Origin of the sequence: Streptomyces sp. NBC_00090, assembly GCF_045160815.1 — a bacterium.
Lineage (GTDB): Bacteria > Actinomycetota > Actinomycetes > Streptomycetales > Streptomycetaceae > Streptomyces.
Window position 1 is genome coordinate 7,417,667 of the sequence record NZ_CP108224.1, and the last position, 230,686, is coordinate 7,648,352.

Genomic DNA, 230,686 nt, shown 5'->3' on the forward strand with positions numbered 1-230,686 from the left:
CACCGCCCATGTGGTGGAGATGCTCGCCTACGAGGGGCAGGCCCAGCACCCCCGTACCCGCAGGGGAATCGAGTGGCTCCTCGCCGAACAGGAGCCGAACGGCGCCTGGTTCGGCCGCTGGGGCGTCAACCACGTGTACGGGACGGGCTCGGTGCTCCCGGCCCTGGCCGCCGCGGGGCTGCCCGGCTCCCACCCGGCGATCCGCCGGGCCGTCGCCTGGCTGGGATCCACCCAGAACGAGGACGGCGGCTGGGGCGAGGACCTCCGCTCCTACGGGGACGAGGAGTGGATCGGACGCGGCGCCTCGACCGCCTCCCAGACGGCGTGGGCGCTCATCGCCCTCCTCGCGGTCGGCGAGCGCGACTCCGAGCCCGTCCGGCGGGGCGTCGCCTGGCTGGCGGAGACGCAGCGCGAGGACGGTTCCTGGGACGAGCCGTACTTCACGGGCACCGGCTTCCCCTGGGACTTCTCGATCAACTACCACCTCTACCGGCAGGTGTTCCCGCTCACGGCGCTCGGACGTTACGTGTACGGGGAGCCCACGCCCCGCACGACCGGCGCCGCCCGACCGCCCCGCGAGGAGGGCTGATGGGCCGCGAGCCGGCACCCGGGCCCGGCGCCGCTCCACCGCTGCTGATCGCCTGCGCGCTCGGCATCGAGCAGTTCGCCCTGCGCAGCGGGGACCGCAGCGGCGCCCCCGGCCCGGTGACCGTGGTGCGGACGGGCATGGGGCCCGTCCACGCCCGCCGGGCCGTCTCCCGGGCGCTCGGCGAGGAGCGGTGGCGGGACGCCGCCGTCATCGCCTCCGGCTTCTGCGCCGGGCTCGCCCCCGGCATGCACCCGGGGGACCTGATCGTGGCCGACGAGACCCGCGGCCCCGACGGCACCACCGCCTGCGTCGGCACCGAGCTCCTGGTGAAGGCGCTGGTCAGGGCGGTGCCCGGGCGGACCGTCCACACCGGACCGCTGACCGGCTCCGACCACGTGGTGCGCGGCCCCGAGCGGGCCGCGCTGCGGGCCACCGGCGCGATCGCGGTCGACATGGAGTCCGCGGCGACCCTGCGTACCGCGCGGGAGACCGGCGGGCTCCCGGACGGTCCGGACGCGCGCCCGGTTGCGGCCGTCCGGGTGGTCGTGGACGCTCCAGAACATGAACTGGTCCGGATCGGCACGGTACGCGGGGGAATATCGGCGTTCCGTGTTCTTCGTGCCGTCCTTCCCGCTTTCTTCGAATGGCACCGTTCTTTGCTGCTCCCCAGGAGGTGAACGAGTTATGGCCATGCCGCTCCGTCAGTCCATCCGGGTCGGGACCTACCTCTTCGAACAGAAGCTCCGCAAGCGGGAGAAGTTCCCGCTCATCGTCGAGCTGGAGCCGCTCTTCGCCTGCAACCTCAAGTGCGAGGGCTGCGGAAAGATCCAGCACCCGGCGGGTGTCCTCAAGCAGCGCATGCCGGTCGCACAGGCGGTCGGCGCGGTCCTCGAGTCCGGCGCCCCCATGGTGTCCATCGCGGGCGGCGAGCCCCTGATGCACCCTCAGATCGACGAGATCGTTCGCCAGTTGGTGGCCAAGAGGAAGTACGTCTTCCTCTGCACCAACGCGATGCTGCTCCGCAAGAAGCTGGCGGACTTCACCCCCTCCCCGTACTTCGCCTTCGCCGTGCACATCGACGGCCTGCGCGAGCGGCACGACGAGTCCGTCGCCAAGGAGGGCGTGTTCGACGAGGCGGTGGAGGCCATCAAGGAGGCCAAGCGGCGCGGCTTCCGCGTCACCACCAATTCGACCTTCTTCAACACCGACACCCCGCAGACGATCATCGAGGTGCTCAATTTCCTCAACGACGACCTCCAGGTCGACGAAATGATGATCTCGCCCGCCTACGCCTACGAGAAGGCCCCCGACCAGGAGCACTTCCTCGGCGTCGAGCAGACCCGCGAACTCTTCAAGAAGGCCTTCGCGGGCGGGAACCGGCGCCGCTGGCGCCTCAACCACTCGCCGCTCTTCCTGGACTTCCTGGAAGGAAAGGCCGATTTCCCGTGCACGGCGTGGGCCATTCCCAACTACTCGCTCTTCGGATGGCAGCGCCCCTGCTATCTGATGAGCGACGGCTACGTCCCCACGTACCGCGAACTCATCGAGGACACCGACTGGGACAAGTACGGCCGCGGCAAGGACCCGCGCTGCGCCAACTGCATGGCGCACTGCGGATACGAGCCCACCGCAGTCCTGGCCACCATGGGTTCCCTCAAGGAGTCGCTGCGCGCGATCAGGGAGACCGTCTCCGGGAACAACGCGTGAGGACGGTGGAGTGATGAGCGGGGAGTTCGACCTGCGGGCGCTGCTCGCCGAGCGCGGCGGCGAGCGGTACGAGCTGCACGCCCGCCACCTCAACCACCAGCTGCCGCGCATGCTCCACACCATCGGCTTCGACAAGGTGTACGAGCGGGCCGAGGGCGCCCACTTCTGGGACGCCGACGGGGTCGACCACCTCGACATGCTCGCCGGCTTCGGCGTGATGGGCCTCGGACGGCACCACCCCGTCGTCCGCAAGGCCCTCCACGACGTCCTCGACGCCCAGCTGGCCGACCTCACCCGCTTCGACTGCCAGCCGCTGCCCGGGCTGCTCGCCGAGCGGCTGCTCGGCCACAGCCCCCACCTCGACCGGGTCTTCTTCGGCAACAGCGGCACCGAGGCCGTGGAGACCGCCCTCAAGTTCGCCCGGTACGCCACCGGGCGGCCCAGGGTCGTCTACTGCTCCCACGCCTTCCACGGGCTCACCACCGGCTCCCTCTCCGTCAACGGCGAGCAGGGCTTCCGGGAGGGCTTCGACCCGCTCCTCCCGGACACCGCGATCGCCCTCGGCGACCTCGAAGCCCTGGAGCGGGAGCTGCGCCGGGGCGACGTGGCCGCCTTCGTCGTGGAGCCGATCCAGGGCAAGGGCGTCCACGAGGCGCCGCCCGGTTTCCTGCGCGCCGCGCAGGAGCTGCTGCACCGGCACGGCGCGCTGCTGATCGTGGACGAGGTGCAGACCGGCCTCGGCAGGACCGGCGACTTCTACGCGTACCAGCACGAGCCGGGGGTCGAACCGGACCTGGTCTGCGTCGCCAAGGCGCTCTCCGGCGGCTACGTGCCGGTCGGCGCCACCCTCGGCAAGGACTGGATCTTCAAGAAGGTCTACTCGTCGATGGACCGGGTCCTCGTCCACTCGGCGAGCTTCGGTTCGAACGCGCAGGCCATGGCGGCCGGGCTCGCCGTCCTCTCGGTCATGGAGAACGAGGACACGGTCGCCCACGTCCGGCGGATCGGCGGGCTGCTCCGGTCCCGGCTGGAGGAGCTCGTGCCCCGGTACGAGCTGCTGCACGAGGTGCGCGGCCGCGGACTGATGATCGGGATCGAGTTCGGCCGGCCGACCTCGCTGGGGCTGCGCGGCCGCTGGGCGATGCTCCAGGCGGCCCGCAAGGGCCTCTTCGCCCAGATGGTCGTCGTGCCGCTGCTCCAGCGCCACCGGATCCTCACCCAGGTCTCCGGGGACCATATGGAGGTGATCAAGCTGATCCCGCCGCTGGTCATCGACGAGGCCGATGTGGACCGGTTCGTCACCGCCTTCACGGCGGTCATGGACGAGGCCCACGGCGGCGGCGGCCTGATGTGGGACTTCGGGAGGACACTGGTGAAGCAGTCCGTGGCGCAGCGCTGAGCGCATCGGTACGTGACTGACGGTGGCGTCGCCGCGTACCCGCCGGAGGTTTTGCCTCTGAGGCAAGAAACTTGCCTCAGAGGCACGATCCTGGCGGAATGGACGCATGGACCACGTCCCCGGGGAAGCCTCCCCGGATCCCGCCACCCCCGGCGTCCTGCCCGACGTCGCCCCGCAGCTGCGGGCCCTGCGCCGCCGCCGGGGACTCACCCTGGAGGCCGCCGCCCAGCGGGCCGGTCTCTCGCCGGCCCATCTCTCCCGTCTGGAGACGGGGAACCGGCAGCCTTCGCTGCCGATGCTGCTCGCCCTCGCCCGCATCTACGGTACGACGGTCTCCGAGCTGCTCGGTGAGGCTCCTCCCGAGCACGACCCCGTCGTCCGGGCCGGCCGCTCCGAGCCCGTGGAGGCCGACGGCTGGGTCTACCGGCAGGCGGGCGGCGCCGGGCGCGCGCTCCAGTGCCTGCGCGTCCACGTGCCGTACGCCACCCGGGCCGACATCGTGCGCGTCCACCCCGGCGAGGAGTGGATCCACGTCCTGGAGGGGCGGGTGCGGCTCGCGCTCGGCGAGGCCGTGCACGTCCTCGATCCCGGGGACAGCGCGCACTTCGACTCGCTCACCCCGCACCGCATCGGCGCCGCCACGTCCGGCGGGGCCGAGCTGCTCTTCGTCCACACCCTGATGCAGAGCCCCGTCGCCGAGCTGTGCCTCGGCGACGGGACCCCGCACCGGCGCTGAACCTTCGTGGCCACTCCCACGGAGTGACTGTTCCTTCGGAAAGGACCGATATGTCCGAGAAGTCCGCACCGGTCACCGGCGAGGAGCGCGGTGAAGGCAAGTTCCCCAAGGGGCTCGTGCTCCGCCTCTTCGCCTACCTGGTCGCCGGCCACCTCTTCGCCGGCTTCCTCTACCTGCTGTTCATGCTCGGCGGGCAGAACCAGTAGGCGAAGGGGTGGACGGACCGGCGGGCGGGCGCGTGGGCGGGGCTACGCCTCGGCGAGCATGCGCTCCCGCAGCCGCTCGCGGGTCTCCGGGGTCAGCTTGAGCCCCTCCGTGAGGTAGGTCTCCACCGATCCCCAGGTCGCGTCGATCGTCTCGAACGCGGCCCGCAGATACTCCACCCGCGCGTCGAAGAGCGGGCTCAGCAGCTCCATCACCTCGGGCGACATCGCGTCCGGGGCGGTGGAGCTGCGGCGTACCTTGTACCGGCGGTGCGGGTCGTTCGACAGCACGTAGTCGGCCTCGATCGCCTCCCGCTCGACGCCGAGGGCGAGCAGGGTGACCGCGATGGAGAGACCGGCGCGGTCCTTGCCGGCCGCGCAGTGCATCAGGGCCGGGAGGCTCTCCTCGGCCATGGAGTGCAGGATCCGGCTGTGCTCCGAAGTCCGCTCGACCACCATTTTCCGGTACGAGTCGGACATACGGGTCGCCGCTTTGCCCTCGCCCAGGATCCCCCGCAGCTGCGCGATGTCACCGTCGCGCACCAGCTTCCAGAACTCCTTGCCGTCGGCCGGGTCATTGAGAGGTATGTGCACGTTCCGCACGCCGGGGAGCTCGACGTCCTCGCCCTCGACCTTCCGGTCGGCGTCGTTGCGGAAGTCGAAGACGGTGTGCAGGCCGAGTGAGGAGAGGAAGACGGCATCGCTCTCGGTGGCGTGGGCGAGGTGGCCGCTGCGGAAGAGGCGGCCGGGTCGCACGGCGCGCCCGTCCGTCGTCGGCAGGCCGCCCACGTCCCGGAAGTTCCGGACCTCCGCCAGCTCGGGTTCGTTCGCTTCGGTGGGCGGGGCCTGCGGCAGCTGCTGCGTCACGGATGCTCCTGGGTGTCGACGTTCGGGCGCCCGATGCGAGATCGGTTCCTGGGGCAATCATCCAGGCGGGACCGGTCGGGCGCACCCCCTCGGACGGTAATGGGTGATCTGTCCGAATTAGGGCCTTGTGTATAACGCGCCCTGTTTACGGGTGAGATGGCGTTCGGCGCGTGAGCAGGGTCATAGAGGTGACGGATCGTGGCCGGGAGCCCGGAGCAATTGCCGTACGGAAAAAGGAAATCGAAGGACCGTCATCCACGGAGGGTGACCGGAATTCCGGTGGAAAAGCGGAACGGGTAATGCCGGGGGAAATCAGTGGCTTGTCCGTGTCGAACCGCTCGTCTAGCGTCACCGTCAATCCGGTCGGACCGCCGAATCCTGCCACCGTCCGGAACCCGCACTCATCAAATGTGTGGCAGGAGCGGGGGACCCAGGAAGTACGCCGGTCCCGCGACGCAGGACGGCTCGGGGTGAAGCCGCGTGAGAACGCGGCCGGGCATCTCCAGTCCGAACCCGACAGCTCACCTCGTAGGCGCCGGAGAGGAATTCGCCATGCCCGCGAAGGGTAAGCACCGCCGTCCCAAGATCAACCCGATCACGCGTGGAATCGTCGCCGCCGGTACCGGAGGCGCAGTCGTCGCCCTCCCGCTCTTCGGTGCGACCGGCGCCCACGCCGCCGAGCAGGCCGCCCCGGCCGCCGTTCCCGCCCAGGCCGTCGCCGCCGCCGCCCAGGTGAAGGCCCCCGCCGCCCTTCGGGCCGCGCCCGCCGCCGCCGTGAAGGCCGCCCCGACGACGTACTCCGTCGTCCGCGGCGACTACCTGTCGAAGATCGCGGTCGAGCACCACCTCGCCGGTGGCTGGCAGAAGCTGTACGAGGACAACCGCCAGGTCGTCGGCGAGAACCCTTCGCTGATCCTGCCCGGCATGAAGCTCACCCTCGGCGCCAAGAGCACCGCCAAGGCCTCCGCCCCGAAGGCCGCCCACAAGCGCGTCGCGCCCAAGGCCGCCGCCCCGAAGGCCGCTCCGAAGGCCGAGTCGGAGAGCGGCTCGTCGCAGGCCTCCGGCGAGGAGACCCGCGCCTCCCGCGGCACCGAGCGCGACTCCGCCCCGGCCGCCACCGCCGCGCAGCCGGACGCCTCGACCTCCGCGCAGTCGGACGCCTCGACCTCCTCGCAGCCGGACGCCTCGACCTCCGCGCAGTCGGACGCCTCGACCTCCTCGCAGTCCACCGGTTCCTCCTCCGGCTGGGTCGCCCCCGTCGACGGCGGCATCTCCACCCCGTACCGCGCCTCCGGCTCCATGTGGTCCTCCGGCTACCACACGGGTGTCGACTTCATCGCCTCCTCCGGTACGACCGTCCGCGCCGTGGGCGCCGGCACCGTCGTCTCGGCCGGCTGGAGCGGCGCCTACGGCAACGAGGTCGTCATCCAGCACTCCGACGGCAGCTACTCGCAGTACGCGCACCTCTCCTCCCTCTCCGTCTCGTCCGGCCAGTCGGTCAGCGGCGGCCAGCAGATCGGCCTCTCCGGCTCGACCGGCAACTCCACCGGCCCGCACCTGCACTTCGAGATCCGCACCTCGCCGAACTACGGCGCCGACATCGACCCGCTCGCGTACCTGCGCCAGCACGGCGTCTCCATCTGACGCGGTCGCACAGCTGGCGGCCCGGCACCCCTGTGCCGGGCCGCCAGTGTGTTCCTGACATATTCGGGAGCGTATTCCGGCTTGGTGGAATCTTTATCGGTGGCATATCTCACCCGCCGTCAACCCTTCCTTACGGTCGCGTAGGTCACATCCGAAAGGGAAGGATGTGCTCCCGTGGCAGACGATTCGAGATCAAGAGACAAGAACGCATTCGGGTCGTACGCGGCGATCGGTGACAGCTTCACCGAGGGCGTCGGAGACCCCGGACCCGACGGGACGTACGTCGGCTGGGCGGACCGCTTCGCGGTGCTGCTCGCCGACCAGCTGCCGGAGCACGACGCCTTCCGCTACGCCAACCTGGCCGTACGCGGGCGCCTGCTCGACCAGATCGTGGCGGAACAGGTCCCCCGGGCGAAGGAACTCGCCCCCGACCTGGTGACCTTCTGTGCCGGCGGCAACGACATCATCCGGCCCGGCACCGACCCCGACGACGTGGCCGAGCGCTTCGAGCGCGCCGTCGCGGACCTGACCTCCGCCGTCGGCACCGTCATGGTGACCACCGGCTTCGACACCCGTGACATCCCCGTGCTCCGACACCTGCGCGGGAAGATCGCCACCTACACCGCCCACGTCCGGTCCATCGCGGACCGCTACGACTGCCCGGTCCTCGACCTGTGGTCCCTCAAGTCCGTGCAGGACCTGCGGGCCTGGGACGACGACCGGCTGCACCTCTCGCCCGACGGCCACACCCGGGTCGCCCTGCGCGCCGCCCAGGTCCTCGGCCTGCCCGTGCCCGCCGACCCGGACCAGTCGTGGCCGCCGCGCCCCCCGCGCGGCACGCTGGAGGTGCGGCGCGACGACATCCACTGGGCCAAGGAGTACCTCGTGCCCTGGATCGGGCGCAGGCTGCGTGGCGAGAGCTCGGGCGACCACGTCGAGGCGAAGCGCCCCGACCTCATGCCCCTGTAGCTCCGGGAAGTGCGACGACGCCGGCCGGGATCCGCTCCAGGACCCCGCCGGCGAACACGTCGTACAGCGGCAGCGTCTCCAGGTGGACGTAGCCGATGTGGCAGTCGCAGACGGCGAGCGGGCAGGCCCGGGGGCGGAGCGCGGCGCGGTACGAGCCGTCGTACAGGTTGCCCAGCTCGGCCTTGACGAAGTGGCAGCGCCGGACCGTCCCCTCGCCGTCCACCGAGATCACCGACTCGCCGGTACGGCACGGCAGCCCCGCCGAGCGGTGCGGCCGCCGACTGTAGGGGAAGAGCGGATCGATCCCGGTCCACTCCTCGGCCTCCGCGTCCGTGTACGTGTGGCCCTCGGCCGCGTTCACCCAGAGGTAGACGTGCGGCGGAAGGGCGGCGCGCAGCCGGCGGGCGTCCTCCCGGTGCTCGGGCAGGCCGACCACGCCCACGCTGAACCTGACGCCCCGGTCCGCCAGCTCACGGCACTTGCCGAGGAAGCGCTCGTACGGAGTCTGGCCCGGGTGGTACGTGCACCAGAGGGCCACGCTCTCCGGGTCCGCCTCCGCCAGCCAGTCGGTCCGGCAGCTCAGATTGGTCTGGATCGCCACCCGCTCGACGTGCGGCAGCCGCGAAAGATCGACCAGCGCCCGCCGGTACCAGGAGCGCACCAGGCCCTCGCCCCACGGGGTGAAGAGGATCCGCAGCCGGTCGCCGGTCTGCTCGGCCGCCCACCCGGTGAACCGTTCGAGCGCGGCCCGGTCCGCGCGCAACTGCTCCCCGCTGTCCCGGCGCTTCGCGAAGGGACAGTAGGGGCAGTCGTAGTCGCAGGAGGCGAGCGGCCCGCGGTAGAGCAGTGTCAGGTCCATGTCCGCCCTACTTCGGCTCGTACGCGGCCATGGCCGCCCGCACCTCGGGCGAGAACAGCTCCGGGCCGAGCCCGTCCGAGTGCGCGAGCCCCTCGGGCGAGAGGCGGAGCAGCCCCTCGGGCGCGTCCCCGTCGAGCCAGCCGAAGGCCTCGAAGCGGGCCAGCTCCGCCGGGAAGTCCGCGAACGGCGAGGAGCCGAACCGCTCCTCGTACCCGGCGGCCTCCATCCCCTCGGCCTGGAGCAGCGACTGGAGCAGATGGCGGCGACGGGCCTCCCCGGCGTCCACCCACCGGCCCACCTCGGCCCGCGAGAAGTCCTCGGTCTCCGTGTAGGCGTCGATGATCGAACGGATCTCCCGCATGTCGACCGCGTAGTCGAAGGAGTAGTGGAGGGCCGAGGTGTACGAGCGCGCCCCGCACCCCAGACCGATCATCCCGTCCGTCTGGCAGGCGTAGTCGTCCGGGCCGAGGGGCGCGGCGTCCGTCCGCCGGAACATCCGCATCGACACCTGCTCGTAGCCCTGGGCGCGGAGGTGGTCCCGGCCGTACCGGTAGAGGCGCAGCCGCTGCTCGTCCCACTCCCGGTCGGCGGCCGGGGAGATCCGGCCGAGGCCGGTGAGCGGCCGGACGTACAGCGGGTAGAGGTACAGCTCCTCGGGGCGCCAGGCGAGCGCCGCGTCCAGCGAGGCTCGCCAGGACCGCTCGGTCTGTCCGTCGATCCCGTAGATGAGGTCGATGTTGAGCACCGGCACGCCGGTGTCCCGGATCCGGCCGAGCGCGGCCTCGACGTCCGCGCGGCGCTGCGGACGGACGGCCGCCCGCGCCTCCGCCTCCACGAAGCTCTGCACCCCGATGCTGAGGCGGGTCGCGCCCCGCTCGGCGAGGAGCGCGAGCCGGTCGGCGGTCGCGGTCGCGGGCGAGGTCTCGACCGAGAGCGGCACCGCCCGCAGATCGACCCCCGTCCGCTTCTCGGCGATGTCGCACAGCCGCTCCAGCTCGGCGGCGGTGAGGAAGGTGGGCGTGCCGCCGCCGAACGCCGCCGTGGCGAACCGCACCGGAGCGCTGTCCCCGAGTGCGTCGCGGACCGCCGCGGCCTGGCGGTCGAGGGCGTCGAGGTAGCGGGTGGTCAGCTCGTCGGGGGCGCCGATCCGGGTGAAGAGATTGCAGAAGCCGCAGCGGACCTCGCAGAACGGTATGTGCGCGTAGAGGGAGAGCGCGTCCTTCGGCTCCTCCGCCCAGAGCGCGCCGAGGGAGGGCGGGGCGGGGAGCGCGCGGTACGCCGTCTTGTGCGGATAGGCGTAGACGTAGCTCCGGTACGGGCGCGGGGTGGTGCTCTCGTTCATGCCGTCGCCTTCCGGTCCGGGCCCGCCAGGACGAACTGCGCGTACGGCACGGTCCACACGACCTCGTGGCCGATCCGGTGCCCGGTGTGCCCGTCCTCCCCGTACGCCGTGCCGTGGTCCGAGCAGACGATCGCGAAACAGGGGCGCCGGCTGCTCATCGCGGCGAAGAGCCGCCCGATGTGCCGGTCGACGTACTCCAGGGCCGCCGCGTGCGTGGCCCGGGAGTCCCCTGTCTCGCGGGTCGCCCCCGGCAGGTGGAACCAGTTGGGCTGGTGCAGCGCGGACACGTTGACGAAGAGGAAGAGCCGCCGCTCGCGGGGGAGCGCGGCGACGACCTCCTCGGCGCGGGCCACCTGGGACTCGAAGGAGGTCGGGGAGGCGACGCCGAAGGAGGGCTCCCAGTGGCTCTCCTGGAACAGGCCGGGGAGTACGGAGCCGAGGGGCGGCTGCCCGTTGAAGAAACCCACCCCGCCGACGCAGACCGTCCGGTAGCCCTCGCCCGCGAGCGCCGAGACGAGATCCGGGGTGTCGTGGACGTAGGTGCCGCCGGCGGTCGACTCGCTGCCCGCGAAACGGGCCGCGAACAGCCGGGGGTGCGGTCCCGGGGCGTCCGGCGTCGGCAGGAACCCGGCGAAGATCGCCTGGTGGGAGGCGTACGTGAAGCTGCCGGGCGCGTGCCGGCGCTCCCAGACGCCGTCCGGCAGGTGCCGGGCCAAGTTCGGGATGCGGCCCTCGGCCGCCAGCTCGGCCGCCACGTCGTACCGCAGCGTGTCGAGGGTGACCAGGAGCAGATCGTGGCTGCCGACGATCGCGTTCATGTCGGGCTGGTTCACGTGGTGCTCGTTCCTGTGGTGCGGGGGGCCGACCGGGTGGGGCCGGCGTCGGTGAACTCCGCGGCGACCTGCGCCGCGTACGTGTCGAGGCCCTCGGCGCCGCTGCCGGGCAGGCCCTTGAGACCGGGCAGCAGATCGCCGAAGGCGTTGACCTCGCCCACGGCGAAGCGGCGCCAGCCGGTGGCGGGCAGCAGGTCGACGCCCACGCACCGGGTGCCGGGGAAGACGGCGGCGGCCCGCTCGCACACACCGAGCGCGTCCTCCCACCGTCCGCCGGCCGCGGCGATCGCGGCCCGGGCGGCGTCCAGATCGCCCCGGGCGCCGCCCAGGTGCAGATTGGTCATGGGGGAGCGGCCGGTGCGGACGACGGCATGGGTGGCCCGTCCGTCGATCACCACCACCCGCAGGTCGGCGGCCCGGCCGTCCTGCGTGGCCTTCGGCAGCCAGCGCTCGACGTGCAGGCCGTCGGGGGCGAGGGCGTCCACGATCGAGGCGATCTCGTGCTCGCTCGTGTAGCGCCGTACCCGCAGGGAGTTGAAGAGACGTCCGTCGGGGGTGCGCTCCACGGAGGTGGTGGCCTGGATCCGGCCCGCGCCGTTCGTCTCCACCGCGAGCACCCCCGAGGCGGAGGATCCGTGCGCGAGCTTCACGAACACCCGCCGCAGCCCGGCCTCTTCGAGCAGCGACCGGAGCTCCGCCCAGCCGCCCACGGCCGGGACGGCGGGGCCCGAGGTCGGCGAATCGGGCACCGGCACACCGGCCGCCCGCAGCCGGCCGTGGCCCAGCCGCTTGTCGAACAGCACCGCGAGCTCCGTGGGGTCGTCGACGAGGGTGGCCCCCGCCGCTGTGACGGTCTCGGAGAGCTCCGCGACGGCGGCGGTGAACCGGGCGTACCAACGGCCGGATCCTTCGACCCGGGCCGGGTCGTCGACCCCGCGCAACAGCCGGTCGGCCACCGGATCCTCGCCGGGCGAGTCCAGCCGTACGGTCTCGCCGGCGGCGAACCGCGCCCGGCCGCCCAGCACGTCGGGCCAGGACACCACCCGCGCCCCGGGCAGCCCGGCGGCCCGCAGCGCGTCCTGGAAGAACGTGACGCGGCGGCCCGCCGGATCGCCGACGACGACGAGACGCGGGGCGGTGGTCATTCGGCTACCGCGACGTACCGGTAGACCTCGCCGTCGCCGTCGTCCTCCGCCTCCTCGGGGTCGTCGAGGACGACCGTCACGCCGTGCGGGGCGAGCGCGGCGCGGACCCGCTCGCTCATCGCCGCCGACAGGTAGTGGTGGGAGAGGTCGAGGTGGGTGAGGTGGGTCAGCGGCTGCCCGTCGAGGAGGGCCGCCGCGCCCTCGTCGGTCAGGACGCCCATGGAGAGGTCGAGCCGCTCGATCCGGGCGACGACCGGGGCGCCGGCCACGGCCGCGGCCACCTGGTCCTGGATGACGCTGTTGCACAGGCCCAGGCGGCGCAGGGCGGGGAAGCCCGTCCCTGCGAGCAGGGGAGCCAGGTCCTCGGTGGTGCTGTCGCCGCCGTACTCGTCGGTGCCCAGCCAGAGTTCCAGCCTCTCCAGGGCGGGCAGCTCGCTGCCGACGATCCCGCGCACGACCTCGGCGGGCAGACCACCCGTCTCGACCACCAGGGTCTCCAGGCGGTCGTGCCGGATCGAGGGGAAGGCCAGCTCCGTGCCCCCGCGCACCCCGAACTCCCGCAGCGCCGGGTAGGCGGCGAGCAGCGGCGTCACGTCGGACTGGACGATCCACGAGATCTCGCAGTCCTCGCCCGTCATGTCCCCGAGGAACACCGCCCGCAGGTCCGTGAGCCGGTCACGGGCGGCGATCAGCGCCGCGACGACGGGGGCGGACGAGGTCTCGTACGCCTCGTCCCAGCCACCGACGACCAGCGCGCGCACCCGCGCGGCGTCGACCGTCTTGAGGAACCGCTCGAATTGCGGCTCCCAGAGTTCGTCCCCCGGCTCGCTGTACGTCGGGGCGGAGATCCGCCAGGCGACCGCCTCCGCGTCGGGCAGCTCGGCGGGCGCTGCCGTGTCCGTGTCGGAGTCCGCCCGCGCGCCCGGGAAGTCGAACACGGGAAGGCCGTGGAACTCGTGCTGGTAATTCCCGATGGTCATGACAGTGCTCCAGACAACGGACGACGTTGATCGGCTGATGCCGAGAGTTCTACCAAGCGGCACCGACAACGCCCTTCGCCGGGGGGCGGCTCGGCCGGGCCCGGGGCGATTGTCAGACCCTGCCTCTAGCGTCGTTCTCGTGTTCGGGCGAACCGCGCCGAACGGGGAGGGGAGAGCCATGTACCGGCAGGGAGACGTGCTGATCGCGCCCGTCGAGGAGACGGCCGTACCGGCCCGGGCGAAGGCCGCGGCGGGGGAGCCGAGGGACGCCAGGGGCCGTCTGGTCCTCGCCCTCGGAGAGGTGACCGGGCACGCCCACGCGATCCCCGGCCCCGGCCGGCTCGTGCGGGAGCCGGGCCCCTTCGGCCCGCTGCTGCTCGAACTGCCCGAGGGCGGCCGGGTGGTGCACGAGGAGCACGCCCCGATAGCCCTGCCCAAGGGCTGGTACCGGGTCGTGCGGCAGCGGGAGTACGTGCCCGGCGCCTACCGGATCGTCGCGGACTGACGCCTCCACGGACGTGAGGGGCTGGACGGATTCATGGACTTGGGGGACACCGGAATGAACCACACCACCGCGCAGGACACGTGGCGGGCCGTCGCCGCGGCCACCGGACCGGCCGACCGCGCCGCCGCCGAGGCGGGGGTCCGGCTCGCCTACCGCACGGCCGGGCTCGCCGAGCCCGAGCGCGTGCTCTGGGCGGAGTCGCCGCTCGCGGCCGTCGCGCTCGTACGGGGGCTGACGGACGCGGGCCGTTCGGTACGGGACGAGGTGCGCACCCGGCCGTGGGCCGAGGAGCGGCGCCGGGTCCACGACGCGCTCGGTCCCGCCGGATGGGCGGCGCACTGGCAGGCGACCGGGGCGGGACTCTGGGGCCTCACGGGCGCCCTCGCCGACCGGATACGGGCCGGGGTGACGGAGGCCGTCACGGCCGCGGTGGACTCCGCAGGGGCGGTGCGGGAGGCGAACCTCGTGCGGCTCGTGCTGCTCGACGCGGTACTCGGCCAGCACGACGCCGCCTGGCTCGCCGCCTTCGAGGGGCAGGGGGACCGCCTCGCGGGACTCGCCGCCGTCGCCGAGCACGCCGGCTGGTGGTGGCCGTACGAGAACGTCACCGTGGTCTGCGAGCGTCCGGTCGAGCTCCACCGGGACGAGGCAGGGCGCCTCGACCGCGGCGACGGCCCGGCGCTCGCCTACCCCGACGGCTTCGCCCTGTACGCCTGGCGGGGCATGCCGGTGCCCGCCGAGTTCCTGGCCGGGCTGCCCGACCTCACCCCCGAGCGGATACGCGCGGAGGAGAACGCCGAACTGCGGCGCGTGATGCTGGAGTACTACGGCTACGACCGCTACCTCGCCGCGTCGGGCGCGCGGCACGAGCACCGCGACGAGACGGGCGTCCTGTGGCGCGTCGAGCTGGCGGACGACGAGGACGTGGTGATGGTCGAGGTCGTGAACTCCACCCCCGAACCGGACGGCAGCCACCGCACGTACTGGCTGCGGGTCCCGCCCTCGACCCGGACCGCGCGGGAGGGCGTCGCCTGGACCTTCGGGCTCCACCCCGACGCGTACGCACCGCTCGTCCAGACCTGAGGCGCGACCGGGGAGCGGCGGCCGGGCTGGTACGGAGAGGTGAAGGGCGCCGCCGGTCAGGAGTGGCGTGCGGGAGGCGCCGGCGCAGGGTGCTGGGATGTGCCCGCCGGAGCCCCGGCACCCACCCCCGAAGGGACCGCCCGTGACGACCCGCCAGCCCCGGACCGCCCGCACCGCGACCACCGCCCGCACCGCCCCGTCCGTCCGCACTTCGGCATCGGTCTGCACCGCCCCGTCCGCCCGCACCTCCGCATCCGTCCGCACCGCACGGCTGATCGCCGCCGCCGCCGTGCTCGGCGGTCTCCTCGTCGGCACGACGGCCCCCGCTCTGGCCGCCGCGCCCGAGCGGAGCTCCCTCCGTACCGCCGCCAGGGCGGCCGCGCCCGCCACGGTCTCCGTCACGGGGAGCGGCCGCGTCGCCGCCGCGCCGGATCTGGCGATCCTCTCCGTCGGGGTCGAGGCGACCCGCAAGACGGCGAAGGAGGCGATGGCGGCGCAGAGCACCGCTGCCAAGTCCCTGCTGGAGGTGTTGCGCGAGCAGGGGATCGCCGACCGGGACATCCGGACCGACAGCCTCTCGCTGGGCCCGGTCTACACGCAGAACGCCGACGGGGAGAGCAAGGTGACCGGGTACCAGGCCGGGCAGTCCTTCTCCGTGAAGGTCCGCGACCTCGACAGGACCGGTCAGTTCATCGGCGCCGTCAACGACGCCACCGGGGACGCGGTCCGGATCAACGGCGTCGCCTTCGACGTCGCCGACCCGTCGGCGCTGCGGGCGAAGGCGCGTGAGGCTGCCTACGAGGACGCGTACGAGAAGGCCTCTCAGCACGCGCGGCTCAGCGGCCACCGGCTCGGCCGGCTGGTGTCGCTCAGCGAGGGCGACTCGGTGCGCCCGGGTCCCGGTGCGGCCGCCGCGATGCCCGCGGACGAGCCGGGCGTCCCGCTGGCCCCGGGCGAGATCGAGGAGCAGGTCACCGTCTCGGCCGTCTTCGAGCTGCTCTGACGCCGACGAGGGCCACGCCGCTCGGTCATCCGCCCGTGCCGCGGGCTCCGGCGGCTACGGGCCGGGCGGCCCGTCCGGTCCGTCCTCCGGCCGCTCGACCGGTGTGGCGCCCCGCACCTCAGCCTGTACGTGGCCGGGCACGTCACCCTGTACGTCGTCGGGCGCGTCGGTCCGTGGCTTGTCGGGCGCGTCACCCTGCACGTCGTCGGGCGCGTCGGCCTCTACGTCGTCGGGCAGGTCGAGCTCCCGTGCGAGGGCGTCGTCCGCCCACCGCAGCATCGCGGTGCGGGACAGGGAGCCGACGTACGCGGTCGTCTGCACCGCGAGCCCGTCGAGGAACGCGGTGAGCCGCCAGGCCGCCGCGGCGGGATCCGGGCAGCGGAACTCCCCGGCCGCGACCCCCTCCGCGATCACCCGGGCCAGCGCGGCCTTCCACTGCTGGTCCAGCGAGGCGGCGACCCGGCGCAGCTCGGGGTCGCGCAGCGAGGCCGCCCACCCCTCGATCCACAGCCGCCAGCCCTTGGCCTGCCCGGTGGGGGCGTACCAGCGCACGGCGGCGCGCAGTCGGCGCACCGCGGTGGAGCGCCGGCCGAGCAGCTGTCGCAGGCGGGCGAGATCGGCCTCGGCCGCGTGCGAGAAGGCCGCGGCGACCAGCTGTTCCTTGGTCGAGAAGTGGTAGAGCACCAGGGCGTTGCTGACGCCGAGCGCGGAGGCCACGTCGGAGATCCGGACGGCCGCGACACCGCGTGCCTCGATCTGTTCGACGGCGGCCCTCAGCAGCTCCTCCCGCCGCTCCGCCACGCTCAACCGCACTCTCGTCACGCCGAGCAGCCTACACAGCACATGACAAGGGCATGATTGTCAACGGCTCGCGGCGCGGCCGACCGGTCCGATCAGTACCAGCCGTAGCGCTCGGCGATCAGCGGCAGCCGTTCCGCGACCAGCGCGTGCGCCGCCGCGCGCGGGCTCGTGCCGTCCGCGGCCGCCCGGTCGAGCATGGTGCCCACCAGCGCCCGCATCGACCGGCGTACCCGCTCGAAGGCCTGCTCGGCGTCGGCCTCGACGTCGCCGAAGAGCGTCCACCACCACCAGGCGTTGGTGCACGAGTTCACGACCACGTCGGGGAGCACGGTCACCCCGCGTGCGACGAGGGCCTCCTCGGCCTCCGGCAGGACCGGCATGTTGGCCGCCTCCGCGATCCAGCGGGCCGTGATCCGCCCCTGGTTCCCGGCGTCGATCGCGTACGAGACGGCCGCCGGCACCAGGACCTCTGCCCCGACCGAGAGCCAGGCGTCCCCGGGCTCCTCCCGGTCGCCGGGCCGCAGGGCCGCGCGGTCGACGGCGCCGTGGGCGTCACGGGCCGCGAGCAGGGCCTCGACGTCGAGGCCGTCGGGGTTCACGATCGTGCCCCGGACGTCGGCGACGGCCACCACCCGCAGTCCGGCCCGCGCCAGGAAGCGGGCCGTCGCCCCGCCCATCGTGCCGAGCCCCTGCACCGACACCCGGGTCCCCGTGCGGGCCCGCCCGGCCCGGTCGAGGGCGACGAGTACCGACTCGGCGACCCCGAGGCCGCCGACCAGCTCGTCGAGCCCGATGCCGTCCACCTCGATCGCGAAGGCGTCGGCGAGCCGCTTCCGGGCCGCCGCCTCGTCGTCCAGGAGCGGGTACACGGCCTGCACGGAGGAGACGAGCCCGGCCTCGGCCGCCGCCCGGTCCACCAGGTCCTGGGTGAGTCCGAGGTCCTCACCGGTGGTCCAGAACCGCTCGATGTACGGCCGCATGGCGCGCAGGTAGCGGACGAGGACCCCGTACGCCTCGGGGGAGCGGGGGTCGCAGTCGATGCCGCCCTTGGCACCGCCCAGCGGGACGTACCGGCCCTCGGGGTCGTAGTGCAGGGCCTCCTTCATGGTCATGCCGCGGGCGAGCCCGGTGACCTCCGCCACCGTGCACCCCTCCCGCATCCGCAGGCCACCGCTGGCCACGCCGCGCACCAGCCGGTCGACCACCAGATGGCCACGGCGCCCGGTCACGTGGTCGGTCCAGTCGACGGACAGCAGGGGGGTGGGGCTCATCGCGTGTCTCCTCGGGGGGGATTACTGAACAGCGGTTCAGTATGACCGGTGTGCCCGGCCGTTCGCCGCCCGGGCCGCCCATAATGGAACGACCCCCAGAGATCAGGAGGTCCTGTGACCGGTACCGGCTCCGACCGTTCGCCACGGGCCCGGCTGCGCGCTCTGCGCCCCGAGTCCTTCGGCGCGGACCCCGCGGGCGAGCGCCTCGCCCGCATCCGCCGCTCGCCGAACTTCGCGGACGGGATCTTCCAGAACCCCGAACCCGCCAGACGCGGGCCCTCGGGCTCCACGCTCGAGTTCGCCAAGATCTACTTCGAGAAGGAAGGGCGCGCGCGCCGAGCCCCCACCGGCACGATCCCCGTCCACCCCACCACCGTGGCCGACCTGGCAAGGCCCCCGGTCACCGGCCTGCGCCTCACCTGGATGGGGCACTCCGGCGTGCTCGCCGAGATCGACGGCCACCGGGTCCTCTTCGACCCGGTCTGGGGCGAGCGCTGCTCCCCCTTCCCGTTCGTCGGCCCCAAGCGGCTCCACCCGGTGCCCGCGCCCCTCGCCGCGCTCGGACCGGTCGACGTCGTCGTGATCTCGCACGACCACTACGACCACCTCGACCTGCCGACGATCAAGGCGCTCGCCACCACCGACACCGTCTTCGCGGTACCCCTCGGCGTCGGCGCGCACCTGGAGCGCTGGGGCGTGGCCGCCTCCCGCCTGCGCGAGCTGGACTGGAACGAGTCCACCGAGATCGGCGGGCTGCGTCTCACGGCCACCCCGGCCCGCCACTTCTGCGGCCGGGGCATCCGCAACCGGCAGCACACGCTCTGGGCCTCCTGGGTCGTCCAGGGACCGGAGCACCGGATCTTCCACAGCGGGGACACCGGCTACTTCTCCGGATTCGGGGACATCGGCGCGGCGCACGGCCCCTTCGACGCCACCATGATCCAGATCGGCGCGTACTCGGAGTTCTGGACCGACATCCACATGACGCCGGAGGAGGGGATGCGGGCCCACCTGGACCTCCAGGGCGGTGCGGCGGCCGGTGTGATGCTGCCGATCCACTGGGGCACGTTCAACCTCGCCCCGCACCCGTGGGCCGAGCCCGGCGAGGGCACCGTCGAGGCCGCCGCCGGGGTCGGCCAGCGGATCGCCCTGCCGTGTCCCGGCGAGCCCTTCGAGCCGGGTGCCGAGAAGCTGCCCGACACCCCCTGGTGGCGTGGGGTCGCCCATGCGCCCGTGGGCGGCTGGGAAGGTTCCGCTCTTACCGACGGTCATGGGCGGCGTGCCGGCGCGTCCGGCGCGACCGCGGATCCGGGTACCGGACGGACGTCCCGGGAACCGGGCCCGGACACCGGCCGCGGTGCACCGGAGGCCGCGCGCACGCCGTGACGGGCGTGCGGGCCGACCGGTCCGCACCTCCTCCGGGTGATTCCGGTGGGGGACGATTTCCGCAGAGGGCGGAGGCGTACGAGCGCCTCCGCCCTCTTCCGTTCCCCCGATGGTCCGTCAGGGGCAGGCCCTTGACTTTCGGCCAGATGGTTCTCGGCCTGTCGTACGAGGGGCGATACCAGAGCGGGACGGTCTACGGGTAAGTTTGTCAACTGCGCACCACACGTGAACGGTTGACGACTACAGTGTGTGGTTGGTGATCATCGGTAGGCTCTTCGCACGCCTGTAGTGCCTCCTCTGGCCGCCTCCCCCCGAACAACCGCAAGAGGTACCCCCAAGTACCGCTGCAGTACCCTGCGCCACCCCCTGCAGTACACCCCCGTAGTCCATCCCCCTGTTCCCCGCAGTACGCCGATTCCTGGGCACGTACCAAGGACACTCATGTCTCAACTTCGCGCACCCGCCTCGCGGTCCGAACGACGCGAGGGCGGGCGGCACGGCCGGTCGGGCGCCCGCTCCGCCTCCGGTGGTACCCACAACAGCACCCCTCCGGCGCAACCCTCCGCGCCGCTCCCGACGGAAGCCCGCATACGCTCCCAACTCCTGCGCACCTCCGTGCTCCCCGCCGTCGCGGTGGCACTGGGCGGCGCGGCTGCCGTCCTCTTCACCATCCGCTCCACGGGAGCCAGCCCCTCGCCCGGCCTCTGGGCCGCGCTGACCGGCGCCGCCGCCCTCACGGTCGCCTCCGTGACCGCCGCCGCGCTCGGCGCCGACCGGGCGGCCAAGGCGGTCCTCGACCGCTGCAACTCCCTGCGCCGCTCCAGCCTCCGCGGCCAGAGCGAACTGCGTACGATCGTCGAACAGTTGCGCAGGGGGGAAGGTGTCCCGCCCCGCCCCGCGCTCCCCTCCGGCCCTGCGGTCGGCGACGAATTCGACCTGCTCTCACAGGAGTTGACCCGTTCGCACGAGGCCGCCGTGGACGCGGTCGTGCAGGCATCCCGGCTCTCCAGCAGCGTCGGCAACGAACAGAAGGTCGAGGTCTTCGTCAACCTCGCCCGGCGCCTCCAGTCCCTCGTCCACCGCGAGATCCAGCTCCTCGACGAGCTGGAGAACGAGGTCGAGGACCCGGAGCTGCTCAAGGGCCTGTTCCACGTCGACCACCTGGCCACCCGCATCCGACGCCACGCCGAGAACCTCGCCGTGCTCGGCGGCGCCATCTCCCGCCGCCAGTGGTCGAACCCGGTCACCATGACCGAGGTGCTGCGCTCATCGATCGCCGAGGTCGAGCAGTACCCGCGGGTGAAGCTCGTACCGCCGATCGACGGTACGCTCCGGGGCCATGCCGTGGCGGACGTCATCCACCTCCTCGCCGAACTCGTCGAGAACGCGACGCTGTTCTCGGCCCCGCACACCACGGTGCTGCTGCGCGCCCAGTACGTCACGGCCGGCCTCGCGATCGAGGTCGAGGACCGCGGCCTGGGCATGCCCGTCACCGAGCAGAACAAGATGAACGCCCTGCTCGCCGACCCCGACCAGGTCAACGTCGCGCACCTGCTCCAGGACGGCCGTATCGGCCTCTTCGTCGTCTCGGCGCTCGCCCGGCGACACGGCATCGCGGTACGCCTCCAGTCGAACATCTACGGTGGCGTCCAGGCCGTCCTGGTGCTCCCGCAGGGCCTTCTCGGCGCCGACCCCGAGGGCCTGGCACAGCACGAGCGCCAGGCCGCCGCGACCGTCGGCTCCCCGGCGGTCCCGCAGGACCAGGTGCAGATGCAGCCCCAGCCGCAGGCCCCGGAGCCGGTCCACGCGCCGGCGCCGGTCCAGCCCCCGGTCCAGCCCATGGCGCCGGTCCAGCCCCAGGCCCCGACCCATGCCCCGGCACCGCTCCACGCCGAGGCCCCCGTGCCCACGGCCTCGCCCTTCCCCCAGCGGGTCGCCGCCCGCCACGAGGAGGCCCCGACGCACGACCCGCTCGCGTACCCCCGAACGAGCGCACCGATGAACGGCCACGCCAACGGCCATGACCACACCAACGGCCATGACCACACCAACGGCCACATCAGCAGCCACGGCCACACCAACGGCCATGGCCACGCCACAGGTCACGGCCACACCAGCGGTCACGGCGGCCACGGGGACACCAGTGCCACCCCCTCGATACCGGCACAGGCGACCGGCGGCGAGCACCTGGGCCCGCTGCTGCCCCCGGCACCCCTGGCACCCCGTGCCGAGCCCCCCGGCCGACCCCTCCTCCCCAAGCGGCGCGCGCAGGAGCACCTCGTTCCGCAGCTGCGTGACGAGCCGGCGATCCGCAGGCCCGAGGAACACGCCCTGCACGACCCCGGTCTGATGGCCGCCTTCCAGCGCGGAATCGGCCTCGCCGAGTCCCAGCCCGCCCCCCACGAAGCGCTGCGTCCAGGCGACGCGCACAAGGAGTAGATCACCATGGCGAGCAATGTGCCGAACGGCCATTCCTCGGATCTCGACTGGCTGCTGAGCGGACTTGTCCAGCGGGTCCCGTACACCCGCAACGCGGTTCTGCTCTCCTCCGACGGCCTCGTGAAATCCGTTCACGGCCTCGACCCCGACGCCGCCGACCACATGGCGGCCCTGGCCTCCGGGCTGTACTCGCTCGGCCGGAGCGCCGGCGCCCGGTTCGGTGACGGCGGCGAGGTCCGCCAGGTGGTCGTGGAGCTCGACTCCACGCTCCTCTTCGTCACCACCGCCGGCTCGGGCACCTGCCTGGCCGTCCTCGCCGGGCGCGAGGCGGACGCCGCCGTCCTCGGCTACGAGATGGCGATGCTCGTCAAGAGCGTCCGGCCCTACCTGGTCACCCCGGCCCGGCAGGCGGCCGGCGCGGCAGGTGGCATCCGGCAGTGAAGTCGACGTCGCATCAGGAAGGGCCCTGGCTCGACGACGCGGCCGGCCGGCTGATCCGGCCGTACACCGTGAGCGGCGGCCGGACCAAGCCCAGCACCGCGCTGGACCTGCTCTCGATGGTGATGGCGACGGGATCGACCCCGCAGGCGCACATGGGCCCCGAGCACAGTCTGGCCCTCGGGCTGTGCGACGGGCCCACCTCGGTGGCCGAGATCGCGGCGCACTTACGGCTCCCCGCCGTCGTGACCAAGGTCCTGCTCTCCGACCTCGTGGACTGCGGGGCGCTCACCGCCCGTGCGCCCCGCTTCCACGCCACCCCAACCGACCGTTCCTTGCTGGAGGCAGTGCTCGATGGCCTACGACAACGGCTCTGAGCGCCACGAGAGTTTCGCGGCCGACCCCTTCCCCACCGCACTCAAGATCCTGGTGGCGGGCGGGTTCGGCGTGGGCAAGACGACCTTTGTGGGCGCGGTCAGCGAGATCGAACCCCTGAGCACCGAGGAGCTGTTGACCTCGGTGAGCGCGGCCACCGACAGCTTGGTGGGCGTCGAGTCCAAGACCACGACCACCGTGGCCATGGACTTCGGCCGCATCACGCTCGACGACCGTCATGTGCTCTACCTGTTCGGCACCCCCGGCCAGGAGCGCTTCTGGTTCATGTGGGACGAGCTCTCCGAGGGCGCGCTCGGGGCAGTCGTCCTCGCCGACACCCGCAGGCTCCAGGAGTGCTTCTCCGCCGTCGACTTCTTCGAGCGGCGGGGCATCCAGTTCGTCGTGGCGGTCAACGAGTTCGACGGCGCCTTCCGCTACGAACCCGACGAGGTGCGGGCCGCGCTGGACCTCCGGCCGGACGTGCCCGTCGTCGTGTGCGACGCCCGGATCTCCAGCTCGGGCATCCGCACGCTGCTGACCCTCGTCCAGCATCTGCTCACCACCTTCCCGGCCGCCGTGCCGACCTACGGAGCAACGCCATGACCTACGACCCGACCGGTCATCTCCTGCTGACCCCCATCGACAAGGACGCGCCCGCGCGCGTGCGGCGGCTCCGTGAACTCGGGCTCGGGGAGCGGCCGGACCCGGCGTTCGACGAGTTCGCCCACCGTCTCGCGGACGTGACCGGGGCACCGTTCTCGATGGTCAACTTCATCGACGAGAACCGGCAGTTCTTCGCGGGGCTGCACACCCCGCAGGGCACCCACTCGGGCAGCGACCTCGGCGCGGCCGCGGCCGGCGCCGGCGGTGTCGGCCGCTACATGGCCCGTGACCACGGCTACTGCCCGCACGTGGTCGTCCGGCGCAAGGCCCTCGTCCTGGAGGACGTCTGCGACTACCCGCGCTTCGCGGGCAACCCGGTCGTGGACGAGATCGGGATCCGCTCCTACATGGGGGCACCGCTGATCGACCGTTCCGGCATCGCGCTGGGCACCATCTGCGTGGTCGACACCGACGTCCGGCCGTGGGGGCGCGCCGGGCTGGAGACGATCAAGGCGATGGCTGCGGAGCTGGTGGAGCAGATCCACCGCCGCGAGGACGGCATGTTCTGACGGCCGTCTCCGTCAGGGATACGGGCGGGGCCCGGGTACGGCGCGAAACGCCGTACCCGGGCCCCGCCCGTATCCCTGACGGAATCGGCCCGTCCGATCGGCCGCGGCCGGTCAGGCGTGCGCCGGCTCCCTCTCCATCTCCATCTCCAGATCCAGATCCGGAGTGCGGACCAGCTCGGAGAGCCGCTCCGACCAACTGCCCTTGTCCTGGCCGAGGGCGACCTCGGCCAGCCGCAGCAGCTGGATGTCGGAGGTGCCGGCCGGGGCGAAGATGTGGTGCGCGTCCCGGAGGTACCGCTCGATGGCGCGGTCCGTGAAGAGGCCGGCGGCGGCGTGGATCTCCATGGCGTTGCGGCCGGAGTCGATCGCCGACTCGACGTTGACGAGCTTGGCGTTCATCAGCTCGGTGTCGCAGGAGAGTCCCTGATCGAGCAGGTGCACGGCGTGGTACGCGGCCAGCCGGGCCGTCATCAGCCGGGACTGCATCTGGCCCAGCTTCAGCTTGACCGTGGGCAGGTCGTGCAGCGGCTTGCCGTAGCGGATGCGCTCGGAGGCGAAGCGGGTGGTCTCCTCCAGGATCGCCTGGTGGATGCCGAGCGAGACGGCGGTGAGGTTGGCCCTCCCGTACAGGACGCTGGAGGAGTACGCGACGGAGAGGCCGTCGCCCTCGTCGCCGAGGCGATTGGCGGCCGGCACACGGCAGTTCTCGAAGATCAGCTCACCGAAGCTGAAGCCGTGGAGTCCCATCGCGGGCTTCTGCGGACCGGTCCTGAAGCCCGGGCGATCGGATTCGACCAGGAAGGCCGTGAGTCCCTTCGATCCGGGACCGGTCCTGACCACGACACCGTGCAGATCGCCCACGTGGCTGTTGCCGACGAAGACCTTGCTGCCGTTGAGGATGTAGTCGTCGCCGTCCCGGACCGCACTGGCGCTCATGCCGAGGACGTGGCCACCCGACTCGGGTTCGGTGACCGCGATGGTCGGCAGGCACTCGCCCGCGGCGACGGCCGGGAGCCAGGTCTTGCGCTGCTCGTCGCTGCCGAAGTGGACGATCTTGGCGGTGCCCAGCTGGGAGGCCTGGACCATGGCGCCCATGGCGCCGCTGACCCGGGAGAGCTCCTCGATGATGATCGTCTTGGCGAGGTGGCCGGCGCCCATGCCGCCGTATTCCTGGTTGATTGTCGCGCCCAGCCAGCCCTGCTCGGCGATCAGCCGGGACAGCTCGTGGTGGACCGTCCGAGAGGCTTCCATCTCGGCTATTCGTGGCCGAACCTCACGCTCTGCGAAGTCGCGGACCTTCTCCCTGAGCTGATGATGCAGTCGACTGTTGAAGTAGCCGTCCATTCGAGTCCTCCCCTGCGAAAGCCCGCTCGGTGAGTTGACCGAGCAGGTGATACATCGGCAGTGGTCCCGTCCCGAACAGGCCGACCCCAACATGGTGTTGATCTTTAGGGGACGGAGCAATATCGCCACGACTTTTGTCCGAAACCGGAGCTGTTGACGATGGAAAGTGACTGTGTTTCGTGTGGTGTTGGCCCCCTCGGTCCGGTCCGGAGTCCTTTCCCCGTGGGCGCCTTTCTGCCACATGCCAACGGCAACGAACTCCGATATCTATGGCCACGAACAGCCCCGAGTCATCACATGAGCCACTCCCTCACCGTAGGAGCGGCATTTCGGAAGCCTCCCGATCCCACCCCGGCCCCGGAAACACGGGCCTGCCCTCCGCCCTCCCCCTCGTGCGCACCCGCACCACGGGCGCGCGGGCGCACCACGGGGCGCGCGAAGGTGTCACGGAGAGTGAGCGTTGCCCCCGCGCGCGTCCCTCGTGAGGGCGCCCGAAAGGGGTTCGTGACCACCGGTGAAAGTGCGGTATTGTTCTCATGCGCGTTCGGCCAGGGGAAACCCCAGGTCAGACGGGCAACGGGACGTGGCGCAGCTTGGTAGCGCACTTGACTGGGGGTCAAGGGGTCGCAGGTTCAAATCCTGTCGTCCCGACTCGAAAGAGTCGCAGGTCAGAGGCCGTTTCAGAGCAATCTGAAACGGCCTCTGACTCGTTTCTGGGAACCACTTGGGGACCAACGCACTTGACCGGGGGAAGCGCACCTTGACTTGGTCAAGGTGCATCGCCGGCCTCCCGGGTGGCTCAGGTGCGTTACGCCGAGCCTTTTTGCCGCGCCTCCGCGTTCGAGCGGTGCGTGCCGCGTGGGCGAGGACTGTCGGCGCTGGTTGCGGCGTGACTTTCGCAAGTCGACGCCCCCACCCAGCAGCAGCCCCAGCGCCGACAGACCGAGCGCGCCGAACGCGCCCCACACGGTCCACGGATTCTCTGCCCACGTCGGCAGCGACCTGGTGACGTAGTTCGTCACCACTGCCAGCGCGAACGCAACAGCATTCCGGCCCCGGCGACCAACGACCCAAACGCGCGCCTCTGCCCTGCACCCGTCTCCCCTGCCAAACGCGCTCGAACCGCGCCCCGTCGAAGTCACCAACCCGCTCGGGCAGAGCTGGAGCTACACCTACGATGCCGCCGGCAACATGGCCGCCGAGACCGACTTCGAGGACAGGTCGACGAGGCCACTGCCACCGTTCTGACCTGGGAACACGATGGACACCGCCCGCTCGTCCAGTACGAACGCAGACTCCTCGACGACGCCGAGACCGACGCGCGTTCCTTCGCCATCGTCACCGACCTCGCCGGCACCCCCACCGAACTTGTCTCCACCACCGGCGAGACGGCCTGGCGCAGCCGATCGACAGCCTGGGGGACCACAGGGTGGAACCGCGACGCCACCGCCTACACCTCGCTCCGCTTTCCCGGACAGTACGCCCACCCTGAAACAGGCCTCCACTACAACTTCCACCGCCACTACGACCCCGACACTGCCCGCTACACCACACTCGACCCCCTCGGCCTCGCTCCCGCGCCCAACCCGGCCACCTACGTCGCCAATCCCTGGGCGTCCACCGACCCACTGGGGCTCGCCCCCAAACGCTGCAGCTTCGACGCCTACGACTGGGGCGACTCGACGAGCGGGTTCGGCGGCAGCGTCCGGGACGGGCGCCTCGATCACCTGGGGCGCCCCACAGGTGTCCATGCCTCCATACGGCCTGAGGTGCTCGACAAGGGAACCGAGGCCGGCTCCGTGCGGACCCCCGGCTGGCGCGGCAACGGCAACGACTTCAACGAAGCCCGAGGCCACCTCTACGCCAACCGCCTCGGCGGTCACGGAAAGGGGAAGTTCGCCCATCAGAACTTGGTGACCGAGACGCAGACCCCCACCAACACGCCCGAACAGCGGCTGTCGGTAGAGGCGGTGATCTATGACCAGGTGAAGAACAACGACGAGGTCGTCCAGTACAACGTGGTCCCCAAGCACGCGGGCAGCAACCCGATCCCGCACGAAATCCACTTCACGGCGTACGGCAGCAAGGGTTTCACCTTCACCTACATTCTTGAGAACCCCGCCGCGTACGTCAGAACCAGCGTCCAGCGCTCACGACGAATCGTTCCGGAGAAACGCATGCCCCGCACAACACCCTCGCGTCCAGCCGATGTCGAGGAGCTCTTTCCCGGCCTCGCCGAGTTCCGGCGGACAGCGACGCGACTTCACCCGCGCCCGGGTGACCCGAAGGCACAGGACAGCTCCGTCGCAGGCCCCATGCTGTGGCCGGCCGACGAGCCCTGGCCGATGTGCACCGCCGTCCACCCCAAGGGAACCGGGCACCTGCTGGCCGACGTCCGACTCGCACGCCGTATCCATGCGGCTTCGGAGGGGCGGAAGAAGACCGAAGAGGAGATCGCTCTCCTCGCCGCTCTCCGGGACGGGCTGCACGACCCCGGCATCGGCGACGCGGACCCCGTTCCGATGCTGGCCGCCGCGCAGCTGTGGGCACGGGACATCCCCGACCTCACCGGGCCCCCGGGGCACGACCTCCTCCAGGTCTTCTGGTGCCCGTTCGAGGCGCACGGCCCCGACGCGAGCGTGGACGTCGTATTGAAGTGGCGCCGCAGCCAGGACATCGGTGCTGTACTCAGCGAACAGCCCGAGCCGCTTGTCGTCGGCGCACCCGAGTGCGTTCCCCAGCCCTGCGACCTCCACCCCGAGCAAATCGTCGAACATGAATACCTCGGCCTGCTCCCCGAGGATCTGCAGGAAGCTGTCGCGGCGTGGGAGGAGGAGCTCCTCGAAGAGGACGAGCAGGAAGCAGAAGCGGACTTCCCCACCGAGTACTCCAGCGACCTGTCCCTCGCCCCGGGCTGGAAGGTCGGCGGCTTCGCCACCTGGCACCTCACCGACCCGCGCACCGTCGACTGCACCGTGTGCGGAATTTCCATGCCCCCGCTCCTCACCGCCCACTATGTCGAGTGGGACCCCGCCTCGGAGAGCTGGGCTCCCCTGGAAGACCGCCGCCCCGATCTGTACCGGCACGTCATCACCCCCACGGGCGTGTACCTGGGGCGCGGTTACCTGCGTATCCACACCTGCCCCACAGACGCGTTCCACCCCCATCGACTGAGCTTCCAGTAGCAGTGGGGAGAGGCCTCCGACAGCCGCGTCAGGTGCCATACCCGCATGCTCGATGGCCGATCCACCCGGGCTTCCGCGCGCGGCGGTAGCACGATGGTCGCACCCACGGCGAAACCGAACTCGGCGGGCACGCCACGGGTGAAGTCCGCCGGCGGTCCTCCAGGTGGTAGGTGATCTCCCGTTCGGTGAGCAGCAGGTTGAGGGGGACGACCGTGCAGCGGGTGGCGTCAGGGCTTCGGGACGGTGTTGATGTAGTCGGTGCCGGTGCCGTGGAAGCCGTCCACCGTCTTCTGGACGTCCGCCTGGGAGACGGCCTCGTCGGCCTTGTAGTAGACCCAGTCGACCTTCATGTCCCAGGTGCGCGGGCCGCCGGTGAAGGGGAGGTCGATGAGCCAGTTGCTGAAGTGGATGTCCATCTGCTCGCGCGGGACGTACTTGCCGGAGCTGGTGAACAGCTCCTTGCCGTCCAGGGAGTAGGTGACCTTTCCGTCCATGGCGGTGATCATCATGGTGTGCCAGCCCCCGAGGCGCCGCTTGAGGGTCTTGTGGACCCGGTCCGGCGGGTCGGCCTTGTACCAGCTGACGTTGTCGAGCTGCGGACCCACCGAACCCCAGCCGCCGTTCGGCAGGTACTCGAAGTCGAGTTCGCTGTAGTTCTCCGAGGAGTCCGAGGGGGAGATCGGGAAGAAGGTCTGGACGACGTGGTCGCCGTCGCGTCCGCTCGTGGGCTTGTCGCTGAGGTGGACCCGGGCGGCGAAGGTTCCCGTGAAGAAGTTCCGGCTCGTGGTCTGAACCTCGACCTGCGTGGTGCCCTGCTCGGTGCCGTCGGTGGAGGAGCGCAGTCGTAGGACCTTGCCCCCCTTGGCCGTCGGGTCGAGGGGGAAGGCGGCGCCGTCGGCGCTCCAGGTGTCCTTGATCCCCGGGCCGCCCCCGCCGGTACGGATCTCCCAGCCGTGCGCGGCGAGGGAAGGGTCGTCGGCGCCGGTGTAGTTGAAGTTGTCGAACAGGGTTCCCGGCGGTCCGGTGGGCGTCGGCGAGGCGTCCCGCGCGGGCCCGGCGGCCTGGCCGCCCCCGCCGGGCGCGGGGTCGGCGGAACACGCGGCGAGTACGCACAGGAGGACGGGCAGAGTGAGCGCCGTCCACGCGCGGCGACGAGAGGTGCGGCGGGGCTGGCTCACGCAGGCTCCTTGGGGCGTAGGGGCGGCGTCTGGGCACGCCCCTTACATGGGGGTCAAACGCTGATCACATGAATTGAGGCGTCATCCTAGCGAAGGGTTTCGGCCCCCCGCCGCGTGTGCCCGACCGGCCGCTCATGGGTCGGGACACGCCCGTCGACATACCGATCCGGTTACGACATTCGATCGGATCAAGTCAAAAGCGGATATCGCACACCAATCGATCAGGGTCATCCGCTACGGTCCGCTCTACGCTTCACCTGTCTACCTCCCTGCACAAAAAGGCCACACGAGATGCGCCAAGTCTCCACATCCTTCGGGCGTGGACCGGCATACCCGGCACAGCCCAGCGTGGCCGAATCGCGTCACGAGGAGCCTGCTCCGGCACCGGTGTTCGTCGACCAGTCGGGACTGCGCAGCCGTCTGTTCCGGCGCTTCGGCTGGCCGGTCTCCGTGGTCGGCGCGATCCTGGCGGCCGCCATGGGCAGCAGCCTGATCGGTATGCAGTCGGACGCCCCGGCGATGGAGATTCCGCCGAAGCCCGCGTACTTGCCCACCAGGGCGCCCCTGCCTCCCTCCTTGCCCTAGAGGGCGCGGGCTGCGACACCCCACCCGAAAAGTCCGGCCATCACGCCGAACGTCGCGACATTCCACGGCATACCGCGACCATCGTGCCGCCCGGAGCAACGCCTGCGGGCCGGCCGAGCGTGCCTGATCGTCCGCACCACCCATCTCCAGGAGCGCCCTTGTCCCGCCACCAGCGTCGTCGGCAGTCCCTGCTGAGACCGCGCCGACTGGCTGCGCCGCCGCTGCGCTTCTTCATGCCGCTGTCCCTGCTGGCCTGCTTGCTCGCGCTCCTCGTCCTGCGCGGCCTCGCCACCAACGAGGCCTTCCACGACGACCGGATCGCGACCTCGGTCGACAAGACGATGGTGCCGCGCCACCTGCTCAAGGGCGGCCCGATCATCGACGCGCGCGGCGACAGGAACGAGCGCCCGGTGAGCTACCGGGTCCCCGACCACACCGTGGTCCTGAGCTTCGACGACGGCCCCTCGCCGGAGTGGACCCCGAAGATCCTGGACGTGCTCGCGGCCCACGACATCCACGCGGTCTTCTTCGTGACCGGCGCGATGACCACGCGCCACCCGGAGCTGATCCGGCAGATCGTCGCGGGCGGCCACGAGATCGGTGTGCACACCTTCACCCACCCCGATCTGGTGTACCAGTCCGAAGCCCGGATCAGCTGGGAGCTGGCGCAGACGCAGCTGGCGCTGGCCGGCGTCGCGGGCGTCCACAGCGCGCTGTTCCGCCCGCCGTACTCCTCCGACGCCTCGGCGCTCGACAACTGGAACTACCCGGTGATCAAGTACGTGGGTTCCCACGGCTACCTCACCGCGTTCATCGACCGCGACACCGACGACTGGAAGCGTCCCGGCGTCGACGCGATCGTCAAGGCGGCGATGCCGCGCAAGCCCGGCGCGGGCGAGCTGATCCTGCTGCACGACGCGGGTGGCGACCGTACCGAGACCCTCGCCGCGCTCGAGCAGATCATCGAGAAGCTGCAGGGCGAGGGGTACCGCTTCGCCACCGTCTCCGAGGCGCTCGGCGCCACCGACGCCACCGTGCCGGTGCACGGCTACCAGCTGTGGGCGGGCAAGTGTTTCATCTGGGCCAGCCAGGCCGCCGTGCTCACCCTGCCGGTGCTGGTCGCGCTGCTGGCTGTCGTCGGCTTCCTCAACTTCGGCCGGTTCGCGCTGATGCTGGTCCTCGCGCCGCTCCACGCCCGGCGCTCCCGGCGGCGGGACGCGTGGGGACCACCCGTCACCGAGCCGGTCACCGTCCTCGTCCCCGCCTACAACGAACGCGAGTGCATCGCGAACACCCTCAACTCCCTGATCGCCAGTGACCATCCGATCGAGGTCATCGTCATCGACGACGGCTCCACGGACGGCACGGCGGACATCGTCGAGGCGATGGCCCTGCCGTTCGTCCGGCTGATCCGCAAGGCCAATGGAGGCAAGTCCAGCGCGCTCAACACCGGCATAGCGGCCGCGTCGCACGACATCATCGTGATGATGGACGGCGACACCGTCTTCGAGCCGTCCACCGTGCGCGAGCTGGTCCAGCCGTTCGGCGACCAGGCGATCGGCGCGGTCGCGGGCAACGCCAAGGTCGGCAACCGCGACAGCCTGATCGGCGCCTGGCAGCACATCGAGTACGTCCTCGGCCACAACCTGGACCGCCGGATGTACGACATGCTCAACGTCATACCGACCATCCCCGGCGCGGTCGGCGCCTTCCGCAAGGAAGCCCTGCGGCGGGTCGGCGGGATGAGCGACGACACCCTCGCCGAGGACACCGACATCACCATGGCGGTGCTCTGCGACGGCTGGCGGATCGTCTACGCCGAGCGCGCCCGCGCCTGGACCGAGGCCCCCGCCAGCCTCCAGCAGCTCTGGTCCCAGCGGTACCGCTGGAGCTACGGCAGCATGCAGGCGATGTGGAAGCACCGGCGCGCCGTGACGTCCCGCGGCCCGGCCGGGCGCTTCGGCCGGCTCGGGCTTCCGCTCGTCGTGATGTTCGGCGTGGTCGCCCCGCTGCTCGCGCCGCTGGTCGACATGTTCCTGCTGTACGGCGTGCTGTTCGCGGACACCCCGATCACCCTCGCCAGCTGGGGCGGCTTCATCCTGCTCCAGGCCGTGCTGTCCTGGTACGCCTTCCGGCTCGACGGCGAGAAGCCCCTGCATCTGATCAGCCTGCCGATCCAGCAACTGGTCTACCGGCAGCTGATGTACATCGTCCTGTTGCAGTCCACGATCACGGCGCTGACCGGTGGCCGACTGCGCTGGCAGAAGCTCCGGCGCACCGGCGAGGTCGCGGCACCGGTGGAGGCCTGATCATGACCGCATCCTTCGAGTTCGGAAGTCCTCAGGACACCCTCCGGCTGCGCGTCCCCGCAGTTCTGCGACGGGAACCGGAGCAGGAGCCGGCGACGGACCCCACGGCACCGTCCAGGGCCAAGGGCGGCCGGGACCGCTATCTCGACCTGCTGCGCGCCCTGGCGCTGGTTCGCGTGGTGGTCTACCACAACTTCGGCTGGTTCTGGCTGCCCGTCGTCTTCCCGTCCATGGGCGTGATGTTCGCGCTGGCCGGGTCGCTGATGGCCCGTTCGCTCAGCCGGCCCGCCCTCGGCGTCATCCGGGGCCGCCTGCGCCGACTGCTGCCGCCGATGTGGCTGTTCGGCGCGATCCTGCTCACCGCCCAGATTCTCGACGGCGGAGGGCCCGACGCCGAGGAGCACCCCAACTGGTGGTGGGGCAAGCTGCTGTTCTGGATCTTGCCGCTGAGTACTCCGCCGTACAGTGACTCGCTGGACGGTTTCGACCATCTTGTGGGGCAGGGCTGGGCGGTGCAGGTCATCGTCCCGCTCTGGTACCTCCGCGCGTACCTCTGGTTCGTCCTGCTGTCACCGTTGATGCTGTGGGCGCTGCGCCGGATGCCGGTGGTGACGTTGTCCGCGCCGATCGCGCTGGCGATCGTCATGAACACGTTCTTCATCGACCAGGAGTTCCTCTACGGCCGGGTCTGGGAGACCGGCAGCGACTTCGCCACCTTCGGCTCCTGCTGGATCCTCGGCATGGCTCATCAGGAGGGCCTGCTCAAGAAGATCCCGCAGTACGTCGTGCCGTCCGTCGCGCCGCTGATCATGGTGGCCGGCTGGTGGTACCTGCAGACCCGACCGGTCGATCCGACCGTGCCGACCGACATCGAGAGCTGGCCGATAGCCCAGGCCCTGTGGTCCTTCGGCTTCGTCGCCATCCTGCTCCACGTCAGTCCCTCCTGGGAACAGTGGCCCCGACCGCTGGAACGCTGGAACGGCCTGATCAGCCTGCTCAACACACGCGCTGTCAGCGTCTACCTCTGGCACCAGACCGCGTTGGTGGCCGCCATCCCGCTGATCGACCCCCTCTGGTCCGTCGGCTTCTTCTACGAGCACTTCCAGTGGCTGCTGACCAGCCAGTGGTTTCCGCTGATTGTGGCGATCCCACTGACCGGGCTACTGGTGCTGACCTTCGGCTGGGTCGAGGACGTGGCCGCGAAGCGCTCTCCGCGGCTCTTCCCGTACCCGCGCCGCGTGCGGGGCAGGCGCCGGGCCAGTGTCTGACGCGGGCCGTCGATCCGCGGACGTGCCAGGACGGCAGTGACCCGCGCCACCGATTCCGGTGCCGCGGGTCACTGGCCAGGGCCTGATGCCCGATGCTCAGCCGGCGATGCGGATGAGCTTCCGGTTCGCGAACTCGTCGACACCGTAGCGGCCGAGCTCCCGACCGAAACCGGATGCCTTGACGCCGCCGAACGGCAGTCCGGGCTCCTCGGTGGCCACCACGTTGACGTAGACCATGCTGGCCTCGATCCGGTTGGCGACGCGCTGCGCCTGCTCCTTGTCGGTCGTGAAGACGTACGAGCCGAGGCCGAACGGCGTGTCGTTGGCGAGCCCAGAATTAGTCTGTTATCTCGTGACAATCCCCTTGACCTTTACTTCTGGAGGTCAAGGGGCCGCAGGTTCAAATCCTGTCGTCCCGACTTTTCGAAGTCGTAGGTCAGGGGCCGTTTCAGAGCAATCTGAAACGGTCCCTTGATCGTTTTTGGGGACTGCGCGAGGAGCGGGCGGATCTCCTCGATGGTGGGGACCTGGTGGGGACCTGGTGGGCCCGGGTCCTCGTTACTCTGCCCGTGTGAACGGTACGGATGAGGTGCGGGGTCTTCCCGACTGGCGGGTGCTCGTCGTCGGGGGCGCGTCGGGGATGGGGAAGACCGGCGTCGGCCGGGCGTTGGCACGACGGTACGACGTCCCCGTCGTGGAGGTCGACGACATCGTGGAGGCCCTCCTCGCGGTGACACTGCCCGAGCACCTGCCGGAGGTCCACTTCTGGCGCACTCATCCGGAGGCCGCCCGTCAGGCGCCCGAGTCGGTGGTCGAGCGGCAGATCGCGATCGCCGAGGCGCCGGCGCCGGCGATCGATGCGGTGGTGGCCAACCATGTGGGAACCGATACCCCGGTGATCCTGGAAGGGGACTACGTCCTGCCCCCACGGGCGACGCCCGGAGGTCCGGTCCGTGCCGTCTTCCTCCACGAGGACGACGAGGCGCAGGTGACGGCCAACTACCTGCGCCGGGAGCCGGAGGCCGGACCGCAGCGCCATCGCGCACGCGTCAGCGTGCTGTACGGCCGGTGGCTCGCCGCGCAGGCGCGGGCGGCCGGCGTGCCGGTCGTCGCTCCGCGTCCGTGGGAGGACCTGGCCGGCCGTGTCGCCGAGGCGGTGGGGGGTGTGGGGCGCTGCCGTCTCTCGCTGCGTGACTGAAGCGGGGTCGGCGTACGGGGCTTCCGCGGCCGCCTCCGCACGGGGTCGACCGGCTCCCCGTACGGACGGCGTGCACCCGCGAGGATGAGGTCCGCCAGTTCCCGGCTTGGCCTGCGTCGGCCCGGGTTCGGCGTGGCGCGTGCTGCCTGCCGCCGAGATACGTCTCAGGGACCGAGGGGGGTGACCGCTATTTCCTTGCGCCGGTCCTGTTCCGCAGCGACATCCTGACGCGCGAGCCGAAGGTGTGCACCGACCTGGAGATGTGCGAGGTCTGCGAGCCCCGGGGGAGCCTCACTGTTCCTCCTCCATGCGGATGGTACGCCGCAGCTCGTCCGCTGCTGTGTGGCTCGTGCCCTCACGCTGCTCCAGCAGCGCCGCAGCGATGGCGTCCAGCTTGCGCTGGACGGCGTGCATGTCACGCCGTTCAGTGTTCTTCAGCAGGGCGAGCAAGAGGAGGTTGACGGCCGTCATGACATCCCCGGCGAAGATCAGCCAGGACAGCGGCGGGTGCGTGAGGTGCAGGGCGACTGTGCCGAGGACCAGGAGCACGCACAGGCCGTAGAACAACGGGGAGCTGGTGACGTTCGATGCCCGCTCGGAGAAGGCGGCGAACCGGTCGCGCCCGTTGCCGCCGCGCTCCGCGGGATGCTGAGTGGTCATGCCCGCCATGCTCCCTGTCCGACACCCGTCGGTCCGGGACCATGGGGCTGCAGGCGTGCCTTGTCATTACCACCTTCATCACTCACGGCTGAACCCCTCGCTCGTATGCGGTTGATGGCCGGGCTGAGCTTCTGATTCACCTCTCCGCCATATGCTCCTCGGGAAGTCATGAGGGGGGAGTCCATGAAGGACGAATTCAAGGCGCTCGCATTGGCGTGGGGAGCCTGGTCAGTGCTGGCGGTCAGGGCCGCTCCTCACCGGTATAACAGGGATGTCTTTGACACGATCTACCTGGTCTTCTTCGCGCTGTTCTCCCTCGTTGCGCTCGGCTTGACCGTCCGCTTCTTGTACCGCCTGATCACGAACCGACGCCGGCCAGACCCCAGCGGCCCGTCGGCAAGCGCGGGTAAGAGCGCCTCCGATCCGGAACCCCGGGGGCGATGACTGTTCGCGTGCGTGTGATCCGGCTGCCGGTCAGTCGATGCGGTCGCTCAGGCCCGACACCTGGGGGAAATCGCTGGGGAAGTCCCTGGGCATGCCGGGTACGTGGATGGTCCGCCGGTACACGCCGGCCAGGAACTCGACGGCGCCGACGGGGAACTCCGACCAGTCGCCGTTGTCTCCGCGTACGACCACCGGCCACGCGTCCGGGTCCGAGGGGCTCGTCCTCCAGTAGAGGGAGTCCCCCGAATGTGAATCCGCCCAGCGCAGCAGGCCACCGGGCTGCGGGTAGGGAACGTAGTCCTCGGTGTCGCCCATCTCGTACAGATCCTGAAGGATCTCGTCCTCCCTGGACTCGGACGCCCATGACGCCTCGGCGCCTGGCCTGGGAACGGACACCATCAGGAAGTCGTCGATGACCAGGACCGGATACGCCTCCGCCAGAGAGCGGAAGTCCGACGGCAGCGCGGTCCCGAGGCCCGCCTCCAGGGCGGCCCAGTCCACACTGCGCCCCGCCGTCACACGCCACCGCGTCATCGACGGAAGCGCCGCTTCCAACTCCTCGATCCTCAACATGTCGTCTGCCAATCCGTGTTGTTGGGCCGCGCCCCTCGTGTCGTCAGCGTGCGATACCCAGGGCGTCCAGGAACTCCTGGAAGAGGTCCTCGACCAGGACCTGTCCGGTCGATCATGGCTGTGGGCAGCCGGGAATTTCGGCTACGGCACCCGGCGGTGGTTCTCGAGCCGGATCGGCGCGCGGTGCATCTCGGCTTGTTCTTGGCCAAAGCAGGGCAGGAGGAGAGCCTCGAGGTCAACCGAGACGGGGCTCGACTGATATCCGCCCAGGAGAGGCGAGCTGGGTGGACGTTGAAGGCCGGTTGGGCGGTGCGGCGGCGCAGGAGGCCGGCGGCGACCCGGCCGCACGCATGTTTTGCGACAGTGATGGCGAAAAATACAACGACAGCAAGATCAAGGCTTGACGCGTTCCTCGTGTTTACGCAAACATGAATTATTTCGCGGCCGCAACCATGCTGAGGATCAGTCCGTGATGCCCGCAACCCGAATAAAGACCGATACCCCACTTGAGCCGAAACCTAGTATCAGGGGTCACGGCCGACTCCACGCGCTCGACGGGTTACGCTTCTGTGCCGCGCTCATGGTGGTCATGTACCATTTGACGGCCCGTGGCGGCGGCTGGCCCACGCCGGTCAGGGAGATATTCCCCGAGACGTTCCGAATATCGGCGTACGGCTATCTCGGCGTCCAGTTGTTCTTCGTGATCAGCGGCTTCGTCGTCTGTATGAGTGCCTGGGGCCGACCGGTGAAGGCCTTCTTCGTCTCCCGCGTCGTGCGGCTCTACCCGGCGTACTGGTTCGCGGTGATCGCGACCACGGTCACCGTCATCGTGATCCCCGGCGGGCGTCGCCACCTCCCGTGGAACGACATCCTCACCAACCTCACGATGCTCCAGCAGCCCCTCATGGTCGACCACGTCGACACCGTCTACTGGACGCTCTTCACGGAACTCCGCTTCTATCTCCTCTTCGCGGCCATGGCCTGGTTCGGCCTCACCTATCAGCGCGTGATCGCATTCTGCTGCGTCTGGGGCGCGGCGACGCTCCTTGTCGCGAAGGCCCCGCCAGGGCCGCTGCGACTGCTGCTGATCCCCGAGTACAGCTGGTTCTTCATCGCCGGCATGGCGTTCCATCTGATGTACCGCTTCCGCCCGAACCTACTGCTCTTCGGCATCGTCGGCATCTCCTTCTGCGTTTCCCTCGCGCCCACCATCGAGGAGTTCAAGCGCCTCACCTTCCTCGGTGACCGAGCTGCCTGGCCCGTGATCGTGCTGCTCGCCGGGTTCTTCGGGATCATGGCTCTGATCGCGACCGGGAAGCTCTCGGGCGTCCAGTGGCGGTGGCTGCCGATCGCGGGGGCGCTGACGTACCCGCTGTACCTCCTGCACCAGACCATCGGCTGGGAGTTCATCAGCTACTTCGCACCGCGGGGCGCCGACCCGTGGGTGCTCCTCGGCTCGGTGATCGCCGGAGTGCTGGTGCTCTCGTACCTGGTGCACAAGCTCGTCGAGAAGCCGCTCACCACGTACCTCAAGCAACGTCTCTGATGCGTGGTCAAAGGATGCGGCCCTGGCTGAGCAGGGAGGCCGCTGTGCTGGACACCCTAGGACTTGTCCGGCCGATCATGTGACTACTCCGTGCCCGAGTCGTTCCTGTGGGCATGGGGCGGGGTGATCTGAGTGATGCCGAGTGGGAACGGCTTCGGCCGTTCCTGCCGGTCAGCAACGGGCGTTGTGGCAGGTGGCGGGATCACCGGCAGGTGATCGACGGGATTCTGCACCGGGTGCGGACCGGGGTGCAGTGGCGTGATCTGCCCGAACGTTTCGGGCCGTGGAAGACCGTCTACGAACGTCTTCCTCGGCACCACCACCGCGGCCGTCGTCGCCATCTGGCTCTGACACATGAGCTCCTACGCGACCCAGCAGTAGACGCTCTGGTTCTGGCGCCGGGCGCTACTGATGAGAGCAGCCAGATCACCCACGATCGCGTCGGCGATCTCAGTGTCGATGACCTCACCGTCCTCCGCATGCTTCCCATGACTTCGTCGGCGGGTTCACCGCGAAATCGGCATGTGCGAGGGGTGGAAGGCGAAAGCCTCCAGATCAGCGGTCGAGCTCGCCATTCCCGACGTGCTGAGGCCCCTGGGCTCGCCACGCGTCAGAGCGTACCGCCACCAGTGATCTTGCCCGTGAACTGGACGCTGCGCGTCGCCGTCGTTCCTGACGCCGTGACCACTGCTGCCGTCTCGGGCTTGAAGATCAGATCGTAGACCCGCTGCATGACGGCGACGTCGTGTCCGGGGAGGTCGTGTCCTCCGTGATCGTGCCCTCCATGATCATGGTCGCCGGCGTGGCCGCCCGGTCCATGCCCAGCGGTCGCCGGGCCCACCCACGGTGTCTCGACGCTGACCCATTGTCCTTTGGCGAACCACGGAACCGCTCCGACGGTCTGGCGAGTGACCTGCCCCGGATGCGCGGCGTCGTGCGCCGCGTACCAATCCTCGATGCGGTCGTCGACCCAGCCGTGCAGGCGCCAGAAGACGGGGTGTACGTGTGACGAGAACGTGTCGTTGAGATCGTCGTAGTAAAATGGCTTGCCGCTGCGCGTCGCCTTGATCCACTTGTCGGACGTATCGGTAGGCGGCCGGCCGCCCGGCAGCGGAATGAGCGGATTCGCGGGCTCCGTCGGAAGCGAGCACCACCGGATGTGCATCAGATTGTGGATCAACCATTCGATCTTCGCGCCGAGCTGGTCGAGGGACAGTGTCGCAAGGTATTTCGGATTCTTGAACTGTCGCTCAAGGAACGTCATCCGTGATTGCCAGTACTCATCGCTCTTGATGGTTGCCAGCCCCTTGAAGGCGAAATCACCCTGCCCCTGATCCCATGCCTGGGGCACGGAAAATCCGTCGCGATTCCGTGACTGCCGGTTCGGGGAGGGAATGGACGTCCATGCCTGGATCATGGGCAGACCGTGTCCGCTCAGCAGCTCGCGGACCTTCTGGATCATCTCTCGATGCATGTAGAGAAAATCCTCACCGGCGCCGTTGTCCGGGTCGCGCAGGGCGACGGTTCCGCGCGTGGGCCTTTGGTTCGGGCGCGGCGGGGCCCAACCGAGGTTGGTGATCTCCGCCTTGTCGCTTTCCGAAATATCGCCGTCGCTCGGCGTGGCCCAGTTGTCCCGCAGCCCGTGCCAGATCGCGTGGTGCAGGCGATGGTGCCGCGAGCCCACCATTTCGAGCATCTCGGGAGGAAGCCCAATGACCTCGCGAGCCTCGACGAATGCGGGGCGCACCATGATGAACGAGGCGACGCTGCCGGCCAGGACCGCGCGATCGGGTGTCTGGTTCGGCGCGAGGTCGTCGTGGTTCTGGCTGCGCACGACCGAGCCGACGATCGCGTCGATTTGTCGGCGACCGTCCGGCCATTTGGTGGTGTAGTACCCGTCGTACTCGTACAACCAGCCGTCGCTCGGCGTTCCGGGCAAGCCATGGGCGTTCCACTTGATCCAGGTGACTCCGTCGCGATCCTCGATCTTGCCATTCAGGTGCATATCGAGCGGACTTTCGTCGGTGCCCATCTCGAACACTCCTGTGAGCGCGCCCGTGACCGTTGGATGAAATGTCATCACGCCCTGGCCGAAGAGGTAGCGGGACCATTTGTCGACGTCGTCCTTGACGATGTGCTCGGGGTCGAGGTCGGGCAGGAGGTCGGGTCGATTGGTGAAGCTGCGGTAGGTCCAGCTGCCGGCGAGCAGGTCGTAGATCATGGTTGTTCGCCCTCGTCTTGTTCGAAGTCGCGATCGCTGTGAATCCCATTGGCGGCATGCATTGTCGATGCAGGATCCGTGGCAGGAAGTCCCCGTTGCGGTATCTGCTTCCGATACTGGTCGGGCTGTGCAGGTCCGAAGCCGCGTAGCCGTCTTCCGCCGGCTGGAGCACCGCATCCACCCAGGACCGGGTGGCGGCCATGCGTCGCGGCGGCGCGAAGACCCTCGCTCGTTCGCCGAAGGCCTTCGCGTCGGTGTGCCCGGGGAGAGGGGGCTCCCGTCTGTTGCCGAGCCGTCAGGTGATGTCGGACTGGGCTCTGGCGAGGGCTTCACGGAACGTCTTGGCAGCCTGACCGTCGGTGAAGGCCTCGGCGAGAGAGCCGAGGGCCTCCAGTACGGGAAGCGCCCGGACGGGCGTGACGTCGGGGAACGGGAGCCACGGGTCGGGCACCGGGCCCATGATGAGCCACGGGTCGGGCAGCGGGCCTTCGACGACGTCCAGGTCCCGCGTCGCGTTCGGCCACCGGATCCCGATGGGGATGCGTCTGGGCGGCGGACACAGGTCCTCGATGTCGGCAAACGTCTCCAGCAGGGGTTCCATTCGGGCGAAGGCGTCCATCGGGGTGACCGTCTCGGTGCCGCCGTTCAGGCTTGCCGCCACCTGGGTCAGCTCGCCGTACACGGTGCGCGCCTTGGCCTCGGGCAAGGCACGCACCAGGTAGCGCTGGGCCTGGGCGATCAGGAAACGATCCCAGTCCCGGGAGGTCTTGATCCGCTTGAGGATGAACAGGGGTAGATCCCGCACATCATCGTCGGTTCGCATGGGTCAACCTCTCCCGCCGGCCCGCGGACAGGACCTCCAGAGATCCGTCGGCTGCCGGTGAAGGGTAGTGGGGGGGTGGGGGCTTCCAGCTTTGCAGCTACCTGCCCGCGGCGACCGTCAGGACGGCCCGGACGGGTGAGGGGAGTCCCCGTCCGCGTCACGGGGCGGCCGTTCGACCCGGATGGCGGGCGACGTGTGGCGAGGGGCCGGCTTTCGACAGACGGTGGCAGCACCCGACGCACTGCCTCATGGAGGACCGATGCCGACCTATGAGGGAACCCTCAGCTCGATTCGCTGCGACTCGCCGCGCTCGAACCGGAACTCGCCCCACCACCCCGCCGGAAGCCCGGAGCTGGATGTGGTCTCGCTTCGATGGGACGGCGAACAGGTCTGGCGCGATGAGATGGAACAAGGCCGGACCAGGCAGGTCGACGTGACCCGGCAGCTGCCGCTTTCGGCGACGATCGACGTGGTGGTCAGGCCGAACGAGGACGGCAGCGTGGAGGACGTCATCGGTACGGTGGAGCTCGATGAGACGCTCATGGGCACGGGCATTCCCGGTACCGACTGGCACGTCCGGCGTTTCGTCGATGCCGGGGCCGACTACGAGCTGACCTTCAAGGTCCGGATGGCCGTCACTCCGGTCGACCCACCTCCTGAGGCGTCATAGAGGTCCGCACAGAGGCAGTGGACGTGTCGGTGGGAGATGCGGAAGGTCGCCATGACCCGGTCAAGGGGTCATGGCGACCTCAGGAGTGCGCCGGCGGGTACGGGTCGCCGTACCCGCCGCCGCACTCACCGTCGGGGCGTCAGCCCCGGGCCTGGAACGTCACCTCGTCCACGTCCCAGAGGAACTCGCCGCCCAGCGGATTCTCCGGCCATTCGGCCCGGAAGTTCCGGACGAGGAACTCCACCATCCCGCAGTCGTAGCGGCTCCACAGCGAGCCGTTGCGCTGGTAGACCACGACGGGCCACTTGGCGGGATCGTCGTTCGACGCGTCCCAGCACAGCATGTCCGCGGTGGCGGAGACACCCCAGGAGATCAACACCGGGGAGGTGCCCTCCAGTTCGGGTGTCTTCTCCTCCGTCTCCCAGTCGGCCTCGGCGTTCGCCGACTCGATCACCATGCCGTCCCGCGGGGCCTGCTCCAGCGGCACCTTGGGCTCCGGCGCGCCGATCGACAGATAGTTCTGCACCGCGCCGGCCCCGTAGACCTCCATGAAGCGCCGGAAGTCGTCCGGGAACGGCTTGCCCCACGATGTGGCGAGGGCGTCCCAGTCGACCGTCGTGCCCCCGTCCTCAGGTGGCGGCATGAGCCGTCGCAGGGCGTCCAGGTCGGTCGGCTCACTCATCGGTGCCTCGCTCCTTGTCCGTGCGGTCCGCTCCGGTCCCCGTCATGGGGTGCTCCCCGTGGGTACCGGCGAACCGCCGCTGCTCTGTGTGCCGAGATTGTCTCCCGTGCTGAGTGTGTTCGGGATGAACACCTGGAAGTTGATTCCTATCGAACCATCAGGATTCACACCGTACGCCGACATGTCGTAACCGGTCGGCACCGTCCTGCTGCCCTCGTAGCGGGGAGACACGGTGTACATGACGTGCTGGCCCGCCATCACGGCGTTGTAGACCTGGAGTTCGTACGACCTCATGTGCTCCTCGCCCTGCGTGGAGCCGATCTGCTTGGCGTTGGCGCCACGGGCGCACGGGGAGAGGTTCGCCAGGACTCCCTTGCCCGCCAGCTTGTTGCCGATGAGGTGACAGGCGTTGACGTTCTTCTGCGCGTCGAGCCCCTTGCCCTTGGCGTAGTCCTGCGCCCACTCGTATCCCGGCGGGTTGGAACCCACGCCGGTTCCCTTGTTCTTGTTCAGGTACTCCTTGGTCAGGCAGGCCTCGGCGGCCGTGGCCCGGTTGCCGTTGGCCGCGTCCCGCTCGCCGTACTGGATCCAGCCCTCGCCACAACGTGACTGGTCGTCGTCATCGTCGCTGTCGGGCTCGGGCTGGGGCCGCGGGAGGCGCCGCGGGTCCGGTGCGGGCTCGTCGTCGGTGTCGTCCCGGGAGGCCTCCTCGATCCGGTCCCGGACCTCGCTGGCGACGTACGCGACGGCCGCCACGACGACGATGATGGCGACCGTCACCACGACCGCCGCGACGAAGGCCGCGGCGACCGCCGGGATCGCGAGGGCGAACCAGTGGCCGTCGATCTCGACGTTGCTGATCGGGTTGCCGCCGGTGAAGGCGTAGCGGTTGCCGGTGAAGGGGTCGCTGCCCAGGCTCATGTCGGCCAGGGCTCCGTTGTACATGTCCCGGCTGGTGAAGCGGTTCAGCCCCGGGTCGTAGTCACGGAATCCCATGTCGTACGTGCCGGACCCGGCGTCCCACCGCTTGGCGCTGTAGCGGTAGGAGTTGTACTCCTCCTTCGTCGGGTCGGAGGCGTCCGGCTTGTCGATGCCGGTGAACTCCGACGAGTCGTCGTTGCCGTAGGCCGTGTAGCCGTAGGTGGCCTTGGTGTCGCCGCTGCCGTCGGTCAGCGTCTCGACGTCCGTGTGGCTGTTGTAGCCGTAGTAGGCGTCCTCGGTCGTGCCGTTCTCGTTGTGCTTGACCTGCGACAGCCGCTGGCCCCACGGGCTGTACTGGTAGGACTTGGTGAGCTTGCCGGCCACCTCCTCGGTCAGCACCTCCTGGGAGAGGCCGAGGTAGCGGTAGTCGGTGGTCTTGCCGTCCGCGGTCTTCGACGAGGTGCGGTCGAGCGGGTCGAAGGTGTACTTCGTCGACTTCATCGCGCCGGAGCCGTCCCGCTGCTGGGACTCGACGACGTGGTCGAAGCCGTCGTAGATGCTGCGCGAGACGATCTGCCCGTCCTGGGACGTCGACTCCTGACGACCCAGCGGGTCGTAGTTGAAGGAGGTGACGGATCCCGCGGTGGTCGACGTCTGGAGCCGGTTGCGGTCGTAACGGAAGTCCGTGGCGGTGCCGCCGACGGTCTGCTGGACGACGTTGGCGTTGTCGTCGTGGACGTATGTCTCCGTGGCGGCGCCGTTGCCGGTCTTCACCGACTTGGCGATCCGGTCGACCGGGTCGTAGCTGTACGCGGTGGTGGACTCGAGGTACGCCGAGTGGTTGTCGGCGTTCATCTTCTTCGCCGCGTCCTGCGCCTTGTTGCCGTTGGCGTCGTAGGCGTAGGTGTGCGAGGCGACGAGGGTGCCGTCGGCCTTCTTCTCCGCGCTGGTCCTGACCGCGCCGTCGAGGAAGTATTCGAGGTCGACGGTGTTGCCGTTGTCCTTGGTCTCCCGCAGCGACTCACCGCGGTCGGTGTAGGTGTACGAGGTGACCTTGGGGTCGGTGTCCGTGGGCGAGGTGCCCACCGACACTGTCTTGACCTTCTCCCTCAGGTCGTAGGTGTACTTCGAGTACTGGTCGGGGTGGGTGATCGTCTCGGGCTGGTCGTTGGCGTCGTAGGTGTAGGCCGTGCTGGTCTTCTGCTGGCCGGCCAGGGTCTCGGTGATCCCCGACACCCGGTTCAGACCCGTGTAGGAGATCGTGTACGTGTCGACCGTGGCGCCGGACGACAGGTCGTCGATCAGCGAGAGGTTGTCGTTCAGGTCGTAGGCGTAGCGGAAGTGGTGCTTCTCCGCGTCGATGTCGCCGGTGAGGTCGCGCACCAGCTTGACCCCGTCGGCCACGACCTTGCCGTCGGCGGCCTGGAACAGCTCCAGCTTCGCCGCGTTGCCCTGGGTGAAGTCGTACGTGCCGAGGCTGACCCAGGTGCCCGCCGCGGTGGACTGGTCGACCGTACGGTCGGTGCTGCCGGCGCCGTGGGTGACCTTGTACGTGGCGGTCTTGCTGGCGCCCGCGACCTGCGGGAACTTCACGTACGCGGTGTACTTGCCGTTCTTCGGGATGTTCAGCGTCCAGGAGTACGCGTCCGTCCCGGCTCCGGCCGCGTGCACGCGGTGGTCGAAGCCCTGCTGCCCGGTGAGGCTCGCCGTCGTCCAGGTGCCGGTGGAACCGGTGTGCTGGACGTCGGAGTTGTCGACGAGCGGCACCGCGGTGCCGACCGGCACGCCGTCGTCGGTCTTCTCCTTCAGCTTGCCGTTCGGGTAGTAGCTCCAGCCCATGGTGCGGCTGACGGACTCACCGGCGGAGCTGAGCGTCCTGGAGGTCTGCAGCCCCAGGTCGTTGTACTCGTAACTCGTCCGGATGTCCCACGGGTCGGTGGAGCTCCTGGTCCACCCGTTGTCGAAGTAGGTGAACTCGGTGTCGTTGCGGACCGTCTGGCCCTCGGAGGGCGGCTGGGAGGTCCGGGTGACGCGGCCGGCCGCGTCGTAGAACGTCTGCGTGTAGACGTTCGGGTCGTTGTAGCGGGCGTCCGACGGGTCGTACGGCAGGTACTGCTTGACCGGTCGGTTCAGCTCGTCGTACTCGGTCCGACTGGTGAAGTCGTCGGCGTTCGCGGTCTCCGTGCCCCGCGGGGTGATGACCCGGGTGGCGTTGCCGACCTGGTCGTACTCGTAGCGGGTGGTGCGGTACGTGGTGTCGGCGCCGGTGCCCGAGTGCGGAACCTTCAGCTCGGTCTTGCGGCCCCGCTCGTCGTAGTCGGTCAGGGTGGTGTTGCCGTCGGGGTCCGTGTCGGCGACGACCAGCGCGTCCTTGTCGTAGGCGCGGCGCGTCACGTTGCCCAGCGGGTCGGTGACCGAGGTGACCCGGTGCTCCAGGTCGTAGGTCATCTTCGACGAGAAGTCGTCGGGGTCGGCCGTCCGGTTCTTCTTCGGGTCGACGACCTTGACGTTGTTGCCCACCTCGTCGTACGTGTACGTGATCTTCTCGCCGAGGGCGTTGACCACGGAGGCGAGCTGGTAGATCTCGTCGTAGTTCTGGGTGGTGGTGTAGTCGTCCGGGATCCCGGGCGTGGCCACGCCCTTCGGCTCGGTCGTGGTCTTCAGGTGGCCGGTCTTGTCGTAGGCGTAGACCGTCCGGCGCAGCGGCGCGGTCGGCGTGTCCTGCGGCGAGGTGGCCTCGGTGAGCTGGTCGGCCGCGTCGTAGGCCGCCGTGGAGACGGCACCGGTGGGCGCGATCGCCTTGGTGACGTTGTCGTTGGCGTCGTAGTCGGGTGCCGGAACGGTGATCAGGTCGTCCGCGGCCTGATCCCTCGGCGCCGTCCTGACCAGCGGCCGGCCGTACGTGTCGTACGTCTGCGTGGTGCGGTGGCCCAGCGGGTCGGTCGTCCTGGTGACCTTGCCGCGCGCGTCGTACTCGTAGACCGCGCTGTTGCCGAGGGCGTCCGTGATCTTCGCCGGGTAACCGGTCTGCGTGAACTGGCTGTTGACCGTGGAGTGGCCGTTGGCGTCGGTGGCCCTGGTGAGCTGGCCGTGGACGTCGTACTCGTACGTGGTCGTGTAGTCGCCCGCGGTGGGCGTCGCGACGCCCTTCGGGTCCGTGACCGTCTTCAGGTTGCCGAAGGCGTCATAGCCGAACTGCCAGGCGCGGCCCTCCGGCGACGTCTTGCGGTACAGGTCGGAGGAGTAGCCGTCCAGCCGCTTGACGTACTCGAACTTCTGGGCGTCGACCGGGTACTTGCCGGGCGCGCAGTCGCTCTGCGGCGGGACCCCGCCCGTGTTGTGCTCGGCGGTGCGCTTCCACAGCGGGTAGCCGGTCAGCGGGTCGTAGCAGTACGCGGTGACGGCGCCGTTGTTCTCCTCCATGTACGTGACGTTGTTGTCCGCGTCCCACGCCAGCTCGGTCTGCTGCGACTTGGCGTTGACGGACCGCACCGGACGACCGAAGTCGTCGGTGACGTACGTGGAGTCGTGGCCCTCGGCGTCCGTGACCACCGTGGACGTGAACCGGGTGTCGGCCGTGTCCGCGGCGTAGGCGAACCGCGTGGCGCCGCCGATGCGGTCGGTGATGGACTGGGTCCACCAGTGGTACTTCGGGTCGTCGCCCTCGCTCGGGTAGTAGTAGTCGAGAGCGGTGGCGTTGCCGCGCGGGTCGGTGATCCGGACCAGCTTGACGTTCTTGTTGCCCTGCTCGGCGTCGTACGTGAAGCCGAAGACCTTCGGCTGGGACGAGCCCGCGCCGTCGGTCAGCTTGGTGAGCAGTCCCTTGTCGGAGTACTCGAAGGTCAGCTTGCGGCCCGAGACGTCGGTGATCGACTTCAGGTGGTCGACGATCTTCGGGCTGCTGGTGTCCGACTTGGTGTAATAGGTGGCGGTGAGCGTCTGCCGCCCGGCGGGGTCGGTGATGTACGTGAGGAACTTCGTCGGCTTGTTGTTCGACTTGCGTTCCTCGTACGTGAACGTCTGGGTGTTGCCGTTCTTGTCGACGACGGACGTCTGGTAGCCGTCGCAGCCGAACAGGAACCGGGTGCCGTCCGGACGCGTCAGCGTCCAGGCGTCCGGAATCGGGTCCTTCGCCGGGGTGCAGTCCAGCCCCGGCTTGGCCGAGAGCCGGAAGTGGACGCCGGCCGGTGCCTTCCACGTGCCGTCCGCCTGTACCCGGAAGACGTGGGTGGTGCCGTCCCCGTCGGGCAGCCGCACCTCCCGCGGGTTCGGGTTCGGGTGGAAGTCCAGCGGGGCGCCGAGCCGGATCGGCCCCGCGGCCTGCACGGACCAGCCGTGACCGGCGACGGTGTCCGACGTGTCCTGGGTGTTGTAGGCGAAGCGGACGAAGGTGTTCAGACCGCGGCCCGGGTTGCTCAGGGCGTTGTACTGCCAGACGCTGTTCCCGGCCGCGGTGTTGTTCATCAGCGACGAACCCGCGCCGGTGTTCTTGCCGTTGTACGAGTAGAACTTCTCCAGGCCCAGCTGGTCCGAGGTCGGGTCCTCGACGGTGACGTTCAGCCGGAGCCCGGGCGCACCGCCCGTCCCGGACAGCCAGGTGCCCGCCACCGTGTCCCGGACGTCCCAGGTGAGGACGTACTCGGTGCGCTTGCTGCCGGAGTCGGAGTTGACGGGTGCGCGGAGCCGGGCCTGCAGGGTGACCGAGTCACCGGGCAGCAGATCGGCCGGCAGGGCCGTCTGGAGCTGGTTGCCGCCGGTGGTGGCGTCCGTGCCGTCCGGGAGCGCCCACCGGTAGCTCAGGGCGTGGGTGCCGGCCTTCCAGACGGACGTGGTGGTGTTGGTGAGGGTGAACTCGACGGTGTGGTCGCTGTTCGGGGTGATCCGGGCCGGGGTCCGCGGCGCGTAGTACGTCGCCTCGGTCGTCGAGTCGATGTACGTGACCGCGATCCTGGGCCGCAGGCGCTGCTCGGTGCCCTCGGAGGACAGGAACAGGGTCCGCTCCTGCTGCGCGGCCTCGTCGGCCATCTTGAGGACCACGCCCTGCTGGGACGACGGAGTCGTCACCCAGGACTGCGCGAGCGAGGTGACGTTCCAGTCGTGCCGCGACGGGTCGTTCGTCTTGGCCCCGGTGTCACCCGCGACCGCGCCGAAGTCACCGCCCGCGGACGCCCAGCTCGTGGCCGTGTCGGCCTTGACCCAGGTCGCCCCGGCCTCGTCGAAGTCACGCGTCAGCGGCCGGATTTCGTAGACCGCGCCGGTGGTGTCCGTGGTGGTCTGGGTGCTCCACAGACGCACGTTCGCTTCGAGGACGCGCGCGGTGGTGGGGATGCCCAGGGCCGGGAACTTCAGCACGGCGCGGGTGTCGCCGTAGGTGGCGGAGTTGTTGCCGACGCTGAGCCAGTTCTTCGGGCCGCCGTCGTCGATCGTGTCGTGCGTGGACGTGGTCCGGGCGGAGGACAGGGTGGTGTCCTGCGTCGCGTCCAGCACCTTCGTCGTCCGGCCCGCCTTCGGCAGCCGCACGAGCTGGCTGGGCGCGGCGATGACCTGCCCGTCCTTCGTCTTGACCGCGACCATGTAGTAGTACGCGCGGCCGAACGGGTCCGGGTCGTCGGCCCTCGTCGGCACGGCGCTGGTGTCCGTGAACGAGGTCACCGTGGACGCGACGGGCGCGACGAGCGTGGCGGCCGACGGCGTGAAGGCCTGGTTGACGGAGCGGTGGACCTGGTACTCGGCGATGTCGTCGCCGGTCCCGATGGGGTCGGAGTCGTCGTACGCCGACCAGTTCAGCTCCGCGCCGGTGTCGTGGACCGTGGCCGGGGCGGCGAGGCCGACGCCCTGACGCCCGAAGGTCAGGACGAGGCGCGGGTAGTGGGCGCTCTCGCCGCCGTACCCGTATTCACTGCCCTCGTACCGCGGACCGCCCTTGGGACCGTTCGCGGACTCGTCACCGGCCTTGATCACGAAACCGTTGTTCGTGTGGGTGCCGTCGATCCACTGCTGGACCGTCCTGGTGACGGGGAAGGAGTGCCAGGTGTTCAGCTCGCCCGGCTTCTTGGTGACCACGCCGCCCTTGGTGAACCGGACGGCGTCCGCGATCACCGAGGTCGCGGTCGACGCCGGACCGTCCCCGAGGACGATCTTTCCGAGCGTGCCCGCCTTGAACGGGTGCGAGCCGAGCGTCTTCCAGACCCCGGCCGTGCCGGCCTGCTGGTTGACCGCGTACGCCTTCGACCCGCCGTCGTACGTGACGGTGTACGGCGCGGTGGTGGCGCGGTCCGAGGCCGGGATGTAGTGCGCCTCGACCTGGTACGTGCCGTCCTCGGGAAGGTTCGGCTGCCAGGTGTACGTGTCACCCGCGACCGAGTCCTTGTTGTACAGGTAGTCCTGGTTGACCGCGTACTGCGTGTACGCGGTGTTCCCCGACGCGGGCCAGGCGCCGACGGCGGCCGTCCGCCCCGAGTCGCCGTCGTCCACGACGACCGCCGTGCCCGAGAGCTCGCCGGTGATCGCGTTCGCACTGCTCCACGTCGCCTGACCCTCGGTCCACGCCTGCGTGGCGCGGTGCGCCTCCAGCTGGACCTCGGTGTCACCGGTGGTGTGGGTCTGGTCGTAGTACAGCTTCAGATCGGCCGAGTCGAGCTTGGTGCCGGCCGGGACGCCGGTCAGCGGGAACCTCAGCAGCGCCCGCGACGAGCCGGTGCTGGTGTTGCCGACCGAAAGCCGCCAGCTGTCGTCGTAGTTCGTCCCCGCGCCGTCCGAGGAGATCATCACATCCTGGGCCGTGCTCGGCGTCGGCGCGATGGCGATCGTCGGATCGATGGTGACCGGGTACTGCCGCTCCGGCGCCGCGAGCCACTTCGCGTCCGGCGTGACCGTCAGCTTCCAGCCCTTGCCCGCCCGGGTGAGCTTCTGCTCGACGGCGGAGCTGTACCCGGTGCCGTACGGCGCGGAGGCGTCCTTCCTCGCGTCCGTCATGAACGCGGCCGGAATGACGAGGACCGGATCCGCGCCCTCTCCGTAGAACCGGACCGAACCGTCCTCGCCCGCCTTCGGCGTCAACCCGCCCGGGTTCAGCGTGAACGTGAACTTCACCGGGCCGGACGGCCGGGCGTCCAGGACGATGTTCTCCTTCACCCGCCCCGGACCCACCTGGTACGTCAGGTCCGCGCCGGCGACGGCGTCCTTGTACGTGACGGTGTCGCCCTTGGCGACGGGGGCGAGCGTCCCCGCGCCTTCCAGACCCAGGGTCACCGCGTGACCCTCGCCGGCCTCGAAACGCAGCAGCCTCGCCGCATCCGCGCCGAAGGAAGTACGCGCCGCGTTGGTCGTGTTGGCGAAGGCGAAGCCCCCGGACCCGGCCGGCCTGACGGTCGGGTCGATGTCCTTCCAGACGCTCCCCGAGCGGTACGCCGTCGGTACCGCCGACACCTCGGCCTGCACGCGCCCGTCGGACATCTTCCAGTACCGGGCGTTCGGCGTACGGCTGCCCGTCAACTCCGCGACGCGCTGGGGCTTCCCGGCCGGCCTGCCCTGCGGCAGCTTCTCCCGACTCGGCAGCAGCGGGGTCCCGCCGGTCGACGGCTGCTCAGGCGCGCCCTCGTTCTCGTTCTCGTCCCCTGAGAACCACCCGGCGAATTCGTCGACGATACCCTTTCCTGTATCGTTCGAAACCGGAGCCGCATAGGCCACTTGTGGAAGCATGGTGCCGACGGTCGCCGAAACCACGAGGCAGGCTATTGCCCGCCCGTATCTCACTTTCACGTCGTTCCCTTCTTCGGCACCCTTCCGCGCCAGGCGAAAGAGGTGCGCCGACGCGCCGCCGCGGGTACTCCGCCGCCGGTCGCGATGTGCCTGACCTCGATCGGAGCGACGCAAGGCATGCCAAACCAGGCCGCCTTCCTCGTAGGGGAAAGCGGCCTCGCCAGAAGTCCGATCGCGGGCGGGGGGATTCTTCAGCATGGAGTTGGTACGCCGTCAACTGATAGCCCATTAAGGGCATTTTGCTGACCATTCGATGGCGATTCGGGTCGCCTTGCCCGACTCTTCCGCAGGCTGGCGTCCGTCGAATCCGGTGGTGTATAACCCAGGCCAATTCGCATCGACAGAAAGCGCGCCGCCATGCCGACCACCGAATCACCGGCCGATCCGGACGGGCCTGAAGTCCCGGATGCCACAAGCGTTTCCCGGACACCGGATGATCGACGCGCCGACCGCGGTGGCATAGCCGTCGCCGCTGTTCTCCTGCTCCTGTGCGGCGCGTTCGTCGTCTACGGAATCCTCAACACCGAAGACGAGGTCGCGGAGAAGCGGGCGACGGCACCCGCCGCCGAGGTCACCTACGACGTGACCTACGAGGTGCTCGGCGAGGGTACGGCCGACATCTCCTACCGGGGTGCCGACGGCGACAAGGCGAACGTCGTCACGGGTGCCGGCCTGCCGTGGCGGAAGACCGTGAGCGTTCCGCTCGGCGCTTCCCCGATCGTCAACGTCACCCTCGGCGAGAAGGGCGGTACGGCCAACTGCACCCTGACCGTACGCGGCAGGCACGTCCAACGCGCCACCGCCACCGGCGCCTTCGGCCGGACCACGTGCAGCGGCGAACTCGGGCTCAGCGAGAGGTGAAGAGGTCCTCGTGTACGTCGTCGAGGACGAATCCGTTGTCGAGGCGGACCCGGACCGTCACGCGGTACGCGTGCTCCTGGTGGGCGATCCACTCGGCTTCCAGTGAGCCGACCTGCTCTTCCAGCTGCCGCCGGCTTGCAGGGGGCATCTGGGGGCCGAAGTCGTCGAGGAGCGCCTTGAGCCGTTCGTACTCGCGGACCTCCTGGCTCGGCTCGCGCGGGTGCTCGTCCACGCGCTCGACGGTGCCCTCGGTGCCCGCCGCCAGCGACAGGGACCCGGCGACGGCATGCTCCGCCGCGGGGGAGTCCCCGGTCAGGGTGAGCGAACCGGTCAGCCTGAGGTCTGCCGCCAGCTTCACCCGCTGGCCGTCTTCGAGTGCCATCGAACCTTCGTCTTCGGTCGGTCGGGTTATTGGGTCGTCGGGTCGGTCGGGTCGTCGGGTCGGTCGGGTCGGTTGACCGGTTCCGTCGGGTGCCATTATCCCTGGTGCCCGAGCCGTGCCCCCGTCAGAGCCGCTCGTGGGCGATCCGCACGGTGAGCGGGCTCGCCACGAGGTAACGGGGCTCGTCGTCGTTCCCGCACCGGCACCGGCACCGGCACCGGCACCGGCACCGGCCCCGCGGCGGCGTGCAGGGCCTGGACTTTCGCGTCAGTTCTTGGATCTTCGCGGCCTCGTCTTGAGAGAGCTCGCCCGTGGAGTCAGGGTGGAGTCCATGACCTGGGAATCCACTCTCGCGCACCCTCGGCACTGGGCCGTGTCACCGGCCGGCCTCGAACTCGACGACGACGTGCTGACCGTGGACGCGGGCGCCGGGACCGACGTCTTCACCAACCCCCTGACCGGAGAGGTGAAGAACGACGCGGCTCGCGCCCTCCTGGTCCCGCCCCCCGGTGACTGGCAGTTCTCGGCCCGTCTCCGGGTCGACTTCCGGGCGCCGTGGGACGCCGGTGCCGTCCTCGTCTGGTCGGCGCCGGACCTGTGGGCCAAACTCAACTTCGAGCAGGCGCCCGATGGTCCGCCCACGCTGTTCTCGGTGGTCACACGCGGGCTCTCGGACGACGCGGTCGGGTGGCCCATCGACGGGAGCGCGGTGTGGCTGAGAATCAGCCGTGTCGACGACGGCTTCGCCTTCCACGCATCGCCCGACGGCGAATCCTGGAGCCTGGCACGCCAGTTCAGCCTGGGCCGCGCGCCCGACGTACGGGTCGGAATCGAGGTCCAGTCACCGGTGGGAGACGGCTGTCGAGTCCGCTTCGACCACATGGCGATGACACCGACACGGCTGCCCCACCTCTTCGACGGGCGCTGACCGGACCCGGCCCAGGCCGGTGAGCCGGCGCCCTGGAACGGAGCGGACCGAGGCCATACCGTGAACCACCTTGCGATGTCCCGGTGTCGGCCTCGGTCCGTTCGTGGTCAGGCTCCGCAGAAGGAGACGGTCCGCAGGTAGCCGCCGAAGTTCTCGTCGTCGGTGCCGAGCAGGGCTTCGGCGGAGTCGGGCAGGCACTCCACCGCCTCGACCTTGTACCCCGGGTACATCCCGAGCACGGTCGGGGAGGTGGCGAGGGTGACCCGTACCCGGCCCGTCGCCGAGACGCTCACCCGGCCCGCGTCGCTCACCGCGGAGTCGAACGGGCCGTCGTCCCCGGCGTCCGCCGCCGAACCCACGACGAGCCGGCCGGTGTCGGTCACCGCGATGTCGGAGATGTGCCGGGTGCCGCTGTCGTTCGGGTGCGCGGCCCGGTAGGCCCGGCGCGTCACCGCCCCGAACAGCGGCTGCCCCCACGCGGCGAACGTCAGCGGCGCCGCGTACAGCGTGGCGGGACGGTCCGGTCCGGCGCCCCGGTCCGCCCAGAGGGCGGCGAGCCTGCCGTTCTGGGCGACGAGCGCGAAGCTCTCGAAGTCGTCGCCCTCGCCGATCGCCGGCAGCGGCGTGTAGTCGACGACCGTCGCCGTGGAGCCGCTGACCTTCAGCCGGAAGAGGAAGCCGCGCCCGGTGAGAGCCAGGTACTCGCCCGGCAACCCCGGGATGGCTTCGACGGCCTCCAGGTCGACGGGCTCCGGCCCGTCCCAGCCGATCGGGGAGACGGTGTCGGAGCCGTCCCGGTGGGTGATCCGGGACAGTCGCGACTGCCCGGACCGCTTGTTGTCGTGGACGGCCAGCGCGTGCACGCCGCTGCCGTCCTCGGTACCGCCCTCGTACGCGAGTCCGCTGATACCGCTACGCGCGTCGCCGCCCACCTTCTGCCATTCGCCGGCGGCTCCGGCCGGGGCGGTGCCGAGCGTCGTCAGCAGCGCGGTCGCCGCGGTGAGCCAGGCCATGCGCCGCAACGTCGGGAGTTTCATCTGGAGTCGCTTGCCTTCTCTGTCCGACAGACGCGAGGTCACGCGCCGGCGCCAGGCTAATGATCTTGAAGGGGCGACCCCAGTGGCGGTTACTCCGTTCGCCGGAGCGCGCGGTCGGACTCGGAGGGCGCGCGCTGGACGAGTGTGCGCCGGCCGGGAGTGTTCGGGCCGGGAGCGCGCTGGCCGGGAGCGTTCGGGCCCGGCGCGTGCGGGACGGGAGCGGGCGGGACCGGTGTGCGCCGGCCGGGAGCGCGCGGGCCGCGGAACGGCAGCGTCCGGCTGAGCACGAGATTCGTGGTCGTGCTCCCGAACTGAGCCAGCGCGTCGACGAGCTCCTCCAGATGGGCCATCGACGTGGCCGCCACCTTCAGGACGTAGCAGTCGTCCCCGGTGGTACGCAGACACTCCAGGATCTCCGAGCGCTCGGCGAGCATCCGGTGCAGCGGCTCGTGCCGGGTCCCCGGGTACTTCAGACGGACCACCGCGAGCACCGGATATCCGGTCCGCTCCAGATCCACCTCCGCCCGGAACCCCGTGATCACCTCGGCGGCCTCCAGGCGCCGCACCCGCTCCTTCGTCGCCGACGCGCTCAGGTTCACCCGGCGTGCCAGCTCCGTGTACGCGATCCGGCCGTCCTTCTGGACTTCCGTGAGGATCGCCCAGTCGGTGGCATCGAGACTCTCGGTCATCAGCCCAGATTACCGGCGGATCCACGGCCGAAGGCTGTCGGAACAGGCGGGAATCCCTTCTCCGGGTCCCTGCCGCCTGACTAGCCTCGGTGTCGTGAAGATCGGAGTCAACATCCTCAATTTCGGACCCGGCACCGACCCCGGAGTCCTGCGGAACTGGGCCCGGACGGTGGAGGGCCTCGGGTTCGACCTGCTGATGGTCTCGGACCACGTCGCCGTCACCCCCGATGTCGCCGAGCGCTATCCCGCCCCCTTCTACGAGCCCTTCACCACGCTCTCCTGGCTGGCCGGGCTCACCACACGGATCCGGCTCGGCACGACGGTCCTCATCGCGCCCTACCGCCACCCCCTGCTCACCGCCCGGATGGCGGCCAACCTGGACGGGCTGAGCGGTGGACGGCTGGTCCTCGGGGTGGGAGTCGGCTGGGCGCGACAGGAGTTCGCCGCCCTCGGGATCCCCTTCGAGCGCCGCGGCCGGCTGACCGACGAGTACCTGCGAGGCATCCGGGAGGCCTGGGCGGACACCGCGGACTACGGGGAGCGGCGGATTCCGGTGTGGGTCGGCGGCAACAGCGACGCGGGGATCCGTCGTGCCGTACGGCTCGGGGACGCGTGGCATCCGCTGCGCTCCACCATGCCCTGGCTGCGCGGGGCCGCGGACCGGCTGAAGACCGCCGCGGACGAGCAGGGACTGCCCGTACCCGCCCTGACGCCCCGTATCGTTCTCAAGATCACCTCCGCGCCGGTCACCGGACCGGACCGGCTCGCCGGGGAGGGCACGATCGACCAGATCATGGACGACCTCGCCCAACTGCGGCTGCTGGGTGCCGAGTCCGTCGTCCTCGACACGTATACCGGCGACCCGAGCGAGACGCTCCGTCCGGAGACGGCCTGGCAGGCACTCGGCGCCGTGGCCGCGAACCTCTCCCTGTCCCACGCCCCCTCCCTGCCCACCGCTTCCGCCCTGCCCGCCACTTCCGCCCTGCCCCTCGACTGAACGGAGTCCCCTCATGACGACACCCGACGACCACACCCTCCTCCGGCGCGCCATCGCCCTCGCGGCCAAGGCGAAGGAGGGCGGCGACCCGCCGTTCGGATCACTGCTCGCGGCACCGGACGGGACGGTGCTGGCGGAGGAGCACAACACGACCCTCACCGACCGGGACGTCACCGCCCACCCCGAGCTGAAGCTGGCGCGGTGGGCGGCGCGGGAGCTGGACGCGGAGACCGCGGCGCGGACCACGATGTACACCAGCTGCCAGCCCTGCGGGATGTGCGAGGCCGTCATCCAGCGGGCGGGTCTGCGGCGGGTCGTGTACGCGCTCTCCAACGAGCAGCTCCTGGACATCCGGCCGGGCAGCGGACAGCCGCCCGTGCCGCAGGAGGGACCCGCGCTGCTCGACGAGGTGCGGGCGGTCGTGGAGGGGTACTACCGCTGACGTCACCTTTCGGGCCAGGTCCGCCCGGGTGGCTCGCACGGTGACCCGGGACCGGTCTGTTAGGTTCCGTTGCCCTGCGAGTCCCCGTTCTCAGGGCTCCCGGTCGAGAGGAAGAGTCGCACGATGGCCGTCATCCACCACACCACGCTGCAGCCCACGAAACTGGAGCTGCTGGCTTCGTGGCTGCCCACCCGTGCCTGGTACGCCGGCCGGGAGGGCGGGCCGCTGCCGGCCAAGGCCGGCGGGTTCCGGCTCGACGACCCGGCCGGTGAGGTCGGGATCGAGTTCATGGCGGTGACCGACGGGACCGGCGAGAGCGCCACCACCTATCTGGTGCCCATGACGTACCGCGGGACTCCGCTGGAGGGCGCCGACGACGCCCTCATCGGCACCTGCGAGCATGGTGTCCTGGGCACGCGCTGGATCTACGACGGCGCCCACGACCCGGTGCTCGTCGGGCAGTTGTACGCGCTGCTGCGCGGCCGCGCCGTGGCGCAGGAGCAGTCCGTGAACGACACCCCCGACCCCACCGTCTCCGCCTCGCTCGCTTCCCTCGCCTCAGGCGGCACGGACGCCTCGGGTGGCGACGTCGAGCTCGTACGGGTCGAGGAAGGGGCCGACCACACCGACGTGGTGGTGCGGTCGACCGGCGACGCCGCCGGGGCGCTGACGCTTCGGGTGCGGCGCGTCCTGCGGGCCGAGGGCGCGGCGGGGCCGGACGGCGCTGCCGGCGCCCAGGGGATCGGCCGGGTCACCGCCGAGTGGCGGCTGCCGGACGGGAGCACCGCCCGTGGGCCGTACGCGGTCGTGGAGGGCGCTCTCTAGTGATCTGGTTCGGAGATCCTGTCGCAGTAGCGGCAGATCCGGTCGAGGATCTGGTCGGCGGTCTTGGTCCACTTGAAGGGCCGGGCTTCGTCGTTCCAGACCTTGATCCAGTTTTCGAGTGCGGCCTTGAGGTCGTCGAGGGAACAGAACACGCCGCGTTCAAGGCAGCGCCGTTCCAACTCGGCGAACCACCGCTCGACCTGGTTGATCCACGACGAGTAGGTCGGGGTGAAGTGGAGCTGGAAGCGGGGATGCGCCAGGAGCCACTTGTGCACCACCGGCGCCTTGTGGGCGGAGAGGTTGTCGCAGATCACGTGGACCGCCAGGTGCTTGTCGGTCTGGCGGTCGATCTCGTCGAGGAAGTCACGGAAGTCCACCGCCCGGTGCTGCGCGGACAGTTTCGTGATCACCTTGCCCGTCGCCGTGTTCAGGGCGGCGAACAGGTCGACGGTGCCGTGCCGGACGTAGTCGAAACTCCGCCGCTCGGGCACTCCCGGGACCATCGGCAGGACCGGCGCGGTCCGCTGAAGGGCCTGGATCTGCGGCTTCTCGTCCACCGCGAAGACCACCGCGTTGGCCGGCGGAGCGAGGTAGAGGCCGACGACGTCACGGACCTTGTCGATCAGGAACGGGTCCGGGGAGATCTTGAAGGTCTCCGTGCGCCAGGGCTGGAGGCCGAAAGCGTGCCAGATCCTCAGCACGCTCGCCGGGGAGATTCCCACGACCTTGGCCAGCTCCCGCTTCGACCAGTGCGTCCCGCCCGGGGGAGTCTGCTCCAGGGTGCGGACCACGACCTCTTCCACCTGGGCGTCGGTAATGGTCCGCGGCACCCCGGGCCGCGGCTCGTCCGCGAGTCCGTCCAGGCGCTGGGCCACGAACCGTGTGCGCCAGCGGCGCACGGTGCCTCTGCCGACATCGAGTCGCGCGGCGACCACGGTGTTGTTCCAGCCGTTCGCGCACGCCAGCACGATCCGTGCGCGAACGGCCAGCCCCTGCGCGGTCGAGCGGCGCTTGGCCCAGTTCTCCAGCGTCAGCCGCTCGGCCTCCGACAGCACGACAGGTTCCAGCCGGGTATCACCCATGCCCACAGGACAGCGCGAACGCGCGACCTGCCGCAGGCGAACACCGCAATCTGAAACAGGGGACGCCTCACGTGGCGACCCACGACCTCAAAACCAGATCACTAGACCCAGTTGACCTCCGCCCGGGCGAGCAGGGGGTCGTCCAGCAGCTCCCACAGCGGGACCGCGAGGTTCCCGCTGCGGTAGCGGCCGCCGAAGTGCAGGCCGAGGACCCGGTGGTCGGCGAGGTCGAAGACGGGCGAGCCGCTGTTGCCGCCCAGCGTCGAGCAGTCGTGCTTCATCACCAGGCCGCCCGGGGTGAAATCGGTGGCCGCACCGGGCTGGAGCCGCTTCACGTTGTACACGTCCATGAAGATCCGGCGCATCGACTCGGGTTCGTTGCGCCGGCCGTCCCAGGCCGGGTAGCCCACCACGTACACCGGCCTGCCCGGCAGGCTCGCGGGGGCGTCCGCGGCGACCGCGAGCGGGGTGGGCAGCCCGTCCGAGGCCGAGGGCTCGATCCGCAGCAGGGCCATGTCGACGTCCGGGTGGATGCCGATGATCTCCGTGATCTCGTACGGCGTGGGGGCCGGAGCCGGAGCCGGAGCCGGAGCCGGAGCCGGAGCGGGAGGGGCCGGGGCCGAGAGGACAGGGTCCGACAGGGGCGGGGCGGTGTCCGTGTCGACGGGGAGCTCCTCCGCGGGGTCCACCCGCGCCGACATCCCGTACTCGAAGCTCCACCGTCCGCGCTCCCCTTCGAAACGGCTGAACTCCGCCGCCACATGACGGTTCGTCATCACTGTCCCGGGGCCCACGAGGAAGGCCGTGCCGATCCAGTCCAGGCTGGGGTGCCCGGTGACCTCGACCCGGCCGACCCGGGCCAAGGACTCGCGGATCGCGGCCCGTTGTCCGTCGAGGACCGCCCACTCGTCACGCTGCGGCGCGAAGTCCTGGCGCTGGACGAGGATCGCGGGCCGGCCGTGGAGCAGGACGATGGCCTCCACGCCGAAGTACTCGTCCTCGCCGAGTTCGTCCTCGCGGTGCGCCGCCAGCTTCTCCAGGCCGCTGACTCCGGCCTCCAGGACACGGGCCCGCTCCTCGCGGGCGAAGCGCGAGATCTCTGCCGCCGGAGCCACGTCGGCGGGCAGCTCCAGCGACGACTCGGCGATCTCCGCCTCCAGATCCGCGCGGACCCGGGCGGCGATCCCCCGCAGATCGCCGAAGATCCGCCCGGCGTCGGTCGCGACCTGCGACCCGTTCCGTACTCCGTTCGGCATGGTCACTCGCCTCGGCTTCCCGTGCGTCCGTTCCCCGGGGCCGGCCGACCCGACTGGCCGGCCATGATCTCGTCGTACAACTCCGGCCGGAACTCCCGGAGATGGGCCATGATCGTGCTCATCTGGGTGCCGACGTTCACGAACCTCGTCCTCCCGCCCTGGAACTCGACGTCGTCGACCTTCTGCGTGCCGCGGTGCAGTCCCACCACCGTCCAGTCGTCGAGGCAGACGGGGGAGCCGGAGGAGCCGCCGCGCGTGTCGGTGAAGTACAGGATGTTCCGCTCGTCCGCCCGGTACACCAGGTTGTTGCGCAGGGCGACCCGCTTCGGCAGGCCGCTCGGGTGCTGGATGATGTTGACGGGTACGCGCTGGCGCTCCCGGACGAGCAGCGGTCGGGTGGCGATCCTGAGGGTCGGCCGCGGGGGGTCCTCGGAGGCGAGCCGCACGACGGCGTAGTCGAGCGCCGCGTCCCAGGCCGCGAGTTCCCCGGCCGTCACTTCGGGCGGAGTCGTACCGCTCTCGACGAAGTCGAACCGGGAACGGGACATGAGCGCCTGGAGCCGCAGGTCCTCGTCGGCCACGAACGGGCGGATGCCCGAATCCCACGAACGGGCCATCACCACATGGTGGTTGGTGATGAGGAGTCCTGGTGCGACCATCCAGCCCGTGCCGCTGTGCGGATAGGACGGGAGGAGCGGGGCGCCCGACTCGTACGGGGGGATCCGCAGCAGGGCGACGGAGGCGCCGGCCCGGATCCCGCCGTGGAGGAACTCGTAGGGCACGGTGTCGTCCTGGAGGACGATCTCCTCCTTGACCTCCACCGGCATCATGTCCAGCGAGAGCGCCGCCTCTCCGGTGATCTCCCGGGCCACGGTGTCGAGGGCGCCCTGCAGAACGGTCCGCGGGCCCTGCTCGTGGGTCTGCTCGATCGCGTTGTGCAGCCAGATCTCCAGCGGCACCAGTCCGTCGATCAGTCGCTCGACCTGGTTCATCGCGTTGAGGTCGGCGTGGATCTGGTGCAGGGGGTCGCTCAGCGGCTGGAGGGTGGCCGTGAAGTGCTCCGGGATGCCCCTGAGGAGTGCGGGGCGGAGCGCGCGGTCGGCGAGTCCCGCCTCCATGGCGGCGTTGCGGACCCGGATCAGCTCCTCCTGGGGCAGGAAGGGCTCCTTGCGGAGCGCGGCCCCGGCGGCGTCGGGCGGCGGCTGCGTCCACAGACCCGCGCTGCCGCGCCGGGGGCGGGTCATCGCCCGGGAGTCCGCCCAGGGAGGCGTCCAGGGGCCCGCCGGCGAGGTCGTCCCGGGGGTCGTCCCCGGGGGCGGCCCTGGGGGCGTCCCGAGGGGTGCCCCAGGGTGCTTCCCGAAGGTCGGATCGGAGGTCGGATCAGAGGCCGGATCGGAGGTCGGCCCGGGGGTTGTTCCGGGTTCAGGGTGAGAGCTGTCGGGAGGGGCCGGGCCCCCGTCCATGGCGGAGGCGACCCCAAGGAGCAGGTCCCCGCTGCCGTCCCGGAGCGTGAGCGCCTGCCGGGCGACGCTGTCCAGCGTGCCGCGCCGCCGGGCCTCCCGCAGAGTCCGCTCGATCCGTTCGTGTCCCATCCGGAGCGCGCCCGTGCCCGCGCCCGGTGTCTCCGTTCCCGGTGTCCCCGCTTCCGGTCCCGCCTCCGTAGCCGGTCGCGGGGGCTCGCCCGCGGCCGTCTCCAGGATGCGGGCCAGCGGTTCACGCAGGCGGGGCTCGTCGGTCATCGTGCTGTCGATCCAGTGGGCGAGCTCGCCCACGACCGCGTCCTCGTCCGCGGGGAGCCCGACGAGCCGCAGCGTGTGCTCCAGGAGCTGGGGATCCGCCCGGCAGGCCGTGGCCGCCGCGGTGCGGGCGAGGGAGGGCTGTCGGGCCAGCTCCTCGTCGGGCATCCCGCGCAGGGTCCGGGCGAGCCGCGCCTCGGCCGGAGCGGCGTCACCGTCCGCCAGGGCCGCCAGCCGGGACCGCGCGACCAGGACCCCCAGGGACTCGTAGCGCAGCCCGAGCCCGGCGGCGATCTCCTCGGCCTCCTGGAGGCAGCGGTCGGCGGTGGCGAGGTCGCCCGAGTCCTGCGCGAGCCGCGCCGACAGCTGGAGCAGTTCGAGCTGGGTCTCCCCGCACCCCGCGTCCGCCGCCCCGTCCACGGCCCGCTCCGCGGTGGCGAGGGCCTCGACGGGCCGTCCCGAGCGGGCGAGGGTCTCGGCGAGCAGGGCGTGGAGCCTGCTGCAGGGTGTCCACGGCCGCCGCCCGGACAACCGCTGGGCCGCGGCCTCCACGTACCCCTGGGTGAGCAGGTTCTCCACCTCGCGCGCGGTGATCCGCTCCCAGTCCTCCTGGTCGGCCTCGGTCATGATCTGGTCGGGGACGTGGCCGCCGATCCTGCCGAGGAGGAGGGCGGCCGAGCGGCGCGGCATCTCGCGGTGTGTCGTCCCGCCCAGGTAGGGGACGACGCCCGGCTCCCAACGCGCTTCCACCGTACGGGGGTTCTCGCCGAGCCGGAGCCGGTGGTAGATCTCCTCCGCGCGGTCCCTCGGCCCCTCGCGGACCGCGTAGTACGCGACGGCGCTCCGGTCCACGGCCCGCATCAGATCGGTCCGCGCGCGGTCCGAGAGGTGCAGCATGATGGCCCGCAGATCGGCCCGGTGCCGGATGGCCTCGGGGCCGGCCGACTCCATCAGGTCGACCCGCGAGGTGAGCAGCCCGTAGAGACGGCGGGCCTCCGCAGGGGTGTCGACCCGGAGCCCCGCCGGTCCGGCCAGGACGTGCCGCACCAGGTCGGGCGTGATGAAGCGGAGCGCCAGACCCGCCTGGACCAGGGCCCGGACGTCGTCCTCGACGATGTGCTTGAGGATGCGGTCGTAGAGCGTGCCCTGGATGAGCATCTGGTCGACCTGACGGTCGAAGTAGCGGCGCCGGGAGGGCAGTCCGCGCAGCAGCTCGCCCAGCGAGGCGGAGTCGGAGCCGAGGGCGACCACCGTACGGGCGGCCAGTTTGAGGCTGAGCGGATGGCCGCCGATCCGGTCCACGAGGTCCTCGGCGACCGTCTCGTCGTCCACCCCGCACGACAGCAGCAGGTCGACGGAGGCCTGGGGGTCCAGCTCGCCGAGCTCCATCGTGCGCGGGGTGAGCACACGGGCCGGGTGGTCGATGGGCGCGCGCCCGGCGACGACGAAACGGAGCCGCGAGTAGGCGGCGCGCAGGGCCGTCCAGATCGCCCACATGCGCGCGATCACCGGGGAACCCCGGTACTGGGCCTCCTCGAAGGAGTCGACGACGATCAGGAGCGGTGGGGCCGATCCGCCGGGCGGGGGCCGGACGGCCTCCGCCACGAGGGCCGCGATCCTGCGGGCGAGCTCCTGCTCACGGGCGCTGGCCCGGGCGTGGAAGTCGGCCGAGTAGTCGCGGCCGAGGGTCGCCCGCGTGGTGGAGAGCTGGTACAGCTCGTCGAGCTCGTTGCGTTCGCCGCGCTGTACCGCCGCGGTCCGCTCGCACTCGTCCGCGAGGGCGTCGAAGGCGGCGCGGTGTCCGGGGTGCTGGATGCCGAGCTGCCGGGCCATCTCCGCGATCACGGTGGCGGGTTCGTGGATGGAGAGCGTCGGGCGCCCGAAGTCGAGGTAGGCGAAGGGGAATCGGGCGGGAGACGCGGCCAGCGCGTCGACGAGGAACCTGGCGAGCAGCATGCTCTTGCCGATGCCGCCCACCCCGTGGATGAGGACGGGGGGCTCGGCGGGCTCCTCGGGCAGCGCGAGATAGGCGTGGAGGGCGTCGAGTTCGGCGGTGCGGCCGTGGAACGTTCCCCGGACGAGGCGGCGCATCGGCTGGAGCAGCCGGGCCTCTTCGAGACGGTGCTGGACGTCGTCGACGGAGGGCAGTCCCGTGACGCCAGGGACCCGGCTCAGCCAGAGGACGGCCTGCAGTGTGCCGCAGAGCTCGTCCACGTCCTCCCCTCCGTGGACGTCCACGGCGCCGTCGGGGGGAACCCCGGCGCCGGTGAGCAGGGCGAGGGCGGTGCGCTCCGGGCCGGGGCCCGGAGGGCGCAGGTCGATGTTGGTCCGCAGGGCGCGCAGCGCGGCCGCGGGTCCGGCGAGGCCCGCGAGGGCCGTCTCCCGGATCTCGGGCTTCAGCGTCCAGACCGCGGCCCCGGGCGATGGCAGGGCCGCGCAGTCGTCGACGAGCTCCAGGACCGCCCGTCCGGTGGAGAGTTCCTCGCCCGGCAGGCGGAGCGCGGCCGGGTCGAACTCCTGGAGCAGGCAGGCCGCTTCGCGGTAGGACCTGCGCAGGTCGGGCAGGGCGGGGGCGGGCGCGGCCAGGCTCGTGCGCAGGGCCTCGCGGAGCTGGTGGCCGGCGTCCCCGGGCGCGGGAGGCGTCGGGGGGAACGCCCGGTGGAGCCGTACGACGTCCTCGACCGCCGTGCACACCCGGCGCATGTAACTCTCCTCGGACCCCGGGCGGTCGGCGGCCCGCAGGACCTCGGTGACGGCCGTCTCCGTCAGCTCGCGGACGATCTCCTGGTCCGGGGGGTCCCGGGTCACGGCGACGAACTCCCCGAAGAACTCCTCGAAGAAGGCGCGGAGGTCGTCCCCGTCCACGGGACGGGTGGTGTCCCGGCACTCGTTCTTGCGCACCTCGTAGGGGAGTTGGCGCATCGCCGTCGAGTAGCCGAGGAGGACGAGACGGGGCACGGTCTCCTTCCGCACCGGGGTGTGCTCGTAGATGGCCCGGGCGAGGACGCCGATGCAGTCCCACACGTCCGAGTTGGGGTCGAGCCGGTCGCAGTCGTCGAGGACGATCCAGAAGCGTTCCTCGGCGGCGGTGGCCCGGCCGACGATCCGGTGCGCGGCGTCCTCGAAGCAGGGCAGGGGATCGTTCAACCGTGTCGGGTTCAACGACACCTCGTCGGCCGCGTCCGGGCCCGCCACGAAGGCCGCGAGGCGCTTCATGAGGCCGGCCGCCGTGGACGTGCGGGAGAGGGTGACCCGCACCGGCCGGAAGCCCCGGTGCTGGCCGAGGTGGCGGATGAGCTCGTACGTGTACGAGCGGCCGCTGTCCGGCGGGCCGTCGACCACCAGCACCGTCTGCTCCGGGTCGGCCAGGAAGCCGCGCAGCTTCTCGCGCAGCTCGGCCCGGTCGAGGAACGCCTCCGTGCCGTGCTTGAGGAGCGTGCTCAGGAAGGGGTCCTGGGGGGAGCGCCGCAGCCGCTCGTCCTCCCGCAGCCGGGTGAGCAGGTTCCGGGCCTCGGCGCCCTGCTCGAAGACGTGCGGGTCGTCGATCGCGGCGAGCGCGTCGAGCCCCGAGAGGACCGCGAGCAGTCGGCGCTGGTGGGCGATGTCCCGGCGGGCCGCCTCGACGACGAGCAGGGAGTTGCGGTCCGGGTCCGGGGTGAGCGGAAGGTCCTGGACGAAATCGGCGGGCAGGCCCGCGCGCAGCAGCCGCTCACGCGGCTCGGACGTGTCCAGGAGATGGGCCCGTACCCAACTGGCGACGAGCCCCCACTCCGTCTCGGTGAGCGGCATACGGCACCTGCCCGGCGCTCTCTTCGCGCGGCGCCGGTCGCGCCGGCGCCGGAGGTGGGGTCATCCGGCGAACTGGCTGATCCCTCTCATCGTTTCACCGGGCCGGAACGGCCGCAATCGCTGCTCTGGGGGGTGGTACGGGGGGCGTGCGGGCGCAGTGTCGCTCCCCGGGTGCGGCACGGTGTCGCTCCACGGGTCCATGCACGGTGTCGCTCCCCGGGTGCGGCACGGTGTCGCTTCACGGGTGCAGGACGATGTCGCCGTACGACTCCAGCCGTCGCCAGCGCTCCTCCGGCCCGCGCGCTTGCGGCATCACGTCCACGTCCGGGAGCGGCCCGAACTCCAGCTCGGTGAGCTCCGCGACGTCCGAGACCGGCACCTGGTACGTGCGGAACGGGCCCAGCGGCGGCGGTGCGCCCGGCGTCGCCCCCGCGAGCGCCCGCTCGGCGTCCCGGCTCAGGTCGGGGCTCTGGTCCAGGACGTAGGCGCTCGCCGCCAGGGCCCCGTCCTGGAGGAACGCGGCCACCTTCCAGAAGCGCAGCGGCACCTGGAACCCCCGGTACGGCGGGTCGGAGTCCTGGAGCACGGGGCCCGTGAGGACGGTGAGCTTCCGGTCGAACTCGGCCGCGTGGTCGAGGAGGTAGTTCTCCAGGCCCTGCCAGAGCTGCTTGCCCTGGTTGAAGACGTCGGCCTGCGGCGCGGCGTTCGTGTAGTGGAACGTGTCGGTGTTGGCCCGCGCCGCCACGGCGGCCGACCCCCAGACCGGGTCGAGTCGGCGGACCAGATGGCCCCTGTCGAGACTGTTGTTCCGGTAGAGCTCGCCGCCCGCCTGCTGCTCATCGGGCAGTCGGGGGTCGAACTCCCAGATGTCCTCCCGGGGTACGTCCTCCAGGAGCTCCCGCCCCTCGATGCACACCGCGGTCGAGGCCGCGAGCCGCCGGTCCGGCCGGAAGACCACCGTGAAGTGGGTGTAGGGCAGGATCACCGTGCCGACCGTGTCGCGGACCGGGAGCGGAAGGGGGACGACGGGGCCGAGGAAGGCCTCGTCGTACCCCGCGCGATCGGCGAGCGCGTCGCGGCGGGGGCCGCCGGGACCGGGGAGCGGGCTGCCGTGATCGGGGAGCGGGCCGCCCGGGCCGGGGAGCGGGCCGTCGGCAGCGGGCGGGGGACCGGAAGAGTTCATACGATGTAAGTACCGCGTGGAGGGGGTCGCGCTCGGCGCCGGACCGCAGGCCACTCGATCAGACGCCCTCGACAGGCGCCCCGACACCCCCTCCCCACCGTGCGAGGAGGCACCCCTCATGCCCGTCGGACTCTCTCTGCACATCGGACTCAACGCGGTCGATCCCGCCCGGTACGAGGGCTGGGAGGGCACCCTGATCGCCTGTGAGAACGACGCCCACGACATGGCACGGCTCGCCCGGGAAGCCGGATTCGCGACCACCGTCCTGCTCACCCCGGACGGCACCGCCGCCCACGTCACCGCCGCCCTCGGCGAGGCCGCCGCCCGGCTGGGCCCCGGCGACATCCTGCTCCTCACCTACTCGGGCCACGGCGGACAGGTGCCGGACGGCACCGGGGCGGACCAGGGGCCGGACGACGAACCGGACGCCCTCGACGAGACCCTGGTCCTCTACGACCGCCAGTTCCTCGACGACGAGGTACGGCACGCCTTCCGCGCCTTCGACGACGACGTACGGATCGTCGCCCTCTTCGACTGCTGCCACAGCGGCAGCAGCATCGAGATCCCCGCCGGGACGGACGGCGGCGCGGGCCGCTACCTCCCGGAAGAGCGGCAGCGGCAGCTGTACGAACGCGACCGGGAGCTCCTGGCGGAGCTGCGGCGCTCGCTGGCCGAGGAGGCGTCCGCCGACGGGGCCGACGCCGACGCCCTGCTCGTCTCCGCCTGCCAGGACGACCAGGTCGCCGCCGACGGCGAGGTCAACGGAGCCTTCACCGGGGCCCTGCTCCGGGTGTGGGACGGGGGCGCCTTCCAGGGCGGCTACCGGGACTTCCACCGGGCGATCCAGCGCAGGCTGCCGTCGGACCAGAAGCCGAACCTCCACCTGACCGGCTCGCCGGACCCCGACTTCCTGAACCAGCGGCCCTTCACGATCTGAGCCCCATGGTCCGACGGTCAGGGCCGGAGCGCCGTCGCCAGCTGAGCGCGCGAGCGGACGTCGAGCTTCTGGTAGATCCGGGTCAGCCGCGCCTCGACCGTCTTCACGCTCAGGTACAGCTTCGCCGCCGCCTCCTGGTTGCTGGCCCCCTGGCTCACGAGCCGGGCGAGCCGCAGCTCCGCCTCCGTGAGCGAGGAGAGCGCGGACGACGACTCCTCGCCGCCCGAGCCGCCGCCGGCTCCCTCGCCCGCCGCGCCCGCCGGGGTCTCGCCCGCCAGGGCCAGCCACGGCGCCGCCCCGACCCGCTCGAAGACCGAGGCGGCCTCGTGCAGGGCGCTCTGCGCCGCCGACCTGCGCCGTCTGCGGCGCTCCACCCGGGCCAGCGCGACGAGCGCCCGCCCCCGCTCCAGCGGCAGCCCGGCGCGACCGAAGCGCTCGGCCGTTCCCGTCAGCAGTTCGGCCGCCTCGTCCGTGCGTCCCTCGGCGGCCAGGCACAGGGCGTGCACGCGGTCGCAGCCCAGCAGGACCGAGCCGCGTCCGAGCCGCTCCGCCACCAGCCGTACCTCGGCGAGGAGCGCCAGGGCCTCCTCGCCGGCGTCGTTGGCGAGGAGCGCCTCGGCCAGCTCCTCGTGCCAGCGCAGCATCGACGGATCCACGGTCGACTGGGCCCGCTCGTCGGCCTGGACGCGCCGCAGCGTCTCCAGGGCCGCGGCCACGTCCCCGTTGATCAGCTGGACGCGGCCGAGCGCGTACCGGCTGCGGGAGAGGAAGACCCGGTCCCCCTCCTCCTCCGAGGCCTGGACGCTGCGGCGGGCGTAGCTCGCGGCCCGGGCGAAGCTGCCGCCGGCCGTCTCCGCGAGGGCGAGCGCGTACCAGGCGGGGCCGGGGGAGAGGCCCGCCTCCAGGGTGAGGGCGAGCGACTGCCCGGCGTGGGCGATGGCCGCCGGGCACGGACCGATCCGGGACTCGATCTCGGCGAGGGTGCTGAGGAGTTCGATGGCGTCCTCGACCGAGCCGCGTCGCTGCACCAGCGGGAGGAGGGCGCCCAGTTCGTCACGGGCGTCCGTCAGCCGGCCGTCGAAGAGGGCGTGACGGATGGTCAGGATCTGTGCGGCGTTACGGATGCCGAGCGGACGCTCGGCCAGCTCCAGGGCGCGGGCATGGGCGAGCACGGCCTCCGCGTCCGGTGAACCGAGCGCCCGCTCCATCCGCGCCTGCACGGTCAGCGCCTGCGCCGCCGTGCGCGGATCGCCCGTCGAGGCGGCGAGTGCGGCGGATTCGGCGGCGGCCGTCCGCGAGCGCTCCGGATCGCCGTCCGCGAGCACGTACTTGACGGCGAGCCGGAGCTGGACGGCGGCCCGGAGCGCGGTGTCCCCCTCCGACTCCTCCATGGCGTGCACGTACATCTCGTCGAGCCCGGTCAGTCCCTGGCCGGCCGTGTCGAGCACGGCGAGGCGGGCCCTGACCCGGTCGGCCGGTGCCGCGTCCCGGGCGAGGAGGTCGGTGGCGGCCCGGATCGCGAGGTCGGCGCGGGCCGCACGCGCGGCCTCCTCGGCCGCGTGGACGAGCCGGGCGATCCGCCGCGTACCGTGTCGTCCCGGTGTGGACTCGGCCGCGAGCAGGGCCAGTTCGGCGGCGAGCGCGCTGTTCCCGCGCCGCTGGGCCAGGTCGGCGGCGGCCGCGACCTCGGCGGCGAGCTCCTCGTCGGGGATGTCCGTGGCGAGGGCCCGGTGGCGTACCGCCTCCACCGGGTCGTCCACGACCTCGGCGAGGGCCGCGTGGCCGGCGCTCCGCTCGGACCAGCAGGCGTCGTGCACGAGCGTCGAGGGCAGCAGGCCGGCGGTGAAGGTCACCGAGCCGTCCTCGGCGAGCGACACCAGGTCGGCCCGCTCCGCCGCCGCCAGGTCCGCCTCCGCGGTGGGCCGGCCGGCCCGGCGCACCAGGGTCGCCGAGGGGCGCAGCGCCAGCGCCGCGAGCAGCAGCGTCTCGCGTACGGGAAGGGGCGCGGCGCCGAGGAGCTGGCGGGCGAGGTCGCGGGCGCGCCCGGAGAGTGTCAGGGCCTCCGCGTGGTGCACCGGGGTGCGGGCGTCGGCGAGCGAACGGCCCACGGCGAGCGCGAGCCGCGGATTGCCGCCGCTCGCCCGGTGGATGCGGCCGGCCATCCGGGAGGGCAGGCGGTGGTGGATGAGGAGTTCCGCGATCTCGTCGGCGTGCAGCGGGGGGACGCGCAGGACGTCCGCCTCCGACGGCACCCAGAGGTGCGAGGCGTGCGGGTCCTCGGGGCGGTCCCGATGGCTCTCGCGGTACGGCTCGTAGGCCTCCCCGTACGGTTCGGGGGTCTCCACGGCCACCACCCGCAGCGCGGGCGGCGCCAGATGGAGCGCGAACCGCAGCAGGTCCGCGCTGTCCGCGTCGATGTGCTGCACTCCGTCGACGACGAGCAGCACGGGACCGCGGCAGGCCAGGGCGCGCAGGATCCGCGCGATGCCGAGGCGCAGCGCGATCGGGTCCCAGCCGCCCGCCTCGATCGGTGCCTCGCGGCAGAGCATGGCGACGGCGGTGCGCTGGGGACCGGGCAGTTCGTCGAAGACCCCGGAGGCGAGCACTCCGGGCGCGAAGAGGGCGGCGGTGGGCGGTCCGGGGGCGAAGCGCCCGGCGGAGGGCGCCCCGGTCGCGGATGCCCCGGTCGGGGGCAGACCGGGCGCGGGCGGTCTGGGGGCGGGCAGTCCAGGGGCGAGCAGCCCGGGGGCGGGCGCTCCGGGCACGGGCAGGTCCGCGGCGGACGGGTCGGGCACGGGTGTGCCGAGTCCCGGCCAGGTCACCGTCGCCGCCACGGAGGCCACGAGCGCGGCCGCGGCGGCCCCGGGTATCTCGCGGTCGGACGGCAGGGTCGCGAGCCACAGCACGGTCTCGCCGCGCGCCTCGGCGCGGGCGGCCTCGGCGAGGGCGAGTTCGGTCTTGCCGACGCCGGCGGGTCCGGTGAGCAGAGCGCGGCCCCGCGCGTGCAGGACGCGTTCCAGCCGGGCGAGGAGCTCCTCCCGGCCGACCGGTGCCGGCGGTCCCCCCACGCCGGAGGGGCGCAGGGGGCGGTGCGGTGCTGTCGTCACTGTCCACCACCTCCGGCGCTCGGGCCCCCGGCCCATGAGCCCCGTGGGCAGAGAATACGGAGCCCACACGTGGAGTCCAGGCCTGGTGTCCGGCATTCGGACGGGGATTCCCCGCGCGTTCCGGCCGGACACGCCAGAACGCGCCCGTGGTATAGACCACGAGCGCGTCGCTGACCAGCAATGATGCTGATGTGGGGGGTGGTTCAGAAGGGATTCAGCGGTGGATCAGAAGGTGAGAGTCCACGAGTCGATGTAGCCGGTGTCACCCGAAGCCACATCGCGGACCTGGAGCTTCCAGGTGCCGTTCGCGACCTCGCTCGAGGCGTCGACGGTGTACGTCGCGAGGACGTTGTCGGCGCTGTCCGAGGAGGAGGACGCCTTCAGGTTGCGCACCGTGCCGTCGGGGGCGACCAGGTCGATGACCAGGTCCCCGCGCCAGGTGTGCTTGATGTCCACGCCGACCTTGAGGGCGGCGGGGGCGTTGCCGGTGCGGCCGGTGACGGCGATCGAGGACGACACGGTGGTGTTGTCGGAGATCGTCACGTTCGTCGCGTTGGTGAACACGGTTCCGGTCGGCGGCGTGGTGGTGCCCGTGACGGCGTCCACGGTCTTCGCCGAGTCGGCGATACCGGTGCCGCAGCCGCCGGTGCAGGTGCCGGGCAGCGGGCGGGCGTTGGCCTTGATCGCGGACTCGATCTCGGCCGGGGTGAGGGTGCTCTTGGCCGACTTCAGGAGGGCGGCCAGGCCGGCGATGTGCGGCGCGGCCATCGAGGTGCCCTGGTAGGGCTTGTAGTTCTCGGCCGACTGGGTCGTCGTGCCCGAGTTCAGCGTGGAGTAGATGCCGTTCTCGGGGGTGGTGACGGTACCGGGCGTGTCGGTGGCGCGACGGGTCTCGCCGCCGGGCGCCGCCACGTCCACGATGGTGCCGAAGTTGGAGTAGTACGACCGGTTGCCCTCGCGGCTGGTGGACGCCACGTTGATGACGTTCGAGCAGTTCGCGGGGGTGAAGCCGGAGGCGTTGGCGTTGCTGTTGCCCGCGGCGACGACGACGGTGGTACCGCGCGACACGGCGCCGTTGATGGCGGTCTGGTAGACGCTCGGGCAGGTGGCGCTGGCGCCGCCCAGGCTGAGGTTGATGACCTTCGCCGGGTTGGCGTTGGCCGGGACGCCCGGCACACTGCCGCCGGACGCCCAGGTGATGGCGTCGGCGATGTCGGCGGACGAGCCGCCGCACTTGCCGAGCACCCGCACGGGCTGGATCTTCGCGTTGTACGCGATGCCCGCGATGCCCTTGGTGTTGTTCGTGACGGCGCCGATGGTGCCGGCCACGTGGGTGCCGTGCCAGGAGGAGTTGGAGGCCCGGGAGCCGGTGCCGCACTCGCCGTCGGTGGCGTTCCAGTCGCCCTCGTCCTTCGGGTCCGCGTCGCGGCCGTTGCCGTCGCGGGCGTCGGCGGACGTGGAGATGAAGTCGTAACCGGAGACGATGTTGGTCGCCAGGTCCGAGTGGGCGGCGTAGCCGGTGTCGATGACGGCGACGGTGACGCCGGAGCCGGTCGTCTTGTCCCAGGCCGCAGGAACGTTCATGCCGCCGGTGGGCTCGAAGAGGTCCCACTGCTTGGCGTAGTCGGTGTCGTTCGGGGCGGCCGCCATCGCGTAGGCGCGGATGTCGGGCTCGACCGAGGCGACGGACGGGTCGGCGCGGAACGCGTCCATGACCTCCGTCAGGTCCTGCTTGGTGGCGCTGTCGCCCAGGTCGACCAGGGCGCCACCGCCGGCGAGGCGGCGCTCGAAGGAGAGCTGCTCGCCCGTCTTCGCGGCCTTCTCGGCGGTGTCGCCCTTCGCGGCGGCGTTGGAGCCGGCCTCGGCGGCCTGGCTCTTGTAGGTGACGATGACCTTCTCGACCGGGGCGCTCGGCAGCGCCCGCATGGTCTGCGAAGCCGGGGCCGGCTTCGGGGTGGCAGCGCCCGGGGCGGCGGCGAACGCCCCGGTTGTGGCAGCGGCGCCGAGGATCGCGGCGCTCGCGACCACGGATATGACTCTCCGCCTGGAACCGTTCAAGGTGTGGCCCTTTCGAGTACGACGTAACTGCGGAGCAGTGGCGGCGGCGCGGGACACAGGGGGCGAAGTGGGGTCGCTGTCCGTCGGTCCCTGGGCTTGGGGAGCCCGTGCGCCGCCACCGGCGCGACGGCCCGGGTCAAGGCCGTCCCCGGCGGGCGCCACCCTCCTCATGCACCTGTCAGGGTGCGTTCGGGGGATGATATCTGCCGGTGCGGAGGACAGTAGGGAACGGGGGGGTGAACCCGATACGGGGAAAACCCTTGTCACCCCTCACGGGGCGGCGGGGGTCCGGTGAGGGGACGGTGAGGGGGTGCTGAGTCGGCGGTGGTGTCAGCCGAGTTCGAGCGTCGTGACGCCGAAGACCCGCTCCCGCGCCACCGGCCGGACCGGCCCCGTGTACATACGGGCCGTCTCGAACGTCGGCACGAGCCCCCGCTCCTCGGCCAGGCGCGCCGCCGCCGGATTCGTCTCCGGCATGTCGACCGCGATCCGCTCCGCGCCAAAGCCCCTCGCCTCGACGGCGAGCGCGTCGAGCAGAGCCGCCGCGTCGGCCGGGGTGTCCGCGAACAGCGGCCCGACGCGCGCCTCGTCCTGAGCGGGGCGGACGACCCCGTAACCCGTCGGGCGGCCGTCGACGATCCTGACCAGAGCGCGGTGGCCGGGGGTGGTGAGCCAGGCGGAGAGGAAGCGCGGCCGGTCGGCGTGATGGCAGGCGTTGTCGTACGCGGCGACGGTCGCCGGGTCGACGCGCTCGGCCGGCACCACACCGGCCACCGGACGGTCGGGGGCCGGGACCTCGCCCACGAAACGCGCCGTGCGGTACGCCGTGGTGAAGCCGGAGCGGCGGTAGTTGTCCTGCTGCGCCGGCACCCCGTCGAGCCCGACGGACCGGTCACCCGCGTGGGCGAGCGCGGCCCGCCAGGTGGCCAGGCCGTGGCCGCGGCCCCGGAGTCCGGGACGGACGAGGTAGAAGCCGAGGAAGGCGTACGCGTCGCCGTAGTTGACGACCGAGATGGCGGAGACCGGCTCCCCGTCGACCCGGCCGAGGAAGAAGCCGCCGGGGTCCTGGGCGAAGAAGGCCGGGACGTCGGAGAGGCCGGGATTCCACCCCTCCTCGGCCGCCCAGGAGCGTACGAGCGCCCAGTCCTGAGGGGTGGCTGGGGCGACGGACAGCGAGCCGGAGGAGGCGGGGGCCATGGGGTTCCTTCAACAGCCGGAGCCGGGTGGGCGGGGGAGCGGTCGGACGACAGCGGTCGGCAAGGGGGGTGACAGCGGGGCGACGGCGGGGGCGGCAGACGGGGGCGAAGCGCGCCGAGCATAGTGCCGCCGGACGACCTGTCCATCACCCACCGAACGATTCCGGCCGCGCGGTCCGTGGGCCGTGGGGTGCCGGCGGTGGGCCGCGTGAGCGGCGCGGCGGACACCGAGTCGATCCGCTCCCGGGTGCCGCCGCCGCGGAGCGGTTCGAGGGAGGGAGGAGTTCGGAGGCAGGGAATGGACATCTCGGGGCGTAACAGGTCGTACGCACGCCTCTTGATGCCTGGTCCCTCGCGTACCGCACGTCGGCGGGTGGACGTCCCGGGCGTGTCGTCCCGAGCGGTCAGCCCACCAGACGGAGGCGCGGCTCCGCCGCCGTGAGGCGGATCGTCTGGCCCCACGTCAGGTGCAGCGCGTCCGACTCGACGCCGTCGCCGAAGGCGACCAGGCGGTCCGACTCGACGGTGAGGCACAGGCCCTGTCCCGCGTCGAGGAGGCCCTCGACGCGGGTGGTGCCCGTCGTCGGCGAGGGCCAGGCCTCTCGGACGAACCAGGCGAGCCGGGCGTCCGCCGGGGCGGGCAGGGAGAGCGCGCTGGAACGCTGCTCCCACAGGGAGCGCAGCCACCCCGTGGCCCCCGTGCCGGTGCCGACGAGGACGCCCGAGGACGCCTGGGGTTCGGGCTCGGGCGGGGCGTCCGCGCCGTCGAGTCCGAGCGTGTAGCGCGCGGTCTGGTGGCCGGGCGGGCCGACGTAGATCTCGTTGAGCGCGAGGAGCCGCTGCGCGTCGTCGGTGACCGCCTCCACCATCGTCAGTTCGTCGACCGTCGCCCCGTCCCCCGCCGCGTACGGCAGCAGCCGCCGCGCCTGCGCCGCGCGGTGCCGGACCAGGACGCCCGCGTTGCGCCCGGGGTCCGCGTCGATGCCGATCACCGGCTGTCCGGTCAGGTACTTCGCCGCGTTGGCGACCAGCCCGTCCTGTCCGACCACGACGACGACGTCCTCGGGGCCGAACAGGAACCGGTCCAGATCGGCGCGTTCCACCCGGGTCTGACGCCAGGACAGCGGCACCGCGCCCGCCACCTCGGCCAGCGCCCGGTGGACGCGCTCGTGCCGCTCCCGCACGGCCTCGACCGAGCGGCCGCGCGCGGAGAGGAAGAACGCGGCCTGGCCGTGCGTACCGTGCCGGGCGAGCAGCTCCTCGTACTCGGTGGTCCGGTGCACGAGGACCGCGCGCGGTGCGAGGCTCACGACCTGGCCCCGCCCTCGCCGCCCAGCTTCGCGAGCAGCCCGGTCAGCACGTCGGGGGAGAGTGTCAGGTGCTCGATGCGGGGCAGGTTCTCCGCGGCCCGGTTCACCGCCAGGGCGTGCAGGGTCGCCGTCTCCGCCTCTCCGTGCGCCCGCAGCCAGGCGGACTGCGCGCCGGCGCGCGCCTCGCCGACCACGCGCGCCGCCTCGGCCTCGGCCCGGGCGAGCCGGACCTTCCGCACGGCCTCGGCCTCGGCCCGTACCGCGTCGGCGGCGGCGCTCTCCTCGGCCTCGCGGCGCGCGTTGGTGCCGCGCTGCTCGACGAGCCGCTCCTCCTGGCGGGCCAGCTCGATCTTGCTGGCGAGTTCGTTCTCGGCGATGGTGCGCTCGCGCTCCACGGCCACGGCCCGCCGCTCGTACGTGGCGCGGTCGGCCTCCTGCTGGATCTGCTCGCGGGCGGGGGTGCGCAGGGCGCGCTCGACCTCCGGCTCGGGGCGGATCGCCACCACCCGGACCGCGACCAGCTCGATGCCGGTGTCCGGCAGGCGCGGCTCGGCCGCGAGACCCGTCGAGATCCGGTCGCGTACGGCCGCCACCCCGTCGACGAGCGCCGCCGCCAGAGTGGTGCGCGCGAGGACGTCGAGGGCGTGCTGCTGGGCGGTCTCGGTGAGGAGGGTGGCGATCTGCTCCAGGGGCGTACCGCGCCAGGCGCCGGTGTCGGGGTCGATCGAGAAGTCGAGCCGGGTGGCTGCCGCGGCCGGGTCGCCGATCCGGTACGTGACGGTGGACTGCACGCTCACGTCCTGGAAGTCGGCCGTGCGGGCGTGGAACGCCATCGCGAGCTCCCGGTCGTTCACGGGCACCTCGGAGAGCGCGGCGGTACGCGGCCGGAACCAGAAGCTCAGCCCTTCGCCGTCGTGGACGAGCTGTCCGCGGCGCTGGTGGCGGATGTGGGCGGTGGGCGCGGAGCGCAGATGGCGCCAGCCGAACCGCCGGGTGATGTCAGCCATGGAAAACCCCTTGTCGTCATGTTGACGATAGTGGGTTCCTCTGATTTTCGTCAATATGACGAAAGTGATCAGCCGGCGAGCGGTGCGGGGGCCGGCTCCACCTCCGACGCGTGGGGTGCGGGGAGGGGTGAAGGGCGGGGCGAGGGGTGGGGAGCGGGGAGGTCGGTGAGGCGACGGGGCTGCGGCACCGGCCCGGACCCCGCGATGACCGGGGAGGGTGTTGTCCGCGCTCCCCGCGCTTCGGGCGCAGGGGTGCCGCCCTTCGTCAGCAGGACCACGCCCCGCGCCGCGACCAGGGAGGCGGCGACCGCGACGGGCCAGCCCCACGCGCCCGCCCGGAAGGTCTCGCCGAGCAGGGCGACGCCGATGATCGCGGCGGCCGCCGGGTTGGAGAGGTTGACGACGGCGAGCGGAGCCGCGAGCCCGCCCCGGTAGGCGGTCTGCGAGAGGAGCAGCCCGCCCGCGGCGAAGCCCGAGATGAGCACCGCGAGCAGCGCGGTCTGCCACCAGGCCGGTTCCCTGCCCGGCAGTTCGAGCGCGAGCGCGGCCGTCAGGGTCTGGGTCAGGGCGGACGCGACACCGGACGCTATGCCGGAGGCGGTCGCGTGCCCGAGCCCGCGCGCCCGGACCCCGCTTCCGTTCCCGTTCCCCATCCCCACCCCCTTCCCCTTCCCGTCCGCGGCGGCGCTGCCGCGTCCGTTGCCGCGCGGGCGCGGTCGGCCGGTGGCCAGTGCGCCGATCAGGAGGACCGTCGCCGCGGCCACGATCAGGGACTCGTGGAGGCTGAGCGCCTCGCCGGGCGCCGCCGGGCCGGTCATCGCGACCAGGCCGACGAGCCCGCCCAGGGTCCACAGCGCTCCGCGCCACTCGGTCCGGGTCACGCGCCGGCGCGCGCAGTACGCGCCCAGCGGCAGCGCGGCCACGAGGGTCAGCGCGCCGAGCGGCTGGACCAGGGTCAGCGGCCCGTAGTGCAGGGCGGCCACGTGGGCCAGGGCCCCGGCGGCGTTCAGGCCGACCGCCCACCACCACTGCCCGCGGGCGAGGAGTGCGCGGAGCGCCCCGTGCCCGTCCGGGGCGGAGGCGGCGGCCAGCCGCGACTGCGCGACGGCGGCGAGGGCGTACCCGGCGGCGGAGACGAGGGAGAGGAGCACCGCGAGCACGGTGCCGGCGGCGGGGCTCATCGCAGGGCTCCGGCCGGGAGGGTGGTCGTACCGAGGGGGCGGGAGACGGACGGCGGCGCCGAACCGCTGCTGCGGCCCGGTGCGCGGACGACGAGCAGGGCGAGACCGAGGAGCACCGCGGCGGCCAGCGCGTCGAACCAGTAGTGGTTCGCGGTGCCGACGATGACGAGCAGGGTCAGCAGCGGGTGGAGCAGCCACAGGACCCGAGCGCGGGAGCGGGTGGCGGCGATCAGGCCGATCGCGACCATCAGGGCCCAGCCGAAGTGCAGTGACGGCATGGCCGCGAACTGGTTCGCCATCGAGTCCGTCTCCGGGGTGGCCCCGTAAACGGACGGTCCGTAGACGCGCGCCGTGTCGACGAGCCCTGTGGCGGCGAGCATCCGCGGCGGGGCGAGCGGCATCAGGAGGTGGAGGGCGAGCGCGGCGGCGGTGACGAGCGCGAGGGCGCGGCGCGCCCACAGGTAGTGGGCCGGGCGGCGCCAGTACAGCCAGACGAGGAAGGCGATGGTGGCCGGGAAGTGCACGGCCGCGTAGTACGTGTTGGCGACCCGGATCAGGGGTTCGCCGTGCAGGAGGAGCTGCTGGACCGTTCCCTCGTCGGGCAGGTGGAGCGCGCGCTCGGCGTCCCAGACGCGGTCGGCGTTGTGGAAGGCGCGGTCCTCGTGGCCGTTGGCGACGAGGCGCCCGAACTTGTAGACGAGGAACAGTGCGGTGACGAGCAGGAGCTCGCGCAGGAGCGGCGGTCTCGCGGGCTCCTCGTGGCCGTCGGGGTCGGGGGTAGCCGTGACCCCCGGTCCTGGAGGACGTGGTCCTCGTGTCCCGCGTATCCCGGCAGCCATCGCGCGGCCCCTCTAATCCGTCAAATCGGCAACAAACGGGGTGAGCCTAGATCGGAATTCATCGAGACGCAAGCGTCTCGATACGTTTGCGTCTCGATTGTGCACCCCCTACTCTCGTATGTGCAGAGGTAGAGGTGTCCGGGAGGATCCGATGTCCACACAGGCCGCGACCGCCGCAGCCCGTCGCAGCAAGATCACGCCCGAGCGTGAGACGGAGCTGTACGACGCGGTGATCTGCCTCCTCAGGGAGGGCGGCTACGACTCGGTGACCATGGAGGGCGTCGCGGCCCGCACCAAGTGCGGCAAGGCGACCCTCTACCGCCAGTGGGGCACGAAGGCGCAGCTCGTCACCGCCGCCCTCGACCGTCGCCGCTGCACTGTCTTCACCGGCATCGACACCGGCTCCCTCGCCGGTGACCTGCGCGAGGCCGCCCGGATCGCCGCCTCCCACCGCGAGCGCGACGCCGAGCTCATGGAGGCCGTCGCCCAGGCCTTCATCCAGCACCCCGACCTGCGCACCGCACTCCGCGAGACCGTCATCGCCCCCGAGGTCGCGGCCATCGACGCGGTGGTCGCGCGCGCGGTCGAACGGGGCGAGGTCGCGTCCGACAACCCCGCGATCGCCTTCGTCGCGCCCTGCTTCATGGGCATGCTCCGCATCGAGCGGATCTTCGAGGAGCGGTTCGCGGACGCGTCGACCATGCGGGGCTTCGTGGACGCCGTCCTCCTTCCGGCGCTGCGCGTCGAGGGGTGAGCCCCCGGTCCGTCCGGCACCCTGGGGTCATGCGTGCGAGCAACCCCGACCGTGCGGGCGACCCCGACGTCCGTGTCCGTCGGATCTACGAGACCCCGTCGCCCGACGACGGAGTACGCGTCCTCGTCGACCGGCTCTGGCCGCGCGGACTCGCCAAGACGGACGCCCACATCGACGAGTGGCCCAAGGCGCTCACGCCCTCCACCGAGCTGCGCCGCTGGTACCACGGCCCCGAGGGCGGGTACGAGGAGTTCCGCCGGCGGTACGAGGCCGAACTCGCCGCCCCCGAGGCCGCGGCGGCGCTCGAACGGCTCAGGGAACTCGCGACCCGGAAGACCGTCACCCTGCTCACGGCCGCCAAGGACCCCTCGGTCAGCCACACGTCCGTACTGGAGCGCGAACTCGCCCGGCGGGCGGGGGCGTAGCGGGGTGGACGCGTCACGTGCCGACGTGACGCAGGCGCGGCGCCTCGGCCGCCGCGTCGATCTCTCGGCTCTCTCCGCTCTCTCCGGCCTCTCCGCTCTCTCCGGCCTCTCCGGCCTCTCCGGCCTCTCCGCTCTCTCCGGCCTCTCCGGCCTCTCCGGCCTCTCCGGCCTCTCCGGCCTCTCCGGCCTCTCCGGCCTCTCCGGCCTCTCCGGCCTCTCCGGCCCCTCCAGGTCCGTCGGCTCGATCGGCTCGGTCGGCTCGGTCGGCCAACTCCCGTGCCCATGAGACGAGTCCGTCGACATCGATACCGTACGGACTCGGGTGCGGACCTCCGCGGCCTCCGTGGCCTCCGTCTGGATCGGAGCCCCGAGCGGCGGCGTTCGCGAGCCGGTCGGCGCCCCGGCGCAGCAGTCGTGCCCCGCCCTCCCGGTTGCCCCGGGCGGTGTGCGTCAGGCCGACGGCGAGCTGCGCGAGCCCCTGCCACAGATCGCGTTCCGTCTCCGGGCCCGACTTCCAGGCGTCCTCGAACACCTCGTGCGCGTGGAAGGGCAGCCCGGCGTCCAGCAGCCGCTGCGCCTCGCGCAGGGTCTCGTCGGGCGTGCGCACGACCCCCTCGGGCTGCCGGGGCACCCCCTCCGCCCCGTACGGCAGCGGCCTGCCGAGCCCGTCACGGGGGCGCGCGCTCCGCGCCCGGCCCTCGTCGTCGCGATCCCTCGTCGTCCGGTTCACCTGCCCATTGTCACCCCCGGGACGATCAGGACCGCTAGGCTCGTCGGTCAAACGTTCCGGTCCGCGTGGGACGCGTCAGGCCCGTAGCTCTTGCGGGGGAGTGAGTCACCGGTGCCGTCGGAACGCGAACAGCCGCCGTCCGCGAGGTCGTTCACGGCCGCCCCCGGTCCGAGCCGGGGCGGACTGCTCGAACGGGGCCCGGAGCTCGCCGCGGCCTTCCACGCGGTCGACGCGCTCGTCGCCGGGGCCGCGGCCGGCGGGCCGGCGCGGGGCGGTGTCCTCGTCTACCGGGGCGACCCGGGCATGGGCAAGACGGCTCTCCTCGCCGAGATCCACCGCGCCGCCCGGGACCGCTGCACCGTCCTGACGGCCCGGGGCGGCGAGACGCTCACCCCGGTCCCCTTCCACCTCACCCGCCAACTGCTCCAACCCGCCCTGGACGGATACGGCTCCGGCGCCGAGGACGTCCGTCGGCTCTTCGGCGACCACTTCGACCTCCTCGCCCCGGCACTGGGGCTCGCCCAGCCGCCCCCGCCCGCGGCCGCGCCGGCCGACCCGCAGGGCGTACAGGACGGCTTGGCCCGGCTCCTCGACCGCCTCGCGGACGGCCTGCGGCACCGGCCCCCGGTCCTGCTCGTGGACGACGCCCACTGGGCCGACGCGGAGACGCTGGCCTGGCTCGACGCCTTCACGCGTACGCGGGGGCACGGCGGGCGGCTGCCGGCCCTGGTCGTCCTCGCCCACCGCCCGCTGCCGGCCGACCGCGGCGACGCGAACCGTTCCGACGCGAACCGTCCCGGCCTCCTCGCGGGGTTCGCCGATCGCGCGCTCCTGATCCTCGGCCTGCACGCCCTCACCGCCGAGGCCACCACCGCGCTCGCCCGCGACGCGCTGGGCGCCCACGCGGACGAGACGTTCTGCCACGAGCTGTGGTCGGTGACCGCCGGTAACCCGTACGAGACGGTGGAACTCCTCGCCAAGGCCCGCGACCGCACGCTCGAACCGGTCGCCGGCTCGGCGGCCCTCCTCCGGGACCTGGGCGCGGGAGCCAGGGGTGGCGGTCTGGTGGCCCGCCTCGAAGCGCTCGGCAGCGGCCCGACGCGCCTCGCCTGGGCGGTCGCGGTCCTCGGCGCGGACAGCACGCCGGAGCTCCTCGCGCAGCTCACGGGCATGGGGGCACGAGAGATGACCGAGCACGCGGAACGGCTCCGCCGGGCCAGGATCCTGTCGGCGACGCCCCCACCGCAGAACGCCACAGCCACCGACACCGCCACCGCCCCGGCTTCCGTCTCGGGCGCGGCAGCCCCCACCCCGCTGGAGTTCGCCCACCCGCTCGTCGGGACCGCCGTCTACGGCTCGGTGCCCGCGGCCGTCCGCACCGCGCTGCACGGCCGCGCCGCCTGGGCGCTCGCCGGAGCGGGCCACGGGCCGGCGGCGGCCTCCCGCCACCTCCTCGAAGTGCACCCGGACGACGACGAGGACGTCGTACGCCGGCTGCGCGCCGCCGCCGTCGAGCACCTGGCCGTCGGAGCCCCCGACGCGGCCCGCCGCTGCCTGGAACGGGCCCTCGTCGAGCCGCCGGGCCCCGACACGTATGCCAGGGTCCTGTACGAACTCGGCTGCGCGTCGCTGCTCACCTCACCCGCGGCCACCGTGCGCCATCTGCGTTCCGCGCTCGACCTGCCCGGCCTCGACGAGGCCCTGCGCACCGACGCGACCTACCGGCTCGCCGGGGCCCTCGCCCACAACAACGAGCTCCAGGAGGCCGCGCGGACCGTGGCCGCCGAGGCCGCCCGGACGCCACCGGGCATCGGCAGGCGCCGTCTGCAGGCCGCCCACTTCATGTACGAGGGGTTCCAGGCCGCCGAGGACGACGGACCCGGCCGCTCCCGCCGCCTCGCCGCACTCACGGCGGGCCTCACCGGCGCCGACAACTCCGAGCGGGCCCTCGTCGCCGTCCGGGGCTTCGACGCGATGCTCCGCGGCGAACCCGCCGACGAGGTCGTACGCCTCTGCGACCGCGCCCTCGTCGACGGTCTGCCCGCCCGGGGCCTCGGCTGGACCGACCCCACCTGGGGCTTCGAGATCCCCGCCCTCACCGGGATCGCGTACGCGTTCGCCGACCGGCCCGACCGGGCCGAGGCCCTCTTCACCGAGGCGGTGCGGGCCTTCGAGATCTCCGGCTGGCACGGCGCCCACCTCGCCTTCGCCCACACTCTCCTCGGGCTGGTCCACCGGCGCCGCGGTGACCTGCCGCGTGCCCAGCACCACCTGGAGGAGGGGCTGCGCCTCGCCGACCGGGGCGGCGACGGGCTCCCCGTCCACTGGGACACCGCCTGCCTCCTCGTCGACACGCTCCTTGCCCGGGGCCGTACGGCCGAGGCGCGGACCGTCGCCGACCGCTACGCCTTCGGCCCGCCCTGGCCGGCGCGATCGTGCTGCCCGACGGCCCCAGCATCCTCGGCCGGCTGCTGCTCGCCGAGGGCCGCGACGAGGAGGCCGTGCAGACCCTCGAAGCGGCGGCCGAGGCGCTCACCGTCCGCGGCCGCCACCACGTCGTCTGGGCTCCCTGGCCCTTCGGCCTCGCCCGGGCCCTGGCACCCGAGGGCCCGGACCGCGCGGCGCGGATCGCCGCCGACGCCCTGGCCCACGCCGAACGCCTCGGCACCCCCACGGCCCTCGGCGAGGCCCTCCGCTGCGCCGCCCTCTTCGCCGACCCGCCGGAGGCCCGCCGCCTCCTCACCCGGGCCGTCGCCCACCTCGCGGACTCCCCCTCCCGCTACGAGGAGGCCAGGGCCCACCTCGACCTCGCCCGCGCCACCGGCTCCCCCTCCGCCCTCGCCAGGGCGGCCACCCTGGCCGCCACCTGCGGCGCAGACGCGCTCGCCGCGGCAGCGGTGACAGCCCGTGCGTCAACCCGCCCCCCGGAGTGAGGTAGTGTTTCTCCTGCACGCCGACGCCGGGGAAAACCGGCAGAGACGCGCATCGGGACGTGGCGCAGCTTGGTAGCGCACTTGACTGGGGGTCAAGGGGTCGCAGGTTCAAATCCTGTCGTCCCGACCATGCGGAAACGCAGGTCGGAGGTCGTTCTCTCATTCGTGAGAGGGCGGCCTTTCGTGCGTTCGGGGTTGTGGTGGTCGCTCCGGATCACGGCAGGCCGGTTACGGCCCCGCGAGCCGTGAATCTCTGATCCGGCTAATCTGAAATTGCCCCAACAGTGGGCCCCGGCTCTGTGGCAAGGCCGTCCTTCCTGAGAGGTTCAGCGCCGCGAGCGCTGCCATTGACAAGGCCACAAGTGCGCCGGTGGAGCCGGTCTTGGAGCGCGTAACGGGAGCCTCCGGGCGAACCCATGGGCGCACATGACCCAGATCGTCAGGAAGGCCGAGACACATGGCGACACGTCCGCTTGCGTTCGTCGACTGGACGTTCTGCAACGATGAGAGGACCGAGGCCGTCGGAACCCTGAGCGGCCGTATGGTGACGCTCACCGGGCAGGGCAACGTGACGACGGACCGGCCACCCCTGGGTAGCGCGTCCCTCGACGGGACGTTCCCGGGCTTTCGAACGGCGGCGTTCACCCCGCCGCTCCCCGCCTCGGACCTGGTGGAAATCATGGGTCTCAAGGGCGGGAGTTCGTTCAAAGTCGCTTTCGACGCCGAGGTGAAGGATCCCGTCCTTCATCTGGGATCGTTCGCCTCGACCATGGAGTTCCTGGATCTCCCGGTGGGTACGCAGGTCATCAAGCTCAGCGGCGACACCGATTTCATTGTCGACGGCAACAAGGTCATGGGCGAGGCGTACCAACCACCCCCAGGGTCGACCGAGCCCACGGATTCCGACGGCAGCGTGCGCCTCCAAGGCCTCTTCCGCTCGATTGCGTTCACTCTGAATCCGAGGTTCACGGGCGGCGAAGGACACGACGGTGTCCACTTTCAGATCGGCGGGATGGTGAAATTGCCTCCCTTTGGTATGGGACCTGCTCGTCGCCTCCGATGACACCGAGTGGTGCGCGGTGACCAAGTGCACGCGCTACCCGGCCGGTCGGCGGCCTCGGCGTCGCCCCGGGCCAGGTACTCGACCCTGGGCACGTTCACTCGTGCCTGGTCAGGCACAGGCAGTTGTACGCCGACACCAGGGGCCACCGTGCATTCAGGTGCGAACGGGAGTCGACGCCCCGGCCTGCGCCGCTGAACAGGCGAGCACATCGTCCGTGAGGCCGAGTCGCGTGCACAGCACGGCATGGCCGGCATCGGTCACGGTGACTATCCGGGTCGTGCTCCGGTGCACCAGCCAGGATGAGTCCAGCGCGTGTCGGAAGAGCGCCGCGCCCACTGCGCCGGCCAGGTGCGGGCGTTGTTCCGTCCAGTCCAGGCATGTACGGACATGAGGTCGCCAGGATGCGTTCGGGCGGTCGTCGGCGATACCGAGCTCGCGCAGCCAGTCCCGGCCCGTCTCGGTGAGGGCCGGTCCGTAGTCCCAGGCCAGCAGCCCGAGTTCGGTCATCGCGTCTGTGATCGCCACGGCCAGCGCGCCCGCGAGATGGTCGTAACAGATACGGGCATGCGCCAGGGCGCGGCGGCGGTTGGAATCAGTCAGCGAGCGCACCGGGGCCGGTCGGGACGGGGCCCGGGCGGCCAGCTTCTCGATCATTTCGGCGGTGTCCGCGGTCGCCAGTCGCAGCAGCCGATTCCGCCCCTGCCGCTCCTCGGCCAGGATGCCGCCCCGCACCAGCCGGTCGAGGTGCGCGCTGGCGGTGGACTGGGCGACGCCCGCGGTGCGTGCCAGCTCCGACGCGGTCCAGGCACGGCCGTCAAGCAACGCCAGACAGAACGCCGCGCGGGTACGGTCCGCCAGTAGCCCCGCGAACTCGGCGAGGTCGGGTCCGTCTGCGTAGTTCCGTCGAAGCTGGTCACCCGTACAGTCTCGCCCGGCGACAGTTCGGCCGCCGACGAAGGGTCCGGACCCTAGGGTTCCCGTCCATGACGACAGCGACACACGCGCCCTCGCACATCGCGATAACCCCGAGCATCCTCTATTTCGGTACACCAGTCGCCCTGCTGACCACCGAGAACGAGGACGGCTCTGCCAACCTGGCCCCGGTCTCCTCTGCCTGGGCGCTCGGGCAGACCGTGGTGCTCGGTCTCGGCACCGACAGCCAGACCGCAGCCAACCTCGCCACCCGGCCCGAACTCGTGATCAACCTTCCGCCGCCCGGCCTCTGGGGCGCGGTGGAGCGCCTCGCCCCGCTCACCGGAGCATCCCCGGTGCCCGCCGCCAAGCGGGCACGCGGCTACCGGTACGAGCCCGACAAGTTCGCCGCGGCCGGCCTCACACCCGTACCGTCCGAGACGGTACGCGCTCCGCGCGTCGCCGAGTGCCCGCTCCAGCTCGAGGCCCAGGTCCAGCGCAGCTCACCGGACGCGGAGGGCCACTTCCTGATCGTGGAGTGCGCGGTCGCACGCGTCCACGCCGACCGGCGCATCGTCGTGCCCGGCACCCAGCACATCGACCCCACGCTCTGGAGCCCGCTCATCTTCAACTTCCGCCACTACCAGGGCCTCGCCCCCGAACTCGGCCACTGCTTCACCTCGGAGACACCCACCGAGCGATGACGGGCACGTACGACTCGGACCGATCACCCGCAAGCGGCTGACCAGAACCTTTCGCCACGAGCATCCCGATGCTGCCCTGGCACGAGACCTGGTCAACTGTAGGAGGCGATCTTCTCGTCGAGGACGTTCATGGCCCGGCGCAGCGCCGCCACCTGCTGCTCCAGGGCGGCCCTCCGCTCGCGGAGGAAGGCGACCCGGTCCTGTGGAGAGTGTTCGGATCGCAGGATGGCGACGAACTCGCGCAAGTCCGCGATGCCGAGGCCGGCCTCTCGGAAGCAGGTGACCAGGCCGATCCGGAAGAGGTCGTCCTCGGTGTACTCTCTGCGCCCGCCGGCGGAGCGCCGGATCGGCGGCGTGTCCCGCAGTTCGCTGCGCGAGGCCGTCAGGGTCCTGCAGCAGATGCGCGTGCTCGACGTCCGGCATGGTTCAGGGACGTATGTCAGCTCTCTGGAGCCCGCCCAGCTCCTGGAGGGCATTGCCGTTAGGGGTGAGGGTCGGTGGCCACGCGGACCGGATCAACTGCTTCCGGCCCCGGTTCGCGTTCCCATCTGACGGGGTCCGAACAAGGCCACGGGCTGACGACATCGTGAGCGGCGACTCGCTCGGAGCAGGTAACACTCGTGGGCACGCTTTCCGGTGGTAGGTGGGGGCTTCCACTGCGTGGGCCGGACACAACTCACTCCGAACCGATCGAGATCATCACGCGCCTCAGGCCTACAGGTCAAGACCTCTGATGGCGACACCCGGTGCCGTCGCGCCCTCCGCGCGAGCGGGTTTCGGGCCGGGGCGATGCCCTCGTTCGCAGCCCTGGCGCCAAAACCGAGACGCTCGCGGAAGTTTCACACAATCCTCAAGTGCGTGGCGTTGTTGACGGGTTCATGGAGGGTGTGAAAATCTCGGCCCCGCCTGAGGATCTCCGACACTCCGCCTCGGGTCGCACGTGACCGACCACCATTTGCGCCGGGAAGGGCCGTCCCTCTCAACCAGCAGTGTCCCGAGCGCTCCTGATGGAGCGTCACCCCCCCCATTTCCAGCAGCATTCATCGACCGTGCCGGTCTGCCTTCCACTACCCGTGGACGTGCCGGCCGCGCTCAGCCGTGCTCTGAACCACACGAGGATTCGCATGGGCAAGATCGCCGTACTCACCAACGACCTGCAGGCCGACGTCGTCCACAAGACGCCCGAGCGGACCGCCGCCATGGCCGAGGCACAGCCCCACTTCGTCAACTTCCTGGAGGAGATGCGCCGCCGTGGACACGGCATCTACCACCTCCAGCTGGTGAATCTCCCCGACGACCCCAACGTGGAGCGGGACTTCGACGGAACGCTGCCGCTGCAGCGCGGCAGCGAGGGCGCGGCCATCCTGGAGTACTTCCTGGACCCCGCCGACACCGTCGTCGAGAAGAACAAGGACAGCGGTTTCTACGAGACCGAACTGCACGACCTGCTGCAGAAGAACGGTGTGGACACCGTGCTGGTCACCGGCCTGCAGACGCAGATCTGCGTCCAGACGACCGCCGCCGACGCGTTCTTCCGCGGCTACAACATCTGGGTCCCCTCCGACTGCGTGGTGTCCGGCGACCCCGAGGCCCGCGACCGGTCCCTCGAGTGGCTCAGCGGCTACTGCGCCACCGTCGCCACCTCCGAGGAGATCCTCGCCACGCTGGACAGCGAGGGCGAGCTGCCCCGCAAGGTCGTCAAGATCCTTCCGTAACACCTCCCTTCCACCGCGCGGACAGCGCCCCACCCCCCAACGCCCCGAAGGGAAACCCGATGACCACCCCGGCAACCGAACTCGGTGAAGTCGTCCTCGACCACGGCAGTGGCACCCAGCTCAGCCACGAACTGCTCGCGCTGATCGTGGAGACGCTCGGCGATGTCTACATCGGCGAGATGGAGGACAGCGCGATGCTGCCCATCGCCACCGGGCAGATAGCCATGACCACCGACTCGTTCGTCGTCGACCCGCCCTTCTTCGGCAACGGTGACATCGGCAAGATCGCGGTCTGCGGAACCGTCAACGACCTTGCCGTGGTGGGCTCCAAGCCGCTCTACCTCACCCTGGGCATGATCCTGGAGACGGGTCTTCCGATCGCCCGTCTGGTGCAGGTCCTCACCTCGATCCGGGAGACGGCACGAGAGGCCGGCGTCCAGATCGTCTGTGGCGACACCAAGGTCGTGCGCAAGGGTGAAGCGGACCAGATCTACCTCAACACCGCCGGGGTGGGGGTGTTCGAGCGGACTCCGCTGAGGATGCGCAACGTCAGGCCGGGTGACCGGGTGATCCTCAGCGGCCCGATCGGCAACCACACCGTGCACCTCCTCTCGATCCGTGAGGGACTGGGATTCGAGCAGCGGGTCCTGAGCGACTGCGCCCCGATCAACGGCATGCTCGACGAGCTGTTCGCCGCCGTCGACGAGGGCGACGTGCGCTCCGTGCGCGACGTCACCCGTGGAGGTCTCGCCGCGGTCCTGCACGAGTACGCGGAGGCGGTCGACCGCACCATCCGCATCGAGAAGGACGCGCTCCCGATCCAGTTCGAGACCCTCATGGCCACGGACATGCTGGGCATCGACCCGATCCACTCCGCGAACGAGGGATGCGTCTGCCTGTTCGTCGACCCCTCCGCCGAGCAGAAGGTCCTGGACGCCCTGCGCTCCCACAAGTACGGAGCCGGGGCGGTCGCCATCGGCGAGGTCACCGAGCAGGACGGCGCGCTCGTCCTGGTGCGGGACGCCGAGGGCCGCGACTCCGTGGTCGAGGAACTGCTGGGCGCCGAACTCCCGCGGCTCTGCTGAACCATGACCACCACCGAACAGGATGTGTGCGGGGGCCCTCGACGGGGTGACTCCGCCACGACCGCGAGCGGGACCGCCGGAGACCCCGGCGCGACGCCCGTACGCCGCCTCGCCCGTGTCACCGGAGTGGTCCAGGGCGTCGGATACCGGCCCTTCGTCTACAAGGCGGCACTCGCGCACGGTCTGACGGGATGGGTCCTCAACGACCCGGAGGGTGTGCTCACCGAGGTCACCGGCCCGCTCGTCGCCGTGGAGGCCTTCCTCGCGGAGCTCACCGACCAGGCGCCGCCTCAGGCGCGGGTCACCGGAGTCCACGTCGAGGAACTGCCCGTGCCGGCCGACCCGCCGGCCGAGTTCGTCATCCGGACGAGCGTGCACACGGGCAGCAAGGACACCATCGTCCCCGCCGACGGACACGTCTGCGCGGACTGCCTCGCCGAACTGCGTGACCCGGCGGACCGCCGGTACCGCTACCCCTTCATCAACTGCACCAACTGCGGGCCGCGTTACTCGATCGTGCAGGCGCTGCCGTACGACCGGGCGCAGACCACCATGGCGGACTTCACCATGTGCGCCGCCTGCGCGGGCGAGTACGGCGATCCGCTCGACCGCCGCTACCACGCCCAGCCCAACGCCTGCCCGGACTGCGGCCCCCGGCTCCTGTCGGCCGACGCCGCGGGGAACGCCCTGCGGGACGAAGACGCGCTGGCGGCCGCGGTGACGGCGCTGCGCGCCGGGAAGATCGTCGCGGTCAAGAGCGTCGGAGGCTTCCACCTGGCGGTGGACGCCCGCGACGAGGCGGCCGTGCGCGGCCTGAGAGCGGGCAAGCGCCGCGACTCCAAGCCCTTCGCCGTCATGGCGCGCGACCTGGAGACGGCGGCCGGCTTCGCCGAGATCGGACCGGCCGAGGCGGAGCTGCTCGTCTCCTCCTCGCGGCCCATCGTGCTCGCCCGCAAGAAGCCGGGCGGGCTGCCCGAAGCGATCGCACCCCGTAACCCGAACATCGGCGTGATGCTGCCCTCCGCGCCCCAGCACCATCTGCTGCTGGCCGAGGAAGGACTGGACACGCTGGTCATGACCAGCGGAAACATCTCCGGGTACCCGATCGCGTACCGCAACGAGGACGCGTTGGAGCACCTCTTCGCCATCGCGGACCTGGTCCTGTACAACGACCGCGACATCGAGACAAGGGTCGACGACTCGCTCGTACGGTGCTCCGCCCACCCGGAGCTCGACGGCCCGCTGGTCAGCTTCCTGCGCAGGGCCCGCGGCTATGCCCCGTACCCCGTCGAGGTCGGCGTCGAGCTGGCCCCGACGGTCGCCTTCGGCGCCGAGCTGAAGACCACCGTGGCGCTCTCCCGCGGCACCCGGGTCTATCTGAGCCAGCACATCGGCGACCTGAAGAACGACGAGACCTGGGAGTCCCACCAGCAGACGGCGCGCCATCTTGCCGCACTGCACGAGCTGACGCCCCTGAACGCGGCCGTCGACCTGCATCCGCAGTTCCGGGCCACGCGGCTGGCGCTGAAGGAGGAGGGCGCCGGCTACGACCGGGTCGTCCAGGTGCAGCACCACCACGCGCACATGGCCTCCTGCATGGCCGAGAACCGGCTGACCGGCCCCACCCTGGGCGTCGTGTTCGACGGGGCCGGCTACGGCCCGGACGGCACCACCTGGGGCGGCGAGTTCCTGCTGGGCGGCTACCGGGAGGCCCGCCGGGTCGCGCACCTTCGCACCGTCCCCCTGCTGGGCGGCGACCGCGCGGTGAAGGAACCGGTCAGGACCGGCTTCGCGCTGGCCCTGGACGCCCTGGGCGAACCGGAGGCGGCGGTGAGCGCCTTCCCGGTGCTCGGACGGTGGGACGAGCAGCAGCTGCACGTCTTCGCCACCATGGCCCGGCGGGGTGTCAACGCGCCGCTCGCCTCCAGCATGGGCCGGCTGTTCGACGGCGTCGCCGCGCTGCTCGACGTCACCACCCATGCCGAGTACGAGGCCCAGGGGCCGATCGAGCTGGAGGGCCTCCTCGCCAGAGACCTCTCCATGGCGGCCCCGGAACAGCGCTACCGCTTCGCGCTCGACACCACCACGGAGACCGTCGAGATCGACCCCAGGCCCGTGGTGCGGGCCCTGGCCCGCGACCTCGCCGAGGGCGTGGACCGGGCGGAGATCAGCAGACGGTTCCACTCGGGTGTCGTCGACATGGTCGTCGAGCGCTGCCGGGCCGTCCACGAGACCGAGGGCGCGGACGCCTTCGAGCAGGTGGTGCTCTCCGGCGGGGTCTTCCTCAACGAGTTCCTGCTCGTGAACTGCCTGGTGGAGCTGCGACGCGCCGGGTTCCGCGCGTACTGCCAGCAGCAGGTGCCCACCAACGACGGGGGCATCGCACTGGGTCAGATCATGGTCGCCCACGCCCGGCTCGCGGAGTCCGACGAGGAGCCGCGCGGATGAGCGGACGCGAAGGAACCGGCCAGGAGCACGTGGTGGTCCTGCACCGCTGGCGTGGCCAGCACGCCCGGTACGCCGCCTACCTCGACCACCGGGCCCACCGGGTCACCTACGTCACGACGGAGCTGGGCCGGTCCTCGGTACCCGAGGACGCGGCGGCGGTGCGGATCGTCCGCGCCACCGACGACCCCGTCGAGACGCGGGCCGCTGTCGCCGAGCTGATCGAACGGTTCGGCCCGGCGAGCCGCCTGGTGGCACTCAACGAGGGAGACCTCGACAACGCGGCCGCGCTGCGCGTCGTCTTCGGGCTGCCGGGGCAGACCCCGGCGGAGCTGGAGCGCTTCCGCGACAAGCTGACCATGGTCCGCCTGGTCGACGCCGCCGGTGTACGGGTGCCGGAGTACGCCGATGCCGACACGGCCGAGGACGTACGGGCCTTCGCCGAGCGCCACGGCTGGCCGGTGGTGGTCAAGCCACGGCGCGGCACGGCCAGCAGAGGGGTGCTTCTGCTGCACACGGAGGACGAACTCGACGCCCACGCCGGGATCTTCCTGCCGGACCGGCACGAGCCGCGCATCGTGCAGTCCTTCGTCGCCGACCCCGTCCTGCACGTCGACGGGCTCTGGACCGGCGGCGCGCTCGGCGCCTGGCGCGTCTCGCGGTACGTGAACAACTGCGAGGAGTTCACCAAGGGCAGCTTCCTGGGGTCGGTCGAGGTCGACGATCCGGAAGTCCTCGGACCGCTGGCCGACTTCACGGCCGCGGCGGCCGAGGCGCTCGGCGACGGCCTGCCCTGGGTGTTCCACATGGAGGTGTTCCTGGGCAGGGCCTCCGACGGCTCGCCCCGGCCGGTCTTCCTGGAGGCGGGGGCCCGGGTCGGGGGAGGGGAGATCCCGTTCGTCTGGCGTGAGGTGCACGGTCTCGACCTGATGTCCGCGGCCGCCGACATCCAGCTGGGGCGCACGCCGGCCGTACCCGAGGTCGATCCGGAGCCCGCCACCGGAACGGATACCCCGACCGAGGTCGCCCCGGAGCCTGCCATCGGAACGGACATCCTGGCCGCGGTCGCCCCGGAGCCCGCCGCCGGAACGGACACCCCGCCCGCGCGGGACACGGCGCGTACGGACGGGCACACGACCGCCGGCTGGCTGCTGCTGCCGCTCCCCGTCCCGCCCCCGTGCGAGGTCACGGCGGTCAGCTGGGCCGCGGGGGCCGGCGAAGACGGCCCGTACGCGCAGGTGGTGCCCGGGCCGGGCTACGTGATGCCCGCCGTGGGCGGCTACGAACACGTCGCCGCGCGGTTCCGGTTCCGCGGAGCGTCCAGTCGCTCCGTGGAGGCCGCGATCCGCAAGACCGCGGAGTCCTTCGCCATGAGCTGCCGGCCCCGGCCCCTCTGAATTCCCCCCGACGACAGAAAGTGTGAACTCCGGATGCAAGAGCGCCGACCCCGACTCGTAGTCGTGGGCAGCCGACTGAAGGCCTACCGCGAGTACGCGATGGCCTCCCTGGCCCGTGAGTACGAGATCTCCCTGGTGACCTCCCAGGAACTCACCTGGGAGAAGCCCTACGTCGCGTCCTTCCGGATCGCCGACACCACCCGCGCGGAGACCCTGCGCGAGGCGGTCGAGGAGCTGCACGCGGAAGCGGCGGAGACCGACGGGGCCGGCTCCCCGGCCGGTCTGTTCACCTGGGACGAGCTCTCGCTGATCGCCACGGCCCGGGTCGCCGAGCAGCTCGGGCTGCCCCATCTCTCCGCCGCGGCCGCCGAGGCCTGCCGGGACAAGTACACCACCAGGTCCCTCCTGGACCGGGCCGGCCTGCCCGGGGTCCGGCACCGTCTCGTGCACAGCGCCGAGGAGGCATCCGCCGCCGCGGCCGAGATCGGCTACCCGGTCGTGCTCAAGCCCCGCTCCCTCGCCGGGAGCATGGGGGTGACGCTGGTGCGTGCCGCGTCCGAACTGGCCGACGCCTACGCCCTGGTGGCGGGCACCACGTTCCCCGGCATCCGGACCGAGCAGGGCGTGCTGGTCGAGGAGTACCTGACCGGGCCGGAGATCAGCGTGGACAGCTGCGTGGTCGACGGCGAGGCGGAGCCGGTGTTCGTCGCCCGCAAGCGTCTCGGCTTCGACCCGGCCTTCGAGGAGGTCGGCCATCTGGTCGGCCCCTGGCGGCACGAGTCGTGGGCCGAGGAGGTCGACACCCTCGTCAAGGCCGCTCACCGGGCCCTGGGCATCGACCGGGGCATCACCCACACCGAGATCCGCCTGACCCCCTCCGGCTGCCGCCTCATCGAGCTCAACGGCCGGCTCGGCGGCGACCTCATCCCGTACGTCGGCACACTGGCCAGCGGCATCGACCTGACGGTCGCCGGCGCCGCGCTGGCCTCGGGCCGCACCCCGGATCTGACCTCTCGTCACGAACGGTACGCCGAGGTGCGGTTCCTCTACCCGTCGTACGACGGCGTCGTGGAACGGCTGGAGCTCGGCCGGGCGGACGAGGTCCCCGGTGTGACGGACGTGGTGCCGCTGGCCGGCCCGGGAGACGAACTCCTGCTGCCGCCGAAGGCGCTCACCCCCCGGATCGCCGCCGTCATCGCGACCGGTGACGACGAGACGACCTGCACCAACGCGCTCGACCGGGCCGAGGCCGAGATCCGGCCGGTGCTTGCCGGGTCCCCCCTCGACGGCCTCGGTGCGCTCCTGGAGAACCCGGTCACCCGGCGCTATCTGGCGACGGAGCGGGAGGCGGCGCACATGGTCGTCCCGGAGCTGCGCAACGACTGGAACAGCTACGGAGCGGGCGGCGGCAAGGCGCTGAACCGGCCGGTCTTCCTCGACTCCTCGGACCGCGTCCGGCTCGAAGCCGACCTCAACGGCCTGTTCGAGCTGCTGACCACCATCCCCGACCGGCTCTTCGACGGTGACCGCCGTGCCTTCGCCCGCGCCGTCGGCATGACGGACACCCAGGTCGACCTGGTGATGCGGGGGGCGGGCCGCCGGATGCCCGCCATGTCCCGGGCGGACATGTACCGCGAGCCGGGCGGCTTCAAGCTGATGGAGCTCAACACCGGCAGCTCCCTGGGCGGTTGGCAGATGGGCGAGTTCTCCCGCCCGGCGGACCGCAACAGGGCCTTCCAGGACTTCGCCCACAAGGAGCGCCTGACCCATCCGGACCCCATCGGGCGGATCGCCGACGTGCTGCGCGCCGAGGCCGCCGACGCCGGGTTCGAGCTGCCCGCACGCCCGGTCCTCGCCCTCACCGAATGGCCCGACGGGTACACCTACACCAAGCCGTGGCTGGACTTCGTGGTCCCCGACTGGCTCCGCCACGGCTTCGACGCCGTCGTGTGCAGCCTCGCCGAGTTCGAGTACCGCGACGGCGTCCCCCACGTCCACGGACGCAAGGTGGACGTGGTGTACCGGATCTTCCTCCCCGGGGAGATGGCCGACGAGCAGCGCAGCCGCGACCTGGTCGACCCCCTGCTCGACGCGGTCCACGCCGGACAGACCTTCCTGTTCGCCGGACTGGACTGCGAGCTGTACGGCAACAAGGGCAGCCTCGCCATGCTCAGCGACGAGCGCAACCGCGGCGCCTTCACCGACGACGAACTCGCCCTGGTGGAACGGATCCTGCCCTGGACCCGCTTCCTTCGCGACGAGGCCGTGCACCATGACGGCGACACCGTCGACCTGCTCCCGTACGCCCTGGCACACAAGGACGAACTGGCGCTCAAGCCCACGCTGCTGTACGGCGGGGTCGGCGTCATACCTGGCTGGTCGGTCAGCCAGGAGGAATGGGAGAAGCACATCAGGGGCGCGGTCGGCGGACCGTTCGTCGTCCAGGAGCGTGTGCTGCCCGTCGCCGAACGCTTCCTCGCCGAGGACGGCCTCGGCTTCGAGCGCATGGTCGTCGCCTACGGCGTGCTCATGGTCGGCGGCGCCTACTCCGGCATGCTGGTGCGCGGTACGCCCGACCCGCGGGTCGGCATCGTCAGCATGTCCAACGGGGCCCAGATCGGCTGCTGCTACCACGTCACCGACGAACCGGGAGACGAGGCGTGAACGCCGCGCGCCCCGGCGGACTGTGGCGGGACGGCGAGTTCCTCAAACTGTGGGGCGGCGAGTCGGTCTCGCTGATGGGAGCGCAGATCACCCAGCTGGCGCTCCCGCTGGCGGCGGTCTACCAGTTCCAGGCGTCGTCCACCCAGCTGGGGCTGCTCAACGCGGCCGGCTTCGCCCCCTTCCTCGGGGCGACCCTGTTCATCGGCGTCTGGGTCGACCGCCGACGCCGCAGGCCCCTCATGATCTGGAGCAACATCGGGCGCGGTCTGCTGGTGGGCAGCGTCCCGCTGTGCGCCTTCCTGGACCTGCTGACGATCGAGTACCTGTACGTCACGGCCTTGCTCGTCGGCGTGCTGACCGTGCTCTTCGACGTCTCCTACCAGTCCTACCTGCCCTCGTTCATCAAGCGGGAGCACCTGGTGGAGGGCAACAGCAAGCTCCAGGCCAGCAGCTCCCTCGCGCAGATCGGCGGGCCCGGCTTCGCCGGCCTGCTCGTCGGCTGGCTGACGGCACCGGTCGCCCTGCTCGCCAACGCCTCCTCGTACGCCGTCTCGGTGGCGAGCCTGCTGGCCATCCGACGGCCGGAGCCCGCCCCGGAGATCCCCGACGAGAAGACCTCCACCGCCCGGAGCATCGCCGAAGGGCTGCGCGTCGTGCTGCGCAACGGCTCCATCCGGGCCATCGCCCTGGAGGCCGGCACCTACAACTTCTGCTGGATGTCCCTGCAGACCGTCTTCGTGCTGTACGCGGCCCGGGAACTGGGGATGAACCCCGGCACCATCGGCCTCGTCCTGGGCGTGGGTGCCATCGGCTCGCTGGTGGGAGCGGTCGCCGCGACCTGGCTGAAGAACCGGCTGGGCCTCGGCCGGGCCGTGGTCGCCGAACTGGTGCTGTGCTGCGCGGCCCCGCTCCTCATCCCGCTGGCCCCCGGGACGGGCCCGCTGTCGTACGCCATGTACGTGACGGCCTTCGCCTGCTGCGGCATCGGCTCGACGATGTCGACCATCCACGTCGTGAGCCTGCGCCAGGCGATCACCCCGGACCGCCTGCTGGGCCGGGTGAACGCGGGCTGCCGGTTCATCGCGTGGGGGCCGCTGCCGCTCGGCGCCCTGGCCGGCGGACTCCTCGGCGACGCGATCGGCCTGCGCAACACCCTGTACGCGACGGCCTTCGGCTTCCTGACCGCACTGCTGTGGATCGTGTTCTCGCCCGTGCCCAAGCTGAAGGACTTCCCCGCCCAGCCGACCGCGGAACCGGTCGACGAAAGGGCGTGACCCGCCCCGTTCCTCCTACCGCGCGGTGGCGCCCGGCCCACACCCCCCGGGCGCCCCGCCCCGCGCAGGAGCCCTTCCCCGGCTCTCCGTCATCGCCGTAAGCCGTCCTCGTCCCCGAGCGCGGCACACCCCCCATCGCAGAGGAGATCCCCCGTGTCCACGTCCGCACCCGGACCCCTGTTCCGGACCGCAGGAACCGCCGCCGGTCTGGAGAGCGTCCGGACCCTGATGAACGCGGCCCTCGACATCCTCCAGGAAGTGTCGGCACAGCGCACCGGACCGGTGGCGGCCGGCGGCCCCGAGGGCGCCAGGGCAGCGGCCCGGGAGGCACTGACCGGCCCCCTGCTGCCGGAGGACGGCAGCGCGCCCGAGACGGTCCTGTCCGACCTGATCCGCCCGTACGCGCAGTGGTCGGCCGACCTCACCCACCCGGCCGCCCTCGCCCGCATGCAGCCGCCCCCGATCGACGCCGCCGCCGTCGCCGAACTGGTCGCCGCGGTGCTCAACCAGTCCCTCCACGCGTGGGAGAGCGGCCCCTTCGCCCTGGAGCTCGACCGCTGGGTCGTCGCCCGGCTGGCCGAGCTGGCCGGCTACGACCCCGAGGAGGCGGGAGGCACCCTCACGCCCGGCGGCAGCGTGTCCAACCTCATGGCGATGACCATGGCACGGGACACCGTCCTGGCCGAGAAGACCGGCGTGTACCCCTTCCTCGGCGGGATGCGCGCGTGCGCCGGACAGCCCGTGGTGCTCTGCCCCGCCGGTGTCCACTTCTCCATCGAGCGGGCGGTGCGCCTCCTCGGCATAGGCGAGGAGAACATCGTCACCGTCCCGGTGGACAAGGCCGGCCGGATGATCCCCGAGGAAGCCGACCGGATCCTCCGCGAGCTCCCCGAGGACCGGATCGCCGTCGCCATGGTCGCGGTGGCCGGCTCCACCGACCTCGGCATCGTCGACCCGCTGCCGGAACTGGCGGCCGTCGCCCGCCGCCACGGTGTCTGGCTGCACGCCGACGCGGCGTACGGGGCCGGAGCCCTCTTCTCCCCCCGCCTGCGCGGCCTCCTCGACGGCCTGGCCGAGGCCGACTCGATCACGGTGGACCTGCACAAGTTCGGCTGGTCCCCGGCCTCCTCGGCCGTGCTGCTGGTCCGCCGGGCCGAGACGCTGCTCTCCTTCGGCCTGCAGCCCACCACCTGCCTCAGCGCCGACGACGACACCTGCGCCGGTTTCATCGGTCTGCAGGGCAGCTCCCTGCAGACCACCCGCCGGTCCGACGCGCTGAAGATCGCGGTCACCATGCGCACCCTCGGCGCCAGGACCATGGCGGCCATGGTGGACACCTGCCACGACCTCGCGCGGTACGCGGCGGAGCGGATCGACCGCGAGGAGCGGCTCGAACTCTTCGCCGAGCCGCCGCTCACCTCGGTGCTCTTCCGCTACGTCCCGCCGCAGGGCGGCGACGCGGAGGCCGACGCGTTCAACGGGCGCCTGCGCCGCCGGCTGATGGAGGAAGGCCGCTCCCTCATCGCCCGCACGCACATCACGGGCGAGGACGGCGTCAGCCGTGTCTACCTGAAGCTGATGCTGCTGAACCCGGAGACCACCCCGGAGCAGCTCGACCACGTGCTGGACGACCTGCTCGCCGCCGCCGAGGAGCAGGAGACCGGAGAGCACGCGTGACGCCTCGCGTCACGCGCCGGGAGAGTCCAGTGGAGAGAGATCGGAAATGTCCGAGGTGAACGCCCCGCGTACGGTGCCCGCGGCCGGCTCCGGGGAGCCGGAGCCGGACCCCGTACGCGAATCCATGCAGGTGCTGCCGCGCGTGTTCGCCGCACCGCTCACCCTGCTGACCGGCCGGCCGTACGCGGGACAGCGGCCCGTCCGCCAGACGCCCACCCGGCACCTGGTGAACGCCCTCGTGTCGTGCGCCCTCGGCCTGGCCCTCAGCGTGACCGGGCTGGCGGCCGGCGGCCCGCTGCTCGTGCTGCTGGTGCCCGGCTGGGCGGCGACCCTGCACGCCGCCCGCAATCTGCGGATGATGATCTACCACCAGTGCGCCCACCAGAACATGTGGCGCAAGCGGAAGCCCGACGTACTGGTGGGCCGGCTCATCGCCGCGGCGCTCATGATCCAGGACTTCGACCGCTACAGCGCCGAACACGTCGGTGACCACCACGCCGTGCACCACATGACGACCCGGGACCCGACCGTCCAGGCCTTCCTGGTCACACTGAAGCTGCGGCCCGGCATGAGCCGTGGGCAGATGTGGCGCAGGGTGCTCGGCGTCTGTGTCGACCCCTGGTTCCACGCCCGCTTCCTGGTCGCCCGGATCCGCTCGTACTACACCTACGCCCCGCCCGCCTGGCGGGTCGGCACCACCCTGGTGTACGTGCTCGTCGCGGCGGTCGTCACAGCGCTCGGCCTCTGGGTGCCGGTCCTCGTCGCCTGGGTCCTGCCGATGACCCTGTTCTTCCAGATCAGCAACGTCTTCCGGCTCTGTGTGAAGCACAGCTTCCCGCAACCGGACCAGACCCCCCGCCGCGGCCGGGAGTACTTCGCGAGCCTCACCAACGCGATCTTCGTCGGGGAGCGCGCGCCCTCGCCGCGGCTCCCGGTGCTGCGGCGTCACGCGGCCTGGGCGCGCTGGTGGTTCCGCATGCTGTTCGTCCACTTCCCCACCCGCTACCTGGTCCTCACCGGGGACACGGTCGTGCACGACTACCACCACCGCTACCCCATGAGCCGGGAATGGGCCTCGTACCTCTTCGCCCGGGAGGAGGACCACCGGGGCGGAGCACCCGGCTGGCCCCCGTACCACGAGGTGTGGGGACTGGTCCCGGCCATCGACCACGTCCTCGACTCGCTGCGGACGGCCGATCCCGAGGAGTTCGACCCCGATCGCCTCGCCGAGGTCAACCACCGCGCCCTGTTCATGGCGTTCGAGGACTGACCGACCACACACGGGTCCGAAGGACACCGGAATCCGAGAGGAAGCTGCCGATGCACGCGCTGCCAGGCCGGGGCGAACGCCTCGTCGTCCTCGGCGTCGCCGAGAGCGACGCCCACGCCGTCGCCAACCAGCTCATCGCCCTGCAACTGCGGGACTACGGCTTCACCGTGGTCAACCTCGGAGTCTGCACCCCGCTCGGCGATTTCGCCGACGCGGTGGACGCACACCCGCAGGCCGAGGCCGTGCTCATCGGCAGCCTCAACGGTCACGCCCGCCACGACCTCCGGGACCTGCCGGCGTTGCGGGCGACGGGCCGGCTCCGCCTGCCCGTGATCGTCGGGGGCAACCTGTCCGTGGGCAGCCGTACGACCGAGGCGGACCTACGGCGCCTCCGTGACCTGGGAGTCGACCACATCCTGACCGACGGCAACGAGATCGTGCTGCTTCTCGACCGGCTGCGGAGCACGGGCAAGGCGGCCGAACTCCAGCATGACTGAGCTCGACACACTCGAACTGGCCCCGGACGTCGCCGACTCGCTTCCCGAGTGGTCCGACGTCCTGGCCCATCTCTCCTCACCGGGGCTGCCGCGCGTGGTCGACGTGCTGCGTGCCGCGGAGGCCAGGGGGCGCCCCGCCGTGCAGCCGCGCTGCGGGGTGGGCGGGCACCTGCCGATGAGGGACCTGCTGCGCGAACTGGAGGGCGCGGGACCGGACATCCTGTCCGTCACGATCGACTCGCACACGCGGCTGCGGAAGTTCCGTGCGGCGCGTGACGTCCTGCTCCGCGACCCGTCCGAGCTCAACGGCTATCCGCTGGTCACCCACGGGTGGCGACGGGGCCGGCAGCTCGTCGAGACGGTGGGCGTGCCCCTGGAGGTACGCCACGGTTCACCCGACCCCCGCGAACTGTTCGCCGTCTCCCTGGCCTCGGGCATCACCTCCTTCGAGGGCGGCGCCATCGGCTACAACCTGCCCTACTCCAAGGACGTTCCGCTGTCCCGCTCCTTGCGCGCGTGGCAGCGGGTCGACGCCGTGTGCGGCACGCTGGCCCGCTCCGGAGTCGTCGTCGACCGGGAGCTCTTCGGAACGCTCACCGCCGTGCTCGTCCCGCCGTCGGTGAGCCTCGCCATGACGCTCCTGGAAGGGGTCGCGGCCGTCGCGGAAGGCGTCCGCTGCCTGTCGATCTCCTATCCCCAGAGCGGGGAGGTCCACCAGGACATCGCGGCCCTGCGCGCGACGCGCACCCTGGCCCGCCGCTACCTCGGTCCGGACGTGGAGGCCTATCCCGTCCTCCACGAGTTCATGGGCGTGTTCCCCACCACCCAGGAGTTCGCGGGCGGACTGATCCTGCTGGGCGGGCTCACCGCCCGGCTCGGCGGCGCCACCAAGGTGATCACGAAGACGGTGCAGGAGGCGCAGGGGATCCCCGACGCGGCCGCGAACGCCTCCGGACTGCGCACGGCGGCACTCGGGGCGTCGGACCTGCTGGACTTCGTCCGCGTGGACGAGGACCGCGTGGCGGAGGAACAGCACTGGATCGAGCGTGAGGTGGCCGAGCTCGTCGAACCGGTGCTCGCGGCCGACGATCTCTTCGAAGGGATCGAGCGGGCCTTCAGGGACGGAAGGCTCGACATCCCGTTCAGCGCCAGTGTCCACGCGCGCTCCGAGATCGTGCCGCGCCGCGACGCCCAGGGCGCGATCCGGTACGGAAGCAGCGGGAACCTGCCCTTCTCCGGTCCGGTACTGCGCCGCCAGGCCGCGCTGTTGCGCGAGGCCGAGGGGGCCCCGCCGCGCAGCCGGATGGCAGCGGTCCACGCCGACATCCATCACTTCGTCGCCAAGGAGAGGTCCCTGTTCCTTCCGGGCCACGCGACCTCCGACACCCGCCGGCTCCCGCCCTCGGACACCCGCCGGCTCCCGTCCCCCGACACCCGTCGGCTCCCGCCCTCCGACAGCCGCCGGCTTCCGCCCCCCGACCCCTCTCGCACATCGTTCTCCCTACCACCGATCGAGGTACCCATGACGAGCACCGCATCCGGCTCCGCCGCCCCTCTCCCCGCAGGTCTGCCGGATCCGGAGGCCGGCGCCCGCGTCGTCGCCGACGACCGGGCCCACCTGTTCCACTCCTGGGCCGCGCAGGGTGCCGTGAACCCGATGCCGGTCGCCGGGGGAGCGGGCCGCCACTTCTGGGACTACGACGGCAGGCGCTACCTCGACTTCTCGTCGCAGTTCATCAACCTGAACATCGGTCACGCGCATCCCAAGGTCGTCGCCGCCATCAAGGAGCAGGCCGACCAGATCTGCATGATCGCCTCGACCTTCGCCAACGACAAGCGCGGCGAGGCGGCCCGGCTGATAGCGGAGATCGCACCGGGCGACCTCAACCGGGTGTTCTTCACCAACGGCGGAGCCGAGGCCAACGAACATGCCGTACGCATGGCCCGCCTCCACACCGGACGCCCCAAGGTCCTCTCCGCGTACCGCTCTTACCACGGCGGGACGGCGACGGCGATCAGTCTCACCGGCGACCCGCGCCGCTGGGCGAACGAGAACTCCGGCAGCGCGTCCGGGAACGTCGCCCACTTCTTCGGCCCGTACCTGTACCGCTCGCACTTCCACGCGACCACGGAGGCCGAGGAGTCCGCGCGCGCCCTCGCCCACCTCGAGCAGGTCATCGCGTTCGAGGGGCCGTCCACGATCGCGGCGATCGTGCTGGAGACGGTCGTCGGCACCGCCGGGATCCTGGTCCCCCCGCCGGGCTACCTCGCCGGGGTCCGGGAGCTCTGCGACCGGTACGGCATCCTCTACATCGCGGACGAGGTCATGTCCGGCTTCGGCCGCACGGGCGCCTGGTTCGCCGTCGACCACTGGAACGTCACTCCGGACCTGATCACCTTCGCCAAGGGAGTCAACTCCGGTTACGTGCCGCTCGGCGGGGTCGTTCTCTCCGACGCCGTGCACGAGACCTTCCGCGATGTGGCCTACCCCGGTGGTCTCACCTACTCCGGCCACCCCCTGGCGTGCGCCGCCGCGGTGGCCACCATCACCGCGATGCGGGAGGAGGGCATCAACGAGAACGCCGCGCGCGTGGGAGCCGAGGTCATCGGTCCCGGGCTGCGTGAGATCGCCGAGAGGCACCCGTCGGTCGGCGAGGTGCGCGGCCTTGGCGTTTTCTGGGCCGTGGAACTCGTCCGCGACCGGGAGACCCGCGAGATGCTCGTCCCGTACGCCGCCGGCGGCGAGCTGGCCCGCCCCGTGGACGAGGTGGTCGCCGCGTGCAAGGAGGGCGGCATGTGGCCGGTGTACAACTACAACCGCATCCACGTCGTTCCCCCGTGCACCATCACCGACGAGGAGGCCCGTGAGGGCCTGGCCATTCTCGACCAGGCTCTGTACGCCGCCGACAAGTACGTGGGCTGACCGCTCACTCCCGAGCTCGGACGGGAGCGCGAGGTCCGGGGCCGCGCCGATTCGTTTCGGCCCGGCCCCGGCCCCGTCAAGGGGTCGTGGGCGGCAGGTGCGCGGGTGGCACGGCCGCCCCGCGATGCCTGAGGTTGACGACCGAAGCCTTGGCCAGCGCCACGGGGTTGAGGAATCGAAGCGGACCGATCAGGCGGGATGCGAACAGGTACATGTGCCGTGCCATCGACGCGTCGCGCGCTGCCGCCGAGAACATCAGCCGTTCCACGGGGTTGAACGGACGGGCTGTGGCGAAGTCGGCGGCCAGGTACTGGTGACCGCGCAGACGGCGGCGGTGTTCGCGGGCGTACGTGGCCAGCGACCTGTCGAGGTCACCCCTGCCGGTCGCTGTCGGGCTCGAGGAACCAGACTTGACCGATCCCGCCGGGCAGCGGAAGGTCGCGGAAGTGCGCGAGACAGCCGAACCGCGCGTTCTCGTGCCGCCGAGCGGGCACCCCGGCGAACTTCGCCACCGCCGAGTCCTTGCCGTCGGCGCCGACCACCAGGCGGGCCCGGATCTCGCGCTCGCCCTGTGGTGTCGACGCGCGCACCCCCACGGTTCGCCCGGCTTCCTGGACCAGCCCGGTCACCCGGTGGCCGAGGAGCAGATCGACGCCGGGGGTCTCCGCCGCACGGGACCTGATCAACGGGTCGAGAATGCTGCGCCGGATGTTGTACGCGTGCGGCAGCGCGGGGCCCGCCGGCGCGGCCCTCGGCTCGATCCATCCCCAGCGGGTGTACCAGCGGGCCTCGTTGCGGACGGCTCCCGCCTTCTCGAGAGCGGGGACGAGACCGAGTTCGTCCAGCACCGGATAGGCGTTGGCCGTGAGGGAGTGGGTGCACAGCACCTTGTACGCCTCGGGGTCCGAGCGGCGCTCCAGCAGCGCGACGCGGGCGCCGCGTCGAGCGAGCAGGATCGCCGCGGCGCTGCCGGCGAGGCTCGCTCCGCTGATGACGACGTCGTAGCCGTCTCCCGCGCTCTCAGGCTTGGTCATGCGCTGATCGCCCCCTTAGGGGTGTGGTGGCGTTCGTGGTGGGAGTGGTGCAGAGCCACTGCTGTCAGGAGCATGGCCGGTTGTCAAGAGTCGCTCTCGCCCCGGCCCTATGGTGTGCGCGCGTCCGCGCCGCCATGATGGACGGGGCACGCCCGCCGAGTGGAGGTCATCCATGGATCCTTTGTCCCTCGCCATCGCCGGGGCCCTCGCGGCCGGGGTCGCCACCGCGGCGGGCGAGTCCGCCGGAGCGGCCCTGCCCACGCTGTGGCGGCGCGTCCGGGAGCGCTTCGCGGGCCGCGAGACGCCCGTGCCCGAAGCGGAGGCGGAGATCGCGGCCGCGCTGGACGAGGAGTTCACGCGCGACCCGTCGTTCCGGCAGGAGTGCGAGACGCTGTGGAACCAGGCGGCGCACGGCGGCGCCGCCAACTCCTTCCACGGTCAGGCGAAGAACGTCGTGCAGACGGGCGAGATCCACGGCGGTCTGACGATGCAGTGATCCCACGGCGGCAGGTGCGGGGGCCGGAGGCGGGGTGGTGTCATTCCGTGTCCCCATACCCGTGCACGGACGGCAGGGGCATGTTCGCGGTGATGGCCCAGCGCTCGTGGTCGCGCCACGCGCCGGCGATCCTGATGAAGTCCGGCGAGAGTCCCTCCCTCCGGAAACCGAGCCGTCGGACCAGTTCGATGGAGGCCGTGTTCCCGGGCTGAATATCGGCTTCCAGCCGGTTCAGCCCCATGACGTCGAATGCGTGGTGCACGGCCAGCGCCACTCCGGCGGACATGTATCCCCGGCCGGCATGGGGAAGGAACGCGGCATATCCGAGAACGCCCCGCTGATAGGGGCCGCGCACGATGCCGTTGATATTGATCATTCCCACGAGATCGCCCCGGTCCTTTCGGGCCAGCACCATGCAGGCGGCGCTCACCTGGTCCGATCGGGCCAGATAGGAGGCGAAAACCTTCGGCGTACAGGGCACTTCGACCCAGGGGTGATGCAACTCCACACTGGCACATGCCAGTTCGAGAAATCGTGGTTCATCGGCCGCGACGACGGGCCGAAGGACGACCTGTGACAGTCGATCACATCCCATGCGCACGCGGCCGAGTGTACGACAGCGCCACGGGGAAGGGATGGAACAGGCAAGGGACAGCAGGGTGCCACGCATCATCTCCAGCCGCAGCTGAAAGGTGACCATGAGCGACATCGAACCTCTCGGGCGTCCGCTTCCCGATCTCAGGAACGTCTCGTTGGCAAGCCTCTTCGCGGATCGCGCCGGCCCGGTCGCGGAATTCCGCACCCGCGTCGTCAGCCCGGAGCCCGCCGTCCGGATGGCCGCCTTCAACTCCGAAATCGGCGGGGAAAAGTGCCTTCCTTCATCGACCAGTACGTCCTGAAGGTCCACGGCGCCTGCGATCTCGCCTGCGACCACTGCTACGTGTACGAGCACGCGGACCAGAGCTGGCGGACGAAACCCCGGACGATGAGTCCGGCCGTCGCGGAACAGGTCGCGAGGCGCATCGCGGAACACGCGCGGAGCCACGCGATACCCACGGTGCGCATCACGCTCCACGGAGGTGAACCGCTCCTCCTCGGCGTCGCGCGCCTGCGCGAGCTGATCCGCACGTTCCGCACCGCCCTGGACGACGTCGTCCGGCTCGGCCTGCACATCCAGACCAACGGCGTGACACTCGACGAGGCGTTCCTCGAGCTCTTCGCCGCATCGGGTGTGCAGGTGGGTGTCTCGCTCGACGGCGACCTGGCCGCGAACGACCGCCACCGCCGGTACGCGAACGGCCGCAGCAGCCACGCCGCGGTACTGCGCGGCCTGGCCCTGCTGCGCCGCCAGGAGTTCCGCCACCTCTACGGCGGGATCCTCTGCACCGTGGACGTCGAGAACGACCCGATCGCCGTGTACGAGGCTCTGCTGGAACAGGCGCCGCCCCACCTCGACTTCCTGCTGCCGCAGGCCACCTGGGAGCACCCGCCGCCCCGGCCGGACGGGACACCCGCGCCGTACGCCGCCTGGCTGGGCCGTATCCACGCACGCTGGATCGCCGACGGCCGGCCCGTTCCGATCCGCCTGTTCGACGCCCTCGCGGCGGCAGCTTGGGGCGGTGCGAGTGGCAGCGAGGCCGTGGGACTCCGGCCCGTCGCCCTCGCCGTCGTGGACACCGACGGATCGTGGGAGCAGGCGGACTCCCTGAAGACGGCCTACGACGGCGCCCCGGCGACCGGCATGTCCGTCTTCACACACAGCGTGGACCACCTCGCCGCCCATCCCGGGGTCGCCGCCCGCAACCGGAACTACGCGGACCTGTGCGCCACCTGCCTCGCCTGCCCGGTCGTCAACGTCTGCGGAGGTGGTCTCTACGCCCACCGCTACCGGCCCGGCAACGGATTCGACAATCCCTCCGTGTACTGCGCCGATCTGAAGCTGCTGGCGTCGGAGATCCCGGCGGCGCGGATGCGGGGGATCCCGGTTCCGCGCGGCGCCGATCCCGCCCCGCCCCCCGTCCATCGGCTGCCGGACGGCGCCTTCGACGCGTTCGCCGCGGGAGCGGGGACGGTCCAGGGCACGGAGGCCCTCGCGGACATGCGGCTCTCGCTGACCAGGGCTCTCGTCGCGGGGATGGATCCGCGCGACGGCGGCACCTCGGACCTGGCGGTGGCGGCCGCTCTCGGGCGGCAACTCCTCGGAGAACTGGACAGCGGCCACCCGGCCGAAACCGCGGAAGTCCTCCGTGACCCGTTCGTTCTGGCGTGGGCGAGGGGCCACCTTCGCCGCGAGGCCGCCGCAGGTGCGGGGGACGAATCGCGCGATGTGGGGGGCGGGCCGCGCGGCGCAGGCGAGGGGCCGCGCGACCGGGCGCACATCGCCGGCGTCGCGGCGGCCGCCGCCTGGCGCGCCGGTGTCACGACACGTCTGCCGCTCCCCGTACGGGACGGACTCGCGCACCTGCCGGGCGTGGGCGCGGTGCGGGTGGAAGGGGCGGGACCCACGGCGGAGGTGACCGTCGAGCGGGCGGACCGGTCGCCCCACCCCTGGACCGGTGGGACGGACCGGTCGCCCCACCGCTGGATCGGCGTCAGGCGGCTGACCACGCCCTGGCTGCCCGTCGCCCTGGACGACCTCGACCCGTACCGCGCCGCTCCCTTCGCAGACGTCACCCGGCACGACCCCATCGCCCTCGACCACCTCTCCCCGCGGCAGTGGACGGCGTGGCAGGTCGCACTCAGCCGGGCGGGGCGCGAGCTGAGCCTCCTGGTGCCGGGATACGCCGCGCCGCTACGGGAGGCGTTACGGGTCGTGGTCCCCCTGCGGCCGACGCCGGGGGACCGGCACTCGCCCGTCCTCCTCGGGCGGGGACTGTTCGGCGCGGCGGGCCTGGCGATGCCCACGGGAACCACCGACGTGGCCGCCGTGCTGCTCCAGGAGTTCCAGCGCACCAAACTCGACGCGCTGATGGACGCGTACGTCTTCTTCGACACCTCCGTGCCCGCCTTCGTCCCCGTGCCGTGGCGGACCGCCCCCGTACCGGTGGAGCAAGCGCTCCACGGGCTCTACATCCAGGTCGCCCTGGCGGAGCTCTGGCGTGCGCGGGCCATCGGGCCGGCACACCACGAGCCGGCACAGGCACACCACGGGCCGCCGGTCGAGACGCCCCGCGGACGGGACCGACTCCGGTCGGCACAGGCCGCCGGGGCCGCCTTCCACTCCAGTCTGACGTGGGCCGACGCCGCCGTGGACGCGCTCGCCGCCCAGGCACGGCCGGCCCCGGCCGGGGCGCGGTTCCTTGCCGGTCTGCGGACCGCGATCGACCGCCTGGCCGCGGATCCGGTCCCGTCGGCGGCGGCTCGCCGTCGCGCATCCACGGCACGAAGGGCGGGAGCGTCCGCGTGAGCGCAGACAGTGGAAACAACGCCTTCGTCGGCCGCGCCACCCATGTGGTGCAGGCCGGGGTCATCTACGGCGGCGTGCACGGCGGCGGGGGCGCCCCCGCGGCGCCGGCCATGCCGGTGCCGAGGCAACTGCCCCGGGCCGCGACCTGTTTCACCGACCGGTCGGACGGCCTGGTCGCTCTGAGCGCCGTCGCCACGACGACGAACGGGGTCGCCACGGTCTCCGGGCCGGCGGGGGTGGGCAAGAGCGCCCTCGCCGTCCACTGGGGACACCGGGCGAGGGACCGGTACCCGGACGGCCAGCTCTACGCGAACCTGCGGGGCTACGACCGGCTCGCGCCGCTCGCGCCCGAGGAGGTCCTCCACGGCTTCCTCCTGGCCCTGGGCACGCCGGCGGACCGGGTACCCGGCTCACTGGACGCGATGTCCGCGCTCTTCCGCTCCCTGCTCGACGGGAAGCGGTTGCTGCTGATCGCGGACAACGCGGGCAGCGCCGACCAGGTACGGCCGCTGCTCCCGTCCGCGCCCGGTTGCTTCACGATCGTCACGAGCAGGAACCGGCTCGGCGGCCTGACCGCCGTGGACGGCGCCACGCCCGTCCAGGTCGGACCGCTGGACACGCCACACGCCGTGGAACTGTTCCGCCGGCTCTCGGGCGATGACGACGGGGAGGGAGTGACCCGCCTCGTGCGGCGCTGCGGCCGCCTCCCGCTGACCGTCCGGATCGCCGCACAGCAAGCGGGCTCCGGTACGAGTCTGGGTGAACTGATGGAGGAACTGGACGGTGACGGCCGCAGGCTGGAATCGCTGTCCATGTCGGACGAGCGAAACGGAGTGCGCACGGTGTTCTCGTGGTCCTATCAGCAGCTTCCCCCCGCCGGCGCCAGGGCGTTCCGGCTGCTCGCGCTGCACGCCGGTCCGGACTTCTCCGTCTCGACGGCCGCCGCGCTGATCGACCTGCCCGAGCTGGAGACCCTTCGGGTCCTGCGCGGGCTCGTGGCGGTCAACATGCTGGAGGTGTCGGGGCCGAGACGGTTCGCGTACCACGACCTGCTGCGGGACTACGCCCGGGAGCGGGTCGCGGCGGAGGAGCCCGCGGAGGTGCGGGCCGAGGCGCTGCACCGCGAGTTGTCCCACTATCTGCGGATGGCGGACGCCGCGGACCGGGTCCTGGTCCCCGAGCGTCAGCACGTACCCCTCGAACGCGGCGCGGACGGCGTGGCCGCACCGTTCCCCGGGCCCGAGGCGGCCCTCGCGTGGTGCGACTCCGAACTGCCGAGCCTGGTGCCCGCCGTGGACCAGGCGGTGGAGCTCGGCCTGGACGACGTGGCCTGGAAGCTGCCGGTGGCGCTGGTGTACTTCCTGCGACTGCGCCGGCACGACACCCACCGGCGGGCACTGTCGGACACCGCCGTGCGGGCCGCCCGCCGCCTGGACGACCGGTGGGCCGAGACCTGGAGCCTCATCTGTGTCGCCGGGGCCGAGTCGGACATGGGTCTCCACGAAGCAGCCATGAGCCACTTCACCGAGGCGCTGGCGATCAGTCAGGCCATCGGTGACAGCCGTTGGCAGGCGACCAGCATCTACAACATCGCCTGGACGCTCCGCCTCATGGGGCGCCACGAGGAGGCACTGGAACGCCAGCGGGAGGCGCTGCCGATCCACCGGAGCAACGGCGACCGGCGCGGCGAGTCGATCACGCTGACCGAGATGGGCGCGTTGAGTCTCGCCCTCGGCCGGCCGACCTCTGCGTTCGAGGAGTACGAGCTGGCCCTGGCCGGCGCCCGGGTGACGGCCGATCTGCCGACGGAGGCCAAGGCCCTGCACGGAATGGGCGACGTCTGCCGGACGGTCGGCCGGACCGGCGAGGCGATCGGCTGGTACGAGCGGGCCGTCGACACGCGACGGCGCATAGGCGACCTGCTCGGGCTGGCCCGCTCGCTGGACGGGCTCGCCGAACAGCTCACCGCCGTCGGCCGCGCGGCCGAGGCCCAGGCGGCCCTGGTCGAGGCGGTCGCGATCCTCGAGTCCCTGGGAAACCCATTGGCGGAGGAGGTACGAGGCCGTCTCGTGGCGGGCGGCAGCGGTACGGAGCCGGGGGACCCGCCGACCGGGGACGCGTGAGGGCGGAGCGGCGCCGGACGAGCCGGGTCCTGAAGGCTGGTGCCCGGGCCGGGGCGCCGGGAGTATGGGGCCATGCGTAGCTACGCCAGTGTGATGGTCGGCAATCTGCTGCTCGCCACGGTCTGGTGCCTTCCGGGCCCGCTCGGACTCGTCGTGGGATACCTGGCCTGGAGCCACGGCGACGACTGGGCCTGGATTCCGCTCGTCGCCGGACTGGCCTGCTCGGTCCCCATCCCTTTCATGGCCCGCAGCTCCGCGCGGAGACAGTTCCCGCGGATCACCCGCAGGGACCGGAAGAAGCAGGCGGACATCCCTTACGGCGACCGGTCCTTCGTCTTGTGGGCGCCCCGGTCTCCGCAGGGCCATCCGAGGGCACGGCTGGCGCGGGCGGACGTCCTGGAGGCCTCGCTCGTGCGGTACAGCCCCGAGGGCGAGGCGACCTACACGCAGTACTGGGGCACGTACACCCCCGACGAGTTCACGCCGCTGGTCAGGCTGAAGCTGCGGGTGCACGGCGCGGAAGAGCCCGACGGGGCCGATGGCTTCAGCGGCTTCGAGATCACGGACGAGTGGCGGGTGCCGTCCCTCTGCCTGTCGGCGGTCACGGCGGGCCGCCTCGCCGTCCTGGTCGATCCGGCCGGGCCGGGCCATCCTGCCGGTCCAGCCGGATTGGCAGGATGGCCCGAGTCGGCCGATCCGCCCGGGCCGCCCGGGAAAGTCACCCCCCTGTGGCCGCGCAGCACCCTCCTCGCGGGCACGAGAACCAGCCGGATCATCGACCTCGACGGCCGGCTGACCGAGGTGACCCGGTACCCCGGTCGTCTGCTGCGGCACATGCGGATCTCCCTGGCCGCCGGAGGCATCGAGATGGTCGGCGACACGATCGACCTCCGGAGCCTGGACGCGGCCACGGCCGCGCGCTACACCGCCGTGGCCGAACGGCACCGCGCCTTTCCCGAGGAACCGGCGCCGGTGACCGAGCCGGGCGAGGAGTCCCGGTGGATCGTGGACGCCCTCCCGGGTGAGTCGGCGGCGTTCGGCTCCGTCGGCCGGCGGTGGTCGCGTCGCGGTGGCGTGCTGGTGCGCGCCCGGTTCCTGCACATGAGCCCCACGCAGGTCTTCCAGGACCATGGGCCGGTCCTCGACACGGTGTTGCGCATCCATCCCCCGGACGGCACAGCCCCGTTCGACGCCGCCCGACGGCTGACGGTGCCGATGAACTACCTCGCGGTCCTGCACCGCACCAGGGACGTCGTCCTCTACGCCGGCCCGGACGGCGGGTCGTACGTCATCGACTGGGCCCGCACCAACCTCCTCGCCGGCACCGCCGAGGCCAAGGTCATCACCCCCGAGGGCCGGGAAGTCCCCGTGACGGGACGCCCCGACGTGATCTGGGCCCTGATGAACCTGCTGGCATCCCACGGCCTCTCGAACCCGACCCCTGTCCTGGACCTCCGCAAGCGCCGGACGAGCGCGGTGGCGGGGATGGTGAGGGAAGTGGTGCGGGGCGGGGAGAGGGACGCGACCGCGGCCAGGAGGCCGTGACCCCGTTGCGGGTCAGCGAGGTCGGGAGGGCCGGCGGGGCCAGTGGGGCCAGGGGGGCCAGCGGGGTCAGCGGTCGGAGGCGTCCGTCGTGAGATCCGTGCCCGTGAGGCCGGCGCGTTCCGCGAGGGTGCCGCCCTGGAAGCGGCTCTCCGCCCCCAGCTCCTCCAGGAGTTCGGCGATGTGACGGCGGCAGGTGCGGAGCGACAAGCCCATGCGCCGGGCGATCACCTCGTCCTTGGCGCCCTCCGCGAGCAGCCCCACCAGCGCCCGCCGCAGGCTGTGGCCGACCTCCTTGTACGCGGCCTCGCTGGTGCCCCGGAACGGGGCCGCCCCGGACCAGTGCTGCTCGAAGACCCGGCAGAGGTACGCCACCACGTCGGGATCCCGGACGAGCACCGCCCCCTCGCCCGTCCCGCCCCCGGCACGCCGTGGCAGGAAGGCCACCGACCGGTCGAAGACCACGGCCCGGTCGGGCAGTTCGGCGGCGGTGCGGTACTCGGCGCCGGCCTCGGTGAGCCTCTCCACGTACCCCTGGGTGGACAGGCTGGACCGTGCCGAGTGCTGGTACAGGGTGCGCATGCGCACACCCCGGCGGAGCATCGCCACATCCCGCTCGACGGCGTCCCCGAGGCGGTGTGCTGCCCGGCCGCCGCCCGGCTGGATGCTGAACACCTCCTCCTGGCAACGGGCCGACTCCTCGGTGAGCATCGCCGAGGCGGAGGCCATGTCGGGCAGCACGTCGAAGCCCTCCCGACGGCCCTGCTCGCGCCGGGCGGCGCGGTACCGCGGCATCAGGGAGTGCAGTTCGTCGCGGAGCGACTGGGTCTGCGCGGCGGCCCGCGCGAGCTCGGCCTCCAGCGGGCCGACCAGCTCCGCCGCCGCTGCGTCCGGACTGACCGCCATCAGCTCCTCGGGTCTGCCCGGAGCCGGCCTGAGGAGGCGGAGCCGCCGCAGGGTGCGGCAGGCCGCCTCGACCTCCTGCCGGCTCAGCCCGAGAGCAGGCGGTACCTCGGGCGTCCCGCGCGTGAGGCCGCCGCGCTCCAGTACGTACGCGAAGACGGCGACGGCCCTCGCGTCCAGCCGAGGTATCTCGTCCACATCCGACCCAGTAGTCACACGTTTCCCCCGTGATGCGGCCCTGCTACTTCCCTGCCATGCAGGGTATTGCCAGGTCATGGCGGTGGACCAAGCGGGCTCGCCCGGGATGAACTGGAGGTGCCCGGCCCGAGGGAAACCCCATCAGGCCGACATTCGGTGTGAACCCGCCAGGCGCGGTGTTCCCGCCCGCCCCCTCACCTCTCGAACCAGGAGCCGCACCATGTCCGTTGCCGTCCGCTGCCTCCTTCTCCTCACGGTCCTGCTCGCCGGCGGTGCGACCGCCGCCACGGCCGACGGCGAACCGGGGACGACGCGGACGGTCGCCGGGAGCCCCCTGGACACCAGTTGGGGCGACGAGTACATCCAGCCCGTCCTCTAGGACTCGATCCCTCCCCCTCTCCTCAGCCTCTCGGCCTCGTCCGCGCCCCGACGCGCCGGACGGGCCCCGAGCGCTGCCCTCCTGCACGTCACCCCATGCGAAACGCGAGGACGTAGAGCGTGTCGTCACCCACCGGGAGTCCTTCCCCGTACGGCCCCAAGCCCCGGCGGTCGCGCGCCGAGAGCCCGTCGGACCTCGCACTGCTGCCCGACATCGCGCGCGCCGTGATCGCCCGGCACACACCGCGGACGGAGAGCGGCGGCCGGCCGGGAACGGCAGCAGAAGGAGCAGGAGCAGGGGCCGGGGCCGGGCCGGCGGAATGGAGCGTCGAGCAGGGCGAGTTCTGGTGTCACGTCGTACCCGGCGAGGCCGTCGGGCGTGCCCAGGGCTGGAAGCTCCACGTGCCGGCCACCCCGCTCTCGGCCCCCTTGGTCCTGGCCCGGTGCGCCGAGGTGCTCGTCGCCCACCGCGCGGCCTTCAAGTTCGCCGGGAGCCCCGCCAGGGTCGCCGCGCTGGTGTCCGGGCGCTTCGCGCGGGGCGGGGGCGGCAAGTTCCTCACCGTCTACCCGGCCGACGACGACCGGTTCAGGCTGCTCGCCGAGGAACTGCACGGAGCCACCCGGGGGTTGCCCGGCCCCGCCGTCCTCTCCGACCGCCGCTACCGGCCCGACAGCCAGGTCTTCTACCGGTACGGCGTGTTCAGGGGAGTCCGTGAACTCACCGCCGACGGAGCCTTCGCCGCCCGGCTCACCGACCCCGAAGGCCGCCCGTCGACGACGAGCGCAACGCCTGGTTCACCCCGCCGGCCTGGGCCGGAGACCCGTTCCCGGACCGGACTGACCACCCCGCCGCCCCGGCCCGCAGCACGGCCACGGCCAAACCCGTCCTCCTGGGCGACCGCTTCCTGGTGCGGGGTGCGATCCAGCACTCCAACAAGGGCGGGGTGTTCCGCGCCGAGGACACCCGCACCGGTCTGCAGGTCGTCGTCAAGCAGGCACGGCCCCACGTGGGAGCCGGCCTCGAAGGGCTGGACGTCCGGGACCTGTTGCGCCGCGAGGCCGCGCTGCTCGAACGGTTCGGCGGCGTGCGCCCCGACCGGGTCCCCGGGCTCGTCGAGGTGTTCGAGCAGCAGGGGAGCGTGTTCCTGGCCACCGAATCGGTCCCCGGGGCGACACTGCGGCGCACCGTCGCCGAGCGACTGGCGCGGGACGGCAGCGGTTGCCCCGACGACCGTACCGCCGACTCCCTGGCCCGGCAGCTCGTCGAACTCGTCGCCACCGCCCACGAACTGGGCGTCACCCTGCACGACTTCAACCCCAACAACGTCATGGTCACCCCGGACGGACGGCTCGTCCTGATCGACCTGGAGATGGCGGCGCGGGAGGGGGAACGGTGGGTGCTCGGCGCGACCCCCGGCTACACCGCCCCCGAGCTGCGCACCGTCGACCAGGTGGCACCCGCGCTGCCGACGGGCGTCGACCTGTACGCACTCGGCGCCACCGTCCTGCACGCCCTGAGCGGCGCCGATCCGCTCTTCGCCGAGGACCTGCCGTCGCCCACGGCCCGGCCGGACGAGCGGCGCCTGGCCCACCTCGTGGAGCTGCTGGCCCGCGACCACGCGCTCGTACGACGCTTCTCGCCCTTGATCCGAGGGCTGATGCGGAACGATCCCGAGGACCGGTGGACCCTGGAGCGGGCCCGGGAGTTCCTCGCGGGTGGCCACCGGGAAACGGCGACGGCCACGGTGACGGCGACGGCCACCACGACGACTACGTCGTCGGCGGATCGCGCGCGCTCCGGGGCCGACGAACCCGACGCCGAGGCCACGCGTGCGCGGCTCCTGCACGACGGCGTCGCCCATCTGCTGGCCACGATGCGTCCGCACGACCCCGAACGGCTCTGGGCCTCGGACTCCTTCGGCGAGACCTGTGATCCGGTGGCCGTGCAGCACGGCTCGGCGGGCGGTGTCGCCCTGCTCGCCCGGGCCCTGGACCACTGGGGCGCCGGGACGCCCGGGCCGTTCAGCCCCTCGGGGGCCGAGGCGCCGAGCCTTTCAGGAACCGGGATGCCAAGCCCTGCCGCGACCGGGGTGCCGAGCCCTTCCGGGACCGGGGTGCCAAAACCTGCCACGACCAGGATGCCGAGCCCTTCCGGGACCGAGGCGCCAAGCCCCTCCGGGACCGGGGCGGCGCCGCCCCTCACTCGGGAGGTGCTCGTCGAGGGTCTCCGTTCCGCCGCCCGCTGGACGGTGCGGCGACAGGACGAGCTGCCGGGCGACCTGCCCGGGCTGCACTTCGGCCGTTCGGGTACGGCCTGGGCGCTCCTCGACGCCGCGCGGGCGCTCGACGACACCGCTCTGGCGGACCGCGCCGTCGCCCTCGCGCTCGCCCTCCCCGTCCGCTGGCCCAACCCCGACGTCTGCCACGGAGCGGCCGGCTCCGGCCTGACCCAACTCCACTTCTGGCGCACCACCGGGGACCCGCGGTTCCTGGACCGCGCCGCGCAGGTCGCCGACGGGCTCCTGGACGCGGCCCGGCGTACCCCCGAGGGGGTCTTCTGGCCGGTCCCGGAGGACTTCGGGTCGGCTCTCGCGGGCGCCTGGCACTACGGCTTCGCCCACGGCGTGGCCGGGGTCGGCACCTTCCTCCTGCTCGCGGCGGAAGCCACCGGTGACGAACGGTTCCTCGACGCGGCCAGCGAAGCGGGAGCCACCCTCGTGGCCGCCGCCCGCAGCGGGCCGGCCGGCGCGCTCTGGCCCGTCGACCGCGCCCGGCACCTCGCCGACTCCCCGGAGCTCGCCCGGCACTGGTGCAGCGGCTCGTCCGGTGTCGGCACCTTCCTGGTCCGGCTCTGGGCGGCCACCGGCGAGTCCGACAAGACCGTGCGCGACCTGGTGGACGGCGCTGCCCTCGCGGTACGGGCAGGCAGGGTGACCGACTCGCCGGCCACCTGCCACGGGCTCGCGGGGAACGCCGAGTTCCTGCTCGACGCCGCCGCGCGGACGGGCGACGGGAGCCACGCCGCCGCCGCGGAGCTGCTGGTCGAGCACCTCGCCGCCCAGGCCGTCCTGCGCGACGGGCGTCTCCTGGTGCCGGACGAGAACCGCAGGACCGTCCTCGCCGAGTACGCCACCGGCCTGGCCGGCAGCCTCTCCCTGCTGCTGCGCATGCGGTGCGGAGGCCCCCGCGCCTGGCTGCCCGAGGGCGGCCCGGCCCACCCCTGAGTGTCCGGTGGCCGCCGGCCACCGGCATCCCGTCGAAGCAAAGAAAGAAGGAGACCGTCATGACGGAGTACGACATCGATGCCCTGCAGGTTCTGCCGGAGGAGGTCCGCACCGAGGACGCCCGCGGTGAGGAGCACGCCGCCGCGCTGATCACCGCCTGTCGCTGGCTCACCAGCGGCTGCTGACCGACCACCGTCCCCCGGGCGGCACACTTCGCGTGGCCGCCCGGGGGACAGGGGGGCACCGGCTTCCGGCCGGCGCCCCCTGCCACCTGGCGGGGTCGGGCCGGGGGGACCGCCTCCGCCAGGGGCCGGTGTTTCTCGGCGGTCGGAAGGCTTCTACGCGGGCGGCGGGGTCAGCACCACGAAGTCGGCGTTCGACGGGTCGAGGCAGACGGCCAGCCGGCCGACGCCCTCGGCGTCCTCCGGGCCCATCTGCACGCTGCCGCCGTTCGCGGTGACCGCGGCGACCGTGGCGTCGCAGTCCGGGACGTTGAAGACCGGGTGCCAGTACGGCCGCCCGTTCGTCAGGGTGAGGTTCTCCCGCGTGAGCTCCATCAGGCCGCCGTGCATGCGCTCCTCGGGGAGTCCGGCGGGGGTGATGAGGGAGTACGTGCCGGCGCCGCCCGGCAGCTCCATGTCGCCGAACCGCCAGCCGAGGACACCGCCGTAGAACTCCTTCGCGGCCGCGGCGTCGGTCGTGTACAGCTCCGTCCAGGACAGCGAGCCCGCCTCGTCCACCAGGTCGACGCCCTTGTTCGTGCCGGGCTGCCAGACGGCGAACTGGCCCCCGAGCGGGTCGCTGTACTGGGCCATCCGGCCCCACTCGTCGAGGTCCCTCGGTGCGACCCGCACCGTGCCGCCGGCCTTCTCGACCGCCTGGGTCGTGGCGTCCGCGTCGGCGACGCTGTAGTAGATCATCCAGGCCGGGCGGGCACCCTCCTCGGTGAGCTTGCCGAGGCCGGCGACGGCCTTGCCGTCCTTCCGGAACATCCCGCCCTCCATGTCCTCCCCCTCGCCCATGGACTCGTACTCCCATCCGAGTACGGCCCCGTAGAAGGCGGCGGCGGCAGGGACGTCGGGAGCGCCGAGATCGAGCCAGCAGGGGGAGCCGGGGACGAAGTCAGTGGTGATCATGGTCATTGCCTTTCGCGGATCGAGTACGACTCAGCCTGGCACCGGCCACCGGCGCCCGCCTGTCGATCGACCGCTCGCCGCGGCGCACCCGGGCCGCTCACTCGACTTGATAGGCAAGTGAATGCTTGCCTATCCTGGAGTCGTGGCCGACGACCTCTTCAAAGCCCTGGCCGACCCCACCCGCCGCACGATCCTCGACGAGCTCTCGGAGAAGTCCGGGCAGACGCTGTTCGAGATCTGCGCGCGGCTGAGCATGAAGCACCAGCTCGGCATCTCGCGCCAGGGGGTCTCCCAGCACCTCGCCGTACTGGAGGCCGCCGGGCTCGTCGAGACCAGGCGTGAGGGCCGCTACAAGTTCCACGACCTGAACACGGCGCCGCTGCTGCGGATCGTCGAGCGATGGCTCGTGACCGACACATCCGGACCGGAGGAGAGCACCCCGTGAAGATCCATCTGACCAGCGTCTTCGTCGACGACCAGGCCAAGGCCGAGCGCTTCTACACCGAGATCCTCGGCTTCGTGAAGAAGTACGACGTCCCGATCGGCGAGAAGGACCGGTGGCTGACCGTCGTCTCGCCCGACGAGCTCGGCGGCACCCAGCTCCTCCTGGAGCCCGCCGGCCACCCGGCGGTCAAGCCCTACCGTGACGCGCTCGCCCAGGACGGCATCCCGCTCGCCCAGTTCGCCGTCGAGGACGTGCGGGCGGAGTACGACCGTCTGCGCGGCCTCGGCGTCCACTTCACCCAGGAACCCCTGGAGATGGGCCCCGTCACCACCGCCGTCTTCGACGACACCTGCGGCAACCTGATCCAGATCGCGACGCAGCCCCGGTAGGGCTCGGTCACGGCGCCCCCACGGCCGGGCCCACCGCCCGTCGCCGTGCGCGGAGCGTCAGCGCGGCGCGATCGCCGCCTCCGCCGCCCCCTTGATCCGGGCGCCGAAGTCGGGGGCGTCCTTGCGGGCGGCGGCGAGGGCCAGGCCCACGAGGAGCTTGCCCAGCCCGTGGCCCTCCAGCACGTTGAAGATACGGACCCGGGTCCGGCCCTCCGTCAGCGCCTCCAGGTCGTAGCCGCCTTCGCTCGCCGTCACGCTGTTCTTCGTGACCTCGGCCCACCGGATCCGCACCGGAGCTTCGAGCGCGGTGACGCGGAACTCCCTCGCGGTCTTCATCCCGGCGTCCTTCACGGTGCTCCGGAAGACGGTGCCCACCGCCGTGGGGGAGTCGGGGATCCGCTCGATCCTCAGCACCCGCGGGCTGAACTCCGGATCGTTGTGTCCGTCGGCGAGGAACGCGAAGACGTCGTCGATGGGCCGATCGACGTCGACCGTCGCTTCGAACTGTCCCGGCATGAGATACCCCTGTTCGATGGCCTGCCGTAGTGGCATCGTGACCCTATGCGACCGGCGGTCGGTGCGCGCGGTGAGCGGGCGTGGCGGAGAAGCCGATCCGCCGGGGAATGGCAGGGCCCGCGACGGCTCGCGTTCACCGGCGCGACACTCCGGCCCCCCGTAATGCAGGAGTTGTATGGACAACAGTTGTTCATACAGCTTGGCCTCGCCCCTTCCCCTCATGGAGTACGCGTGACCTCCGCTGCCCGCGCCGCGATCCTCGTCGGTGCCCTCGGCCTGACCGCTCTGACCCTCACCGCCTGTGGCGCCGCCCCCACGAAGGGCGCCGCCGGTGCCGCCGGCGAGAGCCTCGCCACCTCGGCCTCCGCCGCCGACGCCGGCGGCATGGACGCCCTGGTCGCCGCCGCGAAGAAGGAGGGCACGCTCAACGCGATCGCCATCCCCCGGGACTGGGCGAACTACGGCGCGATCATCGACGGCTTCACCGCCGAGTACGGCATCAAGGTGAACGTCGAGAACCCCGACGGCTCCAGCCAGGACGAGATCAACGCGGTGAAGTCCCGCAAGGGACAGGACCGCGCGCCCGACGTGCTCGACCTCGGCGCCTCCTTCGCCCAGGCGGCGGGCGAACAGGGCCTGACCGCCCCCTACAAGGTCGCCTCCTTCGACAGCATCCCCGAGACGCAGCGCGACGCGGAGGGCCGCTGGTTCAACGACTACGGCGGCTACGTCTCCATCGGCTGCGACGCCAAGCGGGTCAAGGTCTGCCCGCAGACCTTCGCCGATCTGCTCAAGCCCGAGTACAAGGGCCAGGTCGCCCTCAACGGCAACCCGACCAAGTCGGGTTCCGCCTTCGGCGGCGTGTACGCGGCGGCGCTGGCCAACGGCGGCTCCTTCGACGACATCGAGCCGGGCATCGACTTCTTCGGCAAGCTGAAGAAGAACGGCAACTACAACCCCGTCGAGTCGACCCCCGCCACGGTCGAGAAGGGCGAGACGCCCATCTCCATCGACTGGGACTACCTGAACGCCGGTTACGCCGAGCAGTTCGCGTCCAAGGGCGTCGACTGGAAGGTCGCCGTGCCCACGGACGGCGTCTACGCCCAGTTCTACTCGCAGGCCATCAACAAGGACGCCCCGCACCCGGCCGCCGCGCGGCTGTGGCAGGAGTACCTGTACAGCGCCGAGGGCCAGAACCTGTGGCTCAAGGGGTACGCACGCCCCGTGCTGATGCCGGCCATGGAGGCCGACGGCACCCTCGACAAGGCAGCCGCCGCCGCCCTGCCGAAGGTCGCCGGCACCCCGAAGTTCCCCACCGAGCAGCAGACGTCCAAGGCCAAGGAGACCCTGTCGCAGGGCTGGGCCGCGGCCGTCTCCGGGTGACCCGTCGATGACTCCGCACTCCTCCACGACCCCGTCCGGGGCCGCCCGCGCGTCGACCGCGCGGGTGGCCCCGGCGGGCCCCGGCCCCGACTCCGGCCCCGGCCCCGACTCCGGCCCCGACTCCGGCCCCGACTCCGGCCCCGACTCCGGCCCCGGCCCCGACTCCGGCCCCGGCCCCGACTCCGGCCCGGGAACGAATCCGCCGACCGCCGCCGCCGCCACCGCCACCGCCACATCCCCCACCACCCCCATGGCCGCCCCAGCCGCCGGTTCCCCCATGACCGACGGCTCCCCGGCGGCCGAAGGTCCCGCCTCCCGAGCGCGCCGGCCCCGGCGTAGCCCGCGTCCGGGTGGCCGGCTCGCCGCCCTGCCCCTCTTCCTCCTCGTCGGCATCGCCTTCGGGCTGCCCGCGCTCGCCATGGCCGACGGCGCCTTCACCGTCGCCGACGGCGGGTACGGCCTCGACAACCTCACCCGGTCGGTCGACGGCGCCTACCGCACCGCTCTGTTCGGCAGCATCGAGCTGTCCGCGCTCACCGCCGCGGTCGGCACCCTCTTCGGGCTGCTCCTCGCCCAGGCCGTGGTCTCCTCGCGAGGCCGGGCCCTGCGCGAGGCCGTGCTCACCGCCTCCGGTGTACTCGCCAACTTCGGCGGCGTACCCCTCGCCTTCGCGTTCGTCGCGACCCTCGGCAACGCGGGCGTCCTCACCACGAGCCTGGACCTCGGCGACCACGGCTGGTCGCTGTACGGCTTCTGGGGCCTCGCCCTCACCTATCTGTACTTCCTGGTGCCGCTGATGGTGCTGACCGTGGCGCCCGCGCTCGACGGACTGCGCGTCCAGTGGCGGGAGGCCGCCCGCGACTGCGGCGCCTCGGCGTGGCAGTACTGGCGCCACGTCGGCCTGCCGGTGCTGCTGCCGTCCCTCCTCGGCGGGTTCGTGCTGCTCTTCGGCAGCGCGTTCGCCGCGTACGCGACGGCCGCCGCGATGGTCGGCAGCTCCGTACCGCTGGTGACGCTCCAGATCGCGGACGCGCTCTCCGGGAACGTCCTGGTCGGCCAGGAGAACGTGGCCCTCGCGCTCAGCCTCGACATGGTCCTGGTCGCGGCGCTCGTCATGGCCGTCCACCTTCCCCTCCAGCGAAGGAGCACCCGATGGCTCGCCTAGGACGTGTGTCGAAAGTCCCGCCTGCCCGGCGGCGCCCGGCACGCGCCCTAGGACGCCCCCTCGTCCTCCTCCTCGCCGGGGTCTACTTCCTGGTGCCGCTGCTCGCCTCCGCCGTGTTCACCGTGGACATCCCCGGGCAGGGGCTGACCCTCTCCTCGTACACCCGGATCTTCACGGCGCCCGGCTTCACCGGCAGCCTGCTGCTGTCACTGGGGCTGGCGGCCGCCGCCGTCGCCCTCGTCCTGCTGGTCACCGTCCCGGCGGCGGTCGCGGCACGGCTCTCGGCGCCCCGGCTGCGCCCGGTCCTCGAGGTGGTGTGCACGCTGCCGCTGGTCGTGCCGCCGGTCGCGCTGACCGCCGGGCTCGGCACCGTCCTGCGCTGGGGTCCGGAGAAGCTGTCCACGACCCCGCTCTACCAGACCTTCGTCGCCGTCCAGAACCCGGACTTCCCCGTCGTCCTCGTCCTCGCGTACGCGGTGATGGCGCTGCCCTTCGTCTACAGGGCGCTCGACGCGGGGCTGCGATCCGTCGACGTCCGCACGCTCGTGGAGGCCGCGCGGGACTGCGGGGCCTCCTGGCCGCGGGCGCTCGTCTCGGCCGTGCTGCCCAATCTGCGGGGCGCGCTCCTGAACGCCTCGTTCCTGACGCTCGCGCTGGTGCTCGGCGAGTTCACGGTCGCCTCGCTGCTCGGCTTCCAGCCCTTCGCGGTGTGGATCGTGCAGGCGTCCGGCTCGGACGCCCGGCTCTCGGTGGCCGTGTCGCTCCTGAGCCTGCTGCTGACCTGGGTGCTGCTGCTCGCCCTGACCACCGTGGGCAACCGCCGCCGCGCACCACGCTCCTCCCGTACGTCCGAAGCCCCCGCGGCTTCCCGAGGAAAGACCTCCCGATGACCGTGACCGTGACCGTGACCGCGCCCGACCAGCCGGTGCGCACCGGCGCCGCCCTCCGGATCCGTGGCCTGCGCCGGACCTTCGGCTCCGCCGTCGCACTCGACGGCCTCGACCTCGACGTCGCCCCCGGCGAACTCCTCGCGCTGCTCGGCCCGTCCGGCTGCGGCAAGACGACCGCGCTGCGCGTGCTCGCCGGATTCGAGCGGCCCGACGAGGGCCGGGTGCTGCTCGACGGCGAGGACATCGTGCCGGTGCCCGCCGACCGCCGCGACACGGCGATGGTCTTCCAGTCGTACAGCCTCTTCCCGCACCTCACGGCCGCCGACAACGTGGCCTTCGGTCTCCGGATGCGCAAGGTGCGCACCGCCGAACGACGGGCGCGCGCCGGCGAGTTGCTCGAACTCGTCGGCCTGTCCGGCCACGGAGACCGCTTCCCGCACCAGCTCTCCGGCGGCCAGCAGCAGCGCGTCGCGCTCGCCCGCGCCCTCGCCCTCCGCCCCCGGCTCCTCCTGCTCGACGAGCCGCTCTCGGCGCTCGACGCGCGGGTACGGTTGACACTGCGGGAGGAGATCCGCCGACTCCAGCTGGAGCTGGGCATCACCACCGTCTTCGTCACCCACGACCAGGAGGAGGCGCTGTCGATGGCCGACCGGGTCGCGGTCATGAACGGCGGCCGGCTGGAGCAGTGCGCCTCGCCGACCGAGCTGTACGAGCGACCCGCCACCGGCTTCGTCGCGGAGTTCATCGGCACCATGAACCGGGTCCCGGGCCGGGCCGGGGGCGACGGCCTCGTGGAGGTCCTCGGGGTACGGCTGCCGGTCGAGGGGCCCGGCGGGACGGGGAACGTCCAGGTGCTCCTGCGGCCGGAGGCCCTGGAGGTGACGGCCGGCGGCACCGCCCGCGTCACCCGCACCGCGTTCCACGGTGCCACGACCCGGCTGCGGATCACCCTGCCGGACGGAACGGACGTCACGGCGGACGTCCCCACGCACGGGGCGGCCGAGCTGACCGCCGGCGCGGCCGTCTCCGTACGCCCGCGGCAGCGGCCCGCGCTCCTCGCCGCCTGGGACGGTGCCGCGTGACGGGACTGCAGGCCGTCCTCTTCGACATGGACGGAACGCTCGTCGACACCGAGGGCGTCTGGCTGGACGTGGTGGAGGCCGCGGCCGCGCGCCGGGACCGCTCCCTGGACGCCGAGCGCCGTACGGCGGTGACCGGGCGCTCGGTGGAGGACGCCGCCGCCCTGCTCCAGACCTTTCTGGCCGCGCCGGCGGCGGAGCTCGCCGCCGAGCTGGGCTCGGACTTCGCCGCGCGGCTCGCCGTGGCGGTGGAGCCCCGGCCGGGCGCGCTGCGGCTGCTTGCCGCGCTGCGCGCGTGCCGGGTGCCGACGGCGCTCGTGTCGGCCTCGCCGAGGGCGGTCGTCACCCAGGTCGCCGGCACGCTGGACGGGCACCGCTTCGACGCGCTGTTCGGCGCCGAGGACACCGTACGCACGAAGCCGGAGCCCGATCCGTACCTCGCGGCGGCGGTCGCGCTCGGCGTCGAACCGGCGCGGTGCGTGGCCGTCGAGGACAGCCCTACGGGGGTCGCGTCGGCGGTCGCCGCGGGCTGCCGGGTGCTCGCCGTGCCGTCGACGGAGCCGCTGACGGAGTTCGCGGACACCGAAGGCGTCACGCTCGCGGTCTCGTTGGCCGAGGTGGACCCCGACCTGCTGATCTCCCTGGTCAGTTGAGTTCGGGACGTGACAGGGTGGGCGTGTGAGTGAGGGACGGGGCAGGACGCCGCTGTATCTGAAGGTCGCCGCCGATCTGCGGACCGCCATCTCGGCGGGCGAGTACGGCTCGGGGGCGAAACTGCCCGCCGAGGACGAACTGGCCCGCAGCTACGGCGTGTCCAGGGGCACGGTCCGCCAGGCGCTGGCGGCGCTGCGGACCGACGGGCTGATCACCTCCCGGCGCGGCTCGCGCAGGGTGGTGCTCGGCGGCCCCCGGCTGCACAGCTTCGGCGAGCTGCGCTCGTTCACCCGCTGGGCCCGCTCGCTCGGCGAGGAGCCCGGGGGCCGGATCGTGGCCGTCGACCGGGTCCCGGCGGACGCGGAGGAGGCCGAGAAGCTGCGCGTCGCGGAAGGCGCGCCGGTCTACCGGGTACGGCGGCTGCGGACGCTCGCGGGCGCACCGGTGATGGTGGAGCGTACGACCTATCCGGAGCGGATCGGGGAGCTGGTGGCCGGGATGCCGCTGGACGCGGTCTCGCACTCGGAGCAACTGGAGCTGCACGGTGTGCTGTTCGCCGACGCCCGGCACACCATCGACCTCGTGCCGGCCGACGCCGACGACGCCGAACTGCTCGGCTGCCGGGTCGGGGACTCGCTGCTGCGGGAGCGGCGGCACTCCACCGATCCGACGGGGGCCCCGGTGGAGTGGTCGCAGGACCGCTATCTGCCGGGGACGGTGGCCTTCACGATGCAGAGTTCGACGGCGACGAGCGCGCTGGGTCGCCGACTCGGCTCGTGAACCCGCTTCCGGGCCGACGTCGTACGGCCTGAACCCGGCTCCCAGGAGCCCGGGTTCAGGCCGTACACGGACCCACGCGCGCCCTCGGGCGACCCTCCTGGCCTACGGGCGGAGCAGCCCGGCCAGCAGGGGGCGGAAGTGCGCGAAGTCGGGGGTGTCCATGTCCGGGTCCTTCGCCTGCTCGTCCCAGCGGCGTACGGCGACGGCGTCGGCGGCTGCCGGGTGCGCCTCGAAGGCGCGTACCTGCTCCTCGCCCATCGGCCCGCCCTGGACGGCGAGGGTGTGCACGGAGGCCTCGGAGAGCAGGGCGAAGTAGCCCGGTTCGACGGCGCAGAGGTAGCGCTTGGCGGCCACGTGCAGCCTGACGGGCTCGGTGACTTCGGGGCCGAACCACTGCCCGAGCCAGTCGGCTCCCGTGTGGCTGTGCCGGTTGTCGGTGCCGTTCTCCATCAGGTCGCGGCCGGTGACCGCGCCCCGGAAGTGGCCGACGTCGTGCAGGAGCGCGGCGGCGACCAGGTGCGGCGGGGCGCCCGCGGCCTCGGCGAGGGCGCCGGCCTGGAGCATGTGCTCGGCCTGGGTGACGGCCTCGCCGAGGTATTCGGCGCTGCCCTCGCCCTCGAAGAGCCCGGCGAGGGTGTCGAGCGGGCTCACGTCGTGCCGGTTCACCGCAGGCTCGTTCACGTCGTGCCGGTTCACGGCAGGCTCGTTCACGTCATGCTCGTTCACTTCGCGCTCGTTCACTTCGCGCTCGCCTCCCGGCGGAGTACGGCGAGGGTGGAGGTGAGACCGTCGATGTCGGCGTAGGCGCCCTGGAGATGGCGGTCACCGGACTCGGCGAAGGCCGTACGGGCGTGCAGCAGCCGGGTGTTGTCGAAGATCAGGCAGTCGCCGGGGGCGAGCCGGAAGTCGAGCCGGAGTTCGGGGCGGAGCAGGAGTTCGGCGAAGCGCCGGTAGGCGGCGTAGAAGGCGTCGAGGAGGCCGGCGGGCAGCCGCAGCGTGCCGATGGAGCGGTTGTTGAAGCGGATCTCGCGGAGCCGGCCGGCCGGGTCGGTGCCGATCAGCGGCCGGTGGGCGCGGAGTTCGGTGTGCTCGTCGGCGAAGACGAAGGGCACCGGGACACGCGTGAGGATCTCGTACGCCTCCGGGCTCTCGGCGCGCAGCAGGGCCGCGGCGTGGAAGCCGTCGACGAGTCCCGAGTCGCCGCCCCGGGCCGCGTTGGTCAGACAGTGGAGCAGCTGGAGGGTGGGGACGGGGTCGCGGTAGGGGTTGTCGGTGTGCGGGGTGATGCGGGCGCCCGTGAAGGCGAGGTTGTTGGGGCCGGCCTCGACACGTACCTCGAAGAGCTCGCCGTAGTTGGTCTCCCGCACGTAGCCGAAGGTCCGTGCCACGTCCAGGACGTGGCGGTCGCGGACGGGGACGCCGCGCAGCAGGACGAAACCGAGGCGCAGCACGGAGTCGAGCGCGGCGGCGCGGACCGCCGGGTCGGTGGTGTAGGCGCTCCAGTCGGCCTCGGGGAGACCGCCGGCGAAGCGGTCCGGGGCCCACAGCTCCTTGTCGTCCTCGGTGCGGCCGTCGCCGGGTGCGGCGGGCGCGCCGGGGAGGTGGGCGCCCAGCCAGGCCTCGGGGTAGACGGAGCGGTGCCCGTCGGGGGCCCAGACGACCTCGCGGGCGGGGGCTCCGTCGGGGGTGCGGGCGTCGTGGACGGCGCCGACGGCGAGCGCGCCGGGGAGTTCGGTGATCTGGAACAGCTTCTGGCCGTTGCGGGGGTCGCGGCAGTCCGCGCAGGGGCAGTTGTCGCGCAGCCAGACGGGTGGGGCGGAGGCGAGTGACACCACGGAGATCTCCAAGTTGTACAGACAACTTTCGTTCGGGCGCGAGCCTCGCAGCCACGGGTGGCCGAGGGGTTACGGCGGGATGGCCGGCGCCGCGGAATCGCCCCGGCGCCCGGACCTCAGCGCGCCCCGGGACGGGGGCACCCCGGCAGTGCCGGGCGGTCCTTCGTGCGTACGGCGGGCAGCCAGGCCGAGGGGGGCGTCGATCCGTGCGGGAGTCGGACGCGGAACCAGCGGGTCGACCGGAGGTCCTCCTCGTCGACGATGGGCTGCCCGTCGGGCAGCTGGCAGTCCGCGGTGAGGACGTCGCCGTGCCACACCCGCGTCGGAACGACGTTGTCCGCGGTGTACGGCCGCCGGGGGTCGATCGCCAGCCCCAGACTGCACTGCCGGTCCCGGTCGGCCCGGTCCTGACAGCCCCGCTCCGCGTTGAAGACCCTGAGCGCCCCCGCCGCCCCACCCCCGGACGGGCCCTCCCGCACCGTGTCCGACCACACGGCCGCGCCCACCGTCCCGCACAGCGCGGCGGCCAGGACGACGGCGCGGGCCGCCCGGCTCCGCAGCCGCCCCGCCCAGGTCCGGCTCGACCGCCGATGGGCGGCGATACGGGCGAGCAGGCTCTCCGCCGTGTGCGGGGCGCGCGCCGCGTGGGTCGGGGCCAGGCAGTCGGCCGCCAGCGCACGCCAGAACGGCGGCACCGCGTTGTCCATCCGCAGCGGCGCCCGCCCCTCGCCGTACTCCTGCACGGCGGCGCCCCGCGCCACGGGCGTCGCACCGGAGAACGGGGACGTCCCGGACGCGAACACCTCGTGGATGACGATGCCCAGGGCCCAGATGTCGGCACTCGGCCGGACCTGCACACCGAACTCCCCGAGCGGCGCCCGCCAGCGCTCGGGCGGGAGGTAGTCCAGGGTGCCGAGGGGAGGCGCGTACCCGTGCGTCCCGGTCAGCTCGGTGGCGAGGCCGAAGTCCGAGAGCTTCACGGAGCCGTCCGTGCCCAGCAGGACGTTCTCCGGCTTCAGATCGGCGTGCACCCAGCCCGACCGGTGGAGATGGGCGAGACCCTCGCAGATTCCCGCGATCAGCCTGCCGCGACCGGCCTCCGGCACCCCCGCGTCGAGGAGCTCCCGCAGACTGCCCGCGGCCCGCTCCATGACCAGCACGATCGCACCGTCGATCGCGGGCCGGTCCGGCGCCGCGAGGACGAAGGACTCCAGGGGGCCGATCAGCCGGGGATGCCCTGCACGGCGCCCGAGTTCGACCTCGCGGCGGGCGGATTCCACGATCCTGCGCGCCTGGCGCGGCGCGAGCCCGGCGGTCGGCATGACCTTGAGCGCGACCTCGGCCGGGGGTGTAGGGCGGCTGCCCGTCGGGTCGGCCGTGGGGTCCGGGGGGCCGCTCACGAGGTCCGAGGGACGGCCCTCCGGGGCCCCGGCGGGCCGGTCGCGTTGTCCGTCGGCCGGCCGTGCCGCGTAGACCGTGGACCAGCCTCCGGCCCCGACGAGCTCGGTGACCACCCAGCCGCCCGCCCGGAAGCCGGGCGGCAACAGGTCCGTACGGTCGTCGTCCGTGGAGCCGCCGAGGCCGTGCACGGCCGTCATCGCGCCGTCTGCCGCTCCCGCCCGCCGCCCCCGGCCAGGGGCGGCAGCAGCGCCAGGTGCTCCTCCCGTACGAGCCCGAACCGCAGCGCGAGCCCGACGATCTCCTCCCGCTTGCCGTTCCGGCGGTCGCCCTTGCCGGGGTCGTGGGTGTCGGGGACGGCGATGCGCAGCTTCTCCTCGGCCAGGTAGTCGATGTGCGAGCTGATCGCCCGCGCGGTCGGCGTGCCGCAGGTGGCGTGCCCCCTGAGCCGCTCGACGATCTGGGGAGTGGTGGGGACCGCCACCCGGGACTGGTCCCGCAGGCGCGGTTCGCAGAGCGCGACGAGGACGAGGAAGTACGTGGCGGTCTCGTCCAGGGAGTACGCGGTGACCGTGCGGCTCCCCCAGGGGACGCCCATGGCCTCCGGGTCCAGGTACACGTGGTCCGGCGCGAACACCTGGAAGGAGACGGGGACATCGCCCCGCGTGGGCAGCACCACGCGCGAGAACTCGAACGGGACGGGCGCCCCCACCCGGCGCGGCGGAACCCGCAGGTACTCACCCGCGCCCTCGGGGTTCTCGACCAGATAGCTGTGGGTGGTGCTGTGGTTCGTCAGCTGCCAGTGGTCGTCGGTCACACGGATCTCACCGGCGAGCCGGGAGATCGCCGCGTCGGCGAGACGGAGCTCGACCGGGGTCGACGCGGAGCCCCGTCCGAAGCGGGCCACCTCACCGGGGCCGAGCCGTAACGTCACCGCGTCACCGCACGGTTCGACCCCGTCGACGCCACCGCTTCCCTGCGGCAGATACACGACTACACCGCTCACCGATCCCCCCGATCCGCACGTCCCGGTAGTCGGACGAGCGGAACGATACTCAGCTCTCGCGGGAGTTCACCGGTGCGCTTCGGCCACTTCGGCCGGGACCGGGCGACACGGCGGGCGGCCGGACCCGAGCGGCGCGAGGCCGCTCCGCCGACGGCCCGGCGGGGAGGACCGGCCAACTGACCACCGGGCTTTCGCACGCTGTGACACGCGACACCTCATCTCTCGGGCAGCGAAGGCGATTTGGTGTCGTTTTCGGGCTCCGGCCGAGCCGGCCGGCCGGGGAAACCGTGCCGGGGCGGCAGACCGGGGCCGGCGGCCGGGGTGCGGGACCGCCGCTCCCGGACCGGGCGCCCTCGACTCGTCCCGCCCCCTGCAAGGTGGGGAAAGTCACCGCTAGGGGAGGAGGCGGAGGGCGGTACGGGAGGTTCGCCACGCTACGGAGCCGCCCGATCGCTCCTCCACTTGGCGAAATCCGCACTCCACGCGCGCACTCGGTACTCCGCGCTCCGCGCACCGCGCACGCCGCAAACGTACGCGAAGGGTCCCGCGCGCCGACCCACCGAGGCGGCGGAACGGCCTCGGCGCCGATGGCCCGGCCGGAGTCCAGGAAGGGGAGCACGCCCGCCCCCGCGGCACCCCGCAACAGGTTCCGTCTGCTGATCGGAAGCATGAGTCTCTCCAGGGAGCGCGGGGCCGGCCGCGCGTATGGGGCGCGGCCGGCCACGGGTCGTGTGTGGGGGCGGACCGGGCCGGGTCGTGTGGGGTGGTCGGGGCCGGGTCAGTTGAGGCCGGGTCCCGCGGTGTCGTTGACCCAGGCCCATTCGGACCAGGTGGAGAAGCCGGTCTGCCATCGGTGGAAGGTGCCGGTGGGGTTGGTGCCGAAGACCTCGATGCGTCCGTCGGCGTTGGTGGCGGCGGCGACCTCCGTGCCACCGCCGCCGAACGCGGCCCATTCGCCGTAGGGCGCGTTGGGGCCGTTCTGCCAGGCGTGCATCGCCGTACTGCCGTTCATGGCGAAGACCTCGACACGCCCGTCGGGTGTGCGTTCGCTGGTGAGCTGGGAGTCGGCGGGGCCGCCGGTGGGTTCCCACGCGGACCAGCCGCCGGGGCCGGTCTGGTACTTGTGGAAGACGCCGACCGGTCCGGAGGCGAAGACTTCGAGCCGTCCGTCGGCGTTGTGGTCGACGGTGAGGTCGTGGCCTCCGCCGCGGAGATCGTCACCTCGCCGTCGCCCACCGCGTAGATCGGCGTACCGACGTTGTTGGCGATGTCGACGCCGTTGTGGCCGCTGTGGAAGTGCTGGGACACGAATCCGGCGGCCGGGCACGCCACGGCGGAGCCGGCGGTCCGGGCGGCGGCCGGGGTCGTGGCCACCAGCGCCGGCAGGAGGGCGGCCGTCGCTGCGAGAACACAGCTCAGGGCACGCCGGGAGAGTCCGAGGAGCAGGGAGGTTCCTCCCCTTGGTCCTGTAGGGGTGAGGGGGATGGGCGTACGGGACCGGGCGCCCCGGTCACGCCTTGCGCAGGCGGCCGATGACGCCGTCGATGTCGCGCTGCAGCATGTCGTGCCGGATGAAGTGGCCGCCCGGCAGCTCGTGCCACTCGTGCGGGATCCCCGCGTTGCCGAGGAGGGAGCGGAACTCCCGCTGCCCCGCGAGCACCTGGGACTCGTTGGCCGTGTCGAACCAGTTGATCGGGTCGGGGCTGGTGCCGGCGACCAGGAAGACCCGCTTGTGGCGGTAGCTCTCGATCCGCTGCACAGGGTTGTCGGCGCTCACCCGGGCCTCGTCCCAGAGCGGAGCCCCGTAGATCGTGCCGCCGTTAAGGTCCAGGGCCGCCGCGGAGGCGTTGGCCCAGTGACCCACGAGTCCACCGTCCCGGCGCAGGCTCGCCGGGCCGGAGTGGGCGCTCACCGAGGCGAAGTGGCCGTAGTACTTGGCGGCGTACTTCAGGGCGCCGAAACCGCCCATCGAGAAGCCCGACACCGCGCGGCCGTCGTACTCGGCGTAGGTGCGGAAGTTCGCGTCGATCCACGGGATCAGCTGCGCGATGTGGAAGTGCTCCCAGTTGCGCGGGCCGACGTTGGAGCTGACGGGGTTGGAGTACCAGCCCGCGTGGCCGCCGTCCGGCATCACGACGATGAGTGGCTTGCCCGCGGTCCAGTCGCGGATCCGCTCGCGGTCGAACGTGATGAAGTCCTGGTCCGTGCCGCCTCCGTGGAGGAGGTAGAGCACGGGGTACCGGCGGCCGCTCCAGTGGTAGTCGTCGGGGAGGAGCACGTTCACGGCGGGGTTCCAGCCGATCGCGCTGGTCTGGAACCGGTAGTACCACATGCGGTGGTCGGCCTCGCCGCGCTCCACGATGTGCAGGCCGTAGCCGTCGCCGACGGCGGCGGCGGGCGCCGCCGCGGCGAGGACGCCCGCGCCGCCGACGGCCATCGCGGCCGAGAGGCCTCCGGCGGTCCTGAGGATGTTCCTGCGGGTGGGGTGCTGCGCGCTCAACGTGACCTCCAGGTGGGAAACGTGACGATGTGTCGGGTCGTGCGAACGGGCGGTCTGGAAGGTAGCAACGGGGCGGGGGAGCGGAGACCCCGGAAGGTTCCGGACTGACAGGCGGGAGAGCGTCGGCTAGGGCGTGTGTCGAAAGTCCCGCCTGCCCGGCGGCGCCCGGCACGCACGCTCGCCGCGTTGTCGGGATCACCCCGATACATCCAGTATCGGGGCGACCCTCCGCCTTGCGATCGCACGCACCGGACACCGCCGGGCCTGCCCTTCGGGCAGACGGCGCTACTTTCGACACACGCCCTAGGGGTGTCCGGGCCCGCCCTCGACCGAACGCCCTGTGACCAGGGTCACGTTCGGGAGCCGTGATGTTTGCGGTGCGGGATCCGCTTGATCATCCGGCGAACCTCGCTGCTTCAAGGGGGAAGGGTGGTCACCAGTGGATCGCGAAGACGGGCCGCCGTGCGCGGCGGACATGCGACGTCACGCGTCCGAGTTCGTCGGCCGCGTCACCGCGAAGGTGCGGCTGCCGCTGGACTACAGCGCGGCCAGCCTGCGGATCGTCGACCGGCTCATCGACGGCCTGCGCCGGGGCGGGACCGGGCGGGAGGACGTGGCCGGGCCGCTCCTCGGGCTCGGCGCGTACGTCGGTGAGGTGCTGGTGCGCGAGGCCGGAGCGGTCTGGGTGGACCTGCCGCCCGGCCACCTCCTGCGGTCCGTCTTCACGCACCCCGTCGGGGTGCGGATGCCGGACGGCCGGGTGTGGAACCCGCTGGGCCGGACCGTGAACCGTTTCGAGATCGGCGCCGTGGAGTCTTTGCAGACGTATTTCCTCACCCTGCACGGGCGCCGGACCGCCCGCCCGCGCAGGAGCGGGGTCCGGGTCTCCGACAGGCTGTCGACGAGCGCCGGCTGACGGTCTGACAGGATGTACGCCTTCCGGTGGGTGGCGTCGGCCGGAGTCGGCAGGTGTACGGGTTGTTACGGGTCGTGAAGAGGGTCGTGTGGGAGAGGGATCGGGGCATCGGCCCACCACGGCTCACGACGCGGTTCTCGGGGCTGCCGTCGAACGGGCGCGGAACGGCGACGAGGCGGCCTTCGCGGAGGCCTACCGGATCGTCCAGCCCGGGCTCCTGGGGTACCTGCGCGGGATCGTCGGGGAGGACGCCGAGGACGTGGCCTCCGAGGCGTGGCTGGAGATAGCGCGGGACCTCGGCCGGTTCCGCGGCGACGGCGCGGGATTCCGCGGCTGGACCGCGACCATCGCCCGCCACCGGGCACTGGACCATCTGCGGCGGATACGGTCACGGCCCCGACCCACCGGGCTCGAACAGGACGTGCTGGAGCTCCCCGCGGCCGGGGACGCGGCCGGCGAGGCCCTGGACGCCCTGTCGACGGAGCACGCGCTCGCGCTCATCGCGGGCCTGCCGCGGGACCAGGCCGAAGCGGTCCTGCTGCGCGTCGTCGTCGGCCTCGACGGACCGACCGCCGCCCGAGTACTGGGTAAGCGTCCCGGTGCGGTACGGTCCGCCGCACATAGGGGATTGAGGCGACTTGCGCGGCAACTGACGGGGAGAGGGAGGTGACGGATGTCTGACGACCGGAGGGACAGCGCGCTGGAGGAGTCGCTGCGGGCCGCGCTGGAGCGTACGCGCGGGGAGAGCGCGGCCGGGGAGCCCGGGAAGAGCACGGGCCGGGAGGCCGAGGAGCGCGCCCTCGTCGCCTTCCGTGCCGCCCGCGACGCGGGCCTCCACACCTCCCTGCCCACACGCCGCCGTGACGACTGGACGCCCCCCGCCGAGCGGCGCCACCCGAGGCGCTCCCTGAAGACCGCCGTGGCCGCGCTGCTCGCGAGCATGACGCTGGGCGGGGTGGCCGTCGCCACCGGAGCCCTGCCCGGACGCCTCCTGGAGACGCCCGCTCCGGCACCCGAGCCGACCTCCGGCAGCGCCGCGCCCCGGGCGACGCCCGCCGAGCCGGAGACCGGGACGGACCGGCCGGCTCCGCCGGACGTCGGCACGCCGCTCCGGCCCGTCCCGCCGGTCCGGCCGGACCGGTACCCTCCGCCGTCCCCCGCCGAGACCCGCGAGGGGCCGTGCCGCGCCTCGGGACCGGATCAGGAGGAGAAGAGGGAGAAGCAAGGAGAGAAGCAAGGAGAGAAGCAGGGGGAGAAGCAAGGAGAGAAGAAGAACAAGGCGGAGCAGGGCGAGGCCGGGAAGGACACGGCGGAGCAGGGCAACGGGGGCGAGGGCCGGGAGCCCGGCTGGGCCGCCCACTGCCGCCAGGAGCAGCTCCCGGAGCGGGCCGCGGGGCAGGACGGCGGATCGGGGAGCCGGGGCCGGAGCGACTCCGGGTTGTCCACAGGTTCCGATGGACAGGGCCGGGGTGTCGGCGGAGGCCGCTAGGCTTCACGAATGGTCCTTTCCGACGAATCCGCCCAGGTCTCCGACGCCGCACGGGTACTCCACCGTGTCTTCGGATACAGCTCCTTCCGCGGGGAGCAGCAGGAGATCATCGAGCAGGTCGTCGATGGCGGCGACGCGCTCGTACTGATGCCGACCGGCGGCGGCAAGTCGCTCTGCTACCAGATCCCCGCGCTGGTCAGAGACGGCACGGGCGTCGTGATCTCGCCGCTCATCGCCCTGATGCAGGACCAGGTGGACGCGCTCAGGGCCCTCGGCGTGCGGGCCGGATTCCTCAATTCCACGCAGGATCCGTACGAGCGGCAGGCCGTCGAGCAGGCCTTCATCGCCGACGAGCTGGACCTGCTCTATCTGGCTCCGGAGCGGCTGCGGACCGAGGGGACGCAGCGGCTGCTCGACCGGGGCAAGGTGTCGCTCTTCGCGATCGACGAGGCCCACTGCGTCGCCCAGTGGGGCCACGACTTCCGGCCCGACTACCTCGCGCTGTCCATGCTGCACGAGCGGTGGCCGAAGGTGCCGCGGATCGCGCTGACCGCGACGGCCACCGAGGCCACCCACGCCGAGATCGCGGCGCGACTGGGCCTGGAGGAGGCCCGGCACTTCGTCGCCGGCTTCGACCGGCCGAACATCCAGTACCGCATCGTCCCGAAGAACAACCCGCTCAAGCAGCTCCTCGAACTGATCCGGACGGAGCACGACGGGGACGCCGGAGTCGTCTACTGCCTCTCGCGGTCCTCCGTGGAGAAGACCGCGGCCTCCCTGGTGGAGCACGGGATCGACGCCGTGCCGTACCACGCGGGGATGGACGCCCGGGCGCGTGCCGCCAACCAGTCCCGCTTCCTTCGGGAGGACGGGGTCGTGGTGGTGGCGACGATCGCCTTCGGCATGGGCATCGACAAGCCGGACGTGCGCTTCGTCGCCCACCTCGACCTGCCGAAGTCGGTCGAGGGCTACTACCAGGAGACGGGCCGCGCCGGCCGCGACGGCGAGCCCGCCACGGCCTGGCTGGCGTACGGCCTGCAGGACGTGGTCCAGCAGCGCAAGCTCATCGACGGCTCCGAGGGCGACGAGGCGCACCGCCGGGCCCTGGGCATGCACCTGGACGCGATGCTCGCGCTCTGCGAGACGGTCGACTGCCGCCGGGTACGGCTCCTCGCCTACTTCGGGCAGTCGGGCCAGCCGTGCGGCAACTGCGACACCTGCCTGACCCCGGCCGAGTCCTGGGACGGGACGGTCGCCGCGCAGAAACTGCTGTCCACGGTGTGGCGGCTGGCCAAGGAGCGGCGCCAGAAGTTCGGCGCCGGCCAGATCATCGACATCCTGCAGGGCAAGAAGACGGCCAAGGTCATCCAGTTCGACCACGACGTGCTCTCGGTGTTCGGTGTGGGATCGGAGCTGAGTACCCCCGAGTGGCGGGGCGTCGTCCGCCAGCTGCTCGCGCAGGGACTGCTGACCGTGGAGGGCGACTACGGGACGCTCGTCCTGACGGAGGCCAGCGGCGAGGTGCTGGGCGGTCGCCGCAGCGTGCCGATGCGGAAGGAGAAGGCGGCCGCGAGCCCCTCCCGGAAGGAACCGGGGTCGCGCTCGGGCAAGAGCGCCCGCGTACCGGTCGACCTGCCGGCCGCCGCCGTGCCGGTCTTCGAGGCCCTCCGCGCCTGGCGGGCCGCGACGGCGCGCGAACAGGGCGTCCCGGCGTACGTCGTCTTCCACGACGCGACGCTCCGGGAGATCGCGACGGTGCTCCCCACCACGGTCGCGGAGCTGGCCACGGTCGGCGGGGTCGGCGAGGCCAAGCTCACCAAGTACGCCGAGGGCGTCCTCGGCGCCCTGGCGGAGTGCGACACCCCCGACCCCGGCCCCACGGCGTCGGCCACGCCGGCTCCGGGCACGCCGGCTCCGGCCACGTCGGCTCCGGCCCGTCCGGCTTCCGCCGCTCCCGCGGCGAAGGCCGGCAGCCGGACGTCCTACGAGGACGAGCCGCCCTTCGACCTGGACGAGCCGCCCGCCGACATGGACGAGTTCGACCCGCCGTGGGACGAGTGACGGGCCGTCCGGCGGACCTACTACGCTGCGGGAGCGATCTCCACCACCCTGATCGCGGCTGCCGACATCGGAGGACTGGTATGACGGGGAACGGGCGAAGGCCGCTGCGCGGAGCCGTCGCGACGGTGCTCGTCGGCGTCCTGGGCGTCGGAGCCGCCGCCTGCGGCGGTGACACCGGAGACTCGGCCGGCGGAGCCGCGCGGCCGGTCGGACTCACCGCCGCGCTCAAGGCCGCGCCCGAGGCGGACGCGGGCGCACCCCTCACCTACTGGGACGTGACGGCGGCCCGACGGCTGGTGAAGCAGGACAAGGCCCTGTACGGCGGCCTCCAGGGCTACGGCATCCCCGAGGTGACCCAGGCCGGGTACGAGAGCCGCCCCCTGAAGGAGACCCACGGCTTCGACGAGAACGACGTGGACACCGCGCTGCAGATCGGCTCCGACCGATGGCGGCTCACCGGCCGCTTCGACGTGAACGCCGTCACCGGCGGCATGAAGAAGCTGGGATTCACCGAGGGCACGACCGACGGCGGCGTGCTGCTCAAGGACCCGCAGGGCGGACAGGTCGCGGTCTCGGCGACCGTACGCTCCTTCTCCGCCTCGCCGGACGTGGCGCCGCCCCCGCTCGCCGCGCCCGCCGACTCCGTCGCGGACGACCCCGCCCACCAGGCCGTCGCCCGCTGCATCGGCGACGGCACCTACCTCGCGACCTTCTACGGCAAGGGCGGCGAGAACCGGACACCGGACGTCACGCTGTACGCGATCGGCGCCCACGCCGAGCCCGACGGCTCGTCACGCGAGCGGCTCTGCGCGCTGACCGTCTCCGCCGAAGGCGCCCGGCGCACGGCCGACAAGCTGAGGGCGACGACGACCGGCGGCGGCCGGTTCGCGGGCGCCACCGTCGACGCGGGCAGCGGCGCCACCCCCATGGTCACCATGGAGTGGGCCAACGGCCCGGACGCCCGCCCCGGCGACCAGAACCGCACCATGCAGCTCCCGAAGCTGTTCATGAGCGAGCGATGAGGGAGTGACGGCGGAGCGATGAGGACACTCGCGGAGGTCCACGACCTCGTGACGGAGGCCCACGCAGGGCAGGTCGACAAGATCGGGGTGCCCTACGTCGAGCACGTCCGCGCGGTCGCCGCGGGGCTCGAACCGTTCGGCGAGGAACTGGTGATGGCCGGTCTGCTGCACGATGTCATCGAGGACACCGCCTGGACGGCGGACCGGCTCCGGTCCGCCGGGATCCCGGACCGGGTCGTCGCCCTCGTCGAAGCCGTCACCAACCGGCCGGGCCAGTCCTACGAGGCGAAGCTCCGCTCCATCGCCGAGGACCCCGACGCCACCCTCGTGAAGATCGCCGACAACGCCCACAACAGCCGCCCGGACCGCGCCGCGGAACTCCCTCCCGCCCAGCGGGAGCGGTTCGCCGCCAAGTACCGCGGCGCGCGGGACGTCCTGTGGGCGGGAGTCGACCCCGAGCGGATCGCGACGATCCTGACGGTGGTCAACCCCGCCCTCCTGGCGGAACTGCGCTCCCGGACCACCCGCGCGGACTGACCGTCGGGCCTCCGGCCCACCGCGCGTGCGGGGTCACCCCCTGGGGGGCCTGCCGGAGATCCAGCCCGTCAGCTCGGTCGGCCGGTTGGTGATGATCCCGTCCACCCCGAGGCCGTCCAGGGCCTTCCAGCGGGCCGGGGTGTCGACCGTCCACACGTTCACGGCGACACCCGCCGCGTGCAGGTCGTGGACCAGCCGCGGACGGGTGGACAGCGCGGAGTCCGAGACGTTGTACGCCGCGAGGTCCAGCTCCTCCGCGAGGGCGACCGGGTCGGCGTCCAGGACGCCGCGCAGCAGACCCAGCGGCAGCTCGGGCGCCAGCTCGCGGACGTACCGCAGCGAGGGAATGTCGAAGCTCTGGACGAACACCCGGTCGGTCATGGACCGGTCCCGGATCTCCTGGACGATCCGGGCCACCTCGGCGTGGCTGTGCCGGCCCTTGATCTCCAGGAGCAGACTGCCACCGCGCTCCCGGAGGTCCGCCAGCTGCGCCGCCAGGGTCGGGACGCGGACGCCGGCGTAGGCAGGGGCGAACCAGGACCCCGCGTCCAGGGCGTTCAGCTGAGCGGAGGTCAGGGAGCGGATCGAGCCCGTGCCGTCGGTCGTCCGGTCGACGGTCGTGTCGTGCAGGATGTACGGCACGCCGTCCTTGCTGGGCTGGACGTCGTTCTCGATCCACCGGGCCCCGCCCCGCCGGGCCACCTCGTCCGAGACGAGGGTGTTCTCGGGAGCGGCGGACGAGGCGCCCCGGTGGGCGATCACGGTCAGCGGCTCCCCGGCCGACCGGACCCAGGGGCTCGTCGCGGCCGCGACGCCCTCCGCCGCCGGGCGGGGCGCCGACTGCGAGGGCGGGGCGGCGGCGACGAACGCGGTACCGACGGCGGCCACGCCGAACACCGCAGCGGCGAGGGTGGTGTTCCTGCGGCGCCGCGACCGGGGGACGGGCGGGTGAGCGTCTCTCATGACCGGACACATTACGGGGACACGCACGTTCGGGGACGGAGACCCGGCCGGGACGGAGACCCGGCGACGCGCTGCGCAAGCCCTTCGCCGAAACGCCCAGTCTGCGGCATGGTGTGAGGTATGCCCGCAGTCGTGCCATCGGGGGATCACGGCAGGGGCGCGAGGAGTCGGGGGACTCATGAGCATGAGTACGGACACGCATGCGGGCACGCACGCGGACACGCACGCGGGAACGGACACGGGCACGCACGCGGACACGCACACGGACACGGGCTCGGCCGGCGCGCGCCGAGCGGTCGGTGGCACGGCCGCCGGCAGGGGGACGGAGCGCGGTCGTGGGGTCCTGGAAGGGGCGTTCGCCCTGCTCGACGCCCTGCGCAGGAACGGTGACGAGGCCGGGGTGACCGAGCTGGCCCTCGCCTGCGGGGTCCCCAAGGGGAGCGTCCACCGCCTGCTCGACCAGCTCGTCGCCGTCGGCGCCGTCGAACGGACGGGCTCCCGCTACCGGGTCGGCCCGCAGCTGTACCGGCTCGGCCAGGCCTGGGAGCCGCACCCCGGCCTCCGCCCCGCCGCCCGGCTGCCGGTCCAGCGGCTCCGCGCGGCGACGGGCGCGAGCGTGGTCCTCGCGGTGATGCGCGAGGAGATGGCGCTCACGGTGAGCTGTGTCCCCGGCGAACTGGAGCCGCTGCTCCCCGTACGGGACGGCGTCGCGTTCCGGCTGGACACCGCCGCAGGGAAGGCGCTGCGCGGACCGCTCAGGGGCGGGGCGGTCCTCGACCGCGAGGACGTCATGGACGGAGTGTGCTGCGCCGCGCTGCCGGTCCGCTCTCCCGACGGCCGTACGGTCGCGGCGCTCGCCGCCATGGTCCCGGCGGGCCGCCGGCTCGACGCCCTCGCCCACGCCGTCGCCGACGCGGGGGCGGCGATCACCCGCGCGCTCGCCCGGGGCGGCCCGCGAAGACCGGTTCCGACGGCCGCCCTCGTCCCCTGAGCCGCTGCGAGCGGCGCTGTTCCGTCCAGCGGAACGCGCGTAGAACAGAGCGGGGACCGGCGGGCACAGTAGGTGTCGTGCCGAGGGGAACGGCACACCGGCCCCGCCGGAACGAGGCAGGCCGGAACACCGTCACGTGAGTGACCCGATGTGTGGGGGGACCACATGCGCAGGAACCGATTCGTCCGAGCGGCCGCCACCGCCCTTCTCGGACTCGGCAGCGTCGCCGCCTTCGCCGGCACCGCCCAGGCCGAGCCGATCGACTACGTGCGGATCGAGCTGGTCGAGCTGCACTGCCAGAAGAACAGCGAGGGCGACCACGACGAGGCGTACCTCAAGATCACCGACGCCAACGGCAACGCCGTCAAGGTCTGGCCCGGCAACGGCATCAAGTACCAGACCATGGGCACCGGTTACGTCCGATCCATGGCCGACGGCAACGGCAACGCGGCCCTCATCCTCGGCAAGGAGCAGGCCCGCACCCTGACGCTCTGGGACTACGACACGACCAGCGGCGACGACAAGCTCGGCGCCACGCTCGTCACCGGCAGCGAGGTCGGCGCCGAGACCCAGTGGCGCTCCGTGGAGGGCTCCGGCGGCATCTACGTCATCGGCTACCGGGTGGTCGACATCTGACCGTCGCCCACCACATGAGGGAAGGCCGTGCCGGTTCGTCCGGCACGGCCTTCCCCCGTATGCGGGTGTCAGTCGGCGTCGGGGGCGAGGAGTTCACCCGACCGCGCCACCCGCGCGTACCAGCGGGCGCTGGACTTCGGGGTGCGCTCCAGGGTGTCGTAGTCCACCCGGACCGCGCCGAACCGCTTCGCGTAGCCGTACGCCCACTCGAAGTTGTCGAGCAGCGACCAGAGGAAGTAGCCGCGCACGTCCACCCCGTCCGAGAGCGCCCGGTGCACGGCCTCCAGATGCGCGTGCACATAGGCGGCGCGCTCCGGGTCGTGCACCGAGCCGTCCTCGCCGACCTCGTCCTCGTACGCGGCGCCGTTCTCGCTGATGACCAGCGGGAGTTCGGGGTACGTGGCGGACACCCGGGTCAGCAGGTCGTACAGCGCGCTCGCGTCGACCGGCCAGCCCATCGCCGTCCGCTCGCCGGGCGCGCGGTGGAAGGCGACGGAGTCCGAGCCCGGCCACGGCGAGTGCTCGCTGTTGCCGTGCCCGTCGTCCTGCGGCTTCTCCGCCCCCTCCGGGACGTGCGACACCACCGTCGGCGTGTAGTAGTTGATGGCCAGGAGGTCCAGCGGCTGCTGCGCCGCGGCGGTGTCGCCGTCGCGGACGAAGGACCAGTCGGTGAGGCGCGCGGTGTCGGCGAGCAGGTCCTCGGGGTAGGCGCCCTCCAGCATCGGGCCCAGCCAGATCCGGTTGCCGACGGCGTCGATGCGGCGGGCCGCGTCCCGGTCCTCGGCCGAACCCGTCAGCGGGCGCACCTCGTGCAGATTGAGGGAGACCGCGATCTGCCGGTCCGCCGGCAGCGCCGAGCGCAGGGCCTGCACCGCGAGCCCGTGCCCGAGGTTGAGGTGGTGGGCGGCGCGCAGGGAGTCGACCGGGTCGGTGCGGCCCGGGGCGTGGACCCCGGAGCCGTATCCCAGGAAGGCGCTGCACCAGGGCTCGTTGAGCGTGGTCCACCGGGTGACCCGGTCGCCGAGGGCGCCCGCGACGATCCCCGCGTACTCGGCGAACCGTTCGGCGGTCGCCCGCTCCGGCCAGCCGCCCGCGTCCTCCAACTCCTGCGGCAGGTCCCAGTGGTAGAGCGTCAGGGCCGGTTCGATCCCGGCGGCGAGCAGCTCGTCGCAGAGCGCCCGGTAGAAGTCCAGGCCCTTCTGGACGGCGGGCCCCCGGCCGGTGGGCTGGACCCGGGACCAGGAGACCGAGAACCGGTAGGCGTTCAGGCCCAGTTCGGACATGATGCCGACGTCTTCGCGGAACCGGTGGTAGTGGTCGACGGCCACGTCACCGGTGTGGCCCTCGAAGACCTTGCCGGGGGTGTGCGAGAAGGTGTCCCAGATGGACGGCGTGCGACCGTCCTCCGCGGCCGCCCCTTCGATCTGGTACGCGGCGGTGGCGGCGCCCCAGAGGAAGTCGGGCGGGAACGAGCGGGTGGCGGTGAGCGGCCGGGTTTCGGACGCGGTCATAGGGGAGCGCTCCCAACGCGGTTACGGGGTAGGCACGTTCGGCACGTGCGGTACGGAGAGGAGTCCGGTACGGAAAGGGGTCCGGTACGGAGTGGAGTCCCGTACGGAGTGGAGTCCCGTACGGAGTGGAGTCCCGTACGGAAAGGGGGTCCGGTACGGAGAGGGCGCGGCCGGTCAGCTCTTGACGGCGCCGGCCGTGATGCCGCCCACGATGTGCTTGCCGAGGAAGGCGAAGACGAGCAGGAGCGGCACGGTGGATATCAGGGCGCCCGTCAGGACGACGGCGTGGTCCACTGTGTGGTTTCCCGCGCCCAGGCCGGCGAGGGCCACCTGGAGGGTGGGGTTGCCGTCCTGGGTGAGGGCGATGAACGGCCAGAAGAAGTCGTTCCACGCCTGCACGAAGACGAGCATGCCGAGCACGGCCATCGCGGGCCTCGCCACCGGGAAGACCACGTGCCAGATCACCCGGAGGCTGTGCGCCCCGTCCATGCGGGCCGCCTCCACGAGCTCGATGGGCAGGGCCTCGACGAGGAACTGGCGCATGAAGAACACGCCGAAGGCGGCGACGAGCGAGGGCAGCACGACCGACTGGAGCTGGTCGAACCAGCCGAGGTCGGTGATGATCTGGTAGAGCGGGATGACGCTCAGCTGCGGCGGGATCGTCATCGTGGCGACCACGAGCGAGAGCAGCATGCCGCGCCCCCGGAAGGGCAGCTTGGCGAAGGCGAAGCCGGCGAGCGTGGAGAAGACGACGGTGGACGCGGACACGAGGCCGGCGACGATCGTGGTGTTGATCAGCGCCTCGCCCATGTGGACCTGGTTCCAGGCGAAGCTGAGGTTGTCCAGGAGACGGGGGCCGGGCAGCAGCGGTGCCGGGGCCTGGACCACGCGCTCGCCGCTGTGGGAGGCGGCGACCAGGTTCCAGTACAGCGGGAAGAGCGAGACCACCGCGGCCACGGCCAGCAGGACGTAGGTCAGGGGTCCGGCGTGGTGCTGCCGGCCGGCCGACTGGCCGAAGCGAGGACCTGACCGGCGACCGGACCGACGTGTCTCCGGCTGATGCGGGACCTTGGCCTCGGCGGTCGTCGTGTCGAGAGTGCGGGCCATGAGGTCAGCCTCCCAGCTTCTTGCGGTTGTGACGGGAGACGAGCGCCTGGACGCCGCCGATGAGCAGGAGGAGCAGGAGCATGATCCAGGCGATGGCCGAGGCCTGGCCCAGCGCGTTGTTCACCCAGCCCTTCTCGTACATCAGCAGGCTCAGCGTCTGGAACTGGTTGCCGCTGCCGCCGCTGATGCCGACGCTGCCGCCGTAGAGCATCGGCTCGCCGAAGAGCTGGGTGGCGCCGATGGTGGAGACGACGACGGTGAAGAGGATCGTCGGCCGGATCGAGGGGATGGTGACGCTGATGAACTGGCGCCAGCGCGAGGCCCCGTCCAGCGAGGCGGCCTCGTACAGGTCCGCGGGCACGGCCTGCATGGCGGCGAGGTAGATCAGGGCGTTGTAGCCGGTCCAGCGCCAGGTGACGATCACGGAGATCGCGATCTGCGCCGGCCACTTGGACGACTCCCACTGGACCGGGCCGATGCCGACCCAGTCGAAGATGCTGTTGATCATCCCGTAGTCGGTGTTGAACAGCTGGGCGAAGACCAGCGTCGCCGCCGCGATCGACGTGGCGTACGGGGCGAGGATCGCGATGCGGAAGAAGCCGCGGCCGCGGAGCTTGTAGTTGAGCAGGTGCGCCAGGCCGAGGGCCATGAGCAGCTGGGGGACGGTCGCGATGACCCCGATGGTGAAGGTGTTGAAGAGCGCGTTCCAGAAGAACTCGCTGGTCGCGAGATCGGTGTAGTTCTCCAGGCCCTTCCACTGCGGGTCACCGCCGAGTTCGACCCGGTTGAGCGAGAGCCAGCCCGTGTAGATCAGCGGGAAGAGGCCGAAGGCGGCGAAGGTGAGGAAGAAGGGGGCGATGAAGACGTACGGGGTCGCCTTGATGTCCCAGCGGTAGAGCGTGCTGCGCCAGCCGCCGGAGGCGGAGCGGTGGCTCCGGGGGCCGGTGGAGGAGGGCGGTGCGGCGGGCGGCGGGGAGCCGTCGGACCTCGCCCGAACGGAGGTGGCCACGGGGGCGTCCTTCCAGGTCGATGCGTGCGGTGGTGCGGACGGTGCCGGTCCGCCGCCCGCAGGCGGCGGACCGGCACGCGGCCCCCGCTACTGGTCGATCTTGTCGTCGACCAGCTTCTTGACGTTCTCCCAGGCCTTGGCCGGGTCGGTGCCGCGCTGCTCGATGTCGAGGATGCCGTTGTCGGTGAGGAAGGTCTTCACCTGGCCGTCCCAGCGGCTGATGACGGCGGGCGTGATCCCGGCGGCGGCCGACGAGAAGATCTTGCCGACCGGGGTGTCACCGAAGTACGGCAGCTTCGCGTCCTGGACCGCCGAGGAGGTGAGCGTGTCCTTGGACGAGGGGATGTTGCCGTTGACCGCGAAGACCTTGGCGTGCTGCTCCGGTGCCGTCAGCCAGGCGGCGAGCTCGGCCGCCTCCTTGGCGTGCTTCCCGGACTTCGGCACGGCGAGGAAGGCGCCGCCCCAGTTGCCGGCGACCGGCGGCGCGGCGATGTCCCACTTGCCCTGGTTGGCGGGGCCGGCCTGGTCCTTGATGATGCCGGTCATCCAGCTCGGGCAGGCGACGGTGGCGAACTTCGAGTTCTTGAAGGCGGCGTTCCAGGTGCCCTTCTCGTCGAACTGGCGCAGCTTGGCGGTGAGTCCGTCCTTGCTGGCCGCGACGGCGGTCTCCCAGGCCTTCTTCACGCCGGGGCTGTTCTCCCAGTCGAGCTTGCCGCTCGCGTCGGCGTACTGGACGGGGTCGCTGGAGATGACGGCGTTGAACAGGCCGCTCGCCGAGTCGTGGAAGGCGGTGCCGGCGGGCGCGTTCTTCTTGTACGTGGCGCCGGCCTGGATGAACTTGGACCAGTCGCCGGCCCACAGCTTGGCGACCTCCTCGCGCGCGGTCGGCAGCTTGGCCTTGGCGAAGAGCTCCTTGTTGTAGCAGATGGCCATGGGGCCGATGTCGGTGCCGAGGCCGATGACCTTGCCGTCGGCGGTCGTCGCCTGCTTGACCTTCCAGTCGAGGAAGGCGCCGATGTTCGCACCGCCCTCCTTGCTCAGGTCGACCCACTTGTCCGCCATCGTCTCGCCGGTCGCCTCGGCGATGTAGCCGACCTCGACGGCCTGGATGTCGGCGAGGCCGTTGTTCTGGGCGAGGCGCAGCTTCAGCGTGTCCCAGTACTTCTGGCCGTCGGAGACGTTCGTCTCCTCGATCTTGATGTTCGGGTGGGCCTTCTCGTACTCGGCGTAGAGCTTGGCGCCGGTCTTGTCGTCGTACCCGAAGGAACCGAAGGTCCCGACCCGCAGGGTGATCTTGCCGCCGCCCTGGGCGTCGCCGCCGCTGTCGTCGCTGTCGCTGCCGCAACCGGTGAGCAGGGTCGTGCCGGTCACGACGACGGCGACCGCCGCGATCGCCGCACGGCGTCCGCGTCTGCTGCTGGAAGTGCGCATTCCACTCTCCTCGTCCAAGGTGGTGCTCGTTGTGCGCCAAGAGGTCCGGCCGGCTGATCGCGGCTCGGCGGCTGCCCGCCAGGACCTGATGCAGGGTGTGTGCGTTCCCGATGGGAGCGCTCCCACGTCGTTGCCGGAAGGTTGCTGCCTGGCGGGTGCGGGTGTCAAGACATGAACGCGGATTCGTTACCGGAAGGTTTTCCGGGGGTTTCGCCGGGCCCTCGCGGGGACGGGGCCGTCATCTCCTGAACGCATGCTCGTGGCGTGGAGGGAGGGGGGTGGACTAGTGTGGGAGCGCTCCCATCCCTGTCGTGGTGATGGTGAGCTGCGCGTTGTCCTACGAGGGGAGTTCGGCGGTTGTGAATGGACGGCAGAGCGGCAGACCGACCCTGGAGCAGGTCGCGGCCAGGGCCGGGGTCGGCCGGGGAACGGTGTCCCGGGTGATCAACGGCTCTCCCCGGGTCAGCGAGCAGACCAGAACGGCCGTCGCCAGAGCCGTCGCCGAACTCGGCTACGTACCCAACCAGGCCGCCCGCGCCCTCGCCGGCAGCCGTACCGACGCCATCGCGCTCGTCATCCCCGAGGCCGAGGCCCGGCTCTTCGCGGAGCCGTACTTCCTCGACCTCATCCGCGGGGTGAGCGCCGAACTGGCCGATGCCGACAAACAGCTGCTCCTCACGCTGGTCCGCAGCGCGCAGGAGCGGCAGCGCTTCGAGCAGTACCTCGCCGCACAGCGGGTCGACGGGGTGCTGCTCGCCTCGGTCCACGGCGACGACCCGCTGCCGGACCGGATCCGGGAGCTCGGCCTCCCGGTCGTCATGAACGGGCGCCGCTCGGAGGCCGAGCCCGTGCCGTACGTCGACTCCGACAACATCGGGGCCGGTCGGGCCGCCGTCGCGCACCTCGTGGGGAGCGGCCGCAGGCGCATCGCGACCGTCACCGGGCCGCTCGACATGTACGTGGCCCGCGCCAGGCTCGGCGGCTACCGCGCCGGTCTCGCCGAGGCCGGTCACGCCCCGGACGAGGACCTCGTCTCCGCCGGCGACTTCACCGAGGAGGGCGGCCGGCGGGCCATGCGGCTGCTGCTCGACCGCAGGCCGGACCTGGACGCCGTCTTCGCCGCCTCCGACGTGATGGCGGCCGGCGCGCGCGGGGTGCTGCGGGAGGCGGGCCGCCGCGTCCCGGAGGACGTGGCCCTCGTCGGCGTCGACGACTCCCCGGTGGCCCGGCTCATGGACCCGCCGCTCACGAGTGTCCGGCAGCCCATCGAGGAGATGGGCCGCACGATGGCCCGCATGCTCCTCCAGGAGATCGGGGGCGCTCCGGAGAGCGCCCCCAAGCGGGTCCTGCCCACGGAGCTGGTGGTGCGGGGTTCCTGCTGACGGCCCGCCGGGTTCCGGCGGCGCCGGGCGGAGCCTCCGTCACCAGCGCTCGTACGCGGAGAGGGGGCGGCCGTTGCCCGGGTGGACGGTGATGAGCAGTTCCCGGTACGGGATCAACTCCCGCGCGGAGGCGACCAGGTCGCGGAAGACGCGCTCCTCCTCGTCGCCGGTGGCGGCGTCGAAGGTGTGCAGGAGGTCCCCGGCCTTGGCGGAGGTCCGCAGGACCATGACCCGGCCGGCCCCCGCGTGCAGCCCGCCGAGGGTGTAGGCGGCGCCGCCGACCTCCGCCCGCCACACCTCGTCGCCCGAGGTCAGGTCGTAGCCGACGAGGAGCCCCCACCGGCCCCCGCCGGTGAGGGCGAAGAGCCGCCCGTCGGAGACGGCCACGTCGGCGCCGTACAGGCGGGAGGGCGCGGCGTAGGGCTTGATCCGCGGCCCGGGGCGTCCGTCCGGTCCGAAGACGAGGACATCGCCGCCGACGATCCGCAGCACGATCGGCTCGGCGGCCACGACCGTCACGTCGGTGCCTGCGGTGACACCGCGACGGGCATCGAGGGGAACGGTCCATCGCGCCGTGCCGTCCGTCGGTTCGAAGGCGGCGAGCTTCATCTCGTCACCGCAGTTCAGCACGGTGAGAACCTGCTTCGGGGCGGTGGCCGACGGGCCGGGGAGGCAACCCTCGGGCACGGCGGCCGTCCAGCGTGGAGCGCCGGTGCGCAGCTCCAGTGCGCGGAGGGCCGGCTTGTGGTCGCCGCCGGCCTCGAGGACGATGCCGAGGCCGTCGGCGACCGCGAGGGCGCCGTCTACGCCCGGCAGGCCCCGGCCGCCCCGGTCGGCGAGGGCGTCGAGCGCCGGTACGTGGGCCGCGTGCCACAGCTCGCGGCCGTCCCTCAGGTCGAGCGCGGCGACGGTGGCGCAGCCCCGGTCCCGCCCGGTGTACGCGATCAGCACCACCGAGTCGTCGGCCGTGGCGCTGAGGGCACAGAGGTCGGTGAGGCGGGGAGGCGTGTACTCCCAGCGCTGAGCGCCCGATCCGGCGTGGAAGGCCCGGACGCCGTCGGGGCGGCCGCGGACGACGAGGTCGCCGGCGACCCAGGTGCGGTCGGTGGCGTCCTCCGGCGCGGCCTCGGCCCCGTCGCTCCTCGCCACCCAGGTCGTCGTCATCGACGACCCCGGCCAGTAGCCCATGGGCCTGAGGAACACCCAGGCGATGCCGAGGACCAGCGCGAGCAGGACGAGGACGGCGGCCGGACAGCCCAGCCGTCCCCGCCACCCGGACGGCCGCTCCCGACCGCCGCTCCGTCTCTCGTCCGTTCGTTCCGTCATGGTCGCCCCCACCCTCGGTCCACTGTCTCGAACGGCGCACAGCGTAGGGGAACGGTGATCATCCGTACCGCCCTGGGAGGGACGGGGGCCGGGGCGGGGCCCTACCGCCCGGGGGGAGGGGCGGGGGCGGGGCCGCAAGCGAACAGGCCGGACGGGGTCTTCGGGCCCGTCCGGCCTGCTTCTCTTCCGCTCCTTCTCAGGGGGTGCCCGTCCTGCTCCCGCCGGGGCGGGCGGGCACCCCCTCCGGAGGTCCTACAGCGCCGGGTAGGCGTTCTTCAGGAGCTCCTGGAACTGGGCCGAGAACCACTGGCCCGAGATCGGGGCGTCCGGCAGCGAGCCCGACATGCTGTTCCCGTTCCGGGCGTTGCCCGTGTACGTCGGGTCGCACATCCGGTCGAAGCCCTTGCCCTCGTTGTTCGGGATCTCCTTGCTGGCGCCGTCGGACTCGCCCGGGGGCTTCACCCAGACGTACGCGTCGATGCCCGCGGCGGGCGCCGCCTGCGGTCGCTCACCGAGCCCCGCGCCGGCCTGGTTGCACCAGTTGCCGAGGTGGATGCGACGGTCGTACTTGCCTCCGTTGACGTACGTGTCGACGTTGGTCAGCGCTCCCGGGCCGGTGGGCCGCTGGGTGCCGCCCCAGCCGTTGCGGGAGGTGTCGATCAGCATGCCGAGGTTGCTGTCGAAGCCGATCGAGACCAGCTTGGCGCGCATCGCCTGGGCGTACGACAGCTCGTCGGTGTACTGGTTCCAGTCGATCCACTTCGACGTGCGCACGGAGGTGCCGTTGACGGAGTCCCCGATCTTGAAGTGGTCCTCCTTCAGGGCGCTGTAGTTGGCGGTGTTGACGATGAAGCCGTGCACCTTGTCGACCGTGGAGCCCTCGGCCGTGGCGGCCGTCTTGAACAGCTCGGCGGAGGGACCGAAGTTGCTGTCCCAGCCCAGCCAGCCGTGGTGGCCGGCGTCGACGTAGTTGTAGACATTGGCTATCGAGCCGAGCTTGTTGAGCGCGTAGCCGACGCCGGTGATGTAGTTGCCGTTGGCCTTCATGACGTCACAGTTGGGGGTGGCCGTCGGACGCCCGGAGACATTGGTGACCAGGTTGGGCAGCGAGTCGATCTCGACCGTGGTGACGATCCGCAGACCCGCGTACTTCGCGTCGCCGAGGATCGCGGCGATCGGGTCGATGTACTCGGTCTTGTAACGGTTGATCTCGGTCGGGCCCAGCTCGCCGTTGGAGGCGAGCGCGGCACAGTCGCGGCCGGGCAGGTTGTAGATGACCAGCTGGACGACGAGCTCGCCGGAGCCCTTCTGGGCCAGGGCCGCGTCGAGGTGGGCGCGCAGGCCCATCGAGGTGGCGGAGCCGTTGATGGCGGCGATCCGGTCGAGCCAGACACCGGTCGGCTGGTTGGACACCTTGGTGCCGCCCGGCTCGGCCGCGGCCTTCGCGGACCACTCGGGGTTCACGTACACCTTGGCGCCGGCGTACGGGTTGTCGGCCTTGGTGCCGGCCGGCGGCGGCGTGGTGGGAGGCGTCGTCGGCGGAGTCGTGGGCGGAGTGGTCGGGGGAGTGGTCGGCTCGGTCGCGCCGTTGCAGACGACACCGTTCAGCTTGAAGGTGGCCGGCACGGCGTTCGTACCGCTGTACGAGCCGTTGAAGCCGAAGGAGGTCGAACCGCCCGTGGCCAGGGTGCCGTTGTAGGAGACGTTCTTGGCGGTGACGGCGGCGCCGGCCTGGGTGATGGTCGCGTTCCAGCCCTGCGTGACCTGCTGGTTGCCGGCGTAGGACCACTCGACGGTCCAGGAGGCCACCGGGTCACCGGTGTTGGTGACGGTCACGTTGGCGCCGAAGCCGGTGCTCCACTGGTTGGTGACCTGGTAGTCGACCTTGCAGCCGGGGGTGGCGGCGCCGGCGGTGGCGGTGCCGAAGACGGTGGCGGTGGCGCCGGTGGCCGTGATGAGGCCGAGGGCCGCCAGGAGGGCGGTGCGGCTGGTGCTTCTGGTGCGGCTCATGGGGGTGGGGATTCCTTTCAGGGGGTGAGGCTGCGCAGGTGGTCGCGCAGCCCGATGCCGAATGCGGTGGGGGTGCCGTCGTACGAACTGATCAGTGCGGGACCGGAGTTGCAGTTCCACGTGTTCCAGGTCCAGCCCAGGTACGAGAGGCCGCGGTCGTCGAACCACTTCATGACGCGGTCGATGAACGCGTGTCCGCAGGTGTTCTCACCGATCTCGCCCGCGAGGAGAGGAACCTCGGCGGCTACCGGGGCGAGGGTGTTGTTCCAGCACGTCTCGTCGGCACAGGAGTTGAAGTTGTAGACGTGCCAGGCGGCGGCCAGATTCTCCGCCGGGTCTGTGGGGGCGTACGCGAGCCACTGGCTCAGGTCGTTGGAGTACGCGATGCCCGGGACGAGGACGAGGTTCTTCGCCCCCGTGGCGCGGACCGCGTCCACCAGGTCCTGCATGCCGGCGACCTCGTAGCCGATGCCGGGGCAGGTGCCGCCGTCGCGCCAGCAGGACCAGGCCTGTGTCGCGGTGGAGGTCGCCCGGTCCGGATAGGGCTCGTTGAACAGGTCGAAGACGATCCGCTTGTCGTTCTTGAAGGTGTTCGCCACCGAGGTCCAGAACGCCGGGGTGTACTGGGCGCCCGGCATCGGCTTCTGGCAGGAGGCGTGCACGTCGGAGCAGCCCGCGGAGTTGCCCGTGTACTGGCCGTGTGTCCAGTGCAGTTCGACCACGGGGGTCATGCCGTGGGCGAGGACCTTGGTCACCAGGTCCTTGACCGCGTTGACGTAGTTCGCGCCCCGGTACTCGGGCTTGATGTTGTCCAGGCCGAGCCAGCACTCCTCGTTGAGGGGAATGCGGACCGTGTTGGCCTTCCAGTCGGCGATGGCCTTGACCGAGGCGTCGTCGACGGGACCGTCGAAGAAGCCGTGGCCCTGGACGCACATGAACTCGCCGCCGGAGCGGTTGACGCCGAGGAGGCGACGGACCGCGCCGTTCTGGTCGGTGAACTTGTTGCCCGTGACGCTGAGTTCGGGCGCGCCGGACACCGGGGTCGGCGGCGGCAGGGTCGGGGGCGTGGTCGGGGGAGTCGTCGGGTCGGTGGGAGTGGGAGTGGGCGTGGGAGTGGTCGGCGTCGGCGTCGGCGTGGGGGTGGGCGTCGGCGGCGCGTCCGTGTTGCAGGGCGTGCCGTTGAGCGTGAAGGCGGTGGGTGCCGTGTTGGCGCCCGTCCAGGAGGCGATGAAGCCGCCCGTCGCCTTCGCGCCCGTGCCGAGCGCCGCGTTCCAGCTCTCGTTCACGACCTTGACGGCGGTCCCGGACTGGGACCATTTGCCGCCCCAGCCCTGACTGACGACCTGGCCGGCCGGAAAGTCGAAGCCGAGGCTCCAACCGTTCAGCGCGGCACCGTTGTTGGTGACGGTGACCGCACCCTGGTAGCCGCCGGCCCACTGGCCGGTGACCGAGTACTCCACCGTGCAGACGGGTGCGGCCGCGGCTCCTGAGGCCGTACCCATGACGGCGAGCGAGGTGCTCGCCATCGTGAGCGCCGCTCCTGCGAGCAGCGCGGAAAGACGTGGGGGATGTCGCATGAGCGAGTCCTGACAGCGAGGGCACACCTGTGACGATGTGCCGACTGGACGGAATCGCTCCCACTGGTCGGGCAGACCGTAGCGTCAACAGACGCCAAGCAAAAGAGGGGTTGAGTAAATTCCCCTGTCATCTGCCTTCGACTCTTCGCACATCTTGACGTCGATGCGCCCCAACTGCACAGTGGGAGCGCTCCCACTGGTTCAGAGCTTGTCCCCACAGGCTCATTCGCTCTTCGCACCCCCATCCTCCCGAGCCGCGAGGAGAACCACCCTCATGCCGCGACTACGACCACGCCGGCCGCTGACCGCGCTGGCCGCAGCCTTCTCCCTCCCCCTCGGCCTCACGGCCGTCGGCGCCGTCTCCACGGCCCAGGCCGCGTCCGTCCAGTGCAGCGTCGACTACAAGACCAACGACTGGGGTTCGGGCTTCACCGCCGAACTCACCCTCACCAACCGGGCCGCCGAGGCCCTCAACGGCTGGACGCTGACCTACTCGTACGCCGGTGACCAGAAGCTCACCAACGGCTGGAGCGGCCTCTGGTCCCAGTCGGGCAAGAACGTCACCGTGACCAACGCGTCCTGGAACGGCACCCTCGCCCCGGGGGCCGCCGCCACCACCGGAGCCCAGTTCACCTACAGCGGGACCAACGCCGCCCCGACCTCCTTCGCGGTCAACGGCACCCCCTGTACCGGCGCCCACCAGCCGCCGGTCGCCGTCCTGACCAGCCCCGCCGCCGGCGCCGTCTTCACCCAGGGCGACGCGGTGCCGCTCGCCGCCACCGCGGCCGCGGCCGACGGCGCCACCGTCGGCAAGGTGGAGTTCTACAGCGACACCACGCTCCTCGGTACGGACACGACCGCGCCCTTCGCCTTCAGCGCGGCCGGCCTCGCCGCCGGGTCCCACTCCCTCTACGCCAAGGCCTACGACAGCCTCGGCGCCTCCGCCGAGTCCGCGCCCGTCGGCATCACCGTCGCCGCGGGAGCCGCGCTGGTCGCCTCCCCGAGCCAGCTCGGAGTACGCCAGGGCACCACGGGCACCTTCGATCTGAAGCTCTCCACCGCCCCCACCGCGAACGTCACGGTGAGCGTCGCCCGCACCTCGGGCAACACCAACCTCACCGCGACCCCGGCGAGCCTCACCTTCACCCCGGCGAACTGGAACACCGCCCAGAAGGTGACCGTCGCCGCCGCGGCCACCGGCACCGGCTCGGCCGTCTTCACCGCGACCGCCCCCGGCCACGCCAAGGCCGAGGTCACCGTCGCCCAGCTGGCCGCCGACTCCACGTACGACGCCCGCTTCCTCGACCTCCACGGGAAGATCACCAACCCGGCCAACGGCTACTTCTCGCCCGAGGGCATCCCGTACCACTCCGTCGAGACCCTGATCGTCGAGGCCCCCGACCACGGGCACGAGACGACCTCGGAGGCGTACAGCTACCTCATCTGGCTCCAGGCCATGTACGGGAAGATCACCGGGGACTGGACCAAGTTCAACGGCGCCTGGGAGACCATGGAGAAATTCATGATCCCCACCCACGCCGACCAGGCCACCGCCTCCTCCTACAACGCGGCGAAGCCGGCCACCTACGCGCCCGAGTGGGACCTGCCGTCGCAGTACCCGGCCAGGCTCGACTCCGGCGTCACCTCGGGCTCCGACCCGATCGCCGGCGAGCTCAAGAGCGCCTACGGCACCGACGACGTCTACGGCATGCACTGGCTCCAGGACGTCGACAACGTCTACGGCTTCGGCAACGAGCCCGGCAAGTGCTCCGCGGGCCCGACGGCGACCGGCCCCTCCTACATCAACACCTTCCAGCGCGGACCGCAGGAGTCCGTCTGGGAGACCGTCACCCACCCCACCTGCGACAACTTCTCCTACGGCGGGAAGAACGGCTACCTCGACCTCTTCACAGGGGACGCCTCCTACGCCAAGCAGTGGAAGTTCACCAACGCCCCCGACGCCGACGCCCGCGCCGTCCAGGCCGCCTACTGGGCCGACCTCTGGGCCAAGGGCCAGGGCAAGGGCACCCAGGTCGCCACGACCGTCGGCAAGGCCGCCAAGATGGGTGACTACCTGCGCTACTCGATGTTCGACAAGTACTTCAAGAAGGCCGGGAACTGCGTCGGCCCGACCGCCTGCCCGGCCGGCACCGGCAAGGACAGCGCGCACTACCTGATGTCCTGGTACTACGCCTGGGGCGGCGCCACCGACACCTCGGCCGGCTGGTCCTGGCGGATCGGTTCCAGCCACGCCCACGGCGGCTACCAGAACCCGCTCGCCGCGTACGCGCTCAGCGCCTACGCCCCGCTCAAGCCCAAGTCGGCGACGGGCGCGGCGGACTGGGCGACCAGCCTCGACCGGCAGCTGGAGTTCTACCGCTGGCTCCAGTCCGACGAGGGTGCGATCGCGGGCGGTGCCACCAACAGCTGGCAGGGCCGCTACGCCACCCCGCCGGCCGGCACGCCCACCTTCCACGGCCTCTTCTACGACGAGAAGCCCGTCTACCACGACCCCGCGTCCAACCAGTGGTTCGGCTTCCAGGCCTGGTCCATGGAGCGGGTCGCCGAGTACTACCAGCAGACCGGTGACGCGGAGGCCAAGACGGTCCTCGACAAGTGGGTCTCCTGGGCGCTGTCCAAGACCACGATCAACCCGGACGGCACCTACCGCATCCCCTCCACCCTCCAGTGGTCCGGCGCGCCCGACACCTGGAACGCGGCGAACCCCGGTGCCAACGCCGGGCTGCACGTCACCGTCGCCGACTACACGAACGACGTCGGCGTGGCCGCCGCCTACGCCAAGACCCTGACGTACTACGCCGCCAAGTCCGGCCACGCCGAGGCGAAGCGCGTCGCCAAGGCCCTGCTCGACGGCATGTGGGACCACCACCAGGACCCGCTGGGCATCGCCGTCGCGGAGACCCGCGCCGACTACAACCGCTTCGACGACCCCGTGTACGTACCGAGCGGCTGGACCGGCGTCATGCCGAACGGCGACACGGTGAACAACTCCTCCACCTTCGCCTCGATGCGCACCTTCTACCAGGACGACCCGGCCTGGCCGAAGATCGAGGCCTACCTGGCGGGCGGCGCCGCCCCCGTCTTCACCTACCACCGGTTCTGGGCCCAGGCGGACATCGCCCTGGCCATGGGCTCGTACGCGGAGCTGCTCGAATAACAGCCCGCCCCGCTTGGAGACGGCTCCGCGTACGACGAGGCCGGGTGGACCCCGATGGGGCCCGCCCGGCCTTCGGTCGTTCCCCCTCACCTTCTCCGTGGCTCCGCGAACGTGCCTCCGGACCGTGCTCAACTTCCGCGTCACCAGGGTGAGTACGCGTACTCAGGTGTCGTCACCCGGACTCCTCCATGCTGGTGCGCGCATACCGGAGCGTCTCAGGGGGACACACATGCACCACGCCTTGCAGCTGCGCGCTGCCACGCCCAGTGATCACGACTGGATCCACGAGCTGCGCCATCGCGTGTACGCGGAGGAGCTGGGACAGCATCCGGTGGATCCGTCAGGGCGGCTGAGCGACGGGCTCGACGGCGACAACGTGTATCTCGTGGCCGCGCGCGGGAAGACGCGGATCGGCTTCGTCAGTCTCACCCCGCCCTGGGTCGGACGCTATTCCCTGGACAAGTACCTGACACGCGAGGAGCTGCCGGTCCTGACGGAGGAGGCGCCGTTCGAGATCCGCGTCCTGACCGTCGAGGAGCGCTGGCGGTCCACCGCGGCGGCGCCGCTCCTCATGTACGCGGCGCTTCGCTGGGTCGCGGCGCGGGGCGGCCGCCGGGTGGTGGCGATGGGACGCACGGAACTGCTCGACATGTACCTCGCCACCGGGCTGCGGCCGACGGGGCACACGGTCCGCTCGGGCGCCGTCTCGTTCGAGGTGCTGAGCGGCTCCGTGGCCGAGCTGACGAGGACGGTCGGGGAGCGCCACGGCCGGACCCTGGAGCGGCTGCGGGCGGGCCTGGACTGGCAGTTGGACGTGGAGTTCGCGCCGCGCGCGGACGGCTGTGAGCACGGCGGTGCCTTCTTCTCGGCGATCGGTACGGACTTCCGGACGCTGACCCGTCGTCACGAGGTGGTCGGGGCCGATGTGCTGGACGCCTGGTTCCCGCCGTCCCCTGATGTCCGCGCGGTCCTGTCGGAGGATCCGGGGTGGGTGGCGCGGACCTCGCCTCCGACGGGCGCGGAAGGTCTGCTCGCGGAGCTCGCCGGGGTCCGTGGGCTGCCGGTGGAGTCGCTGGTCGTCGGGGCGGGCTCGTCCGACCTGATCTTCCGGGCGTTCGGCCGGTGGCTGACGCCGGGGAGCCGGGTGCTCCTGCTGGATCCGAGCTACGGCGAGTACGCCCATGTCACCGAGCGGGTGATCGGCTGCCGGGTCGACCGGCTCCGGCTGAGCCCGGAGGACGGCTGGCTGCTCGATCCGGCCCGGCTCGCCGCCGCGACCCGGAGCGGACGGTACGACCTCGTGGTGGTGGTCAATCCGAACAATCCGACCGGCCGTCACGCTCCCGCCGACGCGCTGCGCGCGGTGATCGAGGCCTCGCCCGCGCGGACCCGGTGGTGGATCGACGAGGCGTACCTGGGCTATGTCGATCCGGCGGACTCGCTGGCCGGGCTCGCCTCGGTCGACCCCCGGGTCGTGGTCTGCACGTCGCTGTCGAAGATGTACGCGCTGTCGGGGATGCGGGCCGCGTATCTGGTGGCAGACCCGGACACGGCCGGGGAGCTGCGCCGCTGGACGCCGCCGTGGCCCGTGAGCCTGCCGGCCCAGCTGGCCGCCGTGACGGCGCTGCGCGACCCCGCGTACTACGCGGAACGCTGGGCGCGCACCGCCGTGCTGCGCCGGGGGCTCGCCGCCGGGCTCGCGGAGCTCGACGGGTTCTCCTCGGTCGACGAGGGGGTGGCGAACTTCCTCACGGTGACCCTGCCGCCGGACGGGCCGAGCGCGGCCCGGCTGGTGCGTGAGTGCCGCCGCCACGACGTGTACCTGCGGGACCTGTCGCCGATGTCCCCGGCGTACGAGGGGCGGACCGTCCGCGTCGCCGTCCGCGACACGGCGGAGAACGCGCGGATCGTGGCGGCGTGCCGGAGCGCCCTGGACGCGCTGCGCGCGCCGGTGGCGGTGGCGTCGGGCATGCCGGACGGGCGGGTCTCCCGGTGACGACGGTCCCCGGTCTCGTGCCGTACCTCGGCGGGGCGCTGGCGGTCGGAGGGCTCGCGGTGGCGGCGACCCGGCGGCGTGAGCTGATGGTCCGCTGGTGTGTGTGGGCGCTCGGAGTGCCCCTGGTCACCGCCGCGTTCTGGCTCGGTCCGCCGGGGATCGCGGTGCTCGCGGCCGTGGTCGGGGTGGTCGCGGTGGCGGAGTTCGGCGGGCTGCTGCGGCTGGGCCCGGTGGACCGGGCGGTGCTCGGCGCGGCCGTCGTCGGGCTCGTCCTGACCGCCTGGCTGGCACCCGGGGAGGTGCTCCGGGCAGCGGCGGTCGGGGCGCTCGCGATCGCCGGAGTGCCCCTGCTGTCGGGCGACGCCGAGCACGGGCTCCGCCGTCTGGGGGCGGGCCTGCTCGGGCTCGTGTGGCTGGGCGCCCTGGCCGGTCTCGTGTCGTCGGGTGCTCTCGGCCTCGTGCTGTTCGTGGCCGTGTCGATCGCCGACATCGTCGCGTACGGGGCAGGTCGCCGTCTCGGCGGCCCCCGGCTCTCCCCGCTGTCGCCCGCCAAGAGGTGGAGCGGCACGCTGGCCGGGGCGGCTGCCGGTCTCTGCGCGCTCGCCGTGCTGTCGTCGCTGACGTGGCAGACGGCTGTGGCCGTGGCGGTCGGCGGCCCGCTGGGGGACCTGCTGGAGTCGATGGTCAAGCGGGGTGCCCGGGTGAAGGACGCCGGCCGTTGGCTGGCCGGCTCCGGCGGCCTGCTGGACCGGATCGACTCCCTCCTCGTCGCCCTGGCGGTGCTGCTGGTCCTGGGCTGAGCCTCCATTGACGCGCGCGATCTCCCCTCCTACGTTCTCGTTCGGACATACGACCGTTGGTCGATATTTCGAACAACTTGAACGAGAGGGATCCGCGTGTCCCACGCCGAACGCACCACCCGCACCGCTCGTTTCACCCTCGACCCCGACTTCACCGTCGGCCCCGTCGACCCCCGCCTCTTCGGCTCCTTCGTCGAGCACCTCGGGCGCTGCGTCTACACGGGCATCCACGAGCCCGGCCACCCGGCCGCCGACGAGGACGGTCTGCGCACCGACGTCCTGGAGCTCGTCCGCGAGCTGGGGGTCACCGCGATCCGCTACCCCGGAGGCAACTTCGTCTCCGGCTACCGCTGGGAGGACGGCGTCGGCCCGGTCGAGGGCCGGCCGCGCCGGCTCGACGTCGCCTGGCGGTCCACCGAGACCAACCGCTTCGGCCTGAGCGAGTTCATGACCTTCCTGCGGAAGGTCGGACCGGAGGCCGAGCCGATGATGGCGCTCAACCTCGGCACCCGTGGCATCACCGAGGCGATGGACCTCGTCGAGTACGCCAACCACCCCGGCGGCACCGAGCTCTCCGACCGCCGCGCCGCCCATGGCGACAAGGACCCCTTCGGCATACGTCTGTGGTGCCTGGGCAACGAGATGGACGGCACCTGGCAGACCGGGCAGAAGACCGCCGAGGAGTACGGCAGGCTCGCCGCCCAGACCGCCCGTGCCCTGCGGAGCATCGACCCCGGTCTCGAACTCGTCGCCTGCGGCAGCTCGGCGCGCGGGCTGCCGACCTTCGCCGCCTGGGAGGCCACGGTCCTCGCGGAGACCTACGAGGTCGTGGACCATGTCTCCCTCCACGCCTACTACGAGGAGGTGGACGGCGACCGCGACTCCTTCCTCGCCTCCGCCGTCGACATGGAGGCCTTCATCGAGGAGGTCGTCGCGACCTGCGACCACGTCGGCGCCCGGCTGAAGTCCGGCAAGAGGCTCACGCTCTCCTTCGACGAGTGGAACGTCTGGTACCAGCGCCGGCCCAATCCGCACGCGGTGGAGGACTGGCAGGAGGCCCCGCGCCTCCTGGAGGACGTCTACACCGTCACCGACGCCGTCGTCTTCGGCACCCTCCTGATCGCCCTGCTGCGCCACGCCGACCGGGTCGCGGTGGCCTGTCTCGCCCAGCTCGTCAACGTGATCGCCCCGATCATGACCGAGCCGGGCGGTGCCGCCTGGCGGCAGACCACCTTCTTCCCCTTCGCCCAGGCCTCCCGCCACGGCCGAGGCACCGTCCTCGACGTCCGCGTGGACTCGCCGGAGTACTCCACGGCGAGGTTCGGCGAGGTGCCCCTGCTGCACGCCACGGCCGTACGCGGCGAGGACGGCACGGTGACCGTCTTCGCCGTCAACCGTGACCGGAACGCGCCGCTGCCGCTGGAGGTGACCCTGCGCGGCCTCGGCCTGGACCGGGTCGTCGAGCACAGCGCGCTCGCCGACGCGGACCCCGAGGCCCGCAACACGCTCGACGAGCCGGAGCGTGTCGTGCCGCACCCGGTGGACGGCTCGACGCTCGACGACGGGCTGCTGCGGGCCGTCCTGGAGCCGATGTCCTGGAACGTCATCCGGCTGGCCTGACGGGGCTCTTGTTGAATCCTTTCACAAGGGTGGACCGCGCTGCCGCTTCGAAGCGCTTCGAAAGATCCTGTCCGAAGCGTTGACGTGGCTGGCGGACGACCCTACTTTGTCCCAGCAAGCGCTTTCCTGAAACGTTCTAATAACGCGCGGAGGACGAACTGTGCGTACTCAAAGCACTGTTGACCGTCGAAGCATGCTGAAGGTCGCCGGCGGCTCGCTGGCGGCTCTCGGCCTGACTGCGGCGGGCTGTGGCACCGGCTCGGGCTCCGGAGACGGCACGGTCACCATTCGGTACAGCTGGTGGGGCTCGGAGGACCGGGCCAAGCGGATCAACCAGTCGATCGCGCTCTTCGAGAAGAAGTTCCCGAAGATCAAGATCAAGACCGACTTCCAGCCCTACGCCGACTTCTGGAAGAAGTTCAACACCCAGGCGTCGGGCGGCAACGCGCCGGACGTCTTCCAGAACGCCATCGGCTTCCTGCGCAAGTACGACGCGAAGAACGTCCTCCTCGACCTGCGCGAGCAGGCCGGGGCGGGGAACCTCCGCCTCGACGGCTTCCGGGCCGGCCTGGAGAAGTTCGGCGAGGTCGACGGCAGGCTCCTCGGTGTCCCCGTCGGCAGCAACTCGATGGCCCTCGTCGTCGACCAGGCCGTCTTCACCAAGGCCGGGGTCACCCCGAAGCCGGGCTGGACCTGGGACGAGTACCACGCGGCCCTCGCCAGGATCCAGGAGACCCAGGGCCGGGCCGGCGACGCGGGCCCGTACGGGATCATGTACCTGTACGACCTCTACCTGCGCCAGCACGGCAAGGCCTTCTTCACCGCCTCCGGCCTCGGCTTCACCGAGGCGGACCTGACGGACTGGTGGACCAAGGCGTTCGCGCGGGTGAAGTCCGGCGTCTACGCCGATCCGAAGAAGACCATCCCGGCCAAGCCCAAGTCGGCGGTCACCGCCGAACTCGCCGGCTGCGAGTTCACCTGGGACAACTTCGCCGTCCGCTACACCTCCGAGGGCAAGAGCCAGTACGGCCTCGCCCCCATCCCCACCACGGACGGCCGCAAGACCGGCCAGTACCTCGGCTCCCTCATGCTCAGCGCCTCCAAGCGCACCAAGCACCCCAAGGAGGCCGCCCAGTTCATCGACTTCATGGTCCACGACCCCGAGGTCGGGAAGATCATGGGCTACGACCGGGGCGTCCCGGCCACCGAGGCCCAGTACCAGGCGTACGTCCCGGCGGACGAGGTCGGCAAGCAGATCGCCGCGTACGAGAAGCAGCTCGTCGAGTCCCGCGTCCTGGAGCCGATCACCCCGCACCCAGCCGGCGCCGACGTCTGCGAGGCCGCCTTCATGCGGCTCGCCGAGGAGATGTCCCTGGGCGAGCGGCCGGTCGCGGACGCGGTGAAGCAGTACTTCACCGAGGCGAAGACGGCGCTCTCCTCCTGATGGACGCCGCCGTGACCTCCGCACCGACCCCCGCACCGCATCCCGCGCGGGCCGGCCTCCCGGACGGGGGGACCGCACCCGCGGACTCCCCGTCGGGCGGCGGGCTCCCGGGCCGGCCGGCGGGCCGCTCCCGCCCCCGAGGGGCCCGCCGCGAGAACCTCGCCGGGTACCTCTTCATGTCCCCCTGGATCGCGGGCTTCCTCCTGCTCACCGCGGGCCCCATGGTGGCCTCGCTCTACTTCGCCTTCACCGACTACAACCTCTTCGACGCACCGAAGTGGATCGGCCTCGACAACTTCACCGAGATGTTCGGCGACGCCCGCTGGCGCACCTCGGTCGAGATCACCGGCTGGTACGTGGTGATCGGCACCCCGCTGAAACTGGCCGCCGCGCTCGGCGTCGCCCTGCTGCTCAACCAGAGCCGGCGCGGCCAGAGCTTCTACCGGGCCGCGTTCTACGCCCCCTCGCTCATCGGCGCCAGCGTCTCGATCGCCATCGTCTGGCGCGCCATCTTCTCCGACGGCGCCGCCGTCGACCGCGCGCAGCAGGTCTTCGGCATGGACGCCGGAGGCTGGATCGGCGACCCCGACCGCATCATCTACGCCCTGGTCGCCCTGACCGTCTGGCAGTTCGGCGCCCCGATGGTCATCTTCCTGGCCGGACTCAAACAGGTGCCGCGCGAGCTGTACGAGGCGGCACAGGTCGACGGGGCGAGCCCGTGGCGGCGGTTCTGGCACATCACCCTGCCGATGATCTCCCCGGTGCTCTTCTTCAACGTGCTCCTGGAGACCATCCACTCCTTCCAGATCTTCGGCTCCGCTTACATCATCGGCAGCCAGGGCAACGCCTGCGGGCCGGCCGACGGCACGCTCGTCTACACCTGCTACCTCTACATCCAGGGCTTCGAGAACAGCCGGATGGGTCTCGCCTCGGCGATGGCCTGGATGCTGCTGCTCGCCGTCGGCCTGGTCACGGCGGTGCTGTTCTGGTCCCAGCGGCGCTGGGTGCACTACGAGGAGGGGGCCCGATGAGCCTCGCACGCACCGGCACGGACGCGACCGGCACAGGAGCGAACGGCACAGGAGCGACCGGCACCCGCGGGACACGCGTCCGCCGGACACGCACCGGGACGAGGACCGGCCCCCCGCGCACGGCGGGATCGGTCGCCTGGCACCTGGGGGCCCTGGCCGTGCTCGCGGTCATCCTCTACCCCGTGGTGTGGGTGATCGGCGGCTCCTTCAAACCGAACGACGAGATCGTCGGCAGCCTCACGCTCTTCCCCGCCGAGCCCATCACCGACAACTACCGGCGGCTCGCCGACGGCATCGCCGACATCCCCATCTCCACCTTCTTCGGCAACTCCCTCTTCCTGGCCGTCGGTTCGGTGGTGGGCGTGCTGATCTCCAGCTCGCTCTCCGCGTACGCCTTCGCCAAGATCGGCTTCGCCGGACGCGGAGTGCTCTTCACCCTGATGATCGGCACGCTGCTCCTGCCGTACCACGTGCTGCTCATCCCGCAGTACGTGCTCTTCCAGAAGCTCGAACTGATCAACACCTACACGCCGTTGCTGCTCGGCAAGTACCTGGCCACGGACGCCTTCTTCGTCTTCCTGATGCTCCAGTTCATGCGCGGGCTGCCGAAGGAGCTGGACGAGGCCGCCCGCCTCGACGGCTGCGGGCACCTGCGGACCTACTGGTCGATCGTGCTGCCGCTCTGCCGGCCGGCCCTCATCACCAGCGCGATCTTCACCTTCATCAACGCGTGGAACGACTTCATGGGTCCGCTGATCTACCTGAACGAACCGGAGAAGTACACCGTCTCGCTCGGCCTGAAGATGTTCGTCGACCAGGACGGCGTCGCCAACTACGGCGGCATGATCGCGATGTCGCTCGTGGCGCTGCTCCCGGTGGTCGCCTTCTTCCTCGCCTTCCAGCGGTACCTCATCGACGGCATGGCCACCTCGGGCCTCAAGGGCTGAGGGGGTGGCCGGCGAGATGAGAACACGGTTCCTGGCCCGCTTCGGGGTCTTCGCGGAGTGCCTCCTCGTGGGGGTGTGGATCGCCGTCGCCGCGCTCCCGCTGGTGACGCTGCCGGCGGCCCTCGCGGCCGGCTCGGCCCATCTGCGGCGCTGGACCGGCGACGAGGAGGCCGGTCTGCGGTTCTTCGCCGCCGACCTGCGCGCCGCCGCGCGCCGGGGCTGGCTCGTGGGCCTCGCCGTCTGGGCAGCCCTCGCCCTGCTGTGGGCGGACCTCGCCGTCGTACGGGCGGGGGCGCTGCCCGGCGCCCGGCTCGTGGGCGCGGTCGGGGTCCTGGTGGCCCTCGGGCTCGCCGTCGCCCTGCTGCGGGCGTGCGCGTCCTGGTACCCGGGCGCCCGCTGGCGCGAGCTCCTGGCACCGGCGGCCCGCAGGACCCTGCGGGATCCGGCCGGTTCCCTGCTGGTCGTCTGCGGCTTCGCGGTGATCGCGGCCTCCGCCCGGTTCTCGGCACCGCTGGCCCTGCCCGCCCTCGGCATCGTGGTCGCCGCCGCGCTGGCCGTCGAACGACGAACCCCCGCCCCCGCCCCGGCGACCGTGTAGTCGCCGGGGGTACGCCCCCTCCTTCTCCTTCTTCTGCTCCTCCGCTGTCCCCGCGCGCCCCGCCGCGACAGCGCTCTCCGTCATGCGCATGAAGGGATTCTGATGTCCGCGATACCTCGCCGCTCCCTCCTCAAGGCCGCCGCCGTGGCCGGAGCCGCCGCACAGTTCAGCTGGGTGCTCGGACGCGGGGACGCCCGGGCCGCCGCGCCCGCCGAGACCCCGGCGGCCGACCGGCCCGCCACCGTCACCTGGCTGGAGCCCGGCGGCCTCGGTGCCGCCGCGGGCTCGACCTTCGGCGCCGCCTGGCCCAAGGGCGTCCACCCCGCCGACCAGTCCTTCGCGCTCACCACCGCCGACGGCGCGAACGTCCCCGTACAGACCTGGACCACCGCCCGCTGGCCCGACGGCTCCCTCAAGTGGACCGCGCACGCCGTCGGGCCCGAGGCCGCCGGGACCGAGCGCTTCACCCTCGCCCCCGGAGCCCCCGCCACCGCGGCCAAGGCCGTCTCCGTCACCGAGACCGACCGCCGGATCACCGTCGACACCGGCACCGTCCGCGCCGTGATGTGGAAGGACGGCGGAAAGCTCGTCGAGTCCGTCACCCGGGACGGGGTGAAGATCGCCACCGACGGCCGGCTCGTCCTGCTCCGGCAGAGCGACCTCGACGACGGCGACCAGGGCAACGCCAAGTGGGAGCGGTTCGACGGCGAGATCTCCGGAGCCACGGTCGAACAGAACGGCCCCGTCCGGGCCGTGGTCCGCATCGACGGCAAGCACCGCAAGGGCAGCCGCAGTTGGCTGCCGTTCTCCGTGCGTCTCTACTTCTACGCGGGCTCCGAGTCCTTCCGCATGGTCCACACCATCACCTACGACGGCGACCAGAACAAGGACTTCATCCGCGGCCTCGGCGTCCGCTTCACCGTCCCCATGCGCGACGCCGCCTACGACCGGCACGTCCGGATCGCCGGTGAGGGCGCGGGCTTCCTCACCGAGGCCGTCCAGGGCATCACCGGCCTGCGCCGCGACCCCGGCGCCGCCGTCCGCACCGCCCAGGTCAAGGGCGAGAAGCTGCCCGACCCCGCCACCTGGGACCAGCGCGTCACCACCCGCATGCAGTACGTCCCCACCTGGGGCGACTACACCCTCTCCCAGCTCTCCGCCGACGGCTTCGCCCTGCGCAAGCGCACCAAGCCCGGCCACGGCTGGATCCCGGCAGGCGGCGGCCGCCGCGCGAACGGCTTCGGCTACGTCGGCGGCGTGACCGGCGGACTCTCCTTCGGTCTGCGGGACTTCTGGCAGAAGCACCCCGCCCAGCTCGACATCCGGGGCGCCGCCGGCGACGAGGCCGAGGTCACCCTCTGGCTCTGGTCGCCCGAGGCCCAGCCCATGGACCTGCGCTTCTACCACGACGGCATGGGCCAGGACACCTTCCCCGAGCAGCTCGAAGGCCTCAACATCACCTACGAGGACCACGAGCCGGGCTTCGGCACCCCGTACGGCATCGCCCGCACCAGCGAGCTGATGTTCTGGGCCAACGCCGCCACCCCCGCCGCCGAGACCCTCGTCGCCCAGGCCGCCGCCGTCCGCACCCCGCCACAGCTCGCCGTCGGCCCCGAAGGCCTGGTCCGCGCCCGGGTGTTCGGCGGACTCTTCTCACCCGTCGACCGCTCCACCCCCGCCAAGGCGAAGATCGAGGACCACCTCGACTACCTCTTCACCTACTACAAGGACCAGGCGGAGCAGCGCCGTTGGTACGGCTTCTGGGACTACGGCGACATCATGCACACCTACGACGAGGACCGTCACCAGTGGCGGTACGACATCGGCGGCTACGCCTGGGACAACTCCGAGCTCTCGCCCGACCTGTGGCTCTGGTACGCCTACCTGCGCTCCGGCCGCGCCGACGTCTTCCGCTTCGCCGAGGCCATGACCCGCCACACCGGCGAGGTCGACGTCTACCACCTCGGCACCTGGGCCGGACTCGGCACCCGCCACGGCGTCCAGCACTTCGCCGACAGCGCCAAGCAGCAGCGCATCTCCACCGCCGTCTACCGCCGCCCCTATTACTTCCTCACCGCCGACGAGCGCGTCGGCGACCTCATGCACGACCTCGTCGACTCCGACGAGACCTTCCTCGTCCTCGACCCCATCCGCAAGATCCGCACCGAGCCCTACACCCCCGACCGGCACGCCCTCTCCGTCGGCTTCGGCACCGACTGGAGCGGCCTCGCCGCCGCCTGGCTCACCGAGTGGGAGCGCGGTGGCCCCAAGGCCGCCAAGGCCGAGGCCCGGCTCCGCTCCACCATGGAGACCATCGCCGCCCAGCCCAACGGCTTCGTCCAGGGCACCGGCCTCTACGACCTCGACACCGGCCGCTTCGCCGTCGCGACCGAGCCCGTCGTCGGCGTCTCCCACCTCTCCGCCATGTTCGGCCTGGTCGAGATGTGCGCCGAACTCATCGACCTCGTCGACATCCCGCAGTTCAAGACGGCCTGGCTCGACTACTGCCGCTACTTCAACGCCACCAAGACCGAACAGGCCGCCCGCTACGGCAAGAACTTCGGCACCCTCCTCCTCTTCCAGGGCCACTCGCGCCAGGACGCCTACGCGGCAGCCCAGTTGGGCGACACCAAGCTCGCCCAGCGCGCCTGGGTCAAGTTCGACAAGAGCGACGGCTACACGGCGGACATGGTCTGGGACAAGACCCCCGTCCAGGGCTCCGCCGCCCTCGAACCCGGCTACGAGCACCTGTGGATCAGCACCAACACCACCGCCCTGTACGGGCTGGCCGCCATCCAGAACCTCGCCCTGGTCGGCGACCACCTCCCCGCGTGAGAACCGAGAGGAACAGGACCATGCGAAGGACCGCACTCCTCACCGCCGCGGCGACCCTCCTCGGGTCGCTCGCGGCGGCCCCCGCCGCCCGCGCCGACGGCCCGTACGGCCAGGGCCTCGACCACTGCGCCGCCACGGCCACGGGCACCGCCACGGGCGAGCTCGCCTGCCACTTCGACGTCGCCCCCGGTACGTACGACGTCACCGTCACCCTCGGCGGCGGGACCGCCGGCTCCACCGCCGTCACCGGAGAGACCCGGCGCGCCCTGCTCGCCGAGACCGCCACCGCGGCGGGGGAGACCGTCCGGCGCTCGTTCACCGTGGACGTCCGCGAGCCCGAGGGCGAGCCCACGGGCCCCGCCGGCACCCCCGGCCTCGACCTGGTCCTCGGCGGCGCGGCCCCCCGCGTCACCGCGCTCCGGGTCACCCCGGCCCCCGCCGCCCGGCGCCTCTTCCTCGTCGGCGACTCCACCGTCTGCGACCAGCCGGGCGACCCGTACACCGGCTGGGGCCAGCGACTCCCCACCCACCTCAAGCGGGGGATCGCGGTCGCCAACCACGCCGACTCCGGCGAGAGCACCGTCACCTTCCTGGCGAACCCGGCGCTCTTCGACACGGTCGAGGCCGCGATCCGCCCCGGCGACCCCGTCCTCGTCCAGCTCGCCCACAACGACAAGCAGACGGACGCGGCCACCTACCGCGCCAACCTGACCAGCCTCGTCGAGCGGGTACGGGCCAGGGGCGGCGAACCCGTCCTCGTCACCCCGATCGTCCGCCGCTGGTTCAACGCCGACGGCACCCTGGACAACGGCACCGCGCTGCTCGTCAACGGCCTCGGCGTGGACCACCCCGCCGAGATCCGCGCCCTCGCGGGCTCCCTCGGCACCCCGCTGATCGACCTCACCGCCCTCACGAAGGCGCGGGTCGAACAGCTGGGGCCCGAGGCGTCCAAGGCGCTCTATCTGACGACGGAGAAGCGGGACAACACCCACACCTCGGTCCGGGGGGCCACGGAGTACGCGGCCCTCGTCGCGGCGGAACTACGGGCCCGGGGAATCGTCCCGGAGCCGCTGCTCCGCTAGCCGTGTCCGGCCTGATCGGAAAGACACCCCTGAGGCCGTGTCCAAGGGTCGCCGACCCTTGGACGGCGGGTCGGAGCGCCCCCACGATGCGGATGATCACCGCCGCCGTGACCGACCACGGCGGCGGCACCGTATCCCGGCCCGCTCTCGGTCGCCTTCCACCTGCTGGTCCTCGACCAGACGGACTACCGCAACCCGGTCGACGAGAGCCTCAACATCCTGTGCGCGGTCCTCGCGATCGCGGTCATCCGCCGCGTGACCGTCGGCCAGCCGGCGGGCCCCCTGCCGTACTTCAACATGACCTGAGCCCCGGCCCCGAAGCGGGGCCGGGGCTCAGGTCAGCCGAGCGGGGCGAAGGCGAGGGAGAAGGACGCCGGGGCCGCGTCCAGCCGGTACGCGGGAAGCACGCCCGGTCCGCAGGACTGGGAGCCGATGCCGTGCTGGGCGTGGTCCAGGTGCAGCCAGAGCGTGTCGCCCGGCACCAGATCGGTGGGGTGGTCGGCCGCGTCCAGCTGCTCCGTCGTCCAGCGGCGGGCGGTGAACGCGAAGGCGGGTTCGCCCTCCACCCGTACGCCCCCGCCTGCCCCGTCGAGCACCAGCCAACGGGTGTCGATCCGCGCCCCGTTCTCCTGCGGCCGCAGGTACGGGGTCCGGAGCTCGTCCACGGGGGCTTCCCACCGTCCGAGCCGCGCGGCGGCCCGGGTGTCGGGGTACGCCTCGCCGGGCCCGGCGCCGTACCAGACCGCCCTGTCCAGGGCGGCCGGCAGGCCGAGGCGGACCCCGAGCCGGGGGAGCGGCACCCGCCACTCGCCCTCGGGGACGACCTCGACACGGAGCCGCAGCGCGGCGCCGTCCGAGGTCCAGCGGTACGTGGTGCGCAGGCCGACGTCCCGGGCGGCCGGCGCCACCCGCGTCCGCACTGTCAGGGAATCCTCGTCCAGGGCGACTTCGTCGAGACGGTGGCGCATCCGGTGCAGGCCGAGCTCGCGCCAGAGCGGACCGTGGCGCTCGTCGGGCTGCCAGGGCGCGCCCTCGTCGTTGTCCGTGGGCGCCCGCCAGACGTCGAGGCGCAGACCGGTGACGGGGAGGGAGCCGATGGCGAGCGGTTCGCCGGTGCGGGCGTCGAAGACCGCGGGGCCGAGGGCGATCCGGTCGGCCGTGCGGACGGGCCGTGCACCGGATGCCTCGCGGGGCGCGGGGGCCGGGGCGGAGACGGGGACCTGTCCCCAGGCCACCTCGTGTCCGGCGCGCGCCCAGGCCGTGTCGTGCGCCAGCAACGCCCTTACCGTCCACAGGGTTTCGACCCCCGCCGGATACGCGGGCGGGACGGGCAGGGCCACCCGCGCGCTCTCTCCGGCGGGGAGCGGCGGCACGTCGAGCGGACCGGTGGCGAGGGTCTCGCCGTCGGCCAGGAAGGACCAGGTGAAGGCGAGATGCGCGAGATCGACGACATCGTGGCCGTTGGTCACCAGGACGGAGTCCACAGAGGTCAACGAGGTCACGGAGCCCACGGAGCCCACGGAGTCCGGGGAGTTCGAGGGGCCGGGGGCGATCCGGACCGGCTCGATCACCTTCTTGTACTCCAGGAGCCCTGGCGACGGCGTCCGGTCGGGGAAGAGGAGCCCGTCGCAGACGAAGTTCCCGTCGTGCACCTCCTCCCCGAAGTCGCCGCCGTAGCCGTGGCCGTACACCGGGTGGACGAGACCGTGGTCGATCCACTCCCAGACGAAGCCGCCCTGGCAGCGCTCGTACGTCTCGAACAGCCGCTGGTACTCGGAGAGTCCGCCCGGTCCGTTGCCCATCGCGTGCGCGTACTCGCAGAGGATGAAGGGGAGCCGACGCCTGGCCTCCGGGCCCTCGTCGGCCCTGCGGCCGATCTCCTCGACCTCGGCGTGCGGCGGGTACATCCGCGAGTAGACGTCGGTGTCCGCGCAGGAGCGGTCGCCCTCGTAGTGGACGAGCCGGGACGGATCGCGGTCGCGGATCCACCGCGCCATCGCGGTGAGACCGGCGCCGGTGCCGCACTCGTTGCCGAGCGACCAGATGACCACCGAGGGGTGGTTCTTGTCCCGCTCCACGAGCCGGGCGGCCCGGTCGAGCAGCGCCGGGGTCCAGCGCTCGTCGTCGACCGGATTGCCCCGCCAGTCCAGGTCCTCGAAGCCGTGCGTCTCCAGGTCGCCCTCGTCGATCACCCACAGCCCGTACGTGTCGCACAGGTCGAGGAAGGCGGGGTGCGGCGGGTAGTGCGAGGTGCGGACCGCGTTGATGTTGTGCCGCTTCATCAGCTCCACGTCCTCGCGCATGGTCGCGAGGTCCAGGCTCCGGCCGTGCTCCGGATGGAACTCGTGGCGGTTCACGCCACGGAAGAGGATCCGGCGGCCGTTCACCGTCATGACCCCGTTCTCCACGGCGACGGTCCGGAAGCCGATCCGCAGCGGGATCCGCTCGCCGCCGGCCCTGAGCTCGCCCTCGTAGAGCCGGGGCGTCTCGGCGCTCCACGGCTCGACCGGCACCGTCGCCGACTCCCCGGTGGCGAGGTCGAGGCCGAGCTCGGGCACCGTGACCCGGCCGGGGACGTCGCACTCGACGCGCAGGGTGCCGGTGGCGGTCGTGTGGTCGTACGAGGCGTGGGTGAAGAAGTCGCCGGGGGCGCCCTCCGGCCGGTGCAGCAGGGTCACGTCACGGAACACGCCCGGCAGCCACCACTGGTCCTGGTCCTCCAGGTACGAGCCGGAGGACCACTGGTGGACGCGGAGCGCGAGGACGTTGTCCCGCGCGGTGAGGAGGTGCCCGACGGCGAACTCGTGGGCCAGCCGGGAGCCCTTGAACTCGCCGAGCTCGGTGCCGTTGAGCCAGACCCGGGCGCAGGACTCGACTCCGTCGAAGCGGAGGAGGGCCTCGCCGCCCGCAGGCCAGTCGGCGGGCAGGTCGAAGCGGCGCAGATGGTCGCCCGTCGGGTTCTCGGTCGGGACGCGGGGCGGGTCGACGGGGAAGGGGTACTGGACGTTGGTGTAGGCGGGGCCGCCGTACTCCTCGTCCTTGCCCTGGAGCACCCAGTGGCCCGGCACCGTGACCGTGCCCCAGGCGCTCGCGTCGAAGTCCGGGGCCGCGAAGGAGGTGTCCTCGGCGTCGGCGGTGGGGGAGAGACGGAAGTCCCAGGAGCCGTTGAGGGAGAGGGCGGCGGCGTCGGAGCCGGCGTACCAGGCGCGGGGCGGCAGCGTGCCGCGGCCGGGGGAGACGTCTTCGTACCAGGGCAGGTCGGACATGGTCCTCCTGTCGGAGTGAGGGTGAGTGTGAGGGTGAGGGGAAGGGGTGGGAGGGGCGCGAGAGAAGGGAGTTGGCCTGAGGGAAAGAGGAGGCCAGTGATGCGGAATGCGCTTTCCGTCCGGGATTCATCCCATCGCGCGGGAGGTGCGCGCACAACCCCGTGCGGCCATCGGACCCTTGGACTCTTGGAGGCCCACCTGGACAGCTCGACGAGCGGCCGCTTAGGGTCGGGAGCCGAATCATCGGGCGGTCGCCCGGAACCATCACCGTCGGGCGGTCGCCCGGAACACCGGGAACTGCCGAGGAGCGCGCACGTGGTCACCCTCGCCGATGTCGCCCGCCACGCCGGGGTGTCGGCCAGCACCGTCAGCTACGTGCTCAGCGGCAAACGCTCCATATCCGCCCCCACGCGCGAGCGGATCCAGCACAGCATCGACACCCTCGGCTACCGGCCCCACGCGGGCGCCCGCGCGCTCGCCAGCAGCCGCACCGACATCCTCGCCCTGATGATGCCCCTCCGCACCGGCCTCTACGTGCCGGTGATGATGGAGATCGCGATGGCCGTCACCACCACGGCCCGCTCCCACGGATACGACGTCCTGCTGCTCACCGGCGAGGAGGGCCCCGAGGCCGTCCGCCGGGTCGAGGGCAGCGCCATCGCCGACGCCATGATCGTCATGGACGTCGAGCTCGACGACCCGCGGCTGCCCTGCCTCCAGGAGGCCGAACGGCCCGCCGTCCTCATCGGACTGCCCGCCGAGACCGCCGCGGCCGCCGACGCCGCGTACTCGGGCGTTCTCGACTGCGTCGACCTCGACTTCGAGGCCGCAGGAGCGCGCTGCGTCGAGCACCTCGCGGGCCTCGGCCACACCCGGATCGCCGTCCTCGGCGAGCCTCCCGCCGTCTACGCGCGCGGCACCGGCTTCGCCGCGCGCACGCTCACCGGACTGCGCGCCGCCGCCGACGCGCACGGTGTCGGCCTGCTCCACCGGCCGGTCGAGGGGACCTACGCGGCCGTCGCCGCCGCCGTCACCCGCGTCTTCGAGGAACGCCCCGGCACCACGGCCCTCGTCGTCCAGAACGAGGCCGCCGTCGAACCGCTGCTCGCGCTCCTGCGCCACCAGGGCCGCGCGGTGCCCGAGGACGTCTCCGTCGTCGCCATCTGCCCCGACCAGGTCGCGGTGCACGCCTCCGTAGCGCTCACCGCCGTGTCCGTACCCGCCCAGCAGATGGGGCGGCTGGCCGTCGAACGGCTCGTCGGCCGCCTCGCCGGCGAGGCCGCGCGGGGTACGGAGCTGATCGCGCCCCGGCTGACCGAGCGCGCCAGCACGGGACCGGCGGCCCGCACCGGGCTGTCGGGCTCGCCCGCAGGGCCCGGATCGCCTGTCGGGTCCGCCCCGCCCGTCTCGCCCGCCCCGCCCGGCTCGCCCGTCGGGTCCGGCGCGGCCACCGAGCCCACCCCGCCCACCGAGCCCACCCCGCCCAGTGAGCCCACCTCGCCCACCGAGTCCACCGAGGGCCGTCGTGGTCACGGCGGACGCTGACGCCGACGAGTGCGCGACGGAGTTCCGGGCCTTCTTCGCGCGCCACTACGCCGAGCTCGCCCGCCTCGCGCACCTGCTGACCGGCGAGACCGACGCCGCCGACGACCTCGCGGCCGACGCCATGCTCGCCCTGTGGCACCGCTGGGACCGGGTCCGCGCCGCCGACCACCCCGCGGCCTACGCCCGGGGCGTCGTCGCCAACCTCGTCCGTACCCGGATCCGGGGCACCGTGCGCGAACGGCGCCGGATCGCCGCCTTCTGGGACCGGCGCCCCGACCACGTCGAGGACCCGGACGTCCCGGCCGTCGTCGACGTACGGACGGCGCTGCGCGCCCTGCCCTTCCGCAAGCGCGCCTGCGTCGTGCTCCGGCACGCCTTCGACCTCTCCGAGCGCGACACCGCGCTCGCGCTGGGGATCTCGGTCGGTACGGTCAAGAGCCAGACCGCCAAGGGGATGGCGGAGCTCCAGCGCCTCCTGGGCGACCGGGCTGCCACCGAACTCGTCGCGGGGAGGCGTTGATGGACGAGGCACAGCTGCACCGGGAGCTGCGGGAGGCCGCGCTCGCCCACCGGCCGGACCACGCCCGGATCCTCGCCCGGGTGGAACGCGGCCTCGCCGCACCGCCCCAGGCGTCCCGGCCCCGCCCGGCCGGGCCGCGGGCGCTCCCGTGGAGCGGTCGGCGCTGGACGGCGGCCGTGGCCGTGGCGGTTGCCGTCGCCGGGGTGGTGGGTGTCGGCGGGCTGGCCGTGACCACGCTGGAGCCGCGGTCCGTCCCGCCGGCGACGGCGCCGCCCGCGCCGGGGCCGGTGGCCGCGGTGGCCGGCACCATGGACCCCGGCAGCAACCGCTGGTGGGCGCAGGGCGATCTCGCCGTGACGACGGAGACGTCCGTGGCGGGCCTCGTCGTCGAGGTGCGGGTCGCCCGCACGGCCGGCGTCGTGAGCACGGGCCACTGGCGCACCCGCCCCGCCGAGGACTTCACCGTCACGGTCACCGAGGAGCCCGGGGCCCTGGTCTACCGGTGGGCCCTCAGACCGGGGCGTACGGTCCCGCCGGGCCGCCATGTCTTCGCGGTCCAGTACAACCACGCCGAAGGGGTACGGGACGCCTCGGCCGACACGTACACCGTGGTCCTCACGGGCGCCGACGGCGGCCGGTCCACCCTCCGGGGCGGCTTCGGAGCGACCCCCGCGCGGTGAAGGGCCCGTGCGGTGAAGGCCCCCGCGCGGTGAAGGGCCCGCGCGCTGACGGGCCCCGTGCAGTGACGGCCTGTGCAGTGACGGCCCGTGTGACGACGGCCCGGTGCAGTCGCGGTCCCGTGTAGTAACGGTCCCGCGCAGTGGCGGTCCCGGCGTTCCGGCGCAGCCTCCCTGCCCCTCCGGGCGTACCGCCGTCTCGGCCGTGCGGGGGAGCCGATTCGGTCCACGGCGTGATCCCCCGTCCACGCCCGTCCGCGATCGTCGAAAGCGAACGGGCCGCGCGGCGGCCCACCGGACCCGAGGACCGCGCATGCAGCAGCGCATCCGGCACGCCGAGACCCCGCCCACCGACCGCCCCGCGCACCCCGGCCCCGGGCGGTTCCGCGCCGCCTGGCGGGCCGCCCACGAGCCCGTGCCCGGGGTGTCCCGGCGGATCCGACTCGTCGCCTACGCCGTACCGTTCACCGTCCTTCCGGCGAGCCTCTGGCGGCTTCCCGCGGCCTTCGACGCCGGGATCGGGATCGGCGAGCGGCTGTACGTCGTCTTCCTCTCCGTCTTCTCCGAGGCGGTCGCGTTCACCGCGATGGGGCTGATCGCCCGCTGGGGCGAGGTGGTCCCCGGCTGGGTCCCGATCCTGCGGGGCCGCCGGATCCCCCCGGCGGCGGTGCTCGTCCCGGCCGCCCCAGGGGGTGTCTTGTCGATCAGGCCGGGCTCGCGGCGTCTGGCACCGCGCCTCGCCGCGTTGTCGTCACTCGCCATGGTCCCCCGTAGCCCTTCGGGCACGGGAGGTGCCCCCACCGCCATGACTCCCTCCTCCGCCTTGCGATCCACGGCACCAGACGCCGCTCCCTGATCCGGCCTGATCGACAAGACACCCCCTAGGCGCCACGGCACTCACGCTCCTGTGGAGCGTGCTCTCCTTCGCCACCCAGGTCATGGGCACCACGGTCCGGGGCGACGCCCTGCCCGCCGACTTCCCGAGCGAGGGCGGCGGCTGGGAGGCCGCCTCCTTCTACGTCTGCTACACCCCGCTCGTCCTGTGGGGGCCGCTGCTCGCCGTCCTCGCCGTCGCGTACGGGAAGCGGCGGCGAGCCCGCGGGTGACGGTTCAGCCTCGGGAGTCAAACGCCCGTCGTGGAGCCGGGGCGGACGATCATCAGGACGACGACGACCGCCCAGAGGACGTTGAACACCCCGGTGAGCATGGCCAGTCGGGACGCCACGGGCCGCGCCTCCTCCTCGGAGGCCGCGCCCTCGGCCAGGGCGAGCAGGCGCCGCTGGCCCGGCAGGACGGCGAGGCCGAGGAGGGCCGCGGCGATCGCGGTCAGCACGAGCGACACGATCAGCCAGGCGTCGGTCAGGACGCCGAGCTGGGCGCCGGTCGCGATCCCGAAGACGGGGACGACGACGCCGACGACGGCGTACCCGGTGCAGACGCGGTGGAGGAGCAGCGCCGTCCCGGTCCCCCCGGAGGACCGGCCTTCCCGCTCCCCCTCCCCACCGCCGCAGGCCCGCAGCGCGACACGCGGGAACATCGAGGCGGCCACGGTGATCGAACCGACCGTGACGATCGCCACCAGGACGTGGACGGACAACAGGAATTCGGTCACGGCGCATGCCTCCGCGTCAGTACTCGGTTCATTGGCTGCCTATATGTTGGCTGCCAATACATACACTGCCTACCGATCCTTTGGGTAGGCTGCCTACTCATGAAGGCGGATGCGGTGCGAGGGCACCTGGACGGACTGCTGCTCGCGGTGCTCGAACAGGGCCCGCTGCACGGGTACGCGATCATCGCCGCGGTCCAGCACCGCAGCGGCGGCGCGCTGGAACTGCGTACGGGCACGATCTATCCGGCGCTGCAACGGCTGGAGCGGCTCGGACTCCTCAGCAGCAGCTGGCAGTCCTCCGGGGAACGGCGCCGGCGCTGCTACGAGCTCACCGACGCGGGCCGGCACACCCTGGCGGGCGAGCGGACGGCGTGGAACGAGTTCACCGCCGCGATCGGCTCGGTCCTGAACCCCACCACGCCGCCGCCCGGGCTCGCCACGTGAGCGCCCCCGGCACCGACCCCGTCGAGGCGTACGCCGCCGACCTGACGGCCGCCCTGCACGGCCCGGCCCGCGCCAAGGCCCGGCTGGTCGAGGAGATCCGCGGCGGACTCGCCGACACGACGGACGCCCATGCCGAGCGGGGCAGCTCCCACCCGGACGCGATCCGCGCGGCGGTACGGGAGTTCGGGACGGTCGAGGAGCTCGTACCGAGCTGCCAGCGGGAGCTGACCCTCGCCCAGGCCCGGCACACGGCCCGGGCCGTCGCGTTCACCGCCCCCTTCCTGATCGCCTGCTGGTACCTGGCCGGGACCCCCGCCGCCGACCCGGCGGGGCCGATCCCCCGAGCCGCCCAGCTGCTCGCCGTGCACCTGGCCGGCGTCGCGATCGCCGCCACGCTGCTCGCCGCCGCGACCCTGGCCCTCACCGGCACCCTCGCCCGCCGGCTGCCCACACCGCCCCGGCTGCCACTCGTGATCGCCTGGGCCGGAACCACCGCCGGTGTCGCCATGGCGGTCACGACGCTCGCGCTCGCCCTCGCCTCGGCCCTCGCCACGAACTGGCCGCTGCTCGCCCTCGCGGGAGCCCTCGCGGCCGCCTCCCACGCCGTCGTGGCGACCTCGGCCCGGGCCTGCCGCCGCTGCGCCCGCCTGCCGGTGGCCAGGACGGCGCGGCTCGGCTGACGCCCGGCGTCGGGCCTCGTACGGGGGCAACCCTTCCGCGGCCGGCGGCGACCTAGGGACAACCGGGAGCCGCAGCCCCGCGACCGCGATCGACTGCCTCGACCTGCTGGTCTGACCCGGAGGCCCGACCCGTACGCCGGCAGCCGGAAACGACGGGCGGGGAGGGGCCCGAAGCCCCTCCCCGCCCGTCGTCCCCCTCCCGTCAGGCGCACGGCTCCCGGGGGATCCAGTCGCCGAGGTACGTCGCCCGGGTCGCCGTCGCGGCCTCCGCCGCCGCGAGCTGGGGACGGTTCTCCGGCACGGTGACCGCGGCGCCCCGGCCGGAGTTGCGGTACTCGGCGAAACGCTGCGCCTGCCACGGGTAGGCGTCGCGCATGTTCGCGTACGGGGCGACGGCGTCGATCCCGGGGCCGAGGACGCTCTCCCGGACGACGAGCGACGGCCACGCGGTCGTGTCCGAGCTCGGCACCCACGGCCGGGCCAGCTTGTAGAAGCCGTCGGGTGCCTCGCTGGTGATCCGGCAGCGGGAGGCGAGGAAGCCGTACGGGTTGGCGCCCGCCGTCGACGGGGCGAAGACGAAGCCGTACGGGGCGCCCGCCAGATCGGTGCGGACCAGCGTACGGAAGTGGCAGTGCTCGAAGACCGCCCGCGCCCTGCCGAAGACGAAGTCCACGTCACCCTCGACGTAGCAGTGCGCGAAGTACTGCCGGGCGAAGGCGGGCAGGGCCGTGGAGTCCGCGTACAGCGTGTCCTGGTGACCGAGGAAGCGGCAGTGGAAGAACGCCGAGCGGTCACCCTGCACCTTGAGCGCGACGGCCTGGGTGCCCGGGTTCCCGGGCAGGTCGGTGCGGAGGAAGTCGTTGGCGAACGTGACGCCCCGGGCGGTGAAACCGTCCGCCTGGACGGTGGTGGTCGCGGAGCCGCTCGTCCCGTAGGTGCCCCCCTCGGGGCGGGGCGTACCGGCCGCGTTGTCGTACACGACGACGACGTCCCGGGGGTCCCCGCTCGCGCCGATCCAGGTCATGTCGGTACGGGCGGCGCTCACGGCGACCGTCTCCCGGTACGTCCCGGGGGCGAGGACCAGCGTCCGGCCGGTGCCGCTCGCGGCGGTGACCGCCGCCTGGACGGTGGTGTGGTCGCCGAGGCCGCCGGGGTGGACGTACAGCGTCCGCTCGGTGAGCCGGGCCGCGGGCGAACCGTAGCGGCCGAAGGGGCCGAAGGGGCCGAAGGGGCCGAAGGGGCTGAAGGAGCCGGTCGGGGCCGCTGTCGCCGTGGCGGCGGGCAGCGCCAGGGCGAGGGCCGCCCCGGCACCGGCGGTGAGCAGGGAACGACGGCCGAGGGCGGCGGCTCCGGGGTGGTGGTGCGAGGGCATGCGGGTGCTCCTTCGCTGTTCTCTGTCGCTGTTCGGGGAGCGGGAAGGGGGAGGGGAAGAGGGGAAGGGAAGAGGGGAAGGGGAAGAGGGGGAGGAGATGGGGAAAGGAGGCCGGGGCGGCCAGGGGCGCAGGCCCCGGCCTCCTTTCGTTCGAGGGGGGGCGGGCTCAGCGCAGGCGGCCGGCGCCCGCGCGGTGGTCGACGAGGGCGGGGACGGCCCTCGGGTGGTCGACCCGGGTGCGCAGCACGGGCGTCCAGCCGGCGTCCGCGCGCAGGAGCTCCGCGGGGTACTGGGCGTTGTGGACGGCGAGCAGGTCGACCGGGCTGCCGTTGACGTAGTTGCCGGAGGTCGTGACCGGCGCGTCCTTCCACTTCTTCAGGATCAGTCCGGCGGGTACGTCGGAAGCGAGCGTGAACGCGTTCTTCTCGGCGACGAGCTGGGACTCCTGGCCGATGCCCAGGCTGTACACGTAGGACGGACCCGCCACCACGAAGTGGTTGTTGTACGCGTCGACCTGCCCGAAGCGCACCCGGGGCGCCCGCTCCACGACCTTGTCGAAGAGGTTGTGGTGGAGGGTGACGCGCAGCTTGCCCCGGTCGGTGGCGCCGGCGCTGTCGCTGTTGCCGATCATCAGGGTCTTGTCGTGGTCGGTGAAGACGTTCCAGGACGCCGTGACGAGGTCCGCGCCCCGCACGACGTCGAGCTCGCCGTCGTGCTGCTGGTAGACCTCCCCGTAGTACGAGGGCAGCGAACTGTCCGGGTGGGCCCCGTCGGTGAAGGTGTTGTGGTCGATCCAGACGTGGGTGGAGCCGTACACGACGAGGCTGTCGTACTCGGAGTTCCACGCCCCGGTCGCGCCGTCGGTCGGGTCCCACTGGGGGAAGCAGTCGAGCGGGCTCTCCAGCGTCAGGTTGCGGACGATGACGTTGTCCACGCCCTGCACCTGGAGGCTGCCGCCGGTGATCCCCGCGTTCCTCCCGACGCCCACGATCGTGGTGTTGGCGGGCACCTTCACCTTGATCGCCTGCCCCTGCGCCGCGGCGGAGACCGCCCGCAGCTCCTCCTGGGCGCCGCTGACCTCGTTCTCGTACCCCCAGACGGCCGGGTCGTAGTCGGCGAGGTAGCGGGCGAAGTCGTAGCCGGGGGCCTCGAACGCGCCGCAGCCGGCGGCGGTCGCGTTCAGGGTGCCCACCACCTTCACGATGCGGGGCTCCGTGCCGGGCGCTTCGAGCGCGGCCCGGAACTCCTCCCAGGTGGTGACGGTGACGACCCGGGACGCGTCGGCGGCGGAACCGCCGGTGGTGCCGGTGCCCTCGGCCGCCCAGCCGTCACCGGCGGGCAGGGTCGCCCTCGCCGGGTCGGCGGCCGGCCGGTGGCCGGAGTGGGCGCCGGCGGCGGGCGCGGTGACCGTCAGGGCCAGCGCGGTCGCGGCCACGACTCCCAGCTTCTTGCGTCTGTTCACGGTCGACTCTCCTCGGAAACGGGCCAGGTGATCAGGTCGGTGGGGATCTCGTCGTCCAGGCGGCGCGTCTCGCGCGGCGCGAGGACGTGCGTCCGGAGCAGCTCGGCGGCGACGAGGCGGGCGACCTCGATCGCGCCGGGCGGGTTGAAGTGCGTGTTGTCCTGCTCGGTCGCGGTCCAGTTGAAGTACGTCTTCGTGGCCTCGGGGCCGAGCTTCTGCCACAGGGCCAGGGACAGCGCCTCGATGTCGAGCAGCGGGACGTCCGCCTCCAGGGCGGTCTCCCGCATCGCCGCCGGGTACGCGCCGTGGGTGCGCAGGGCCGTGCCGTCGGCGGCGAACTTCCGCCGCTCGACGGAGGTGGCGAGCACCGGAAGGGCGCCCCGGGCCCGCGCGCCCTCGACGAAGACCCGCAGGTTGTCCTGGTAGGTGGTCCACGGCTCGGTGTAGCGGGTGGGGTCGGCGACCTTCTGGTCGTTGTGGCCGAACTGGATCAGGAGCAGGTCGCCGGGGCGGACCGCCGTCAGGATCGCGTCGAGCCGGCCCTCGTCGAGGAAGCTCTTGGTGCTGCGCCCGTTGACCGCGTGGTTGGCGACCGCCAGACCCTTGTGCAGGAAGAAGGGGAGCGCCATGCCCCACCCGGTCTCGGGCGCGGCGTCGGCGTACTTCTGGGCGGCCGTGGAGTCGCCCGCGACGAAGAGGGTGCGCATACGGGGGTGTCCTTGGGTGGGGAGTCCCTGGGAACGGGCGGCGGGCGCCCCGGCCAGGGCGAGCGCGAGGCCCGCCCCGGCCGTGACCACCGCGCGGCGGCCGACGCTCACTTCTTCTGCTGCTTCCACTCGGCCTGGGCCGCGTTCAGCTGCTCGGCGAGGGCGTCGAGGAACTCCTTGGCCGTGGCCTTGCCGAGAAGGACCTTCTGGAACTCGGCCTCGTTGTCCGCCTTGGAGATGGTGTTCCAGTCGGGCAGGTAGTACGGCAGCTGCACGATCGCCGCCTTGCCGCTGAAGAGGACGTCGGCGGCGAGCTTGGTCGGCTCGGCCTCCTGGATCCACGGGTCCTTCGCGGCCTCCGTGTTGGCCGGGATGGCGCCGGCCGACTTGTTCCACTTGCTGTTGGACGCGTGCGAGGCCGCGAACTCGATGAACTTCCAGGCGGCGGCCTTGTTCTTGCTGGAGGAGAAGAGGCCGAGGCCGTCGACCGGGTTGGAGACCTGCACGCGGGTGCCGTCGTCCAGGGTCGGGTTCGGGATGCCCCGGAACTTCTCCGTGCCGAGCGCCTTCACGTGGTCCTGGTACGAGCCCAGGTTGTGGTTGAGCATGCCGATCTCGCCGCTGTCCCACTGGGCGACCATCTTGGTGAAGTCGTTGTTGACGTCGGCGGCCGGGGTGGTCTTCTTGAACAGGCCGGCGTACTTCTCCAGGGCGGCCACGTTCTTCGGGTCGTTGACCGTGGTCCTGTCGCCGTTCCAGAACCCGGTGATGCCGCTCTGGCCGTACATCGCGTCCAGGGCCTGCGCGATGGAGCCGGCGCCGCCGCGGATCGTGTACCCGAACCGGTTCTTGTCCTTGGCGGTGAGCTTCTCGGCCGCCGCGTAGAACGCCGACCAGGTGGTGGGCTCGGCCAGACCGGCCGCCTTGAACAGGTCGGTGCGGTAGTAGAGGACGCCGTTGCTGGCGGAGGTGGGGACCGTGAACAGCTTCTCCTGTCCTCCGGCGGCCCTGACGCTGTCGACCATCCCGGCGTTCAGCTTGCCCTTGAGCGAGCTGCCGTCGACACGTTCGTCCAGCGGCTCCAGGGCGTTCTGCGCGGCGATCCCGGCGAGCATGGCCGCGCCGACGCCGCCGACGTCCGGCAGACCGCCGCCCTGGATGGCGGTGTCGTACTTGGACTGCACCTCCTTGGAGGCCACCCCGACGTACTCCACGTCGATGTCCGGGTTGGCCTTCTCGAAGTCCGCGATGATCTCCTTCCAGACATCGGTGCGGACGCCGCCGTTGTTGTCCCAGAAGGTGATCTTGCCCTTGCCCGATCCCTCCGTGCCCTTGTCGCCGCCCGCGCCGCTGCCGTCGTCACCGCAGGCGGTGGCGGTCAGGGCGAGGACTCCGGTCAGGGCGAGGGCGAGGGCGGCTCTGCGCCGTCCGCCGGGGAAGATGGTCATCGTCGGCTCTCTTCTCTCGGGGTGTTGCGGGGGTGGGGATGGGGATGTGGGGGAGCTCAGGGAGTGGTGCTCAGGGGGAAAGTCGGGGGTGTTCAGGGAGAAAGTCGGGGCTTTTCAGGGGGAGTCGGGGTGTTCAGGCGGTGACGCCGAAGGCGGAGAACACGGCCGTCCCGGCGTGTCCCGCGCCCTCCGGCGCGCCCGCGAACAGGCCGAGCAGCGCGCCGACCCAGCGCCACGGGGTGGCGGCGAACTCCGGCCCGAGCGGGACCGGACCTCCGGTCTCGGCGGAGGAGTACGAGAAGCGGCACCGTGCGTCCGCCGTGACCTCGATCCTCAGCAGGACCCGGTCCCCGCTCACCGGCCGGGAGCGGGCCGCGTCCCGTTCGCGGTCGGCGTTGGCCGGGGCGAAGCGGTGGGTGAGCCGGGCCGTGCCGTCCGGGGCCCGTTCCAGTCCGATCCACGCGTAGGCGTCGCCGAGGACGACGAGGCCCGCGCGGGCTCCGGCCGCCTCGGCATCGAGCCGCAGCCCGACCTCGACCGTGTGGGCCCGGGCCGGCAGCCGCTGCGTGAGCACGTGCGGCACGCTCCGCAGGTCGTCGAGCCGGTCCGTACGCACGCAGCCGAGGCGCAGGCCGTCGCCCGAGTGCTGGGTCGCCCAGCCCTCGTCCGGGTTGGCGGTCCACTGCCACTGGCGGCCGAACCGCCCGCCGGGGAAGGTGTCGTCGACCACCGGCCGTGAGGGCGGCTGCTCCGGCAGGTCCGGCTTGCGGTGGACGCGGACGGGGGCGCCGCCGTCGCCGAGGACGGGCCAGCCGTCCGCACCCCAGCGCATCGGCTGGAGGTGGACCGGCCGGCCGTGCGCGCCCGACTGCTGGAAGTGCAGGAACCAGTCCTCGCCGCGCTGGGTGCGCACCCAGCCGCCCTGGTGGGGGCCGTTGACGTCGGTGTCGCCCTGCGCGAGGACGGTCCGCTCCTCGTACGGGCCGAAGAACGACCGGGACCGGAAGGCGCCCTGCCAGCCGGTGGCCACGCCGCCGGCCGGGGCGAGGATCCAGAACCAGCCGTCGTGCCGGTACAGCTTCGGGCCCTCCAGGGTGAACCAGCCCGGGATCAGGTCGGCGTCCACCACGACCCGGCCCTCGTCGAGGACCTTCGTGCCGTCCGGGCTCATCCGGTGCCCGGTGAGCCGGTTGTTGAAGCCGGCGCGGGACTTGGCCCAGGCGTGCACGAGGTACGCCTCACCGGACTCCTCGTCCCACAGGGGGCAGGCGTCGATCAGCCCGCGTCCCGCCTTCACCAGGTGCGGGGCGGTCCACGGCCCCCGCACCGAAGGGGAGTTGACCTGGAAGATCCCGTGGTCGGGATCGCCCCAGAAGATCCAGAACCGGCCGTCGTGGTGGCGCAGGGAGGGCGCCCAGACCCCCCGGTCGTGCCGGGGCGTCGTGAACGCGGCGGCCGGTTCGAGCCGCTCCAGGGCGTGGCCCACGATGGTCCAGTTGACCAGGTCCCGGGAGTGCAGCAGCGGCAGTCCGGGGGCCCGGCCGAAGCTGGACGCCGTCAGGTAGTAGTCCTCGCCGACCCGGACGAGGTCCGGGTCCGACCAGTCCGCCGCGAGGACCGGATTGCGGTACGTGCCGTCGCCCAGGTCACCGGTGGCGGCCGTGCCGGCGGCCGTGCCCCCGGCAGGGCCCGCGGCCGTGCCCCCGGCTCCGATCGCGGCCCCGCTCACGTGGCCACCGCCTTGCGGACCAGGGCGGCGGCACCGGCGCGGTCGAGCCGGCCGTCGGCGACGACGGTGACCACCCGGCGTACGAAGGTCTCCCCGGCGGCCACCGGCAGCCGGCCGTCGTGGGCGAGGGACGAACCCACGCCCGGGTACTCGGCGGCGCGGACGAACCACGGGTCGCGGCGGGTCCCTTCGGTCGCCCCGGCGAAGACCAGGGTCCAGCCCTCGCCCACGAGCGCCACCCAGTCCGAGCGGGCGCCGTGCACCGCCTCCTCGCCGGTGGCGTGGGTGTGCCCGCCGAACACGACCGGCGCCGTCGCCTCCTTCGGCGCGCGCCAGAAGAAGCCGCCGTACGCGGCCCCCGGCCGTCCGTTGGTGGCGGGGCTGCCGATCGACAGCTCCCGCCCCGACACGTTGGCCAGGGAGAAGGTGAGGTCGAGCGCCCAGGCGGAGTCGGTGAGGGCGGTGGCCGCCACGGTCCGGTGCTCGCGCAGCAGGCGCTCACCGCCCGCCGTCCAGCTCAGTTCCTCCACGAAGCCGTCCGGGTCGCACAGCTTGAACCCGTCGTGGCGCTGCGTGCCGTGGTTGTCGAGCTCGACGGAGCCGCGGTCGCGGACGAAGGTGCGCCCGCCCCAGAAGTTGTGCCCCGCGACGTCGGCGACGGCTACCCCCGCCCCCAGGTGGTGCGGGTGGTCCGCGGGCACGGTCTCGGTCACCACCCGCCCGGTGAGGGTGGTCACGGGGTGCAGATACGGCCGGGGCGCGTGGTCGAGGGCCAGCTCGGGCCGGGTGGTGTAGCGGGCGACGGTGCGGCCCGCGCAGCGCAGGAGGGTCGGCGGTTCGGCGTTCATCGGGCCTCCGCCCGGATCGACGGCGCCCAGGCGGCGCCGAGTTCGGAGAAGAGCCGGAGCTCGTCGGCGCTCGCGTCGACCAGGGCGTCGACCCCGTCGACGACCCGGCGGGGCGCGCTCTCGCCGGGCTCGCTGTGCCAGTGCGCGGCGGGCACCTCCAGCGGGTCGGGAGCCGTACGGACCGCCTCGACGACCCGCATGAAGGCCCCGGTCTCCGCCGGCGGCACCCACAGCGGTTCGCCGTCGGTCACATGGGCGACGAGGTTCTCCAGGAGGTCGGTCCGCCCGTACTCGGTCTCCACCGGGCCGTGTCCGGCCCGCTGGACGAGGACCCGGTCCTGCCGGTACCAGAAGGTGATCCGGCCCTGGCTGCCGTGGACGACGACGTACGGCTCCGAGGACTTCTCGGCGCAGAGCGTCACCGCCACCGTCACCTGGGTGCCGGCGGTGGTGACGACCCGTACGCCTGAGGTGTCGTCGGACTCGATGGCGTTGGCGTGGAGCAGCTCGGTCTCGATGTGCTCGACGTCCTCGGCCCGGGTGGAGCCGGAGAGCGCCAGCGCGGTGGCGACGGCGTGCGCGAGGGGGTTGGTGAGTGCCCCGTCGACGACGTCGACACCGTCGAGGCGCCGGTGGCCCGCCCAGGGCGCGCGCCGGAAGTAGGCCTCGTCGCGGACCCAGGCCCCGGCTCCGCCGACGCCGAGGAGTTCGCCGATCGCGCCCTCCTCGATCAGCCGGCGGATCGCGGGGACCGCGTGCGAGCCGAGCGACTGGAAGCCGATCTGGCAGGCCACCCCGGCCGCCGCGACCCCGTCGGCCATCCTGCGGAACTCGGCGAACGAGGGGGCGGGCGGCTTCTCCAGGAGGATGTGCGCCCCGTGCCGGGCGGCAGCGAGCGTCATGTCGGTGTGGGTCTGGATGGGCGTGCTGAGCACGGCGATCCGGGCGCCGGTGGAGGCGAGGAGCGCCTCGAAGTCGGCGGACTGCTCCGGGTCCCCGATGCCGTCCAGCTCGGCCGCGTCGAGCGGGCGCAGCTCGCAGATCCCGGCGAGGCGGACGAGCCCCCGCTCTTCGAGGCGGCGGATGTTGAGGAGGTGGCTGCGGCCGTGGCCGCGGGCGCCGGCCAGGACGACGGGCAGCGGGGTGCGTACGGTGTTCATGTCTTCCTTGCGCGGGTGGTTGCTGTTCATCCCTTCACCGCCCCGGCGCTGAAACCGGTGACCAGCCACTTCTGGATGAAGCCGAAGACGATGACCACGGGGACGGCGGCGATGACCCCGCCCGCCGCGAGCGCGCCGAGGTCGACGCTGTCGGCGCCCATGAGGGTGTTGAGGCCGACGGGGATGGTCTGCTTGTCCTGGCTGCTGAGGAACATCAGGGCGAAGAGGAAGTGGTTCCAGGCGTGGACGAAGGCGAAGGAGCCGACGGCGACCAGGCCGGGCCGCAGCAGGGGCAGGACGACGATCCGGAAGGCGTGGAACCGGTTGCAGCCGTCGACCCAGGCGGCCTCCTCCAGGGAGTACGGCACGTTCCTGATGAAGCCGCTGATGAGGATCATCGAGAGCGGCAGCTGGAAGACGGTCTCGGCGATGATGACCGAGCCGATCGAGTTGATCATCCGCAGCTCGGCGAAGATCTGGAAGAGCGGGACGAGCAGCAGGGCGCCCGGCACGAACTGGGAGCAGAGCAGGGCCAGCATGAAGCCCTTCTTGATCCGGAAGTCGAAGCGGGCGAGGGCGTAACCGCCGGCCAGGGCGACGACCGTGGTCATCACGAGCACCGCGACACCGATGAGCAGGCTGTTCTGGAAGAAGACGGCGAAGCTGCGCTCCGTCCACACCTTCTCGAAGTGCTCGGTGGTCATCGGCCAGGGCAGGAGCGAGGTGGAGCCGGCCGGCCGCACGGCGAACAGCAGGATCCAGTAGAAGGGGACGAGGGTGAAGACGAGGTAGATCCCGAGGGGCAGATAGATCTGCCAGCGGGGGACCTCGTCCCAGGCCGGGCGGCGCTTGCGGCCGGCGGCCGGCGGGGTCCGGTCGGGGGGCGGTGGTGCCTGCGCGGCCCCGGGGGCGGGCGCGGCGGTCAGGGTGGACTCGGCTGTCACTTGCCGTCGCCTCCGAACTTGCTCAGGCGCAGATAGACCATCGAGCAGAAGAGAAGGATCACGAACGCCACCGTGGTGAGGGCGGAGGCGTATCCGAAGTTGTGGGCGTCGACGCTGGTGTGGGCGATGTACAGCGGGAGGGTCGTCGTCTCGCCCGCGGGTCCGCCGCCGGTCAGCGTGTAGAGCAGGTCGACGTTGTTGAACTCCCACACCGCGCGCAGCAGCGTGGACAGCACGATCGCGTCCCGGATGTGGGGGAGCGTGATGTGCAGGAACTGGCGGACCCGGCCCGCCCCGTCGACCTCGGCCGCCTCGTACAGGTCCTTCGGTACGGACTGGAGGTCGGCGAGGATGAGGATGGCGAAGAACGGGACCCCGCGCCAGAGGTCGGCGACGATCGCCGCGGGGAAGACGGTCGAGGTGTCCGAGAGCAGGGACGTGCCGTACTCGCCGAGGCCCAGGTCCGCGAGGTAGCGCGTGATACCGGTCTGGGAGTTGTAGAGCAGCACCCAGATCGCGGAGGTCAGCACGCCCGAGACCGCCCACGGCGAGAAGACGAGGGCCCGGCCCAGGCTGCGTCCCACGAAGGTCTGGTTCACGATGAGGGCGAGGGCGAGGCCGAAGAGGAGCTGGAGGGTCACCTCGACCACGACCCACTTGAGGCTGAAGGACAGCGTGCCCCAGAACTGCGGGTCGTCGGTGAAGATCCGGGTGAAGTTCTCCAGTCCCGCGAAGCCGTTCCGCCAGGGCTTCGTGGGGTTGTAGTCCTGGAGGCTGTAGTAGAAGACGCTGAGCACCGGGTAGGCGATGAAGCCCAGCATCAGCAGGCCGGCGGGGGCGATCAGGAGATACGGCAGTCGGCGGGGGGCCGCTCCCGTGCGGCGGCGCCCCCGTGCCGTTTCGGCCTGGGGCGGTGGGGTCACAGCTGAGGCCATGACGGCGGCTCCGTTCTCGGTGAAGCGCTTCGCGAACGACGTTCGAGATTTCGGACAGGTGGGGCGAGGAGGAGTCTCGCGTGGAGCGAGGGGGGTCTCGCGTGGGACGAGGGGGAGTCTCGCGTGGGGCTCTGACGGTGCTTCGGGTGGCGGGGTCAGCCCGCGTACGGATCGGGGGTGGTTCCCGGCCGGGCCAGGAACGCGAAGTCGCAGCCGGTGTCGGCCTGGGAGATCTGCTCCATGTACAGCGCGCCGTAGCCGCGCTCGTACCGGGCCGGCGGTGGCGTCCACCCGGCCCTGCGGCGGTCCAGCTCCTCGTCCGTGACGTGCAGATGGAGGGAGCGTGCCGCGACGTCGAGGGTGATCGTATCGCCCGTACGGACGAGGGCAAGGGGTCCGCCGACATGGGACTCGGGCGCCACGTGCAGCACACAGGCCCCGTAGCTCGTCCCGCTCATCCTGGCGTCGGAGATCCGGACCATGTCCTTCACCCCCTGCTCCAGGAGGTACGAGGGGATCGGCAGCATCCCGTACTCCGGCATGCCCGGACCGCCCTTGGGGCCCGCGCCGCGCAGCACGAGGACATGGTCCGCTGTGATGCCGAGCGCCGGGTCGTCGATGGTCCGCTGCATGGACCGGTAGTCGTCGAAGACGACCGCGGGACCCGTGTGCTTCAGCAGCCGCGGCTCGGCCGCGATGTGCTTGATGACCGCGCCGTCCGGGCAGAGGTTGCCGCGGAGCACCGCCACCCCGCCCTCGGCCGTCAGCGGCCTGGCCCGGTCGCGGATCACGTCGTCGTCGTGCACGAGGGCGCCGGCGAGCTGTTCGCGCAGCGTGGCGTGGGAGACCGTCGGCCGGTCCAGGTGCAGCACGTCGGTGAGCCGTGAGAGGAAGCCCGGCATCCCGCCCGCGAAGTGGAAGTCCTCCATGAGGTACCGCCCACCGGGCCGCAGGTTCGCGAGGACCGGGACGGTCCGCGCGATCCGGTCGAAGTCGTCGAGCGTGAGCTTCACCCCGGAGCGCCCGGCCATCGCGATCAGGTGGATCACCGCGTTGGTCGAACCGCCGAGCGCCAGGACGGCGGCGACCGCGTCCTCGTACGCCTCCCGGGTCAGCAGCCGCGAGAGCCGCAGGTCCTCTTGTACGAGCTCCACGATCCGCAGCCCCGAGGCCGCGGCCATCCGGTCGTGGCCCGAGTCCACCGCCGGCACCGATGAGGCGCCGGGCACGGTCACGCCCAGGGTCTCCGCCGCGGCGGTGAGCGTGGAGGCCGTCCCCATCGTCATGCAGTGGCCGGGGGAACGGGCCAGACCGTTCTCCAGCTCGGCCATCTCGCAGTCGCCGATCCGCCCGGCCCGCTTCTCGTCCCAGTACTTCCACATGTCCGTACCGGAGCCGAGGGTCTCGCCCCGCCAGTGGCCGGGCAGCATCGGACCGGCCGGTACGAAGACGGTCGGCAGGTCGACGGAGGCGGCGCCCATGAGCAGCGCGGGGGTCGTCTTGTCGCAGCCGCCCATCAGCACCGCCCCGTCCACCGGGTAGGAGCGGAGCAGCTCCTCCGTCTCCAGGGCGAGGAGGTTGCGGTAGAGCATCGGGGTCGGCTTCTGGAAGGTCTCCGAGAGGGTGGAGACCGGGAACTCCAGCGGGAAGCCGCCCGCCTGCCACACCCCGCGCTTCACGGCCTGCGCGCGGTCGCGCAGATGGACGTGGCACGGGTTGATGTCGGACCAGGTGTTGAGGATCGCGATCACCGGCTTGCCGAGGTGCTCCTCGGGCAGGTAGCCGAGCTGGCGGGTGCGGGCGCGGTGGCTGAACGAGCGCAGCCCGTCGGTGCCGTACCACTGGTGGCTGCGCAGCTCCTCGGGGCGCCTGTGCCTGGCGGCGCTCGCGTCGGTGCCGGTGCCGGTGCCGTTGCCGGTGCCTGTGTCTGTGTCTGTGTCAGCGCTGTCGCGGGGGCTCTCGCCGCCGCTGTCGTCGGTGCTCATACCGGCCAGCCGGCGGCTATCGCGGCGACCTCGGCCCGCTCGCTCTCCGGGAGTTCCCGGCTCGGCGGGCGGATGTCGCGGCGGCACAGTCCGAGGGAGGCGAGGGCCTCCTTGACCACGGTCACGTTGTCGGCGCTGCCGTTCGCCGCGCGCAGCTCCTCGAAGCGGCGGATCCGCTCCCACACCTTCATCGCGGTCGGGTAGTCGCCGGCCCGCAGCGCGTGCAGCATCTCCAGGGAGAGTGCGGGGGAGACGTTGACGAGGCCGGACGTGAAGCCGGTCGCGCCGCTCGCGAAGTAGGAGGGGGCGTACGGCTCGGCGAGGCCCGCCACCCACACGAAGCGGTCGAGGCCCGCGTCACGGGCGAAGCCGGCGAACCGGGACGCGTCCGGGACGGCGTACTTCACGCCGACGACGTTGGGGCAGGCGGCGCCGAGCTCGGCGAGCCGGACCCCGCTCAGCAGCGGGTTGCGGATGTACGGGACGACGCCGAGCTCCGGTACGGCCTCGGCGATGGCCCGGTGGTAGGCGACCCAGCCGCTCTCGGAGACGTACGGGTGCACGGGCTGGTGCACCATCAGCATGTGGGCCCCGGTGGCGCGGGCGTGCCGGGCGGCCTCCACGGCGGTCGGCACGTCGTGGCCGACGCCGACCAGGATCACGGCGCGGTCCCCGGCCTCCTCGACGGTCGCCTCCGTGAGGGAGCGGCGCTCCTCGGGGGTGAGGGCGTAGAACTCGCCGGTGTTGCCGTTCGGCGTGAGGGTGCGCACGCCGCCGTCGAGCAGCCGGCGCAGCAGCGCGCGGTGCGCGGCGGTGTCGACCGAACCGTCCTCGGCGAACGGGGTGACGGGGATGGCCACCACATCGGCGAGGGCGCCCCTCAGGGTCTCGAAATCCATGCTCACTCGGTGCTCACTCGCTGTTCTGGGGGGACTGGGGGAAGGCGCGCTCGACGAACGAGGCGATGTGGTCGTGCACGGCCCGGCCGGCCCCGTCGACATCGCCCGCGGCGGCGAGCCGCAGGATCTCCTCGTGCTCCGCGGCCTCGCGCTCCCAGGAGGGGACGGCGGCCCAGGCGACCGTGGAGACCAGCGCGGCCTGGTCGCGGACCTCGTCGAGCATCCGGCCGAGCAGCGGATTGCCACAGGGCAGGTAGAGCGCGCGGTGGAAGTCCCGGTTGGCCAGGGACCGTTCGGCCGGGTCCTCGGCCCCGGCGGCCCGGCGCAGCGCCTCGTGCGCCGCGTCGAGCGGGGCGGCGGAGGCGACGGCGCGGCGGACCGCCTCGGGCTCCAGGAGCAGGCGGACGTCGTAGACCGCCCGGGCCATGTCCGCGTCGACCATCCGGACCGTGACGCCCTTGTACTGGCTCATCACCACGAGACCGCTGCCCGCGAGGGTCTTCAGCGCCTCGCGCACCGGGGTCTTCGAGACCCCGAAGCGCGCGGCGAGTTCGGTCTCCACGAGCGCCTGGCCGGGTCTGAGCCCTCCGGTGAGGATGTCGTGCTTGATCGCTTCCAGGACGTACTGGGTGCGGGAGGGGATGGGACTGGGGGCGAAGGCCATGGAGCACTCTCAGATCTCGTGTATCGCGTCTCATATATGACGTACGAAGTGCAACGGGCATGAAACTAAGGCCGCGTTCATGTTTCGTCAATGCTTCGCGCAAGCGTTTTCTACGGTGGGGGCTCCGGGCTCCGCGGAAGCGGTCCAGCTGTCCGTGGGGCTGGTTCGCTCTTTTGTTTTCTGGGATAACTATTGAGGGCTCGGTGCAGCCCTCCCCACCCACCCCCAAGGACCAGCATGAAGTTCACCGACGGCTTCTGGCTGATGCGCGAGGGCGTCCACGCCTCGTACGCCACCGAAGTCCGCGACCTGCGCGCCGAAGCCGACCGCTTCACCGCCTACGCCTCCGTCAAGCGGGTCGCCACCCGCGGCGACACCCTGAACTCGGCCCTCCTCACGGTGGAGTGCCACGCGCCCGCCGAGGGCGTGATCGGCGTCCGTGTCACCCACCACGCCGGAAAGGCCCACCGAGGCCCCGACTTCGCACTCACCGTCGGCGACTCCCCGGCCGGAACCGTGCGGGAGGACGGCCCGGTCGTCGAGCTCGCCTCCGGGCCGCTGCGGCTGCGCCTGGACCGCTCGGCGCCCTGGACGCTGGGCTTCAGCGACACGGAGGGCAGGCCCCTCACCGAGGCGGGCCGCAAGGGCACCGCCTTCGTCACCACCGCCGACGGTTCCCACCACATGGCGGTCCAGCTCGCGCTCGGCGTCGGAGAGCAGATCTACGGCCTCGGCGAGCGCTTCACCCCCTTCGTGAAGAACGGCCAGAGCGTCGACGTCTGGCAGGCCGACGGCGGCACCAGCAGCGAACAGGCCTACAAGAACATCCCCTTCTACCTCTCCTCGCGCGGCTACGGCGTCTTCGTCAACCACCCCGGACGGGTCTCCTTCGAGGTCGGCTCGGAGGCCGTCGGCCAGGTCCAGTTCAGCGTCGAGGACCAGAGCCTGGAGTACTTCGTCGTGGCGGGCCCGACGCCCAAGGAGGTGCTCGCCCGCTACACCGCGCTCACCGGCCGTCCGGCCCTGCCCCCGCCCTGGTCGTTCGGTCTCTGGCTCACCACCTCCTTCACCACCCGCTACGACGAGGCGACCGTCACCTCCTTCGTCGACGGCATGGCGGAGCGCGACATCCCGCTCTCCGTCTTCCACTTCGACTGCTTCTGGATGCGCGAGTACCAGTGGTCGGACTTCCGCTGGGACCCCGAGACCTTCCCCGACCCGGCCGGCATGCTCGCCCGGCTCAAGGCGCGCGGCCTGCGCGTCGGTATGTGGATCAACCCGTACATCGCGCAGAAGTCCGCCCTCTTCGAGGAGGGGGTGGCCGGCGGCTATCTGGTGCGGCGGCCCGACGGTGACATCTGGCAGTGGGACCTCTGGCAACCCGGCATGGCCCTGGTCGACTTCACCAACCCCGAGGCCCGCGCCTGGTTCCAGGACCGGCTGCGACCCCTCCTCGCCCAGGGCGTCGACTGCTTCAAGACCGACTTCGGGGAGCGCGTGCCGACGGACGTCGTCTGGCACGACGGATCGGACCCCGAGCGGATGCACAACTACTACGCCCAGCTCTACAACCGGACCGTCTTCGAGCTCCTGGAGAAGGAGCGCGGCGCCGGCGAGGCCGTGCTCTTCGCCCGCTCCGCGACCGCCGGGGGCCAGCAGTTCCCCGTCCACTGGGGCGGCGACTGCTGGGCCTCCTTCGAGGCCATGGCCGAGTCGCTGCGCGGCGGACTCTCGCTCTCCCTGAGCGGCTTCGGCTTCTGGAGCCACGACATCGGCGGCTTCGAGGGCACGCCGGAACCGGAGGTGTTCACGCGCTGGCTCGCCTTCGGGCTCCTCTCCTCGCACAGCAGACTGCACGGCAGCGACTCCTACCGGGTGCCGTGGGAGTTCGGCGAGGAGGCCGTCGAGGTCGCCCGCCGCTTCACCCGGCTCAAGCACCGGCTCATGCCGTACCTGTACGGGGTGGCCGCCGAGGCCCACGCGACGGGCGTCCCCGTCATGCGCCCGATGCTCCTGGAGTTCCCCGGCGACCCGGCCTGCCGGACCCTGGACCGGCAGTACATGCTCGGCCCCGACCTGCTCGTGGCCCCGGTCCTGACGGCCGGTGGAGAGGTGGAGGTGTACCTGCCGGAAGGGGAGTGGACCCACCTCCTCACGGGCGAGACGGTGACAGGACCCGGCTGGCGGCACGAGACCCACGACCTGCACGGCCTCCCGCTGTACGTCCGCCCCGGCGCCGTCCTGCCCCTGGGCGCGGACGACTCCCGCCCGGACGGTGCCTGGCTCGACGGCCTGACGCTCCTGGTGGCCCCGGGCGGCCCGGTCGGCGGTACGGTCACGGTCACCGTCCCGGACCACGGGGGCGCTCCGGCCGCGGTCTACCGGGTGATGAGTACGTCGGAGGGCCCGCGCGCGGAGGCGACCGGTACGGAACTCCCGTACGAGGTGAGGAGCCTGGGGACGGGGCCGGGGGAGTCGCCAGGCGTGTGACCCGGGACGGGACCCGCGGTCTCGTCGCGTGGTCCGTGCTGTCCCTATGATCCGGCCATGACGACAGCGACGAACGCCACCCGCCCGTGCGCCTGCGGGAGTTACTCCTACCTGGTGCTCCTCCACGAGACCCCGCACGGCGACCGGACCTGGGAGCCCCGGACGACCCGGTGCACCGGCACGACCCAGAGCACGTACGCCCAGGGCCACGACGCCAAGCTGCGGAAGTTCCTGGTCGAGGCGGGCGTGGCCGGGGTCCAGGTCCGCAAGACGGAGGAGAAGGTCGTCGTCGAGCGGGACGCGGTGCGGATCGCCGACGACCTCGGGTGGGGGGACGACGTCCGCCAGGCGGTCGAGAAGGGCAGGAGCGAGGCCTGAGCCCCGACCGCGCACCGGTCGTGCCCGTGCGGGAAAACGCCGTGTCCACGCTCGCGGCGGTCGGGTAACCTGCTCCGCATGTCGAGCCCCGAAGCATCCAGGGTGGGGGCTTTCGGTCACGCCGTCAGCCCCCTGAACCCCTGAATCCCGGAGACTTCAGCCGAGTCCACAGCTGGGTCCACCGCTCCTCCGCGGTCCGCCGCACGCCCTGTGCGCCGTGCGCGGCCGGAGGAGCGTGTCCGTGGGTGCTGACCGCGGTGACGAGACGAGTCCTCTCGTGCTTCTCCTCACCCCGGAGCCACCTCGATGCCTCTCCCGCTCTACCTGCTCGCCCTGGCGGTCTTCGCCATGGGCACCTCCGAATTCATGCTCGCCGGCCTGCTGCCGGACATCGCCGCCGAGCTCGACGTCACGGTCGGGACCGCAGGACTCCTCACCTCGGCCTTCGCCGCGGGGATGGTCCTGGGCGCCCCGCTCATGGCCGGGCTCGCCCGCGGCCGGTCCGGGCGGACCGGACTCCTCGCCTTCGTCGTCCTGTTCCTGGCCGCCCATGTCGTCGCCGCCCTCACCACGAGCTTCCCGGTCCTGCTCACCACCCGGGTGGTCGCCGCCCTCGCGAACGCGGGGTTCCTCGCCGTCGCCCTGACGACCGCCGCCGCGCTCGTCCTGCCCGAGCGGAAGGGCCGCGCGCTCGCCGTCCTGCTCTCGGGCACGACCGTGGCCACGATCGCCGGGGTTCCGGGCGGCGCGCTGGTCGGCGAGCTGTTCGGGTGGCGGTCCGCCTTCTGGGCCGTCGCCGCGCTCTGCCTCCCGGCCGCCCTCGGCATCGTGCGGGGCGTCCCCGCACACTCCGCACAGGAGGACGGGGCAGGCCGGCCCGCCCTGCGGGCCGAACTCGCGCGGCTCGGGAGCCCGCGGCTGCTCCTGGTCATGCTGCTCGGCGCCCTGGTGAACGCCGCGACCTTCGGCAGCTTCACCTTCCTCGCGCCCCTCGTGACGGGGACGACCGGTCTCGGAGGGCTGTGGATCCCCGTCGTCCTGGTGCTCTTCGGCGCCGGTTCCTTCGCCGGGGTCACCGTCGCGGGGCGGCTGGCCGACCGGCGCCCCGGGCTCGTCCTCGCGGCCGGCGGGCCGCTGCTGGTCCTCGGCTGGCCCGTCCTCGCTGTCCTCGCCGAGCGTCCGTTCGCGGTGCTGGTCCTCGTGTTCGTGCTGGGCGCCCTGTCGTTCGCGCTGGGCGCCACCCTGATCACACGGGTCCTGTACGAGGCGGCGGGAGCCCCCACCATGGCCGGCGCGTTCGCGACGGCCGCGCTCAACACCGGGGCCGCCGTCGGCCCGCTCGTCGCCGCGAGCACTCTCGGCACAGCGGCCGGTGACCGTGGGCCGTTCTGGGCCAGCGGGCTGCTCGTCGCGGTCGCGGCGGTCGTCGCTCTCGCCTGCCGGAGGGTGGTCGCGACCGACCACCGGAGCCCCCCGGTGGCGGCTACCGCGTGACGCGGAAGGGCCCTCCTCCCCAGTACGGGGGAGGGCCTACGCTCGTCCCGTGACCGATACCCCTGAGCACTGGACCGTCCGCCACTTCTCCCAGGCCAACCCGTCGGGTCCGGGCTGCGACAGCGTCCCGGCGCTCCTGCGGCGCCTCGCCGACACCATCGACGGCCTCGGGCCCGTCGAGATCCAGGACGTGGTGCTCCATGAGGAGATGACCGAGCACGGCTCTTGGCGATCGGGCACGGTCTACTACCACCTGCCGGAAGACGACTGACACAGCCCGGGGGCGGAACGGTGATCGGCGAGGCGGCGCCGGCGTCCGTTGTCAGCCACTGCCTTCCTCGCGCGCGGCCTCGGTGGTCACCAGCGCGATGTACTCCAGGCGGACGGCGAAGGTGGTGTGCCCCGTGGCCGCGGTGTGCGACTCGCACCCGACCGCACCGGTCCCGGGCTGCGGTGTCGGCTCCGACTCCCATGGGCATCCACCGTCCATGCAGCGTGCGCTCAGGGTGAGCTCGGACTCCGGGCCTGGGTACCGGCCCATGCGATAGACCGGCACCGTGGTCACCGCTGCCGCCGGGGTCATGGCAGCTTCCGGGGAAGCGTCGACTTCGGCTCGTCGTGCGGGTGGTTCCGGATCTCGACCCGGAAGTCCGCCGCCGCCGAATGGTCGTGCGTCCGGAGGTGGTGCCGCTCCCGCTCGGCGGCGATCGCGCACGTGACGCAGCCCGGAGCCGGCACGGCGGGCGGCACGAGATCCACCGAGAGCACCACCGGAGGCTCCGGACAGGTCCGCGGGCGGGGTGCCGCCGTGACCGGGGTGGTGAGTACGCGGATCAGCGCGCGCTCGTCCTCGGTCGGCCGGCGCAACTCGGACGGTGCCGCCGTCCACGCGGTTCCTCCGCCCGGCCGTTGCAGGTGGACGAACTCGCCGTCCCAGGCGGTCACCTTCCCGAGGCGGAGCTGTCCCTCGGGTGTGTCTGCGGCCATGAACGTTCCGAGATCAGGGACCGGGGCTGGGCGGTCGCTTTCGGGCATGGGTGTTCCTCTCTGTAGCGAATCCACTACTAGGAGGCATCAGCGTGACCTACAGTCGATATGCCTTCAACGTACGAGTGGATGAGGGAGAGTTGGGGTCAACCGCAAGGAGCTGGACCCGGACAGCGGGCCCATGGCCGCGTACGGGGCGCGTGTGCGCAGGCTGCGCGAGGAGCGGGGCTGGACGCAGGAGGAGTTGGCCACCCGGACGGGGTACTCCAGCAAGCACATTTCCGCCGTCGAAATTGGTAGCCGACCCTCAACTCTCAAGTTCTCGGGGGCTCTCGATGGAGCGTTCGGACTGACAGGAACGGATCAGTCGTTCGGCCGAGAGTGTCAGCAACTGAGGCGCGGCGTGCTCATGGAGGGCTTCCCGGAGTACGTCCATCAGGAGCGCAAGGCCGTAGAGATCCGGCTGTTCGAGATCGGCGTCGTCTCGGGTCTCCTTCAGACACCCGAGTACGCACGGGCTTTGGCAGAGGGCGCCGTAGCACGGGGAGCCATCACGGCGGAGCAGGCCGTCGAGCGCGTAGATTTTTTGGTGGAGCGTCAACAGGTTCTGGAGCGGGAGCGCCCGCCGATGCTCTTCGTCGTGATGGACGAGAGCTGCATCCGTCAGCTGGTTGGTGGCCCTGAAGTCATGGACGCGCAGCTCGACCGACTGGTGGCCTTCGCGGCGCGTCCGTACACGGTCCTCCAAATGGCACCGTTCGCCTTAGGGGAGAGGCGGTCACTCAGTCGGCCCGTGAACATCCTGACTCTTCCCGACCGATCTGTGCTGTCGTACGCCGAGTCGCAGGCCCAAGGCCACTTGGAGAGGGAGAGCGGAGCTGTGTCGTACCTGGTCACGACCTACCATCAGCTCGCAGCGGAGTCGCTCTCCCAGGCGGACTCCGTGGCCATGATCAAGGAAATACGAAAGGGCATGCTGTGACCACCGAGTCCCCCCGCTGGTTCAAGTCCTCCTACAGCACCGATGGTGGCAACTGCGTGGAGGTCGCCCACAACCTCGTGCCCACGCACGGCGTCGTCCCCGTCCGCGACTCCAAGGTTCCGTCAGGTCCGACGCTCGCCGTCTCCGCCGCCGCCTTCGCCGTCTTCGTCGACTCGGTGCGTCAGCGGTAGTCGTCCGGATGGCCCTGCATCCACGTGTTGATGAAGTCGCGGGTGCCGACGAGCAGCTTCTCGTGCTTCTTCAGGTTCTCGAAGGAACTGTCGCCGGCCAACGTCTTGTTGAGCTCGGCGATCTTCTGGATCGGCTCGGGGAAGTGTCCGGGCCCCTTGGGGTCGGCCTTCATCGCCCCGTCCAGCTCCTGGAGTTCCTTGTGGACGCGGCCGAGGAAGTAGGCGCAGTCCGTCGCGCAGGAGTCGTTGAGCGTGGCCTGGAGGGTGGCGAAGGCGTCACGGACCTTCTCGCCGGAGGACGGCGCGAGCTCGCCGGTCGTGGTGGGGGCGCCGTCGGGCTCCGCGGGCGCGGGCGCGGTCGTGGGGTCGGTAGCGGTCGCCTCCGGCGCACCGGTCGTGGCCGATGCCGATGCCGATGCCGATGCCGATGCCGCCGTGCCCGGGCCCGCCGCCGGGCGGTCGGGCTCCGGCGTCGTGCCGCAGGAGACGGCGAGCGCGGCGAGCGCCGCCGCGAGCAGAGCGACGCGGCGTACGGATGACGTGCGGGTCATGGTGGGCCCCCAGGTAGACGATCACGGGAGCCTACCTCCCTCCCGCACGCTGAGGAGGAGCGTCCCGCCGGGCCCCGAGGCCCTGGCGGGACGCCCCATGCGTCGCGCTTCCCGGTCCCTCAGCCGGAGAAGGTGACGTGCGCGAGGCGCAGCGGCCCGCGCAGTTCGACGCGGAAGTCCGTCACGTCCCGGACGTGACAGGGCGCCCCCACGGTCGTGTGGTCGTACGAGCCGTCCGTGGGCTCCACCGTCACGCGGGCCAGCTCGGCCGTCCCCGTACCGGCGAAGAACGCCACCTCGCCCGACCCTGCGGCCGTCACGGCCAGTTCCGTGACGCCGTCGCCGAAGTCGCAGGCCCGGTAGAGGAGCGTGCCGGGCACGTCCGGATCGGCCGGGGTCACCGCGTCGCCCGAGACCCGGGAGCGGTCGACGATCACGGTCGCGGTCTGCTCGTCGTAGTCGGCGGCCTCCAGACCCGTCTCCAGGACCGGACGCGGCCCGGGCGCCGTGCCCGGCACGTCGACTCGGACCGTACGGCGCACGTCGGCGCTGGACGCTCCCGCCTGGATCTCGTACGCGCCGGGTTCCACCGTCCACCGGCCGTGGGCCACGTCCCAGTACCCGAGCGACGCCATCGGCACCGCGAAGGAGAGCGTGACAGAGGCGCCGGGGGCGAGGTGGACGCGCTCGTGCGCGAGGAGTTCGCGGTGCGGGCGGGCGACGGACGGCGCCACGGCCCGCGCGTACACCTGGGCCACCTCGTCGGAGGCGACGGCGCCCGTGTTCGTCACCGCGCACGTGATCCGGAGCGTCTCCCCGTCGACGGCCGCCGTCAGCCCCTCGTACCCGAAGGAGGTGTACGACAGACCGTGCCCGAACGGGTAGAGGGGGGTGCCGTCGAAGTACAGGTACGTCTGGCGGCCGCCGATCACGTCGTAGTCGAGCATCCCGGGCAGGTCGGCGTCCGCCGCGTACCAGGTCTGCGGGAGCCGTCCCGCCGGGGAGACGTCGCCGGCCAGGATCCGGGCGAGCGCCGTGCCCGCCGCCTGGCCGCCGTGCGCGGTCCACAGCAGCGCCGGGAGCGTCCCGGCCGCCTCCGGCACCGCGTACGGGTAGGAGGAGACGAGGACGAGCGCGGTCCGGGGGTTCGCGGCGTGCGCGGCCCGCCACAGCCGGTCCTGCTGGGCGGGGAGGGTGAGCGTCGTCCGGTCCTCGGTCTCCCGCCCGTTGACGTGCGGGTCGTTCCCCGCGACGACGATCACCACGTCGGCTCCGGCCGCCGCCCGGGCGACCGCCTCCTCACCCCGCTCGACCGTCTCGACCGAGAACACCTCGGCGGATTCCCGGTCGGCGGCAACCTTCACACCCCCGGCGGCGACAGAGACGTAGCCACCCGTACCGAGGTGCAGAAGGAGGTGCCCGTCCCCGTGTCCGTCTCCCTGGGCTTCGAGCCGGAAGGTCTCCTGGACGACCCAGCCGCCGGGCTCGTCCGCCGAGGCGCGGACGAACCCGTCCTCGGCGACCGAGAGGTACCGGCCGTCGGGGGCGCGCAGGGTCAGCACCCCGTCGCCCCAGTCGACGAGGGCCAGTTCGGACCCCTCCGCGTCGGCGGTGAGCGGCGGCAGGTCGGTGCGGCCCGCGAGCAGCGCCGGGTCGAGCGCGATCTCCGTGTCCCTTGCCTTGGCCATCGCCCCGCTCTCCGGCACCCGCAGCCACCTGCCCGACGCGGTCCGCAGCCGGATCCGGTCCACCCCCTCGGCGAAGGTCACCCGCTCCGGTCCGAACCGCTCCCGGAGCCCGTCGAGCGGGGTGGAGCGGTGGAGCAGCGAACCGCTGTACCAGTCCAGCTTGCAGGCGTCGCCGAGGAGCCCGACGACGGCGATCCGTACCCCCTCCCGGACGGGAAGGAGCGGACCCTCCTCGTCCGGCGGCTCGTTCCTGAGAAGCACGACCGCCGCCTCGGCCGCCTCACGGGCCAGCTCCCGGTGCTCGGGGGTGTCGAACCGGCTCTCGTCCGCGTACGGATCGAGCTCCGGGTCGAACTCGCCGAGGAGACAGCGCACGGTCAGCTGCCGTCGCACCGCCCGGTCCACGTCCTCCCGGTCGATCAGGCCGCGCTCCAGGGCTCCGCGCAGCCGGCCCAGGATCACCGAGGTGTCCGTCCCGTGGTCGGTGAAGGAGTCGACCCCGGCGCGCAGCGCCGCCGCCACGGCCTCCTCGTGCGTGGCGAAGTACCCCTGGGAATCCGCCAGGTTGGACGGGGCGCCCGCGTCGGAGCAGACGAGCAGCTCCTGCTCCGTCCAGGTGCGCAGCTCCTCCTCCAGGTACGGGGAGAGGTGGTTCGGCCGTCCGTTGACCAGGTTGTACGCGGGCATCACCCCGGCCACCGCGCCCGCCTCGACGGGGCCGCGGAAGGCCCGCAGGTCGTACTCGTGGAGGACGCGCGGACGCACGGAGGCGGAGGAGGTGTCGCGGGCCGCCTCGTTGTTGTGGGCCAGCCAGTGCTTGAGGACGGGTGCGGTGCGCCAGTACAGCGGATGGTCGCCGCGCAGCCCCCGGGTGAACGCGGTCGCGATCGCGGAGGTCAGCCCCGGGTCCTCCGCGTACCCCTCCTCGCCGCGGCCCCACAGCGGGTTGCGCAGCAGATTGACCGTCGGTGCCCAGACGTTGAGGCCGACCCGTTCGTCCTTGGCGCGCATCGCCCGCGCCTCGCGGGAGACCGCCTCGCCGACCCGGCGGACCAACTCCGGGTGCCAGCTCGCCCCGAGCCCCACGGCCTGCGGGAAGACGGTCGCGGGGCCCATCCAGGCGACGCCGTGGAGGGCCTCCTGGCCGGTGCGGAAGGCGGCGAGGCCGAGGCGCTCGACGCCGGGGGTGAACTGGTGCAGCAGGGCGAGGCGTTCGTCGGCGGTGAGCCGGTCGAGCAGATCCTCGACGCGCCGGGCGACGGGAAGGGCCGGGTCACGGAAGGGCGGCCGGTGTGCGGTCACGTGCGAGTCCCTTGGCAGAGGAGGAGTGGGGGAAGCAGGAGGAGTGGAGGAAGCAGGGGAAGCAGGGGAAGTGGAGGAAGCAGGAGGCGTGAAGGGCGCAGAAGCTTTTCGAAGCGCTTCGATGCTCCGTGCGCGAGGAGTGGGTGTCAAGCCGTGGAAGCGGCCCACTTCCCCATCTCCCAAGGGGTCTTGGAGTCTCGCCGAGGCGGCGAAAAGCCCGAGAAACTCGGGAACGACTCTTGCCGCGCCTGTGACGGTCACTTAACCTCGCAGCAACATCGAAGCGCTTCGACTCGATGGTCGACAGCGCCCCGGGGCTCCGCCCCGCCCGCTCCACCTCCACCACCGCAGCCGGCCGACGACCCCTCGGTCGCCGTATGTCCTGGCGCGTGCCATGAAGGGTTGACGCAATGACGCCGAACGCCGTCTCCACGGGCTCCCGGAGATCCACCCAGAGCCGGAGCGACACCGGGCAGAGCCGGAGGGGCTTCCTCGCCTCCACCGCCGTCGCCGCCGCCGCGGTGGCCGGCGGCGCCCCGCTGCTCACGGCCTGCGGTGGCGGATCGGACGCCGGGAAGAAGGACGGCACCACCACCGGCAAGGACGCGGCGAAGCTCCTTCCCGCCTTCGAGGCCAGCACCGTCGTCGCCCCCGACATCGCGCCGAAGAACGGCTCCGCCGCCGGCTTCACCCGCGCCATCCCGAGCGCCGACCTCAAGGCGTCGGTCGCCGCCAAGAAGGGCAAGGGCGGCGCCCTGACCGTCATGGCCCCGTTCTGGGGGCCCCCGCCCGCCTCCGACAACCCGTACTACAAGGCCATGAACGAGGCCATCGGCGTCCGGGCCACCTGGCAGAACCAGGACGGCAACGTCTACGACCAGAAGCTCGGCGCCGTCCTCGCCTCCAGCGAGATACCCGACGTGGTCGTCGTCCCCGGATGGAACCTCGGCGGCAAGATCCCGAGCGCGATCAACGCCAAGTTCGAGGACCTCGGCCCGTACCTCTCCGGCGACAAGGTCAAGGCCTACCCCAACCTCGCGGCCATCCCCACCGACGCCTGGCAGCGCTCCATCTTCGGCGGCAAGCTGCGCGGCCTGCCCATGCCCGCCTCGTACGTCACGAACATCGCGCCCTTCTACCGCAAGGACCTCTTCGACGCGAAGGGCTGGCAACTCCCCAAGAGCGCCGATGAGTTCCTCGCCCTCGCCAAGGAGATCACCAGCGCCAGGACCAAGGTGTGGGCCTGCGGCGACATGACCTGGACCGCCTACAACATGTTCGGCGTGCTCCCCGGCAGCGACAAGGCGCTCGGCTGGCACCTCGTCGACGGCAAGCTGGTCAACCGCATCGAGACCCCCGAGTACCTCGAAGCACTGGCGTGGACCCGCAAGCTCTACGACGCCGGAGTCGTCCACCCCGACGAGAAGACCCAGAACCAGGGCGACACCAGCCTCCGCTTCACCGCCGGCCAGTGCCTGATCTACAACAACGACCTCTCCCACTGGTACGCCAAGACCTCCGAACAGGCCGCGCAGAAGGCGGCGTTCGCCATGGCCGCCATGGACATCCCCGGCCACGCGGGCGGCACCCCGAAGCTGTGGGCCACCAACCCCGCCAACATCTGGGCCTTCGTGAAGAAGGGCAGCTCCAAGGCGGTCGTCGAGGACGCCCTCGCCATCGCCGACTTCACCGCCGCGCCCTACGGCACCAAGGAGCGGATGCTCACCGACTACGGCGTCGAGGGTGTCCACCACACCGTCAAGGACGGCCTGCCCGTCAAGACCGACAAGGGCAACCAGGAGGTCAGCAGCTCCTGGCTGTTCGTCGCCAGCCCCGCCCCCTACGTGGCCCACCCCGACACCCCCGAGGTCACCCGCGCCATGGTCGAGTGGCAGCAGCGGATGGGCGCCGTGACGTCCAAGTCCTCCTTCTACGGGATGACCATCACCGAGCCGTCCCAGTGGACCGGCCTCATGAACGACTTCGAGCAGCTGGAGAAGGACATCGTCCGCGGCCGCAAGAAGGTCTCCGACATGCAGCAGGCCGTCTCCGAGTGGAAGACCAAGGGCGGGGACCAGTTGCGCGACTGGTACAAGAAGCTCCTCGACACCAACGGCTCCGCGGCGAGCTGACCGTGAGCACGCTCGACACCAAGGCGGCGGAACCGGCCGCGCAGGACCCCGACGCCCGGTCCCCTCGCCGCGAGGGCCGTCGGGACCGGCCGGGAGACCGGCACCGGAGCCGTACGGACGGGCGCGTCCCGCTCGGCCGGCGGTTCCGGCGCGACCGGACCCTCCTCCTCATGACCGTTCCGGCGCTCCTGCTCGTCCTGGTCTTCAACTACATCCCGATCCTGGGGAACGTGGTCGCCTTCCAGGACTACGACCCGTACGTCTCCACCAACGGCGTCACCGCCATGCTGGAGAGCCCCTGGGTCGGCCTCGCCCAGTTCGAACGGGTCTTCTCCGACCCGTCGTTCTGGCACGCCGTCGAGAACACCTTCGTCCTCTTCCTGCTCCAGCTGGTGCTCTTCTTCCCGGTGCCCATCGCGCTCGCGCTGCTCGTCAACAGCGTGCTGCGGCCCCGGGTCCGGGCGGTCGTCCAGGCCGTCCTGTACCTGCCGCACTTCTTCTCCTGGGTGCTCGTCATCACCGTCTTCCAGCAGATCCTCGGCGGCGCCGGCATCATCGCGCAGACCCTCCGGCTCCACGGCCACGAGGGCTTCGACCTCATGACCGACCCGGCGATCTTCAAGTTCCTCGTCACCGCCGAGGGCATCTGGAAGGACGCGGGCTGGGGCGTCATCGTCTTCCTCGCCGCGCTCGCCGCCGTCAACCAGGACCTGTACGAGGCCGCCGCCATGGACGGGGCCGGGCGATGGCGCCGCATGTGGCACGTCACCCTGCCCGCGCTGCGGCCCGTGATCGCCCTGCTGCTCGTCCTGCGCGTCGGCGACGCGCTCACCGTCGGATTCGAGCAACTGCTGCTCCAGCGCGACGCCGTCGGACCGGGGGCCGCCGAGGTCCTCGACACCTTCGTGTGGTGGACCGGACTGCGCAGCCAGGACTTCAGCTACGCGGCCGCCGCCGGACTGATCAAGGGAGTCGTCGGCCTCGTGCTGGTGCTCTCGGCGAACAAGGTCGCCCATCTCATGGGCGAGCAGGGGGTGTACCGCAAGTGACCCGGAGCCTCACCTCGCGATGGGCGGCGCCCGCCCGGCCCGTCTGGGAGGAGCCGCCCGGCCGGGCCGGCCTGGCGGCCAAGGGCGTGCTCCTCGCCGCCGCCTGCCTCGCGGTACTCGTACCGCTGTGGATCGTCGTGGTCACCAGCCTCTCGTCGAAGAAGACGATCACGGAGGTGGGCGGCCTGGTGGTCGTCCCGAGGGACGTCACCTTCATCGCCTACCAGGAGCTGCTGAGCGGCGGCCAGGTCACCCGGGCGGCGATCGTCAGCCTCCTCGTGACCGTGACCGGCACCCTCTTCTCGATGGCCGTGTCCGTCCTCTGCGCGTACGGGCTCTCCCGGCCCGGCTCGCTCGGGCACCGCTTCATCCTGCTCGCACTGATGGCCACCATGTTCTTCGGCGCCGGACTCATCCCCACGTACCTGCTGGTGCAGACCCTCGGCCTCACCGACACCTATCTGGCGCTGATCCTGCCGAGCGCCGTCAGCGTCTTCAACATCCTCGTCCTGCGCGGCTTCTTCATGGGCATCTCACCCGAACTCGTCGACAGCGCCCGGATCGACGGCGCGGGGGACCTGCGGATCCTCTGGCAGATCGTGATGCCGCTCTCGCGGGCGGTGATCGCCGTCATCACCCTCTTCTACGCGGTCGGTTACTGGAGCGCCTGGTTCAACGCCTCCATCTACCTCAGCGACCAGAACATGATGCCGCTGCAGAACGTCCTCATCCAGCTCGTGCAGAAGCAGGAGATCCCGGTCGGCCTCGGCCAGGCGGTCAAGGCCGGGAACCTCTCCGGGCTCGCCGTCCAGATGGCCGTCATGGTCCTCGCCCTGCTGCCGGTCGCCGTCCTCTCGCCCTTCGTCCAGAAACACTTCAGGAAGGGCATGCTCACCGGCGCCGTCAAGGGCTGACCCCGTTCCCCACCACCCTCGTACGGAGAGACCGCCCGATGTCCAGCCTCGACGACCTGACCCGCCCGCCCGGCCGGCCGCCCCGGCTCCTGTACGGCGGCGACTACAACCCCGAGCAGTGGCCCGAGGAGACCTGGGCCGAGGACGCCCGGCTCATGCGCGAGGCCGGGGTCACCTCCGTCACCCTCGGGGTCTTCTCCTGGGCCCGCATCGAACCCACCCCCGGAGCCAGGGAGTTCGGCTGGCTCGACCGGCTCATGGACCTGATGCACGAGCACGGCGTCGGCGTCGTCCTGGCCACCCCCACCTCCTCGCCCCCGCCGTGGCTGGGGCACCGCCACCCCGAGACACTGCCCCGCGACGAGGACGGCAGGACCGAGTGGTGGGGATCGCGCCAGCACTTCTCCCACTCCAGCGAGGTCTACCGGCGCCACGCGGCCGCCATCACCGAGGACCTCGCCGCCCGCTACGCCCACCACCCCGCCCTGACCATGTGGCACATCAACAACGAGTACTGCACCCACGACTGGGGCGACGAGGCCGCCCGCACCTTCCGCCGCTGGCTGAAGGACCGGTACGGCACCCTCGACGCCCTCAACACCGCCTGGGGCACCGACTTCTGGAGCCAGCGGTACGCCGCCTGGGACGAGATCCTGCCGCCCCGCCGCGCCCACTACCTGAAGAACCCGGCGCACGTCCTCGACTTCCGGCGCTACACCTCCGACCTGCTCCTGGAGTGCTACCGCGCCGAGCGCGACATCGTCCGCCGCCACACCCCGCACCTCCCCGTGACCACCAACTTCATGCCCTTCTGGTCCGGTCAGGACGGCTGGGCGTGGGCGGCGGAGGAGGACGTCGTCTCCGTCGACGTCTACCCCGACCCCCGCGACCCGGGCGCCGGCCAGTACAACGCGATGATCGGCGACCTCACCCGCTCCCAGGCCGGCGGCCGGCCGTGGATGGTCATGGAGCAGGCCGCCGGTGCGGTCAACTGGCGGGGCGTCAACCACCCCAAGCCGTACGGCCTCAACCGCCTCTGGGCGCTCCAGTCCGTCGCCCGCGGCGCCGACGCCGTCTGCTACTTCCAGTGGCGCCAGTCCCGCCAGGGGGCGGAGAAGTTCCACTCCGGCATGCTCGGTCACGCCGGCGAACGAGGCCGGGTCTTCCGCGAGACCGTCCGCATCGGCGAGGACCTCGCCGTCCTCGGCCCCCGGGTCGCGGGCTCCCGCGTCACCACCGACATCGTCCTCCTGCAGGACTGGAACTCCTGGTGGGCCGAGAACCGGGACGGGGCGCTCTCCAGCCGCGTCGACCACGCGGAAATCGTCCGCGCCTGGCACCGCGCCCTCTGGGACGCCCACCTCCCCGCCTCCTTCGCCCACCCCCACGACGACCTGAGCGGCCACCGGCTCGTCCTCGTCCCCCACCTCTACCTCCTCGACGACACGGCGATCGAGAACCTCACCGCGTACGTGCGCGGCGGCGGCACCCTCGTCTGCGGCTTCCTCACCGGCATCGCCGACCAGGACGACCGGATCCGCCCCGGCGGCATGGACGCCAGGCTCCGGGAACTCCTCGGCATCGACCTGCTCCAGGAGTGGTGGCCGCTCGACGAGGGCGAACGCGTCGACTGCGGCACCTTCCACGGCACCCTCTGGTCCGAGGAGCTCACCCCCGCACCGGGCGCCGAAGTCCTCGCCACCCACCGGGGCGGCGAACTCGACGGGATGCCCGCCGTCCTCCGCAACGGCCGCGCCCGGTACGTCTCCACACTCCCCGAACCCGCCGCCCTGAGCGCGCTCCTCGCCGAGGCCGCCCACGAGGCGGGAGTGCGTCCCGTCCTCGACGGCCTGCCCGGGGGCGTCGAGGCGGTCCGCCGCGGCGAGCTGCTCTTCCTCCTCCACCACGGGCGCGACCCCGTCACGGTCCCGCTGCCCGGCCGCCACCGCGACCTGCTCACCGGCACCGTGACGGAGGGAGCCGTGAAGCTGGACCGGTTCGGGGTCGCCGTCCTCGAGGAGCACCCGCCCATCCCCGGGGAGGAGCGCCCGTGATCCACGGCACCTGGGAGCCCGCGCCCGCCGCCCGCTGGGAGGACGCCTTCCTCACCGGCAACGGCCGGCACGGCGCGCTGGTCTTCGGCGACCCCGAGGACGACCGGGTGATCGTCACCCACCACACCCTCGTACGGCCGAACAACGCCCCCGCCGACACGGCCCCGCCCCGGCTCGCCACCGCGCTCCCCGCCCTCCAGGACGCCCTGCTCGCCGGAGACACCACCGCCGCCGAACGGTTCACGGACGGCCGCCCGCTGCGCTGGGTCCGGCCCTTCCACCCCGCCTTCCGGACCCGCGTCCGGCGCGCACCCTTCTGTACCGGCGCGGCGACGCACCGGTCCGTCGACTTCACCACCGGGGTGGTCACCGGCGTGTGCGGGGAGCGGCGCAGCGAGGTCTTCGTCTCCCGCGCCGACGACGTCCTCGTCCAGTACGTCTCCGATCCCGGACCGGTGGTCGAGGTCGAACTCGACCACCGGCTGCCCGGGGTCCCCGCCGAGCTCGGGGTCGGGCGCGGCATCGCCTCCGCCCGCCGCGAGACCGTCCTCACCCTGCGGGCCCGCTACCCGGACAGCCCCCACGGCTACACGGGCCTCACCCTCCTCCTCGGCGACGCCGGACGCACCACGCTCACCGCCACCGGCGTACGGATCGAAGGCGCCCGGCAGCTGCTCCTGCTCACCCGGGTACGGCGGGACGAGGAGGGCATGGAGACCTGCGCGGCCCGGGAGGCCGAGGACGTCCGGTCCCTACGCGCACTGACCGGCTCCGGCGACGACCTCGCCGCCACGTACGCCCGCCTCCTCGCCCGGCACGCCGCGCTCCACCGCCCCGCCTACGGCCGCGTCGCCCTCGACCTCGGCGCCGACGCGACCGACCGATCCCTCCCCGGCTCCGCCCTCCTCGCCCGCCCCGACAGCACCGCCCTCCCGGAACGCCTCTTCGCCGCCGGCCGCTACCACCTGCTCTCCTCCTCCGGCCTCCTGCCGCCCCGGCTCACCGGACTGTGGACCGGCGACTGGAACACGGCCTGGTCCGGCGCGTTCACCACGAACGCCAACCTCAACCTCCAGATCGCCTCCGCCGTCGCCGCCGACCTGCCCGAGGTGACGGAGGCTCACCACGCCCTGGTTCAGGGGCAGCTGGCGCACTGGCGGGACAACGCCCGGGAGATCTTCGGGGCCCGGGGTGTCGTCGCCCCCAGTCACACGGACGGCGAGTCGGGCCACACGTACCACTTCAGCCGCGAGTACCCCCTCCACCTGTGGACCGCCGGGGCCGACTGGCTGCTCGTACCCCTCCTCGAACGCGAGGAGGCGAGCGGCCGCCGCGACCCGCGCGTCACCGGCGTCCTCACCGAACTCGCCGCGTTCTACGAGGACTTCCTCACCCGCACCGGAGCCGACGGACGGCTCGCGATCGTCCCCTCGTACTCCCCGGAGAACCGCCCGCGCGGCGGAAGCTGGGGCGCGGTCGACGCCACCATGGACATCGCCGCCGCCCGGCACGCCCTGCGCGCCGCCGCCGACCGTGCCCCGGCCCCGGACGCCACCCGGCTCCGCGCGCTCGCCGACCGGCTCCCGCCGTACCGGGTCAACGACGACGGGGCGCTCGCCGAATGGGCCCGGCCAGGCCTCGGCGACCGCTACGACCACCGGCACCTCAGCCACCTGTACCCGGTCTGGCCGCTGGACGAGATCAATCCGTACGACACCCCTGACCTCGCCCGGGCGGCCCACCGTGCCCTCGAACTCCGGGGCAGCGAGAACGAATCGGCCCACGGACATCTCCATCACGGCCTGGTCGCCGCCCGGTTGGGGGACGCGGCCCGGACCGAGGACGCCCTGGCCCGCGTGCTCACGGGGGACTACTTCCACGACTCCCTCATGAGCACGCACTATCCGGCCCGTGACGTCTACAACGCCGACGCCGCGCACGCCCTGCCCGCCCTCCTGATCGAGGCGCTCGTGCAGTCGACCCCCGAGCGGCTCGTGCTCCTGCCCGCGCCGCCCGCCCGCATCCCGCGCGGCCGGCTCACGGGCGTACGGACCCGGTTCGGCGCGCGCGTCGACCTGGAGTGGTCACCGGGGGAGTACCACGCGGTCGTCCGACCGGACCGGGACGCGGAGATCGAGCTCAGGAGCCCGGCGGGGGTGTCCCGGCTCGTCCTGGGCGCGGGCGAGGAACGGGTCGTCGGTTCCTGATCGCGCGGGGCGGCGGAGGGTGGCTGACGGCGGTCCGACCTCAGCCCGTCGTGCCGCGCGCCGCCGGGGGCCCCGAGCTGTCCCGGGCCGTCAGGACGGGGGTGAGGAGCTCGACACCGCCGGCCCCCTCGCCGCCGGCCTCCGCCTCACCCCCGGTGCCTTCACCGCCGGTGCCTTCATCGCCGGGCCGCCCGGCTAGCCCCGCGATCAGCCGCTCCACCGCCCGGCGGCCCAGCTCGTGCGCGGGGATCGCCACCGAGGTGAGCGGCACGGAGGCCTGCGCGGCGACCGCCTCCGGGCAGACGGCGACCACCGACACGTCCTCGGGCACGGCCCGGCCGGTCCGCCGCAGGAGCGCGAGCAGCGGTTCGACGGCCGTCTCGTTCTGCACGACGAAGGCGCTGACCCCGGGCCGCTCGTCGAAGATCCGGGCGAGGACCCCGGCCACCGCGTCGTGACTGCCCTCGCAGGGCCGGTGCAGCAGCCCGACGCCGTGCTCCGCCGCCCGGTCGCGCAGGCCGCGCAGGGTCCGCTCGGCGAAGCCGGTGTGCCGGGCGTAGACGCCGGGGGACTCCCCGATCACGGCGATCTCCCGGTGGCCAAGACCGGCGAGATGCTCCACGCACAGCGCCCCGGCCGCCGTGAAGTCCAGGTCGACACAGCTCAGTCCGGCCGGGTCGGCGGGCAGCCCGACCAGGACGGCGGGCGGGCCGGCCGCGCGCAGCACCGGCAGCCGCTCGTCGTCGAGCTGGACGTCCATCAGGATCACCGCCTCGGCGAGACCGCTGCCGGTGACCCGGCGCAGCGCCGAGGGGCCCTCCTCGCCGGTGAGCAGCAGCACGTCGTAGCCGTGGGCCCGGGCGGTGGTGGCGACGGCGACCGCGATCTCCAGCATCACCGGCACGTACATGTCGGTGCGCAGGGGCACCATCAGCGCGATGATCCGCGACCGGCTGCTGGCGAGCGCGCGGGCGCCCGCGTGCGGCTGGTAGCCGAGCTGCTCGATGCTGGCCCGCACCCGCTGCCGGGTCAGGTCGGAGATGGGGCGCTTGCCGCTGAGCACGTAGCTGACCGTGCTTGCCGACACTCCGGCGTGCCGGGCAACCTCGACAAGGGTGACCATCCGTTCTCCCCGTGGGCCGTGGCTGTGGTGAAACGCTTCGACGAAGCCCGCCGAGTGATCGCTTCGGCGACCCAGCGAGACCGTAACGTGACCGTGCTGACGTGTCCAGAGAGAAGGATCAGGAAAATCGAAGCGCTTCGACGAAGGGTCTGTCAGGCAGGCCCCTAGGGACTGTCCTCGTCGGAGACCGGGAAGCGGTGGAGCTTCCCGGGGTGCCGGGAGCCGAGCGGGGACATGCCGCCGTCCGCTCCGAGGCGGGCGAGCAGGTCGAGGACGAGCCGTCCGCGCCGTACGCGCTCTCGGGCGGTGGCGAGGGCCTGCTCCCGCAGGTGAGCCCCGTAGGGGTAGATCCCGGCCGCCCGGCTCAGACCGAACTTCAGGTAGAGCGGCGCGCCCCGGCGGATCAACTCGGCGGCCTCGTACATCCGGACGTACCCCCCGAGGTCGTCCGGGGCCTCGACGTACAGATCCATCGGCGCCCGGCTGACCCGGCGGATCTCGGTGAGATGGGCGAGGGTCAGATCCGAGGGCACGTTGAGGGAGTCGGCGCCCAGCCGCTCGTGCACGGCGTACGCCGCCGGGTTGACCGGGCCGATCAGCGCGGACACCTTGAAGGTGGTGTCGCTCGGCAACACCCCTTCGGTACGCAGCCGGTGCAGGGTCCACAGGACGCCCTCGTCGGCGACGAGCAGACACCGCACGCCCAACTCGGCCGCACGCAGGGCGTCTTCGACGCACCCGGCGAGCGCGTCGTGACCCCGGGCGCGGAGCCCGGCCCCGCCGGAGTCGGTGCGGGTGGCGGCCCCGGTGTCCCAGGTGCCGCGCGGGCCGGTGAACAGGCAGAGCTCGACGGAGCGTTCGGCGCAGGCGTCGACCATCTCGGTGATCTCGGCGTCGGTGAGCATCCAGACGCCGCTGCCCTGGCTGACCCGGTGCACGGGGACGTCGAGCCGCTCGCTCTCGGCGAGGACGACGGCGAGCGCCTCGGGGCCCTCCACGGAGGGGAGTTCGGTACGCCAGAGCCCGCCGTCGGGGAAGGCGTGCGGGGAGGCGCCGGCGAGGTCCTCCGCCGGAACGGGGTGGCCGATACGGCGGAGCGCGTCGCCGCCGGGACGTCGGGGTGCCGGTCGCGTGGTCATCGGAATCCTCTGTTCGGGAGGTCGGACGAGGTGCGGACGAGGTCGGACGAGGTGCGGTGGAGGTGCGGTGGAGGTCGGACGAGGTGCTGAGGAGGCGAGGGGAGGGTGCGGAGGAGATCGGACGAGGTGCGAGAGGGTGCGCAGGAGGCGAGGGAGCGGTACGGGCGCTCAGGGGTGCAGGAGGACCTTGCCGGTGCCCGGGGCGCCGCCGCCCACCAGGGCGAGCGCCTCGCCGAACCGTTCCAGCGGGAACTCGTGGGTGACGAGGGGGGCCGGGTCGAGCAGCCCGGCCGCGAAGGCGCGTACCGCGTCCGTCCAGGCCGCGGAGGAGGCGCCGAAGACGGAGCGGAGCTCCAGCTGGCTCACCGACAGGTGGACCGGGTCGATCCCGGCGGCCCCCGCCGCGAACATGCCGGTGAGCACCACCCGGCCGCCCCGCCGTGCGAGGAGGCAGGAGGAGGCGGCCGTGGTGGGTGCCCCGGCGGTCTCCACGACCAGGTCGAAGCGGCCGGAGACGCAGGCCGCCTCGCTGGGGGCGAGGGCCCGGCTCGCGCCGAAGGACAGGGCCTGTCCGGCCCGTTCCGCGCGCGGGTCGACCACGGCGAGTTCGGCGGGGGAGGAGGCGGCCAGCCACTGGACGGCGAGCAGGCCGAGCGTCCCGGCGCCGACGACGGCGATCCGCTCGCCCGGGCGCGGCCGTCCGGCCCGTACGGCGGCGGCGACGACGGCGGCGGGTTCGAGGAGCGCCGCCGCCCGCAGGTCCACGCCCCGGGGTAGCGGGTGCAGCAGCCGTGCGGGGACCACCAGGTGCTCGGCGAAGGCGCCCGGCTCGGTGAAGCCGGTCTCCGCGTACCCGGCCGTGCAGAGGCTGGTCTCCCCGTACCGGCACCGCTCGCACACCCCGCAGGACCGGAAGCCCTCGGCGACGCACGGGCGGCCGACGAGGTCCGGGTCCACCCCGGCGCCGACGGCCTCCACGGTCCCGGACCACTCGTGTCCGGGGACCACCGGGTAGCGGACGTACCCCGGGGCGCGGTGGCCGTCGTACAGCTCGCGGTCGCTCATGCAGATGCCGGCGGCGGCGACCCGTACGAGGACCTCGCCGGGACCCGGACCGGGCAGCTCCCTGTCGACGAGCCGGTGTTCACCGGGTGCCTCGACGACGATCGCCCGGCTGCGACGTGTCGGGTCCTCGCTCACTCGGGCCGCCTCTTCTCCCAGCCTTCGGCCCACAGGTCGAACCGGGCCCGCCGCTGCGGGAACTCGGCCGCCGCGTCCACGTCCAGCTCGACCCCGAGCCCCGGCGCGTGCGAGATCGTGAAGCAGCCGGTCTCCGGATCCACCTCCGGAGCCCCGCTCACCACCTTCTTGATCTCGGCGTCCGCGAAGTCGTTGAAGTGCTCCAGGACCTTGAAGTTCGGTGTGCAGGCGGCGAGTTGGAGGGAGGCCGCGGTGAGCACCGAGCCGCCGACGTTGTGCGGGGCGACCAGCACGTAGTGCGTCTCGGCGGTGGCGGCGAGCTTCCTCGCCTCCAGGATGCCGCCGATGTGGCCGACGTCGGGCTGGACGATGTCGGCCGCCTGCGACTCGAAGAGCTCCCGGAACTCGATCCGGTCGTGGATCCGCTCGCCGGTCGCGATCGGCAGGTCGACCTTGTCGGCCACCTTCCGCAGGGCCTTGAGGTTCTCCGGCGGCACCGGCTCCTCCAGCCACGCGGGCCGGAACGGCGCCAGCTCGTGGGCGAGCCGGACCGCCGTCGCGGGGGAGAAGCGGCCGTGCATCTCCACCATCAGCTCCGTGTCGGGGCCGATCGCGTCCCGTACGGCCTCGATGAGCGAGACCGCGTACCGCGAACGCTCGGCGTCCAGCTCGAACCGGCCGGTGCCGAACGGGTCGATCTTCAGCGCCCGGTAGCCGCGGACCACGACCTCGCGGGCCGCCGCGTGGTAGGCCTCCGGGGTGCGCTCGGTGGTGTACCAGCCGTTGGCGTAGGCCGGCACCCGGTCGGTCACCTTCCCGCCGAGCAACTGCCACACCGGCACGCCGAGGGCCTTGCCCTTGATGTCCCAGCAGGCCATCTCCACGACGGCGATGCCGGACATGACGATCTCCCCGGCCCGCCCGAAGTCGCCGTACTTCATGCGCCGTACGAGATCCTCGACCGCGAAGGGGTCGGAGCCCGTGAGGTGGTTGGCCTCGGCCTCGCGGAGATAGCCGAGCAGGGCGTCGGTGTGCCCGAGCATCCGGGTCTCGCCGACCCCGGTCAGCCCCTCGTCGGTGTGGACCAGGACGTACGTCAGATCGCGCCAGGGCGTTCCGACGACATGCGTGGTGATTCCCGTGATGCGCACGGTGGTTGCTCCCCGGGGGCGCTGGCGTGGTGTTCGAGATGTCGAATGCTGTTCGGTGGATCGGCGAGACCGTAGGCAGCCGCCCGCCGACGTGTCAATGGGAGCGTGTCCACACGGTCCGCGGCCGTCCGGCCGGTGCCCGGTCGTTGCCCGGCCGGTGGTCCACCGCTAGTCTCTGTCCGCGATTTCGGTCGCTGTACGGTATTTCGAACGGGCAGAGGGTGGGGTGGGCCTCGTGGGACGACTCGTTCCGGCGGTGACCAGGGCATTCGACATACTGGAGCTCTTCCTCCAGGGCGACGGGACGCTGTCGGCGCCCGAGATCACCCGCAGCCTCCAGCTGCCGCGCACGACCACGCACGAGCTGGTCGCCACGCTGACCGCACGCAACTACCTCGTCGCGGTGCCGGAGCAGCCCGGCCGCTACCGGCTCGGCGTCCGCACGTACCAGCTCGGCAGCCGGTACGCCGAGCAGCTCGACCTCGCGGCCGAGGGCCACCAGGTCGCCCGTGAGGTGGCCGACACCTGCGGCGAGACGGTCCACGTGGCCCTCCTGGAGGACATGGACGTCATCTACATCGCCAAGGTCGACTCCACGCACGCGGTACGGATGGTCTCCGCGACCGGCCGCCGCCTCCCCGCCCACTGCACGGCCGTCGGCAAGATGCTCCTCGCCTCCCTCCCCGCCGCCGAACTCGAAGCGCGCCTCGAAGCCCGCCTCGAAGAGGGCCCGCTGGAGTCCATGACGCCGAACAGCCTCAGCGACCCGGCCGCGCTGCGCGCCGCGCTCGCGGAGATCGGGATCCTCGGCGTCGCCGTCGAGCTCCAGGAGTCCAACCCGGACGTCAGCTGTGTCGCCGCACCCGTCCGGGACCGCTCCGGCCGGGTGGTCGCGGCGCTGTCCGTCTCGGTCCCGGTGCACCGCTGGAGCGAGGACCGGGAGAACGAACTGACCGCCCTCGCAGCGAAGGGCGCCGGCGAGCTCTCGGCCAGGCTGGGGCACCGGGGCCTGCGCTGACGCCCCGGCGCCGTGCGTGGCGTGGGCCGGCGGCCGGCGTGCGCGGGTGTGTGCCGGCCACGGGTGTACGTGGGTGTGCGCCGGGCAACGGCGTACGTGGACGTGTGCCGACCACAGGCGCACGTGGGGGTGCGTCGACTGCGGGCGTACGCGGACGTGTGCCGACCACCAACGTGCGCGGACGTGCGCCCGGCTCGGGTCAGGACTCCGCATCGACCGATGCGTTACGGCGGCCGTCCCGGCGCTCGCGCGGCTGACGCATCCGGCTGACCGGGCCGAAGACCTCCCGGTCGTTGAGGAAGCCCTCCAGCGCTAAGGTGGCCGCTCCCCGGGTGACCGCGTTGTGCGGCACCGCGCTGCGCCGCAGGGCCGCCGCCCGGTGCGGCAGCGGCAGCGCGTGTCGCGTCACCGCCTCGTACGTGGCGGTCAGCAGCCGCTCGCCGAGCAGGTCGACGACCTGGTTGCCGAGGACGAGCACCCGGGGGTTGAGCAGGTTGACCAGATTGGCCACCGCCGCGCCCAGATAGCGCCCGGTCCTGTCGATCACGGCGGCGGCGGTCGGGTCCTGCTCCGCCGCCGCGCGCGCCAGCGCCGCGACCGTGGCCGCGTCGTCCGCCCCGGTCGCCCGCTCGTCGCCCGGCGCGAGCTCGCGCCAGGTCTGCGCGATCCCCCGGGTGCTCACGTACGCCTCCACGCAGCCCCGGTTGCCGCAGGTGCACAGGCGTCCGTCGAGGGCGAGGCAGGTGTGGCCCCACTCGCCCGCGCTGTTGGTGAAGCCCCGGTACAGCTGCCCGTCGATCGCGATCCCGGCGCCGACGCCGGCCCGCAGGGTGAGGACGACCAGGTCGTCCACCTCCCGCCCGGCGCCGAACCACAGCTCGGCGACGGTGCTGGCCCGCAGCGGGTTGTCGAGCCAGAGGGGCAGTCCGAGGCGGGCGTCGAGGAGGGCGCGCAGCGGCACCTCGTGCCAGGACCAGTACGGGGAGAACGACGAGACGCCACCCTCGCGCTCCACCATGCCGGGCACGCTGACCCCGGCCCCGAGCACCCGTTCGCGGGGCGTCCCGGAGCTGCTCAGCAGCTCCTCCACGCAGCCGGCGAGGACGTCGACGACGTCGGAGGGGCGGACGTCGCCCGGCGGGAGCGGACGCTCGACGGAGTGCCGGACCTCCAGGGCCAGGTCGAAGAGCTCGGCGTGGACGGAGGTCTCGGCGATGTCGACGCCGATCAGCGCGCCCCGCTCGGCGTTGACGGCGAGGCGGGCGCGGGGCCGGCCGCCGCTGGAGTCCTCGTGGCCCGCCTCCGCGAGCACGCCGGCCTCCAGGAGTTCGGCGGTGAGGTTGGCGACGGTGGCGAAGGAGAGGCCGGTCGCCGCCGCGATGTCCTGGCGGCTCATCGCGCCGGGGCCGGCGTAGACGCGCCGGAGGACCTCGAAGCGGTTGAGGCGTCGGATGTCCTGCGACGTCCGCTTGATCATCTGGGCTGTCCTCCGATCGACCGCGCTGTCCCCAGGATCTTATTCGAAGGGTTGGAAGAAGCGTGGGGCGGGGTATTTACAACCGTTAGACGAAGCCCTAGCTTTTTGAGGAGACAACCGAGGAGGACAGATGCTGCACCTCAGGGCCGTGCCCTGCTCCCCACTGCCCGGCCGCCTGACGGAGGGTCCCCTCTGGGACGACCGGCGCCAGGAACTGCTCTGGGTCGACATCCCCGAGGGGCTCGTCCACCGGGCCGCCCTGACCGACGGGCGCGACGGGAGCGACGGCAGCGAGGAGCACGACCTCGCGCTCCTCGCCACGCTCCGCTTCGACCGTCCCGTCGGCGCCGTCGCCCTCTGCGCCTCCGGAGCCCTCCTCGTCGCCGCGGGCGCCTCCTTCCTGCGTGTGGAAGAGGACCGCCCGGTCGCCGAGGCCGTCGAACTCGCCGCAGCCGAGTTCCCCGACGACGGGCTCCCGCGCCGTATGAACGACGCCGCCGTCGACCCCGCCGGCCGGCTCCTCGCCGGAACCATGGCGTTCGACGAGAGCCCCGGCGCGGGCGCCCTCTACCGCCTCGACGGCGACGGCCTCGTCACCCTGCTCGACTCCGTCTCCATCTCCAACGGCCTCGGCTGGAGCCCCGACGGCAGCCGCCTCTACTACGCCGACAGCCCCACCGGCCGCGTCGACGTCTTCGCCTACGACCCCGAGACCGGCGCCCTGAGCGACCGGCGGCCCTTCGCGGTCCTCGACCGGGGCGTCCCCGACGGACTCACCGTCGACAGCGAGGGACGGGTCTGGGTCGCCGTGTGGGGCGGCGGCGAGGTCCTCGCCTTCACCCCCGAAGGCACCCTCCACGCGCGCGTGGAGGTGCCCGCCTCGCACGTGACGAGCTGCGCCTTCGCGGGCCCCGCGCGCGACGTCCTGGTCATCACCACGGCGACCGCGGGCCTCGACGAGGAACGCCTGCGCGCCGAACCCGACGCCGGCCGCCTCTTCGTCTGCCGCCCCGGCGCCACCGGCCTGCCGACCACCCCGTACGCCGACCGCTGACTCCGGCGGAACGGCCCAGACCCCAGACCCGCAAGGAAGAGCCGCACCATGACCACCCCGCACGAGCACCCGCTCACCCCGACCGACGGCCCGAGCAGCACCGGCGCCACCCCGAGCGCCGCCCACGAGGGGCTGCGCGCCGCCCTGGCCGCCGCCCCCGTCATCGCGATCCTCCGCGCCACCTCCGCCACCCGCCTCGCCGAAGTCACCGACACCCTCCGGGCGTCCGGCGTCCGCGCCGCCGAGTTCACCCTCACCACCCCGGGCGTCCTCGACGCGCTGCGCGAGTACTCCGCCGACGCCCCGCCCGGCCTCGCGCTCGGCGCGGGCACGGTGACCACGCCCGCCGAGGCCCAGGCCGCCGTCGAGGCCGGAGCCACCTACCTCATCACCCCCACCACCTCCGTCGAGGTCATCGCCGAGGGCGTCCGGCTCGGCGTCCCGGTGCTCCCGGGCGCGTACACGCCGACCGAGATCCTCACCGCCTGGCGCGCCGGGGCCACCATGGTGAAGCTCTTCCCCGCCGCCGCCGGCGGACCCGAGTACCTCCGCGCCGTGCGCGCTCCGCTGCCCGGCATCCCCCTCGTCCCGACCGGCGGCATCGGCGCCGCGGAAGCCCCGGCCTACCTCGCCGCCGGCGCCACCGCCCTCGGCATCGGCAGCCCTCTCGTCGGTGACGCCTGCGAGGGCGGCTCCCTCACGGCCCTCGCCGAGCGCGCGGCCGCCTTCCTCGACGGGATAGGCCGATGACGTCCCCGACCCCCGCCGCCCACCCCGAACTCGTCACCCTCGGCGAGGTCATGGCGGTGGCCGCCGCCACCGGACCCGGGCCGTTCACCACGGGAGCGCCCCTGCGCCTCGGCTGGGCGGGCGCCGAGGCGACCGTCGCCGTAGGCGTGAGCCGGCTCGGCCACCGCTCCGCCTGGACGGGCCGGGTCGGGGAGGACGCGACGGGCGCGATGGTCCTCGCCGGACTCCGCGCGGAGGGCGTCGACGTCTCCGGCGCCCGTACGGACCCGGCGGCCCCCACCGGGCTGATGCTCCGCGAACGGCGCACCGCCGACCGGCTCCGCGTCACCTACTACCGCGCCGGACTCGCGGGCTCCCGGCTCGCCCCGGAGGACCTCGGCGAAGCGTGGCTCGCCGGGGCCCGGATCCTCCATGTCACCGGCATCACCCCGGCGTTGAGCTCCACCGCCAGGGCCGCCGTCGAGCACGCCGTCGGGCTCGCCCGCGCCGCCGGGGTGACCGTCTCCTTCGACGTCAACTTCCGCGAACGGCTCTGGAGCCGCGCCGAGGCCTCCGGCGTACTGGGCCGCATCCTGCCGCACGCCGACATCGTCTTCGCCGGACCCGAGGAGGCCTCCCTCTTCGTGCCCGAGGACGAGCCGGAGCGGATGGCCCGCGCCCTCACCCGGTTCGGACCGGCGCAGGCCGTGATCAAGCTCGGCGCCGACGGAGCCCTCGCGGTCGTCGACGGCGAACTCCACGTCCAGCCGGTCGTACCCGTCACCGCCGTCGACCCCGTCGGTGCGGGCGACGCCTTCGTCTCCGGCTACCTCGCCGCCGTCCTCGACGGCTCCCCGCCGCCGGAACGCCTCCGCCTGGCCGCGCTCTGCGGAGCCTTCGCGGTGTCGGTCCCCGGCGACTGGGAGGGCCTCCCGCACCGCACCGAACTCGGCCTGCTCGCCGGCCAGGACATCAGCCGCTGAGCGTGCCCGGCTCCCGAGCCGTCCCCCGTCCCCGTACCGCCACAGCACAGGAACCCACGACCATGAACCGTTTCTCCGGACTGACCGCCGTCGTCACCGGCGCGGCCTCGGGCATCGGCGCCGCCAGCGCCGTCCGCCTCGCCGCCGAGGGTGCCGCGGTCCTCGTCTCCGACATCGCCGACGAGGCGGGTGAGGCCGTCGCCGCGGCGATCCGCGCCGACGGCGGCCGAGCCGCCTACGTACGCTGCGACGTCTCCTCCGAGGAGGACTGGGCCGCCCTGCGCGAGGAGGCCCACACCCGCTTCGGCCGGGTGTCCATCCTCCACAGCAACGCCTTCATCCACACCCTCGCCGCCGCCCACGAGCTCCCCGTCGCCACCTGGGACCGGGAGATGTCGGTCAACCTGCGGGCCCTCTTCCTCGCCACCCGCACCTTCCTCGACGACCTGCGCGCCGAGCGCGGCAGCGTCGTCGCCACCTCCAGCGTGCACGCGGACTTCGGCCTGCCCGGCTACCCCGCGTACGCCGCCGCGAAGGGCGGCATGTGCGCCCTGATCCGCCAGTTCGCCGTCGAGTACGGGCCGGACGTGCGCTTCAACTCCGTCCTGCCGGGGCCGATCCTCACCGAGGTGTGGAACGACGTCGACGAGGAGGGACGGCGGATCTCCGCCGACGCCACCGCGCTCGCCCGGCTCGGCCGCCCCGAGGAGGTGGCGTCCGCCGTCGCCTTCCTCGCCTCGGCCGACGCCACGTACATCACCGGAACGAACCTGGTCGTCGACGGCGGCTGGACCGTGAAGAAGGAGTCCAAGTGAAGATCACCTCCCTGCGCACCTACATCGTCGCCCCGCGCTGGTGCTTCCTGCGCATCGACACCGACGAGGGCATCACCGGCTGGGGCGAGCCCGTCGTCGAGGGCCGCGCCCACACCGTGGCCGCCGCCGTCGAGGAGCTCTCGGACTACCTGATCGGCCAGGACCCGATGAAGATCGAGGACCACTGGCAGGTCCTCACCAAGGGCGGCTTCTACCGGGGCGGCCCCATCCTCTCCAGTGCCATCGCCGGCATCGACCAGGCCCTGTGGGACATCACGGGCAAGGCCCTCGGCGTCCCCGTCTGGCAGCTCCTCGGCGGCAACGTCCGCGACCGCGCCCGGGTCTACAGCTGGATCGGCGGCGACCGCCCCGACGAGGTCGCCTCCGAGGCCCTGGCCCGCAAGAACGAGGGCTTCACCGCGATCAAGATGAACGCCTCGGCGCAGCTGCGGCTCATCGACACCCCGGCCGCCACCCAGGCGATCGTGGACCGGGTCGCGTCCATCCGCGAGGCCGTCGGCGACGAGTTCGACATCGCGATCGACTTCCACGGCCGCCTCACCGCGCCCATGGCCCGCCGCGTCCTGCCGCTCCTGGAGCCGTACCTGCCCTTCTTCGTGGAGGAGCCGGTCGTCCCGGAGATGAGCGACCACATCGGCGACATCGTCCGCTCCACCTCCATCCCGATCGCGACCGGCGAACGCCTCTACTCCCGCTGGGACTTCAAGAAGGTCCTCGAGCAGGGCATCGCGGTCGCGCAGCCGGACCTCTCGCACGCGGGCGGCATCTCCGAGGTGCGCAGGATCGCCGCGATGGCCGAGGCGTACGACGTCTCCCTCGCCCCGCACTGCCCGCTGGGTCCGATCGCGCTCGCCTCCTGCCTCCAGGTCGGCTTCGCCGCGCCGAACCTGCTGATCCAGGAGCAGAGCCTCGGCATCCACTACAACACCGGCTCCGACCTGCTCGACTACCTCGTGGACCCCTCGGTCTTCAAGTACGAGGACGGGCACGTGGCCCTGCCCACCGGGCCGGGTCTCGGCATCGAGGTCGACGAGAAGGCGGTCGAGCGGGCCGCCGAGATCGGGCACCGCTGGCGCAACCCGGCCTGGCGACGGGACGACGGCTCGCTCGCCGAGTGGTAGTCACGGCATGCGGAAGGGGCGGGCTCGTGAACGAGCCCGCCCTTTCGTCGAGTTGTCGGTCAGCGGTGCGCGAGCCAGCTCGCCGCAGGGAGCAGCTTGCTGTCGTAGTCGAACAGGGCCTGGTTCTCCCAGCCGTTGCCGGAGGAGGAGTCGGTCGGGTCCCAGCCGTTGCCGGTGACGGCGGTCCACGCCGGCTCCCAGTAGACGACCCCGAGACCGCGGCCGTTCGGCACGGCCTCGACGACGTTCATGATGTCCCGCAGCCAGGCCGACTGGCCGGCGCTGCTCGCCGGGTAGCCGGAGACCAGTTCGCTCGACAGGTCGATGATGTTCTCGTGGCCGTCCTCGCTGTCGAGACGGAACGGGTACGCGGTCTCCGCGACCATGACCTTCTTGCCGTAACGGGCCGAGATGTCGTCCAGGTTGGTCTGGAGCGAGGAGAGGGCGCCGTGCCAGTAGCCGTAGAAGGAGAGCGCGATGACGTCGTAACTCACGCCCTGCGCGGTCGCGTTGTCGAACCAGGTGCGGTAGAGGGCGTTGTCGCCGCCGTGGGCGAGGTGCAGGGCGATCTGCGTGCCGGAGGAGACCGCCTTGGCCGCCGAGATACCGGACTTGAGCAGCCCGGCGAGCTGTGACCAGTTGGACGTCGAGCCCTCGGGCCAGAGCATGCCGGTGTTGATCTCGTTGCCGATCTGCACCATGTCGGCCGTGGTGCCCTGCGCCTTCAGGGCGTTGAGGACGTCGTAGGTGTGGTTGTAGACGTCCGTGGTGAGCTGGGAGTACGAGTGGCCGGCCCAGGCGGCGGGCTTGCTCTGGGCGCCCGGGTCCGCCCAGATGTCGGAGTAGTGGAAGTCGACGAGGAGCTTCATGCCCTGGGCCTTGATCCGCTGGGCGGTGGCGAGGACGCGTGCCTTGTCGTTGTAGCCGTCGGCCGGATTCACCCACACCTTGAGGCGGCCGTAGGTCGCGCCCGCGTTCTTCAGGATGGCGACCGGGTCCCCGGTGACGCCCGCGGCGGTGCGGTAGGTCCCGCCGAGGTCCTCGCTCTTCTTGAGGGCCGACAGGTCGACGCCCCTGACCGCGAGCCCGGTCGTGCCGGAGGTGAAGGTCAGGTCGTCGACGTTGAGCCAGTTCCCGGCGTTGGCGTCGGAGTTGACGCTGACGGTGCAGGCGCCGCCGGTCACGGTGACGGAGGTGACGAGCCGTATCCAGGCGCCGTTGGACGTCACCGGCAGGTCGGTGCGCTGTTCGGCGGAGCCGCAGTTGCGCAGCGCCAGGTAGGCGGAGTTCTGCCCGCCGCCGGAGCGGACCCACGCGCTGAGCGTGTACGTGCCGTTGGCGAGCCCGGAGAGGTACTGGTACGTCTCGACCTTGTACGCCGACGCCGACCAGTGGCTGAGGCGGTAGCTGCCGCCGTGGCCCCCGGCCTCGGTGAACGAGGCGGCGTTCTGGCCGGCCGCCGAGTAGGTGGACCAGCCGGCCGGGGTGGCGGTCCCGGCGGCGTCGCTCTCGAATCCGGCGTTGGTGAGGGCGGCGGCGGCCTCGGCCTGCTGGGCGGCGGGCAGCGGGGCCAGGAGCAGGGCCCCCAGTGCCGCGGCGACGGCCACGGCCCGCATACGGATGCGGCTGGGTATGCGGCCGGGTATGCGGCTTCGGACGCGGCTGTGGGTGCTGCTTCGGGCGCTGCTTCGTACGGGGTGCATCGTCGAGTCCCTTCGACGGTGGCCAATGTGAAGTGTGGTGCGGGTGGTTCCTTACGGGTGGTGCGGCTCACCCGGGGGCGGCGCAGCGGGCGCTGCCGCCCCCGGGGAGATCGGGGGCCCCGGCGGCAGGCCGGGGGAGGGGGGTGATGCGGTGATCAGCGGTGATCAGCGGGGATGCGCGGTGGTGTCGTGGTGCGGTCAGGTCAGGCGTCCAGGCGGACGACCCTGACGGCGCCGGCCGGGACGGTGAACTTCCCGTCGACCGGCGTGCCACCGGGCTCCCGGGTGCCGAGCAGCTCGGTCCCCGAGCCGTCGAGCGGCACGTCGGCGTCCTCGGCGGAGTGGTTGAGGGCGAACAGGTACCGCCCGCCCTCGCCCGAGCGGCGCACGACCTCCACGTCACGCGGGAGCGCGGCGCGCGTGGGGACTCCGGCGTCCTCGCAGGCGGCGGCGACGATCGCGTCGAGCGAGGCCGCGTCGAGCCGGGTGGAGACGTACCAGGCGGTGCCCCGGCCGAGCCGGTGCCGGGTGACCGCGGGTCCGCCGGCGGCCGGCCCGTCGGCGTACGTCCACACGGTCTCGGCGCCGCGCGGCCGGACGAACTCGGTCCACACGTCGCCGCTCAGCGAGGCGCCGCCGGGACCGGTGATCCGTACGTTCTCGTCGTCGAGGAGCGGGGACCACTCCTCGACGGTGAGACCGAGGACGTCCCGCAGGGCGCCCGGGTAGGCGCCGGGGTGCACGGCGTCGTGCTCGTCGACGATCCCGGAGAAGTACGAGACGACGAGCGTGCCGCCGTTCTCGACGTACTCGCGGAGGTTCTGCCCGGCGGCCTCGGTGGTGAGGTAGAGCGCGGGGACCACGACCAGGGGGTAGGCGGAGAGGTCGGCCTCGGGGTGGGCGAAGTCGACCGTGAGGTGCCGGTCGTAGAGGGTCTCGTAGAAGCTGTCGGCGCGCTCGCGGGCATCGTGGGCCTGGTTCGGCCGCCACTCCAGGTTCTGCGCCCACCAGGAGTGCCAGTCCCAGAGCACGGCGACGTCCGGGACGGTCCGGGTGCCGCGCAGCTCCGTGAGGGCGTCGAGGTCGGCCCCGAGGGCCACGACCTCGCGCCAGACGCGGGTGTCGGCGCCGCCGTGCGGGACCATCGCGGAGTGGAACTTCTCGGCGCCGCGCCGGGACTGGCGCCACTGGAAGAACATGGCGCCCTCGGAGCCGCGGGCGACGTTGGCGAGGGAGTTGCGGGCCATCTCGCCGGGGCGCTTGGCGGGATTGCGGGCCTGCCAGTTCACGCCCGACGTGGAGTGCTCCAGGAGCAGCCAGGGCGCACCGCCGGCGACGGAGCGGGTGAGGTCGGCGGCCATGGCCAGGTTGACGTGGGTGCGGCGGCCGTCGGTGATCAGGTAGTGGTCGTTGGTGACGAGGTCGACCTCGCGGCCCCAGGCCCAGTAGTCGAGCGAGTCGCACTGGCTGAGCGCGGTCATGAAGTTGGTGGTGACGGGGATGCCGGGGGCCAGCTCGTGCAGGATGTCCCGTTCCGTCCGGAAGTTCTCCCGGATGGTGGCGTCGGCGAAGCGCCGGTAGTCGAGCTGCTGGGCGGGGTTGCCGACGGTGGGGGTGGCCCGGGGCGGGTCGATCTCCTCGTACGAGGCGTAGCGCTGCCCCCAGAAGGCGGTGCCCCAGGCCTCGTTCACGGCCTCCACCGAGCCGTACGTCTCGTGGAGCCAGTGGCGGAAGTGGGCGGCGCAGCTGTCGCAGTAGCAGGCGCTGACGGGCACGCCGTACTCGTTGTGGACGTGCCAGAGCGCGAGCGCCGGGTGGCTGCCGTAGCGGCGGGCCAGTTCGGTGGTGATCCCGGCCGCGGCCGCCCGGTAGGCGGACGAGCTGTGACAGATCGCCCCGCGTGAACCGAAGGCGTAGCGCATGCCCTCGGCGGTGACGGGGAGGGCCTCGGGGTGGGCGCGGTAGAACCAGGCGGGCGGCGCGACGGTGGGTGTCCCCAGGTCGACCCGGACGCCGTGGGCGTGGAGCAGGTCGAGGAGCCGGTCGAGCCAGCCGAAGTCGTACCGGCCCGGCTCGGGCTCCAGGAGGGCCCAGGAGAAGATGCCGACGCTCACCATGGTGACGCCGGCCTCCTGCATCAGCCGGACGTCCTCCTGCCAGACGCTTTCCGGCCACTGTTCGGGGTTGTAGTCCCCGCCGAACGCGAGCCGGTGCAGGCCCTTGGAGGTGGACTGCGGCATGGGTGTCTCCTGAAACCTTGGCTGATGGAAGAAGCTGTTCGCTGGGAACGTGCACACACTCGATCTCGATGTGGCAACGCAACATAACCGCACACGAACAACCATTGACAAGTGTCCGGAACGTTTCTCTACTGTGAACGCTCACAGATGCATGGCCGGTCTCTCCGTTCGAGGGAGAGGCCCCTTTCGGTCAGGGAGAAGTACCCATGCCCCACACGATGCGCCGCAGCCTCGCCGCCGCCACCGCCGTCCTCCTCGCCGCCACCGCGCTCACCGCCTGTGGATCCTCCGACTCCGGCGACGGGGCCGGCGCCGGCCCCGTCTCGCTCACCTACTGGTCCTGGGCGCCCGGCATGGACAAGGTCGTCGCCCTCTGGAACGCCGAACACCCCGACATCAAGGTCACGGTGCAGAAGCAGGCCTCCGGAGAAGACCTCGTCACCAAGGTCATCACCGCGGTGAAGGCGCACCAGGCCCCCGACCTCGTCCAGGCCGAGTACCAGGCCCTCCCGACCCTGGTCAGCAACGACGCCCTCGCCGACATCGCGGAGGAGGTCCAGGGCGTCAAGGACAAGTTCGCCCCCGGCATCTGGCAGCAGGCCACCTTCGGCGGCGAGGCCGTGTACGCCCTGCCGCAGGACACCGGGCCGCTGATGTTCTTCTACCGCCAGGACCTCTTCAAGCAGTACGGCCTCTCCGTCCCCACCACCTGGGACGAGTTCGCCGCCACCGCCCGCGACCTGAAGAAGAAGGCCCCCGCCAAGTCCCTGACCACCTTCTCCGCCAACGACCCCGGCCTCTTCGCCGGCCTCTCCCAGCAGGCCGGCGCCAAGTGGTGGACCTTCGAGGGCGACACCTGGAAGATCGGCTTCGACGACGCCGCCACCAAGAAGGTCACCGATTTCTGGGGCGGTCTCGTCGCCGAGGGCGCCATCGGCAACCAGCCCATGTACACCCCCGCCTGGAACAAGGCCCTCAACACCGGCGAGCAGATCGCCTGGGTCAGCGCCGTCTGGGCCCCCGGCGTCCTCACCACCGCCGCCCCCGACACCCTGGGCAAGTGGGCCATGGCCCCCCTTCCGCAGTGGACCGAGGGCGCCGCCGCCACCGGCAGCTGGGGCGGCTCCACCACCGCCGTCACCACCGACTCGAAGCACAAGGCCGCCGCGGCGAAGTTCGCCACCTGGCTGAACACCGACCCGAAGGCCCTCGCCGCGCTCGTCAAGGAGGGCGGCATCTACCCGGCGGCCACCGCCGCCCAGACCAGCGGCGCCCTCGCCAAGGCACCCGCCTTCTTCCCGAACCAGCCCGACTTCTACACCCGCGCCGCCGAGATAGCGAAGACCACCGCGCCGGCCGCCTGGGGCCCCAACGTGAACGTCGCCTACACCGCCTTCAAGGACCAGTTCGGCAAGGCCGCCAAGGCCAAGTCCGGCTTCGACGCAGCCCTGTCCGCCGTTCAGTCCACCACCGTCGCGGACCTGAAGAAGCAGGGATTCGAGGTCGCCAAGTGACACAGCCCTCCCAGGGCGTGCGCCGGTCGTACGGGGTCAAGGCAGCCCCGTACGGCTTCCTCCTCCCCGCCGCCGCCCTCTTCGTCCTCTTCTTCGCCCTGCCCATCGGCTACGCGGTCTGGCTCAGCTTCCACCGCATCGAGGTCAAGGGCCTCGGCCTCGGCAAGGGCTCCCGCAGCGAGGTCTGGGCCGGCCTGGAGAACTACACCTCCGCCCTCACCGACTCCGAACTCGCCCACAGCGCCCTGCGCATCCTCGGCTACGGCGCCATCGTCGTCCCCGTCATGCTGGGCCTCGCCCTCTTCTTCGCGCTCCTGCTCGACTCGGAGCGCGTCCGCGCCCGCTCCTTCGCCCGGCTCGCGATCTTCCTGCCGTACGCCGTCCCCGGAGTCATCGCCGCCCTCCTGTGGGGCTTCCTCTACCTCCCGGACGTCAGCCCCTTCCACTACCTCCTCGACGCCCTCGGACTCCCGCAGCCCGACCTCATGGACGGCGGACCGCTCTATTTCTCCATGGCGAACATCGCCGTCTGGGGCGGCACCGGCTTCAACATGATCGTCATCTACACCGCGCTGCGCTCCCTGCCCAACGAGGTGTACGAGGCGGCGAAGCTCGACGGCTGCTCGCAGCTCCAGATCGCGCTCCGCATCAAGATCCCGATGGTGGCGCCCTCCCTGGTGCTCACCTTCTTCTTCTCGATCATCGCCACCCTCCAGGTCTTCAACGAGCCCACCACGCTCCGGCCGCTCACCAACGGCATCCCCACCACCTGGAGCCCCCTGATGAAGGTCTACAACGACGCCTTCACCGGCGGGAACATCTACGCGGCCTCGGCCACCGCCGTCGTGCTCGCCCTCGCCACCTTCGTCCTCTCCTTCGCCCTCCTCAGGCTCTCCAACCGCCGCACCACGCAAGGAGCCACCCGATGACCGGGATCGCCCCCTCGCCGCCGCGTAAGACGGCCCCCGCCGCCGGGACCACCCCCGGCACCTCCCAGGGTCCTCCCCCTGCCTCCGGCGGGCGGGCCCCCGGCCCCCGCCGCACCGCGCTGCTGCCGACGGCCGCACTCGTCCTCGGCGCGCTCTACTGCCTGCTGCCCGTCGCCTGGGTCCTGGTCGCCGCCACCAAACCGGCCTCCGACCTCTTCTCCACCTTCACCTTCCTCCCCGGCAACGGCCTCGGCGACAACGTCTCCGATCTCACCGCCTACCGCGAGGGCATCTACTGGCGCTGGATGGGCAACTCGATCGTCTACGCGGGGCTCGGCGCCGTCCTGTCCACCGTCGTCTCCGCGTTCGCCGGATACGCCCTCGCCGTCTACCGGTTCCGCGGCCGCGAGGCCTTCTTCAACATCATGCTCACCGGCGTCCTCATGCCCCCGGTCATCCTCGCCATCCCGCAGTACCTGCTCATGGCCGAGGCCGACATGACGGACACCTACGCGTCCGTGCTGCTGCCGCTGGTCCTCTCCCCGTACGGCGTCTACCTCGGCCGCATCTACGCCGAGGCCGCCATCCCCATGGAGCTCGTCGAGGCCGGCCGCATGGACGGCGCCGGAGAGTGGCGGATCTTCCTGCGGATCGGCATGCCGATGATGTCCCCGGGCCTGGTGACGATCTTCCTCTTCCAGTTCGTCGCCATCTGGAACAACTTCCTGCTGCCGTTCATCATGCTCGGCGACGACGAGAAGTTCCCCATGACCGTCGGCCTCTTCACCCTGCTCAAGCAGGGCGCGAGCCAGCCCTCCCTCTACAACCTCGTGATCACCGGCGCGCTGCTCGCCATCGTCCCGCTCATCGCCCTCTTCCTCGTCATCCAGCGCTTCTGGAGCCTCGATCTGCTCTCCGGCGCCGTAAAGTCCTGAACACAGGGGAGCGAGGGGAACCACACAGCATGAGCACAGCAGCGAGCAGGCGCCGCCCGGCGACCATCCACGACGTGGCCCGCGAGGCCGGGGTCTCGCGCGGAACCGTCTCCCGTGTCCTCAACGGCGGCCACTACGTCAGCCCGACGGCCAAGGCCGCCGTCGACGCCGCGATCCGAAGAACGGGATACGTCGTCAACCGGCACGCCCGCTCGCTGATCACCGGCAAGTCCGACTCGGTCGCCTTCCTCCTGAGCGAGCCGCAGGAGCGCTTCTTCGAGGACCCCAACTTCAACGTCCTGCTGCGGGCCTGCACCCAGGCACTCGCCGCCCAGGACATCCCGCTCCTCCTGATGATCGCGGGCACCGAGGACGAACGCCGCCGCAACCTCCGCTACATCGAGGCCGGCCACGTCGACGGCGTCCTCCTCGTCTCCAGCCACTCCGGCGACCCCGTGGTGGCCCGGCTGCACGAGGCCGGCGTGCCCGTCGTCGCCTGCGGCAAGCCGCTCGGCCACACCGCCAAGATCGGCTACGTCGCGGCCGACGACCGCGACGGCGCCCGCGACATGGTGCGCCACCTGTACGCCACCGGGCGCCGGCGGATCGCCACCGTCAGCGGCCCCCTCGACACCCCGGGCGGCGTCGAACGCCTCGCCGGCTACCGAGAGACGCTCGCCGAGGTCGGGCTTCCCGTCGACGAGAACCTCGTCGCCACCGGCGACTACAGCCGGGCGAGCGGCGAGGACGCGGCCCTCGCCCTCCTGGAGCGCGCCCCGGACATCGACGCGGTCTTCGTCGCCTCCGACCTGATGGCGCAGGGAGTGCTCGACGCGCTGGCCCGCGCGGGCCGGCGGGTCCCCGAGGACATCGCGGTGGGCGGCTTCGACGACTCCCCGGCGGCCGTCTCCACCCGCCCCTCGCTCACCACCATCCGCCAGCCGTGGGACCGGATCAGCACCGAGATGGTGCGGACGCTCCTGGCCCGGATAGCGGGCGAGGAACCGGCGGCGGTCATCCTCCCCACGGAGCTGGTCCGCCGGGAATCGGCGTAAGGCGAGCATGTACGGAGCGGCCGGACCCCTACGGAGGTCCGGCCGCTCCGTTCTGCTCTCAGAAGCCGGTCACCGGTCTCAGGAGCCGGTCACCAGGATCACCTCGAGCGTCCGGGGGCCGTGGACGCCCTCGACCCGGTCGAGTTCGATGTCGCTCGTCGCGGAAGGTCCGGAGATCCAGGTGAGCGGTCGCCCGGGGTCGAGCCGGGGGAGCGCCAGCGGGACGGAGGCCACCACCTGTTCCGGTGCCCGGACCACGCAGACGTGCAGATCGGGGACGAGGGTGAGGGCGCGGCGGCCCTGCCCCGGGCCGCCGTCGAGGACGATCGTGCCGGTCTCGGCGATCGCCAGCGCGCACCCCGTCACCACGGCGTCGGTGCCGTCGAGCTCGTACGGGGTCGACCGGGGCCCGTCTGGCCGCTGGACGGCGTCGGTGGCGGCGAGCCAGCCGGCGGGCAGCCCGGGCGGGACGACGACGCTGCGGGCACCGCGCTCCGCGAGCAGCCGGGCGATCAGCGCGGCGAGTCCGCCGGGAGCGGTGCGGTGGACGTGGGCCCGGTACTCCGCGAGGTTCTCGTGGAGCAGGTCCAGGAGGGCCGCCGGGTCGTCCGCGGTGTGGCTCGTCCGGTAGTCGCGGGTGACGGCGGGGGCCTCGGGCGCGTCCGCGACGGCGGCGCGGATCCGGGCGAGGATCCGCTCGCGTGCGGAGGTGGCCTCGGTCATGTGCGGTTCCTCTTCCACCAGTCGCGGAACGGTTCGGCTGGCATCTCCGGCAGGTCGCGGTGGTCGGACCACTGGCGGGCGCCGGGGCCCGGCAGTCGCTTCGGGTGGAGCTTCCGGGTCGCGGAGGCCAGTCGCTCGCCGGTGGCGAGCGCCGTGGGGTGGTCCAGTACCCAGGTGGAGGCCTTGACGGCGGCCTTCTCCAGCCGGTGGCCCTTCCCGCCCTCCTCGGCCACCCGCTCGCGCAGGTGCACCAGGACCTCGGGGATGTCGATGGCGACGGGGCAGACCTCGTAGCAGGCGCCGCAGAGCGAGGAGGCGTACGGCAGCGAGGCGTCGATCTCGCTCGCCGTGCCCCGGAGCTGGGGGGTGAGGATGGCGCCGATCGGGCCCGGATAGACGGAGCCGTAGGCGTGACCGCCGGCCCGCTCGTACACCGGGCAGACGTTGAGACAGGCCGAGCAGCGGATGCAGCGCAGGGCCTGCCGCCCCACCTCGTCGGCGAGGGCGTTCGTCCGGCCGTTGTCGAGGAGCACGAGATGGAAGGCCGAGGGTCCGTCGTCGTCCGCCGTGCCGGTCCACATGCTGGTGTACGGGTTCATGCGCTCGGCCGTCGACGAGCGGGGCAGCGTCTGGAGGAACACCTCCAGGTCCCGCCAGGTCGGCACGACCTTCTCCACGCCGACGACGGAGATGAGGGTCTCGGGCAGGGTCAGGCACATGCGGCCGTTGCCCTCGGACTCGACGACGACGAGGGTGCCGGTCTCGGCGACCATGAAGTTCGCGCCCGAGATCCCGACCTTCGCCCGCAGGAACTTCTCCCGCAGGTGCAGCCGGGCCGCCTCGGCGAGCTCGGCCGGGGTGTCGCTCAGCCCCTCGGGCGCCGGACGGCCCCAACCGGCCATCTTCTCGCGGAAGATGTCGCGGATCTCGCCCCGGTTGCGGTGGATCGCCGGGACCAGGATGTGCGAGGGCCGGTCCTCGCCGAGCTGCACGATGAGCTCCGCCAGATCCGTCTCGTAGGCGGCGATGCCCTCGGCCTCCAGGTGTTCGTTGAGCCCGATCTCCTGGGTGGCCATCGACTTGACCTTGACCACCTCGGTCTCGCCGGTGGCCTTCACCAGGTCGGTGACGATCCGGTTGGCCTCCGCCGCGTCGGCCGCCCAGTGCACGGTGCCGCCCGCGGCGGTCACCGCCTCCTCCAACCGGACCAGATACGTGTCCAGATGACGCAGCGTCTCGTCCTTGATCCGCTTCCCGGCCTCGCGCAGCGCGGCCCAGTCGTCGAGCTCGGCGACCGCCCGCGCCCGCTTGTCCCGGATGGTGTGCGTCGCGTGCCGCAGGTTCGCCCGCAGCGTCGTGTCGCCGACCGCCTCGTGCGCCGCCTCCGGAAAGGACGGCATTCCGACATAGGTTCCGCTCACCGCCAGGGCTCCTCTTCCGTGCTCGCCAGGATCTCCGCCAGATGCAGTGTCCGCAGCGGGTCCTCGCGCCGCCGCACCATGCCGCCCAGGTGCAGCAGGCAGGAGTTGTCCGCGCCGCACAGCACCTCGGCGCCCGTGGACAGCGCGTTCGTGATCTTGTCGTCGCCCATGGCCGCCGACACGTCGGGGTTCTTCACGGCGAAGGTGCCGCCGAAGCCGCAGCACTCCTCCGCCCCCGGCAGCTCCACGAGCTCCAGGCCCTTCACCGCCTCCAGGAGCCGCCGGGGCCGCTCCCCGAGCCCGAGCATCCGGAGCCCGTGACAGGACGGGTGGTACGTCACCCGGTGCGGGAAGTACGCGCCCACGTCCGTCACGCCGACCACGTCCACCAGGAACTCCGTCAGCTCGTACACGCGCGGGGCCAGGTCCGCCGCCTCCGCGCCGAACGACGGATAGTGGTGGCGCACCATCGCCGCGCACGAACCGGACGGGACGACCACGTGGTCGTACCCCTCGAAGGCCCGGACCGTGCGCCGCACCAGCGGCTCGGTCTCCTTGCGGTAGCCGGTGTTGAACTGCGGCTGCCCGCAACAGGTCTGCGCGGCGGGGAAGTCGA

The 230,686-nt window shown here is 72.1% G+C and carries 186 protein-coding genes, 2 tRNA genes, 9 pseudogenes and 1 riboswitch (2 of these 198 cut by a window edge); of the genes and pseudogenes, 114 read left to right on the plus strand and 83 right to left on the minus strand.

Going from position 1 to position 230,686, the window contains the following annotated elements; all coding sequences use genetic code 11:
• The 6 genes from shc to OG361_RS33110 all read left to right on the plus strand — a co-directional run.
• Positions 1-589 carry the 3' portion of a squalene--hopene cyclase gene (shc, locus tag OG361_RS33085; protein ID WP_405859406.1) on the plus strand. The gene continues 1,472 nt to the left of window position 1, outside the view, so only the last 589 of its 2,061 coding nucleotides appear in the window; its start codon lies beyond the left edge, outside the window; it ends in the stop codon at positions 587-589.
• On the plus strand, positions 589-1,266 hold the full coding sequence (locus OG361_RS33090; RefSeq protein ID WP_405859408.1) for a 1-hydroxy-2-methyl-2-butenyl 4-diphosphate reductase: 678 nt from the start codon (positions 589-591) through the stop codon (positions 1,264-1,266). The genes shc and OG361_RS33090 overlap by 1 nt, the downstream gene beginning before the upstream one ends.
• A gap of 7 nt (positions 1,267-1,273) precedes the next feature.
• Positions 1,274-2,296, plus strand: coding sequence for an adenosyl-hopene transferase HpnH (hpnH, locus tag OG361_RS33095; protein WP_405859410.1), 1,023 nt, complete (start codon positions 1,274-1,276; stop codon positions 2,294-2,296).
• 13 nt (positions 2,297-2,309) lie between these two features.
• Entirely contained in the window at positions 2,310-3,695 is a 1,386-nt protein-coding gene (locus OG361_RS33100; RefSeq protein WP_405859412.1) for an aspartate aminotransferase family protein, read from the plus strand.
• Positions 3,696-3,801: 106 nt separating this feature from the next.
• Positions 3,802-4,431, plus strand: coding sequence for a helix-turn-helix domain-containing protein (locus OG361_RS33105; protein ID WP_405859414.1), 630 nt, complete (start codon positions 3,802-3,804; stop codon positions 4,429-4,431).
• 50 nt (positions 4,432-4,481) lie between these two features.
• On the plus strand, positions 4,482-4,637 hold the full coding sequence (locus tag OG361_RS33110) for a DUF6126 family protein (protein ID WP_366042521.1): 156 nt from the start codon (positions 4,482-4,484) through the stop codon (positions 4,635-4,637).
• Between the two features lie 42 nt (positions 4,638-4,679).
• Here the strand turns inward: OG361_RS33110 and OG361_RS33115 are convergent, their stop codons facing one another.
• Positions 4,680-5,501, minus strand: a complete 822-nt coding sequence (locus OG361_RS33115) for a tyrosine-protein phosphatase (protein WP_405859416.1) — start codon at positions 5,499-5,501, stop codon at positions 4,680-4,682.
• A 392-nt stretch (positions 5,502-5,893) separates the two neighbouring features.
• Positions 5,894-6,049: riboswitch (cyclic di-AMP (ydaO/yuaA leader) on the plus strand.
• Positions 6,050-6,053: 4 nt separating this feature from the next.
• On the opposite strand from OG361_RS33115, the gene OG361_RS33120 reads away from it, so the two are divergent.
• On the plus strand, positions 6,054-7,145 hold the full coding sequence (locus OG361_RS33120) for a peptidoglycan DD-metalloendopeptidase family protein (RefSeq protein ID WP_405859418.1): 1,092 nt from the start codon (positions 6,054-6,056) through the stop codon (positions 7,143-7,145).
• 174 nt (positions 7,146-7,319) lie between these two features.
• The gene (locus tag OG361_RS33125; RefSeq protein WP_405859420.1) at positions 7,320-8,114 is read left to right on the plus strand and encodes an SGNH/GDSL hydrolase family protein; all 795 of its coding nucleotides are present in this window, start codon (positions 7,320-7,322) and stop codon (positions 8,112-8,114) included.
• Here the strand turns inward: OG361_RS33125 and OG361_RS33130 are convergent.
• From OG361_RS33130 to OG361_RS33150, 5 genes are read right to left on the minus strand one after another with little or no spacing between them, the layout of a single operon-like run.
• Positions 8,101-8,973 carry an STM4011 family radical SAM protein gene (locus OG361_RS33130; protein ID WP_405859422.1) on the minus strand — a complete coding sequence of 291 codons (873 nt, stop codon included), beginning with the start codon at positions 8,971-8,973 and terminating at the stop codon, positions 8,101-8,103. The two genes, OG361_RS33125 and OG361_RS33130, sit on opposite strands and share 14 nt — an antisense overlap.
• A gap of 7 nt (positions 8,974-8,980) precedes the next feature.
• Positions 8,981-10,315 carry an STM4012 family radical SAM protein gene (locus OG361_RS33135; RefSeq protein WP_405859424.1) on the minus strand — a complete coding sequence of 445 codons (1,335 nt, stop codon included), beginning with the start codon at positions 10,313-10,315 and terminating at the stop codon, positions 8,981-8,983.
• Entirely contained in the window at positions 10,312-11,133 is an 822-nt protein-coding gene (locus OG361_RS33140) for an STM4013/SEN3800 family hydrolase (protein ID WP_405862576.1), read from the minus strand. Before OG361_RS33140 ends, OG361_RS33135 begins: the two co-directional genes overlap by 4 nt.
• An 11-nt stretch (positions 11,134-11,144) precedes the next feature.
• Positions 11,145-12,293 carry an STM4014 family protein gene (locus tag OG361_RS33145; protein ID WP_405859426.1) on the minus strand — a complete coding sequence of 383 codons (1,149 nt, stop codon included), beginning with the start codon at positions 12,291-12,293 and terminating at the stop codon, positions 11,145-11,147.
• Positions 12,290-13,273 carry an STM4015 family protein gene (locus OG361_RS33150; RefSeq protein ID WP_405859428.1) on the minus strand — a complete coding sequence of 328 codons (984 nt, stop codon included), beginning with the start codon at positions 13,271-13,273 and terminating at the stop codon, positions 12,290-12,292. Before OG361_RS33150 ends, OG361_RS33145 begins: the two co-directional genes overlap by 4 nt.
• Positions 13,274-13,451: 178 nt before the next feature.
• On the opposite strand from OG361_RS33150, the gene OG361_RS33155 reads away from it, so the two are divergent.
• The 3 genes from OG361_RS33155 (at position 13,452) to OG361_RS33165 (ending at position 15,864) form a co-directional block, all read left to right on the plus strand.
• On the plus strand, positions 13,452-13,778 hold the full coding sequence (locus OG361_RS33155; RefSeq protein WP_056646910.1) for a hypothetical protein: 327 nt from the start codon (positions 13,452-13,454) through the stop codon (positions 13,776-13,778).
• A 54-nt stretch (positions 13,779-13,832) separates the two neighbouring features.
• Positions 13,833-14,861: a DUF6745 domain-containing protein gene (locus OG361_RS33160; RefSeq protein WP_405859430.1), complete on the plus strand. Its 1,029-nt coding sequence runs from the start codon at positions 13,833-13,835 to the stop codon at positions 14,859-14,861.
• A gap of 142 nt (positions 14,862-15,003) precedes the next feature.
• Positions 15,004-15,864 carry an SIMPL domain-containing protein gene (locus OG361_RS33165; protein WP_405859432.1) on the plus strand — a complete coding sequence of 287 codons (861 nt, stop codon included), beginning with the start codon at positions 15,004-15,006 and terminating at the stop codon, positions 15,862-15,864.
• 54 nt (positions 15,865-15,918) lie between these two features.
• On the opposite strand, the gene OG361_RS33170 is transcribed toward OG361_RS33165, so the two are convergent.
• Positions 15,919-16,686, minus strand: coding sequence for a TetR/AcrR family transcriptional regulator (locus OG361_RS33170; RefSeq protein WP_405859433.1), 768 nt, complete (start codon positions 16,684-16,686; stop codon positions 15,919-15,921).
• Positions 16,687-16,757: 71 nt separating this feature from the next.
• The gene (locus OG361_RS33175) at positions 16,758-17,936 is read right to left on the minus strand and encodes a Glu/Leu/Phe/Val dehydrogenase dimerization domain-containing protein (protein ID WP_405859435.1); all 1,179 of its coding nucleotides are present in this window, start codon (positions 17,934-17,936) and stop codon (positions 16,758-16,760) included.
• Between the two features lie 114 nt (positions 17,937-18,050).
• Between OG361_RS33175 and OG361_RS33180 the strand changes: the two genes are divergently transcribed.
• The 6 genes from OG361_RS33180 to OG361_RS33205 all read left to right on the plus strand — a co-directional run bounded on the left by OG361_RS33180 (position 18,051) and on the right by OG361_RS33205 (position 23,746).
• Complete coding sequence (locus tag OG361_RS33180; protein WP_405859437.1) at positions 18,051-19,322, plus strand: MBL fold metallo-hydrolase; 1,272 nt, start codon at positions 18,051-18,053, stop codon at positions 19,320-19,322.
• 441 nt (positions 19,323-19,763) lie between these two features.
• Positions 19,764-21,761: an ATP-binding protein gene (locus OG361_RS33185; protein ID WP_405859439.1), complete on the plus strand. Its 1,998-nt coding sequence runs from the start codon at positions 19,764-19,766 to the stop codon at positions 21,759-21,761.
• 6 nt (positions 21,762-21,767) lie between these two features.
• A complete protein-coding gene (locus tag OG361_RS33190; RefSeq protein ID WP_384569285.1) occupies positions 21,768-22,202 on the plus strand; it encodes a roadblock/LC7 domain-containing protein in 435 nt (144 codons plus the stop codon).
• Entirely contained in the window at positions 22,199-22,576 is a 378-nt protein-coding gene (locus OG361_RS33195) for a DUF742 domain-containing protein (RefSeq protein ID WP_405859441.1), read from the plus strand. The genes OG361_RS33190 and OG361_RS33195 overlap by 4 nt, the downstream gene beginning before the upstream one ends.
• Positions 22,554-23,177, plus strand: coding sequence for a GTP-binding protein (locus tag OG361_RS33200; protein WP_405859443.1), 624 nt, complete (start codon positions 22,554-22,556; stop codon positions 23,175-23,177). Before OG361_RS33195 ends, OG361_RS33200 begins: the two co-directional genes overlap by 23 nt.
• On the plus strand, positions 23,174-23,746 hold the full coding sequence (locus tag OG361_RS33205; protein WP_384569276.1) for a GAF domain-containing protein: 573 nt from the start codon (positions 23,174-23,176) through the stop codon (positions 23,744-23,746). Before OG361_RS33200 ends, OG361_RS33205 begins: the two co-directional genes overlap by 4 nt.
• A 111-nt stretch (positions 23,747-23,857) precedes the next feature.
• Here OG361_RS33205 and OG361_RS33210 read toward each other — a convergent pair whose 3' ends face one another.
• Positions 23,858-25,090 (minus strand): acyl-CoA dehydrogenase family protein, encoded by a 1,233-nt coding sequence (locus OG361_RS33210; RefSeq protein WP_405859445.1) that lies wholly within the window; start codon positions 25,088-25,090, stop codon positions 23,858-23,860.
• Positions 25,091-25,667: 577 nt separating this feature from the next.
• Between OG361_RS33210 and OG361_RS33215 the strand changes: the two genes are divergently transcribed.
• The 3 genes and pseudogenes from OG361_RS33215 to OG361_RS33225 all read left to right on the plus strand — a co-directional run.
• Positions 25,668-25,741 (plus strand) — tRNA-Pro (locus OG361_RS33215).
• 584 nt (positions 25,742-26,325) lie between these two features.
• A pseudogene (locus OG361_RS33220) lies at positions 26,326-26,733 on the plus strand (RHS repeat-associated core domain-containing protein); the annotation flags it as partial.
• An 81-nt stretch (positions 26,734-26,814) separates the two neighbouring features.
• Positions 26,815-28,275, plus strand: a pseudogene (locus OG361_RS33225) (DNA/RNA non-specific endonuclease); the annotation flags it as partial.
• Positions 28,276-28,502: 227 nt separating this feature from the next.
• Here OG361_RS33225 and OG361_RS33230 read toward each other — a convergent pair.
• Positions 28,503-29,453, minus strand: a complete 951-nt coding sequence (locus OG361_RS33230) for a glycoside hydrolase family 16 protein (RefSeq protein WP_405859447.1) — start codon at positions 29,451-29,453, stop codon at positions 28,503-28,505.
• Positions 29,454-29,801: 348 nt separating this feature from the next.
• Between OG361_RS33230 and OG361_RS33235 the strand changes: the two genes are divergently transcribed.
• From OG361_RS33235 to OG361_RS33245, 3 genes are all read left to right on the plus strand, one after another.
• Positions 29,802-30,038, plus strand: a complete 237-nt coding sequence (locus OG361_RS33235; RefSeq protein WP_405859449.1) for a hypothetical protein — start codon at positions 29,802-29,804, stop codon at positions 30,036-30,038.
• A gap of 233 nt (positions 30,039-30,271) precedes the next feature.
• Complete coding sequence (locus OG361_RS33240; RefSeq protein ID WP_405862578.1) at positions 30,272-32,347, plus strand: bifunctional polysaccharide deacetylase/glycosyltransferase family 2 protein; 2,076 nt, start codon at positions 30,272-30,274, stop codon at positions 32,345-32,347.
• A 2-nt stretch (positions 32,348-32,349) separates the two neighbouring features.
• The gene (locus tag OG361_RS33245; RefSeq protein ID WP_405859451.1) at positions 32,350-33,615 is read left to right on the plus strand and encodes an acyltransferase; all 1,266 of its coding nucleotides are present in this window, start codon (positions 32,350-32,352) and stop codon (positions 33,613-33,615) included.
• A gap of 96 nt (positions 33,616-33,711) precedes the next feature.
• Here OG361_RS33245 and OG361_RS33250 read toward each other — a convergent pair.
• Positions 33,712-33,945 (minus strand): annotated as a pseudogene (locus OG361_RS33250) (aldehyde dehydrogenase family protein); the annotation flags it as partial.
• A 241-nt stretch (positions 33,946-34,186) separates the two neighbouring features.
• On the opposite strand from OG361_RS33250, the gene OG361_RS33255 reads away from it, so the two are divergent.
• Positions 34,187-34,813, plus strand: a complete 627-nt coding sequence (locus OG361_RS33255) for a hypothetical protein (protein ID WP_405859453.1) — start codon at positions 34,187-34,189, stop codon at positions 34,811-34,813.
• 291 nt (positions 34,814-35,104) lie between these two features.
• Here the strand turns inward: OG361_RS33255 and OG361_RS33260 are convergent, their stop codons facing one another.
• Complete coding sequence (locus OG361_RS33260; RefSeq protein ID WP_405859455.1) at positions 35,105-35,473, minus strand: hypothetical protein; 369 nt, start codon at positions 35,471-35,473, stop codon at positions 35,105-35,107.
• A gap of 183 nt (positions 35,474-35,656) precedes the next feature.
• On the opposite strand from OG361_RS33260, the gene OG361_RS33265 reads away from it, so the two are divergent.
• Positions 35,657-35,917, plus strand: a complete 261-nt coding sequence (locus OG361_RS33265) for a hypothetical protein (protein ID WP_405859457.1) — start codon at positions 35,657-35,659, stop codon at positions 35,915-35,917.
• A gap of 30 nt (positions 35,918-35,947) precedes the next feature.
• On the opposite strand, the gene OG361_RS33270 is transcribed toward OG361_RS33265, so the two are convergent.
• A complete protein-coding gene (locus tag OG361_RS33270; protein WP_405859459.1) occupies positions 35,948-36,490 on the minus strand; it encodes a hypothetical protein in 543 nt (180 codons plus the stop codon).
• Positions 36,491-36,962: 472 nt separating this feature from the next.
• Here OG361_RS33270 and OG361_RS33275 point away from each other — a divergent pair, with 472 nt between their 5' ends.
• Together OG361_RS33275 and OG361_RS33280 are read left to right on the plus strand one after the other, a co-directional pair.
• A complete protein-coding gene (locus tag OG361_RS33275; RefSeq protein WP_405862580.1) occupies positions 36,963-38,036 on the plus strand; it encodes an acyltransferase family protein in 1,074 nt (357 codons plus the stop codon).
• A 113-nt stretch (positions 38,037-38,149) separates the two neighbouring features.
• Positions 38,150-38,758 (plus strand): transposase, encoded by a 609-nt coding sequence (locus tag OG361_RS33280; protein WP_405859461.1) that lies wholly within the window; start codon positions 38,150-38,152, stop codon positions 38,756-38,758.
• Here the strand turns inward: OG361_RS33280 and OG361_RS33285 are convergent.
• Both OG361_RS33285 and OG361_RS33290 read right to left on the minus strand, forming a co-directional pair.
• Positions 38,647-40,257, minus strand: a complete 1,611-nt coding sequence (locus OG361_RS33285; RefSeq protein ID WP_405859463.1) for a hypothetical protein — start codon at positions 40,255-40,257, stop codon at positions 38,647-38,649. The genes OG361_RS33280 and OG361_RS33285 overlap by 112 nt on opposite strands.
• Before the next feature lie 295 nt (positions 40,258-40,552).
• Positions 40,553-41,080, minus strand: coding sequence for a hypothetical protein (locus tag OG361_RS33290; protein WP_405859465.1), 528 nt, complete (start codon positions 41,078-41,080; stop codon positions 40,553-40,555).
• Positions 41,081-41,339: 259 nt separating this feature from the next.
• Between OG361_RS33290 and OG361_RS33295 the strand changes: the two genes are divergently transcribed.
• Positions 41,340-41,750: a hypothetical protein gene (locus tag OG361_RS33295; protein ID WP_405859466.1), complete on the plus strand. Its 411-nt coding sequence runs from the start codon at positions 41,340-41,342 to the stop codon at positions 41,748-41,750.
• 139 nt (positions 41,751-41,889) lie between these two features.
• Here the strand turns inward: OG361_RS33295 and OG361_RS33300 are convergent, their stop codons facing one another.
• Positions 41,890-42,432 carry a hypothetical protein gene (locus OG361_RS33300; protein WP_405859468.1) on the minus strand — a complete coding sequence of 181 codons (543 nt, stop codon included), beginning with the start codon at positions 42,430-42,432 and terminating at the stop codon, positions 41,890-41,892.
• Positions 42,433-42,474: 42 nt separating this feature from the next.
• A complete protein-coding gene (locus tag OG361_RS33305) occupies positions 42,475-51,054 on the minus strand; it encodes a DNRLRE domain-containing protein (RefSeq protein WP_405859470.1) in 8,580 nt (2,859 codons plus the stop codon).
• A 417-nt stretch (positions 51,055-51,471) separates the two neighbouring features.
• Here OG361_RS33305 and OG361_RS33310 point away from each other — a divergent pair, with 417 nt between their 5' ends.
• Positions 51,472-51,975, plus strand: a complete 504-nt coding sequence (locus OG361_RS33310) for an MmpS family transport accessory protein (protein WP_405859471.1) — start codon at positions 51,472-51,474, stop codon at positions 51,973-51,975.
• Here the strand turns inward: OG361_RS33310 and OG361_RS33315 are convergent.
• Positions 51,962-52,357, minus strand: a complete 396-nt coding sequence (locus tag OG361_RS33315; protein ID WP_405859473.1) for a hypothetical protein — start codon at positions 52,355-52,357, stop codon at positions 51,962-51,964. The two genes, OG361_RS33310 and OG361_RS33315, sit on opposite strands and share 14 nt — an antisense overlap.
• Positions 52,358-52,688: 331 nt before the next feature.
• Here OG361_RS33315 and OG361_RS33320 point away from each other — a divergent pair, with 331 nt between their 5' ends.
• Positions 52,689-53,285, plus strand: a complete 597-nt coding sequence (locus OG361_RS33320) for a DUF1349 domain-containing protein (protein ID WP_405859474.1) — start codon at positions 52,689-52,691, stop codon at positions 53,283-53,285.
• A 107-nt stretch (positions 53,286-53,392) separates the two neighbouring features.
• On the opposite strand, the gene OG361_RS33325 is transcribed toward OG361_RS33320, so the two are convergent.
• Both OG361_RS33325 and OG361_RS33330 read right to left on the minus strand, forming a co-directional pair.
• Positions 53,393-54,298 (minus strand): hypothetical protein, encoded by a 906-nt coding sequence (locus tag OG361_RS33325; RefSeq protein WP_405859476.1) that lies wholly within the window; start codon positions 54,296-54,298, stop codon positions 53,393-53,395.
• Between the two features lie 269 nt (positions 54,299-54,567).
• Positions 54,568-55,011, minus strand: a pseudogene (locus OG361_RS33330) (Lrp/AsnC family transcriptional regulator); the annotation flags it as partial.
• A 94-nt stretch (positions 55,012-55,105) separates the two neighbouring features.
• Here OG361_RS33330 and OG361_RS33335 point away from each other — a divergent pair.
• From OG361_RS33335 to OG361_RS33345, 3 genes are all read left to right on the plus strand, one after another.
• Positions 55,106-56,008 carry an LLM class flavin-dependent oxidoreductase gene (locus OG361_RS33335; protein ID WP_405859478.1) on the plus strand — a complete coding sequence of 301 codons (903 nt, stop codon included), beginning with the start codon at positions 55,106-55,108 and terminating at the stop codon, positions 56,006-56,008.
• A gap of 13 nt (positions 56,009-56,021) precedes the next feature.
• Complete coding sequence (locus OG361_RS33340) at positions 56,022-56,450, plus strand: nucleoside deaminase (protein ID WP_405859480.1); 429 nt, start codon at positions 56,022-56,024, stop codon at positions 56,448-56,450.
• Positions 56,451-56,573: 123 nt separating this feature from the next.
• Positions 56,574-57,275, plus strand: coding sequence for a maltokinase N-terminal cap-like domain-containing protein (locus OG361_RS33345; RefSeq protein WP_405859482.1), 702 nt, complete (start codon positions 56,574-56,576; stop codon positions 57,273-57,275).
• Here the strand turns inward: OG361_RS33345 and OG361_RS33350 are convergent.
• From OG361_RS33350 to OG361_RS33365, 4 genes are all read right to left on the minus strand, one after another.
• The gene (locus tag OG361_RS33350; protein WP_405851442.1) at positions 57,272-58,357 is read right to left on the minus strand and encodes an IS630 family transposase; all 1,086 of its coding nucleotides are present in this window, start codon (positions 58,355-58,357) and stop codon (positions 57,272-57,274) included. The genes OG361_RS33345 and OG361_RS33350 overlap by 4 nt on opposite strands.
• 101 nt (positions 58,358-58,458) lie before the next feature.
• On the minus strand, positions 58,459-59,613 hold the full coding sequence (locus OG361_RS33355) for a trypsin-like serine peptidase (protein ID WP_405859484.1): 1,155 nt from the start codon (positions 59,611-59,613) through the stop codon (positions 58,459-58,461).
• A gap of 2 nt (positions 59,614-59,615) precedes the next feature.
• On the minus strand, positions 59,616-65,138 hold the full coding sequence (locus OG361_RS33360) for a trypsin-like peptidase domain-containing protein (protein WP_405859486.1): 5,523 nt from the start codon (positions 65,136-65,138) through the stop codon (positions 59,616-59,618).
• 238 nt (positions 65,139-65,376) lie between these two features.
• The gene (locus tag OG361_RS33365) at positions 65,377-66,321 is read right to left on the minus strand and encodes a DNA/RNA non-specific endonuclease (RefSeq protein WP_405859488.1); all 945 of its coding nucleotides are present in this window, start codon (positions 66,319-66,321) and stop codon (positions 65,377-65,379) included.
• A 118-nt stretch (positions 66,322-66,439) separates the two neighbouring features.
• Here OG361_RS33365 and OG361_RS33370 point away from each other — a divergent pair, with 118 nt between their 5' ends.
• The gene (locus OG361_RS33370; RefSeq protein WP_405859490.1) at positions 66,440-67,258 is read left to right on the plus strand and encodes a caspase domain-containing protein; all 819 of its coding nucleotides are present in this window, start codon (positions 66,440-66,442) and stop codon (positions 67,256-67,258) included.
• A 17-nt stretch (positions 67,259-67,275) separates the two neighbouring features.
• Here the strand turns inward: OG361_RS33370 and OG361_RS33375 are convergent, their stop codons facing one another.
• The 7 genes from OG361_RS33375 to OG361_RS33405 all read right to left on the minus strand — a co-directional run bounded on the left by OG361_RS33375 (position 67,276) and on the right by OG361_RS33405 (position 77,956).
• Positions 67,276-70,365 (minus strand): AAA family ATPase, encoded by a 3,090-nt coding sequence (locus OG361_RS33375; RefSeq protein ID WP_405859492.1) that lies wholly within the window; start codon positions 70,363-70,365, stop codon positions 67,276-67,278.
• Between the two features lie 225 nt (positions 70,366-70,590).
• Positions 70,591-72,291 (minus strand): S8 family serine peptidase, encoded by a 1,701-nt coding sequence (locus OG361_RS33380; protein WP_405862582.1) that lies wholly within the window; start codon positions 72,289-72,291, stop codon positions 70,591-70,593.
• Positions 72,292-72,753: 462 nt separating this feature from the next.
• Positions 72,754-73,620, minus strand: a complete 867-nt coding sequence (locus tag OG361_RS33385) for a GNAT family N-acetyltransferase (RefSeq protein WP_405859493.1) — start codon at positions 73,618-73,620, stop codon at positions 72,754-72,756.
• Between the two features lie 403 nt (positions 73,621-74,023).
• Positions 74,024-74,929 (minus strand): hypothetical protein, encoded by a 906-nt coding sequence (locus OG361_RS33390; protein ID WP_405859495.1) that lies wholly within the window; start codon positions 74,927-74,929, stop codon positions 74,024-74,026.
• Positions 74,926-75,936, minus strand: coding sequence for an SPFH domain-containing protein (locus tag OG361_RS33395; RefSeq protein WP_405859497.1), 1,011 nt, complete (start codon positions 75,934-75,936; stop codon positions 74,926-74,928). The genes OG361_RS33390 and OG361_RS33395 overlap by 4 nt, the downstream gene beginning before the upstream one ends.
• A 68-nt stretch (positions 75,937-76,004) precedes the next feature.
• On the minus strand, positions 76,005-77,117 hold the full coding sequence (locus OG361_RS33400) for a DMT family transporter (protein ID WP_405859499.1): 1,113 nt from the start codon (positions 77,115-77,117) through the stop codon (positions 76,005-76,007).
• Positions 77,114-77,956 carry a phosphatase PAP2 family protein gene (locus OG361_RS33405; protein WP_405859501.1) on the minus strand — a complete coding sequence of 281 codons (843 nt, stop codon included), beginning with the start codon at positions 77,954-77,956 and terminating at the stop codon, positions 77,114-77,116. Before OG361_RS33405 ends, OG361_RS33400 begins: the two co-directional genes overlap by 4 nt.
• Positions 77,957-78,107: 151 nt before the next feature.
• Here OG361_RS33405 and OG361_RS33410 point away from each other — a divergent pair, with 151 nt between their 5' ends.
• Together OG361_RS33410 and OG361_RS33415 are read left to right on the plus strand one after the other, a co-directional pair.
• On the plus strand, positions 78,108-78,710 hold the full coding sequence (locus tag OG361_RS33410) for a TetR/AcrR family transcriptional regulator (RefSeq protein ID WP_405859503.1): 603 nt from the start codon (positions 78,108-78,110) through the stop codon (positions 78,708-78,710).
• Between the two features lie 29 nt (positions 78,711-78,739).
• The gene (locus tag OG361_RS33415) at positions 78,740-79,135 is read left to right on the plus strand and encodes a DUF488 domain-containing protein (RefSeq protein WP_405859505.1); all 396 of its coding nucleotides are present in this window, start codon (positions 78,740-78,742) and stop codon (positions 79,133-79,135) included.
• 235 nt (positions 79,136-79,370) lie between these two features.
• Here OG361_RS33415 and OG361_RS33420 read toward each other — a convergent pair.
• A pseudogene (locus tag OG361_RS33420) lies at positions 79,371-79,865 on the minus strand (DUF309 domain-containing protein); the annotation flags it as partial.
• Between the two features lie 183 nt (positions 79,866-80,048).
• Between OG361_RS33420 and OG361_RS33425 the strand changes: the two are divergent.
• The 3 genes and pseudogenes from OG361_RS33425 (at position 80,049) to OG361_RS33435 (ending at position 83,861) form a co-directional block, all read left to right on the plus strand.
• Positions 80,049-82,798: pseudogene (locus OG361_RS33425) on the plus strand (AAA family ATPase).
• 53 nt (positions 82,799-82,851) lie between these two features.
• Positions 82,852-82,928: transfer RNA gene (locus tag OG361_RS33430), tRNA-Pro, on the plus strand.
• Between the two features lie 327 nt (positions 82,929-83,255).
• Complete coding sequence (locus OG361_RS33435) at positions 83,256-83,861, plus strand: hypothetical protein (RefSeq protein ID WP_405859507.1); 606 nt, start codon at positions 83,256-83,258, stop codon at positions 83,859-83,861.
• Positions 83,862-84,014: 153 nt separating this feature from the next.
• Here the strand turns inward: OG361_RS33435 and OG361_RS33440 are convergent, their stop codons facing one another.
• On the minus strand, positions 84,015-84,719 hold the full coding sequence (locus OG361_RS33440) for an ArsR/SmtB family transcription factor (protein ID WP_405862584.1): 705 nt from the start codon (positions 84,717-84,719) through the stop codon (positions 84,015-84,017).
• Positions 84,720-84,844: 125 nt separating this feature from the next.
• Here OG361_RS33440 and OG361_RS33445 point away from each other — a divergent pair, with 125 nt between their 5' ends.
• Positions 84,845-85,477, plus strand: a complete 633-nt coding sequence (locus OG361_RS33445) for a flavin reductase family protein (RefSeq protein WP_405859509.1) — start codon at positions 84,845-84,847, stop codon at positions 85,475-85,477.
• A gap of 92 nt (positions 85,478-85,569) precedes the next feature.
• On the opposite strand, the gene OG361_RS33450 is transcribed toward OG361_RS33445, so the two are convergent.
• On the minus strand, positions 85,570-85,953 hold the full coding sequence (locus tag OG361_RS33450; protein WP_405859511.1) for a MerR family DNA-binding protein: 384 nt from the start codon (positions 85,951-85,953) through the stop codon (positions 85,570-85,572).
• 648 nt (positions 85,954-86,601) lie between these two features.
• Here OG361_RS33450 and OG361_RS33455 point away from each other — a divergent pair.
• The 11 genes and pseudogenes from OG361_RS33455 (at position 86,602) to OG361_RS33505 (ending at position 102,424) form a co-directional block, all read left to right on the plus strand.
• Positions 86,602-87,192, plus strand: coding sequence for a cysteine hydrolase (locus OG361_RS33455; protein WP_405859512.1), 591 nt, complete (start codon positions 86,602-86,604; stop codon positions 87,190-87,192).
• Between the two features lie 59 nt (positions 87,193-87,251).
• Positions 87,252-88,277 carry a hydrogenase expression/formation protein HypE gene (hypE, locus tag OG361_RS33460; RefSeq protein WP_405859513.1) on the plus strand — a complete coding sequence of 342 codons (1,026 nt, stop codon included), beginning with the start codon at positions 87,252-87,254 and terminating at the stop codon, positions 88,275-88,277.
• Between the two features lie 3 nt (positions 88,278-88,280).
• Positions 88,281-90,725 (plus strand): carbamoyltransferase HypF, encoded by a 2,445-nt coding sequence (hypF, locus tag OG361_RS33465; protein WP_405859515.1) that lies wholly within the window; start codon positions 88,281-88,283, stop codon positions 90,723-90,725.
• Entirely contained in the window at positions 90,722-92,119 is a 1,398-nt protein-coding gene (locus tag OG361_RS33470; protein ID WP_405859517.1) for an acetyl-CoA carboxylase biotin carboxylase subunit family protein, read from the plus strand. The genes hypF and OG361_RS33470 overlap by 4 nt, the downstream gene beginning before the upstream one ends.
• Before the next feature lie 63 nt (positions 92,120-92,182).
• Positions 92,183-94,783, plus strand: coding sequence for an ATP-grasp domain-containing protein (locus OG361_RS33475; RefSeq protein ID WP_405859519.1), 2,601 nt, complete (start codon positions 92,183-92,185; stop codon positions 94,781-94,783).
• On the plus strand, positions 94,780-96,057 hold the full coding sequence (locus OG361_RS33480; RefSeq protein ID WP_405859520.1) for an MFS transporter: 1,278 nt from the start codon (positions 94,780-94,782) through the stop codon (positions 96,055-96,057). Before OG361_RS33475 ends, OG361_RS33480 begins: the two co-directional genes overlap by 4 nt.
• A 153-nt stretch (positions 96,058-96,210) precedes the next feature.
• Positions 96,211-97,734, plus strand: coding sequence for a pyridoxal phosphate-dependent decarboxylase family protein (locus OG361_RS33485; protein WP_405859522.1), 1,524 nt, complete (start codon positions 96,211-96,213; stop codon positions 97,732-97,734).
• Positions 97,735-97,780: 46 nt separating this feature from the next.
• A complete protein-coding gene (locus OG361_RS33490) occupies positions 97,781-99,004 on the plus strand; it encodes a fatty acid desaturase (RefSeq protein ID WP_405859524.1) in 1,224 nt (407 codons plus the stop codon).
• A gap of 50 nt (positions 99,005-99,054) precedes the next feature.
• The gene (locus OG361_RS33495) at positions 99,055-99,501 is read left to right on the plus strand and encodes a cobalamin-dependent protein (RefSeq protein WP_384564479.1); all 447 of its coding nucleotides are present in this window, start codon (positions 99,055-99,057) and stop codon (positions 99,499-99,501) included.
• A pseudogene (locus OG361_RS33500) lies at positions 99,494-100,753 on the plus strand (methylaspartate mutase); the annotation flags it as partial. The gene OG361_RS33495 and the pseudogene OG361_RS33500, both read left to right, overlap by 8 nt.
• Positions 100,754-101,023: 270 nt before the next feature.
• Positions 101,024-102,424: an aspartate aminotransferase family protein gene (locus OG361_RS33505; RefSeq protein ID WP_405862586.1), complete on the plus strand. Its 1,401-nt coding sequence runs from the start codon at positions 101,024-101,026 to the stop codon at positions 102,422-102,424.
• 76 nt (positions 102,425-102,500) lie between these two features.
• Here the strand turns inward: OG361_RS33505 and OG361_RS33510 are convergent, their stop codons facing one another.
• Both OG361_RS33510 and OG361_RS33515 read right to left on the minus strand, forming a co-directional pair.
• Positions 102,501-102,692 (minus strand): hypothetical protein, encoded by a 192-nt coding sequence (locus OG361_RS33510; RefSeq protein WP_405859526.1) that lies wholly within the window; start codon positions 102,690-102,692, stop codon positions 102,501-102,503.
• Positions 102,693-102,795: 103 nt separating this feature from the next.
• Positions 102,796-103,458 (minus strand): NAD(P)/FAD-dependent oxidoreductase, encoded by a 663-nt coding sequence (locus OG361_RS33515; RefSeq protein ID WP_405859528.1) that lies wholly within the window; start codon positions 103,456-103,458, stop codon positions 102,796-102,798.
• 172 nt (positions 103,459-103,630) lie between these two features.
• Between OG361_RS33515 and OG361_RS33520 the strand changes: the two genes are divergently transcribed.
• A complete protein-coding gene (locus OG361_RS33520) occupies positions 103,631-103,954 on the plus strand; it encodes a hypothetical protein (protein ID WP_405859530.1) in 324 nt (107 codons plus the stop codon).
• Between the two features lie 40 nt (positions 103,955-103,994).
• Here the strand turns inward: OG361_RS33520 and OG361_RS33525 are convergent, their stop codons facing one another.
• The gene (locus OG361_RS33525; protein WP_405859532.1) at positions 103,995-104,654 is read right to left on the minus strand and encodes a GNAT family N-acetyltransferase; all 660 of its coding nucleotides are present in this window, start codon (positions 104,652-104,654) and stop codon (positions 103,995-103,997) included.
• On the opposite strand from OG361_RS33525, the gene OG361_RS33530 reads away from it, so the two are divergent.
• The 4 genes from OG361_RS33530 to OG361_RS33545 all read left to right on the plus strand — a co-directional run bounded on the left by OG361_RS33530 (position 104,653) and on the right by OG361_RS33545 (position 111,028).
• Positions 104,653-104,853 carry a hypothetical protein gene (locus OG361_RS33530; protein ID WP_384564490.1) on the plus strand — a complete coding sequence of 67 codons (201 nt, stop codon included), beginning with the start codon at positions 104,653-104,655 and terminating at the stop codon, positions 104,851-104,853. The two genes, OG361_RS33525 and OG361_RS33530, sit on opposite strands and share 2 nt — an antisense overlap.
• A complete protein-coding gene (locus OG361_RS33535) occupies positions 104,823-107,360 on the plus strand; it encodes an FxsB family cyclophane-forming radical SAM/SPASM peptide maturase (RefSeq protein ID WP_405859534.1) in 2,538 nt (845 codons plus the stop codon). Before OG361_RS33530 ends, OG361_RS33535 begins: the two co-directional genes overlap by 31 nt.
• Positions 107,357-109,483, plus strand: a complete 2,127-nt coding sequence (locus OG361_RS33540) for an ATP-binding protein (RefSeq protein WP_405859536.1) — start codon at positions 107,357-107,359, stop codon at positions 109,481-109,483. Before OG361_RS33535 ends, OG361_RS33540 begins: the two co-directional genes overlap by 4 nt.
• Positions 109,484-109,555: 72 nt before the next feature.
• Positions 109,556-111,028 carry a hypothetical protein gene (locus OG361_RS33545; RefSeq protein ID WP_405859538.1) on the plus strand — a complete coding sequence of 491 codons (1,473 nt, stop codon included), beginning with the start codon at positions 109,556-109,558 and terminating at the stop codon, positions 111,026-111,028.
• 66 nt (positions 111,029-111,094) lie between these two features.
• Here the strand turns inward: OG361_RS33545 and OG361_RS33550 are convergent, their stop codons facing one another.
• The gene (locus tag OG361_RS33550; RefSeq protein WP_405859540.1) at positions 111,095-112,126 is read right to left on the minus strand and encodes a hypothetical protein; all 1,032 of its coding nucleotides are present in this window, start codon (positions 112,124-112,126) and stop codon (positions 111,095-111,097) included.
• Positions 112,127-112,346: 220 nt separating this feature from the next.
• On the opposite strand from OG361_RS33550, the gene OG361_RS33555 reads away from it, so the two are divergent.
• Entirely contained in the window at positions 112,347-112,505 is a 159-nt protein-coding gene (locus tag OG361_RS33555) for a hypothetical protein (protein ID WP_405859542.1), read from the plus strand.
• Between the two features lie 349 nt (positions 112,506-112,854).
• Here the strand turns inward: OG361_RS33555 and OG361_RS33560 are convergent, their stop codons facing one another.
• Complete coding sequence (locus OG361_RS33560) at positions 112,855-113,055, minus strand: hypothetical protein (RefSeq protein WP_405859544.1); 201 nt, start codon at positions 113,053-113,055, stop codon at positions 112,855-112,857.
• Between the two features lie 357 nt (positions 113,056-113,412).
• Here OG361_RS33560 and OG361_RS33565 point away from each other — a divergent pair, with 357 nt between their 5' ends.
• Both OG361_RS33565 and OG361_RS33570 read left to right on the plus strand, forming a co-directional pair.
• A complete protein-coding gene (locus OG361_RS33565; protein WP_405859546.1) occupies positions 113,413-115,728 on the plus strand; it encodes a lanthionine synthetase LanC family protein in 2,316 nt (771 codons plus the stop codon).
• Positions 115,729-115,787: 59 nt separating this feature from the next.
• Positions 115,788-115,913 (plus strand): hypothetical protein, encoded by a 126-nt coding sequence (locus OG361_RS33570; protein WP_255325155.1) that lies wholly within the window; start codon positions 115,788-115,790, stop codon positions 115,911-115,913.
• A 153-nt stretch (positions 115,914-116,066) separates the two neighbouring features.
• Here the strand turns inward: OG361_RS33570 and OG361_RS33575 are convergent, their stop codons facing one another.
• Complete coding sequence (locus OG361_RS33575) at positions 116,067-116,864, minus strand: VOC family protein (protein WP_405859549.1); 798 nt, start codon at positions 116,862-116,864, stop codon at positions 116,067-116,069.
• Between the two features lie 142 nt (positions 116,865-117,006).
• On the opposite strand from OG361_RS33575, the gene OG361_RS33580 reads away from it, so the two are divergent.
• Together OG361_RS33580 and OG361_RS33585 are read left to right on the plus strand one after the other, a co-directional pair.
• Positions 117,007-117,309 carry an ArsR/SmtB family transcription factor gene (locus OG361_RS33580; RefSeq protein ID WP_384564503.1) on the plus strand — a complete coding sequence of 101 codons (303 nt, stop codon included), beginning with the start codon at positions 117,007-117,009 and terminating at the stop codon, positions 117,307-117,309.
• On the plus strand, positions 117,306-117,698 hold the full coding sequence (locus OG361_RS33585; protein WP_384564506.1) for a VOC family protein: 393 nt from the start codon (positions 117,306-117,308) through the stop codon (positions 117,696-117,698). Before OG361_RS33580 ends, OG361_RS33585 begins: the two co-directional genes overlap by 4 nt.
• A 57-nt stretch (positions 117,699-117,755) precedes the next feature.
• Here OG361_RS33585 and OG361_RS33590 read toward each other — a convergent pair whose 3' ends face one another.
• On the minus strand, positions 117,756-118,214 hold the full coding sequence (locus OG361_RS33590) for an SRPBCC family protein (protein WP_405859552.1): 459 nt from the start codon (positions 118,212-118,214) through the stop codon (positions 117,756-117,758).
• Between the two features lie 162 nt (positions 118,215-118,376).
• On the opposite strand from OG361_RS33590, the gene OG361_RS33595 reads away from it, so the two are divergent.
• The 6 genes from OG361_RS33595 (at position 118,377) to OG361_RS33620 (ending at position 124,165) form a co-directional block, all read left to right on the plus strand.
• Entirely contained in the window at positions 118,377-119,597 is a 1,221-nt protein-coding gene (locus tag OG361_RS33595; protein WP_405859554.1) for an ABC transporter substrate-binding protein, read from the plus strand.
• 277 nt (positions 119,598-119,874) lie between these two features.
• The gene (locus OG361_RS33600) at positions 119,875-120,762 is read left to right on the plus strand and encodes an ABC transporter permease (protein ID WP_405862588.1); all 888 of its coding nucleotides are present in this window, start codon (positions 119,875-119,877) and stop codon (positions 120,760-120,762) included.
• Positions 120,750-121,652, plus strand: a complete 903-nt coding sequence (locus OG361_RS33605) for an ABC transporter permease (protein ID WP_405859556.1) — start codon at positions 120,750-120,752, stop codon at positions 121,650-121,652. Before OG361_RS33600 ends, OG361_RS33605 begins: the two co-directional genes overlap by 13 nt.
• On the plus strand, positions 121,649-122,734 hold the full coding sequence (locus OG361_RS33610; RefSeq protein WP_405859558.1) for an ABC transporter ATP-binding protein: 1,086 nt from the start codon (positions 121,649-121,651) through the stop codon (positions 122,732-122,734). Before OG361_RS33605 ends, OG361_RS33610 begins: the two co-directional genes overlap by 4 nt.
• On the plus strand, positions 122,731-123,384 hold the full coding sequence (locus OG361_RS33615; RefSeq protein ID WP_405859560.1) for an HAD family hydrolase: 654 nt from the start codon (positions 122,731-122,733) through the stop codon (positions 123,382-123,384). Before OG361_RS33610 ends, OG361_RS33615 begins: the two co-directional genes overlap by 4 nt.
• Before the next feature lie 25 nt (positions 123,385-123,409).
• Positions 123,410-124,165, plus strand: a complete 756-nt coding sequence (locus tag OG361_RS33620; RefSeq protein WP_405859562.1) for a GntR family transcriptional regulator — start codon at positions 123,410-123,412, stop codon at positions 124,163-124,165.
• Between the two features lie 102 nt (positions 124,166-124,267).
• Here the strand turns inward: OG361_RS33620 and OG361_RS33625 are convergent, their stop codons facing one another.
• The 6 genes and pseudogenes from OG361_RS33625 to OG361_RS33650 form a co-directional block, all read right to left on the minus strand.
• The gene (locus OG361_RS33625) at positions 124,268-124,876 is read right to left on the minus strand and encodes a phosphonate degradation HD-domain oxygenase (RefSeq protein ID WP_405859564.1); all 609 of its coding nucleotides are present in this window, start codon (positions 124,874-124,876) and stop codon (positions 124,268-124,270) included.
• Between the two features lie 26 nt (positions 124,877-124,902).
• Positions 124,903-126,000, minus strand: a complete 1,098-nt coding sequence (locus OG361_RS33630) for a TauD/TfdA family dioxygenase (RefSeq protein WP_405859566.1) — start codon at positions 125,998-126,000, stop codon at positions 124,903-124,905.
• A 116-nt stretch (positions 126,001-126,116) separates the two neighbouring features.
• Complete coding sequence (locus tag OG361_RS33635) at positions 126,117-127,598, minus strand: serine/threonine-protein kinase (protein WP_405859568.1); 1,482 nt, start codon at positions 127,596-127,598, stop codon at positions 126,117-126,119.
• Entirely contained in the window at positions 127,595-128,404 is an 810-nt protein-coding gene (locus tag OG361_RS33640) for a serine/threonine protein kinase (protein WP_405859570.1), read from the minus strand. The genes OG361_RS33635 and OG361_RS33640 overlap by 4 nt, the downstream gene beginning before the upstream one ends.
• Before the next feature lie 778 nt (positions 128,405-129,182).
• A pseudogene (locus tag OG361_RS33645) lies at positions 129,183-129,611 on the minus strand (M23 family peptidase); the annotation flags it as partial.
• Positions 129,612-129,914: 303 nt separating this feature from the next.
• Positions 129,915-130,904: an alpha/beta hydrolase gene (locus OG361_RS33650; RefSeq protein ID WP_405859572.1), complete on the minus strand. Its 990-nt coding sequence runs from the start codon at positions 130,902-130,904 to the stop codon at positions 129,915-129,917.
• Between the two features lie 475 nt (positions 130,905-131,379).
• Here OG361_RS33650 and OG361_RS33655 point away from each other — a divergent pair, with 475 nt between their 5' ends.
• The 6 genes from OG361_RS33655 (at position 131,380) to OG361_RS33680 (ending at position 136,929) form a co-directional block, all read left to right on the plus strand.
• Positions 131,380-131,820, plus strand: coding sequence for a hypothetical protein (locus OG361_RS33655; RefSeq protein WP_405859574.1), 441 nt, complete (start codon positions 131,380-131,382; stop codon positions 131,818-131,820).
• An 88-nt stretch (positions 131,821-131,908) separates the two neighbouring features.
• Positions 131,909-132,490, plus strand: coding sequence for an RNA polymerase sigma factor (locus tag OG361_RS33660; RefSeq protein ID WP_405859576.1), 582 nt, complete (start codon positions 131,909-131,911; stop codon positions 132,488-132,490).
• A 3-nt stretch (positions 132,491-132,493) separates the two neighbouring features.
• Positions 132,494-133,309, plus strand: coding sequence for a hypothetical protein (locus tag OG361_RS33665; protein ID WP_405859578.1), 816 nt, complete (start codon positions 132,494-132,496; stop codon positions 133,307-133,309).
• Between the two features lie 9 nt (positions 133,310-133,318).
• Positions 133,319-135,370 (plus strand): DNA helicase RecQ, encoded by a 2,052-nt coding sequence (gene recQ / locus OG361_RS33670; RefSeq protein WP_405859580.1) that lies wholly within the window; start codon positions 133,319-133,321, stop codon positions 135,368-135,370.
• Positions 135,371-135,450: 80 nt separating this feature from the next.
• Positions 135,451-136,392: a hypothetical protein gene (locus OG361_RS33675; protein ID WP_405859582.1), complete on the plus strand. Its 942-nt coding sequence runs from the start codon at positions 135,451-135,453 to the stop codon at positions 136,390-136,392.
• Between the two features lie 18 nt (positions 136,393-136,410).
• Positions 136,411-136,929, plus strand: coding sequence for an HD domain-containing protein (locus tag OG361_RS33680; protein WP_405859584.1), 519 nt, complete (start codon positions 136,411-136,413; stop codon positions 136,927-136,929).
• A gap of 33 nt (positions 136,930-136,962) precedes the next feature.
• On the opposite strand, the gene OG361_RS33685 is transcribed toward OG361_RS33680, so the two are convergent.
• Positions 136,963-137,892 (minus strand): glycerophosphodiester phosphodiesterase, encoded by a 930-nt coding sequence (locus OG361_RS33685; protein WP_405859586.1) that lies wholly within the window; start codon positions 137,890-137,892, stop codon positions 136,963-136,965.
• A gap of 178 nt (positions 137,893-138,070) precedes the next feature.
• On the opposite strand from OG361_RS33685, the gene OG361_RS33690 reads away from it, so the two are divergent.
• A complete protein-coding gene (locus OG361_RS33690; protein WP_405859588.1) occupies positions 138,071-138,883 on the plus strand; it encodes an IclR family transcriptional regulator in 813 nt (270 codons plus the stop codon).
• 165 nt (positions 138,884-139,048) lie between these two features.
• Positions 139,049-139,519 carry a hypothetical protein gene (locus tag OG361_RS33695; protein WP_405859590.1) on the plus strand — a complete coding sequence of 157 codons (471 nt, stop codon included), beginning with the start codon at positions 139,049-139,051 and terminating at the stop codon, positions 139,517-139,519.
• A gap of 68 nt (positions 139,520-139,587) precedes the next feature.
• Here the strand turns inward: OG361_RS33695 and OG361_RS33700 are convergent, their stop codons facing one another.
• The 4 genes from OG361_RS33700 to OG361_RS33715 all read right to left on the minus strand — a co-directional run bounded on the left by OG361_RS33700 (position 139,588) and on the right by OG361_RS33715 (position 144,577).
• On the minus strand, positions 139,588-141,030 hold the full coding sequence (locus OG361_RS33700) for a GH1 family beta-glucosidase (protein ID WP_405859592.1): 1,443 nt from the start codon (positions 141,028-141,030) through the stop codon (positions 139,588-139,590).
• Between the two features lie 174 nt (positions 141,031-141,204).
• Positions 141,205-142,137, minus strand: a complete 933-nt coding sequence (locus tag OG361_RS33705; protein ID WP_405859594.1) for a carbohydrate ABC transporter permease — start codon at positions 142,135-142,137, stop codon at positions 141,205-141,207.
• A gap of 4 nt (positions 142,138-142,141) precedes the next feature.
• On the minus strand, positions 142,142-143,146 hold the full coding sequence (locus tag OG361_RS33710) for a carbohydrate ABC transporter permease (RefSeq protein WP_405859596.1): 1,005 nt from the start codon (positions 143,144-143,146) through the stop codon (positions 142,142-142,144).
• An 87-nt stretch (positions 143,147-143,233) separates the two neighbouring features.
• On the minus strand, positions 143,234-144,577 hold the full coding sequence (locus tag OG361_RS33715) for an ABC transporter substrate-binding protein (protein WP_405859598.1): 1,344 nt from the start codon (positions 144,575-144,577) through the stop codon (positions 143,234-143,236).
• Positions 144,578-144,894: 317 nt separating this feature from the next.
• Here OG361_RS33715 and OG361_RS33720 point away from each other — a divergent pair, with 317 nt between their 5' ends.
• Positions 144,895-145,959 carry a LacI family DNA-binding transcriptional regulator gene (locus OG361_RS33720; protein WP_405862590.1) on the plus strand — a complete coding sequence of 355 codons (1,065 nt, stop codon included), beginning with the start codon at positions 144,895-144,897 and terminating at the stop codon, positions 145,957-145,959.
• 39 nt (positions 145,960-145,998) lie between these two features.
• Here the strand turns inward: OG361_RS33720 and OG361_RS33725 are convergent, their stop codons facing one another.
• The 3 genes from OG361_RS33725 to OG361_RS33735 all read right to left on the minus strand — a co-directional run bounded on the left by OG361_RS33725 (position 145,999) and on the right by OG361_RS33735 (position 150,872).
• The gene (locus tag OG361_RS33725) at positions 145,999-147,285 is read right to left on the minus strand and encodes a PQQ-binding-like beta-propeller repeat protein (protein WP_405859600.1); all 1,287 of its coding nucleotides are present in this window, start codon (positions 147,283-147,285) and stop codon (positions 145,999-146,001) included.
• Between the two features lie 252 nt (positions 147,286-147,537).
• Positions 147,538-149,295 (minus strand): glycoside hydrolase family 6 protein, encoded by a 1,758-nt coding sequence (locus OG361_RS33730; protein ID WP_405859602.1) that lies wholly within the window; start codon positions 149,293-149,295, stop codon positions 147,538-147,540.
• A 17-nt stretch (positions 149,296-149,312) separates the two neighbouring features.
• Positions 149,313-150,872 (minus strand): cellulase family glycosylhydrolase, encoded by a 1,560-nt coding sequence (locus OG361_RS33735; protein ID WP_405859604.1) that lies wholly within the window; start codon positions 150,870-150,872, stop codon positions 149,313-149,315.
• A 274-nt stretch (positions 150,873-151,146) separates the two neighbouring features.
• Between OG361_RS33735 and OG361_RS33740 the strand changes: the two genes are divergently transcribed.
• From OG361_RS33740 to OG361_RS33785, 10 genes are all read left to right on the plus strand, one after another.
• Complete coding sequence (locus OG361_RS33740; protein WP_405859606.1) at positions 151,147-154,050, plus strand: glycoside hydrolase family 48 protein; 2,904 nt, start codon at positions 151,147-151,149, stop codon at positions 154,048-154,050.
• A 229-nt stretch (positions 154,051-154,279) separates the two neighbouring features.
• A complete protein-coding gene (locus OG361_RS33745) occupies positions 154,280-156,046 on the plus strand; it encodes an aminotransferase class I/II-fold pyridoxal phosphate-dependent enzyme (protein ID WP_405859608.1) in 1,767 nt (588 codons plus the stop codon).
• Entirely contained in the window at positions 156,043-156,846 is an 804-nt protein-coding gene (locus OG361_RS33750; RefSeq protein ID WP_405859610.1) for a phosphatidate cytidylyltransferase, read from the plus strand. Before OG361_RS33745 ends, OG361_RS33750 begins: the two co-directional genes overlap by 4 nt.
• Before the next feature lie 96 nt (positions 156,847-156,942).
• Positions 156,943-158,466 carry an alpha-N-arabinofuranosidase gene (locus tag OG361_RS33755; RefSeq protein WP_405859612.1) on the plus strand — a complete coding sequence of 508 codons (1,524 nt, stop codon included), beginning with the start codon at positions 156,943-156,945 and terminating at the stop codon, positions 158,464-158,466.
• A gap of 193 nt (positions 158,467-158,659) precedes the next feature.
• Positions 158,660-159,910 (plus strand): ABC transporter substrate-binding protein, encoded by a 1,251-nt coding sequence (locus OG361_RS33760; protein ID WP_405859614.1) that lies wholly within the window; start codon positions 158,660-158,662, stop codon positions 159,908-159,910.
• Entirely contained in the window at positions 159,910-160,941 is a 1,032-nt protein-coding gene (locus tag OG361_RS33765) for a carbohydrate ABC transporter permease (protein ID WP_405859616.1), read from the plus strand. The genes OG361_RS33760 and OG361_RS33765 overlap by 1 nt, the downstream gene beginning before the upstream one ends.
• Positions 160,938-161,888, plus strand: coding sequence for a carbohydrate ABC transporter permease (locus OG361_RS33770; RefSeq protein WP_405859618.1), 951 nt, complete (start codon positions 160,938-160,940; stop codon positions 161,886-161,888). Before OG361_RS33765 ends, OG361_RS33770 begins: the two co-directional genes overlap by 4 nt.
• A gap of 16 nt (positions 161,889-161,904) precedes the next feature.
• A complete protein-coding gene (locus tag OG361_RS33775) occupies positions 161,905-162,486 on the plus strand; it encodes a hypothetical protein (RefSeq protein WP_405859620.1) in 582 nt (193 codons plus the stop codon).
• 102 nt (positions 162,487-162,588) lie between these two features.
• Entirely contained in the window at positions 162,589-165,321 is a 2,733-nt protein-coding gene (locus OG361_RS33780; protein ID WP_405859622.1) for a Tat pathway signal sequence domain protein, read from the plus strand.
• 20 nt (positions 165,322-165,341) lie between these two features.
• Positions 165,342-166,403 carry a rhamnogalacturonan acetylesterase gene (locus OG361_RS33785; protein ID WP_405859624.1) on the plus strand — a complete coding sequence of 354 codons (1,062 nt, stop codon included), beginning with the start codon at positions 165,342-165,344 and terminating at the stop codon, positions 166,401-166,403.
• A 338-nt stretch (positions 166,404-166,741) separates the two neighbouring features.
• On the opposite strand, the gene OG361_RS33790 is transcribed toward OG361_RS33785, so the two are convergent.
• Positions 166,742-169,669 carry a glycoside hydrolase family 2 TIM barrel-domain containing protein gene (locus OG361_RS33790; RefSeq protein WP_405859626.1) on the minus strand — a complete coding sequence of 976 codons (2,928 nt, stop codon included), beginning with the start codon at positions 169,667-169,669 and terminating at the stop codon, positions 166,742-166,744.
• 315 nt (positions 169,670-169,984) lie between these two features.
• Here OG361_RS33790 and OG361_RS33795 point away from each other — a divergent pair.
• The 5 genes and pseudogenes from OG361_RS33795 to OG361_RS33815 all read left to right on the plus strand — a co-directional run.
• Positions 169,985-171,010, plus strand: a pseudogene (locus tag OG361_RS33795) (LacI family DNA-binding transcriptional regulator); the annotation flags it as partial.
• 184 nt (positions 171,011-171,194) lie between these two features.
• Positions 171,195-171,734, plus strand: coding sequence for a SigE family RNA polymerase sigma factor (locus OG361_RS33800; protein WP_405859628.1), 540 nt, complete (start codon positions 171,195-171,197; stop codon positions 171,732-171,734).
• Complete coding sequence (locus OG361_RS33805; RefSeq protein ID WP_405859630.1) at positions 171,734-172,414, plus strand: hypothetical protein; 681 nt, start codon at positions 171,734-171,736, stop codon at positions 172,412-172,414. Before OG361_RS33800 ends, OG361_RS33805 begins: the two co-directional genes overlap by 1 nt.
• A gap of 310 nt (positions 172,415-172,724) precedes the next feature.
• The gene (locus tag OG361_RS33810; RefSeq protein WP_405859632.1) at positions 172,725-173,267 is read left to right on the plus strand and encodes a hypothetical protein; all 543 of its coding nucleotides are present in this window, start codon (positions 172,725-172,727) and stop codon (positions 173,265-173,267) included.
• A 58-nt stretch (positions 173,268-173,325) separates the two neighbouring features.
• Positions 173,326-173,517 (plus strand): hypothetical protein, encoded by a 192-nt coding sequence (locus OG361_RS33815; protein ID WP_405859634.1) that lies wholly within the window; start codon positions 173,326-173,328, stop codon positions 173,515-173,517.
• A 17-nt stretch (positions 173,518-173,534) separates the two neighbouring features.
• Here the strand turns inward: OG361_RS33815 and OG361_RS33820 are convergent, their stop codons facing one another.
• Entirely contained in the window at positions 173,535-174,023 is a 489-nt protein-coding gene (locus OG361_RS33820; RefSeq protein WP_405859636.1) for a hypothetical protein, read from the minus strand.
• Positions 174,024-174,122: 99 nt separating this feature from the next.
• On the opposite strand from OG361_RS33820, the gene OG361_RS33825 reads away from it, so the two are divergent.
• Together OG361_RS33825 and OG361_RS33830 are read left to right on the plus strand one after the other, a co-directional pair.
• The gene (locus OG361_RS33825; protein ID WP_405859638.1) at positions 174,123-174,467 is read left to right on the plus strand and encodes a PadR family transcriptional regulator; all 345 of its coding nucleotides are present in this window, start codon (positions 174,123-174,125) and stop codon (positions 174,465-174,467) included.
• Positions 174,464-175,147 carry a permease prefix domain 1-containing protein gene (locus OG361_RS33830; RefSeq protein WP_405859640.1) on the plus strand — a complete coding sequence of 228 codons (684 nt, stop codon included), beginning with the start codon at positions 174,464-174,466 and terminating at the stop codon, positions 175,145-175,147. Before OG361_RS33825 ends, OG361_RS33830 begins: the two co-directional genes overlap by 4 nt.
• 202 nt (positions 175,148-175,349) lie before the next feature.
• Here OG361_RS33830 and OG361_RS33835 read toward each other — a convergent pair whose 3' ends face one another.
• The 12 genes from OG361_RS33835 to OG361_RS33890 all read right to left on the minus strand — a co-directional run bounded on the left by OG361_RS33835 (position 175,350) and on the right by OG361_RS33890 (position 189,300).
• Positions 175,350-176,519 carry a pectinesterase family protein gene (locus tag OG361_RS33835; protein WP_405859642.1) on the minus strand — a complete coding sequence of 390 codons (1,170 nt, stop codon included), beginning with the start codon at positions 176,517-176,519 and terminating at the stop codon, positions 175,350-175,352.
• A 166-nt stretch (positions 176,520-176,685) separates the two neighbouring features.
• Positions 176,686-177,981: a polysaccharide lyase family 1 protein gene (locus OG361_RS33840; RefSeq protein ID WP_405859643.1), complete on the minus strand. Its 1,296-nt coding sequence runs from the start codon at positions 177,979-177,981 to the stop codon at positions 176,686-176,688.
• Entirely contained in the window at positions 177,978-178,799 is an 822-nt protein-coding gene (locus tag OG361_RS33845; protein WP_405859645.1) for a rhamnogalacturonan acetylesterase, read from the minus strand. Before OG361_RS33845 ends, OG361_RS33840 begins: the two co-directional genes overlap by 4 nt.
• Positions 178,796-180,136 (minus strand): ABC transporter substrate-binding protein, encoded by a 1,341-nt coding sequence (locus OG361_RS33850; RefSeq protein WP_405859647.1) that lies wholly within the window; start codon positions 180,134-180,136, stop codon positions 178,796-178,798. The genes OG361_RS33845 and OG361_RS33850 overlap by 4 nt, the downstream gene beginning before the upstream one ends.
• A 133-nt stretch (positions 180,137-180,269) precedes the next feature.
• The gene (locus OG361_RS33855; RefSeq protein ID WP_405862592.1) at positions 180,270-181,781 is read right to left on the minus strand and encodes a family 43 glycosylhydrolase; all 1,512 of its coding nucleotides are present in this window, start codon (positions 181,779-181,781) and stop codon (positions 180,270-180,272) included.
• Between the two features lie 80 nt (positions 181,782-181,861).
• On the minus strand, positions 181,862-182,713 hold the full coding sequence (locus tag OG361_RS33860) for a PmoA family protein (RefSeq protein WP_405859649.1): 852 nt from the start codon (positions 182,711-182,713) through the stop codon (positions 181,862-181,864).
• A complete protein-coding gene (locus tag OG361_RS33865) occupies positions 182,710-183,903 on the minus strand; it encodes a Gfo/Idh/MocA family protein (RefSeq protein WP_405859651.1) in 1,194 nt (397 codons plus the stop codon). The genes OG361_RS33860 and OG361_RS33865 overlap by 4 nt, the downstream gene beginning before the upstream one ends.
• A complete protein-coding gene (locus tag OG361_RS33870; protein WP_405862594.1) occupies positions 183,900-184,799 on the minus strand; it encodes a carbohydrate ABC transporter permease in 900 nt (299 codons plus the stop codon). Before OG361_RS33870 ends, OG361_RS33865 begins: the two co-directional genes overlap by 4 nt.
• Positions 184,800-184,813: 14 nt before the next feature.
• Positions 184,814-185,752 (minus strand): carbohydrate ABC transporter permease, encoded by a 939-nt coding sequence (locus tag OG361_RS33875; RefSeq protein WP_405859653.1) that lies wholly within the window; start codon positions 185,750-185,752, stop codon positions 184,814-184,816.
• Between the two features lie 155 nt (positions 185,753-185,907).
• A complete protein-coding gene (gene araD / locus OG361_RS33880; protein ID WP_405859655.1) occupies positions 185,908-187,737 on the minus strand; it encodes an L-arabinonate dehydratase in 1,830 nt (609 codons plus the stop codon).
• Complete coding sequence (locus tag OG361_RS33885; RefSeq protein WP_405859657.1) at positions 187,734-188,636, minus strand: dihydrodipicolinate synthase family protein; 903 nt, start codon at positions 188,634-188,636, stop codon at positions 187,734-187,736. The genes araD and OG361_RS33885 overlap by 4 nt, the downstream gene beginning before the upstream one ends.
• A 13-nt stretch (positions 188,637-188,649) precedes the next feature.
• Positions 188,650-189,300 carry a GntR family transcriptional regulator gene (locus OG361_RS33890; protein WP_405859659.1) on the minus strand — a complete coding sequence of 217 codons (651 nt, stop codon included), beginning with the start codon at positions 189,298-189,300 and terminating at the stop codon, positions 188,650-188,652.
• Positions 189,301-189,537: 237 nt separating this feature from the next.
• Between OG361_RS33890 and yicI the strand changes: the two genes are divergently transcribed.
• From yicI to OG361_RS33910, 4 genes are all read left to right on the plus strand, one after another.
• A complete protein-coding gene (gene yicI, locus OG361_RS33895; protein ID WP_405859661.1) occupies positions 189,538-191,790 on the plus strand; it encodes an alpha-xylosidase in 2,253 nt (750 codons plus the stop codon).
• Between the two features lie 57 nt (positions 191,791-191,847).
• Positions 191,848-192,168, plus strand: a complete 321-nt coding sequence (locus OG361_RS33900; RefSeq protein WP_405859663.1) for a hypothetical protein — start codon at positions 191,848-191,850, stop codon at positions 192,166-192,168.
• A gap of 306 nt (positions 192,169-192,474) precedes the next feature.
• Positions 192,475-193,662 (plus strand): Cmx/CmrA family chloramphenicol efflux MFS transporter, encoded by a 1,188-nt coding sequence (locus OG361_RS33905; RefSeq protein ID WP_405859665.1) that lies wholly within the window; start codon positions 192,475-192,477, stop codon positions 193,660-193,662.
• 49 nt (positions 193,663-193,711) lie between these two features.
• Positions 193,712-193,933, plus strand: a complete 222-nt coding sequence (locus OG361_RS33910; RefSeq protein WP_405859667.1) for a hypothetical protein — start codon at positions 193,712-193,714, stop codon at positions 193,931-193,933.
• Between the two features lie 51 nt (positions 193,934-193,984).
• Here the strand turns inward: OG361_RS33910 and OG361_RS33915 are convergent, their stop codons facing one another.
• The gene (locus OG361_RS33915; protein ID WP_405859669.1) at positions 193,985-194,245 is read right to left on the minus strand and encodes a hypothetical protein; all 261 of its coding nucleotides are present in this window, start codon (positions 194,243-194,245) and stop codon (positions 193,985-193,987) included.
• Positions 194,242-194,649: a hypothetical protein gene (locus OG361_RS33920; protein ID WP_405859670.1), complete on the minus strand. Its 408-nt coding sequence runs from the start codon at positions 194,647-194,649 to the stop codon at positions 194,242-194,244. The genes OG361_RS33915 and OG361_RS33920 overlap by 4 nt, the downstream gene beginning before the upstream one ends.
• A gap of 181 nt (positions 194,650-194,830) precedes the next feature.
• Between OG361_RS33920 and OG361_RS33925 the strand changes: the two genes are divergently transcribed.
• Entirely contained in the window at positions 194,831-195,631 is an 801-nt protein-coding gene (locus OG361_RS33925) for a Scr1 family TA system antitoxin-like transcriptional regulator (RefSeq protein WP_405859672.1), read from the plus strand.
• Positions 195,628-195,822, plus strand: a complete 195-nt coding sequence (locus OG361_RS33930) for a DUF397 domain-containing protein (protein WP_405859674.1) — start codon at positions 195,628-195,630, stop codon at positions 195,820-195,822. The genes OG361_RS33925 and OG361_RS33930 overlap by 4 nt, the downstream gene beginning before the upstream one ends.
• Here OG361_RS33930 and OG361_RS33935 read toward each other — a convergent pair.
• Together OG361_RS33935 and OG361_RS33940 are read right to left on the minus strand one after the other, a co-directional pair.
• A complete protein-coding gene (locus OG361_RS33935; protein WP_405859676.1) occupies positions 195,813-196,373 on the minus strand; it encodes a hypothetical protein in 561 nt (186 codons plus the stop codon). The two genes, OG361_RS33930 and OG361_RS33935, sit on opposite strands and share 10 nt — an antisense overlap.
• A 119-nt stretch (positions 196,374-196,492) precedes the next feature.
• A complete protein-coding gene (locus OG361_RS33940) occupies positions 196,493-199,363 on the minus strand; it encodes a glycoside hydrolase family 3 C-terminal domain-containing protein (RefSeq protein ID WP_405859678.1) in 2,871 nt (956 codons plus the stop codon).
• A gap of 410 nt (positions 199,364-199,773) precedes the next feature.
• Here OG361_RS33940 and OG361_RS33945 point away from each other — a divergent pair, with 410 nt between their 5' ends.
• From OG361_RS33945 to OG361_RS33965, 5 genes are read left to right on the plus strand one after another with little or no spacing between them, the layout of a single operon-like run.
• Positions 199,774-201,495 carry a Tat pathway signal sequence domain protein gene (locus OG361_RS33945; protein ID WP_405859680.1) on the plus strand — a complete coding sequence of 574 codons (1,722 nt, stop codon included), beginning with the start codon at positions 199,774-199,776 and terminating at the stop codon, positions 201,493-201,495.
• On the plus strand, positions 201,492-202,544 hold the full coding sequence (locus OG361_RS33950; RefSeq protein ID WP_405862596.1) for an ABC transporter permease: 1,053 nt from the start codon (positions 201,492-201,494) through the stop codon (positions 202,542-202,544). Before OG361_RS33945 ends, OG361_RS33950 begins: the two co-directional genes overlap by 4 nt.
• Entirely contained in the window at positions 202,541-203,458 is a 918-nt protein-coding gene (locus tag OG361_RS33955; protein ID WP_405859682.1) for a carbohydrate ABC transporter permease, read from the plus strand. The genes OG361_RS33950 and OG361_RS33955 overlap by 4 nt, the downstream gene beginning before the upstream one ends.
• Positions 203,459-203,496: 38 nt before the next feature.
• On the plus strand, positions 203,497-205,512 hold the full coding sequence (locus OG361_RS33960; protein WP_405859684.1) for a beta-galactosidase: 2,016 nt from the start codon (positions 203,497-203,499) through the stop codon (positions 205,510-205,512).
• Positions 205,509-207,719, plus strand: a complete 2,211-nt coding sequence (locus tag OG361_RS33965; RefSeq protein ID WP_405859686.1) for a glycosyl hydrolase family 95 catalytic domain-containing protein — start codon at positions 205,509-205,511, stop codon at positions 207,717-207,719. Before OG361_RS33960 ends, OG361_RS33965 begins: the two co-directional genes overlap by 4 nt.
• A gap of 40 nt (positions 207,720-207,759) precedes the next feature.
• Here the strand turns inward: OG361_RS33965 and OG361_RS33970 are convergent, their stop codons facing one another.
• The 4 genes from OG361_RS33970 to OG361_RS33985 form a co-directional block, all read right to left on the minus strand.
• On the minus strand, positions 207,760-208,842 hold the full coding sequence (locus tag OG361_RS33970; RefSeq protein WP_405859688.1) for a LacI family DNA-binding transcriptional regulator: 1,083 nt from the start codon (positions 208,840-208,842) through the stop codon (positions 207,760-207,762).
• Between the two features lie 164 nt (positions 208,843-209,006).
• The gene (locus tag OG361_RS33975; protein ID WP_405859690.1) at positions 209,007-209,981 is read right to left on the minus strand and encodes a hypothetical protein; all 975 of its coding nucleotides are present in this window, start codon (positions 209,979-209,981) and stop codon (positions 209,007-209,009) included.
• 168 nt (positions 209,982-210,149) lie between these two features.
• Positions 210,150-211,181, minus strand: a complete 1,032-nt coding sequence (locus tag OG361_RS33980; RefSeq protein ID WP_405859692.1) for a zinc-binding dehydrogenase — start codon at positions 211,179-211,181, stop codon at positions 210,150-210,152.
• Entirely contained in the window at positions 211,178-212,332 is a 1,155-nt protein-coding gene (locus OG361_RS33985) for a mandelate racemase/muconate lactonizing enzyme family protein (RefSeq protein ID WP_405859694.1), read from the minus strand. The genes OG361_RS33980 and OG361_RS33985 overlap by 4 nt, the downstream gene beginning before the upstream one ends.
• A 235-nt stretch (positions 212,333-212,567) precedes the next feature.
• Here OG361_RS33985 and OG361_RS33990 point away from each other — a divergent pair, with 235 nt between their 5' ends.
• Complete coding sequence (locus tag OG361_RS33990) at positions 212,568-213,350, plus strand: IclR family transcriptional regulator (protein ID WP_405859696.1); 783 nt, start codon at positions 212,568-212,570, stop codon at positions 213,348-213,350.
• Between the two features lie 199 nt (positions 213,351-213,549).
• On the opposite strand, the gene OG361_RS33995 is transcribed toward OG361_RS33990, so the two are convergent.
• Positions 213,550-214,827, minus strand: coding sequence for an ROK family protein (locus OG361_RS33995; protein ID WP_405859698.1), 1,278 nt, complete (start codon positions 214,825-214,827; stop codon positions 213,550-213,552).
• A gap of 130 nt (positions 214,828-214,957) precedes the next feature.
• Between OG361_RS33995 and OG361_RS34000 the strand changes: the two genes are divergently transcribed.
• The 5 genes from OG361_RS34000 (at position 214,958) to dgoD (ending at position 219,550) form a co-directional block, all read left to right on the plus strand.
• Complete coding sequence (locus tag OG361_RS34000) at positions 214,958-215,881, plus strand: SMP-30/gluconolactonase/LRE family protein (protein WP_405859700.1); 924 nt, start codon at positions 214,958-214,960, stop codon at positions 215,879-215,881.
• A 48-nt stretch (positions 215,882-215,929) separates the two neighbouring features.
• Positions 215,930-216,631, plus strand: coding sequence for a bifunctional 4-hydroxy-2-oxoglutarate aldolase/2-dehydro-3-deoxy-phosphogluconate aldolase (locus OG361_RS34005; RefSeq protein WP_405859702.1), 702 nt, complete (start codon positions 215,930-215,932; stop codon positions 216,629-216,631).
• The gene (locus OG361_RS34010; RefSeq protein WP_405859704.1) at positions 216,628-217,593 is read left to right on the plus strand and encodes a sugar kinase; all 966 of its coding nucleotides are present in this window, start codon (positions 216,628-216,630) and stop codon (positions 217,591-217,593) included. Before OG361_RS34005 ends, OG361_RS34010 begins: the two co-directional genes overlap by 4 nt.
• 62 nt (positions 217,594-217,655) lie before the next feature.
• Entirely contained in the window at positions 217,656-218,408 is a 753-nt protein-coding gene (locus tag OG361_RS34015) for an SDR family NAD(P)-dependent oxidoreductase (protein WP_405859706.1), read from the plus strand.
• Positions 218,405-219,550 (plus strand): galactonate dehydratase, encoded by a 1,146-nt coding sequence (gene dgoD / locus OG361_RS34020; protein WP_405859708.1) that lies wholly within the window; start codon positions 218,405-218,407, stop codon positions 219,548-219,550. Before OG361_RS34015 ends, dgoD begins: the two co-directional genes overlap by 4 nt.
• 59 nt (positions 219,551-219,609) lie before the next feature.
• On the opposite strand, the gene OG361_RS34025 is transcribed toward dgoD, so the two are convergent.
• Both OG361_RS34025 and OG361_RS34030 read right to left on the minus strand, forming a co-directional pair.
• Entirely contained in the window at positions 219,610-221,166 is a 1,557-nt protein-coding gene (locus OG361_RS34025) for an arabinogalactan endo-beta-1,4-galactanase (protein WP_405862598.1), read from the minus strand.
• A gap of 290 nt (positions 221,167-221,456) precedes the next feature.
• Entirely contained in the window at positions 221,457-223,493 is a 2,037-nt protein-coding gene (locus tag OG361_RS34030; protein ID WP_405859710.1) for a beta-galactosidase, read from the minus strand.
• Positions 223,494-223,699: 206 nt separating this feature from the next.
• Between OG361_RS34030 and OG361_RS34035 the strand changes: the two genes are divergently transcribed.
• Genes OG361_RS34035 through OG361_RS34050 form a run of 4 tightly spaced genes read left to right on the plus strand, consistent with a single transcriptional unit; the run spans position 223,700 to position 227,926 of the window.
• Positions 223,700-225,007 (plus strand): ABC transporter substrate-binding protein, encoded by a 1,308-nt coding sequence (locus OG361_RS34035; protein WP_405859712.1) that lies wholly within the window; start codon positions 223,700-223,702, stop codon positions 225,005-225,007.
• Positions 225,004-225,936: a carbohydrate ABC transporter permease gene (locus tag OG361_RS34040; RefSeq protein ID WP_405859714.1), complete on the plus strand. Its 933-nt coding sequence runs from the start codon at positions 225,004-225,006 to the stop codon at positions 225,934-225,936. Before OG361_RS34035 ends, OG361_RS34040 begins: the two co-directional genes overlap by 4 nt.
• Positions 225,933-226,871 carry a carbohydrate ABC transporter permease gene (locus OG361_RS34045; protein ID WP_405859716.1) on the plus strand — a complete coding sequence of 313 codons (939 nt, stop codon included), beginning with the start codon at positions 225,933-225,935 and terminating at the stop codon, positions 226,869-226,871. Before OG361_RS34040 ends, OG361_RS34045 begins: the two co-directional genes overlap by 4 nt.
• 29 nt (positions 226,872-226,900) lie before the next feature.
• Entirely contained in the window at positions 226,901-227,926 is a 1,026-nt protein-coding gene (locus OG361_RS34050) for a LacI family DNA-binding transcriptional regulator (RefSeq protein ID WP_405859718.1), read from the plus strand.
• A 78-nt stretch (positions 227,927-228,004) separates the two neighbouring features.
• Here the strand turns inward: OG361_RS34050 and OG361_RS34055 are convergent, their stop codons facing one another.
• The 3 genes in view from OG361_RS34055 to OG361_RS34065 are tightly spaced (each overlapping or abutting the next) and all read right to left on the minus strand, a layout consistent with a single transcriptional unit that may run on beyond the window.
• The gene (locus OG361_RS34055) at positions 228,005-228,649 is read right to left on the minus strand and encodes a lactate utilization protein C (protein WP_405859719.1); all 645 of its coding nucleotides are present in this window, start codon (positions 228,647-228,649) and stop codon (positions 228,005-228,007) included.
• Entirely contained in the window at positions 228,646-230,070 is a 1,425-nt protein-coding gene (locus tag OG361_RS34060; protein WP_405859721.1) for a LutB/LldF family L-lactate oxidation iron-sulfur protein, read from the minus strand. Before OG361_RS34060 ends, OG361_RS34055 begins: the two co-directional genes overlap by 4 nt.
• Positions 230,067-230,686 carry the 3' portion of a (Fe-S)-binding protein gene (locus OG361_RS34065; protein ID WP_405859723.1) on the minus strand. Its footprint extends 97 nt past the window's final position, so only the last 620 of its 717 coding nucleotides appear in the window; its start codon lies off the right edge, out of view — the gene reads right to left on this strand; the stop codon is at positions 230,067-230,069. Before OG361_RS34065 ends, OG361_RS34060 begins: the two co-directional genes overlap by 4 nt.

Bases quoted from the DNA above. Each gene is read 5' to 3' on its own strand.
- OG361_RS34030 (WP_405859710.1), bottom strand. From the start codon at position 223,493: ATGCCGCAGTCCACCTCCAAGGGCCTGCACCGGCTCGCGTTCGGCGGG.
- OG361_RS33780 (WP_405859622.1), top strand. From the start codon at position 162,589: ATGTCCGCGATACCTCGCCGCTCCCTCCTCAAGGCCGCCGCCGTGGCC.
- OG361_RS33285 (WP_405859463.1), bottom strand. From the start codon at position 40,257: ATGATCTACGACCTGCTCGCCGGCAGCTGGACCTACCGCAGCTTCACC.
- OG361_RS33275 (WP_405862580.1), top strand. From the start codon at position 36,963: ATGCCCGCAACCCGAATAAAGACCGATACCCCACTTGAGCCGAAACCT.
- OG361_RS33365 (WP_405859488.1), bottom strand. From the start codon at position 66,321: ATGAACTCTTCCGGTCCCCCGCCCGCTGCCGACGGCCCGCTCCCCGGC.
- OG361_RS33785 (WP_405859624.1), top strand. From the start codon at position 165,342: ATGCGAAGGACCGCACTCCTCACCGCCGCGGCGACCCTCCTCGGGTCG.
- OG361_RS33405 (WP_405859501.1), bottom strand. From the start codon at position 77,956: ATGGCTGCCGGGATACGCGGGACACGAGGACCACGTCCTCCAGGACCG.
- OG361_RS33515 (WP_405859528.1), bottom strand. From the start codon at position 103,458: ATGACCAAGCCTGAGAGCGCGGGAGACGGCTACGACGTCGTCATCAGC.
- OG361_RS33185 (WP_405859439.1), top strand. From the start codon at position 19,764: ATGTCTCAACTTCGCGCACCCGCCTCGCGGTCCGAACGACGCGAGGGC.
- OG361_RS33685 (WP_405859586.1), bottom strand. From the start codon at position 137,892: ATGAGAGACGCTCACCCGCCCGTCCCCCGGTCGCGGCGCCGCAGGAAC.
- OG361_RS33370 (WP_405859490.1), top strand. From the start codon at position 66,440: ATGCCCGTCGGACTCTCTCTGCACATCGGACTCAACGCGGTCGATCCC.
- OG361_RS33320 (WP_405859474.1), top strand. From the start codon at position 52,689: ATGACCTGGGAATCCACTCTCGCGCACCCTCGGCACTGGGCCGTGTCA.
- OG361_RS33380 (WP_405862582.1), bottom strand. From the start codon at position 72,291: ATGCGGGCGCTGCCGAGCGCCCCGGTCGAGAAGGTCATCGTCACCTAC.
- OG361_RS33970 (WP_405859688.1), bottom strand. From the start codon at position 208,842: ATGGTCACCCTTGTCGAGGTTGCCCGGCACGCCGGAGTGTCGGCAAGC.
- OG361_RS33435 (WP_405859507.1), top strand. From the start codon at position 83,256: ATGGCGACACGTCCGCTTGCGTTCGTCGACTGGACGTTCTGCAACGAT.
- OG361_RS33730 (WP_405859602.1), bottom strand. From the start codon at position 149,295: ATGAGCCGCACCAGAAGCACCAGCCGCACCGCCCTCCTGGCGGCCCTC.
- hypF (WP_405859515.1), top strand. From the start codon at position 88,281: ATGACCACCACCGAACAGGATGTGTGCGGGGGCCCTCGACGGGGTGAC.
- OG361_RS33385 (WP_405859493.1), bottom strand. From the start codon at position 73,620: ATGGCCCCCGCCTCCTCCGGCTCGCTGTCCGTCGCCCCAGCCACCCCT.
- OG361_RS33915 (WP_405859669.1), bottom strand. From the start codon at position 194,245: ATGACCCCGGCGGCAGCGGTGACCACGGTGCCGGTCTATCGCATGGGC.
- OG361_RS33810 (WP_405859632.1), top strand. From the start codon at position 172,725: ATGCAGCAGCGCATCCGGCACGCCGAGACCCCGCCCACCGACCGCCCC.
- OG361_RS33805 (WP_405859630.1), top strand. From the start codon at position 171,734: ATGGACGAGGCACAGCTGCACCGGGAGCTGCGGGAGGCCGCGCTCGCC.
- OG361_RS33690 (WP_405859588.1), top strand. From the start codon at position 138,071: ATGAGCATGAGTACGGACACGCATGCGGGCACGCACGCGGACACGCAC.
- OG361_RS33150 (WP_405859428.1), bottom strand. From the start codon at position 13,273: ATGACCATCGGGAATTACCAGCACGAGTTCCACGGCCTTCCCGTGTTC.
- OG361_RS33400 (WP_405859499.1), bottom strand. From the start codon at position 77,117: ATGAGCCCCGCCGCCGGCACCGTGCTCGCGGTGCTCCTCTCCCTCGTC.
- OG361_RS33745 (WP_405859608.1), top strand. From the start codon at position 154,280: ATGCACCACGCCTTGCAGCTGCGCGCTGCCACGCCCAGTGATCACGAC.
- OG361_RS33200 (WP_405859443.1), top strand. From the start codon at position 22,554: ATGGCCTACGACAACGGCTCTGAGCGCCACGAGAGTTTCGCGGCCGAC.
- hypE (WP_405859513.1), top strand. From the start codon at position 87,252: ATGACCACCCCGGCAACCGAACTCGGTGAAGTCGTCCTCGACCACGGC.
- OG361_RS33490 (WP_405859524.1), top strand. From the start codon at position 97,781: ATGTCCGAGGTGAACGCCCCGCGTACGGTGCCCGCGGCCGGCTCCGGG.
- OG361_RS33975 (WP_405859690.1), bottom strand. From the start codon at position 209,981: ATGACCACGCGACCGGCACCCCGACGTCCCGGCGGCGACGCGCTCCGC.
- OG361_RS33850 (WP_405859647.1), bottom strand. From the start codon at position 180,136: ATGACCATCTTCCCCGGCGGACGGCGCAGAGCCGCCCTCGCCCTCGCC.
- OG361_RS33720 (WP_405862590.1), top strand. From the start codon at position 144,895: ATGGTGAGCTGCGCGTTGTCCTACGAGGGGAGTTCGGCGGTTGTGAAT.
- OG361_RS33600 (WP_405862588.1), top strand. From the start codon at position 119,875: ATGACCGACGGCTCCCCGGCGGCCGAAGGTCCCGCCTCCCGAGCGCGC.
- OG361_RS33885 (WP_405859657.1), bottom strand. From the start codon at position 188,636: ATGGATTTCGAGACCCTGAGGGGCGCCCTCGCCGATGTGGTGGCCATC.
- OG361_RS33410 (WP_405859503.1), top strand. From the start codon at position 78,108: ATGTCCACACAGGCCGCGACCGCCGCAGCCCGTCGCAGCAAGATCACG.
- OG361_RS33100 (WP_405859412.1), top strand. From the start codon at position 2,310: ATGAGCGGGGAGTTCGACCTGCGGGCGCTGCTCGCCGAGCGCGGCGGC.
- OG361_RS33575 (WP_405859549.1), bottom strand. From the start codon at position 116,864: ATGATCACCACTGACTTCGTCCCCGGCTCCCCCTGCTGGCTCGATCTC.
- OG361_RS33205 (WP_384569276.1), top strand. From the start codon at position 23,174: ATGACCTACGACCCGACCGGTCATCTCCTGCTGACCCCCATCGACAAG.
- OG361_RS33775 (WP_405859620.1), top strand. From the start codon at position 161,905: ATGAGAACACGGTTCCTGGCCCGCTTCGGGGTCTTCGCGGAGTGCCTC.
- OG361_RS33890 (WP_405859659.1), bottom strand. From the start codon at position 189,300: ATGGCCTTCGCCCCCAGTCCCATCCCCTCCCGCACCCAGTACGTCCTG.
- OG361_RS33865 (WP_405859651.1), bottom strand. From the start codon at position 183,903: ATGAACAGCAACCACCCGCGCAAGGAAGACATGAACACCGTACGCACC.
- yicI (WP_405859661.1), top strand. From the start codon at position 189,538: ATGAAGTTCACCGACGGCTTCTGGCTGATGCGCGAGGGCGTCCACGCC.
- OG361_RS33835 (WP_405859642.1), bottom strand. From the start codon at position 176,519: ATGCCCTCGCACCACCACCCCGGAGCCGCCGCCCTCGGCCGTCGTTCC.
- OG361_RS33925 (WP_405859672.1), top strand. From the start codon at position 194,831: ATGGCCGCGTACGGGGCGCGTGTGCGCAGGCTGCGCGAGGAGCGGGGC.
- OG361_RS33665 (WP_405859578.1), top strand. From the start codon at position 132,494: ATGTCTGACGACCGGAGGGACAGCGCGCTGGAGGAGTCGCTGCGGGCC.
- OG361_RS33190 (WP_384569285.1), top strand. From the start codon at position 21,768: ATGGCGAGCAATGTGCCGAACGGCCATTCCTCGGATCTCGACTGGCTG.
- OG361_RS33295 (WP_405859466.1), top strand. From the start codon at position 41,340: ATGCCGACCTATGAGGGAACCCTCAGCTCGATTCGCTGCGACTCGCCG.
- OG361_RS33345 (WP_405859482.1), top strand. From the start codon at position 56,574: ATGGCCGTCATCCACCACACCACGCTGCAGCCCACGAAACTGGAGCTG.
- OG361_RS33450 (WP_405859511.1), bottom strand. From the start codon at position 85,953: ATGCCCTCCAGGAGCTGGGCGGGCTCCAGAGAGCTGACATACGTCCCT.
- OG361_RS33655 (WP_405859574.1), top strand. From the start codon at position 131,380: ATGCGACGTCACGCGTCCGAGTTCGTCGGCCGCGTCACCGCGAAGGTG.
- OG361_RS33545 (WP_405859538.1), top strand. From the start codon at position 109,556: ATGCGTAGCTACGCCAGTGTGATGGTCGGCAATCTGCTGCTCGCCACG.
- OG361_RS33695 (WP_405859590.1), top strand. From the start codon at position 139,049: ATGCGCAGGAACCGATTCGTCCGAGCGGCCGCCACCGCCCTTCTCGGA.
- OG361_RS33105 (WP_405859414.1), top strand. From the start codon at position 3,802: ATGGACCACGTCCCCGGGGAAGCCTCCCCGGATCCCGCCACCCCCGGC.
- OG361_RS33770 (WP_405859618.1), top strand. From the start codon at position 160,938: ATGAGCCTCGCACGCACCGGCACGGACGCGACCGGCACAGGAGCGAAC.
- OG361_RS33605 (WP_405859556.1), top strand. From the start codon at position 120,750: ATGGCTCGCCTAGGACGTGTGTCGAAAGTCCCGCCTGCCCGGCGGCGC.
- OG361_RS33270 (WP_405859459.1), bottom strand. From the start codon at position 36,490: ATGTTGAGGATCGAGGAGTTGGAAGCGGCGCTTCCGTCGATGACGCGG.
- recQ (WP_405859580.1), top strand. From the start codon at position 133,319: ATGGTCCTTTCCGACGAATCCGCCCAGGTCTCCGACGCCGCACGGGTA.
- OG361_RS33280 (WP_405859461.1), top strand. From the start codon at position 38,150: ATGGGGCGGGGTGATCTGAGTGATGCCGAGTGGGAACGGCTTCGGCCG.
- OG361_RS33700 (WP_405859592.1), bottom strand. From the start codon at position 141,030: ATGACCGCGTCCGAAACCCGGCCGCTCACCGCCACCCGCTCGTTCCCG.
- OG361_RS33245 (WP_405859451.1), top strand. From the start codon at position 32,350: ATGACCGCATCCTTCGAGTTCGGAAGTCCTCAGGACACCCTCCGGCTG.
- OG361_RS33680 (WP_405859584.1), top strand. From the start codon at position 136,411: ATGAGGACACTCGCGGAGGTCCACGACCTCGTGACGGAGGCCCACGCA.
- OG361_RS33555 (WP_405859542.1), top strand. From the start codon at position 112,347: ATGTCCGTTGCCGTCCGCTGCCTCCTTCTCCTCACGGTCCTGCTCGCC.
- OG361_RS33635 (WP_405859568.1), bottom strand. From the start codon at position 127,598: ATGACGGCCGTGCACGGCCTCGGCGGCTCCACGGACGACGACCGTACG.
- OG361_RS33140 (WP_405862576.1), bottom strand. From the start codon at position 11,133: ATGAACGCGATCGTCGGCAGCCACGATCTGCTCCTGGTCACCCTCGAC.
- OG361_RS33590 (WP_405859552.1), bottom strand. From the start codon at position 118,214: ATGCCGGGACAGTTCGAAGCGACGGTCGACGTCGATCGGCCCATCGAC.
- OG361_RS33570 (WP_255325155.1), top strand. From the start codon at position 115,788: ATGACGGAGTACGACATCGATGCCCTGCAGGTTCTGCCGGAGGAGGTC.
- araD (WP_405859655.1), bottom strand. From the start codon at position 187,737: ATGAGCACCGACGACAGCGGCGGCGAGAGCCCCCGCGACAGCGCTGAC.
- OG361_RS33470 (WP_405859517.1), top strand. From the start codon at position 90,722: ATGAGCGGACGCGAAGGAACCGGCCAGGAGCACGTGGTGGTCCTGCAC.
- OG361_RS33110 (WP_366042521.1), top strand. From the start codon at position 4,482: ATGTCCGAGAAGTCCGCACCGGTCACCGGCGAGGAGCGCGGTGAAGGC.
- OG361_RS33130 (WP_405859422.1), bottom strand. From the start codon at position 8,973: ATGGACCTGACACTGCTCTACCGCGGGCCGCTCGCCTCCTGCGACTAC.
- OG361_RS33945 (WP_405859680.1), top strand. From the start codon at position 199,774: ATGACGCCGAACGCCGTCTCCACGGGCTCCCGGAGATCCACCCAGAGC.
- OG361_RS33520 (WP_405859530.1), top strand. From the start codon at position 103,631: ATGGATCCTTTGTCCCTCGCCATCGCCGGGGCCCTCGCGGCCGGGGTC.
- OG361_RS33315 (WP_405859473.1), bottom strand. From the start codon at position 52,357: ATGGCACTCGAAGACGGCCAGCGGGTGAAGCTGGCGGCAGACCTCAGG.
- OG361_RS34000 (WP_405859700.1), top strand. From the start codon at position 214,958: ATGCTGCACCTCAGGGCCGTGCCCTGCTCCCCACTGCCCGGCCGCCTG.
- OG361_RS33935 (WP_405859676.1), bottom strand. From the start codon at position 196,373: ATGACCCGCACGTCATCCGTACGCCGCGTCGCTCTGCTCGCGGCGGCG.
- OG361_RS33920 (WP_405859670.1), bottom strand. From the start codon at position 194,649: ATGGCCGCAGACACACCCGAGGGACAGCTCCGCCTCGGGAAGGTGACC.
- OG361_RS33160 (WP_405859430.1), top strand. From the start codon at position 13,833: ATGAACCACACCACCGCGCAGGACACGTGGCGGGCCGTCGCCGCGGCC.
- OG361_RS33155 (WP_056646910.1), top strand. From the start codon at position 13,452: ATGTACCGGCAGGGAGACGTGCTGATCGCGCCCGTCGAGGAGACGGCC.
- OG361_RS33210 (WP_405859445.1), bottom strand. From the start codon at position 25,090: ATGGACGGCTACTTCAACAGTCGACTGCATCATCAGCTCAGGGAGAAG.
- OG361_RS33875 (WP_405859653.1), bottom strand. From the start codon at position 185,752: ATGGCCTCAGCTGTGACCCCACCGCCCCAGGCCGAAACGGCACGGGGG.
- OG361_RS33240 (WP_405862578.1), top strand. From the start codon at position 30,272: ATGCCGCTGTCCCTGCTGGCCTGCTTGCTCGCGCTCCTCGTCCTGCGC.
- OG361_RS33505 (WP_405862586.1), top strand. From the start codon at position 101,024: ATGACGAGCACCGCATCCGGCTCCGCCGCCCCTCTCCCCGCAGGTCTG.
- OG361_RS33905 (WP_405859665.1), top strand. From the start codon at position 192,475: ATGCCTCTCCCGCTCTACCTGCTCGCCCTGGCGGTCTTCGCCATGGGC.
- OG361_RS34025 (WP_405862598.1), bottom strand. From the start codon at position 221,166: ATGCGGGCCGTGGCCGTCGCCGCGGCACTGGGGGCCCTGCTCCTGGCC.
- OG361_RS33360 (WP_405859486.1), bottom strand. From the start codon at position 65,138: ATGCCGCTCACCGAGACGGAGTGGGGGCTCGTCGCCAGTTGGGTACGG.
- OG361_RS33090 (WP_405859408.1), top strand. From the start codon at position 589: ATGGGCCGCGAGCCGGCACCCGGGCCCGGCGCCGCTCCACCGCTGCTG.
- OG361_RS33455 (WP_405859512.1), top strand. From the start codon at position 86,602: ATGGGCAAGATCGCCGTACTCACCAACGACCTGCAGGCCGACGTCGTC.
- OG361_RS33445 (WP_405859509.1), top strand. From the start codon at position 84,845: ATGACGACAGCGACACACGCGCCCTCGCACATCGCGATAACCCCGAGC.
- OG361_RS33705 (WP_405859594.1), bottom strand. From the start codon at position 142,137: ATGGCCCGCACTCTCGACACGACGACCGCCGAGGCCAAGGTCCCGCAT.
- OG361_RS33595 (WP_405859554.1), top strand. From the start codon at position 118,377: ATGCAGGAGTTGTATGGACAACAGTTGTTCATACAGCTTGGCCTCGCC.
- OG361_RS33675 (WP_405859582.1), top strand. From the start codon at position 135,451: ATGACGGGGAACGGGCGAAGGCCGCTGCGCGGAGCCGTCGCGACGGTG.
- OG361_RS34055 (WP_405859719.1), bottom strand. From the start codon at position 228,649: ATGACCGAGGCCACCTCCGCACGCGAGCGGATCCTCGCCCGGATCCGC.
- OG361_RS34050 (WP_405859718.1), top strand. From the start codon at position 226,901: ATGAGCACAGCAGCGAGCAGGCGCCGCCCGGCGACCATCCACGACGTG.
- OG361_RS33175 (WP_405859435.1), bottom strand. From the start codon at position 17,936: ATGAGCCCCACCCCCCTGCTGTCCGTCGACTGGACCGACCACGTGACC.
- OG361_RS34005 (WP_405859702.1), top strand. From the start codon at position 215,930: ATGACCACCCCGCACGAGCACCCGCTCACCCCGACCGACGGCCCGAGC.
- OG361_RS33760 (WP_405859614.1), top strand. From the start codon at position 158,660: ATGCTGAAGGTCGCCGGCGGCTCGCTGGCGGCTCTCGGCCTGACTGCG.
- OG361_RS33525 (WP_405859532.1), bottom strand. From the start codon at position 104,654: ATGGTCACCTTTCAGCTGCGGCTGGAGATGATGCGTGGCACCCTGCTG.
- OG361_RS33825 (WP_405859638.1), top strand. From the start codon at position 174,123: ATGAAGGCGGATGCGGTGCGAGGGCACCTGGACGGACTGCTGCTCGCG.
- OG361_RS33300 (WP_405859468.1), bottom strand. From the start codon at position 42,432: ATGAGTGAGCCGACCGACCTGGACGCCCTGCGACGGCTCATGCCGCCA.
- OG361_RS33340 (WP_405859480.1), top strand. From the start codon at position 56,022: ATGACGACACCCGACGACCACACCCTCCTCCGGCGCGCCATCGCCCTC.
- OG361_RS33395 (WP_405859497.1), bottom strand. From the start codon at position 75,936: ATGGCTGACATCACCCGGCGGTTCGGCTGGCGCCATCTGCGCTCCGCG.
- OG361_RS33290 (WP_405859465.1), bottom strand. From the start codon at position 41,080: ATGCGAACCGACGATGATGTGCGGGATCTACCCCTGTTCATCCTCAAG.
- OG361_RS33305 (WP_405859470.1), bottom strand. From the start codon at position 51,054: ATGCTTCCACAAGTGGCCTATGCGGCTCCGGTTTCGAACGATACAGGA.
- OG361_RS33740 (WP_405859606.1), top strand. From the start codon at position 151,147: ATGCCGCGACTACGACCACGCCGGCCGCTGACCGCGCTGGCCGCAGCC.
- OG361_RS33120 (WP_405859418.1), top strand. From the start codon at position 6,054: ATGCCCGCGAAGGGTAAGCACCGCCGTCCCAAGATCAACCCGATCACG.
- OG361_RS33725 (WP_405859600.1), bottom strand. From the start codon at position 147,285: ATGACGGAACGAACGGACGAGAGACGGAGCGGCGGTCGGGAGCGGCCG.
- OG361_RS33350 (WP_405851442.1), bottom strand. From the start codon at position 58,357: ATGGGTGATACCCGGCTGGAACCTGTCGTGCTGTCGGAGGCCGAGCGG.
- hpnH (WP_405859410.1), top strand. From the start codon at position 1,274: ATGGCCATGCCGCTCCGTCAGTCCATCCGGGTCGGGACCTACCTCTTC.
- OG361_RS33265 (WP_405859457.1), top strand. From the start codon at position 35,657: ATGAAGGACGAATTCAAGGCGCTCGCATTGGCGTGGGGAGCCTGGTCA.
- OG361_RS33415 (WP_405859505.1), top strand. From the start codon at position 78,740: ATGCGTGCGAGCAACCCCGACCGTGCGGGCGACCCCGACGTCCGTGTC.
- OG361_RS33960 (WP_405859684.1), top strand. From the start codon at position 203,497: ATGTCCAGCCTCGACGACCTGACCCGCCCGCCCGGCCGGCCGCCCCGG.
- OG361_RS33310 (WP_405859471.1), top strand. From the start codon at position 51,472: ATGCCGACCACCGAATCACCGGCCGATCCGGACGGGCCTGAAGTCCCG.
- OG361_RS33145 (WP_405859426.1), bottom strand. From the start codon at position 12,293: ATGACCACCGCCCCGCGTCTCGTCGTCGTCGGCGATCCGGCGGGCCGC.
- OG361_RS33495 (WP_384564479.1), top strand. From the start codon at position 99,055: ATGCACGCGCTGCCAGGCCGGGGCGAACGCCTCGTCGTCCTCGGCGTC.
- OG361_RS34010 (WP_405859704.1), top strand. From the start codon at position 216,628: ATGACGTCCCCGACCCCCGCCGCCCACCCCGAACTCGTCACCCTCGGC.
- OG361_RS33135 (WP_405859424.1), bottom strand. From the start codon at position 10,315: ATGAACGAGAGCACCACCCCGCGCCCGTACCGGAGCTACGTCTACGCC.
- OG361_RS33860 (WP_405859649.1), bottom strand. From the start codon at position 182,713: ATGAACGCCGAACCGCCGACCCTCCTGCGCTGCGCGGGCCGCACCGTC.
- OG361_RS33530 (WP_384564490.1), top strand. From the start codon at position 104,653: ATGAGCGACATCGAACCTCTCGGGCGTCCGCTTCCCGATCTCAGGAAC.
- OG361_RS33325 (WP_405859476.1), bottom strand. From the start codon at position 54,298: ATGGCCTGGCTCACCGCGGCGACCGCGCTGCTGACGACGCTCGGCACC.
- OG361_RS34045 (WP_405859716.1), top strand. From the start codon at position 225,933: ATGACCGGGATCGCCCCCTCGCCGCCGCGTAAGACGGCCCCCGCCGCC.
- OG361_RS33995 (WP_405859698.1), bottom strand. From the start codon at position 214,827: ATGATCAAGCGGACGTCGCAGGACATCCGACGCCTCAACCGCTTCGAG.
- OG361_RS34015 (WP_405859706.1), top strand. From the start codon at position 217,656: ATGAACCGTTTCTCCGGACTGACCGCCGTCGTCACCGGCGCGGCCTCG.
- OG361_RS33735 (WP_405859604.1), bottom strand. From the start codon at position 150,872: ATGCGACATCCCCCACGTCTTTCCGCGCTGCTCGCAGGAGCGGCGCTC.
- OG361_RS33610 (WP_405859558.1), top strand. From the start codon at position 121,649: ATGACCGTGACCGTGACCGTGACCGCGCCCGACCAGCCGGTGCGCACC.
- OG361_RS33355 (WP_405859484.1), bottom strand. From the start codon at position 59,613: ATGCCGAACGGAGTACGGAACGGGTCGCAGGTCGCGACCGACGCCGGG.
- OG361_RS33715 (WP_405859598.1), bottom strand. From the start codon at position 144,577: ATGCGCACTTCCAGCAGCAGACGCGGACGCCGTGCGGCGATCGCGGCG.
- OG361_RS33900 (WP_405859663.1), top strand. From the start codon at position 191,848: ATGACGACAGCGACGAACGCCACCCGCCCGTGCGCCTGCGGGAGTTAC.
- OG361_RS33260 (WP_405859455.1), bottom strand. From the start codon at position 35,473: ATGACCACTCAGCATCCCGCGGAGCGCGGCGGCAACGGGCGCGACCGG.
- OG361_RS33765 (WP_405859616.1), top strand. From the start codon at position 159,910: ATGGACGCCGCCGTGACCTCCGCACCGACCCCCGCACCGCATCCCGCG.
- OG361_RS33790 (WP_405859626.1), bottom strand. From the start codon at position 169,669: ATGTCCGACCTGCCCTGGTACGAAGACGTCTCCCCCGGCCGCGGCACG.
- OG361_RS34035 (WP_405859712.1), top strand. From the start codon at position 223,700: ATGCCCCACACGATGCGCCGCAGCCTCGCCGCCGCCACCGCCGTCCTC.